The organism is Nonomuraea rhodomycinica (assembly GCF_013363995.1).
Taxonomy (GTDB): domain Bacteria; phylum Actinomycetota; class Actinomycetes; order Streptosporangiales; family Streptosporangiaceae; genus Nonomuraea; species Nonomuraea rhodomycinica.
The window spans coordinates 165747-393592 of record NZ_JABWGO010000009.1 but is presented as its reverse complement, the minus strand read 5'-3'; the positions used below and the strand labels follow the sequence as shown (position 1 = coordinate 393592).

General features: G+C 72.4%; 206 protein-coding genes, 4 tRNA genes, 1 other RNA gene and 1 pseudogene (2 of these 212 cut by a window edge). 117 read left to right on the top strand and 95 right to left on the bottom strand.

All coding sequences use genetic code 11. The features are described from left to right. Positions 1–610: the 5' portion of a glycoside hydrolase family protein gene (locus tag HT134_RS31870; RefSeq protein WP_175604153.1), read on the bottom strand. 311 nt of this gene lie to the left of the window's left edge; 610 of the gene's 921 nt are visible here — the first part of the coding sequence; its start codon is at positions 608–610; the stop codon falls past the left edge of the window. A 219-nt stretch (positions 611–829) separates the two neighbouring features. Then, positions 830–1423, bottom strand: a complete 594-nt coding sequence (locus HT134_RS31865) for a DUF305 domain-containing protein (RefSeq protein ID WP_175604152.1) — start codon at positions 1421–1423, stop codon at positions 830–832. 104 nt (positions 1424–1527) lie between these two features. Between HT134_RS31865 and aroQ the strand changes: the two genes are divergently transcribed. Continuing rightward, entirely contained in the window at positions 1528–1980 is a 453-nt protein-coding gene (gene aroQ, locus HT134_RS31860) for a type II 3-dehydroquinate dehydratase (protein WP_175604151.1), read from the top strand. 113 nt (positions 1981–2093) lie between these two features. On the opposite strand, the gene lanL is transcribed toward aroQ, so the two are convergent. After that, on the bottom strand, positions 2094–4712 hold the full coding sequence (gene lanL, locus HT134_RS31855; protein WP_217708589.1) for a class IV lanthionine synthetase LanL: 2619 nt from the start codon (positions 4710–4712) through the stop codon (positions 2094–2096). Positions 4713–4842: 130 nt separating this feature from the next. Next, a complete protein-coding gene (locus HT134_RS31850) occupies positions 4843–5013 on the bottom strand; it encodes a hypothetical protein (RefSeq protein ID WP_175604149.1) in 171 nt (56 codons plus the stop codon). A 291-nt stretch (positions 5014–5304) separates the two neighbouring features. Here HT134_RS31850 and HT134_RS31845 point away from each other — a divergent pair, with 291 nt between their 5' ends. Together HT134_RS31845 and HT134_RS31840 are read left to right on the top strand one after the other, a co-directional pair. After that, positions 5305–7257: an ABC transporter ATP-binding protein gene (locus tag HT134_RS31845; protein WP_312888592.1), complete on the top strand. Its 1953-nt coding sequence runs from the start codon at positions 5305–5307 to the stop codon at positions 7255–7257. Beyond that, positions 7254–8156 (top strand): MauE/DoxX family redox-associated membrane protein, encoded by a 903-nt coding sequence (locus HT134_RS31840; protein WP_175604148.1) that lies wholly within the window; start codon positions 7254–7256, stop codon positions 8154–8156. Before HT134_RS31845 ends, HT134_RS31840 begins: the two co-directional genes overlap by 4 nt. Positions 8157–8222: 66 nt before the next feature. Here the strand turns inward: HT134_RS31840 and HT134_RS31835 are convergent, their stop codons facing one another. From HT134_RS31835 to HT134_RS31825, 3 genes are read right to left on the bottom strand one after another with little or no spacing between them, the layout of a single operon-like run. Further along, positions 8223–9779 carry a phospholipase D family protein gene (locus HT134_RS31835; RefSeq protein WP_175604147.1) on the bottom strand — a complete coding sequence of 519 codons (1557 nt, stop codon included), beginning with the start codon at positions 9777–9779 and terminating at the stop codon, positions 8223–8225. 10 nt (positions 9780–9789) lie between these two features. After that, positions 9790–12135 (bottom strand): xanthine dehydrogenase family protein molybdopterin-binding subunit, encoded by a 2346-nt coding sequence (locus HT134_RS31830; RefSeq protein ID WP_175604146.1) that lies wholly within the window; start codon positions 12133–12135, stop codon positions 9790–9792. Positions 12136–12190: 55 nt separating this feature from the next. Continuing rightward, positions 12191–12589 (bottom strand): DnaJ family domain-containing protein, encoded by a 399-nt coding sequence (locus tag HT134_RS31825; RefSeq protein WP_175604145.1) that lies wholly within the window; start codon positions 12587–12589, stop codon positions 12191–12193. 113 nt (positions 12590–12702) lie between these two features. Here HT134_RS31825 and HT134_RS31820 point away from each other — a divergent pair, with 113 nt between their 5' ends. The 7 genes from HT134_RS31820 to HT134_RS31790 all read left to right on the top strand — a co-directional run bounded on the left by HT134_RS31820 (position 12703) and on the right by HT134_RS31790 (position 21657). Continuing rightward, entirely contained in the window at positions 12703–13302 is a 600-nt protein-coding gene (locus HT134_RS31820) for a sulfite oxidase-like oxidoreductase (RefSeq protein WP_175604144.1), read from the top strand. 14 nt (positions 13303–13316) lie between these two features. Next, positions 13317–14102, top strand: coding sequence for a ferredoxin reductase (locus HT134_RS31815; protein WP_312888590.1), 786 nt, complete (start codon positions 13317–13319; stop codon positions 14100–14102). 21 nt (positions 14103–14123) lie between these two features. Further along, positions 14124–14390, top strand: coding sequence for a DUF6510 family protein (locus HT134_RS31810; RefSeq protein WP_175590122.1), 267 nt, complete (start codon positions 14124–14126; stop codon positions 14388–14390). Positions 14391–14543: 153 nt separating this feature from the next. Then, the gene (locus tag HT134_RS31805) at positions 14544–15962 is read left to right on the top strand and encodes an LCP family protein (protein ID WP_175604142.1); all 1419 of its coding nucleotides are present in this window, start codon (positions 14544–14546) and stop codon (positions 15960–15962) included. Positions 15963–16033: 71 nt separating this feature from the next. After that, positions 16034–17371, top strand: a complete 1338-nt coding sequence (locus HT134_RS31800) for an FAD-dependent monooxygenase (protein ID WP_175604141.1) — start codon at positions 16034–16036, stop codon at positions 17369–17371. Positions 17372–17403: 32 nt separating this feature from the next. After that, positions 17404–20616, top strand: a complete 3213-nt coding sequence (locus tag HT134_RS47235) for a helix-turn-helix transcriptional regulator (protein ID WP_175604140.1) — start codon at positions 17404–17406, stop codon at positions 20614–20616. 135 nt (positions 20617–20751) lie between these two features. Further along, complete coding sequence (locus HT134_RS31790) at positions 20752–21657, top strand: alpha/beta fold hydrolase (protein WP_246365907.1); 906 nt, start codon at positions 20752–20754, stop codon at positions 21655–21657. An 18-nt stretch (positions 21658–21675) separates the two neighbouring features. On the opposite strand, the gene HT134_RS31785 is transcribed toward HT134_RS31790, so the two are convergent. Together HT134_RS31785 and HT134_RS31780 are read right to left on the bottom strand one after the other, a co-directional pair. After that, complete coding sequence (locus tag HT134_RS31785) at positions 21676–25884, bottom strand: hypothetical protein (RefSeq protein WP_175604139.1); 4209 nt, start codon at positions 25882–25884, stop codon at positions 21676–21678. A gap of 102 nt (positions 25885–25986) precedes the next feature. Beyond that, the gene (locus tag HT134_RS31780; RefSeq protein WP_175604138.1) at positions 25987–26583 is read right to left on the bottom strand and encodes a TetR/AcrR family transcriptional regulator; all 597 of its coding nucleotides are present in this window, start codon (positions 26581–26583) and stop codon (positions 25987–25989) included. Positions 26584–26650: 67 nt separating this feature from the next. On the opposite strand from HT134_RS31780, the gene HT134_RS31775 reads away from it, so the two are divergent. Continuing rightward, positions 26651–27934, top strand: a complete 1284-nt coding sequence (locus HT134_RS31775) for a cytochrome P450 (RefSeq protein WP_175604137.1) — start codon at positions 26651–26653, stop codon at positions 27932–27934. A 109-nt stretch (positions 27935–28043) separates the two neighbouring features. Here the strand turns inward: HT134_RS31775 and HT134_RS31770 are convergent, their stop codons facing one another. Then, the gene (locus tag HT134_RS31770) at positions 28044–28214 is read right to left on the bottom strand and encodes a DUF3073 domain-containing protein (RefSeq protein WP_175604136.1); all 171 of its coding nucleotides are present in this window, start codon (positions 28212–28214) and stop codon (positions 28044–28046) included. An 86-nt stretch (positions 28215–28300) separates the two neighbouring features. Here HT134_RS31770 and HT134_RS31765 point away from each other — a divergent pair, with 86 nt between their 5' ends. Genes HT134_RS31765 through HT134_RS31755 form a run of 3 tightly spaced genes read left to right on the top strand, consistent with a single transcriptional unit; the run spans position 28301 to position 30490 of the window. Then, complete coding sequence (locus HT134_RS31765; protein WP_175590129.1) at positions 28301–28633, top strand: ArsR/SmtB family transcription factor; 333 nt, start codon at positions 28301–28303, stop codon at positions 28631–28633. Between the two features lie 38 nt (positions 28634–28671). Further along, positions 28672–29550, top strand: coding sequence for a 1,4-dihydroxy-2-naphthoyl-CoA synthase (locus HT134_RS31760; RefSeq protein ID WP_175604135.1), 879 nt, complete (start codon positions 28672–28674; stop codon positions 29548–29550). A gap of 25 nt (positions 29551–29575) precedes the next feature. Continuing rightward, entirely contained in the window at positions 29576–30490 is a 915-nt protein-coding gene (locus HT134_RS31755) for an aminoglycoside phosphotransferase family protein (protein ID WP_175604134.1), read from the top strand. Positions 30491–30532: 42 nt separating this feature from the next. On the opposite strand, the gene HT134_RS31750 is transcribed toward HT134_RS31755, so the two are convergent. After that, entirely contained in the window at positions 30533–31252 is a 720-nt protein-coding gene (locus HT134_RS31750; protein WP_175604133.1) for an HPP family protein, read from the bottom strand. 159 nt (positions 31253–31411) lie between these two features. Here HT134_RS31750 and HT134_RS31745 point away from each other — a divergent pair, with 159 nt between their 5' ends. Continuing rightward, positions 31412–31969 carry a CGNR zinc finger domain-containing protein gene (locus HT134_RS31745; RefSeq protein ID WP_312888589.1) on the top strand — a complete coding sequence of 186 codons (558 nt, stop codon included), beginning with the start codon at positions 31412–31414 and terminating at the stop codon, positions 31967–31969. Between the two features lie 55 nt (positions 31970–32024). Here the strand turns inward: HT134_RS31745 and HT134_RS31740 are convergent, their stop codons facing one another. Further along, a complete protein-coding gene (locus tag HT134_RS31740; RefSeq protein ID WP_175604132.1) occupies positions 32025–32936 on the bottom strand; it encodes an NADP-dependent oxidoreductase in 912 nt (303 codons plus the stop codon). Between the two features lie 105 nt (positions 32937–33041). Then, a complete protein-coding gene (locus tag HT134_RS31735) occupies positions 33042–33932 on the bottom strand; it encodes a 4-hydroxy-tetrahydrodipicolinate synthase family protein (protein WP_175604131.1) in 891 nt (296 codons plus the stop codon). A gap of 71 nt (positions 33933–34003) precedes the next feature. On the opposite strand from HT134_RS31735, the gene HT134_RS31730 reads away from it, so the two are divergent. Beyond that, positions 34004–34873, top strand: a complete 870-nt coding sequence (locus tag HT134_RS31730; RefSeq protein ID WP_175604130.1) for a LysR family transcriptional regulator — start codon at positions 34004–34006, stop codon at positions 34871–34873. 16 nt (positions 34874–34889) lie between these two features. Here HT134_RS31730 and HT134_RS31725 read toward each other — a convergent pair whose 3' ends face one another. Further along, a complete protein-coding gene (locus HT134_RS31725) occupies positions 34890–35825 on the bottom strand; it encodes a serine hydrolase domain-containing protein (protein WP_175604129.1) in 936 nt (311 codons plus the stop codon). Between the two features lie 170 nt (positions 35826–35995). Between HT134_RS31725 and HT134_RS31720 the strand changes: the two genes are divergently transcribed. After that, positions 35996–36667, top strand: a complete 672-nt coding sequence (locus HT134_RS31720; RefSeq protein ID WP_175604128.1) for a hypothetical protein — start codon at positions 35996–35998, stop codon at positions 36665–36667. A 51-nt stretch (positions 36668–36718) separates the two neighbouring features. Beyond that, the gene (locus HT134_RS31715) at positions 36719–37285 is read left to right on the top strand and encodes a thymidylate synthase family protein (RefSeq protein WP_175604127.1); all 567 of its coding nucleotides are present in this window, start codon (positions 36719–36721) and stop codon (positions 37283–37285) included. On the opposite strand, the gene HT134_RS31710 is transcribed toward HT134_RS31715, so the two are convergent. After that, positions 37254–38693: an MFS transporter gene (locus HT134_RS31710; protein ID WP_175604126.1), complete on the bottom strand. Its 1440-nt coding sequence runs from the start codon at positions 38691–38693 to the stop codon at positions 37254–37256. The two genes, HT134_RS31715 and HT134_RS31710, sit on opposite strands and share 32 nt — an antisense overlap. 42 nt (positions 38694–38735) lie before the next feature. Then, complete coding sequence (locus HT134_RS31705) at positions 38736–39458, bottom strand: class I SAM-dependent methyltransferase (protein WP_175604125.1); 723 nt, start codon at positions 39456–39458, stop codon at positions 38736–38738. 146 nt (positions 39459–39604) lie between these two features. On the opposite strand from HT134_RS31705, the gene HT134_RS31700 reads away from it, so the two are divergent. The 3 genes from HT134_RS31700 (at position 39605) to HT134_RS31690 (ending at position 42532) form a co-directional block, all read left to right on the top strand. Further along, complete coding sequence (locus HT134_RS31700) at positions 39605–40978, top strand: LCP family protein (protein WP_246365905.1); 1374 nt, start codon at positions 39605–39607, stop codon at positions 40976–40978. A 148-nt stretch (positions 40979–41126) separates the two neighbouring features. Then, positions 41127–42113, top strand: a complete 987-nt coding sequence (locus tag HT134_RS31695) for an ATP-binding protein (protein ID WP_175604124.1) — start codon at positions 41127–41129, stop codon at positions 42111–42113. Between the two features lie 32 nt (positions 42114–42145). Continuing rightward, positions 42146–42532, top strand: coding sequence for an SCO5389 family protein (locus HT134_RS31690; protein WP_175604123.1), 387 nt, complete (start codon positions 42146–42148; stop codon positions 42530–42532). Positions 42533–42577: 45 nt separating this feature from the next. Here the strand turns inward: HT134_RS31690 and HT134_RS31685 are convergent, their stop codons facing one another. Genes HT134_RS31685 through HT134_RS31675 form a run of 3 tightly spaced genes read right to left on the bottom strand, consistent with a single transcriptional unit; the run spans position 42578 to position 45254 of the window. Then, a complete protein-coding gene (locus tag HT134_RS31685) occupies positions 42578–43615 on the bottom strand; it encodes an LLM class flavin-dependent oxidoreductase (protein WP_175604122.1) in 1038 nt (345 codons plus the stop codon). A 9-nt stretch (positions 43616–43624) separates the two neighbouring features. Then, complete coding sequence (gene rnhB, locus HT134_RS31680) at positions 43625–44296, bottom strand: ribonuclease HII (protein ID WP_175604121.1); 672 nt, start codon at positions 44294–44296, stop codon at positions 43625–43627. 22 nt (positions 44297–44318) lie between these two features. Further along, a complete protein-coding gene (locus HT134_RS31675) occupies positions 44319–45254 on the bottom strand; it encodes a LysR family transcriptional regulator (RefSeq protein WP_175604120.1) in 936 nt (311 codons plus the stop codon). Positions 45255–45333: 79 nt separating this feature from the next. Here HT134_RS31675 and HT134_RS31670 point away from each other — a divergent pair, with 79 nt between their 5' ends. The 3 genes from HT134_RS31670 to HT134_RS31660 all read left to right on the top strand — a co-directional run bounded on the left by HT134_RS31670 (position 45334) and on the right by HT134_RS31660 (position 50895). Continuing rightward, a complete protein-coding gene (locus HT134_RS31670) occupies positions 45334–46620 on the top strand; it encodes a pyridoxal phosphate-dependent aminotransferase (RefSeq protein ID WP_175604119.1) in 1287 nt (428 codons plus the stop codon). 152 nt (positions 46621–46772) lie between these two features. Beyond that, entirely contained in the window at positions 46773–47417 is a 645-nt protein-coding gene (locus tag HT134_RS31665; RefSeq protein ID WP_175604118.1) for a GNAT family N-acetyltransferase, read from the top strand. A 358-nt stretch (positions 47418–47775) separates the two neighbouring features. Beyond that, on the top strand, positions 47776–50895 hold the full coding sequence (locus HT134_RS31660) for an AfsR/SARP family transcriptional regulator (protein WP_175604117.1): 3120 nt from the start codon (positions 47776–47778) through the stop codon (positions 50893–50895). A gap of 318 nt (positions 50896–51213) precedes the next feature. Here the strand turns inward: HT134_RS31660 and HT134_RS31655 are convergent, their stop codons facing one another. Next, the gene (locus HT134_RS31655) at positions 51214–52635 is read right to left on the bottom strand and encodes a DUF7059 domain-containing protein (protein WP_175604116.1); all 1422 of its coding nucleotides are present in this window, start codon (positions 52633–52635) and stop codon (positions 51214–51216) included. Positions 52636–52781: 146 nt separating this feature from the next. Here HT134_RS31655 and HT134_RS31650 point away from each other — a divergent pair, with 146 nt between their 5' ends. Further along, positions 52782–53084 (top strand): hypothetical protein, encoded by a 303-nt coding sequence (locus tag HT134_RS31650; RefSeq protein WP_175604115.1) that lies wholly within the window; start codon positions 52782–52784, stop codon positions 53082–53084. Between the two features lie 57 nt (positions 53085–53141). On the opposite strand, the gene HT134_RS31645 is transcribed toward HT134_RS31650, so the two are convergent. Together HT134_RS31645 and HT134_RS31640 are read right to left on the bottom strand one after the other, a co-directional pair. Next, on the bottom strand, positions 53142–53741 hold the full coding sequence (locus HT134_RS31645; protein ID WP_175604114.1) for a TetR/AcrR family transcriptional regulator: 600 nt from the start codon (positions 53739–53741) through the stop codon (positions 53142–53144). Next, complete coding sequence (locus tag HT134_RS31640) at positions 53738–54250, bottom strand: GNAT family N-acetyltransferase (protein ID WP_175604113.1); 513 nt, start codon at positions 54248–54250, stop codon at positions 53738–53740. Before HT134_RS31640 ends, HT134_RS31645 begins: the two co-directional genes overlap by 4 nt. A gap of 60 nt (positions 54251–54310) precedes the next feature. On the opposite strand from HT134_RS31640, the gene HT134_RS31635 reads away from it, so the two are divergent. Further along, positions 54311–54778: a winged helix-turn-helix transcriptional regulator gene (locus HT134_RS31635; RefSeq protein WP_175604112.1), complete on the top strand. Its 468-nt coding sequence runs from the start codon at positions 54311–54313 to the stop codon at positions 54776–54778. 9 nt (positions 54779–54787) lie between these two features. On the opposite strand, the gene HT134_RS31630 is transcribed toward HT134_RS31635, so the two are convergent. Then, positions 54788–55435: a VC0807 family protein gene (locus tag HT134_RS31630; RefSeq protein WP_175604111.1), complete on the bottom strand. Its 648-nt coding sequence runs from the start codon at positions 55433–55435 to the stop codon at positions 54788–54790. A gap of 237 nt (positions 55436–55672) precedes the next feature. Between HT134_RS31630 and HT134_RS31625 the strand changes: the two genes are divergently transcribed. Both HT134_RS31625 and HT134_RS31620 read left to right on the top strand, forming a co-directional pair. Next, positions 55673–56524: an SURF1 family cytochrome oxidase biogenesis protein gene (locus HT134_RS31625; protein ID WP_175604110.1), complete on the top strand. Its 852-nt coding sequence runs from the start codon at positions 55673–55675 to the stop codon at positions 56522–56524. 231 nt (positions 56525–56755) lie between these two features. Continuing rightward, the gene (locus HT134_RS31620; RefSeq protein WP_175604109.1) at positions 56756–57952 is read left to right on the top strand and encodes an amidohydrolase family protein; all 1197 of its coding nucleotides are present in this window, start codon (positions 56756–56758) and stop codon (positions 57950–57952) included. A 7-nt stretch (positions 57953–57959) separates the two neighbouring features. On the opposite strand, the gene HT134_RS31615 is transcribed toward HT134_RS31620, so the two are convergent. The 3 genes from HT134_RS31615 to HT134_RS31605 all read right to left on the bottom strand — a co-directional run bounded on the left by HT134_RS31615 (position 57960) and on the right by HT134_RS31605 (position 60213). After that, positions 57960–58316: a YkvA family protein gene (locus HT134_RS31615; protein WP_246365903.1), complete on the bottom strand. Its 357-nt coding sequence runs from the start codon at positions 58314–58316 to the stop codon at positions 57960–57962. 143 nt (positions 58317–58459) lie between these two features. Continuing rightward, on the bottom strand, positions 58460–59446 hold the full coding sequence (locus HT134_RS31610; protein ID WP_217708634.1) for an LLM class F420-dependent oxidoreductase: 987 nt from the start codon (positions 59444–59446) through the stop codon (positions 58460–58462). Positions 59447–59544: 98 nt separating this feature from the next. Beyond that, on the bottom strand, positions 59545–60213 hold the full coding sequence (locus HT134_RS31605; RefSeq protein WP_175604108.1) for a TetR/AcrR family transcriptional regulator: 669 nt from the start codon (positions 60211–60213) through the stop codon (positions 59545–59547). Positions 60214–60567: 354 nt separating this feature from the next. Here HT134_RS31605 and HT134_RS31600 point away from each other — a divergent pair, with 354 nt between their 5' ends. Then, positions 60568–61002, top strand: a complete 435-nt coding sequence (locus HT134_RS31600) for a hypothetical protein (protein ID WP_175604107.1) — start codon at positions 60568–60570, stop codon at positions 61000–61002. 158 nt (positions 61003–61160) lie between these two features. Here the strand turns inward: HT134_RS31600 and HT134_RS31595 are convergent, their stop codons facing one another. The 5 genes from HT134_RS31595 to HT134_RS31575 form a co-directional block, all read right to left on the bottom strand. Beyond that, positions 61161–62219: an aspartate-semialdehyde dehydrogenase gene (locus HT134_RS31595; protein ID WP_175604106.1), complete on the bottom strand. Its 1059-nt coding sequence runs from the start codon at positions 62217–62219 to the stop codon at positions 61161–61163. Beyond that, complete coding sequence (locus HT134_RS31590; protein WP_175604105.1) at positions 62216–63490, bottom strand: aspartate kinase; 1275 nt, start codon at positions 63488–63490, stop codon at positions 62216–62218. The genes HT134_RS31595 and HT134_RS31590 overlap by 4 nt, the downstream gene beginning before the upstream one ends. A 111-nt stretch (positions 63491–63601) precedes the next feature. Next, the gene (locus HT134_RS31585) at positions 63602–64132 is read right to left on the bottom strand and encodes a DUF5063 domain-containing protein (RefSeq protein WP_175604104.1); all 531 of its coding nucleotides are present in this window, start codon (positions 64130–64132) and stop codon (positions 63602–63604) included. Beyond that, a complete protein-coding gene (gene recR, locus HT134_RS31580) occupies positions 64125–64724 on the bottom strand; it encodes a recombination mediator RecR (protein WP_175590161.1) in 600 nt (199 codons plus the stop codon). Before recR ends, HT134_RS31585 begins: the two co-directional genes overlap by 8 nt. A 3-nt stretch (positions 64725–64727) precedes the next feature. After that, positions 64728–65078 (bottom strand): YbaB/EbfC family nucleoid-associated protein, encoded by a 351-nt coding sequence (locus HT134_RS31575; RefSeq protein ID WP_175604103.1) that lies wholly within the window; start codon positions 65076–65078, stop codon positions 64728–64730. A gap of 325 nt (positions 65079–65403) precedes the next feature. Between HT134_RS31575 and HT134_RS31570 the strand changes: the two genes are divergently transcribed. Next, a complete protein-coding gene (locus HT134_RS31570; RefSeq protein ID WP_175604102.1) occupies positions 65404–66960 on the top strand; it encodes a helix-turn-helix domain-containing protein in 1557 nt (518 codons plus the stop codon). A 626-nt stretch (positions 66961–67586) separates the two neighbouring features. On the opposite strand, the gene HT134_RS31565 is transcribed toward HT134_RS31570, so the two are convergent. Together HT134_RS31565 and ffs are read right to left on the bottom strand one after the other, a co-directional pair. Further along, a complete protein-coding gene (locus HT134_RS31565) occupies positions 67587–70391 on the bottom strand; it encodes a DNA polymerase III subunit gamma and tau (RefSeq protein ID WP_175604101.1) in 2805 nt (934 codons plus the stop codon). Between the two features lie 30 nt (positions 70392–70421). Further along, positions 70422–70517: signal recognition particle sRNA small type (gene ffs, locus HT134_RS31560), an RNA gene on the bottom strand. A 96-nt stretch (positions 70518–70613) separates the two neighbouring features. Between ffs and HT134_RS31555 the strand changes: the two genes are divergently transcribed. After that, a tRNA-Ser gene (locus tag HT134_RS31555) sits at positions 70614–70701 on the top strand. Positions 70702–70988: 287 nt separating this feature from the next. Here the strand turns inward: HT134_RS31555 and HT134_RS31550 are convergent. Beyond that, positions 70989–72044: an alpha/beta hydrolase family protein gene (locus HT134_RS31550; protein WP_175604100.1), complete on the bottom strand. Its 1056-nt coding sequence runs from the start codon at positions 72042–72044 to the stop codon at positions 70989–70991. Next, complete coding sequence (locus HT134_RS31545; RefSeq protein WP_175604099.1) at positions 72041–72262, bottom strand: hypothetical protein; 222 nt, start codon at positions 72260–72262, stop codon at positions 72041–72043. Before HT134_RS31545 ends, HT134_RS31550 begins: the two co-directional genes overlap by 4 nt. Positions 72263–72377: 115 nt before the next feature. Between HT134_RS31545 and HT134_RS31540 the strand changes: the two genes are divergently transcribed. Together HT134_RS31540 and HT134_RS31535 are read left to right on the top strand one after the other, a co-directional pair. Continuing rightward, positions 72378–72977, top strand: coding sequence for a TetR/AcrR family transcriptional regulator (locus tag HT134_RS31540; protein ID WP_175604098.1), 600 nt, complete (start codon positions 72378–72380; stop codon positions 72975–72977). Positions 72978–73053: 76 nt separating this feature from the next. After that, the gene (locus HT134_RS31535; protein WP_175604097.1) at positions 73054–74250 is read left to right on the top strand and encodes an MFS transporter; all 1197 of its coding nucleotides are present in this window, start codon (positions 73054–73056) and stop codon (positions 74248–74250) included. A gap of 26 nt (positions 74251–74276) precedes the next feature. Here the strand turns inward: HT134_RS31535 and HT134_RS31530 are convergent, their stop codons facing one another. Further along, on the bottom strand, positions 74277–74918 hold the full coding sequence (locus HT134_RS31530; protein WP_175604096.1) for a LysE family translocator: 642 nt from the start codon (positions 74916–74918) through the stop codon (positions 74277–74279). 130 nt (positions 74919–75048) lie between these two features. Here HT134_RS31530 and ypfJ point away from each other — a divergent pair, with 130 nt between their 5' ends. Beyond that, positions 75049–75879: a KPN_02809 family neutral zinc metallopeptidase gene (ypfJ, locus tag HT134_RS31525; protein ID WP_175604095.1), complete on the top strand. Its 831-nt coding sequence runs from the start codon at positions 75049–75051 to the stop codon at positions 75877–75879. 82 nt (positions 75880–75961) lie between these two features. After that, complete coding sequence (locus HT134_RS31520) at positions 75962–76258, top strand: type II toxin-antitoxin system VapB family antitoxin (RefSeq protein ID WP_175604094.1); 297 nt, start codon at positions 75962–75964, stop codon at positions 76256–76258. A gap of 22 nt (positions 76259–76280) precedes the next feature. Here HT134_RS31520 and HT134_RS31515 read toward each other — a convergent pair whose 3' ends face one another. From HT134_RS31515 to HT134_RS31490, 6 genes are all read right to left on the bottom strand, one after another. After that, on the bottom strand, positions 76281–76763 hold the full coding sequence (locus HT134_RS31515) for a hypothetical protein (protein WP_175604093.1): 483 nt from the start codon (positions 76761–76763) through the stop codon (positions 76281–76283). A 77-nt stretch (positions 76764–76840) separates the two neighbouring features. Further along, complete coding sequence (locus tag HT134_RS31510; RefSeq protein ID WP_175604092.1) at positions 76841–78193, bottom strand: chymotrypsin family serine protease; 1353 nt, start codon at positions 78191–78193, stop codon at positions 76841–76843. Between the two features lie 246 nt (positions 78194–78439). Further along, positions 78440–78529: transfer RNA gene (locus HT134_RS31505), tRNA-Ser, on the bottom strand. 10 nt (positions 78530–78539) lie between these two features. Next, positions 78540–78998 carry a nucleoside deaminase gene (locus HT134_RS31500; RefSeq protein ID WP_175604207.1) on the bottom strand — a complete coding sequence of 153 codons (459 nt, stop codon included), beginning with the start codon at positions 78996–78998 and terminating at the stop codon, positions 78540–78542. 35 nt (positions 78999–79033) lie between these two features. After that, positions 79034–79507 carry a tRNA adenosine deaminase-associated protein gene (locus tag HT134_RS31495; RefSeq protein WP_175604091.1) on the bottom strand — a complete coding sequence of 158 codons (474 nt, stop codon included), beginning with the start codon at positions 79505–79507 and terminating at the stop codon, positions 79034–79036. 46 nt (positions 79508–79553) lie between these two features. Next, positions 79554–80063 carry a tRNA adenosine deaminase-associated protein gene (locus tag HT134_RS31490; RefSeq protein ID WP_175604090.1) on the bottom strand — a complete coding sequence of 170 codons (510 nt, stop codon included), beginning with the start codon at positions 80061–80063 and terminating at the stop codon, positions 79554–79556. Between the two features lie 142 nt (positions 80064–80205). Between HT134_RS31490 and upp the strand changes: the two genes are divergently transcribed. The 6 genes from upp to HT134_RS31460 all read left to right on the top strand — a co-directional run bounded on the left by upp (position 80206) and on the right by HT134_RS31460 (position 84274). Continuing rightward, positions 80206–80844 carry a uracil phosphoribosyltransferase gene (gene upp, locus HT134_RS31485; protein WP_175604089.1) on the top strand — a complete coding sequence of 213 codons (639 nt, stop codon included), beginning with the start codon at positions 80206–80208 and terminating at the stop codon, positions 80842–80844. A 180-nt stretch (positions 80845–81024) separates the two neighbouring features. Then, positions 81025–81270: a hypothetical protein gene (locus tag HT134_RS31480; RefSeq protein WP_175590175.1), complete on the top strand. Its 246-nt coding sequence runs from the start codon at positions 81025–81027 to the stop codon at positions 81268–81270. Between the two features lie 93 nt (positions 81271–81363). After that, positions 81364–81522 (top strand): hypothetical protein, encoded by a 159-nt coding sequence (locus tag HT134_RS31475; protein ID WP_175604088.1) that lies wholly within the window; start codon positions 81364–81366, stop codon positions 81520–81522. After that, complete coding sequence (locus tag HT134_RS31470; RefSeq protein ID WP_175604087.1) at positions 81519–82049, top strand: PH domain-containing protein; 531 nt, start codon at positions 81519–81521, stop codon at positions 82047–82049. Before HT134_RS31475 ends, HT134_RS31470 begins: the two co-directional genes overlap by 4 nt. Positions 82050–82145: 96 nt before the next feature. Further along, a complete protein-coding gene (locus tag HT134_RS31465) occupies positions 82146–83489 on the top strand; it encodes a helix-turn-helix domain-containing protein (RefSeq protein WP_175604086.1) in 1344 nt (447 codons plus the stop codon). A gap of 110 nt (positions 83490–83599) precedes the next feature. Then, positions 83600–84274, top strand: a complete 675-nt coding sequence (locus HT134_RS31460) for a FadR/GntR family transcriptional regulator (protein WP_175604085.1) — start codon at positions 83600–83602, stop codon at positions 84272–84274. A 151-nt stretch (positions 84275–84425) separates the two neighbouring features. On the opposite strand, the gene HT134_RS31455 is transcribed toward HT134_RS31460, so the two are convergent. Both HT134_RS31455 and HT134_RS31450 read right to left on the bottom strand, forming a co-directional pair. Then, entirely contained in the window at positions 84426–85268 is an 843-nt protein-coding gene (locus tag HT134_RS31455) for an SDR family oxidoreductase (protein ID WP_246365902.1), read from the bottom strand. A 2-nt stretch (positions 85269–85270) separates the two neighbouring features. Continuing rightward, on the bottom strand, positions 85271–85570 hold the full coding sequence (locus HT134_RS31450; RefSeq protein ID WP_175604084.1) for a hypothetical protein: 300 nt from the start codon (positions 85568–85570) through the stop codon (positions 85271–85273). 62 nt (positions 85571–85632) lie between these two features. Here HT134_RS31450 and HT134_RS31445 point away from each other — a divergent pair, with 62 nt between their 5' ends. After that, positions 85633–86091 carry a MarR family winged helix-turn-helix transcriptional regulator gene (locus tag HT134_RS31445; protein WP_175604083.1) on the top strand — a complete coding sequence of 153 codons (459 nt, stop codon included), beginning with the start codon at positions 85633–85635 and terminating at the stop codon, positions 86089–86091. A gap of 12 nt (positions 86092–86103) precedes the next feature. Here HT134_RS31445 and dnaN (HT134_RS31440) read toward each other — a convergent pair whose 3' ends face one another. From dnaN (HT134_RS31440) to HT134_RS31430, 3 genes are all read right to left on the bottom strand, one after another. Next, positions 86104–87204, bottom strand: coding sequence for a DNA polymerase III subunit beta (gene dnaN, locus HT134_RS31440; RefSeq protein ID WP_175604082.1), 1101 nt, complete (start codon positions 87202–87204; stop codon positions 86104–86106). Between the two features lie 132 nt (positions 87205–87336). Next, the gene (locus HT134_RS31435) at positions 87337–87990 is read right to left on the bottom strand and encodes a response regulator (RefSeq protein WP_175604081.1); all 654 of its coding nucleotides are present in this window, start codon (positions 87988–87990) and stop codon (positions 87337–87339) included. After that, on the bottom strand, positions 87990–89426 hold the full coding sequence (locus tag HT134_RS31430; RefSeq protein WP_217708585.1) for a sensor histidine kinase: 1437 nt from the start codon (positions 89424–89426) through the stop codon (positions 87990–87992). Before HT134_RS31430 ends, HT134_RS31435 begins: the two co-directional genes overlap by 1 nt. A 110-nt stretch (positions 89427–89536) precedes the next feature. Between HT134_RS31430 and HT134_RS31425 the strand changes: the two genes are divergently transcribed. Further along, positions 89537–90442: an ABC transporter ATP-binding protein gene (locus HT134_RS31425; RefSeq protein WP_175604080.1), complete on the top strand. Its 906-nt coding sequence runs from the start codon at positions 89537–89539 to the stop codon at positions 90440–90442. Beyond that, positions 90439–91173 carry an ABC transporter permease gene (locus HT134_RS31420; RefSeq protein ID WP_175604079.1) on the top strand — a complete coding sequence of 245 codons (735 nt, stop codon included), beginning with the start codon at positions 90439–90441 and terminating at the stop codon, positions 91171–91173. The genes HT134_RS31425 and HT134_RS31420 overlap by 4 nt, the downstream gene beginning before the upstream one ends. 59 nt (positions 91174–91232) lie before the next feature. On the opposite strand, the gene HT134_RS31415 is transcribed toward HT134_RS31420, so the two are convergent. Further along, positions 91233–92141 (bottom strand): SMP-30/gluconolactonase/LRE family protein, encoded by a 909-nt coding sequence (locus HT134_RS31415; RefSeq protein ID WP_175604078.1) that lies wholly within the window; start codon positions 92139–92141, stop codon positions 91233–91235. A 65-nt stretch (positions 92142–92206) separates the two neighbouring features. On the opposite strand from HT134_RS31415, the gene HT134_RS31410 reads away from it, so the two are divergent. Then, positions 92207–92647, top strand: a complete 441-nt coding sequence (locus HT134_RS31410; RefSeq protein ID WP_175604077.1) for an Lrp/AsnC family transcriptional regulator — start codon at positions 92207–92209, stop codon at positions 92645–92647. A 7-nt stretch (positions 92648–92654) separates the two neighbouring features. After that, positions 92655–93158, top strand: coding sequence for a redox-sensitive transcriptional activator SoxR (soxR, locus tag HT134_RS31405; protein ID WP_175604076.1), 504 nt, complete (start codon positions 92655–92657; stop codon positions 93156–93158). Positions 93159–93178: 20 nt separating this feature from the next. Here soxR and HT134_RS31400 read toward each other — a convergent pair whose 3' ends face one another. After that, positions 93179–93631: a universal stress protein gene (locus tag HT134_RS31400; RefSeq protein ID WP_175604075.1), complete on the bottom strand. Its 453-nt coding sequence runs from the start codon at positions 93629–93631 to the stop codon at positions 93179–93181. Between the two features lie 105 nt (positions 93632–93736). Next, complete coding sequence (locus HT134_RS31395; RefSeq protein WP_175604204.1) at positions 93737–96415, bottom strand: helix-turn-helix transcriptional regulator; 2679 nt, start codon at positions 96413–96415, stop codon at positions 93737–93739. 76 nt (positions 96416–96491) lie between these two features. On the opposite strand from HT134_RS31395, the gene HT134_RS31390 reads away from it, so the two are divergent. The 3 genes from HT134_RS31390 to HT134_RS31380 all read left to right on the top strand — a co-directional run bounded on the left by HT134_RS31390 (position 96492) and on the right by HT134_RS31380 (position 100277). Beyond that, on the top strand, positions 96492–97214 hold the full coding sequence (locus HT134_RS31390; protein ID WP_175604203.1) for an ABC transporter ATP-binding protein: 723 nt from the start codon (positions 96492–96494) through the stop codon (positions 97212–97214). Beyond that, a complete protein-coding gene (locus HT134_RS31385; RefSeq protein WP_175604074.1) occupies positions 97208–99667 on the top strand; it encodes an ABC transporter permease in 2460 nt (819 codons plus the stop codon). The genes HT134_RS31390 and HT134_RS31385 overlap by 7 nt, the downstream gene beginning before the upstream one ends. A 97-nt stretch (positions 99668–99764) precedes the next feature. After that, a complete protein-coding gene (locus HT134_RS31380) occupies positions 99765–100277 on the top strand; it encodes a GtrA family protein (protein WP_312888587.1) in 513 nt (170 codons plus the stop codon). 30 nt (positions 100278–100307) lie between these two features. On the opposite strand, the gene dnaB is transcribed toward HT134_RS31380, so the two are convergent. Continuing rightward, positions 100308–101663, bottom strand: a complete 1356-nt coding sequence (dnaB, locus tag HT134_RS31375) for a replicative DNA helicase (RefSeq protein ID WP_175604072.1) — start codon at positions 101661–101663, stop codon at positions 100308–100310. A gap of 293 nt (positions 101664–101956) precedes the next feature. Between dnaB and HT134_RS31370 the strand changes: the two genes are divergently transcribed. Next, positions 101957–103258 carry an MATE family efflux transporter gene (locus HT134_RS31370; RefSeq protein ID WP_175604071.1) on the top strand — a complete coding sequence of 434 codons (1302 nt, stop codon included), beginning with the start codon at positions 101957–101959 and terminating at the stop codon, positions 103256–103258. Positions 103259–103326: 68 nt separating this feature from the next. Further along, on the top strand, positions 103327–104802 hold the full coding sequence (locus HT134_RS31365) for an APC family permease (RefSeq protein ID WP_217708584.1): 1476 nt from the start codon (positions 103327–103329) through the stop codon (positions 104800–104802). A gap of 28 nt (positions 104803–104830) precedes the next feature. Here HT134_RS31365 and HT134_RS31360 read toward each other — a convergent pair whose 3' ends face one another. From HT134_RS31360 to rpsF, 7 genes are all read right to left on the bottom strand, one after another. Next, the gene (locus HT134_RS31360) at positions 104831–105574 is read right to left on the bottom strand and encodes an amino acid ABC transporter ATP-binding protein (RefSeq protein WP_175604070.1); all 744 of its coding nucleotides are present in this window, start codon (positions 105572–105574) and stop codon (positions 104831–104833) included. After that, positions 105571–106428, bottom strand: coding sequence for an amino acid ABC transporter permease (locus HT134_RS31355; protein WP_246365901.1), 858 nt, complete (start codon positions 106426–106428; stop codon positions 105571–105573). The genes HT134_RS31360 and HT134_RS31355 overlap by 4 nt, the downstream gene beginning before the upstream one ends. Before the next feature lie 18 nt (positions 106429–106446). After that, complete coding sequence (locus HT134_RS31350; RefSeq protein ID WP_175604069.1) at positions 106447–107313, bottom strand: ABC transporter substrate-binding protein; 867 nt, start codon at positions 107311–107313, stop codon at positions 106447–106449. Positions 107314–107964: 651 nt separating this feature from the next. Then, on the bottom strand, positions 107965–108411 hold the full coding sequence (gene rplI / locus HT134_RS31345; protein WP_175604068.1) for a 50S ribosomal protein L9: 447 nt from the start codon (positions 108409–108411) through the stop codon (positions 107965–107967). A gap of 14 nt (positions 108412–108425) precedes the next feature. Next, positions 108426–108662: a 30S ribosomal protein S18 gene (rpsR, locus tag HT134_RS31340; protein WP_020543048.1), complete on the bottom strand. Its 237-nt coding sequence runs from the start codon at positions 108660–108662 to the stop codon at positions 108426–108428. Between the two features lie 63 nt (positions 108663–108725). Beyond that, positions 108726–109277, bottom strand: coding sequence for a single-stranded DNA-binding protein (locus HT134_RS31335; RefSeq protein ID WP_175604067.1), 552 nt, complete (start codon positions 109275–109277; stop codon positions 108726–108728). An 89-nt stretch (positions 109278–109366) separates the two neighbouring features. Beyond that, entirely contained in the window at positions 109367–109657 is a 291-nt protein-coding gene (gene rpsF / locus HT134_RS31330) for a 30S ribosomal protein S6 (RefSeq protein ID WP_026214314.1), read from the bottom strand. 264 nt (positions 109658–109921) lie between these two features. On the opposite strand from rpsF, the gene HT134_RS31325 reads away from it, so the two are divergent. Further along, a complete protein-coding gene (locus HT134_RS31325; RefSeq protein WP_312888585.1) occupies positions 109922–110158 on the top strand; it encodes a hypothetical protein in 237 nt (78 codons plus the stop codon). A 72-nt stretch (positions 110159–110230) separates the two neighbouring features. On the opposite strand, the gene HT134_RS31320 is transcribed toward HT134_RS31325, so the two are convergent. Beyond that, positions 110231–110410 (bottom strand): hypothetical protein, encoded by a 180-nt coding sequence (locus HT134_RS31320; protein ID WP_175604066.1) that lies wholly within the window; start codon positions 110408–110410, stop codon positions 110231–110233. Between the two features lie 78 nt (positions 110411–110488). Here HT134_RS31320 and HT134_RS31315 point away from each other — a divergent pair, with 78 nt between their 5' ends. Further along, positions 110489–111232, top strand: a complete 744-nt coding sequence (locus HT134_RS31315) for a deoxyribonuclease IV (RefSeq protein WP_175604065.1) — start codon at positions 110489–110491, stop codon at positions 111230–111232. 111 nt (positions 111233–111343) lie between these two features. On the opposite strand, the gene HT134_RS31310 is transcribed toward HT134_RS31315, so the two are convergent. The 4 genes from HT134_RS31310 to HT134_RS31295 form a co-directional block, all read right to left on the bottom strand. Then, a complete protein-coding gene (locus HT134_RS31310) occupies positions 111344–112426 on the bottom strand; it encodes a mannosyltransferase family protein (protein ID WP_175604064.1) in 1083 nt (360 codons plus the stop codon). Continuing rightward, positions 112423–113775 carry a glycosyltransferase family 87 protein gene (locus HT134_RS31305; RefSeq protein ID WP_312888582.1) on the bottom strand — a complete coding sequence of 451 codons (1353 nt, stop codon included), beginning with the start codon at positions 113773–113775 and terminating at the stop codon, positions 112423–112425. Before HT134_RS31305 ends, HT134_RS31310 begins: the two co-directional genes overlap by 4 nt. A 26-nt stretch (positions 113776–113801) precedes the next feature. Continuing rightward, positions 113802–116339, bottom strand: a complete 2538-nt coding sequence (locus tag HT134_RS31300) for a transglycosylase domain-containing protein (RefSeq protein ID WP_175604063.1) — start codon at positions 116337–116339, stop codon at positions 113802–113804. 232 nt (positions 116340–116571) lie between these two features. Next, positions 116572–116946: a DUF5318 family protein gene (locus tag HT134_RS31295; RefSeq protein WP_175604062.1), complete on the bottom strand. Its 375-nt coding sequence runs from the start codon at positions 116944–116946 to the stop codon at positions 116572–116574. Positions 116947–117079: 133 nt separating this feature from the next. Here HT134_RS31295 and HT134_RS31290 point away from each other — a divergent pair, with 133 nt between their 5' ends. After that, positions 117080–117664 carry a PadR family transcriptional regulator gene (locus HT134_RS31290; RefSeq protein WP_175604061.1) on the top strand — a complete coding sequence of 195 codons (585 nt, stop codon included), beginning with the start codon at positions 117080–117082 and terminating at the stop codon, positions 117662–117664. Positions 117665–117677: 13 nt separating this feature from the next. Then, on the top strand, positions 117678–118757 hold the full coding sequence (locus tag HT134_RS31285) for an inositol-3-phosphate synthase (protein WP_175604060.1): 1080 nt from the start codon (positions 117678–117680) through the stop codon (positions 118755–118757). A gap of 67 nt (positions 118758–118824) precedes the next feature. On the opposite strand, the gene idi is transcribed toward HT134_RS31285, so the two are convergent. Beyond that, positions 118825–119418, bottom strand: a complete 594-nt coding sequence (idi, locus tag HT134_RS31280; RefSeq protein WP_175604059.1) for an isopentenyl-diphosphate Delta-isomerase — start codon at positions 119416–119418, stop codon at positions 118825–118827. Between the two features lie 104 nt (positions 119419–119522). Between idi and HT134_RS31275 the strand changes: the two genes are divergently transcribed. Then, positions 119523–120812 carry an MFS transporter gene (locus tag HT134_RS31275; protein ID WP_175604058.1) on the top strand — a complete coding sequence of 430 codons (1290 nt, stop codon included), beginning with the start codon at positions 119523–119525 and terminating at the stop codon, positions 120810–120812. Between the two features lie 4 nt (positions 120813–120816). On the opposite strand, the gene HT134_RS31270 is transcribed toward HT134_RS31275, so the two are convergent. Continuing rightward, positions 120817–122220 (bottom strand): CCA tRNA nucleotidyltransferase, encoded by a 1404-nt coding sequence (locus tag HT134_RS31270; RefSeq protein ID WP_175604198.1) that lies wholly within the window; start codon positions 122218–122220, stop codon positions 120817–120819. Between the two features lie 145 nt (positions 122221–122365). On the opposite strand from HT134_RS31270, the gene HT134_RS31265 reads away from it, so the two are divergent. The 8 genes from HT134_RS31265 (at position 122366) to trxA (ending at position 131448) form a co-directional block, all read left to right on the top strand. Further along, positions 122366–122887 (top strand): aminoacyl-tRNA deacylase, encoded by a 522-nt coding sequence (locus tag HT134_RS31265; protein WP_175604057.1) that lies wholly within the window; start codon positions 122366–122368, stop codon positions 122885–122887. 47 nt (positions 122888–122934) lie between these two features. Beyond that, positions 122935–125172 (top strand): DUF6049 family protein, encoded by a 2238-nt coding sequence (locus tag HT134_RS31260; protein ID WP_175604056.1) that lies wholly within the window; start codon positions 122935–122937, stop codon positions 125170–125172. Then, positions 125169–126776: a murein biosynthesis integral membrane protein MurJ gene (murJ, locus tag HT134_RS31255; protein WP_246365899.1), complete on the top strand. Its 1608-nt coding sequence runs from the start codon at positions 125169–125171 to the stop codon at positions 126774–126776. Before HT134_RS31260 ends, murJ begins: the two co-directional genes overlap by 4 nt. Positions 126777–126941: 165 nt before the next feature. Continuing rightward, entirely contained in the window at positions 126942–128462 is a 1521-nt protein-coding gene (locus tag HT134_RS31250; protein WP_175604055.1) for a protein kinase family protein, read from the top strand. Positions 128463–128477: 15 nt separating this feature from the next. Beyond that, positions 128478–129113, top strand: a complete 636-nt coding sequence (gene sigM, locus HT134_RS31245) for an RNA polymerase sigma factor SigM (protein WP_175604054.1) — start codon at positions 128478–128480, stop codon at positions 129111–129113. Further along, entirely contained in the window at positions 129103–130047 is a 945-nt protein-coding gene (locus HT134_RS31240) for an RsmA family anti-sigma factor (protein WP_175604053.1), read from the top strand. The genes sigM and HT134_RS31240 overlap by 11 nt, the downstream gene beginning before the upstream one ends. A 143-nt stretch (positions 130048–130190) precedes the next feature. Continuing rightward, positions 130191–131123 (top strand): thioredoxin-disulfide reductase, encoded by a 933-nt coding sequence (trxB, locus tag HT134_RS31235; protein ID WP_175604052.1) that lies wholly within the window; start codon positions 130191–130193, stop codon positions 131121–131123. Positions 131124–131133: 10 nt separating this feature from the next. Continuing rightward, entirely contained in the window at positions 131134–131448 is a 315-nt protein-coding gene (trxA, locus tag HT134_RS31230; RefSeq protein WP_175590213.1) for a thioredoxin, read from the top strand. A gap of 144 nt (positions 131449–131592) precedes the next feature. Here the strand turns inward: trxA and HT134_RS31225 are convergent, their stop codons facing one another. After that, entirely contained in the window at positions 131593–132141 is a 549-nt protein-coding gene (locus HT134_RS31225) for a GNAT family N-acetyltransferase (protein WP_425566400.1), read from the bottom strand. A 336-nt stretch (positions 132142–132477) separates the two neighbouring features. On the opposite strand from HT134_RS31225, the gene HT134_RS31220 reads away from it, so the two are divergent. The 3 genes from HT134_RS31220 (at position 132478) to HT134_RS31210 (ending at position 136541) form a co-directional block, all read left to right on the top strand. After that, positions 132478–133710: an aminotransferase-like domain-containing protein gene (locus HT134_RS31220; RefSeq protein ID WP_217708615.1), complete on the top strand. Its 1233-nt coding sequence runs from the start codon at positions 132478–132480 to the stop codon at positions 133708–133710. A 460-nt stretch (positions 133711–134170) separates the two neighbouring features. Next, positions 134171–135127: a D-alanine--D-alanine ligase family protein gene (locus tag HT134_RS31215; RefSeq protein WP_175604050.1), complete on the top strand. Its 957-nt coding sequence runs from the start codon at positions 134171–134173 to the stop codon at positions 135125–135127. A gap of 367 nt (positions 135128–135494) precedes the next feature. Beyond that, positions 135495–136541, top strand: coding sequence for a threonine aldolase family protein (locus tag HT134_RS31210; protein WP_175604049.1), 1047 nt, complete (start codon positions 135495–135497; stop codon positions 136539–136541). On the opposite strand, the pseudogene HT134_RS48190 reads toward HT134_RS31210, so the two are convergent. The 9 genes and pseudogenes from HT134_RS48190 to rpmH form a co-directional block, all read right to left on the bottom strand. Next, positions 136433–136861 (bottom strand): annotated as a pseudogene (locus HT134_RS48190) (HAD family hydrolase); the annotation flags it as partial. The gene HT134_RS31210 and the pseudogene HT134_RS48190 sit on opposite strands and share 109 nt — an antisense overlap. Positions 136862–136990: 129 nt before the next feature. Continuing rightward, positions 136991–137962 carry a ParB/RepB/Spo0J family partition protein gene (locus tag HT134_RS31200; RefSeq protein ID WP_175604047.1) on the bottom strand — a complete coding sequence of 324 codons (972 nt, stop codon included), beginning with the start codon at positions 137960–137962 and terminating at the stop codon, positions 136991–136993. Between the two features lie 485 nt (positions 137963–138447). Further along, positions 138448–139380 (bottom strand): ParA family protein, encoded by a 933-nt coding sequence (locus HT134_RS31195; RefSeq protein WP_217708583.1) that lies wholly within the window; start codon positions 139378–139380, stop codon positions 138448–138450. Between the two features lie 137 nt (positions 139381–139517). Next, on the bottom strand, positions 139518–140159 hold the full coding sequence (rsmG, locus tag HT134_RS31190; RefSeq protein ID WP_217708612.1) for a 16S rRNA (guanine(527)-N(7))-methyltransferase RsmG: 642 nt from the start codon (positions 140157–140159) through the stop codon (positions 139518–139520). A gap of 420 nt (positions 140160–140579) precedes the next feature. Continuing rightward, positions 140580–141086 carry a Jag family protein gene (locus HT134_RS31185; protein ID WP_376768127.1) on the bottom strand — a complete coding sequence of 169 codons (507 nt, stop codon included), beginning with the start codon at positions 141084–141086 and terminating at the stop codon, positions 140580–140582. Between the two features lie 2 nt (positions 141087–141088). After that, positions 141089–142039 carry a membrane protein insertase YidC gene (gene yidC, locus HT134_RS31180; protein ID WP_175604044.1) on the bottom strand — a complete coding sequence of 317 codons (951 nt, stop codon included), beginning with the start codon at positions 142037–142039 and terminating at the stop codon, positions 141089–141091. A 4-nt stretch (positions 142040–142043) separates the two neighbouring features. After that, a complete protein-coding gene (gene yidD, locus HT134_RS31175; RefSeq protein ID WP_175604195.1) occupies positions 142044–142301 on the bottom strand; it encodes a membrane protein insertion efficiency factor YidD in 258 nt (85 codons plus the stop codon). A gap of 17 nt (positions 142302–142318) precedes the next feature. Continuing rightward, the gene (rnpA, locus tag HT134_RS31170; RefSeq protein ID WP_217708581.1) at positions 142319–142660 is read right to left on the bottom strand and encodes a ribonuclease P protein component; all 342 of its coding nucleotides are present in this window, start codon (positions 142658–142660) and stop codon (positions 142319–142321) included. 93 nt (positions 142661–142753) lie between these two features. Next, on the bottom strand, positions 142754–142891 hold the full coding sequence (gene rpmH / locus HT134_RS31165; protein WP_043614899.1) for a 50S ribosomal protein L34: 138 nt from the start codon (positions 142889–142891) through the stop codon (positions 142754–142756). 490 nt (positions 142892–143381) lie between these two features. On the opposite strand from rpmH, the gene dnaA reads away from it, so the two are divergent. From dnaA to HT134_RS31105, 12 genes are all read left to right on the top strand, one after another. Then, positions 143382–144962 (top strand): chromosomal replication initiator protein DnaA, encoded by a 1581-nt coding sequence (gene dnaA / locus HT134_RS31160; RefSeq protein WP_175604042.1) that lies wholly within the window; start codon positions 143382–143384, stop codon positions 144960–144962. A 523-nt stretch (positions 144963–145485) separates the two neighbouring features. Continuing rightward, a complete protein-coding gene (dnaN, locus tag HT134_RS31155; RefSeq protein WP_175590223.1) occupies positions 145486–146625 on the top strand; it encodes a DNA polymerase III subunit beta in 1140 nt (379 codons plus the stop codon). A 45-nt stretch (positions 146626–146670) separates the two neighbouring features. Continuing rightward, complete coding sequence (gene gnd / locus HT134_RS31150) at positions 146671–147612, top strand: phosphogluconate dehydrogenase (NAD(+)-dependent, decarboxylating) (RefSeq protein WP_175604041.1); 942 nt, start codon at positions 146671–146673, stop codon at positions 147610–147612. Positions 147613–147923: 311 nt separating this feature from the next. Continuing rightward, positions 147924–149153, top strand: coding sequence for a DNA replication/repair protein RecF (gene recF / locus HT134_RS31145; RefSeq protein ID WP_175604040.1), 1230 nt, complete (start codon positions 147924–147926; stop codon positions 149151–149153). A gap of 427 nt (positions 149154–149580) precedes the next feature. Further along, complete coding sequence (locus HT134_RS31140) at positions 149581–150039, top strand: DciA family protein (protein ID WP_175604039.1); 459 nt, start codon at positions 149581–149583, stop codon at positions 150037–150039. A gap of 1027 nt (positions 150040–151066) precedes the next feature. Continuing rightward, positions 151067–153010, top strand: coding sequence for a DNA topoisomerase (ATP-hydrolyzing) subunit B (gene gyrB / locus HT134_RS31135; protein ID WP_175604038.1), 1944 nt, complete (start codon positions 151067–151069; stop codon positions 153008–153010). A gap of 20 nt (positions 153011–153030) precedes the next feature. Further along, entirely contained in the window at positions 153031–155547 is a 2517-nt protein-coding gene (gyrA, locus tag HT134_RS31130; protein WP_175604037.1) for a DNA gyrase subunit A, read from the top strand. Positions 155548–155550: 3 nt separating this feature from the next. Continuing rightward, positions 155551–156249, top strand: a complete 699-nt coding sequence (locus HT134_RS31125; protein ID WP_175604036.1) for a DUF3566 domain-containing protein — start codon at positions 155551–155553, stop codon at positions 156247–156249. 124 nt (positions 156250–156373) lie between these two features. After that, a tRNA-Ile gene (locus HT134_RS31120) sits at positions 156374–156450 on the top strand. A 310-nt stretch (positions 156451–156760) separates the two neighbouring features. Beyond that, positions 156761–157114, top strand: coding sequence for a DUF2809 domain-containing protein (locus HT134_RS31115; protein ID WP_175604035.1), 354 nt, complete (start codon positions 156761–156763; stop codon positions 157112–157114). A 174-nt stretch (positions 157115–157288) separates the two neighbouring features. Further along, complete coding sequence (locus tag HT134_RS31110) at positions 157289–157648, top strand: hypothetical protein (protein ID WP_175604034.1); 360 nt, start codon at positions 157289–157291, stop codon at positions 157646–157648. Between the two features lie 473 nt (positions 157649–158121). Continuing rightward, a complete protein-coding gene (locus HT134_RS31105; RefSeq protein ID WP_217708579.1) occupies positions 158122–159891 on the top strand; it encodes an Ig-like domain-containing protein in 1770 nt (589 codons plus the stop codon). A 480-nt stretch (positions 159892–160371) separates the two neighbouring features. On the opposite strand, the gene HT134_RS31100 is transcribed toward HT134_RS31105, so the two are convergent. Further along, positions 160372–160941, bottom strand: coding sequence for an ArsR/SmtB family transcription factor (locus HT134_RS31100; protein ID WP_175604032.1), 570 nt, complete (start codon positions 160939–160941; stop codon positions 160372–160374). A gap of 180 nt (positions 160942–161121) precedes the next feature. Between HT134_RS31100 and HT134_RS31095 the strand changes: the two genes are divergently transcribed. The 4 genes from HT134_RS31095 (at position 161122) to HT134_RS31080 (ending at position 165870) form a co-directional block, all read left to right on the top strand. Beyond that, positions 161122–162333 (top strand): cation:proton antiporter, encoded by a 1212-nt coding sequence (locus HT134_RS31095; protein WP_175604031.1) that lies wholly within the window; start codon positions 161122–161124, stop codon positions 162331–162333. Continuing rightward, positions 162330–163679 carry a TrkH family potassium uptake protein gene (locus HT134_RS31090; RefSeq protein WP_312888578.1) on the top strand — a complete coding sequence of 450 codons (1350 nt, stop codon included), beginning with the start codon at positions 162330–162332 and terminating at the stop codon, positions 163677–163679. Before HT134_RS31095 ends, HT134_RS31090 begins: the two co-directional genes overlap by 4 nt. Beyond that, positions 163672–164334 (top strand): potassium channel family protein, encoded by a 663-nt coding sequence (locus HT134_RS31085; RefSeq protein WP_246365896.1) that lies wholly within the window; start codon positions 163672–163674, stop codon positions 164332–164334. Before HT134_RS31090 ends, HT134_RS31085 begins: the two co-directional genes overlap by 8 nt. A gap of 252 nt (positions 164335–164586) precedes the next feature. Further along, positions 164587–165870 carry an ArsB/NhaD family transporter gene (locus tag HT134_RS31080; protein WP_175604030.1) on the top strand — a complete coding sequence of 428 codons (1284 nt, stop codon included), beginning with the start codon at positions 164587–164589 and terminating at the stop codon, positions 165868–165870. A 34-nt stretch (positions 165871–165904) separates the two neighbouring features. Here HT134_RS31080 and HT134_RS31075 read toward each other — a convergent pair whose 3' ends face one another. Further along, a complete protein-coding gene (locus HT134_RS31075) occupies positions 165905–167164 on the bottom strand; it encodes a glycosyltransferase (protein ID WP_175604029.1) in 1260 nt (419 codons plus the stop codon). A 152-nt stretch (positions 167165–167316) separates the two neighbouring features. Between HT134_RS31075 and HT134_RS31070 the strand changes: the two genes are divergently transcribed. After that, a complete protein-coding gene (locus HT134_RS31070; protein ID WP_175604028.1) occupies positions 167317–167784 on the top strand; it encodes a GbsR/MarR family transcriptional regulator in 468 nt (155 codons plus the stop codon). A gap of 13 nt (positions 167785–167797) precedes the next feature. On the opposite strand, the gene HT134_RS31065 is transcribed toward HT134_RS31070, so the two are convergent. Continuing rightward, positions 167798–168574, bottom strand: a complete 777-nt coding sequence (locus HT134_RS31065; RefSeq protein WP_175604027.1) for an alpha/beta fold hydrolase — start codon at positions 168572–168574, stop codon at positions 167798–167800. Between the two features lie 103 nt (positions 168575–168677). On the opposite strand from HT134_RS31065, the gene HT134_RS31060 reads away from it, so the two are divergent. The 5 genes from HT134_RS31060 to HT134_RS47840 all read left to right on the top strand — a co-directional run bounded on the left by HT134_RS31060 (position 168678) and on the right by HT134_RS47840 (position 176087). Further along, entirely contained in the window at positions 168678–169526 is an 849-nt protein-coding gene (locus HT134_RS31060; RefSeq protein ID WP_175604026.1) for a helix-turn-helix transcriptional regulator, read from the top strand. A gap of 574 nt (positions 169527–170100) precedes the next feature. After that, complete coding sequence (locus HT134_RS31055; protein WP_217708578.1) at positions 170101–171384, top strand: CE1 family esterase; 1284 nt, start codon at positions 170101–170103, stop codon at positions 171382–171384. Between the two features lie 61 nt (positions 171385–171445). Continuing rightward, complete coding sequence (locus HT134_RS31050) at positions 171446–172885, top strand: arabinofuranosidase catalytic domain-containing protein (RefSeq protein WP_175604025.1); 1440 nt, start codon at positions 171446–171448, stop codon at positions 172883–172885. Positions 172886–173026: 141 nt separating this feature from the next. Further along, complete coding sequence (locus HT134_RS31045; RefSeq protein ID WP_175604024.1) at positions 173027–174052, top strand: hypothetical protein; 1026 nt, start codon at positions 173027–173029, stop codon at positions 174050–174052. 22 nt (positions 174053–174074) lie between these two features. Then, the gene (locus HT134_RS47840; RefSeq protein WP_175604023.1) at positions 174075–176087 is read left to right on the top strand and encodes a sensor histidine kinase; all 2013 of its coding nucleotides are present in this window, start codon (positions 174075–174077) and stop codon (positions 176085–176087) included. On the opposite strand, the gene HT134_RS31035 is transcribed toward HT134_RS47840, so the two are convergent. Continuing rightward, a complete protein-coding gene (locus HT134_RS31035; RefSeq protein WP_312888577.1) occupies positions 176084–176692 on the bottom strand; it encodes a response regulator transcription factor in 609 nt (202 codons plus the stop codon). The two genes, HT134_RS47840 and HT134_RS31035, sit on opposite strands and share 4 nt — an antisense overlap. A 91-nt stretch (positions 176693–176783) precedes the next feature. On the opposite strand from HT134_RS31035, the gene HT134_RS31030 reads away from it, so the two are divergent. Continuing rightward, on the top strand, positions 176784–177515 hold the full coding sequence (locus HT134_RS31030) for an ABC transporter ATP-binding protein (RefSeq protein WP_175604022.1): 732 nt from the start codon (positions 176784–176786) through the stop codon (positions 177513–177515). After that, the gene (locus tag HT134_RS31025) at positions 177515–179848 is read left to right on the top strand and encodes an FtsX-like permease family protein (protein ID WP_175604190.1); all 2334 of its coding nucleotides are present in this window, start codon (positions 177515–177517) and stop codon (positions 179846–179848) included. The genes HT134_RS31030 and HT134_RS31025 overlap by 1 nt, the downstream gene beginning before the upstream one ends. Positions 179849–179911: 63 nt before the next feature. On the opposite strand, the gene HT134_RS31020 is transcribed toward HT134_RS31025, so the two are convergent. After that, positions 179912–181150, bottom strand: a complete 1239-nt coding sequence (locus HT134_RS31020; protein ID WP_246365953.1) for a phytase — start codon at positions 181148–181150, stop codon at positions 179912–179914. Positions 181151–181215: 65 nt separating this feature from the next. After that, positions 181216–182385 (bottom strand): ABC transporter substrate-binding protein, encoded by a 1170-nt coding sequence (locus HT134_RS31015; RefSeq protein WP_175604020.1) that lies wholly within the window; start codon positions 182383–182385, stop codon positions 181216–181218. A 215-nt stretch (positions 182386–182600) separates the two neighbouring features. On the opposite strand from HT134_RS31015, the gene HT134_RS31010 reads away from it, so the two are divergent. From HT134_RS31010 to HT134_RS30980, 7 genes are read left to right on the top strand one after another with little or no spacing between them, the layout of a single operon-like run. After that, positions 182601–183590: an inorganic phosphate transporter gene (locus HT134_RS31010; protein WP_175604019.1), complete on the top strand. Its 990-nt coding sequence runs from the start codon at positions 182601–182603 to the stop codon at positions 183588–183590. Next, a complete protein-coding gene (locus HT134_RS31005; protein WP_175604018.1) occupies positions 183587–184237 on the top strand; it encodes a DUF47 domain-containing protein in 651 nt (216 codons plus the stop codon). Before HT134_RS31010 ends, HT134_RS31005 begins: the two co-directional genes overlap by 4 nt. A gap of 34 nt (positions 184238–184271) precedes the next feature. After that, on the top strand, positions 184272–186098 hold the full coding sequence (locus HT134_RS31000) for an ABC transporter permease (RefSeq protein ID WP_175604017.1): 1827 nt from the start codon (positions 184272–184274) through the stop codon (positions 186096–186098). Continuing rightward, positions 186099–187196: an ABC transporter ATP-binding protein gene (locus tag HT134_RS30995; protein ID WP_175604016.1), complete on the top strand. Its 1098-nt coding sequence runs from the start codon at positions 186099–186101 to the stop codon at positions 187194–187196. It abuts the gene before it with no gap. Beyond that, a complete protein-coding gene (locus HT134_RS30990; RefSeq protein WP_175604015.1) occupies positions 187193–187957 on the top strand; it encodes an HAD family hydrolase in 765 nt (254 codons plus the stop codon). Before HT134_RS30995 ends, HT134_RS30990 begins: the two co-directional genes overlap by 4 nt. Continuing rightward, complete coding sequence (locus HT134_RS30985) at positions 187948–188751, top strand: inositol monophosphatase family protein (protein ID WP_175604014.1); 804 nt, start codon at positions 187948–187950, stop codon at positions 188749–188751. Before HT134_RS30990 ends, HT134_RS30985 begins: the two co-directional genes overlap by 10 nt. Continuing rightward, positions 188748–189536 carry an HAD-IIB family hydrolase gene (locus HT134_RS30980; protein ID WP_217708577.1) on the top strand — a complete coding sequence of 263 codons (789 nt, stop codon included), beginning with the start codon at positions 188748–188750 and terminating at the stop codon, positions 189534–189536. Before HT134_RS30985 ends, HT134_RS30980 begins: the two co-directional genes overlap by 4 nt. 92 nt (positions 189537–189628) lie before the next feature. Here HT134_RS30980 and HT134_RS30975 read toward each other — a convergent pair whose 3' ends face one another. Next, positions 189629–190372 (bottom strand): methyltransferase domain-containing protein, encoded by a 744-nt coding sequence (locus HT134_RS30975; protein ID WP_175604013.1) that lies wholly within the window; start codon positions 190370–190372, stop codon positions 189629–189631. Between the two features lie 92 nt (positions 190373–190464). Here HT134_RS30975 and HT134_RS30970 point away from each other — a divergent pair, with 92 nt between their 5' ends. The 4 genes from HT134_RS30970 to HT134_RS30955 all read left to right on the top strand — a co-directional run bounded on the left by HT134_RS30970 (position 190465) and on the right by HT134_RS30955 (position 196690). Further along, the gene (locus tag HT134_RS30970) at positions 190465–191220 is read left to right on the top strand and encodes a ZIP family metal transporter (protein ID WP_175604012.1); all 756 of its coding nucleotides are present in this window, start codon (positions 190465–190467) and stop codon (positions 191218–191220) included. Positions 191221–191333: 113 nt separating this feature from the next. Beyond that, positions 191334–192476: a carboxylate-amine ligase gene (locus HT134_RS30965; RefSeq protein WP_312888575.1), complete on the top strand. Its 1143-nt coding sequence runs from the start codon at positions 191334–191336 to the stop codon at positions 192474–192476. Between the two features lie 111 nt (positions 192477–192587). Further along, positions 192588–194387 (top strand): N-acetylglutaminylglutamine amidotransferase, encoded by a 1800-nt coding sequence (locus HT134_RS30960; RefSeq protein ID WP_312888574.1) that lies wholly within the window; start codon positions 192588–192590, stop codon positions 194385–194387. Beyond that, a complete protein-coding gene (locus tag HT134_RS30955) occupies positions 194387–196690 on the top strand; it encodes a S9 family peptidase (protein WP_246365894.1) in 2304 nt (767 codons plus the stop codon). Before HT134_RS30960 ends, HT134_RS30955 begins: the two co-directional genes overlap by 1 nt. Here HT134_RS30955 and HT134_RS30950 read toward each other — a convergent pair. From HT134_RS30950 to HT134_RS30940, 3 genes are read right to left on the bottom strand one after another with little or no spacing between them, the layout of a single operon-like run. Continuing rightward, entirely contained in the window at positions 196687–198390 is a 1704-nt protein-coding gene (locus tag HT134_RS30950) for a RecQ family ATP-dependent DNA helicase (RefSeq protein ID WP_175604011.1), read from the bottom strand. The two genes, HT134_RS30955 and HT134_RS30950, sit on opposite strands and share 4 nt — an antisense overlap. 40 nt (positions 198391–198430) lie before the next feature. After that, positions 198431–199540: a bifunctional WXG100 family type VII secretion target/C40 family peptidase gene (locus tag HT134_RS30945; RefSeq protein ID WP_175604010.1), complete on the bottom strand. Its 1110-nt coding sequence runs from the start codon at positions 199538–199540 to the stop codon at positions 198431–198433. Next, positions 199540–199836 carry a hypothetical protein gene (locus HT134_RS30940; protein WP_175604009.1) on the bottom strand — a complete coding sequence of 99 codons (297 nt, stop codon included), beginning with the start codon at positions 199834–199836 and terminating at the stop codon, positions 199540–199542. Before HT134_RS30940 ends, HT134_RS30945 begins: the two co-directional genes overlap by 1 nt. A gap of 293 nt (positions 199837–200129) precedes the next feature. Between HT134_RS30940 and HT134_RS30935 the strand changes: the two genes are divergently transcribed. The 7 genes from HT134_RS30935 (at position 200130) to HT134_RS30905 (ending at position 210424) form a co-directional block, all read left to right on the top strand. Then, complete coding sequence (locus HT134_RS30935) at positions 200130–202385, top strand: S9 family peptidase (protein ID WP_175604008.1); 2256 nt, start codon at positions 200130–200132, stop codon at positions 202383–202385. Positions 202386–202530: 145 nt separating this feature from the next. Continuing rightward, on the top strand, positions 202531–203022 hold the full coding sequence (locus HT134_RS30930) for a hypothetical protein (protein WP_312888573.1): 492 nt from the start codon (positions 202531–202533) through the stop codon (positions 203020–203022). Further along, the gene (locus HT134_RS30925; protein ID WP_175604007.1) at positions 203022–204515 is read left to right on the top strand and encodes a hypothetical protein; all 1494 of its coding nucleotides are present in this window, start codon (positions 203022–203024) and stop codon (positions 204513–204515) included. Before HT134_RS30930 ends, HT134_RS30925 begins: the two co-directional genes overlap by 1 nt. Beyond that, positions 204512–205948, top strand: coding sequence for a VWA domain-containing protein (locus tag HT134_RS30920; protein WP_175604006.1), 1437 nt, complete (start codon positions 204512–204514; stop codon positions 205946–205948). Before HT134_RS30925 ends, HT134_RS30920 begins: the two co-directional genes overlap by 4 nt. A gap of 12 nt (positions 205949–205960) precedes the next feature. Further along, a complete protein-coding gene (locus HT134_RS30915; RefSeq protein ID WP_175604005.1) occupies positions 205961–207076 on the top strand; it encodes an ATP-binding protein in 1116 nt (371 codons plus the stop codon). Continuing rightward, a complete protein-coding gene (locus HT134_RS30910) occupies positions 207073–209886 on the top strand; it encodes a DUF5682 family protein (RefSeq protein ID WP_175604004.1) in 2814 nt (937 codons plus the stop codon). The genes HT134_RS30915 and HT134_RS30910 overlap by 4 nt, the downstream gene beginning before the upstream one ends. 43 nt (positions 209887–209929) lie before the next feature. Next, positions 209930–210424 carry an MSMEG_6728 family protein gene (locus tag HT134_RS30905; protein WP_175604003.1) on the top strand — a complete coding sequence of 165 codons (495 nt, stop codon included), beginning with the start codon at positions 209930–209932 and terminating at the stop codon, positions 210422–210424. Here the strand turns inward: HT134_RS30905 and HT134_RS30900 are convergent. Next, a complete protein-coding gene (locus HT134_RS30900) occupies positions 210364–211062 on the bottom strand; it encodes a TetR/AcrR family transcriptional regulator (protein WP_175604002.1) in 699 nt (232 codons plus the stop codon). The genes HT134_RS30905 and HT134_RS30900 overlap by 61 nt on opposite strands. Before the next feature lie 50 nt (positions 211063–211112). Here HT134_RS30900 and HT134_RS30895 point away from each other — a divergent pair, with 50 nt between their 5' ends. Next, positions 211113–211586 (top strand): VOC family protein, encoded by a 474-nt coding sequence (locus tag HT134_RS30895; RefSeq protein WP_175604001.1) that lies wholly within the window; start codon positions 211113–211115, stop codon positions 211584–211586. 15 nt (positions 211587–211601) lie between these two features. Here the strand turns inward: HT134_RS30895 and HT134_RS30890 are convergent, their stop codons facing one another. The 4 genes from HT134_RS30890 to HT134_RS30875 all read right to left on the bottom strand — a co-directional run bounded on the left by HT134_RS30890 (position 211602) and on the right by HT134_RS30875 (position 214870). Beyond that, the gene (locus HT134_RS30890; RefSeq protein WP_175604000.1) at positions 211602–212345 is read right to left on the bottom strand and encodes a phosphodiesterase; all 744 of its coding nucleotides are present in this window, start codon (positions 212343–212345) and stop codon (positions 211602–211604) included. A 202-nt stretch (positions 212346–212547) separates the two neighbouring features. Beyond that, complete coding sequence (locus HT134_RS30885; protein ID WP_175603999.1) at positions 212548–213699, bottom strand: Dyp-type peroxidase; 1152 nt, start codon at positions 213697–213699, stop codon at positions 212548–212550. After that, positions 213699–214244 (bottom strand): copper chaperone PCu(A)C, encoded by a 546-nt coding sequence (locus tag HT134_RS30880; RefSeq protein ID WP_312888572.1) that lies wholly within the window; start codon positions 214242–214244, stop codon positions 213699–213701. The genes HT134_RS30885 and HT134_RS30880 overlap by 1 nt, the downstream gene beginning before the upstream one ends. A gap of 77 nt (positions 214245–214321) precedes the next feature. Beyond that, positions 214322–214870 (bottom strand): MFS transporter, encoded by a 549-nt coding sequence (locus tag HT134_RS30875; RefSeq protein ID WP_175603998.1) that lies wholly within the window; start codon positions 214868–214870, stop codon positions 214322–214324. Between the two features lie 161 nt (positions 214871–215031). Between HT134_RS30875 and HT134_RS30870 the strand changes: the two genes are divergently transcribed. Further along, complete coding sequence (locus tag HT134_RS30870; protein WP_175603997.1) at positions 215032–215733, top strand: hypothetical protein; 702 nt, start codon at positions 215032–215034, stop codon at positions 215731–215733. Positions 215734–215751: 18 nt separating this feature from the next. Here HT134_RS30870 and HT134_RS30865 read toward each other — a convergent pair whose 3' ends face one another. The 3 genes from HT134_RS30865 to HT134_RS47835 all read right to left on the bottom strand — a co-directional run bounded on the left by HT134_RS30865 (position 215752) and on the right by HT134_RS47835 (position 222018). Next, positions 215752–218415, bottom strand: coding sequence for a LuxR C-terminal-related transcriptional regulator (locus HT134_RS30865; protein ID WP_175603996.1), 2664 nt, complete (start codon positions 218413–218415; stop codon positions 215752–215754). Positions 218416–218464: 49 nt separating this feature from the next. Continuing rightward, entirely contained in the window at positions 218465–218626 is a 162-nt protein-coding gene (locus HT134_RS30860; protein WP_175594434.1) for a hypothetical protein, read from the bottom strand. Between the two features lie 83 nt (positions 218627–218709). Then, positions 218710–222018: a BTAD domain-containing putative transcriptional regulator gene (locus HT134_RS47835; RefSeq protein ID WP_175603995.1), complete on the bottom strand. Its 3309-nt coding sequence runs from the start codon at positions 222016–222018 to the stop codon at positions 218710–218712. Between the two features lie 83 nt (positions 222019–222101). Between HT134_RS47835 and HT134_RS30850 the strand changes: the two genes are divergently transcribed. Then, positions 222102–222650, top strand: a complete 549-nt coding sequence (locus HT134_RS30850) for a universal stress protein (RefSeq protein WP_175603994.1) — start codon at positions 222102–222104, stop codon at positions 222648–222650. Here HT134_RS30850 and pdxR read toward each other — a convergent pair. Continuing rightward, complete coding sequence (gene pdxR, locus HT134_RS30845) at positions 222647–224029, bottom strand: MocR-like pyridoxine biosynthesis transcription factor PdxR (RefSeq protein WP_175603993.1); 1383 nt, start codon at positions 224027–224029, stop codon at positions 222647–222649. The genes HT134_RS30850 and pdxR overlap by 4 nt on opposite strands. Positions 224030–224121: 92 nt before the next feature. Here pdxR and HT134_RS30840 point away from each other — a divergent pair, with 92 nt between their 5' ends. The 5 genes from HT134_RS30840 (at position 224122) to HT134_RS30825 (ending at position 227097) form a co-directional block, all read left to right on the top strand. Next, entirely contained in the window at positions 224122–224571 is a 450-nt protein-coding gene (locus HT134_RS30840; protein ID WP_175603992.1) for a carboxymuconolactone decarboxylase family protein, read from the top strand. 123 nt (positions 224572–224694) lie between these two features. Further along, a complete protein-coding gene (locus tag HT134_RS30835) occupies positions 224695–225891 on the top strand; it encodes an MFS transporter (RefSeq protein WP_312888597.1) in 1197 nt (398 codons plus the stop codon). 253 nt (positions 225892–226144) lie between these two features. Continuing rightward, complete coding sequence (locus HT134_RS46145; protein WP_013130296.1) at positions 226145–226264, top strand: DLW-39 family protein; 120 nt, start codon at positions 226145–226147, stop codon at positions 226262–226264. A gap of 16 nt (positions 226265–226280) precedes the next feature. Beyond that, positions 226281–227009 (top strand): HAD family hydrolase, encoded by a 729-nt coding sequence (locus HT134_RS30830; RefSeq protein ID WP_175603990.1) that lies wholly within the window; start codon positions 226281–226283, stop codon positions 227007–227009. 15 nt (positions 227010–227024) lie between these two features. Continuing rightward, positions 227025–227097: transfer RNA gene (locus HT134_RS30825), tRNA-Ala, on the top strand. Positions 227098–227153: 56 nt separating this feature from the next. Here the strand turns inward: HT134_RS30825 and HT134_RS30820 are convergent. After that, positions 227154–227846 carry the 3' portion of a tyrosine-type recombinase/integrase gene (locus HT134_RS30820; RefSeq protein WP_175603989.1) on the bottom strand. 498 nt of this gene lie beyond the right edge of the window, so only the last 693 of its 1191 coding nucleotides appear in the window; its start codon lies beyond the right edge, outside the window — the gene reads right to left on this strand; its stop codon occupies positions 227154–227156.

Sequence of the window (227846 nt, the reverse complement as noted above, 5' to 3'; positions counted from 1 at the left end):
GCCGGCCGCTCAGGGCCGTGCCCTGCCAGGTCCAGGTGAGGCCGTCGTCGCTGGTCGCGTAGTCGGTGACCATCTGGTCGGCCTCGTCCGGGTCGGCGAGGGGATGGCAGGACGCCCACAGGTGCCAGGTGCCGCCGCGCCGGACGATGACCGGGTCCTTGACCCCCGTCTTCGGGTCGCCGGGCAGGACGGTGACCCGTCCGGCCGGGTCGAAGGAGGCGGGGTCGTCGGCTTCGAGGACCTCGACCCGCCAGTGCTTGGTGCCGTGCGTGGCGCAGCTCAGGTAGAGCCGCCAGCGCCCGTCGGGCAGGCGCACGAGCGTCGGACGTTCCAGCGACTCGGCGTCCATCTCCTCGCGCGTGATCGTCAGCAGCGGCTCGAAGCGCTCGCCGTCGGTGGAGCGGGCCACGACGACGGCGTGGCCGCGCCCCTCGCCGATGGGCCGGCGCAGCCGGTAGGCGAGATGGACCACCCCGTCGTGCGCCACCGCGCTGGGGGCGCCGGCCCAGTGCCCGGCGCCGGGGCCCTCGGGCGCGATCGCGGTGACCGAACGCTCAGGGGACGGAAGGAGCGCCGCCACGGCGGGGGCGTTCCCGTCTTCGATCAGCATGGGCACGAGGGTAGGCGGCGGGACCGGCGGCTTCATGCAGATTCGCCCTTTGTTGGCATCGAGATCAAGGTCCTTGGTCAATCCATATATTCCCTATTGCTTTCATGGGAAATATAGCGCATCATCGAGGTCGCTGACGGGATCGGCGATGGGCGGGCGGAGGGACTGGGGGTGCCTCCACCCGCCTCCCGTCCCGGGCGCCCGGTCGTCGGCGCGGGCTCAGGCGAGGCGCTCCTTGATGGCGGCGACCTGCTCGCGCTGCTCCTCGACGAGCCGGCGGGCCAGCTTGACGGTGGGCGCGTGCCTGCCCATGGCCTGCGCGACCTCGGACATCTTCACGCCCGCGTCGAGATGGTCGGCCAGGGCCTTCAGCCACGCCCGGTCGAACGCGGAACCGGACAGGCCCTTCAACGCCTCCACATCGTCGGCCGACACCATGCCCGGCATGTCGTGACCCATGTGGCTCTCGTCCGGCACCTCGGCCTTCCACGAGCGCAGCCACGACGTCATCTGCGTGATGTCCTTCTTCTCGCCGTCGATGAGCTCGCGGGCGAGGTCGCGCACGTACGCGCTGCCGCCCCGCTCGACAGCCGGCTCGGCCAGCATGATCGTCTTCCGGTGGTGGACGATCATCTCCTGCGAGAACGTGACGTCGGACTCCGCGTGGCCGCCCTCCGCCGCCGCCCCGGCCGCCGCCGCGGGCGGAGCGGGCTGGGCGGGCTGGGCGGGCTGGGCCTGGGAGACCGCGGCACATCCGGCGACGAGCTGGAATCCCAGCACGGCCAGAACCGCCACGGTGCGCTGCTGAGGCATGATCGCTCCTCGGAGGGGTCGGGGGCGTGGGGTCGGGCGGACCCGTCGCCCCGAGGTACGCGCCGCCCGCGGCGCCGGTTCACGGCTCGCGTTAGTCTCCCGCTGTGACCTCGGTTCTGATTCTCAACGGCCCCAACCTCAACCTGCTCGGCACCCGCCGGCCGGAGATCTACGGCTCGGCCACGCTGGCCGACGTGGAGGAGCTGTGCCGCCAGGAGGCCGGCAAGCTGGGCCTGGACACGGTGTTCCGGCAGTCCAACCACGAGGGGCAGCTCGTCGACTGGATCCAGGAGGCGGGCACGGAGGTCAAGGCGGGCCGGTGCATCGGCGCGGTCCTCAACGCCGGCGCCTACACGCACACCTCGATCGCGCTGCACGACGCCATCGAGGGCGCCGAACTGCCCGTGGTCGAGGTGCACATCTCCAACGTCCACCGGCGCGAGGAGTTCCGGCACCACTCGTACCTGTCGCCGGTCGCGCGCGGCATCGTGGTCGGCTTCGGCGTGTACGGCTACGCCCTGGCCATCAACGGCCTGTACCAGGCGACCCGGACGTAAGGACGGCGAGACCCGCCACACACCTGTACGGGCAGACGCCGGGCCCCACCGAGCGGCCCCGCCGGGGCCAGACGCCACGCCCTATGGCCGGCCCGCCGGGGCCGGCGCAGCGCCTACCCGGGCAGGCGCCAGCCGGCCGTCCACAGGCGCGTGCCCGACCGGCGGTCCAGCCGGCGCAGGAACGACAGCACTCCCGCCGTGCCCGTGGCCCAGGTGTACCCGGCCTTGTCCAGGTCGTTGCCCGGGAAGACCGGCCGTTCCGGCTCGCCTCCGGCGCGCGTCAGCATCAGCTCGGCGATCTCCTCGGCGCCGCGCCAGAAGCGGTCGTCGCCCGTGACCACGGCCAGGTCGATCAGCGCCTCACCCATCCCCGCGAGCCCGCAGCACTGCGAGACCACCCACGCGTGCGGGGCCACCTTCAGGCCGGCCAGCGCGCCGCGCTCGGCCAGCCTCAGGTAGCCGTCGTCGCCGTACGCCGTCGCCGCGTGCGCGAACGCGCTCGCGATACCCGACACGCCCTGGCACCAGGACGCGCCCATCGGCCGCGCGTCCGGCCCCGCCAGCTCGCCGAGCATGGCCTCGGCCCGTACGGCCAGCTCCTCGAACCGCTCCCTGGCCGCCTCGCCGGCCGCCGGGTCGCCGGTGGCCTCGTGGTAGGAGAGCAGGAAGTCCGCGCAGCCCGCCGCGCCATGGGCGAACGCGGCGTCCACAGCCACGCCCGAGCCGGGCGGCGGCGGCACGTCCTCCTCCGGTGCGGTGACCTCTCCCGTAAGCAGGCGCCGGGCGCACTCCGCCGCGACCTCCAGGTGCCGGGGGTCGTCCTCGATCGCCGCGAGGGCCAGGTGCCCCGCGCCGATGCCGGCGACGCCGTGCGCCTGGTCGGCGCGCTGCGGCCCGTCGAGGGTGACCGGCGCGGGCGTGGCCAGCTCGGGCACGGCGGTCAGCCGGGCCGCGGTCAGGAACAGCGCGGTCCCGGTGCGGCCGAAGTACAGGGACGGCGGCAGCGCGGCGGGCGGCATGACGCGGGCCGTCCAGCGGGCCAGATCGGCGGCGACGGCCTTGGCCTCGGGATGGTGCAGCAGCTCCATGCCGACGCCGGCGCAGCCTCCGTAGACGTTGGTCACCGGGGGGCTCGCGCGGCGGGCCTCCTCGGGGGCGTCCATGAGGCGCTCGGCGAAGGCGACGCACTCGCGCGTGGAGTGGTCGAGGATCTTCGCGAGCAGGTCGCCGGTGAGCTTGGGCGCCGCGACCGGGGCGCGGCGCCGGCCGGCTGAGCGGTGCTGCCCGGTCAGGCCGTCCCGCAGGCTCGCGGCGGCCTCGACACGTTCCACCGGATCCAGGCTGAGCAGCGACGGCAACAGCGCCCGCACCCCTCCGGCGACGTCAGGCGACATCCGCGCCAGGCACATCAGCGTGCGCTCCAGGTTGCGCACCGGGTCGGGGTCGATCATGACCGGGTTCATGCCGGTGGCGGCGAAGAAGAGCGTGGCGCCGAGCGAGAAGTAGTCGTCGGCGGGTTCGGACTCCCGGTCGGTGTGCTGGTCGGGCACGCTGTAGCCGCGGCTCCAGCCCGGTAACTGGAGGCCGTCGTACCTGCTGTTGCCGAAGTCGATGAGCGTGCAACGGCCGTCCTCGCCCAGCACGACGTTCTTGGGCGACAGGTCCCGGACGATCACGCCGCGCGCGTGCACGGCGTCCAGCACCTCCAGCAGGCGGGAGGCCAGCCCGGCGAGGTCGCGCTCCCCCGACCGGCCGGTGAACGTGCCGTTCTCGGCCACGAAGCGGTTGAGGTCCCGGCTGCCCGCGTCGGTCATGACGAGGAACTCGTCGTCGCCGTGGCGGAAGTGGTCGATCGGCTCGGGCACGCCCGGCACGCCGTCGAGCGCCCGGAGCACGCGCAGCTCGTTGCGCAGGTACATCCGCAGGTCCCAGCCCTGGGTGTTCTCGCCGACGTACGCACGGGCCTCCTTGACGACGACCGGCCGGCCGTCCTTGTCCACGGCCCGGTAGACGTTGCCGCGGGGGCCGCGCATGACGCCGGAGGTGACGAGGTAGCGCCCGCCGATCGTCTTCCTGCCGGGCGAGTCCGGGGAGCCGGACGGGAGCGGGCCGGACGACGGGAGCGGCCCGGACGAGGTGGACCGGGCGGCGTCCGGGGAGGCCGGAGCGGGGGCGGGGTCGTCCGGCCGGAAGGGGTCGGTGGCCCAGGGCGGGCAGGAGTACTCGGGGCCCGCCGCCCCGGGCAGGCGCTCGCCGTCGGGTCCGACCACGACGAGCTCGAAGTCTCCGTTGTCGTCCACCCGGTACTGCGGCGCGAAGGGCGCGTACCGGTAGTAGACGGGCGCGTCGGCGCGGACCCGCCGGTCGCTGACGATGCGCGGCGCGGCCATGCCGGCGAGCGCGCTCGCGAGGGCGTGCCCGATCTCGACCACCGCTTCCTGCGCGGGGTAGACCGTGATGGCCTTGCCCACGGCCCCGGCGTCGAGGTCGCCCGTGTTGAGCTCCATCAGCGTGTGCGTGGAGCGGGCCACCTTGAAGGCGCAGTCGGCGGCGGCGAGGATGGGCAGGACCCGGTCGAGGGTGTCGCCCAGCGTGCCCGGGCGCGCCGAGACGTGCAGCTTCCAGCCCTGGACCGGAGTCTCCGCCTCAGGGTCGTGGACGCTGATCCACGTGTCGTCCTCGTAGATTTCCCTGCCGTAAGAATCGGCGAATCGGGCAAGGCGGTCCCGCACATTGACATCCATGGTGACCTTTCGATCGCAGAGCGCATCGGGCATCGCCGGAAAAGGCCGCCGGAACTGCGCCGACGGCCTTTCCCGGCGCATTGCGCCGGTCACGCGTCACGGCGTGACCGTGGGGATGTCAGACGATCGACGGGCAGCAGGGGAAGCTGCTGCAGACGGTGCGCTTGCAGGTGTTGACGCACGCCTGCGGGCCGTGAAGCAGCTTGCCAAGCTCGCCTTCGAAGTCGACCATGAGGTCCTCGAACTCGAGGACACCTGCGTCGCGGGGCTCCAGGGCCAGCACGGACATGGGGGCTCCTTCCTTGGCCGTCGGTCGACGACCGCTGTTGGGATCAGCCTCGGGACGGCACTGGTGAGCGCCTGTTCCCGCACCCTGCGTGCGACCCGGAATCGCGTTTGCGACCAAGGCCACACGCAAACGGACGCATTATGGGCATATATCCGGACACATGTCTAGGGCGTTCTCGAAACGCCCCAAATGGATTTACTCCGCCCTTTACAGTGCTTCAACGGTCACCTAGATTGACTGCGTGATTCGGGGAACTCCGCCGTGCCGGCTGTCACGAAAGAGCCACCACGCGTGAGGCTGTGGCGGCGGCGGGGCGCGGATCGGCGCACACGACCCGCCGCGTCACCTGCCGCGCGATCCGCCGCTCAGGGCGCCGCCGTCCCGGACGACGACAGGTCCGGGCTGGACGTCGCCTACTGGGAGAGCCACGACGAGCATCTCCTGACCACGACGCTCGCCACGATCGCCCGCCGCCTGCCCTCGCTCGTCGCCGGCGCGCTGCGGCTGGCCTGGCAGGCCAGCCCCCGTGACACGGCGGCGGCCGTGGCGGGCGCTCTCGCGGCCGGCGTGTTCACGGTCTTCGGCCTGGTGGCGACCTCGGACGTGCTCGCCTCCCTGTTCGCCTCCGGTCCCACCCCGGAGCGGGTGCGGGCCGCGCTCCCCTCGCTCCTGCTCGTCGCCGGCGCGGCCGGGTTACGCGGCGCGCTGCTGACGGGTGCGGGCTGGGCCCAGGCCCGGCTGAAGCCGCTGGTCGAACGGCTCGCGGAGACCAGGCTGTTCGAGCTGACCACCCGCGTCGACCTCACCGCGTTCGACGACCACGACTTCCACAACGCGATGCGGCGCGCCCGCGACAGCGGCGTCCCCGACAGCGCGACCGTGGTCGAGACGGCCGTCTCCGTGCTCACCGCCGCCGTCGGCGTGCTGGCCTCCGCCGTCGCGCTCGGCCTCCTCCATCCGGTGCTGACGCCGCTGCTGCTGGTCACCGCCCTGCCCGCGGGCTGGGCCGCCGTCCGGGCCGCCCGCCTCGGCTACCAGGGCTTCTACCGGCTGTCCGCGGCGCGCCGGCGCAAGTTCATGCTGTCCGACCTGATGGCCGAGCGGCTACCCGCCGCCGAGGTGCGCGCGTACGGGCTGCGGACCTTCCTGCTGGGCCAGTACGCCAAGGTGGCCGACCTGGAGCAGGAGGTGCAGCTCGACGTGGCCCGCCGGCGCACCGCCGCCAAGGCGGCCGGCGACCTGCTGACCGGGGTGGCCACGGCCGGCGTCTACGTCGCGCTCGGCGCGCTGCTCGCGGCCGGTGTGGTCCCGCTGGCGGTGGCCGGGGCGGCGGTGCTCGCCGTCCGCGCCGGCCAGGGCTCGCTGACCGGCCTGATCCAGGCCATGAACCGGCTCTACGAGGCCGGCCTGTACTTCGGCGACTACCTGGCCTTCCGCGAGCTGGCCGAGGAGCGCGCGGCCCCCTCCGGCGGCGCTCTGGCGCCCGCGCCCTTCCGCCGGCTGACCGCCGACGACGTCACGTTCACCTACCCGGGAGCCGGCCGTCCCGCACTGGCGGGCGTCAGCGTCACCGTGAACCGCGGCGAGGTCATCGCCCTGGTCGGCGAGAACGGCTCGGGCAAGACCACGCTCGCCAAGCTCCTGGCCGGGCTGTACCGGCCGGACACGGGCGCGGTCCGCTGGGACGGCGCCGATCTCGCGACGCTCGACGCCGACGCGCTGCGCCGCCACGTGTCGGTCATCGCGCAGGACCACACGCGCTGGCCGCTGACCGTCCGCGAGAACATCGTCATGGGCGAGGCCGTGGACGAGCCCCGGCTGGCGGCCGCCGCGCGGGCGTCGGGCGCGCACGAGGTGGTGGCCGCGCTGCCGGACGGCTACGACGCCCTGCTCGACCGGCGCTTCCGCGGCGGGCACGACCTGTCGGGCGGCCAGTGGCAGCGCATCGCCGTCGCGCGCGGCTTCTACCGCGACGCCGCCCTGGTCATCTTCGACGAGCCGACCTCGGCGCTGGACGCCCGGGCCGAGCACGCCCTGTTCGAGCGCATCCGGTCGCACGCCGACGGACGTACGATCGTGCTCATCACCCACCGGCTGGCCAGCGTCCGCTACGCCGACCGGATCTATGTCCTCGACCACGGGCGCGTGGCCGAGCAGGGCACGCACGAGGAGCTGATGGCACGCGACGGGCTCTACGCCGACCTCTACGCGCTGCAGGCGTCGGCCTACCAGGAGGTGTCGTGATCGTCCTCGCGTCGGCGCCGCTCGCGGTGGCGGCCGTGCTGCTGGGGGCGGCGCTGGGCAAGATCCGCGACGTCCGGGCGTTCGCGGCGACGATCGGCGGCTACCGGGTGCTGCCGGCCGGGCTGGCCCTGCCCGCGGCCGTGGCCGTGCTCGTCGTCGAGGTGGCGGCGGCGGCGCTGCTGCTGGCGCCGGTGACGCGCCTGTGGGGGGCCGTGGCGGCGGCGCTGCTGTTCGCGGTGTTCCTCGGCGCGATGGGGTCGGTGCTGTGGCGCGGGCTGAGCGTGGGCTGCGGCTGCTTCGGCGGCCGTGACCTGGTGGGTCCCGGCACGATGGCGCGCACGGGCGTGCTCCTGGTGCTCGCGCTCATGGCGCTGGCGGCGGGGCCGGCGCCGTTCGCGCCGCTCCAGGTGCCGGTGGCCGCCGCGCTGCTGGGAGTCGCGTTCGCGCTGCCCGTCCTGGTGCCCGGGCGCGGACGGCACGGCCCGCGCGGCGGACGCTCCTCCGGTGCCGCGGGCGCCAGAGGCCCGCTCGAACACGGTCCCCGGCCGGGGACGCCCTTCGCGGTGGAGGGGGCGCCCGAACGGAGCGCCGACCGGGTCCTGTACGCGCTCGTCTCGCCGGGGTGCGGGCTGTGCACCGCGATGCTGCCGCACTTCACCGCCATGGCCGCCCGGATGGAGGTCGTGCTGGTCAGCGCGGCGCCCAAGGACGGGTCCTTCGGCTCCGACGGGCCGCCGCTCGTGGTGGACCCGGACGTCTACGACCGCAACGACATCCTGTGGCCGCCGTACGCGGTGGTGACGGACCGCGGGGGCACCGTCCTGGCCGCCGGGGGCGCCGCCGACCCGGCCCAGCTCCAGGCCGTCCTCGACAGCGCCGCCGCCCCGTCCCCGTCCTAGCGCGTCAGAACCGTCGCAGGCGGCCGGAGCGTCAGAAGCGGCCGGAAGTCACAGGCGGCGAGAGCGTCAGAAGCGGCGCGAGCGGCGCAGGGCCGCCGGACGGCCGTCGGGGTCCACGGCCGCCCGGTAGAGCGGCATGGCCAGCAGCTTGCGGAAGCGCCCCAGCTCGGGAGCCGGATGCGGGCGGAGCCGGCCGGGCGGCCGGGCGCCCCGGCGTTCCCCCCGGTGCCAGGACTCCAGGCGCCGCGCCGACTCCGCGAACGCCTCGAAGGCGGCCTTCGGGTCGCACAGGTCGTCCACGTCGGCCGGGTCGCGGTCCAGGTGCTCGGCAGCCAGTGTGAGCCGCAGGTCCCGGGCGAAGCGGCGGCCGCCCGCGGGCGGGCGCGGGTCGGGCTCCTCGTCCAGCACCGCGCAGCTCAGCTCCGAGTCGTACGTCCACGACCGCAGGTTGACGTTGTCGGACCCGACGGTCGCCCACACGTCGTCCACCACGCAGACCTTGGCGTGCACGTAGACCGGCGTGCCCGCGTGGTTCTCCAGGTCGTACACCGCGACCCGGTCACCGCCCGCCTGGGTGAGCCGGGTCAGGGCCTCGGCCCGGCCGATGAGGCTCGCGGGACCGGCCAGCCAGCCGTCCTGGTCGGGATGCCGGGGCACGACGACGATCATGCGCAGCTCGTCCTCGCGCTCCAGCGCCTCCGCGAAGGGCTCGATCACCTCCGTGGACCACAGGTACTGGTCCTCCAGGTAGACGAGCGAGCGGGCCCGGCGCAGCACCTTCTGGTAGGCGCGGGCGACGCTCCGCTCGCCGCGCGGGGCGAACGGGTAAGGGCGCCGCCGGTACGGATAGGTCCGCAGGAGCTGCACGGCGTGCGTGCCGGCCCGGCCGGGAGCGGGACCCGGCGGGGGCAGCGGGGGCACGTCGTCCATCCGTTCCAGGTGGTCGCGCAGGCGTCTCAACGGCTGCCGCGTCTCCGGGGCCGGGTCCTCCCAGCGCTCGCGGAACACGGTCTCCACCTCGGCCACCGCCGGCCCGTGAATGGCCGCCTGGACGTCGTGCCAGGGCGGGCTGTCGCCGTAGACGTCGGGCATGGGCGCGGCCTGGGGGTCGCCGTGGTGGGCGGCGTCGTCGCGGCGGCTGTGGCACAGGTCCACGCCGCCGACGAAGGCCACGTCCCGGGCCGGGTCGCCGGGGCGCCGGACGACCACGAACTTCTGGTGGTGGGCGCCGCCGGGCCGTACCCGGGTGTCGAGCAGCGCCTGGCCGCCGGCCGCCTCGATCTTCTCGCCGAGGTGCCGGTTCTCCTCGGCGCTGAAGCGCAGCGCGTCCAGGTGGGAGCGCCAGATCAGCCCTCTGACCAGCGCTCCCCTGGACGCCGCCCCGGCCAGCGCGTCGGAGATCTGCGGCCCGTCGTCGGCGAGCCGCTCGTCGGGGTCGCCGCGCCAGTCGGCGAACAGCACCAGGTCGTCCTCGCCCACGCTCTCCAGGCACGCCTTGAGCTCGGCGAAGTAGGTCGCCCCGTGGATCAGCGGACGCACCAGGTTGCCCGTGGTCCAGGCGCCCAGCCGGGTGGACGGGTTGCCGCGCTCGTCCTCCGTGAGGAACCAGTCAGCGAGGTCCATTCGCTGACGGCTACCCGGTGGCGGTCCGGGCATGCGTCAGCAGCCTCCACAGCCGCTCAGGCGTCAGCGGCGTGACCGTGATCAGGTCCGCGACCTCGGGCAGGGCGGCGGCGACCGCGTTGGCGATGGCGGCGGGCGGGCCGATGGTGCCGGCCTCGCCGACGCCCTTCATGCCGCCGGGCGTGACGGGCGAGGGCGTCACCAGGCTCGCCAGCCCGAGGGCGGGCACCTCCCTGGTCGTCGGCAGCAGGTACTCGGTGATCGGCTGGCCGTCGTCGGTGTAGACGACCTCCTCGGTCAGCGCCATGCCGATGCCCTGCGCGATGCCGCCCGCGAGCTGGCCGTCCACGATGGCCGGGTTGACCTGCACGCCGCAGTCGTTGACCGCCCAGTAACCCTCCACCTCGACCGCCCCGGTCTCCGGGTCCACGGCCACGGCCGCCGCGTGGGCGCCGTAGGCGTAGGTGTAGGCGGGCGGGTCGTAGACGGCCCGCTCCTCCAGTCCCGGCGAGGCGCCCTCGGGCAGGTCCCAGCCGCGCCACGCCGACGTGGCGACCTCGCGCAGCGTCAGCGCGGCGCGCGGGTCGCCCTTGACGCGCACGGCGCCGTCGGCGATCTCCAGGTCCTCGGGCGCGGCCTCCAGCCGGTGGGCGGCGATGGCCAGGATCTTGTCCCGCAGGCGGGTCGCGGCCTGGGTGAGCGCCGCCCCGCCGACGGCCAGCGAGCGGCTGGCGATCGAGCCGATCGGCGAGTACGGCGTGGCCGCCGTGTCGCCCAGCACCACCCGCACCCGTCCGGGGTCGACGCCCATCCGGTCGGCGGCGAGCTGGGCCAGCGTCGTCTCGATGCCCTGGCCGATCGCCGCCACACCGGCGGCGACGACGACCGAGGCGTCGGGCTCCATGCGCACCACCGCGATCTCGTACCCGCCCGCGAGCTGGCCCGTCATCTTCATGTCCTTCGACGGCCCGAGCCCGGTCGCCTCGACGTGGCAGGAGTACCCGACGCCCCGCCTGCGCCCGTCGCTCCACGCGAACGCCGGGCTGCGCTGGACGCCCTCGGACACCAGCTCGCGCAGCGTGAGCAGGGCGCGCGGGTAGTCGCCCGAGTCGTACGGCTGGTAGAGCCGGCTCACGCACGGCAGCTCGTCCGGCCCGAGCAGATTGCGCAGGCGCAGCTCCACCGGGTCGAACCCGAGCCGCCGGGCCGCCTCGTCGATCAGCCGCTCCCGCGTGTACGTCGCCTCCGGCTGGCCGAACCCCCGGTACGAGCCGGTCGGCGTGGTCGTCGTGACGACGCCGCGCACCCGTACCGCCGCCCGGTCGAAACGGTACGGACCGGGCAGCAGGATGGCGGTCACCGAGAACGGCGAGATGCCGACGTTCGACGGGTGCGCCCCGATGTCGCCGACGACGTCGGCGTGCAACGCCACGAACCTGCCGTCGGCGTCCAGCGCCAGCCGCGCCCGGTGGAGGGCGGCCCGGGAGGGCAGCGTGGCGACCAGCCGGTCGCCGGGCGACTCGGTCCAGCGCACGGGCCGGCCGCCGAGGCGCATCGCGGCCAGGCAGACCAGCGCCTCGTCGGGGTAGAGGTGCTCCTTGCCGCCGAACCCGCCGCCGGTGTCGCCGCTGATGACGCGCACCCGGTCGTGGGTCAGCCCGAGCGCGTCGGCCGCGTGGTCGCGCACGTGGTGCGGCGCCTGCGTGGAGGTGCGGATCGTCAGCTCCCCGTCGGCGTACGTGGCGACGAGCGCGCGCGGCTCCATCGGGTACGGCGCGGCCCGGCCGTACCGGAAGGCCAGCTCGACCACGTGCGCGGCGCCGGCGATGGCCTCCTCGCAGTCGGCGTCGCCGAGGACGGAGTCGGTGAGCACGTTGGAGCCCCAGTGGGGGTGGAGGATCGGCGCGTCCGCCTCCAGCGCCCGCTCCACGTCGACGACCGGGGGCAGCTCGTCCAGGTCGAGGTCCAGCAGCGCGGCGGCGTCGGCGGCGGCCTCGGGCGTCTCGGCGACGACCACGGCGAGCGGCTGCCCCACGTACCGGACGGTCTCCTCCAGGGCCGGGTAGGAGGTGTCGCGCTGCCCGACGGCGAGCGTCACGCACGGCAGCCGCACGTCCGCCGCGTCGGCGGGCGTGATGACGTCGAGCACCCCGTCGGCCGCCAGCGCCGCCTCGGCGTCGCACTTGGCGAGCCGCCCGTGCGCGATCGGGCTGCGCACGACGACGGCGTGGGCCGTCGCGGGGAGCCGCACGTTGCCCGCGTACCTGGCCCGGCCCGTCAGCAGCCGGGCGTCCTCCCGGCGGGGCGCGCGCGCCCCCACCTGTCCGCCGTCACCCTTGTCCTCGTCCTCGCCCATGGCCCCGATTGTGAGCGCCGTTCCCCGGCCGGTCCAGGACCCTGCGGCGGACGTCTCAGCGGGACGCGCGCCACTCCGCCACGATCCGGTCCACGTCGTACGGGAGCAGGTTGAGCGGCGGGCCGGACAGTCCGGTGCGGATGGCCTCGCGGATGCGGGCGTTGATCGCCTCGACCACCTGCCGCACCTCCCGCTCGGAGCGGGCGGCACGCGCCTCGGCCAGCGCCTCCTCGGCGTCCTTGCGGAGCTGGAGCGTCGGCGGCAGCGGCATGGACAGCCCCTCGCTGCGCAGCTTCTGCTTGACCCACCACATCTCGTCGTACGGCTTGTCGAGATCGGGCAGGGGCTTGCCCTTGCCCGGCAGGTCGTCGAACTCGCCGCGCTCCTCCGCCTCGCGGATCTGCCGGTCGATCCACGACTCGAAGTTCACCCCGTACGGCTTGCGGTCGCCCACGACGCTGCTCCTCCCGATGGCGGCGGCCCTCGCGGTCCAGGCTATGCGCCCCCTGCGGATCTTGAGATGGGGCCGTGATGGAATGGCGGGAGCAGTGTCCGAAGGAGGCATCCGTGGCCATCGTCTCGCGCGGCTTTCGCGGCCGGCCCAGAGCGGGTGGCGACCGGCTGCCGCCCGGCCAGTACCTCGTCGAGGACTTCCCCGTGCTGTCGGCGGGGCCGACGCCCCGCGTGCCGGCCGACCGGTGGGAGTTCACCATCGACACCGAGGAGGGCGAGACCCACCGGTGGTCGTGGCAGGAGTTCATGGCGCTGCCGCAGGAGCGGCCGGCCGTGGACATCCACTGCGTCACCAAGTGGTCCAAGCTGGACACCCACTGGGAGGGCGTCTCGCTCGACGTGCTCTTCGAGGACGTCGAGAGCGCCGCCGAGTACGCGCTGGTCCACTCCTACGGCGGCTACACCACCAACCTGCCGGTCGAGGACCTGCTCGACGGCAAGGCATGGATCGTCCACGCCTTCGACGGCGAGGAGCTGGAGCCCGTCCACGGCGGCCCGGCCCGGCTGCTCGTCCCCCACCTGTACTTCTGGAAGTCGGCCAAGTGGGTGCGCGGCATCCGGCTGCTGAACGAGGAATGGCCCGGCTTCTGGGAGACCGCCGGCTATCACAACTACGGCGACCCGTGGCGCGAGCAGCGCTACGAGGGCGACTAGTGGAGCGGCCCCCGGTGGAGCGGCCCCCGGTGGAGCGGGCACTGGTGGAGCGGGCACTGGTGGAGCGGGCCCCCGCCCGCCGGGCGCGCTGGACGGCCGCCCGCCTGACCGGGATCCGCGACGAGACGCCGACCGCGCGCACGCTGCGGTTCTCGGTGCCCGGCTGGCCCGGCCACCTCGCGGGCCAGCACGTGGACGTGCGCCTGACCGCCGAGGACGGCTACAGCACGCAGCGCAGCTACTCCCTGGCCGCCCCGGCCGACGGCGACACCGTCGAGCTGACCGTCGAGCGCGTGCCGGACGGCGAGGTCTCGCCGTACCTCACCGAGGTCATGGAGGTCGGCGACGAGGTCGAGCTCCGCGGGCCGGTCGGCGGGTGGTTCGTGTGGCGGCCGGAGAGCACCGCGCCGGTGCTGCTGGTCGCCGGCGGGTCCGGGGTCGTGCCGCTGATGGCGATGCTGCGCGAGCGCCGCCGCGCGGGCAGCCGCGTGCCGTTCCGGCTGCTGTACTCGCTGCGCGGGCCCGACAGCCGCTACTACGCGGACGAGCTGCGCCGGCCGGACCCCGGCGTGGACGTGACCTTCCTCTACACGCGCGGCACGCCGGACCCCTGGCCCCGGCCGGCCGGGCGCGTCAGGCTGGACGACCTCGCCGAGGGCGGCTGGCCGTCGTCGTTCGAGCCCGACTGCTACGTGTGCGGGCCGACGGGATTCGTGGAGACGGTCGCCGACCTGCTGCTCACGCTCGGCCACGCGCCCGAGCGCATCCGGACCGAACGCTTCGGCCCCACCGGGGGCTGACCCGACCACCAGGGGGCAGGCATGACCGCTGACCACCTCGACGGCAACGCGCTGGCCGGCCCGCTGGCCGAGCTGTTCGCCGTGGACGTCACCGCGGCGACCGGCCGGTGCGCGAGCTGCGGCCTGGCGGGTCCGATCGCCGCGCTGCACGTGTACGGCCCGGAGCCCGGGCTGGTGGGACGCTGCCCGGGCTGCGAGGAGGTCGTGCTGCGGCTCGTGCGCGGGCCGGGGAGCGCGTGGCTCGACCTGCGCGGCGCCCTGTCGCTCCGGGTGACACTGCCGGAGTGACGGCAAGACCGGATTATCCGGACATTTCGCCGTCCTTACATCGCCCATACGCCGGATAAGTACACTCGGCCTGGTTCTCAACCGGCCGACATCTGCACCACCAGGCTCCTGGCCACGGGCGGCGCCCTCGGCCCCGTTCCCCTTGGGAGTCATGTGAGCAGCGGGCTTGTCGACGCGCCTCCGTCGCCGCCGTCCGGATCGCGCGAACCGGCGCGGCGTGGCCGCGGGCGCTGGACGCGGTGGGTCATCGTGGTCGCCGTCACGGTCGTCGTGCTGGTGGCGGGCGGCGCCGTCGCCGTCTACGCCCGGCTGACCGGCAACGTCAAGCACGAGGACGTCACCGCCGAGGACCTCGGCGCCACCCGCCCGCCCAAGGTCGCCGGCACCGCGCTCAACGTGCTGATCGTCGGCTCCGACCAGCGCAACGGCAAGAACGCGAAGTACGGCCGCGTCGCGGGCGAGCGCACCGACACCATCATGCTGGCCCACCTGTCGTCCAAGCGGGACAACGCGATGGTCGTCAGCTTCCCCCGCGACTCCCTGGTCCAGCTCCCGGCCTGCCGCGCCAAGAAGAACCTGCCCGGCCAGCAGGCCCACCTCGGCATGATCAACGAGTCGTTCAACTCCGGCGGCATCGCCTGCACGTGGCGCACCGTCGAGTCGCTCACCGGCATCCACATCGACCACTACGTCAAGGTGGACTTCACCGGGTTCAAGAGCATGGTGGACGCCATCGGGGGCGTCCAGGTGTGCCTGCCGCAGGCCGTCAACGACAAGAAGGCGCTGCTCCACCTGCCCGCCGGGCGCCAGAACCTGAACGGCGAGCAGGCGCTCGGCTACGTGCGCGCCCGCTACAGCCTCGGCGACGGCTCCGACATCGGCCGGATCCAGCGGCAGCAGATGTTCATCGCCTCCATGGTCAAGAAGGTGATGAGCGGCGAGACGCTGACCGACCCGGCCAAGCTGCTCGGCTTCCTGGACGCGGGCACCAAGGCCGTCACCACCGACCCCGGCCTCACGCCGGGCGTCATGAAGGACCTGGCGACCGGTCTCCAGGGGATGAACGCCGGGAAGATCCGGTTCATCACCACGCCCTGGCACTACTCGCTCACCCAGCCCGGCCGGGTCGAGTGGGTGCAGCCGCAGGCCGGCAAGCTGTTCCAGATCGTGGCCCAGGACCGCGACCCCGCCGGCGTCAAGGGCGGCCAGACCAAGGTGGCCCGCTCCAAGGTGCAGATCGAGCTGCGCAACGGCACGTACCGGGGCGGGCTCGGCACCCAGGTGGCCGCCGCCCTCGAACAGCGGGGCTACCACATCACCAAGGTCGGCGACACGGCCCGCAAGCCGTACCCGAAGACCACGGTCTTCTACTCGCCGAACGGCGAGACCAGCGTCCCCACGCTGACCAAGGACCTGCTGGCCGCGACGCCGCGCGCCGTCTCCGGGGCCCGGACGAGCCGGCTGATCCTCGTCATCGGGAACGACTGGAAGGGCGTGAAGCCGCTGCGTGCCGACGACACCGAGGCGATCGCCGGCTTCGACGCCACCCACGACACTTGCGCCGCCACGTGACGCGGGCGTGAGGCGCCGGGACCTGCAACCGGATCGCCCATGCCCGCCGAAGACGGGGGCAGGAGGTGTCCATGCCCACGGACCATGACGACCACCACCCTCCGCCTTCGGCGGCCACGCCCGACACGGACGGCCGCCGCGGCGGCGCGGATGGCGCGGAACGCCGCCCCGGCAGCGCTGGCGACACGGACTGCGTGATCGTCGGGGGCGGGCCGGCGGGTGTCGTGCTCGCCTACCTGCTGGCGCGCGGAGGGGCGCGCGTCACGCTGCTGGAGTCGCACGGCGACTTCAACCGCCGCTTCCGCGGCGACTCGATCGCCCCCGCGGTCCTCGACTACCTGCACACCCTCGGCCTGGCCGAGGAGATGCTGGCGACGCTCCCCCACACCGTGGCCGGCAGTTTCGTCTGGCGGGCCCGGGGACGCGCCTACACCCTGGCCGACTACCGCCGCGCCAGCCCCCGCTACCCCTACTACGCGCTCATCCCCCAGGCCCGGTTCCTGGCCTTCATGGCCGGGAAGGCGGCCGCCTACCCGGGCTTCGAGCTGCGGATGCGCGCCCGCGCCGGCCGGCTCCTGTACGACGGTGACGGGCGGGTGAACGGCGTCGCGTACACCGAGGACGGCGCCGCCCGCGAGGTGCGCGCCCGCCTGGTGGTGGCCGCCGACGGCCGCAACTCCAAGCTGCGCGTCCTCGGCGGCTTCAAGGCGACCGAGCTGGGCGCGAGCCTGGACGTGCTGTGGCACGCGGTGCCCCGCAGGCCGGACGACCCCGCCCTGTCGGGCCTGCAGCTGGTGACCGCGCCCGGCGCCCTGCTGGCCGTGCTGAACCAGGACACGACCTGGCAGCTCGGCTACATGATCGCCGCCGGCAGCCACGGACAGGTGCGCGAGCGGGGCGTCGGGCCGATCGTGGAGGCGTTCACGCGGGAGCTGCCGTGGCTGCGCGACCGCCTCTCCTCGCTGACCGACGTCAACCAGCTCACGCTCCTCCCGGTGCGGATCACCTCGGTGGACCCGTGGTACCGCCCGGGGCTGCTGCTCATCGGCGACGCCGCCCACGTGATCTCCCCCGTCGGCGGCAACGGCATCAACCTCGCCATCGCCGACGCCGCGGCCACCGCCAACGCGATCCTGCCCTGCCTGCTGGACCCCGCCTCGCCGCCCGCCGCGCTGGACGCGGCCTGCCGGGAGGTGGAGGCGGTCCGCCGCCCGCCCACGGACAGGGAGCAGCGCAGCCAGCGGCGCGCGGAGCGCGCGGCCGGCGCCCGGCTGGCCAGGGGGACGACCGCGCCGCCGCTCATCTTCCGCCTGTTCGACCGGGTGCCGGCGATCGCCGCCCTGAACGGCCGGCAGAACGCCTCGCTCATCCGCGTACCGGCGCCCCGCGCGGAGATCCTGCGGGCCTGAACCGGACTCAACCCCCTATACAGTCCTTTTTCATGCTGTACGGCAGAGCCGCGGAGACCGCCGCGATCACCGACCTGCTGGCCTCGGCCGCCGCCGGGGAGGGCGGCGCCCTGGTGCTGCGCGGCGACGCCGGGGTGGGCAAGTCGGCCCTGCTGTCCCTGGCGGCCTCGCTGGCCGCCTCCCCGGCCGCCTCCCCGGTCACCCCGGTCGCCCCGTCGCTCTCGGCGGAGGGTGCGTCGGCGGGTGTGGTGGACGGTGTCCGGGAGGGCGCACCGGGGCGCGCCATGCGGGTGCTGCGGGCCGGCGGCTTCGAGCCGGAGGCCGATCTGGCGTTCGCGGCGCTGCACCAGCTCCTGCGGCCCGTGACGGGCCTGCTGGAGGCGTTGCCCGGACCGCAGCGCGACGCCGTCGCCGGGGCGCTCGGCCTGGCCGCGCCCAGCTCGGACCGGTTCCTCGTCTCGGCCGGCGTGCTGTCGCTGCTGACGGAGGCGGCCGTACCGGACGGGCTGTTGTGCCTGGTGGACGACGTTCAATGGCTGGACCGGGCGTCGGCCGACGCGCTGCTGTTCGCGGCCCGGCGGCTGCGTACCGAAGGCGTGGCGATGCTGCTGGCGGTACGCGGCGACATGCCGGTCAAGGGGCTGCCGGAGCTGCGGGTGGGCGGGCTCGACGCGGCCGGCGCGGGCGACCTGCTCGGGTCCCGGGCGGCCGTCGCGCCGGCCGTACGGGACCGGCTGGTGGCGCTGTCGGGCGGCAACCCGCTCGTGCTGCGCGAGACGGTCACGCGGCTGACGGCCGGGCAGCTCTCCGGACAGGCGCCGCTGCCGGATCCCTTGCCCGGAGGTGAGCAGCTCTTCGGGGACCAGGTGGCGGGATTGAGTGAGGCGGCCCGGCTGGTGCTGCTGGCGGCGTCGCTGGAGAGCGACCTCGACGTGACCTTGCGCGCCTCGGCCCGGCTCCTGGAGGCCGCGCCGACCAGCCACGCGACCGGCCCTGCCGGGACACCGCCCCGGACGGCCCCCGGCAGGGCGGTGACCTGGCCGGAGGCGGGCATCAGGGCCGTGGCGGCCGGGTCGCAGGAGGCGGATGTCAGTGCGGCGACGCCCGGATCGCAGGCCGCGGACATCGGTGCGGTGACTCCCGGGTCGCGGGCGGCGGACGTCGGTGCGGCGGTGGCCGGGTTGCAGGAGGCGGAGGCGGCCGGGCTGGTGGGCGTGGAGGGCTCGACGGTCCGGTTCCGGCATCCTCTGGTGCGCTCGGCCGTCCACGCGTGGGCCGGATCGGTGCGGCTGCGGCAGGCGCACGGGGTGCTCGCGGCGCTCGTCGAGGGCGACCGGCGGGCGTGGCACCTGGCCGCCGCCTCCCTGGGGCCGGACGAGGACGTGGCCGCCGCACTCGCCCTGTCGGCCGCGCGGGCGCGGGCGCGCGGCGGGTACGGCGACGCCGCCACGGCCCTCGCCCGGGCCGCCGAGCTCACCCCCGCACCCGTCCGTCGCGCGGAGCGCCTGGTGGAAGCGGCCACGGCTGCCTGGCTGGCGGGCCGTCCCGGCCAGGCGCAGACCCTCCTCACGGAGGCCCGCGACCTGGCCGAGGCCATGTCGGCCGTCGAGACCGCGTCGGCCGGGACGACCGCCTCGGCCGGCGAGACCGCATCGACCAGCGAGGCCGCCTCGACCACGAGGACCGTGTCGACCGGCGAGACCCCCTCGACCACGAATACCGCCTCGGCCGGCGAGACCGCATCGACCAGCGAGGCCGCCTCAACCGCGAGGACCGTGTCGACCGGCGAGACCCCCTCGACCACGAAGACCGCCTCGGCCGGCCACACCCCCTCGACCACGAAGACCACATCCACCGACCAGGCGGCATCGACCGGCAGGGTGGGAAAGGCGGGTCTGGTCGGGGAGATCGCGCGGTTGCGGGGACGGTTCGAGCTGAACTCGGGTGACGCCGCCGAGGCCGTGCGGATCCTGAGCGGCGGCGACTCCCTGGAGGCGCTGGCCGACGCGTCCGAGGCGGCGAGCTACGTGGGCGACGTGGCCGCCATCGTGGAGCTGGGCCGCCGGGCGCGGGCGCACCCCCCGGGGTTCCTGCGCGACGTCGTCGCCGGCATCGGCGCCATGATGGACCCCGGGGCCGCCGACGGTGAGGAGCTGCTGCGCGCGGCGCTGGCCCGTACCGGCGAGCTGCGGGAGGCGGCCGAGTTCCTGTGGGCGTGCGCGGCGGCCAGCTACCTGGGCGAGGCCGACCTGTCGGCGGAGCTGGCCGGCCGGGCGGGCGCCGTGGCGAGGATGTCGGGCATCGTGGGGCAGCTCCCGGTCGTGCTGGAGTTCGTCGCGACGGCCGAGCGCATCAAGGGCCGGCTGGCCGAGAGCGCCGCGATCGCCGAGGAGGGGCTGACGCTGGCCCGCGAGGCCGGCTACACGAACTCGGTCGGCGCCCACCTCGCGAACCTCGCCGTCGTGGCCGCCCTGCGCGGCGAGGAGGAGGACTGCCGCAGGAACGCCGCCGAGGCGCTGGCCATCGCCGTCCCGCACCGGGTCGGGCTGCGGGCGGGCGTCGCCGCGTACGCGCTGGCCATGCTGGACCTCGGGCTGGGCAGGTTCGAGGCGGCGCACGCCCGGTTCGTGGCGATCACCCGGGCGGGTCCCGGGGCCGGGCATCCGACGGTGGTATGGCGCTCCACCCCGGACCGGGTCGAGGCGGCCATGGCGGCGGGCGATCCGGAGGCGGCGCGCGCGGCGGTCGAGGGGCTGGAGCGGTGGGCGGCGAGCGCCACGACGGCCGAGGCGCGGGCGCTGCTCGCCCGGTGCCGCGCCCTGGCGGGCGGCGGCGACGAGCTGTTCGAGGAGGCGCTGCGGCTGCACGGCGAGCCGTTCGAGGAGGCGCGCACAGCCCTGCTGTACGGCGAGCGGCTGCGCCGCGCGGGGCGGCCGGGACAGGCACGGGCGCACCTGCGGGCGGCGATGGAGGCGTTCCAGCGGCTGGGCGCCGAGCCGTGGGCGCGGCGGGCGCACGGCGAGCTGCGGGCGGCGGGCGAGACGGCGGCCCGGCCGGAGAGCGACGCGCTGGCGGCGCTCACGCCGCAGGAGCTGCGGATCGCGCGGCTGGTCGCGGCGGGCGCGTCCAGCAAGGAGGTGGCCGCGCAGCTCTTCCTCAGCCCGCGCACCGTCGAGTACCACCTGTACAAGGTGTATCCGAAGCTCGGCGTCACCTCGCGCACGGAGCTGGCCCGGCTGCTGTGACGCCTCGTGAGCCGCGTCGCCTCCATGAGCCCCGTCGCCTCCGTAGCGGGGCGCCATGACCCCGGTAGGCCGCCCGTACCGAAGCCCAGTAGTCCTACGGAAGGCGGGCGGGCCCGGACACGACAGAGTTGCGGCATGCAAACGAACCTGATCGACATCGACGGCGTCCAGCTCCACACCGAGGAGTTCGGCGACCCGAACGGCACTCCGATCCTGCTGGTGATGGGCTCCATGTCGCAGGGCGTGCTGTGGCCCGACGCGTTCGTGGGGCGGCTCGTGGCCGGCGGCCGGCGGGTGATCCGCTACGACCACCGCGACACGGGCCGGTCGTCCGTCTTCGACTTCGCCGCCCGGCCGTACACGTGGGACGACATCAAGGACGACGTGCTGCGCGTCATGGACGCGTACGGGCTGGAGAGCGCGCACCTCGTCTGCCACTCGGCGGGCGGGCTGCTCGGCCAGTACATCGCGGTCGAGCACCCCGAGCGGGTGCGCACGCTGACCGTGATCGGCTCCTCCCCGCTCGGCGGGCACGAGGGAGCGGTGATCATGCGGGCGCTCATGGGCGAGCCGCAGCCGGAGGGCAGCCTGCCGCCGCCCACGCCCGAGTTCGTCGACCACTTCCGCAAGGTGATCGCGAGCCCGCCGCCCGCGAGCCGGCGCGAGCAGATCGACCGGATGATCGAGGAGGCGCGGGTGCTGCACGGCACCGCCCTGCCGTTCGACGAGGACGCCGAGCGGCGGCTCCAGGAGCGCATCTTCGAGCGGGCGCGCGACCTGGCCGCCGTCGTCAACCACCGGCTGGCCGCCGCCGCCAAGCCCGACTTCGAGCCGGAGGGCGTGCTGCACCAGGTGAAGGCGCCGACGCTGGTCATCGAGGGCACCCACGAGCCGGCCAAGTCCGGGCACGGCGCGATCATCGCGGAGCGGATCCCGGGAGCGCGGCTGCTCATGGTGGACGGCATGGGCCACACCCTGCCGCCGGAGACGCACGAGGAGCTGGCCGGCGCCATCCTCGCCCACACCGCCGGTCCGGCGTGATCGCGCGCCGACGTGTCGTCAGATGCCGGCCGGGTTCCATCTGGTCATCACGAACAGGGCGGTGAGCTGGGCCTTGTCCACGGCCCGGTGGTAGAGGGCGTCCACCAGGTCCAGATAGGAGGAGACATCCCCCGGGGCATGCCGGTCGAGGTGGAGGCCCAGGGGGTCGGGCCCACCGCCGTCGAGCGGTGGGCCTTCGCCGAGGCGCAGGGCCAGGTCGGTGATCGCCAGCGCCAGCTTGAGCTGCGTCTGGATGACCGGCGGGTCGAGCGAGCCGTCCGGCCACCGGTGCTCCACGTGGTCGCCCTCGCCGCCGGCGACGGCGCTCAGGTTCACCGCGATCGAGTGACTCGCGTTGGCCTCCCGCAGGTCGGCGATGGACGCGTATCCCTCCGAAGGCAGGGAGTTCGGCCCGCAGTACCGGGTGCCGCGGTGACTCCCCCTGGCGGGGTCCGTGCCGAGCCTCATCAGCGTGTCCTGGTAGACCCTGTTGGTGATCTCCAGCAGCCTGGTGTAGTAGGCGGGCACGTGGTCGAACGCAGAGGTGTCGATGTGGATGTGACCGCCGGTGCGCGGGCCGGCGACGCCTCCATGGGATTTGATGATCTCGCAGACGAGTTCGATGTTCGCCCACGTGAGCGGGGTGTCCCAGAGCGGCGGCGGGATCAGTTCCCCCGCTACGGTGGGATCCTCTTCCAGGCGCCAGCCGTTGTCGCCCCTGGCGTACCCCTGTCTTTGCGCCGAGTGGTAGTCGTGCACCCACGGATCCTGGCTGAGCCCCGCCTGATAGAGGTCCCTGGCGATGGCCCGGTTGACGGCGTCCTTGTGGCGCAGCAGCCTGTCCGGCAGGTCGTACTCGAACTCCCTGGCGAACCGCATGCCGACGCCGGGCGACCCGAGTCCGCCGGTGACGTCCTGCACCAGGTACGGCACCACGGGCTCCCCGCGGTCCGCCCGGGCCAGCGCTTCGGAGACGTGCCGATGGAACTCCTCGGGGTTGCGTCGGTAGGACACCTCAGGCTCGTCCGGCCGGCGCTCCCAGGCCCTCGCGCGGGCCTCCAGCGACAGGACCCGCTGGGCCTCCAGAGGCGTCGGGTCGGCCGGGGCGGCGGCACGCGCCTCCCGAGCCTGGCGGACGGCCTCGTCCCGGGCCTGACGCGTGACCGCCGGGTCGGCTCCGGCCGAGGCGCGCAGGGGGCGGGCGGGGAAGTGGTGGCCGCCCGGCCGGCCCGGTTCGACGCGATGGCCGGCCAGCTGGTCGAGCAGGGCTCGGCGGTCGCCGGCGTCCTGCCAGCCGGGGTTCTGCATCAGCAGGCGGGCCAGGCGTTCCACGGAGTGATCCAGCCCCAGGTCGGCGGCCAAGCTCCGCAGGGGGTCCAGCACCCATGCCGCGGCGGGCTCCCTGACGCCCATGACCGAGTCGAGCCGGGCCAGCACGGCGGTCTCGGGGGTGCCGGGCCGCATCGCGTAACGCTCCGCCACCCGGAGCCTGTGCCAGGTGGCGGGTGTGGTGTCCATGTAGCGGCGCAGCACGCCGATCAGGGCCTGGCGGTCGGTGGCGCCGGACGGGGCGAAGCCGAGTCTCTCCGCCCTGGCGAACACGTACTCCAGCCGCCTTGCCGAGTATCCCAGCCCGAGGTCGTGAGCGAGCCGGAGCAGGGGGTCGGCCGGTTCGTGCGGCGCATGCGACCCGGCGATGATCCGGTCGATCCGCGCCAGGTTCGCGACGGCGGCGGCGTCCAACCGTTCGCCGGGCAGGCGCTCCTCCATCCTGAGGACGTCCCAGCGACCGGGGTCGAGCTCGCGGAACCGGTTCAGGGCCTCCACCAGTTCCCGCCGGTCCGCTGGGCTTCGGGAGCCGTAGGGGCTCGCGGCGCTTTCGGGACTCCCCGGGAGGAAGTGACGCCTCTCAGCCTCGGCGGCCAGGTCGCCCAGCGTCCTGCTCGCACGCCCGAGCTTCACCTCGGCCGCCAGCTCCGGCAGGCCCGCTCCCGCACCGGATCGAGGCCCGCCTCCGGTCTCCGTCGGGCCGAGGAGGCGCTCGATCCTCGCCAGCGCGCGCGCAGCCGGGTCGCGAATGCCGGTGAGGGAGAGCGTGTCGGCGATCCGCAGTCCGTCCCACAGGTCGGGATCCAGCGCCCGCGCGCGTTTCAGCACCCTGACCAGGTTCTCGCGGTCGGGGACGCCATGGGGGTCCAAGCCGCGCCTCTCGGCTTCCCGGAACAGGCGCACCGAGTTCTCGATCGCGTAGTAGCCCACGCCGACCTCGTCGCTCAGCGACCGCAACTGGGCGCGTCTGACCATCTTGCCGGTGCTCGGGGTCGAGCCGTTGAGTTCGTCCATCCGGGCCAGTGCTCGCGCGGAGTCGAGATCGGGACTCGGGATGTTCTCGTGGGCGATCCACAGACCGACGGTCAGGAGCGGATCTGACCTCTGGAAGCTCTTGAGGCGCTCGACCAGGATCTCCCGGCTCGTGGCGGCCTCGACGTCGAAGCCCTGCCGCTGGGCCTCGTCGAACACGCGGGCCAGCCCCTCGTAGGCGTTCCTCATGCGGATGGAAGCCGACAAGTCGTGCATGGCGCTCAGGTTGTCGCGGGCCGCCGCGTCGGACAGGTCGCCGATGCCGACGATCCGGCTCATCGTGGCCAGCGCGCGGGCGACGGGCTCGGCAGGGGTGTCCATGGGCAGCTGCGCCGCCAGTCGCCGCCCGTCCTCCACGAGCCGCCTGTGTTCCGTGAGCGGCTGCGTGTCTCTGTTGATCAGCTGGTCGATGGTGTGACGGGAAGCAGCGCCCTCGGGCGCCTGCTTCACGTGCGCCGTCCCCTCGGGCGCCTGTTTCGCGTGCGGCGTCCCCTCGGGCGCCTGCTTCACGTGCGGCGTCCCCTCGGAGCCGTCGTCCGCCGGGGCGGCGGGCGGCTGGTGGCCGGGGCCGGTCGCCTGCGCGGCGATCGTTCCGGAGATGCCGTGCACCGGCAGATCGGCGACGGGCGGGCGACGTGCCGGTGGCTGCGGCACGACGTCGTGGCCTGCGGCCGGGACGCCGGCCACGGGGACGCCGGCCTGCTGGGAGCTCGCGGCCGGGAGCAGGTGTGTTCCCTCCGCCCGGTCTACTTGGTCTGTCCGGCGGACGACTTCCCCCCGGATCACCTGGCCGTCTCCCTGAGCCAGGAACGTGGACAGATCGGCATCTCCGACGGGCCGGGCGGCTGCTAATTCCATGGCGCCTACCGGTTCGGCGCCATGTGCCGGCTGGAGGGCGCGCGCCGGTCCGGCGACAGGTGCCGGTTCGGGCCCGTGTCCCGCCTCACCGCTGTGCCGGGGGGCATGCCCGCTCGGCGGCGCGCCGGTGAGCCGGGCCACCGGGGCGGGCGAGTAGCTGACCCGGGCCGCCTCCGGAATGCCCAAGCCCCCAGCGGCGCCCGCCAGGAACATCCATGACAGGTGAGCCGGGTCCAGCTGGCCGCTCACGGCCAGCCCCGGCACCGCTCCGGCCGCCCCCGAGACCCCGCCGAGGAACGCCCGCCCGTAGATGCTCTGTCCGATCGCGACCACCCGATCCCGCACCCCGAGCTCGGCCCGCGACGCCACGAACACGAGCTCGTTGGTCGCCAGCCGCGACAGTCCGAAGTCCAGCCCGCTGAAGATCGCTCCCGTCAACGCCCCGCTCGCCAGCGACACCAGAAGCGACTCCAGGTCCGCTTCCTCGCGGTGTCCCCACAGCATCTGAGCCAGCTGCACGGCCAGGTCCAGCCCACCGCTCATGGTCGAGAAGAGCAGCATGTTGGTCAGCACACGCAGCTTGAGCTGCTGAATGGAGATCCGGGTCAGCAAGGTACGGGTGTGGATCATCGCCAGTACGGACGGCCCGCGCAGCACCATCCAGATCTGCAACCGGATGATCGCCAGGCCCAGCAGGGCCAGCGCCGCGTACTGCAGCCATTGGGTGTGCTCCATCGTGACCCCGTGGTGGCGCAGTCGCGCGGCCTCGTCACGCATGGCCTTTTCCAGCAGCTCCAGGAGCGCGTCGCCCCTCAGCCCGTCGCCGGGCGTCCGTCCGGCGTCGCCTGCGCCGTCACCGGACAGCGTGGCGAAGACGGACCGGAACGCTTCCTTGGCCGCTCCCTCCCACTGCGTCCCGGCCAGGAGACGTGCCACCGGGTCGACGTCCTCGGCCCGGATCGCCGCCACCATGTCGGCCAGCCCCTCGATCGCCTCAGCCTCACGCACGAGCGCACCGGGTTCGGCCTCCGGAAACGCGCCTCCGGTCAAGGGCAACGCCAGATGCCTGATCACCTCAGGCACCAGATCCAGGTTCAGGCCCATCCCGGCTCAGCCGGCGAACGCCGACAACGCGGCGAGCGCGTCCACGACCTGGCGGGCGTCGGGCGTGCTCGCCGGGTCGAGCAACCACTGGAGCATGAGACCGTCGGAGACGGCGATGAGCACGGACACCAGCGCCTCGGCCGTGACCGGCGAGTCGGGGCCCAGGTCGGCGCCCGCCCGCCGCAGCATCTGCACGCCCGCCTCGCGGGCCCGGGCGTAGGCGGCGGCCAGCTTCTCCCGCAGCGCGTCCTCGCGCAGCGCCGCCGGGAAGCCCTCCACGCAGACGACGAGCTGGGGCCGCATCTCCTCGAACACGTCGACGAGCGCCACCATGGCCCGCTCCAGCAGCTCGCGCGGCCGGTCTGGCGCGGAGCCGAAGATCTCCTCCTCGACCCGTTCGGTCCACTTCTCGTAGCACCCGATGATCGCCTCGTTGAGCAGCGCGTCCTTGCCGCCGAAGTGGTAGCCGATGGACGCGAGGTTGGTGCCGGAGGCGGCGACCAGGTCGCGCGCCGTCGTACGGGCGTAGCCCTTGTCGCGCAGGCAGCTCACCGCGGCGGCCAGCAGTCGTTCCCGGTATCCGCCGGCCTCTTTTCGTGACACGCGATCCATGCTATCGATGTATACGAGCGTCTATGACGTACGTATATATACACCGTGGAGGTGTGACATGATCCCACCAGGCCCCAGACTGCCCGCCGTCGCTCAGACCGCGTGGTTCACGGCCGACCCCGTGGGGTTCTTCGAGAGCTGCCACCGCCGCTACGGCCCCGTGTTCACCGCGCGCTACGTCGGATTCCCGCCCGAGGTGTACGTCGCCACGGGCGAACTGGCCGAGCAGGTCTACCGGACCGACCTCGGCGGCGGACGGGCCGGCGAGGCCCGGCGCGACTTCCTCGAACCCCTGGTCGGCGCCCACTCGGTGCTCACGCTCGACGGCGACCCGTGGTGGGCCCACCGCAAGCTGCTCACCCCGCCGCTGCGCGCCAGGCAGGTGGCGGGCTACCACGACGAGATCACCGAGATCGCCGCCGAACGCATCGCCGCCTGGCCGCTCGGCCGGCCGTTCACGCTGCGCGAGCGCATGCAGGACATCACGCTGGAGGTGATCCTGCGGCTGATCTTCGGCATCCGGGACGCCGCGCGCCTGACCCGGCTGCGGCGGCTGCTGCCTGGCCTGCTGCACCTCAGCAGCGCGATGACGGTCGCCATGGCGCCGCCCGGGGCGCGGCCGGTGCTGGGGCGCGTGCCGTTCGCGCCGTACCGGCGGTTCCTGCGGCTGAGAGCCGAGGTCGACGCGATCCTGTACGACGAGATCGCCCGGCGCCGCGACGCCCCGGGCGGCACCGACGTGCTGGGCCGGCTGCTGGAGACCGAGCTGGACGACGAGGAGATCCGCGACGAGCTGATCACCATGCTGCTCGCCGGGCACGAGACGACCGCGACCGGCCTCGCCTGGGCCTTCGAGCGGCTGCTGCGCCTGCCCGCGGTGCTGGAGCGCCTGCCCGACGACGAGGAGTACCTCGACGCGGTGGTCAGGGAGGTGCTGCGCGTGCGGCCCGTCGTCTACGAGGCGCCGCGGCTGCTCGACGCCCCGCTACGGCTCGGCGACCACGAGGTGCCCGCCGGCTGGTACGCCGGTCCGAGCATCCCGCTCGTCCACCACGACCCGGCGGTCTGGGACGAGCCGCAGGAGTTCAGGCCGGAGCGCTTCCTCGACGCCCGGCAGAACACCCGGTCGTGGATGCCGTTCGGCGGCGGCCGGAGGTTCTGCGTCGGCGCGCAGCTCGCCCTGCTGGAGATGCGCGTCATCATCCGCGAGGTCCTGCGCCGCCTGGACCTGTCGGTGACCGATCCGGCCCCGGAGGCCAGGCGGCTCAAGAACGTCACGCTCGCGCCGGCCCGGCGCACCCGCGTCGTCGCGCGGGCCCGGGTCCGGGCGCGCGCGGCATGAGTCGCACCGCCGCGCGTGTCGCGCGCGGCATGACGCACACCGCGGGACGTGCCGCGCACCGCGAGGTGTGAACCGCCTCGACCGGTGGAGGTGAAGACCCGTGCCCGCCTCAACGAGCGGGCTCGGACTCCTGCTCGGACGACGTGACGGGATGCATGTCGTCACGACGCGAGTCGACGGTGAGCTCCTCGCGAAGCCGGTCGTAGTCGATGGTGTGGCTGGTGTACTTCAGCTGGCGAGCGACCTTTGTCTGCTTCGCCTTGGCTCTTCCTCGGCCCATGGCATCTCCCTAGTCCCCGCTGTCATCCTAGCCAACAACGTTACGACTTGAAGAATTATGCAAGTGAACTGGATTAGTCTGTCACTATGCACGTGGAGGTCTACCAGGCCAAGGCCGACTTCTTCCGCACCCTCGGCCACCCCGCTCGCATCCGGGTCCTGGAGCTGCTTCAGGAAGGACCGCTCCCCGTAAGGGATCTCCTGGCCCAGATCGACATCGAGGCGTCGAGCCTGTCCCAGCAGCTCGCGGTGCTGCGCAGGGCCGGGATCGTCAGCGCCATCCGTGAGGGCAGCACGGTCGTCTACACGCTGGCCACCCCGGAGCTGTCCCAGCTCCTCGACACCGCCCGGCGCATCCTCACCGACATGCTCGCCGACCAGGGCGAGCTGCTGGCGGAGCTGCGCGCCGAGGTCACCTGACCGGTCCGGCGCGGAGGGGTTCGGTTAGGCTCTGGCGCATGGTCTCCGAGCTGTTCGATCCCAAGGCGTGGCAGGCGGTCGAGGGATTCGCGTTCACCGACATCACCTATCACCGGGCGGTCGACCAGGGCACGGTCCGCATCGCGTTCAACCGCCCGGAGGTGCGCAACGCCTTCCGGCCGCAGACGGTGGACGAGCTCCACCGGGCGCTCGACCACGCGCGCCAGACGACCGACGTCGGCTGCGTGCTGCTCACCGGCAACGGCCCGTCCCCCAAGGACGGCGGCTGGGCGTTCTGCTCGGGCGGCGACCAGCGCATCCGCGGCAAGGACGGCTACCAGTACGCCGACGGCACCCCCTCCACCGGGCGCCTGCACATCCTGGAGGTGCAGCGGCTCATCCGGTTCATGCCGAAGGTGGTGATCTGCGTGGTGCCCGGCTGGGCGGCCGGCGGCGGGCACAGCCTGCACGTGGTCAGCGACCTGACGCTGGCCAGCGAGGAGCACGCCCGCTTCAAGCAGACCGACGCCGACGTGGCCAGCTTCGACGGCGGCTTCGGCTCCGCGTATCTGGCCCGGCAGGTCGGCCAGAAGTTCGCCCGCGAGATCTTCTTCCTCGGCGACACCTACAGCGCGGCCGACGCCCACCGCATGGGCATGGTCAACGCGGTGGTGCCGCACGCCGACCTGGAGGCCACGGCCCTCGAATGGGCCCGCAAGATCAACGGCAAGTCGCCCACGGCGCAGCGCATGCTGAAGTTCGCCTTCAACATGATCGACGACGGGCTGGTGGGCCAGCAGGTCTTCGCCGGCGAGGCGACGCGGCTGGCGTACATGACCGACGAGGCCGCCGAGGGCCGCGACTCGTTCCTGGAGAAGCGCGACCCCGACTGGTCGCCGTTCCCCTGGCACTACTGATCCGGACGCGGGGAGTTCACGCGCCATGGACATCGTGGTGCCGGAGGCGCTGACCGCGTCCCACGTCAAGTGGGACGGCGAGGCGGGGCGCGCCTGGTCGGCCGGGCTGCCCACGCTGGCCGCGCGGTACCTGGAGGAGTGGGATCTGCGCCGCGACGGCGAGCCGTGGCACGGCGCGGTGTCGCTGGTGCTGCCCGTGGTGCGCGCCGACGGCACGCGGGCCGCGCTCAAGCTCCAGCCCGTCAACGACGAGAACGCCGGCGAGGGGCCCGGCCTGCGCGCGTGGGCCGGGCGCGGCGCCGTACGGCTGCTCGACGAGGACCCGCTCACCGGCACGCTCCTGCTCGAACGGCTCGACGCCGGCCGGTCCCTGTCCGCCGTGCCCGACGACATGGAGGCGCTGCGGATCCTCACGGGGCTGCTCGCACGCCTGGTGCCCCTGCCCGCCCCGCCGGGGATGCGGCTGCTGGGCGACATCGCCCGCGGCCTGCTGGACGACGCGCCGCGCACGGCCGCGGGGCTGGCCCGCGAAGAGGACCGGCAGTGGGTGGCCGCCTGCGCGGCGGCCGTCGCCGACGTGGCCGGCGAGCCCGGCGACCGGCTGCTCCACTGGGACCTGCACTACGACAACGTGCTGGCCGGCGACCGAGAGCCGTGGCTGGCCATCGACCCCAAGCCGCTGGCGGGCGATCCCGGCTTCGACCTCATGCCCGCGCTGCGCAACCGGTGGCACGACGTGGTGGCCTCGGGCGACGTGCGGCGTGCGGTGCTCGGGCGCTTCGACCTGATGACGGACCTGCTGGGGCTGGACCGGGCGCGGGCGGCCCGGTGGACGCTCGGGCGGGCCCTGCAGAACACCGTCTGGGACGTCAAGGACGGCGCCGACCGGATGGACGAGGTCCAGGCCGCGATCGTCCGGGCCGTGAGCGCCCGCCTCTAGCTCCGGTCGCTCCGAGCGCCGGCTCCGGGCCCGGCCGCCGCCTCACAGCCAGTACGCGGGGTAGCGGTGACCGGGGAGCATCCGGCCGAGCAGGACCCCGCTGGCGATCACGATGGCGCTGGCCGCAACCACCGGCGTCAGCAGGTACCACGGGGCGGGGGCGGTGAGGCCGATGAGGGCCGCGGTGGCGGCGGCCGGCGGGTGCGGGGCGCGCAGCAGCAGCATCGGGGCCGTGGTCAGGGCGGCGGCCACCGCGGCGGCCCAGATCGACGGCCCGGCCACCGCCGTGACGGCCAGCGCCACGACGGTCGCGGCCACGTGCCCGAGGACGATGCTCCGGGGCTGAGCGAACGGCGCCGCCGGAACGAGCGCGACGATGGCGGCGCTGGCCACGAACGGCAGCGCGAACAGCGCCAGCCCGCTCACGCTCGTCACACCCGCCAGCACGAGCAGCGCCGCCAGCGCCGCCCCGGTCGCCTTCACCACGTTCGGCAGCGGCGCCCTGGCCGGGGCCTGCGAGGTCCAGCCCCGGAGGCCGCCCGCGAGGGCTCCACGGACGCCCTCTGCCCGCGGGACCCCGGCGGCCCGGCCCGCGTCGCGGCCTTCTCCTGAGACGGCTCGTAACGGCTCCACGTGCGGGGACGGCTCCACGTGCGGGGCGGACGGCTGAGCGTCCCGCACCGGACGATCGTGGAAGCGGTCGTGACGCGGCGGCAGCGCGGGGTGGTCGGCGTGGCGGCGCTTGCTGAGACGGTCGGGCATCGCGGGCTCCAGTTCTGGCGAGGCAGGGGGGAGGCCGAGACCCCGACCCTAACCGGCTAAACGGTTTTTACAGGTTAGGTGATAGCATGGGGAGATATAACCGGTCAAATTGGTTTGAGGGGTTAGGCAGTGAGAGTCCGGCCGCTTCGTGGAGAGCCCGTGGCGTTGGACCTGGTCAACACGGTGTGGCGCGAGCACGGCGCCCTGATGGACCAGTTCGACGATCTCGACGGGCTGCGCGCCTGGCTGTCCGACCACGACATGGACGGCGCCGACGCGGGCGCTGACGGCCTCGACACTGACGGCCTCGGCGGCGACGGCCTCGGCGGCGACGCGGGCGCGGGACTGGAGGCCGTGCGGGACCGGCTGGTGCGGGCCCGGGAGGCGGTGCGCGACACCCTCGAAGGGCGCGGTTCCGCGGGGCTGAACGACGTGCTCGCCCACGGCTCGGTCCGGCCGATGATGCGCGACGGCGAGCCGTACGAGCTGGTGGTCGTCGACGAGCCCGCCTGGCGTCCGGCGTGGACGGCGGCGGCGGCGTTCGTGCGGATGATGGCCGAGCGGCCGTCGCGGGTGCGCCCGTGCGCGCACCCCGAGTGCGTGCTGTGGTTCCTGGACGTGAGCAAGAACGGCAGCCGCCGCTGGTGCTCGATGGAGAGCTGCGGCAACCGGGCGAAGGCGGGCCGGTTCAGCCGGCGGCACAAGACCACCGGCTGACCGGCCCGTCCCGGTCAGCCGACCAGCATCAGCCGGTCAGGCGAGCTACGGTCGCTCAGTCGATGACGAAGGCCATCTTGCCGCGGCCGTGGCCGGTCTCGATCTCCCGGTGCGCGTCCGCCGCCTCCTCCAGCCGGTACGTCCGCCGGATCGGGAAGAGCAGCTTCCCCGACGCGTACAGCGCCGCGTACCGGCCGAGGCGCTCGGCCGTCCGCTCGCCCTGCGTCGTCCTGATGCCGAGCTCCGCCGCCTTGCCGTGCTCGACGAGCGTGAGGATGCGCCGGCGGTCCTTGACCAGCTCCAGCGAGACGTCCAGCGCCGCCCCGCCGGCGCCGTCGAGCGCCGTGTCCACGCCGCCGGGCGCGAGCGCGCGCACCCGGTCGGCCAGCCCGTCGCCGTACACCACCGGGACGGCTCCGAGGGCGCGCAGGTGCTCGTGGTTCTCCTCCCGGGCCGTGCCGATCACCGTGGCGCCGCGCCACCTGGCGATCTGCACCGCCGCCGTGCCCACCGCCCCGGCCGCGCCGTGGACGAGCAGCGTGTCGCCCTCGCCCACGGCCAGCCCGTCCAGGGCCAGCTCGGCCGTCTGCACGGCCGCGGTCAGCGCGCCCGCCACCTCCCAGGGGACGCCCTCGGGCTTGGGGGTCACGTTGGCCGCCGGCACCACGATGTACTGCGCGTAGCCGTTGAGCAGCGAGAAGCCGAGCACCTCGGCCCCCGGCCCGACGCCGTCCACACCCTCGCCGACCTCGTCCACCACGCCCGCGAACTCGTTGCCGGGCACGCGTGGCAGATCGCCGGGGACCCCCGGCGGGACCCAGCCCCGGCGGACCGCCGTGTCGAACGGCTGCATGCCCGCCGCCTTCACCCGGACCCGGACCTCACCCGGCCCGGGCTCGGGCAGCGGCACCTCCATGACCTGCAAGACCTCGGGGCCGCCGGGGGTGGCGAAAGCCGCGGCTCTCATCGTTCGTCTGCTCATGAGCCGAGCGTGCTCCCTCAACCAGGCTTGAGGTCAAGCCATGTTCTACGTGGAACCATGGCCGGACCGCCCCGGGCGGGAGCCGGCGCCTCATCCGTCGAGCAGGGCCCCGGCCGCCGCGACGGACGCCTCGCTCGCGGGCAGCAGCGGCAGCCGCACGTCGGCCGACGGGATGATCCCCCGGGCGTGCAGGACGCCCTTGATGACGGTCGGGTTGGGCTCGGCGAACAGGGCGGCCGACAGCCGGGCCAGGCGGTGGCCGAGCGCCCGCGCCCGCGTGACGTCGCCCGCCTCCCAGGCGGCGGCCAGGTCGGCGAACTCGCGCGGGGCGAGGTTCGCCGAGGCCAGGATGCCGCCGGAGGCGCCGGCCGCCAGCAGCGGCGAGATGACCGCGTCGTCGCCGCCCAGCACGTCGAACCCGTCGGGCCGGTCACCGAGCAGGTCCAGGGCTTCCTGGTCGACGCCGCCGGTCGCGTACTTCACCCCGGCGATCATGGGGTGGGCGCCCAGGTGACGCAGCGTGGCGGCGCTCACGGCCTGACCGGTCCGGTAGGGGATGTGGTAGATCACCAACGGCACCGGCGAGCCGTCGGCCAGCGCCTCGAAGTGCGCGACGACCCCGCGCTCGGAGGGGCGCAGGAAGTACGGCACGGTCACCAGGGCGGCCGTGACGTCCGGCGGCAGCGCCTCCAGGGCCCTGAGCACCGATCGGGTGTCGTTGCCGGTCACGCCCACGGTCAGGGGCGCCTCGCGCTCGCGGCACACCTCCGCGCATACCTCGACGACCTGCGCCCGCTCGTCCGGGGACAGCGCCGCGGCCTCGCCGGTGGTGCCGAGCGCGACCAGCCCGGACGCGCCGTCGTCGAGGACGCGGCGGGCGAGCTTGCCGAGCACGTCGGCGGCCACCTCCCCGGTGACTCCCGGGGCGGAGCGGGTGGTGGCGAACGGCGTCACGAGCGGTACGTGGATTCCCTGCAGCATGCTCCGAGCCTGACGCGGTCCGATACGTCAGGTCCAGTTCGGATATGTGCGGTTGAGCGTAAGCTGTACTGATGCTGGACCCTCGCAAGCTGCGCCTCCTGCGGGAGCTGGCCCGGCGCGGCACGATCGCCGCCGTGGCCGAGGCCGTGACGTTCACGCCGTCGGCGGTGTCGCAGCAGCTCAGCGCGCTGGAGCGGGAGGCGGGCGTGCCGCTGCTGGAGCGCACCGGCCGTACCGTCACGCTGACGCCCGCCGGCCGGCTGCTGGTGGAGCACGCGCAGACCGTCCTGGAGGAGCTGGAACGCGCCTCGGCCGCGCTGGCGGCCGTGCGGGGCGGGCCGTCGGGGCCGGTGCGCGTCGGCGCGTTCCCGACGGCGGCCCGGGCGCTGATGCCCGCGGCGCTCGCCGAACTGGCGCGCGCCTGCCCGGAGCTGGAGCCCATGGTGTCGGAGATCGACCCCGCCGACGTCTCCGGGGCGCTGCGGGCGGGCGAGCTGGACGTCGCGCTGGTCCACGAGTACGACTTCGTGCCGGCGGAGGCGGACCCGGCGCTGGCCACCGAGCCGCTGTTCGCCGAGCCGATGTACCTGACCGGCCGGGCGGACCTCGCCGAGGCCCGGGACGACCCGTGGATCACCGGCAAGCCGGGCACCCTCTGCCACGCCATGACGATCCGGGCCTGTCAGGCGGCGGGCTTCGAGCCGCGGGTGCGTCACCAGGTGGACGACTTCGACACGGTCCTCGCCTTCGCCGCCGCCGGTCAGGGGGTCGCGCTCGTGCCACGCCTGGCCGCGCTGGCGCCGCCGCCGGGCGTGACGCTGTCGGAGCTGCCGCTGAGCCGCCGCACCCTGGCGGCCTTCCGCAGAGGGTACGGCGGGCACCCGGCGATCGGCGCGGCCGTCGCCGCCTTCCGCACCGCGATCACCCACCTCCCCCTCTGAGCCAGGCGACACCCCCTCATCCCGCAGCCAGCGCCTCCCGCAGCACCGCCTCGGCGCTGGACTGGTCGGCGTCGTAGTCGCCGGCCGTGACGGCCACCACCAGCCGGCTCTCCGGCGCCACGACGATCCGCTGGCCGCCGTTTCCGATGGCCGCCGCCCACCGCCCCGGGCTCACGTACCACTGGTAGCCGTACTCGAACCCGTCCGCGATCCGGACCCGGGGCCGCAGCATCTCGGCGATCCACTGCCGCGGCACCAGCCCGCGCCCGCCGTCGAGCACCAGCGAGCCCAGCTCGGCCAGGTCACGCGGGCGCAGCCGCAGCCCGGAGGCGGCCATCGCCACCCCGCGGTGAGCGGTCCACTCGAACGGCATGCCGAGCGGCCCGAAGAGCCGCTCCCGCGCGAACTCCTCCAGCGGCACCCCCGCGCCGTCGGCGATCAGCCGGCCGAGCAGGGCCGCCGCGCCTCCGCAGTAGCGCCACCGCTTCCCCGGCTCCTCCACCACAGGACGCTCCAGGACGTACCGGTAGCGGTCCGGGGCCTCCTCCATGGCCACCTCGCTGTTGGCGGTGCTGGTGTAGGGGACGTCCTCGTTCCAGTCCAGGCCGAGGGTCATGGTGAGCGCGTGCTCGACCGTCAGGTGCTCCTTGCCCTCCGCCAGGTCGGCGTACGCGGGGAAGGCGGGCAGCAGCGGCTCGCCCGGCGCGGGCACGAGACCGTCGCCGAGGGCGGCGCCGTACAGCAGGGCGACGACGCTCTTGGTCACCGAGCGGACGTCATGGGCGACGTCCGGCCCGAACGTCACGTGCCCCAGCGGGACGTTCAGCCGGAAGTCCTCCCCCGCGCCGTACCGCTCCAGCTCCACCCGTCCGTCCCGGACCACGACGAGCCCGTGCAGGTGCGGCGCGCCGCCCGCCGCCAGCAGCGCGTCGATCCGCTCCGCGATGTCCATCCCGATTCCTCCTCGATCGAATGGGACAGGCATACCGCCTCACACGGTGTCAGCCGCAACCCGGTTTTACGCCGCCGAGTCGGCAATTGTTGGAATGATTGGCAGGAATCCCCGGCGGATCCGCGAAAGTGTGCTCATACTGGAGGCAGCTTGGCCCTACAGGAGCATTCATGCGGAAGACACCCCCTCGCATGACGCCGGAGGAAGAGCTGCCGGCAGGTCAGTTCCTCCAGCTCGCCGCAGTGGACTTCACCGGCATCTACAACGTCCACCTCGCCGCCAAGGACGAGCGGCTGAAGATGACCAGACTGGGGATGAGCCTGCTCTCGGGCCCGTTCCTGGCCACCATCGCCCTCACCAGCGCCAAGGTCGTGGACCCGCGCAGCCTGACCTCCTGGACCACCGTGCCGTGGTACCTGTTCGCGCTGGTGACGGCGTTCGGGCTGCTCAGCGTGCTGCCGTTCCTGCGGCTGATCGAGGCGGTGAACGCGCACGCCCGCACGGCCCGGGCGATCAACAACTTCCGGCTCCTCTACGCGACCCGGCTCAAGGACGAGCTGGACTGGTCGCCCAACCTGCCGGTGGACCCCCGCTTCCCCGAGACCTTCGCACCGCTCGCCTGGCCCGGGATCAACGTCATGATGCTGGCCGTCGCCAACAGTCTCTACCTCGTGGCCGGCGTCACCGGCCTCAGCGGCCAGGCGCCCGACCCGATCCTGCTGACCACGAGCGTCGCGCTGGTGGCGCTGGTCCACTACTCGATCTACTACGTGCGCTGCAACGTCACGCGGCGGCGCCGGCTGCCCCGCAACCCGTACCAGTTCCCGAACGTGGAGACCTGAATGCCCGGCCCTGCGATGTGGGCGTCATGTGGGGAGGCGTGGATCTGGCTGATGCGCCATGTGTGGACGGAGGGCGCGCTCGGCGACGACGACCGCGGCCCCGTCATGGAGGGGCCGCCCGTGCTCTTCGAGATCGCCCAGGTGCGGCGGGACGACCCGGTGCTGGAGAGGTACGGCGACACGGACCGGCTCGCGCTCTACTGCCGCAAGTTCACCCAGGACACGATCGTGCCCCCGTTCAAGTACAGCTACGGGGCCCGGATCAGGGGCCAGCTCGCGTGGGCGGTGGACCTGCTGCGCACCAAGCCGTACAGCAAGAGCGCCTGGATCTCGCTGACCGCGCCGGGCGAGCCGTACGACTCGGTGCCGTGCCTGAGCGGGCTGGCCTTCCGCATCCGGGACGGCGGGCTGGTGATGACGGCGGCGTTCCGGTCGCAGAACGCGTTCACCAGCTACCTGAACTACGTGCCGCTGTCGGACGTCCAGGCCGGGGTGGCGCGCAGCCTCGGCCTGGACTGCGGTCCGATGCGGGTGTTCGTGGACGTGCCGCACCTCTACCTGTCCGACAGCACGCACGTGCTGCGCGTCATGCGGCCGTGTCTACCGAAGTTGCTGTGAGCGGCGCGGCGATCTCCTCCAGGCCCTTCTGCTCGGCCTTGACCCCGAGGAACAGCTCGACGATCCCGGCGGCGATCATGATGACGGCGCCGATCGTGAACGCCAGCGCCGTGTCACCCGGCACGCCGGTCTCGACCAGTCCGGCGAAGACCAGCGGACCGGCGATGCCGCCCGCCGCGGTGCCGATCGCGAAGAAGAACGCGATCGCCATCGCCCTGGTCTCCATGGGGAAGATCTCGCTGACCGTCAGGTAGGCCGAACTGGCACCGGCCGAGGCGACGAACAGCACCGCGCACCAGCAGGCGGTCAGCGTGACGGCGTTGAGCACGCCCTGGTCGAACAGCCAGGCCGTGCCGAGCAGCAGCACCCCGGAGCCGATGTAGGTCGCCGAGATCATCGGCACCCGGCCGACCGTGTCGAACAGCCTCCCCAGCAGCAGCGGGCCGAGGAAGTTGCCGATCGCGATCACGGCGAAGTAGTAGCCGGTGTGCGTGTCGATCTTGTAGAACGTGGACAGGATCTGGGCGTACCCGAACGTGATGGCGTTGTAGAGGAACGCCTGCCCGATGAACAGCGACAGCCCGAGGATCGTGCGCTTGGGGTAGCGCGCCACCATCGTGTGCGCGATCTGCACGAAGCCGATCGACCTGCGCTGGTGGATGGTGACGGAGCCCCTGGGGTCCGGCAGGTCGCCGCCGACGTGCTCCTCGATCTCGCCGACGAGCTGCTCGGCCTCCTGGCCGCGGCCGTGGATGAACAGCCAGCGCGGGCTCTCGGGCACGTGCCGCCGCACGAGCAGGATGGCCACGCCGAGCACCACGCCGAGGCCGAAGGCGACGCGCCAGCCTATGTTGACCGGCAGGTCGTTGAGCAGCGGCACGGTCAGCAGGGCGCCGCCCGCCGCGCCGAGCCAGTAGCTGCCGTTGATGATGATGTCGATGCGGCCGCGGTGGCGGCTCGGGATCAGCTCGTCGATGGCCGAGTTGATGGCCGCGTACTCACCGCCGATGCCGAACCCGGTCATGAACCTGAACAGGAAGAACCACCACGCGTCGAAGGAGAAGGCCGTCATCAGCGTGGCCACCAGGTAGACGACCAGGGTGACGAGGAACAGCTTCTTGCGGCCGAACCTGTCGGTCAGCCAGCCGAAGAACAACGCGCCCAGGCACGCCCCGGCCACGTACAGGGCCGCCGCGGTCCCGGCCACCTGCGCCTGGCTGATGTCCAGGCCGCTGCCCGGCTTGGCGAGCTGGGCCGACAGGTTTCCCACGATGGTGACTTCGAGGCCGTCGAGGATCCAGACGGTGCCGAGTCCGATGACGATCATCCAGTGCCAGCGTGACCACGGCAGCCGGTCCAGCCGTGCGGGCACCTTGGTGGTGATTGTGCCGGTATCCACGTCCTTCATGAAGAGAACCTGGTACCCACCAGGCCGATCACAAACGTCGGCTCACCCGACGGCTACGGGCTTGCGGGCCTCCAGCATCCACGTCCTGAACCACGGCCCGCCGTACCAGAACCGCCAGCCGAGGTCGCGCCTGCGGACGTCCACGACGCCGAGCTCCCGCAGCGTCCGCTCGTACGCGGGGGTGTGCTTGAAGTCGGCGAGCAGCAGCAGCCCGCCCGGCCGCAGCACCCGGTGGGCCTCCCTGACGGCCCGCGCGCGGCCCTCGGCGTCCGGGATGTTGTGGACGGCCAGGCTCGACACGACCACGTCGAACGAGGCGTCCTCGAACGACAGCTCCCGCATGTCGCCGGTGACCAGGTCCACGCTCACCCCCTCCGCCTCGGCGTTGGCCCGGGTGACGCTCTCGTCGTTGCCCGACTGGTCGCGCGAGCGCCAGAGGTCGAGGCCGGTGGCCCGCCCCTCCGGCAGCCGTCCGGCGGCCAGCAGCAGCACCGCGCCGCGCCCGCAGCCGAGGTCGAGCAGCCGCTCGTCGCCCTTGAGCCGCTGCAGTTCCTCGGCCCACACGGCGAACTTGCCGCGCCGGGTCGTGTAGAGGTAGCTGGCCGCGCTGGCGGAGGTGTAGAGGCCGCCGAGCAGGAAGGCGACCCCGGCGACCGGGACATCCTGCATGAAGGACGTCACCGCGAGCACCAGCACCACGACGGCTCCGAACACGAGGCCCAGCAGGGCCGCCGGAGCGTCGAACCCGTAGCGTCCACGTCTCATATTCACGTTATATCTCGATCTCGCGTTATATCGCAATCTTGGTTTGACCGGGAATTGGTACGACACTTCCCCTGACCCGCCCTCATTCGACGACAAACCGTCTCTAACGTGGAAGACAGATGCGCAAAATGGGGGGTTGACCAGGGATGACGACCGGAGACCGCAGTTTCGGCCCCGGCGCGGCGATCGCGCTGACTCTCGGATCGGCCTTCCTGTGGGGGGTGGCCCATGTCGCCACCGACCGCCGCAAGACCGGCTTCGCGCTCATGGTGACGCACGTGCTGCTGCTCGCCGTGGTCATCACCGCCGTGACGGCCTTCGGCACCCAGGTCCTGGCGCTGGCCGTGCAGCCGTTCTGGCTGACCGCCCTGTCCGTCGCGCTGGCCGTGGTCGCGCTCGCCTGGTCCGCGGTCATCGTCCGATCGTTCCTGCTGGTACGGCCCGAGCCGGCCAACTCCGCGGGCCGCGTCCTCACCACGGCCTTCACCGCCGCCCTGTGCGCGCTCGTCCTGGCGCCGACCGCCTACGCGGCCCGGCTGGCCTACCTGTCGCGCGACGTGGTCGACTCGATCTTCACGGCCGAGATGACCCCGATCGTGGCCGACGACCCGTGGAACGGCGCGACCCGGATCAACTTCCTGCTCATCGGCGCCGACTCCGCGCCCGGCCGGCCCGGGGTGCGCACCGACAGCGTGACCGTGGCCAGCGTCGACACCGCGACCGGCGACACCACGCTGTTCGGCCTGCCGCGCAACCTGGAGCAGGTGCAGATGCCGCGCGGCCCGGCCCGCCAGCGCTTCCCGAACGGCTTCTCCGGCGACGGCCCCGACACGCCCGGCCTGCTCAACGAGATCTTCCAGTACGCCGAGGACTACCCGGAGATGGTGCCCGGCGTGCGCCACGGCCAGCGCGGTCCCACCCTGCTCAAGCAGACCGTCAGCGGCATCCTCGGCATCCCGGTGACGTACTACGCGATGGTCGACATGAAGGGCTTCGCGCAGATCATCGACGCCATGGGCGGGGTGAAGGTCACCATCAAGCAGCCCATCGTGTACGGCAAGTACCGCGAGGGGCACCTGGCCGCCGGCACCCGCAAGCTGTCCGGCCAGGAGGCGCTGTGGTTCGGCCGCTCCCGCACCGACAGCGACGACTACGTGCGCATGGGCCGCCAGAAGTGCCTGCTGTACGCCGTCGCCAAGCAGGCCGATCCGGTGACCGTGCTCAACAGCTTCGAGAAGCTGGCCGCGGCCACCAAGCGCGCGATCTCCACCGACGTCCCGAAGAACCTGCTGCCGCCGCTCATCGAGCTGTCGGACCGGGTGAAGGACGCGCGGATCCGGAGCCTCAGCTTCGTGCCGCCGCTGATCAACACGGCCTCGCCCGACTGGAGCCTCATCCGGGCCAAGGTCGCCAAGGCGCTGGCCGACCGGCCGGCCGTGCGCGGCCCGGCCCGCCCCAAGGCCCCCGCGGCCGCCCAGGGCTACGACCGGCCGATCGCGCTGGACGCCGCCTGCCACTGAGCGGAACCCGCGCTCCGCGTCCCACAGCGCCCCTCGGGCTTCGGCCCGGGGGGCGTCCGCGCGTTTCCGCCCTCACGGCGGCGGCCGTTGTGGCATCATGGGCGTCACCTGGGAACGACAACGGTTTTCATAATCATCAGGAGCTATCGTGAGGGTGGCCTTCGTCGGCAAGGGCGGCAGCGGCAAGACGACGATGTCGGCCCTGTTCGCCAGGCACGTGGCGAGCCAGGGCGGCCCGGTGGTCGCCATCGACGCCGACATCAACCAGCACCTGGCGCTGGTCCTGGGCGCGGGCGAGAGCCCCGAGCCGCTCGGCGCCCGTCTCGACGAGATCAAGGACTTCCTGCGCGGCGACAACCCGCGCATCCCCTCGGCCGAGGCCATGGTCAAGACGACCCCGCCGGGGCGCGGGTCGCGGCTGCTGAGCTTCGAGGACCTCGCCGCCTCGCCGTACGCGGTGACCACGCCCGACGGCGTCAGGCTGCTGGCCACCGGCCCGTTCGGCGAGGACGACCTCGGCGTCGCCTGCTACCACTCCAAGGTGGGCGCGGTCGAGCTGCTGCTCAACCACCTCGTCGACGGGCCCGGCGAGTACGTCGTGGTCGACATGACCGCCGGGGCCGACTCGTTCGCCTCGGGGCTGTTCACCCGGTTCGACCTGACGGTGCTGGTCGCCGAGCCGACCCGGCAGGGCGTCGGCGTCTACCGGCAGTACGCCGAGCACGCCGCCGGGTTCGGTGTGCGGGTCGCGGTCGTGGGCAACAAGGTCCACGGCCCCTCCGACGTCGACTTCCTGCGCGCCGAGGTGGGCGCCGACCTGGTGGCCTGGATGGAGCACTCGGCGGCCGTCCGGGCCATGGAGCAGGGCCGGCCGCTCGACCTCGCCGACCTGGAGCCGGCCAACTCCGACACGCTGGCCGTGCTGCTCAAGCAGCTGGACGCGCAGGAGAAGGACTGGGCCACCTTCGGCCGCCAGGCCGAGGAGTTCCATCTGCGCAACGCCCGGGCCTGGGCGAACGCCCGCACCGGCCGGGATCTGTCCCTGCAGATCGACCCCGGATTCACCTACGGCCCGCCGGCGACCACACGAGTGTCCCCTTCCAGCCATCTGGAGCACCACGCCGAGCGCTCATAGCGTCGGTTCGATCCCCTTCGAGAGGAGACAGCATGTCGCTGACCGTTCCGAACGACCTGCTCGACCAGGCCAGGACCGGAGAGGTCGAGGACGCGGCGTTCGTCGCCTGCGTCCGCGACTCCCTGCCCTACGCGTGGTCGGTGATCAGCGAGCTGGTCCAGCAGCGGGCGCGCGACGGAGCCGAGTTCGCCGACAACCAGGTGCCGCCGCCGTCGGAGGAGGCGCGCGGGCAGCTCCTGCGCTGCCTGGCCAGCGACGCCATGCGTGGCGCGCTGGAGCGTCACTTCGGCGTTCGGCTGGCGTTCCAGAACTGCCACCGCGTCGCGGTCTTCGACCCGGCGGCCACCGAGGCGCTGAGCGCGTTCGTCACGCCCCGCGCGCAGATCCTCAACCAGAAGCCCGAGCTGGTCGACTGCTGACCGCTCGAGCTCAGGGGTGGCGGGCCGCCCGGCCCGCCACCCCGCTCAGGGCGGGGGCGCGGCGGTCCGCACGCGGGGCAGCACCTCGGCGCCGAGCCGGCGCACGTTCTCCACGGCGCGGCGGTGGTCGCCGATCCCCTCCACCATGAGGATGACCCGCCGCACGCCCGTGGCCTCGGCCGTGGCGAGGATCGCCTCCACGCACCGGTCCGCCGAGCCGACGGGATGCACGCGGGTCAGGAAGTCCACGTACGCGGGCACGTCCCGCGCGGGGCGCCCGCGCCCGTCCACCGGCACGTAGCCGGCCAGGCCGGGCTCCAGCCAGCGCGGCATCGCCTCCTTGAGCTCCCGGACGGCCTGCCGCGTCGAGTCGGCCACATGACCCACGGCCGCCGCCACGTGCCCGCCCGACCCGGGGCGCGGCGCGTCGCACGCCGCCACGCGCCCGCCCGATCCGCGGCACAGCGCGTCGTACGCCGCCACGGCCGCCGCCTTCTCGCGGTCGTCCACGTGCATCCCGAGGAGCATCGGCAGCCCCCTGCGCGCCGCCAGCTCCAGCGTCGCCTGCGACGTGCAGGCCACCACCGGCCGCAGCCTGGCCGCGGGCACCAGGTCCACCTCCCGGAACCGGAAGAACTCCCCCTCGGCCGACACCCGGCCGTCCGACAGCGCCCGCACGAGCACGTCCAGCGACTCGCCGAAGGCCCGCTCGAACCGCTCCAGCCCGGTCCCGAACACCTCCAGGTCCACCCACGGCCCGCCCCGCCCGACCCCGAGCGTGAACCGGCCGCCCGACAGGTGGTGCAGCATGGCCGCCTGCTCGGCCAGCGCCACGGGATGCCAGGTGGACAGCACGCTGACCGCGGTGCCGAGGCCGATCCGCGAGGTGCGCCCGATCGCCACGGCGGCCAGCGTGGTCGCCGACGGGCACACCCCGTAGGTCATGAAGTGGTGCTCGGCGACCCAGGCGTCGTCGAACCCGGCCTCCTCGGCCGCCACCACCAGCTCGACGGTGTCGGCCAGCACCCGTCCGGGGTCACGGCCGGGGAAGCCCGCCGCCACGAGGAAGACGCCGACGCGCACCGGACCTCCCTAGCCGAACAGGCTGACCTGGCCCTCGCTCACCGCGGGATCGCGGTGCCGCTTGAGGTGACGCCACCGCGGCAGGTCGTCGAGGTAGGACCACGACATGCGGTGGTGCTCGGTGGGCCCGAGCCGGGCCAGCGCCTCCTGGTGGACGGGCGAGGGATAGCCGGCGTTGTCGGCGAAGCCGTAGGCGTCGCAGCCGAGCGTCGCCATGTGCGCGTCGCGCCGCACCTTGGCCAGCACGGACGCGGCGGCCACCGAGACGCTGGCCGCGTCGCCCCTGACCTCCAGGCGCACCGGCCAGGGGGCGCCGATGTAGTCGTGGGAGCCGTCGAGGATGACCGCGCCGGGCCGTACGGGGAGGGCGTCGAGGGCGCGCCGGGCGGCCCGGCGCAGCGCCTCGGTCATGCCGACCGCGTCGATCTCCTCGTGCGTGGCCTCGCCGAAGGCGATGCCGGTGGCCCACGCGCGCACCTCGGCGGCGAGCGCCTCGCGCCGGGCCGGGGTGAGCTGCTTGGAGTCGGTCAGCCCGGCGGGCGGCTCGGACAGGTCCGTGACGACCGCGCAGACGGTCACGGGCCCCGCCCAGGCGCCGCGGCCGACCTCGTCCACGCCGGCGACCGTGCTGACGCTGGGCTGGGAGAGCAGGAGGTGCTCGATGTCGTACGTCGGCGCCATAGCCGCACACGTTATCGCGCGGTCAGCGCCCGGGAGGGCCGATCGGGTCGAGGTCGGCGGCGAGGTAGCGGGCCGCCACGTGGACGGCCCGCAGCGTCACCGACACCGACGGCCGGTGGACGCTGGATCCCCGCGCCACCGCGTGGACCTCGCGCCCCACCGGGTTGCCCGGGAACTGCCGCACCGCCACCCCGCGCACCCCCGCCGCGAGCGCGAGCGCCGGCACGGCGGCGATGCCCAGCCCCTTGGCCACCAGCGACAGGATCGTCCCCAGCCCCTCGAACTCCCAGGGTGTCGGCCGCGTGCCGCCCACGTCGGACAGCAGCCGGTCCACGGCCAGGCGTGACGGCTCGCCGTCCGGGGTGGCCATCCACGGCTCGTCGCGCAGCTCGCGCAGGTCGATCGGCACGTCGGGGTCGGCCAGCCGGTGCTTGCGCGGCACCACCAGCACGAGGGGGTCGCTCAGCAGCGGGAAGACGCGCAGGTGCTCGCTGTCGTGGACGCGGCCGTACCAGTCGTCGACCAGCGCGATGTCCACCTCGCCTGACTGCACCTCGCGCATGCCCCGTCCCGACCTGCTCTGCCGCAGCCGCAGCGTCAGCTCGGTGTGGCGGCGCAGCGAGCGGGCGAGCGCCGGCGCGAAGGCCACGGCCGCCGTCGGGAACGCCGTCACCACGACGCGTCCCGAGGGCGTGCCCGCGTGCGCGGACAGGTCCGACTCGGCCTCCTCGACCATGGCGAGGATGCGCTCGGCGTGGGCGACGAGGCGGCGGCCGGCGTCGGTGAGCTCGGCGCTGCGCGCGGTGCGGTCGAGCAGGGCCGTGCCGGTCTCCCGTTCCAGGGCGACGAGCTGCTGCGACACCGCCGAGGGGCTGTAGCCGAGCGACGCGGCGGTGGCGGCGATGCTGCCGCGCCGCCCGAACTCGCAGATCAACATCAATCGCCGCAAATCGAGCATCGGTCTTCCTTACGCCTACCCACAAAAAGCCTCGCTTGTTCTGATGCAATACTGCAAGCAGGCTGGGAACGTGACAAACATGAGCATTACCCTCTCCGCCACTCTCGCCGCCAACGAGGACATCGAACGAAGACGACGCGCCGGGGAACGCGTGCTGCACCTGGCCTTCGGCGAGGCAGGTCTGCCCGTCCACCCGGCGCTGCGCGACAGGCTGGTGGCCGCGTCCGGCCGCAACGGTTACGGCCCCGTCGCCGGCGCCCCCGAGCTGCGCGCCGCCGCCGCCGGCTACTGGAACCGGCGCGGGCTCCCCACCGACCCCGGCCTGGTCCTCTGCGGGCCGGGCAGCAAGCCCCTCCTGTACGGCCTGCTCCTCGCGATCGGCGGCGACATCGTGCTGCCGAAGCCGAGCTGGGTCAGCTACGCCGCGCAGGCCGACCTGGTCGGCTCCCATCCCCTCCTCGTGCCCCCGCCCGCCGGCGAGGGCGGCGTGCCCGATCCCGGCAAGGTCGCCGAGGCGGTGCGCCGGGCCCGCGCCCAGGGCCGCGCCGTCGGTTCGCTGCTCGTGACGCTGCCGGACAACCCGACCGGCCGCCTCGCCACCCCCGAGACCATCGGCCGCCTGGTGGACGTGGCCCGCGAGCTGGACCTCCTGATCATCTCCGACGAGATCTACCGCGACCTGCTGCACGAGCCCGCCCCCGCCTACGTCTCGCCCGCCGACCTGGCGCCCGAACGCACGGTCATCACCACCGGGCTGAGCAAGAGCCTCGCCCTGGGCGGCTGGCGGATCGGCGTGGCCCGGCTGCCCGAGGGCGCGCACGACCTGCGCGCGCGGATGCTCGCCGTGGCCAGCGAGATCTGGTCGGCGCCGGCCGCGCCGGTGCAGCAGGCCGCCGCGTACGCCTTCTCCGAGCCGCCGGAGCTGGCCGAGCGCGTGGCGCTCAGCCGCCGCCTGCACGGCGCGGTCGCGCGCGCGGTCCACGCCCGCTTCGCCGCGATCGGCGCCCGCACGCCCGAGCCGCAGGGCGGCTTCTACCTCTACCCGGACCTCGGGCACCTCGGTCTCGGCGGCTCCGCCGCGGTCACCCGGCGGCTGCTGGAGGACCACGGCGTCGGCGTCCTGCCCGGTCACGCGTTCGGCGACGACCCCGACGCCGCCCGCGTGCGGGTCGCGGTCAGTCTGCTGTACGGCGAGACGGCCGAGCAACGGCTGGCCGCCCTGGACGCCTCCAACCCGGTCACGCTGCCGTGGATCTCGGCCGCGCTCGACCAGTTGTCGGACGCTCTGTCGGGGCTCGCCGAGGCCATGCCGGGGGCGGCGCGTGAACGGCGTCCGGCCCTCGTGCCGACCGCATGTCACGGTTAGGCGAAATCTTCGGCTAGAGGGGCTGCCCGAAACCCCGAATCAAGCCTCTGACCTGGGCAAACACCACATGATCCGAAACTCGCGGAACAACCGCGAAAGAAGGTGGCCGTTGCCTGGTCACAACCGGCCCGGTCAGCCCTCATCATGTGCTCATGCCCGCTCTTGTCACCCTGTCCGGGCGCCTCGTGCGCCTGGAACCTCTCAGCCCCGCGGCGATCGACGACCTCGTCGCCGCGGCGAGTGAAGACCGCTCCACGTATGCCTTCACTCGCGTCCCGAACGGCCGGGACGAGATGGCCTCCTACGTGGAGGCCGCGCTGGCTGAGCAGGCGGGGGGCCGCACGATGCCCTTCGCCATCCGGTGGCTGCACACCGATCGCCTGATCGGTGCCACCCGTCTCATGAACCTGGAGTACTGGCAGGGCCCCATGCCCTGGCCTCCGGGGACACTGGGCGCGGTGGGCGACATCCCGTCCGTGGCGGACATCGGCTACACGTGGCTGGGCGCCTCAGCCCAGGGCACGGGTGCCAACCGGGAGAGCAAGTTCCTGCTGCTCTCCCACGCCTTCGAGACCTGGAACGTCCACCGCATCACGCTCAAGGCTGATGTACGCAACGCCAAATCCCGGGCCGCCATCGAGGCCCTCGGCGCACACTTCGACGGGGTGCGGCGAGCGGAAAGCCGAGGCGCCGACGACACGGTCCGAGATACGGCGTTCTATTCCATCCTGAACTCCGAGTGGCCGGCCGTCCGTGAGCGGCTGGCGCGAAGACTCGGGCTGGTGGAGGCCGCCTAGCAACCATGTCCGCCGCAGGCCCCGCCCGTCTGATCAGGGCGGGGCCGGTATTCCAGACCCGGGAGGCATGACCGCCCCCGCGTCGTCCTGTTTCGGGGCCATGCCTCACTGACCTTCAGCATCCGCTCTGTGGCTCAACGCCCGATCAACACCGAATCAATGCCCACACCCGAAACGCCCGGCGTATTCCCCGCGAGGTAACGTACTCCCCGCATCCGAGAAACGCCCTCGCCATCTCTTCCGCGGAAGATCTCCGCGGACGGAAAGATTTACGGCGGAGGGGGCATGCCTATGTGTTAGGCAAGGTTCGCTCTATGATTTGGTAACAAATCGTTCCATTGCCCTGGAGACATACGGCATGGCAGGTCAGAGCGTCGAAGGCGGCCTTCGGTTCGCCGTGCTCGGTCCCGTGCGCGCGTGGCGTGATGGCGACGAACTCGACCTGGGCACCCCGTTGCAGCGTTCCATTCTCGGGATGCTGCTGCTGCGCGAGGGCCGCGCCGTGACGCCGACCGAGATGATCGACGCCGTCTGGGGGGACGACTCGCCCCCGAGGGCCCTCGGCGCCCTGCGCACGTACGTCTCCCGCCTGCGCACGGTCCTCGAACCCGACCGGCCCGCCCGTTCCCGTCCCGAGATCCTCACCTCCGTGGGCCGCGGCTACGCGCTGCGCCTGCCCGACGGAGCGCTCGACCTGGTCCGCTTCGAACGCGGCGTCCACGAGGCCGAGGCGGCCCGCAAGGCCGGCCGGACCTCCGCCGCGGCCGAGGCGCTGCGCTCGGCCCTCGCCCTGTTCGAGGGCGAGCCGCTGGCCGGAGCCGTCGGCCCCTACGCCGAGCACCAGCGCGACCGCCTCGTCGAGCGCCGGCTCAGCGTCGTCGAGACGCTCATGGACGTGGACCTGGAGCTGGGCTGCCACGCCGACGTGGTCTCCGAGCTGATCGCGCTCACCGCCGAGCACCCGCTGCGCGAGCGGCTGCGCGCCCAGCTCATGCTGGCCCTGTACCGGTGCGGGCGGCAGGGCGACGCGCTGGCCGTCTTCACCGAGACGCGCCAGGCGTTGATCGACGAGCTGGGCATCGAGCCCGGTCCCGACCTGACGTCCCTGCACCAGCGGATCCTGGCCGCCGACCCGGGCCTCGCCGTCGCGCCCGTCGCCGCCACGCCCGCGGCCGTCGCCGAGACCGCCGAGGAGCCGGAGCCGGTCGAGGAGGAGCACGCCCCCGAGCTGCCCCGCCCCGCCCAGCTCCCGGCCGCGGTGAGCGACTTCACCGGCCGCAAGGAGATCGCCGGGCGGCTGCGCACGCTGCTGTCGTCGCCGTCGGCGGCCGAGGGCGTGCCGGTGGCGGTGATCTGCGGCATCGGCGGCGTCGGCAAGACCACGCTGGCCGTCCACGTGGCCCACGCCGCCGGCGACCTCTTCCCCGACGGCCAGCTCTACGCCGACCTGCGCGGCTACACCGGCGAGGCGACCGCGCCCGAGTCGGCCCTCGGCGCGTTCCTGCGCGCCCTCGGCATCCCGCCCGACGTGATCCCCGAGGTGCCGGCCGAGCGCTCGGCGCTGTTCCGCTCCCTGCTGGCCGACCGGCGCATCCTCGTCCTGCTCGACAACGCCCGCGACGCCGCCCAGGTGATCCCGCTGCTGCCCGGCTCGCCCGGCTGCGCCGCCATCGTCACGAGCCGGGTCAAGCTGGCCGACCTGCCCTCGGCCCGGCTGTTCGACCTCGACGTGATGGAGCCCGACGAGGCGCTGTCGCTGTTCTCGTCCGTGGCCGGGCCGGAGCGCGTCGCCGCCGAGCACGGTGCCGCCATGGACGTGGTGGCCGCCTGCGGGTTCCTGCCGCTGGCCGTGCGCATCGTCGCCGCCCGGCTGGCCGCGCGGCCGTCGTGGACGGTGGCCTCGCTCGTGCCGCGGCTGGCCGACGAGCAGCGCCGCCTCGACGAGCTGCGCGTCGGCAACCTCGCCGTGGAGGCCACCTTCGCCCTCGGCTACGGCCAGCTCGACCCCGCCCAGCAGCGCGCGTTCCGGCTGCTGTCGCTGCCCAACGGCCCCGACATCTCGGCCGGGGCCGCCGCCGCGGTGCTGGAGCTGAGCGCGTTCGAGGCCGAGGACCTGCTGGAGTCGCTGGTCGACGCGAGCCTGCTGGAGGCGCCCGCGCCCGGCCGCTACCGCTTCCACGACCTGCTCAAGCTCTTCGCCCGGCGCATCCTGCACAAGAGCGAGACGCAGCAGGCCAAGACGCTCGCGCTGCGCCGGCTGCTCGGCTTCTACCTGGCCTCGGCGCAGTCGGCGCACCGGCTGGCCTACGAGGGCAGCCTGATCGCCGACAACCTCGCGGTGGTCGGCACGGGCCGGGTGTTCGGCGCCGCCGACGAGGCCGTGGCGTGGCTGATCGCGGAGGGCGACTCGCTGTTCGCCGCGATCAACCAGGCCGCCACCGACTCGCTCACGGCCGAGGAGCTGCTGCCGGCGGCCGACCTGCTGGTGGCCATGGAGCCGCTGATGGAGTCGGGCACCCACACCCGCGAGTTCGACCACGGCACCCGGGCCGTGCTGGCCGCGGCGCTGCGCCTCGGCGCCGCGGGGAGCGAGCTGCGCGCCCGTTACGTGCTGGGCCGGGTGCTGTTCGCCGGCAACCGGCTGACGGAGGCCGAGGAGCAGTTCAGGATCGTCCACGAGCTGTCCGTGGCGCGCGGCGAGAAGATCGTCACCGGCGAGGTCAAGAACGCGCTCGCCGTGGTGGTCGGCCGGCAGCGGCGCCACACCGAGGCGCTGTCGTGGTTCGACTCGGCCATGGACTGGTACCGGGAGAACGGCGTGCCCGCCGGCGAGGCGCTGGTGCTCAGCTACTCCGCGCGCGACCACCTCGGCCTCAACCGGCCGGAGGACGCGATCGCCGCCGCCGAGAAGGGCCTGGCCATCTTCACCGAGATCGGCAGCGGCGCCGGCACCGCCCGCGCCCGCTACCACCTCGGCATCGTGCTGTCCCGCGTGGGCCGCCTCACCGAGGCCGTCCACCACCACGCCGAGTGCCTGGCGTTCTTCCGGGCCAGCAAGCAGCGCGTGTGGGAGCAGCGGGTGTGCTCGCGGCTGGCGGAGACGTTCATCGCGGCCAGGCGCTACCCGGAGGCGGTCCGCCACGCCGAGCAGGCGCTGGTCATGTCGCGGGAGATCGGCCACCCGTACGGCGAGGCGCTGTCGCTCACCGTGCTCGGCAAGGCGCTCAGGGGCCTCGGCAGCACGACGCGCAGCGTCGACTGCCTACGCCAGGCCTTCGACATCTTCGCCAGGCTCGGCGCCCCCGAGGCCGGGGACCTCAAGGCCCTCCTCGACTCCGCCCCGGTCACGGAGCCCGCCGCCCGGCCCGTCCCCGAGCCGGTCTCCGACCCCGCCATCGACCCCGCCGTCGACCCTGCCATCGGCCCCGCCGTCGGCCCCGCCGTCGAACCCGCCGTCGAACCCGTCGTCGAGCCCTGAGTACAGCGCGTCGTCCAGTCGCGTCATCCACACATGGTTGATCAAGGCTGTCCTTAGGGAGTCACCAGACCAGTGGTGCAGCCCGGCCGGTCATCTCGGTCGCCGCGCCTCGCCAGGGGGCCCGGATGTCGGGTCGCTCGGCACGGCGGCCGGCCGCCTCACATCGACGACCGGCCGGACCCGACGCCGGCCTCGAACCCCCCGGGACCGGCGTCGTGCCCCTGACCCTCCACCCGCGGGCTCAACATCGGATCAACACCGGATTGCCCCACCGGTCAACGCCGTTGTCACCCCGTTCGCACGGGTTCGCACCGACGGTCAGAGCCGGAAGTAGCCCTCGGCGATGAGGGGGCGCAGGGCGTCGGCCTCGAGCACCTGCCCGTCGCCGACCAGCTCGGCGATCACGTTGAGCAGCGGCCCCAGCGCCAGGTCGCCGTCGCACACCCCGGCCAGCGCGGCCTCGACCGTGCCGACCTCCCGGCTGCGGCGCAGGCCGTCGGTCTGCCGCAGCACGATCCGCATCGGGTCCTCGGCGCCGGGCAGCCCGATGCGCTCGTCCAGCAGCCCCTCGGCCGTGCGCAGCCGCGCCGCCCGGAGGTCCTCGACGCGGTGGGCCGTCGCGATGGCGTCGAGCACGCCGTCCACGTAGTCGCCCACCGGCAGCGCGACCTGGTGCGTGAGCCGCTCCAGGCGCACCACCGGGTCGAGCGTGCCGGAGTTGCGCATGGAGATCCAGCCGAAGCCGACCGCCTCCACCTTCTGCTCGTCGAACCACGTCAGCCAGCGGTCGTAGTGCTCCGCGTAGCCGGGGGTGCCCTGCTCGGCCGCGTCGCGCAGCCACAGCTCGACGTACTCGGCGGGGTCCTGGACGTCGCGCTCCACCACCCAGGCGTCGCATCCGGTGCCCGCCAGCCAGCCGCCGACCCGGTCGCGCCAGTCCTCGCCCTCGACGTGCAGCCAGTTGGCCAAAAAGTGGGCCTGGCCGCCGGGGGCGAGATGGCGGGGCGCGCGCCGTACGAGGTCGCGGCAGAACGCGTCGCCGTCGCCGCCCGTCTCCCGGTACGTCAGGCGGCCACCGGGCGAAATCACGAACGGCGGGTTGGACACCACCAGGTCGAACAGCTCGTCCTCGACCGGCTCGAACATCGAGCCCGTGCGGGCGTCCACGTCCGTGACGCCGGACAGCTCCCAGCTCAGCCGGGCCAGCTCGACGGCGCGCGGGTTGACGTCCGTGGCGGTGATCTCCTCGGCCCGCCCCGCCAGGTGGAGCACCTGCACGCCGCAGCCCGTGCCCAGGTCCAGGGCGCGCTGGACGGGGCGGCGGGTGACGAGCTGGGCCAGGTTCGCCGAGGCGCCGCCGGCGCCCACCACGTGGCCGGGACGCAGGGCCGGGTCACCCGGGCGCACCTTGCGGTCGGAGACCACGTAACCGCCGGTCTCCCACGGCTGCAGATGCACCTCGGCGCGCACCATGCCGCCGTCCCCGCTGTCGGCGCGGACCAGCCCGGACTCGCGCACGGCGGCCGGCACCCGCTCGGCCGGGACCGGCACGCCGAGCCACCACAGCCGGATGAGCGTGCCCAGCGGGTCGCCGTCGGCGGTCGCGCGCAGCGCCGGCACCAGCTCCTCACGGGAGAGCGCCGAGGCCGCCACGTCGCCCAGGCGGTCGCGGACGCCGTCGATCGTGTAGCCGGTTTCCAGCAGGTGGTCGCGCAGTCGTGCCAGTTCCACAGAGTCCATCCTTTCATCGCATAGGCCCGCGCATGATTCGATACCTACAGTGACCGTACTGTTACCGAGATACCCAAGCGTTCTGCAAGCGTGGGACAAGCCGGGCGCGATATCTCTTAGGGACCTGCTCGACCGTTCGAAAGAGGAGCGGACCCATGCTCATCCCGTGCCTGGCCTGCGAGTCCCGGTTCGTGCCGGACGAGTACTTCCGCGCCTGCTCCGACTACAACCGCGGCATGGACCTGGTGTCGTGGACCTGCCCGCGCTGCGGCAACCGCGACGACCTGCGGGTGCTGCCCGGCGAGCTGGGCTTCGGCTGTCCGCACCGGGGACGGTTCGACGTGCACGCCCGGGTGCGGGTGCCGGGCCTGCGCAGGCACCGCGGCGACCTGCGGCTGGACATCTCGCTGGACAAGGCGTCGTGGCGGGTGCCCATCCGGATGCGCCAGGCCGCCTGACCGCGTCGACCGGCCGGCGGCGCTTGGAACGCGCCAGAGCGCTCCGGACCCGTCCGATCAGCTCTCGGCGCGCTGGCGCAGGCTCTGCCAGGCGGCCTCGCCGAGTCCCCTGATCTCCTCGTCGGTGGGCGTGTGGGCGCCGGCGAACCAGAGCCGGCACATCTCCTGCGCCGGGCCGAGCCACAGGACGTAGCACATGGTGGGGTGGACCGGCCGGAGCAGTTCGTCGTCCATGTGGGGGCGCCACCAGTCGGAGACGCGGCGGAAGAACGCGCGGCGCAGCTCGTGGACCTCCGCGCCGCCCGGCTCGTTCTTGCGCGGCGGCCGCTCGCTGACCAGCAGCCTGGCCCGCTCGGGGTGCTCACCGGCCCAGCGCATGTGGAAGGCGACGACCGCCTCGATGCCCTCGCGGGCCGTCTCGTGGCTCTCCAGCTCGGCGATGAACGCCTCCTGGTAGGCCGCGAGGATCTCGGCGTACAGCACGCCGAAGACGTGTTCCTTGCTGGCGAAGTGGTGGTAGAAGCTGCCGACGCTGACGCCGCTCTCCTCGCGGAGGCTGGCCAGCGTGGTGGCCGAGACCCCGTCCTGGCTGAATCGGCGCAGGGCTCCCTCGATGATCCGGGTGCGCCCGTCGCGTCCGTTCTTGGCACTCTTCACATTGTCAATGGTGAGGCACCAGAACGATATTCCGCAAATACGGCCGCCTGGTTGATCATAGCGGTCACCTCGACCGACCCCGAAACCACCTTCATCGCCGCGTCCGGCCACTGCCTGCGGATCATCCGCAGCACCCGCCGGTTCTCCCCCAGCACGTCCATGCCGACCGTGGTCGCGCCGCGCACGGCGGCCCTGAACAGCAGCGCGTCGATCAGCCGCGGTCCGAGGCCGAGCCCCTGCCACTGGTCCGTCACCACCACGGCGACCTCGACGTCGGCGGCGCCGCCCCGGTAGCTCATGGCGTGCCCGATGATCTCGCCGTCGAGCGTGGCCACCAGGGCGTCCCGCCGCTCGTCCAGCGCGATGAGCGCGCGCACCAGGCTCGCGGCGGGGCGGCTGACGCCGGTGAAGAAGCGCAGCGTCTGGGTCTGCAGCGAGAGCCCGGACAGGAAGCGCGTGACCCGCTCCTCGTCGTCGGGGCGGGTGGGGCGGATCTGAGTTCCCAGCATGGACTCAGCTTCTCTCGCCACGCCTGAGTCTGTCAATTGAACTCAGGTATGATATGAGGCATGATCCTGCCTTTCCGGGCTGACAACTGCTCCATCGAGCGCACCCTGGAAGTCGTCGGCGAGAAGTGGACCTTCCTGGTGTTGCGCGAGGCGTTCCGCGGGGTACGCCGCTTCGCCGACATGCAGGCCGCCACCGGCGCCCCCCGGCAGGTCCTCAGCGCCCGGCTGGCCCGCCTGGTCGAGGAGGGCCTGCTGCGCAAGGAGCCGTACCGCGAGCCCGGTCAGCGCCAGCGCGACGAGTACCGGCTGACCGACAAGGGCCGCGACCTGTATCCGCTGCTGGTCGCGCTCATGCACTGGGGCGACAAGTACCTCGCCGACGACGACGGGCCTCCGGTGCTGCTGACGCACCGTGACTGCGGGGCGCCGATCGAGCTCCACCTGCTCTGCGCCGAAGGGCACGAGGTGCCAGGACCGCGCCAGGTCACGGCGCTCCCCGGCTCCGGCGCCCGCCTCCAGAGCGCCTGACGAAGCCGCTCAGCGGGCCGAGGGGAGGGCGCGCAGGCAGGAGCGGAAGTCCAGCACCGTCAGCAGCGCCGCCCCCGACAGCAGCACCGCGACCGCCGACGTCCGCACCAGCAGGTACGTCTCGATCGGCTGGCTCAGCAGCAGCCACAGGCTCAGCGTCGCGTTGCCGAGCTGCGCGCACCCCCACACGAACGACTGCCGCCCGAAGAAGCGCCGCATGACCGGCTCCTCCATCACGTGCGGCGGCAACGGCACGAGGTCCTCCGCCACCCGCCGGGCGAGCGGCCTGCGCACCCGCGCGGTGCCCAGGAAGGCCGCGCTCGCGCAGAACACGCCCAGCGTCGGCTGGAGGAAGAACAGCACCGGGCTGCCCGACAGCAGCGCCAGCACCGCCCGCACGGTCACCATGCCGGCGGCCAGCAGCACCCCGCCCGGCACGGTCGTGCGCCGGAGCAGCCGGTAGAGCACGCCCCCGTACACCCACGCGACCGACACCACCACGCCGCCGACGAACCCGGAGGCGACCAGGCCCGCGTAGAAGACGGCGACGGGCAGGATCATGCCCTCGAACACCCGCGGCGCGGCGTGACGGAGCAGGACGGCGAGCTTGGGCAGCTCGAACGCGTGTCCCTCGGGGGGCGCGGCAAGCACGGTCATGGGGCTCTTGGAGGGCCTCTCGGGGGACTCGGCGGAAGGGGCGTCGCGGGTCCGGAGGGGACGCCGCGGCACGAATCACGACCGTACGCGATGAACTGCCTTTCGGTAAGGGTTTCGACCAGATTGCGATAAGGTCACGCCCGCACCACGGCCGATGGTGTACCTTCCACCGCCCGCTCCGGAACCCCGAGGTGAGGCGTGTGAGGAGGCACGGGGGCCGGTGCCTACCCTTGAAGGGTGTACCGGTTCCTGCTGACGCCCCGCTGGGTCGCGCTCCACGTCGTCGTGCTGCTCGTGATCCCCGCCTTCGTGTTCCTGGGACGCTGGCAGTTCGGCCGGTTCGAGGAGCGGTCGGCCAACAGCCATGACGTCACCGCCAACCTCGAGGCCGCCCCGGTGCCCCTGGAGAGCCTGGCCGGGCAGGGGGTCAAGGAGGCCGACCGCTTCCGCACCGTCACGGCGACCGGCACCTACGACCCCGCCCACGCGCTGGTGGTGCGCAGGCGCCCCCAGGACGGGCGGCCGGGTTTCTACGTGCTCACCCCGCTGAAGCTGGCCGACGGCCGCGCCGTGATCGTCAACCGGGGCTGGGTCAAGGTCGGGCCGACCGCGGACACGCCGCCGGACGTGCCCGCGCCGCCGGGTGGTCAGGTAACTGTCACCGGCCGGCTACGTCTCGGCGAGACCGAGGAGTCGAGCGGCATCAAGGAGCGTCCCGGCCTGCCTCCCGGCCAGGTCCTGCTCATCGACCCCGCCGCGATCGGCAAGCGCCTGCCGTACCGGCTGCTGGACGGGTACGTCGAGCTGACGCGGCAGCAGCCCGCCACCGACCCGGCGCCCGCCCCGGTGCCCGAGCCCGACGTGGGCTCCGGCGGCGGCCTCAACTTCGCGTACGGCGTGCAGTGGTGGCTGTTCATCGGCGTGGCCGTCGGCGGCTGGATCCTGCTGATCAGGCGCGAGGTCGCGGACCGGAGGAACAGCGGGGCCGGCGGCGCCGAAGCCGGTGAAGGCTCCGGCGGGGACGAGGGCGGGAGCTCCCGTTCCACGGCAGATCCGGCGAATCGGAGTGAGTCGATCTCTGGTGGGTAGGGGCCGCGCCGGGGTTCGCACGAGCAGCATCCTCATGTGGCGGACCCCTCACGGCCCGGGATCGCCCGTCATCCCCCTCCCGGCGATCCCGGGTCTCGAACACCGGCCGCGCCCGCCGCGCCTCCTCGCCCAGCGCCACGCCACCCCCGGCGCCGTGCGGGGCCGCAGTGGATACCCAACGGAGACTTCGCAGCTTGTTCGACGTTATCCCGCCGTCGTACGGTTACCTGCGTGACTACGCCGCTGCTCCCCGACCCTGATCCGAGGCGGCGCGACTATGTGATCATCTCCGCCGACGATCACCTGATCGAGCCCCCCGACCTCTTCGAGGGCCGGCTCGCGGAGAAATATGCCGAAGTCGCGCCCAAGGTCGTGGAGACGGAGGCTGGTCACCAGGTCTGGCGCTACGGCGGCGCCACCTACCCGTGCGCGGGCATGGACGTCGGCGCCGGACTCCCCCGCGAGCAGTGGACGCTCGACCCCATCCGCTTCGAGAACATGCGCCCGGGCTGCCACGACATCGAGGCCCGCATCGAGGACATGGACCTCGCGGGCGTCTGGGCGGCCCTGTGCTTCCCCGGCATGCTGGCCGGTCAGGCGGGCATGCCGTTCGCCAAGACCCGCGACCAGGAGCTCGGCCTCGCCCTCGTGCGCGCGTGGAACGACTGGCACATCGACGTCTGGGCCGGCACCTACCCCGAGCGGATCATCGGTCTGCAACTGCCCTGGCTGCCCGATCCCGACGTCGCCGCCAAGGAGATCCGCGCCAACGCCTCGCGCGGCTTCAAGGCCGTGGTGTTCCCCGAGTTCCCGACGCGGCTGCGGCTGCCGTCGATCCACAGCGGCCACTGGGACCCGTTCTTCGCCGCCTGCGAGGAGACCGGCACGGTCGTCGCCCTGCACACCGGGGCGTCGAGCTGGTCGCCGGTTCCCTCGCCCGACACGCCCATCGAGGCGATCACCACGCTGATCCCGACGAGCGCGATGTTCGCCTGCGCCGACTGGCTGTGGTCGGGGGTGCCGCTGCGCTTCCCCAACCTGCGCATCCTCATCGTCGAGGGCGGCGTGGGCTGGCTGCCGCTGCTCGCCCAGCGGGCCGACTACGCCCTCGACCACCCCGTGGCGGGCGAGGCGCAGTGGGACGGCGGCCTCAAGCCGAGCGAGGTGCTGCGCCGCAACTTCTTCTTCGGCACGCTGAACGACCACTCCCTGTCGGGGGTGCGGCTGGCGGTCGGGCTCGACCACGTGCTCCAGGAGAGCGGCTACCCGCACTCCGACTCGACCTGGCCCGACACGCAGAAGTCCGTCGCGCGCAACCTGGGAGCGCTGCCACCGGCCGACCTCGCCAGGGTCGCGTACGGCAACGCGGCCCGGCTGTTCGGCCATCCGCTGCCCTCACGCGCCTGGCTGCGCATGGAGGAGATCTAGCCCTCGCCTACTCCACGGCCGGGGCGTCGACGCTCCCCCGCACGATCGTGCGCTCGTGGTCGACGTACCGGCCGCTCTCGCCGAGCAGCGAGCCCAGCAGCCAGAGGAAGACGCCGAAGTCGTCGGCCACGCCGATCACGGGCAGGAAGTCGGGCAGGACGTCGATCGGGGAGATCAGGTAGGCCACGCCGAGGCCCATGAGGGCCAGCTTGCCCTTGGTCATGCCCTCGTACCGGCCGTTGATCACCGCGCCGATCAGCCGGGGGATCGCCCGCACCCGCGCCATCAGGCCGGGAGTGCCGGGCTTGGAGACGTCCCGGTACACCTTCCACGCGGCCGCGGCTCGTGCTGCTTTCGCCATCATGTGCCCTCCTCTACCCTGGCCTCTCACGACATAACGCGTTCGCCGGGCCGCGGGTTCCCGCGGGCACGCCAGGCTCCCGAGGGGCTGTCAGGGTCCCAGGGGCGCTCCAGGCTCCGGAGGGCCTGCCGGGCTCGCGGGGCCGGTCAGGCGCCGGGGGCGAGATCCCGTACGGCCTGCTCCAGCGGCACCTCGCCGCCGGGCAGGGGCGCGAGGACGGGGGTGTCCAGCCCGTTGGCGACGTACTCGCGGATCCGGGCCCGGCACGTGGCCGCGTCGCCGTGCACCACGAGCGCGTCGACCACCTCGTCCGGGATCGCCTTGAGCGCCGCCTGCCGGTCGCCCGCCGCCCACGCCTCGCGCATGGGCCGCAGCGTCTCGCCGCGCCCCAGCCACTCGTGGAAGGCCGCGTACACCGGCACGGTCAGGTACGCGGCCAGCAGCCGCCGGGCCAGGGCCCGCACCCGGTCCGCGTCCTCGCTCACGCACACGAACAGCCGGGCGATCAGCTCGGTGTCCGGGCCGATCTCCGCGCGCACCCGCCGGACGTCCTCGGGCGAGAGCCAGTTGGTGATGGCGCCGTCCGCCTCCTCGGCCGCCAGCCGCAGCATGCGCGGCCGCAGCGCAGCCAGCACGATCCTGGGCGGCTCCACAGGCGCCTTCTCCAGCCGGAACCCGCTGATCTCGAAGGTCTCGTACCTCTCGGTCACCTTCTCACCCGCCAGCGCCCTCCTGAGGAAGCGCAGCGTGTCGCGGGTCCGCGCGTACGGCTTGGCGAACGTGCCCGCGTTCCAGCGCTCGACGATCGCGGGCGAGGAGGAGCCGATGCCGAGCACGAACCGGCCGGGCGCCAGGTCGGCCAGCGTGGCGGCGGACATGGCGAGCAGCCCCGGGCCGCGCGTCGAGACGGGCACGATCGCGGTGCCCAGCCGCACCTGGGGCGCCCACTGCGCGGTCAGGGCCAGCGGCACGAAGCCGTCCACGCCGCTCACCTCGGCCGACCAGACGTCGGTGTAGCCGAGCGCGGGCAGCTCCTCCACCAGCGCGCGGGACTCGGCCAGCGAGCGGTCCTGAAAGGGAAGGGTCATGCCCCAGTTGCCGGCGGTCCGCTCCGGCGCGGCCTGCCTGGCCATCGCGTACTGGGTCATCGCATCCTGCGTCATCGCGGCCTCCCGCTCGGCGTCGGTACCCCGGTGACCATACCAACCGGGCGGTATGTCGTCGCGGGGGATCACGCCCGCAGTTCGTGGACCGCCGCGATGAAGTCCTTGGTGATGCCGCGCAGCCCCGGCAGGTGCGACAGCCCCACGAGCCGGTCCACCAGTGGCACGGTCACGTCGATCAGCCGGTACGTGCGCTCGCAGCCCGGCGAGGTGTCGTGCACCCAGAACAGCACCATGCCCATCGACAGCAGCCACAGCAGCTCGGGCAGCTCCTCGCGCAGGTCCTCGTTCATGCGGTCGCGCGAACCCTCGACGACCTGCCGGTAGATGGCGATCGACGCCTCGCGGGCGGGCGAGGTCTGCGCGCTGAACGGGCTCAGCGGGTTGGTCGGCTCGGCCGCGTGCTTGAAGAACTTCACCGCGAACTCGTGGTACGGCTCCGACACGCGCACCCACTCCCGCAGCACGCCGCTGAGCCGCGCGGCGAACGAGGTCTCCGTGTCGAGCAGGCGGCGGCAGGCCGCCTCGTGCTCGGTCTGGGCGCGGTCGTAGTACGCCTGGATCAACGCCTCCTTGCTCTCGAAGTAGTAGTAGGCGTTACCCACGGACACCCCGGCCTCGGCCGCGATGGCGCGCATGGTCGTCGCGTCGAAGCCGCGCTCCCGGAACAGTCGCAATGCCGTCTCGACGATGACCTCTCGGGTGCTCTCCGATCCTCGGTTTCGGGCTTCGGACACGTTCGTCACTTTACGGCTTCGTACCGGGTTAGGTCATGGAGCCGCACGGTGATCGACACCACAGGGCAAAATCCGGGAGTGACGCGGGTTATCCGGTGTGAAGCATGGGATTGATGTTTTCAGGCGGAAGGGCTATTTCCGCGAAAAGGCATCGACATGTGGATACGTGGAAGAGTGCGGCCTCTGCTGGCCGCGTTCCTCGGCATTGAGATCTCCATAATCGCGCTGGCGTCCACCGCTGCGGCCGCTTCCGTGAACACGGACGGCGAACGGCGCGCGACGCCACCAGTGATCATCAGGTCGTACTCCGTCGCCCTCCCGCGACGGGGTTCGGCCAAGCACCGTGAGGCGCGCGTGGCGGACCTTGACCAGGTCCGCGCCCGCAACGCGCCGATGGTGCGGATGTCGCACGACCTCGCCGCCGGCTTCCTGGAGGAGGCGGGGATGCGCTACAAGTCGTCCGGGCACTGCACGGACCGGCGGATCTTCACCTGCACGTCGCTGGAGCGGGTGCGCACCGGCACGATCAACCGGATCGTGGACCTCAAGCGCGAGAGCGGCTGCCCGATCACCGTGACGGGCGGCACCGAGGCCGGCCACGCGCCGGGCCGCTACAGCCACGGCGCCGGCTACAAGCTGGACATCTCACACAACCGCTGTATCGACCGGTACATCACCGACCACTACCGGCAGACCAGGACGCGCGGCGACGGCTCGCCCCTGTACCGCTCGGACGCCGGCACGATCTTCGCCGACGAGTCGGACCACTGGGACATCCTGTTCCGCTGACGGTCCGCCCGCGGCACCTTCCCGACCGCTTCTCCGGCCACCACACTCCGCACGTACGGCGGCGACGACGCACGCCCGCACCCGGAACCGGAGATACCGAAAAGGGCGCGCGCGGACCGTCACAGGTCCACGCACGCCCTTGACCGCCGGTTACGGCGTCAGAGCTCGCTCGCGACCAGCTCGGCGATCTCCGCCGCGTTGAGGGCCGCGCCCTTGCGCAGGTTGTCGCCGCACACGAACAGGTCGAGCGTGTTGGGGAAGTCGAACGCCTGCCGGATCCGGCCCACGTAGGTGGGGTCGGTGCCGACCACGTCGAGCGGCGTCGGGTAGACCCCGTTGGCCGGGTCGTCCATGAGCACCACGGTCGGCGCCGCCTCCAGCACCCGGTGCGCGTCGGCGACCGTGATGTCGCGCTCGAAGCGGGCGTGGACGGCCAGCGAGTGCGTGGTCACCACGGGCACCCTGACGCAGGTCGCGGAGACCTTCAGGTCGGGGATGCCGAGGATCTTGCGCGACTCGTTGCGGAGCTTGATCTCCTCGGAGGCCCAGCCGCCGTCCTTGTACGAGCCCGCCCACGGCACCACGTTGAACGCGATGGGCGCCGGGAACGGCGAGTCGTCGGACAGCTTGTTGGCCAGCGCCTTGCGCACGTCGCCGGCCGTCTGGCCGACCGAGCGGTCGCCGGCCAGTGCCTCGACCTCGTCGTACAGCCGGGCCGAGCCCGCCACACCGGCGCCCGACACCGCCTGGTAGGAGGCGACGACGAGCTCCTGCAGGCCGTACTCGGCGTGCAGCGCGCCCATGGCGGCCATCATCGACAGCGTGGTGCAGTTGGGCGTGGAGATGATGTTCCGGGGCCGCTGACGCGCGTCCTGCGGGTTGACCTCGGGCACGACCAGCGGGACGTCCGGCTCCATGCGGAACGTGCCGGACTTGTCGATCGCGATCGCGCCGCGCCCGGCGGCGACCGGCACCCACTCGGCGGCGACCTCGTCGGGCACGTCGAAGATGGCGATGTCGATGCCGTCGAACACCTCGGGAGCGAGGGCCTGGACGACGACGTCCTCGCCGCGCACCTTCAGCGTCTTGCCCGCCGAGCGCGCGGAGGCGACGAGACGGATCTCGCCCCAGATGTCGTCACGGCTGGACACGATGTCGCGCATGACGGTGCCCACGGCGCCGGTGGCGCCGATCAGGGCGAGGTTGGGCCTGCTCATCGTCCGGTACCTCCATACACCACGGCTTCGACCTGGTCGGCGTCGAGATCGAAGGCGCGGTGGGCGGCCGCCACGGCCGCGTCCACGCCGTCCTGCCCGACGATGACAGAGATGCGGATCTCCGAGGTGGAGATCATCTCGATGTTGACCCCCGCGTCGGCGAGGGCGGCGAAGAACGTCGCGGTGACGCCGGGGTGCGAGCGCATGCCCGCGCCGATCAGCGACACCTTGCCGATCTGGTCGTCGAACAGCAGCGACTCGTAGGCGATGTCACCCTGGATCTTCTTCAGCGCCGTCAACGCGGTCGAGCTGTCGGCCGTGGGCAGCGTGAAGGAGATGTCGGTGCGGCCCGTCGCCGCGGCCGAGACGTTCTGCACGATCATGTCGATGTTGATCTCGGCGTCCGCCAGAGTTTTGAAGATCGCGGCAGCCTCTCCGACCTTGTCGGGCACCCCGACAACGGTGATCTTGGCCTCGCTCCGGTCGTGCGCGACGCCGGAGATGATCGGCTGCTCCATCTCGGTTCCTTCGGTGTAAGGGTCGGAGACGACCCACGTGCCTTCCTTGGTGCTGAACGAGCTGCGTACGTGGATCGGCAGGTCGAAACGGCGAGCGTACTCGACGCACCGCAGGTGGAGGATCTTGGCCCCGCAGGCCGCCATCTCCATCATCTCGTCGTACGAGATCTTGGGGATCTTGCGGGCCGCGGGCACGATGCGCGGGTCGGCGGTGAAGATGCCGTCGACGTCGGTGTAGATCTCGCACACGTCGGCCTGCAGAGCCGCCGCGAGCGCCACCGCCGTGGTGTCGGAGCCGCCCCGGCCCAGCGTGGTGATGTCCTTGGTGTCCTGCGAGACGCCCTGGAACCCGGCCACGATCGCGATGTGGCCGCGGTCGAGCGCCTCACGGATGCGGCTCGGCGTCACGTCGATGATGCGCGCCTTGCCGTGCGTGGAGTCGGTGATCACGCCCGCCTGCGAGCCCGTGAACGAGCGCGCCTCGTGACCCAGGTTGGCGATCGCCATCGCCAGCAGGGCCATCGAGATGCGCTCGCCGGAGGTCAGCAGCATGTCGAGCTCGCGGCCCGGAGGCAGCGGCGACACCTGCTCGGCCAGGTCGAGCAGCTCGTCCGTCGTGTCGCCCATGGCTGAGACGATGACGACGACGTCGTTGCCGGCTTTTTTCGTCGCGACGATCCGCTGCGCGACCCGCTTGATGCAGGACGCGTCGGCGACGGACGAACCACCGTACTTTTGCACAACGAGCGCCACGAGAGTCTCCCGGATTGGACTGTGAGCTGCCAGTCTACTGGGGGCATCTCATGCCGCCGCTGGCCCGTACCACTATGTGGGACAGACCGGGCCGACAGGTGGACAGCCTGATCAGACCGCCGTGGTCTCCTCCGCGACGTCGAGGCGCGAGTGGGCGGCCAGCGCCTGCAGCGCCCGCATCGCCGCGCCCGCGTGGTTGCCCCACGTGTTGAAGTACGAGTACTGCCACCACCACAGCGCCTCGTGCGGCCGGCCCGCCTGGTAGTGCCGCAGCCCGTGGATGAGGTCGGCGGCCACCGCGGTCAGGTCGTCGGACAGCCGGTACGGCGTGACGTTCGTGTCCTTGTACGGGTCGAACACCTCGGCGTAGTCGTCGACCGCGCCGAGCCGCTCGGCCAGCGCGGTGCGCACGCCGTCGATGTCGGGGTCCTCACTCAGCGGAGGCTCGTTGTTGCCCGAGAGGATCACGTCCTCGTTCGCCCCGAGCTTGGCACCCGCGAGACTCATCTGCGCGACCTCGACCAGCAGCAGGGACCAGATGGCGTCGCCGCCCTCGCCGCCCGCCACCCTGGTCAGGCCGTCCAGGTAGTTCTGCGCGTGCGCCGCGACCTCCTCGGCCAGCGCGCTCCACTGGTCAGACATCCAACAGCCTCCGTCCTTCGAACGCCCGGCCCAGCGTCACCTCGTCGGCGTACTCCAGGTCACCGCCCACGGGCAGGCCGCTGGCCAATCGTGTCACCTTCATGCCCATCGGCTTGACCAACCTGGCCAGGTAGGTCGCCGTCGCCTCACCCTCGAGGTTGGGGTCGGTGGCGAGGATCAGCTCCGTGACCCGGCCGTCGGCCAGGCGCGTCATGAGCTCGCGGATGCGCAGGTCGTCGGGCCCGATGCCGTCGATCGGGCTGATCGCGCCGCCGAGCACGTGGTAGGTGCCGCGGAACTCGCGCGTCTTCTCGATCGCGACGACGTCCTTGGACTCCTCCACCACGCAGATCACATGGGTGTCGCGACGCGGGTCGCGGCAGATCCGGCACTCCTCCTCGGAGGCCACGTTGCCGCACACCCGGCAGAACCGGGCCTTCTCCTTGACCTCCAGCAGGGCGTGCGCCAGCCGTTTGACGTCGGCCGGGTCGGCCGCCAGCAGGTGGAACGCGATGCGCTGCGCGCTCTTCGGCCCGACCCCCGGCAGCAGCCCGAGCTCGTCGATCAGGTTCTGGACGACACCTTCGTACATGGTCTAGAACCCTGGCAGCTGACCGAGACCGCCGCCGCCGAGGCCCTGCGCGAGCGGCCCGAGCTTCTCCTGCTGCAGGTCGGCCGCCGCCCGGACCGCGTCGCGGACGGCCGCGATCACCAGGTCGGCGATGGTGTCGGCGGTGTCCTGCGGGTCGCCGGCGTCGACGACACTCGGGTTGATCTTCAGTTCGAGCAGCTCTCCCGAGCCGTTGACGACCGCCGTGACCAGGCCCCCGCCGGCCGAGCCCTCGATCTGCGCGTCGTTGAGCTCCTGCTGGGCGCTCACGAGCTGCTGCTGCATGAGCTGGGCCTGCTCCAGCAGCTGCTGCAGGTTGACATCCCCTGGGTTCACCGTCTGCGCTCCTCGTGGCTCCGCGTTCTTGACTGCCACGAGCCTACGGCGTTTGGAGCCCGTCATGTACTGGAGGCTTACCAGTGTTTCACCTCAGGTCGTTCTGTTCGGCCGGGTCCCGGCCCCCCTCCAGTGTCCGAGACCCGGCCGGCACGCCGGCCGGAGCGGCCGCGCCGGGCCGGCGTTCGGTGACCGACCGTAGACTCCTTCACGTTGCACACACGTTGCGATCGGGCCATCACCGTGCGCGATATGTCGAAGTACTTGCGCCGACCACCCCAGAGCGCGGATGCTCGCCATACGGGTCGACTACTTGGAGTGGCCGATGAGTTACGCCGATCTCGATGCGTACTCCCGCCGCCTGCGCGCCGCCCACGACGAGGCGCTGAGCGAAGCAGGCGGAGCGGGCGGACCCGGCGGCCCGGACCCGGCGGCGCGCGGCAGGAAGCCGGACCCCGGCGAGCCCCACCCGGCGGCGCGCGGCAGGGGGACCGGTCTCGGAGAGGGCGCGCGGTGGCTCATCTCCACCTCCTGGCGCCGCTCCGTCGAGGCCGGCGTCGATCCGGAGGACGGCCCCGCCCCGCTCAGCCTCGACCTGTCCCACCTCGGCGACGTGCGCGACGCCCACCCGCTGCGCCCCCTGCTGCCGATGCTCACCGAGACGCTCGCGCGGATGGCCGACGAGTCGCGGCACATCGTGGTCGTCACCGACAGGGACGGCCGGGTGCTGTGGCGCGACGGCAACCTCGGCGTCATGCGCAGCGCCGACCGCATCGGCCTGAGCGAGGGCCACGGCTGGTCCGAGGAGCGCATGGGCACCAACGGCATCGGCACCGCCCTGGCGGTCCTGCGCCCGGTGAACGTCTACTCCGCCGAGCACCTGCTGCGCCTGCTGCACGTCTGGTCGTGCAGCGCGGCCCCCATCGTCGATCCCGACTCGGGCGAGGTGCTGGGCTGCGTCGACGTCAGCGGCACCGCGCCCAGCCTGCACCCGGCCACCGCCGCCCTGGTCGGCACCGTCGCCCGGCTCGCCGAGTCGCAGCTCGCCCTGCGCATGTACGAACGCGACGAACGCCTCCTGCGCCGTTACGAGGAGCTGCGCGGCAGGCCCGGGATCCTGCTGTCGGCCACCGGCCGCGTCATCGCCGGCGACCCGGGCGGCGCCCTCGGCCCCCGCGTGCGGCTTCCGGCCGACGGCGAGCGCCTGCTGCTGCGCGACGGGAGGACGGTGGCGCTGGAGCCGTTCTGCGACGGCTACCTGGTGCGCGCCACGACGACGGCCGCGACCACCCTGCCGGCCGCCGCGACCACCGTGCCGCCCACGCTGCGCCTCGGCTTCCTCGGGGAGGGCGTCCCCACGGCCGCCGTCGGCGAGCGCCGCCTGCCGCTCTCCCTGCGCCACGCCGAGATCCTCGCCCTGCTCGCGCTCCACCCCCGCGGCCTCAGCGCCGAACAGCTCTCCTTCCACCTGTACGGCGACGCGGGCAACCCGGTCACCATCAGGGCCGAGATCCACCGGCTGCGCGCCCAGCTCCGGGGCACCATCGGCGCCAAGCCGTACCGGCTGACCTCCCCGGTGGAGGCCGACTTCCTGGAGCTGAGACACCTGCTGGCGGCCAACGCGCCCGCGGCGCTGGCCCGCACGTACAAGGGTCCGCTGCTGCCGCGCTCGGAGTCACCGGAGATCCGCCGCGAACGCGACGAGCTGGAGGTCCAGGTACGCGCCTGCCTGCTGTTGCACGGCTCCCCCGACGACCTGTGGACCTACGCGCAGACCGCCAACGGCCGCGACGACCTGCAGATCCTCGAACGACTCGCGGAGTCCTTACCCTTCACCGACCACCGCGCCGCCGCCGCCCGCGCCCGCCTCTACACCTGCTGACCCACCCGGCCCCGCCGACCCGCAGCCCACCGGTACACCAGCCATGTCTCCGCACCGCACGCCGCGCCACCCCGCGCATTCACGGCTTTCCCCCGCGGCACGCCGCGCCGCTGCACCCCCGAGTCGACTCCCCCGCGTTCGTGCCATCCCGAGCGTCGCCTCCCCGTCGTCCGCGACACCCACTCAAGACGCACCCGCGCGTATCGTGACGTCACCAGGTGAGCACGCACCCGCGCCCGCTCCCGGCCCCGAGAGGCGACCGGCCCTCCCCCTCGCCTTCAGCGGCTCCCGACGTCAGGGTGTGACCACGCCCCGAGGCCACCCGCTGCCCACGCACCGTCTGCCCACGCACCATCGCGAGCCCACACAAAGCCGGGCACTTGTGTTGTCATCGCGAGCGCACCAAACCCCCCACCCACGCGCCACAAAGCCGCGCACTTGTCATCGCGAGCGCACCACGAAACCCCACACGCACCACGAAGCCGGCACGCGTCATCGGCGAGCGCGCCCTTGCAATGACAGCCGACCGTCACCGCTCACCGCACCATAAGCGCCGCCAGTTCAACGCCGCCCGTCACGGCCAGACCATCATCCACCGCGCTCGGCCGACCGAGCCGGGACGACGGTCAGGCGTGGTCGATCTCGCCGATGACCGTGGCGCCGAGCTCCCGCTGCAGCAGCGCCATGCCCGACAGTTCGTCCACGTCGGCGTTGGCGTCGTTCAGCGGATCGACGTCGTCGGACTCGGACACCTTGCTGCGGCTCGGCACGGTCTCCGGCCACGCGGACGCCGGACGTGCCCCCGGAGCCCGTGGGCCCGCCTGCGCCGCCGCCCGGGCCGCGGACCGCGCGGCGGCCAGACCTGGGCCGACAGCGCCGGAACCGGCGGCGCCCGAGCCCGCCGTGCCGTTGGCGGGCGCCCCGGGGCCGGCCGTGCCGCCGCTCGCCAGGCCGGCCGCCGCCAGTGCGCCCCCCTGCGGACCCGGTTCGGCGCCCCAGGAGCCGCCGTTCCTGGCGGGACTGGTGTCGGTGGGGTCGGGAGTGGGCGGCGAACCCATGCCGGGGTCGTCCGGAGCCTCGGGCCACGACTCGTCGGTCGTCTGCCGGCCGTGCCCACCCGACGCCTGACCGGGCGCGCCCTGCTGAGCGGGGCCGCCCTGGAGGGCGGGAGGAGCTCCCGGTGCGCCGGAGTCGCCGGATTCCTGGGCGCCGGCGCCGTCGTGGGACGAGCCGTGCGAGCCCGTACGGCCGGACTGGGCGTGCGAGCCCGGACCGCCGGGCGCGTGGGACACCGGAGCGGCCGGCTGCTGCGGAACCGGCTGCGACTGGGGCCGCGCCGGGCCGGACGGCGGACCGCCGGCCGGGCCACGCGACCCGCCCGCGGCCGGGGAACCGCCGACGACCGCCTCCACCCGCCACGTGTTGCCGAGGACGTCACCCAGCGCGGCGGCCACGACGGCGTCCTTGCCGCCGCCGGTGAAGTTCTTCATGGCGCCGACCTGGCTGAAGCCGAGGGTGACGAGGTTGCCTTCGATGCCGACGACCTGGGCGTTGGTGCTGACGTTGGCCCAGACGACGATGCTGCGCTGCTTGAGCGCCGCGAGCACGGCGGGCCACTGCTGCTGGAGCAGAGCGAGCCCGGAGCCGCCACCGGCGCCCGGCTGCGCCGCCGGGGCGTGGCCGCCCGTCTGACCGGTCGGATGGGCTCCCGCCGGCGCGCCCTGGGCAGCGTGGCCGGGGGCGCCGGGTTGTCCGTGTCCGGGGGCCTGCTGCGCGGGAGCGCCCGGGCGTACGGTCTCGGGCCAGCCGTCGTCCTCCTGCGCGGCACCGCCCGCGCCGGCGACCGCACCACCGCCCACCGCACCACCGGCCATCGCACCGGGCTGACCGCCGCCGGAACCCGCGTGACCACCTGCGACAGCGCCACCCTGACCACTTCCGGCAGCCGCGTGGCCGCCGCCCGCAGCCGCGTGGCCGCCGCCCGCGGACTGACCCGCGACGCCCGCCGCGTCCGAGGCGGGTCCTCCCGCATCCGGCGCGTCACCGGCGGAGCCGGGGTGGGCGGCGGGCATCACGGAAGCGGCGGCGCCAGGGACAGCCGGAGCCCCAGGGCCGAACGAACCGCCCTGCGCGGCCATGCCCGGGACTGCGCCGTGCCCGGCCGCACCAGGGACTCCACCGTGCCCGGCCGTACCCGGGACTCCACCCTGGCCGGCCGTACCCATGGCCGAGCCAAGGACCGGCGCGCCCGAGCGGGCGGCCATCGCGGCGAGCGTGCCGCCGCGCTCCAGACGTTCGAGGCGCGCGAGCAGCGCCTCCTCGCCCTGCGCGGCGCCGGGGAGCAGGACTCGCGCGCACATCAGCTCCAGCAGCAGCCGGGGCGAGGTCGCGCCGCGCATCTCCGTCAGCCCGGCGTTGAACACCTCGGCGGCCCGCGTCAGCTCGGCGGGCCCCATCGAGCCGGCCTGCTGAACCAGGCGCTCCAGCTCGTCGGCCGGGCGGTCGAGCAGGCCGCTGGACGCCGCCTCGGGGACGTTGGCCAGGATGACCAGGTCACGGAAACGTTCCAGCAGGTCGGCGGCGAAGCGACGCGGGTCGTGGCCGCCCTCGATGACGCGGTTGACCGTGTGGAAGACCCGGGCGCCGTCACGGGCGGCGAAGGCGTTGATGATCTCGTCGAGCAGGTCGCCGTCGGTGTAGCCGAGCAGCGAGACGGCCTTGGCGTACGTGATGCCGTCGTCGTCGGCGCCCGCGAGGAGCTGGTCGAGGATCGACAGCGAGTCGCGCGCGGACCCGGCGCCGGCCCGTACGACCAGGGGCAGGGCGTTCGGCTCGAACGGGACGTTCTCGGAGGTGAGGATCTCCTCCAGCAGCGCGCGCAGCGTCGCCGGCGGCATCAGGCGGAACGGGTAGTGGTGGGTGCGCGACTTGATGGTCCCGATGACCTTCTCGGGCTCCGTCGTCGCGAAGATGAACTTCAGGTGCGGCGGGGGCTCCTCGACGAGTTTGAGCAGCGCGTTGAAACCCTCGCGGGTCACCATGTGCGCCTCGTCGATGATGTAGATCTTGTAGCGGGCGGAGACCGGGGCGAAGAAGGCCCGCTCGCGCAGGTCGCGCGCGTCGTCGACGCCGCCGTGCGACGCCGCGTCGATCTCGATGACGTCGAGGTGGCCGGGGCCGGTGGGGGCCAGGGCGACGCAGGACTCGCAGACGCCGCAGGGGTCGGGGGTGGGGCCCTTCTCGCAGTTGAGGGAACGGGCCAGGATGCGCGCGCTGGACGTCTTGCCGCATCCGCGGGGGCCGCTGAACAGGTAGGCGTGGTTGATGCGTCCCGTGCGCAGCGCCTGGCGCAGCGGATCGGTGACGTGCTCCTGTCCCTTGACCTCGGCGAAGGTCCCGGGGCGGTACCTGCGATAAAGCGCAAGGCTCATGCGACCATCCCGCCTGCGAGGGGCTCAAACGAAGAGAACCCCTCGCACACCCGCCAGAGCCCGCTTATCCTTGCTGCCTTCCGGCCCTGGGGAGGTTCACAGGATGACGCCGCGCGAGGGGTCCTTGGACAGTCTAGCGGGATACGGCAGTGCTCGCTGCAGCGAAATCCGCCTCGGAAATCGTGGTCTCCGCACCGCCGGAAGTCCGGTAAGCTCGTCGGCGGAGGATTCGCCTAGTGGCCGAGGGCGCACGCTTGGAAAGCGTGTATAGGGCAACCTATCGGGGGTTCAAATCCCCCATCCTCCGCCAGCTCAGAAGGGCCATGCCGTGACCGACGGCATGGCCCTTCTTGCTTCGGGTCGTGCTCGGGCTCTCCATCGGCCTCTCCATAGGCCTCTCGATCGGCCTCTTCGACAGGCGCTTCGCCCTCCTCGCCCGCCTCCCGTCGAGGGAGTTCAGCGACGACGTGCCGAAGGCCCCGCACTGCACCGCGGTCCTCCAGGACCGGAGTGATCCAGGTGGGCGCGATGGAGGACAGCGGCCGGGATTTCCTGATCGAGCCGGTGATGGTCCCCTGCCGGGCGTGGCGTCGGTGATCAGCGCGGCGGAGCCGGTGGGGCGGGCTTTGTGAGCGCTGCGGACATCCAGTCGGCGGCGGCCGGGAGCCAGTCCGGGCGGGCGTTGCCGAGCAGGTGGTCGCCGTGGGGGACGCGCACGTACTGTCCGTGTCGGGCCAGGCGGGCCAGCGACTCGCCGTCCGTCACTCCGGGGATGACGTCCTGGCCGCCGTCCACCACGAGCAGCGGGCAGGTGATCCGCGGGGCGAGGGCGGACAGGTCCACCTGGCCGGCGAAGCGGCGGGCCGCCGCCTCTCCACCGGCGCGCCGGCTGAGGAGGTCGCGTACGGGGTGCGGCAGATCGTCCCAGCGCAGGCGGAAGGGGCCGCTGACGGTGACGGCGGCGGCGACGCGGGGTTCCCGGGCGGCGCTCTCCGCGACGTAGTAGCCGCCGAGGCTGAGCCCGACGAGTCCCACCTCCGCCACGCCCAGCGCGTCGGCGACCTGGCCGATGACCTGGTGGTAGTCGGCGCGGACGGTGGTCGTGGCCGCGCGCACGCCCTGTCCCGGCCCGTCCATGGCGAACACGGCCATGCCCCGGCGCAGCAGGGCGTCGATCAGGTCGTGGAACTCCTCCTTGCCGGAGTCCAGGCCCGGGACCACCACCACGGTGGCAGGGGCGGCGGCCGGGCCGCGCAGCCAGCCGGTGAAGTTCGGTCCCTCGATCCGGCGCGCCCCGGGCTCCAGCAGGTCGAGCGCGCGGCCCATGGCGGCGTCCGCCTCGGCGGCGGCGAGCGCGCCGTCGGGGCCGGGCCCCAGGGTGGCGACGTGGAACCAGCGTGCCGCCGTCCGGAAGTGCTCGCCCGCCGAGATCGCGCCGGCCGCCCGCTCGGCGCGCGCGAGATGGGCGCGCGCGGCGCGCATGAACGCCTCGCCCCAGTGGTCCAGGTCGGCCAGCTCGCCGGTGACGCGCAGGTACTCGTGGGGGTCCAGCCCGGCTCCGGTCGCGCGCGACAGGTTCGCGGCGGCGAAGCCCGCGACGCTCGCCGAAGCGCCTGCCGGGGTGCTCGCCGGGTGGTTGGCAGGGGTGTTCATCGTGTGGCTCCGATCGTCAGTACGGCTGTCGCGCTGCCGCCGGTCGACTCCCGCACCACGTCGTGCGCGATCGCGGCGATCTCCGTCACGTGGTGCTCCTTCACCGGCTTCGGGCCGGGTTGCGTCGCTGGCAGCAGGAACGTCTCCCCGCGGTACGCCTCGACCAGATCGATCTGCGCATGCGACCAGCGAACCGGCATCCGGGTCGCGCGATCCAACAACGAAGGCGACAGGGTGACAACTCTCGGTTGTCGTCTGAGGTGGAAGGAGGCGACGGCCGCGGAGGGACGCGGGTTTTGCACTGAGTGGTGCATAACGGGTAGCGTGCCTCCCATGGCACGACCGCGGGCGTTCGACGAGGACCGGGTGCTCGAACAGGCGATGCGGGCCTTCTGGCTGCACGGCTACGAGGGCACCTCCACGCGCGACCTGTGCGAGGCCACCGGCCTCGACCGCAGCAGCGTCTACAACGCGTTCACCAGCAAGCACGAGCTGTTCCGGCGGGCGCTGATCCGCTACACCCAGACCATGACGGCCGCCCAGGCGGCGATCCTGGAGGACGGCGACCGGCCCGCCGTCGAGCGGATCCGGGCGCTGTTCGCCCGGATCATCGACGACGAGTTCACGTTCCGGGGCGACGCGCCCAGCATCGGGTGCCTGGGCGTGAACACGACGGTGGAGTTCGGCGGGCGCGACGCGGAGATAGCCCGGCTTCTCGAACAGGACGCGGCGCGCCGCCTGGAGTCGCTGCGCGCGGCCATCGAGGAGGGTCGCCGCGACGGCGACGTCCGGTCGTCGCGCGACGCGGCCTCGCTGGCCCGCTATCTCAACGCCGTGACGGCCGGCATCCGCGTCTCCGCCCAGGGCGGGGCCGACCGCGCCACGCTGGAGTCCATCGCCGAGACGGCGCTGGACGCCCTCACCGCCTCCTGAACCCCGGCCCCGCCGTCGGGGCCACGACCATGCCCGCATTCTGCATCGATCAGTGCAAAACTTGGAGGAGCGTCTCTTGCCCAGATCCGTGTACGTCCTGGCCTTCGGCATCTTCGCCATGGTCACCAGCGAGTTCGCCGTCGCGGGGCTGATGCCGCAGATGGCCCGGGGGCTCGGCGCCACCGTTCCGCAGATCGGGTACCTCATTACCGCCTTCGCGGCGGCGATGGCCCTCGGCGGGCCGTTCATGACCGTGGCCCTGTCGCGGCTGCGCCCCAGGGAGGCCCTGATGACGCTGTTCGCCGTCTTCCTGGCCGGCAACGTGCTGGCGGCCGTGGCCCCGTCCTACCCGGTCATGATGGCGGCGCGGATCATCACCGGCGTCGCCGCCCAGGCGTTCTTCGGTGTGACGCTCTCGCTGACCGTGCGGCTCGCCCGGCCCGAGGTGCGCGGCCGGGCCATCGCCGTGGTGATGAACGGGCTGATGGTCGGCACCCTGCTCGGCCTGCCGCTGTCCACGATGATCGGCGATCGGTTCGGATGGCGGGCGGCGTTCTGGGCCGTCAGCGCGCTCACGCTGGTCGCCGCACCGGCCGCCTTCTGGGGCGTCCCGCCGGTCGGACGCGCCGACGGCGGGGGCGCCGAGGGCGGAGGCCTGCGCGGACAGCTCGCGGTGTTCCGGGACGTACGCCTGCTGTCGGCGTTCCTCACCAGCACGCTCATCATCGGCGCGACGTTCTCCGCGTTCAGCTACCTCAACCCGATCCTCACCGGCCTGGCCGGGTTCGCCACCGGGACGGTCCCGTACCTGCTCATCGCCTACGGCGCCGCGACGGTCGCCGGCAACCACGTCGTGGGCCGCCTCGCCGACCGGCACACGATCGCGGTGCTGGTGTGCGGCCTGGCCCTGAACGCGGCGTTCCTGGCGGGGTTCGCGCTGCTGGCCCACGTGAACGTGGCGGCGGTGGCGTTCATGCTGGGCGTCGGCCTGGTCGGCGTCACCATGAACCCGGCCATGGTCACCCGCGTCCAGCGCGCCGGCAACACGGGCCCGCTGGTGAACACGGTCCACTCGTCGTTCATCACGTTCGGCGTGATGGTGGGCTCGTCGGCCGGCGGGCTGGCCATCGACGCGTACGGCCTGCGGGCGCCGCTCTGGCTCGGCGCGACGCTGGCCGTACTGGGGCTGCTCACGCTGCTTCCGGAACGCGGCCGGGGCCGGGCCGCCGCGACCGAACCCGGCACGGCGAAGGCGCCCGTCCCCTCGGCGTGACGCCGGGTCCGGCGCCGGCCCGGGCGTCAGGCCGTCAGCAGGGCCTTGGAACGGTCGGTGGCCAGGCGGATGGCGATGCCGCCCAGGACGGCGCCCATGAAGTACCGCTGCACACGCAGCCACAGCGGGCGGCGGGCCAGGAAGGCGGCCAGGCTGCCGGCGCTGACCGCGATGATGCCGTTGACGAGCGTGCCGATGGCGATCTGGACCGAGCCGAGCGCCAGGCTCTGCAGCAGCACGTGCCCCATCTGCTGGTCGATGAACTGCGGCAGCAGCGACAGGTACAGAATGGCGATCTTGGGGTTGAGCAGGCAGGTGAACAGGCCCATGGCGAACAGCTTGCGCGGCGGCTCCACGGACAGCTCGCGCGGCTCGAAGGCGGAGGTTCCCCCGGGCTTGACGGCGTTCCAGGCCAGCCACAGCAGGTACGCGGCCCCGGCCAGCTTGAGCACGGTGTACGCGGCCGGCACGTACGCGAAGATCGCGGTCAGGCCGAGGCAGGTGGCGGTCAGGTAGATGCTGAAGCCCAGCGCGACGCCGGTGAGCGAGATCAGCCCCGCCCGCCGGCCCTGGGTGATGGAGCGCGACACGAGGTAGATCATGTTCGGGCCCGGCGTGAGAACCATGCCGAGGGACACGAGCGCGATCCCGATCAAGCCAGCGGTCATTCCCGAAGATTATCGGACATATCCGAAAAATCATCGGGGGACCCCCGACCGGCCCGTCGTCACCGCCATGGAATCTCCGGCGCTCTTTCGGGAAGCTGTGGATGCGGGCACACGAGAAGGGACGTTGGCGATGGACTTCCGAGACGACGTCAACCTCGACTCCTCCCAGGTGGAGGACGTCGGCGGCAGCGGCGGAGGCGGCGGAGGGGGCGGCTTCCCCGGCGGCATGGTCCTGGGAGGCGGCATCGTCACCCTGATCGTCATGGTCGTGGTGTTCCTGCTGAACAACGTCGGCGGGGGCGGCGACAAGCAGCCCGCCCAGCGCCAGCCGGCCACCAACCTGTCGCAGGAGTGCAAGACCGGCAAGGACGCCGACCAGTCGGAGAAGTGCCGGGTGATCGGCGTGGTCAACAGCATCCAGGACTACTGGAAGGACGAGGTCTCGGGATACCGGCCCGCCAAGACCATCCTGTACTCGGGCGGCGTCCGCACGGCCTGCGGCGCGGCCGACTCCTCGGTCGGCCCGTTCTACTGCCCCGGCGACCAGCGCGTCTACCTCGACCTGAGCTTCTTCGACGACCTGCACAGCCGGTTCGGCGCCAAGGGCGGCCCGTTCGCCCAGGCGTACGTGATCGCCCACGAGTACGGGCACCACGTGCAGAACCTGACCGGCGCGCTGGAGGGCGGCGGCTCGGTGGCCACGGAGCTCCAGGCCGACTGCTACGCGGGCGTGTGGGCCAAGAACGCCATCGACACCGGCTTCTACGACAAGCCCTTCACCGACACCGACATCGCCGAGGCACTGGACGCGGCGGCGGCGGTGGGCGACGATCGGATCCAGCAGCGCACCCAGGGGCGGGTCGATCCCGACTCGTTCACGCACGGCTCGTCCGAGCAGCGGGTGAACGCCTTCAAGCAGGGGTACGGATCCGGCCGGCCGGCGTCGTGCGCGACCAGGTGACGCGGGTGGACCCGGCCGTCACCCGCGCCGAGAATTCTCGCGAACAGCACATCGAGGCCGAATCTCTCCTAAACTCTATGGGGTGATCTTCAAGCTGGTCGGCGACGGACGGCCCTATCCCGAACACGGTCTGACCAACCGAGAGTGGGCCCAGATCCCGCCGCGTCAGGTCCGGCTCGACTCGCTGATCACCACGAAGGCGATGCTGGACCTGCACTCGCTGCTCGCCGCCGACTCCACCTTCTACGGCGACCTCTTCCCGCACGTGGTGCAGTGGCAGGGCGAGCTCTACCTGGAGGACGGCCTGCACCGGGCGCTGCGGGCCGCGCTGCACCAGCGCTCCATCCTGCACGCCCGGGTGCTGGAGCTGCCCGCCTGACGACGACCCCGGAACCGCCGCGTCAGCGGTGGAACGAGCCGGGGTTGAGCACCATCGCCCTGTCACTCGGCGGGCAGGACCTCGCGTCGCGAAGCCGCTCGTCCTCCATCGGCCACTCGTCGCCTCCGGCGTCGACCCTGTCGCCCTCCATGATCCGGCCGAAGCCGGGGACGTCCACGCCTCGTCGCGCGCCGTCGTTCACGGGGCGCGTGCCGGCCGGCCAGACCGGTGTGAAGACGGTCTCCCGCCCGTCCCTCGGGGAGGAGACGGTCAGGCATCGGCCCTCGGCCTGGTACCTCAGGGTGCCGCCGACGATCATGTCGGCACCGTAGGTCAAGGCGTGGACGACGATCGAGGGGTCGTCGCCTGTGACGGCGAACCGGTCCGCGCCGGGCGTGGGCTCACCCGGCGCGGTCGCCCTCGGGCCGCCACTGCTCCCGCCCCCGGCGGAGCAGGCGGCGGCCGTCAGGAGTGTCACTGCCAGGGCTGCGGCGGCACGGCTCATGCCGGCTTCTCCTCGGGCGTTGTCATGTCCGTCTCCATCCGACGCGTCCGGCCACCGAGCGGTTCACGCCGCCTCCGTCAGCGATGCCAGACGTCGTAGCCGCGGTTCTGGTACAGGTATGCGGGCGTGAATGACGACTTCCCGCCGATCAGGCCGAAGTGGATGCCGTACGCCATCCCGCCGTAGTACCACGGCCCGCCGGAGTCACCCGGCTCGCTGATGTCCTTGTCCATGACCACCATGTGCCTCATGCTGCCGCTGGAGACGTCGCGGCGGGCCACCTTGGCACAGCTCCCACCGCTGGTGATGCCGAAGTGGCAGATGCGCGTGCCCACCGAGGGCATGGGCGAGCGGTCGTCGGCGTACCTGGTCTTGTTCCAGTCGTGGTAGAAGGTGCGGGTCGGGGACTTGGAGCCCACGGTGTAGTAGGACAGGTCGCCCCAGGCGCCGATGTGCCACCAGACGCGGTTCACCTTCGTCCAGCCGCCCTTGGTGCTGTGGTTGGAGTAGGTGCGGGTGGCTGCGCTCTGCCCGCAGTGGCCGGCGGTCGCATGACGCTTGGTGCTGCTGTAGATGTACTTCAGGTTGAAGCCGGAGGTGCAGGAACCGAGCGAACCCCCGCCCCGGATGTACTTGTCCTCCGGCTGGGACACCTTGTCCACCTGGGTGACCTGGATGTGCATCCCGGCCTCCAGGGCCGCCCGGGGCAGCAGGTCCTGGGCGGAGAGGGGCGCGCTCGATCGGGTCTCCACGATGACGGTCCCGGTGCGCACGTCGTAGGAGGTGGCGGCGTCCTCCACGGCGGGGTCGGCCAGGACGGCGGTGTGGGCGGCCTCTGCGGCGGCCGACAGTTCCCGCTCGGAGAAGCCACGGTCGCCGACCAGGTCGACGCGCACGGGGAGGGTCCTGGCGAGTTCGACCGCCTTGGCCGGCACATCCGCCTTGAAGGCGAACCAAGCGCTGTCGTCGTTCTTGACCGCTCCGGCGAAGTCGGCGGGGAACTCCGCCTCGAGCTGCGCGGCCACCTTCTCGAACTGCCCCTGCCAGGCGATCCCGTCGATCGCGGCGGTCAGCCCGATCCCCTCCGCGGCGGCGATCCGCGTGAGGTCCTCGATCTCGCCCGCGTGAAGGTCGTCCACCATGACGTCGGGGGTGTCCACGGGACCGTCGGGCTGGGCGGAGGCCGCGACGGTCCGGGTGGCGGCGGTGGTGCTGATGTAGTCCTTGACGGCCTGCTCCAGGGGGATCCCGTCGCGGGCGGCCCGTTGCTTGATGGCCTCCAGCGTGGGGCGAGCCGGCTTGGGCTGCTCGTGGGCGGCCAAGGTGACGCTGGAAGGGCCGGGGTCGGCGGACGCGACCCCGGCCGGTAAGCCGATGAGGGCGAGGACGAGACCGGCCCCGATGCGACCGGCGTGGGAGAAGGAGGACATGCGCACGCTCCTGCACTGTCGACGGAGGGAAGGGAGGCGTGATCAAGATACACCCATTTTAGAGCACGTGCTCTGTTTTAAGGGCCGGACGTGCCCGGCCGGCGCCACGTGCGACGTGAGCGCTGGAGATGGTCACTGGTGCCGTCGGCGCCTTCTTCCGGTTCTTCCGGGCGGTGACGAACCCCGAACACGACGAAACCCCCGAACCCGGAGGTTCGAGGGTTTCCGATGTCCTGCGACATCACATGGCGGTGGTGGTGGGATTTGAACCCACGGATGAGTTGCCCCATCACACGCTTTCGAGGCGTGCGCCCTCGGCCACTAGGCGACACCACCGCCGACGAGCTTACCGGATCCGGCGAGTGGTGAAGAACGTCGTGAGGACGGCGGCGCATTCTTCGGCCAGCACGCCCATGACGACCTCCGGCCGATGGTTGAGCCGGCGGTCCCTGACGACGTCCCACAGCGAGCCCACGGCGCCGCCCTTCTCGTCGACCGCGCCGTACACGATCCTGTCCACCCGGGACAGCACCGCCGCGCCCGCGCACATCGTGCAGGGCTCCAGCGTCACCACGAGCGTGCAGCCGTCCAGCCGCCACGACCCCCTGGCACGCGCGGCCGCGCGCAGCGCGAGCACCTCCGCGTGCCCGGTCGGGTCGGCCGCGGACTCGCGGTCGTTGCCCGCCGCCGCCAGCACCTCGACGGCGGAGGCCCCCGAGGGCGCGGAGGGCCCAAGCACGACGGCGCCGACGGGCACCTCGCCCCGCTCCCCCGCGGCCACGGCCTCGGCCAGCGCCAGCCGCATCACCTCGCCGTAGCTCTCGCGGGAGGGGTCGCGCGTCACCGCAACCGGTCGAGCTCGTCGGCGAACGACAGCCGCTCGGCGATCACGGACAGGACGTCGGCCGGCAGCACGCCCTCCTCCATGCTCAGCTCCAGCAGTTCCTCCGAGCTGATGCCGAGGTCGCTCAGCAGGTCGAGGTCGCCCGCCGGGCGGACGCCGAGCGCGTTGCCCTCCTTGTCGGCGCTCACGCCCGCGAACTCGGCGAACAGCTCACCGAGGCTGCCCGGCGCGATCGCGTGGGCGTCGGAGAGGAACACGCGGGGCTCCAAGTCGTCGACGTAACGCACGATGGCGAACCACTCGTCCTCGACCTCGACGCAGAGCAGCGCGAGTTCGTCGCCGGACAGGCCGAGCGCCTCGGTCACCGCGTCGCCGAGGTCGTCGACGATCTCGGCCTCGCTCAGGTCGACCTCGGCACCGCTCCAGCCGTCCGGGGTCCTGACGAAAGCCGCGGCGAACGTGTTGGGCATGTCTCCAAGCTCCAGGTGTCCAGGCTCCGGGCGTGCAGGTCCGGGCTCAGCCGAAGACCGACTCGATGGCGCGCTCGAACGGCTCGGAGAAGCCGAGCCGCGCGGCGATGCTGGACAGCACGTCCTCGGGCAGAAGGTCCATGTCACCCGACAGGATGCCCAGCTCCATCTCGTCCAGACCCAGATCGGCGAAGATCGACAGGTCTCCCGCGGGGAGGGCGACGTCCTCGTCCTGGAGGATCTCCTCCATCTCGTCCTCGTCGGGGATCGGCACGTCGAGGTACTCGAGCACCTGCTGGGCCAGCGGGAAGTCCCAGGACGCGGCGATGTCGGAGAGGAACACGTCGACGCGCTCCCCGAGGACCCGCAGCGCCACGAAGAACTCGTCACCCACCGCGACCAGGCCGATGGTGCCGCTCTCGCTCGGCTGCTGGCGCAGAGCCTTGATCAGGCCCTGCAGGTCCGACGTGAGCGCCACCGGCAGCATCTCGGCGTCCCAGCATTCGTCCTCGCGATAGACCACGATGGCGAAGTCGAACGCGTCCTCGTCTGTCATCGTCCACCCCACCCGATGTGGCCCGTACGGGCTCCCAATGGTTCCAGAGAGCACCGGTCCCCGTGTGCCGGTCCGACCAAATTGTGATCAAAACCGGGGCACGACGTGCCGGTACGTCCCACACAAGATAGCGTTATCCCTTATGGAAACCCTCGTCGTCGACCATCCGCTCGTGGCGCACAAGCTCACCACGCTGCGCGATGTCCGTACCGATTCGCCCACGTTCCGTAGGCTCGCGGATGAATTGGTGACGCTGCTGGCGTACGAGGCGACCCGCGACGTCCGCGTCGCCGACGTGACCGTGCGGACCCCGGTGGCCGAGGCCCACGGCGTGCGGATGGCGCGGCCGTACCCGCTGGTGGTGCCGATCCTGCGGGCCGGGCTCGGCATGCTCGACGGCATGACCCGGCTGCTGCCCACGGCCGAGGTGGGGTTCCTCGGCATGATCCGCAACGAGTCCACCCTCCAGGCCGAGACGTACGCCACCCGGCTGCCCGACGACCTGTCCGGCCGGCAGTGCTACGTGGTGGACCCGATGCTGGCCACCGGCGGCACGCTGGCGGCGGCCGTGCAGTTCCTCTTCGACCGCGGCGCCGAGGACGTCACGGCGATCTGCCTCCTCGCGGCGCCGGAGGGCCTGGCGCACATGGACGAGTTCTTCGCCGGCTCGGGCAAGCCGATCCGGGTGGTCACGGCGGCGCTGGACGAGCGGCTCAACGAGAACGGCTACATCGTCCCCGGCCTGGGCGACGCGGGCGACCGGCTGTACGGCGTCGTCTGACCCGGCACCGAACCCCGCTCCGGCCGGAATCGGCCGCCTGAGAAATCACCTTTCCGTCACGCCGAGTGGTTCACTCGTTACATACTGTGGTTGCATGGGTACGTAGCGAGGGGAAGGCAACTTCCGCATGGGCGCGAGGGGGCGCGAGATGAACGAGCTGGCGGCAGCCGGGGTGCTCTCGTGAGCGAGCACACCGAGGCGGATCCGAGTCCGTACGCGGACGTCCCGACTCCGTACGCGGACGTCGAGACCACGCTGCGTGACGAGTTCGCCGGCGTTCACTCGGCGACCACCGTAACGCGCTGCGTCGAGGCGGCGCACTACGGCGCGCTGGAAGTCACCGGCTACGCGCATCCGAGCCTGGTGGAGCGGATCGCGCGCAAGCATCTTCACGTCCTCGCGCTCGTGGCGAGCGAGCGAGGCTAGGCAAGATCTCAACTAAGCCGTGAACAGACCTTTACCCGGGCTGCCGGGTGGGTAATGTAGACGGCGGGTGCAGGTAAGGGTACGGAGGCCACGGTGCAGGTCAAAAAAGTCCTCTCATGGGGCGGGATCGGTTTTGCGGCGTACTACCTGTTGGCTCGGCCGAACGACGCGGCGACGGCAGTCAAAGGGACGTTCGACTCGGTGTTCAACGCGGCCGACTCTCTGGCTCAATTCGTGAACAACCTGACATGAGACTTGTGACCCACGGGGACTCCGCCCCGTCGTCGGTCAACCGTTACCTGCTCCCCGACGAACAACAGGTCATCATGGTGCGGCGCCACCCGGCCGTGCTGCTCCGTCCGGTCGCCGAGGTCTTCGGCGGCCTGATCATCGCCGGACTGCTCAGCAAGTTCTTCGGCGACTCCGGAGGCGGCACGGCCCTGGTGGTCGTCTGGTGGCTCTGGCTGTTGCTGCTGATCCGTTTCGTGTGGAAAGTCGCGGAGTGGTCGGTCGATTACTTTGTGGTGACTTCTAAGCGGATGTTGTCCACCACGGGACTGATCACGCGCAAGGTCGCGATGATGCCGCTGTCCAAGGTCACCGACATGAGTTTCAAGCGATCTCTCCTTGGGCGCATGCTCGGTTACGGTGAGTTCATCCTGGAATCCGCCGGTCAGGACCAGGCACTCTCGACCGTGCCGTACATTCCCTACCCCGAGACCCTCTACCTCGAGGTCTGTCAGATGCTTTTCCCCAGCAAGGACAGCGGCGACGATTAATCCTGCGTAGGGGAATTCTTCACCTGGGGATACCAGATTCGGCCACTTCATGCAATCATTGCGTGTTGTTGACCCTTCCCCGCCCTGAGAGATGAGATGCCGAGTCAGGGAACCATCGGTGACCGCGTCCGCGGACTGCGGCTGAACAGGCGGATGTCCCAGGCCCAGCTGGCCGGGCCCGACCTGTCTGACAGTTATGTCTCGCTCATCGAGTCGGGTAAGCGAACTCCGACTCCGGTGGTCGCCCGGCTCCTGGCGGAGCGGCTGGGGTGCACCACCGAGTTCCTCCTGCACGGCATCGAGCCGCGCCAGCGGATCGACACCGAGCTCGGGCTGCGGCACGCCGAGCTGGAGCTGCGCCACGGCGACCCGGTCCTCGCGGCGGAGCGCTTCACGGAGATCGTGAAGGCCGCCGACGAGGAGAACGCCATGCTCACGGCGCACGCCCGCTTCGGCCGGGCGCGCGCGCTGGAGGCGCAGGGTCGGCTGGGTCAGGCCGTCGAGGCGTTCGAGCGGCTGCGCAGGGAGGCGTCGGCCCACCCGGAGCGGCTGGCCGACCTGCCGCTCGCGGTCGCGCTGAGCCGCTGCTACCAGCACGCCGGCGACCGGCTGCGGGCCCGCGACCTCGCCGCCCACGCGCTGGAGCAGGCCGAGCGGCTGTCGCTCACGCAGGGTGAGATCGCCGTCGACCTGGCCGCGGCGATCGTCGAGGCGCGCGAGGAGATGGACAGCGACTCCGCCGAGCTCGCCTACGTGCGACGGGTGCTCGAGGTCAACGGCGTTCCTGGCGTTGTGGACCGTTCCGGAGAGATTCACGCCCTGTGGCAGGCGAGCGTCGCCGCCGCGGCGGGCGACGACTCGGCGCTGGCCGTCCGGCTGGCCGACGACGCCATCACGGCGGGCCGCCCGGCGCGGATCGCGCTGCAGCTCGCGCGGGTCGCCGTGCACTGGGCGCGGCTCACGACGACGCCTGTCGCCGAGGCCGAGCGGCTGGTGGAGGCGGCGGCCAGGACGTTCACCGCGGCCTCCGGCGCCGGCGGGGAGCGCGGCGAGGCGCTGATCGCGCACGCGCGGGTCCGGCTGCGCGCCGGTGACCCGGCGCGGGCGGGCGAGCTGGCGAGCGCGGTCCTGGAGGCGGCGGCCGACGCGTCGCGCACCACCGCGGCCGAGGCCCGGCTGGTGCTCGCGACCGTGGCGCTCGACCTGGGCGGTGACGCGTCGGCGCATCTGGCCGGGGCGTCAGAGCTGCTGCGGGCGCTGGGCCGGCCGATGTACGGCACCGACCGTCAGGCGGCCCGCTGCTGGCGCGAGCTCGGCGACCTGTACGGCCGGGCCGGAGGCAGGGCGCACCAGACCGCCGCGTATCGTAAGGCGCTGGAAGCCGCTGGGGTGCACTCCGCGCTGGCCGGCCTGCCGGTGGACGCCGCGGTCTCCGGTTGATCGGAAAACTCCTCCTGGGAGTTCCAGATTTGTGTTCTTCGGTCTGGAATAATTAGGGTCTACCAGTCATTGACTCATAGGATGATTGGTTTCCCCGGAGGAGGCGGACTGTGAGTCTGCGTACGGCGCAGCGGGCTTCGCTCGTGGACCAGGTGATCGATCAGCTCAAGGAGCAGATCACATCAGGGTCGTGGCAGATGAACGGCAAGATCCCGACCGAGACGGTGCTGGCCGAGCAGCTCGGGGTGGGGCGCAACACCGTTCGTGAGGCCGTACGCGCACTGACTCACGCGGGGCTGCTGGAGTGCCGTCAGGGCGACGGCACCTACGTCCGCGCGACGAGCGAGCTCTCCGGCGCCATGCTCCGCCGCCTGCGGCAGGCGGAGCAGTTGGAGATCCTGGAGGTACGGCGCGCCCTTGAGGTGGAGTCGGCCCGGCTGGCCGCCACCAGGCGCACCGACGAGGACATCCTGCGCATCGAGGCGGCGCTCGCCGAGCGCGAGCGCGCCTGGGACCTCGACGACCCCGACTTCTTCGTGGAGGCCGACCTGGCCTTCCACATGGCGGTCGCGCATGCGACCCACAATCTCGTGCTGATCGACCTGTTCGAGGACTTCTCGGCCGCGCTGCGGGCGAGCATCACCGCCGCGGGCACGTCGCTCAACAAGAGCTACATCCCGCACGACGCGATCGCCCGCGCGATCGCCGCCGGCGACGCGACCGCCGCCGAGCGCGCCAGCCATGCCTGCATGGAGCACATTCTCATCGCCCTCACCGATGCGTAGATCTTTCTGTTACGGCACAGCCTGGTTGACGCCAGTCGCCGTACAGGGCTGAGGGCCTCCAGGGATACGGCCGCTGAGCCCGCACGGGGCCGGGCGCCGTTACGTGCGTCTTGTCGGCCATGGCTTCCGACACGCCCGACCGTGGCCTGCCTCATGCCTGGCCGATGAGGCGGTCCGCGTGGGCCCGGGCGAAGTCCGCGAACGGCGTGGGCTGCCTGCCCGTCACCGACTCGTAGTCCTTCGTCGTGTAGTCGCCCCAGCCCCTCGCGTAGGCGCGCAGGTACTCCGCGGTGACCGCGGCGATCCATTCGGGCACGCCGGCCTCCCTCATGCCGGCGTAGGCCTGCTCCGGCTCCAGGGAGTGGTAGGCGATCGGCCGGCCGTACACCTCGGTGAGCTGTCCGGCCGCCTCGCCGAGCGAGATGCTGGCCGGGCCGGTCAGGGTGTAGACCTTGCCTGTGTGCGGTCGGGGGTCGGTGAGGACGGTGGCGGCGAACTCGCCGATGTCCCGCACGTCGATGAGGCCGAGCCGGCCCTGCCCGGTCGCGCCGTACAAGGTGTCGCCGGTGACCGAGCCGAACAGGTTCTGCATGAAGAAGGCCGGGCGGATGACGGTCCAGCCCAGGCCGGACGCCTGGAGCTCGGCGTCCGACAGGGCGTGCAGGCGGCCGTTGCGGGTGGGCGCGTCGTGCGCGGCGCCGATGGCCGACATGCGCACCACGTGCCGCACGCCCGCCTGGCGGGCCGCCCAGAGCGCGTTCATGCTGGCGTGGGGCGCCTGCGGACCCATCGCGGTGAGCAGCCACAGCGTCTCGACGCCGTCGAAGGCGTCGGTGAGCGTCGCCGGGTCGTCCAGGTCGCCGACGGCCACCTCGTATCCGGCGGGGGCCTTGGCGGGGTCGCGCACCAGCACCCGCACGCCGTCCTTGCCGGGCAGCGCGTCGAGCACGGCGCTGGAGACGGTGCCGGTGGCTCCGGTGATGAGCATGGTCATGGTCAGCCCTCGTTCTCTTCCGTGGTGCCGTCTTCCGCGGACACCAGCTCGTCGATCAGCTCGAAGAAGGCCCGGATGCCGGGCAGGTTGCCGCCCTTGGCGGCCGAGGCGGCGCGGTCCTCGGGCGTGCGCCACTCGACGATGTCGAGCCACTCGTCGCCGGGCAGGCGCACCAGGCGCGCTCCGACGAAGCCCGCGCGGTCCGCGCGGAAGTCCGCGAGCATTCCGGGACGGGCGGCGAGCAGCCGCTCGGCGTTCTCCGGAGACACGCGGAACCGGGTGAGTTCCACCGTTCTGGTCATGAGACGACTATATAGTAAGAATCAGTGACTATCAATATTCGTGACTAAAGGGAGGCACGGACGTGCGCAGGAGCCAGCGCAAGCGGGAGAATCCGGATCTCGGCATCCTGGCCGGGCGGACGCTGTTCGCGGTGCAGCGGGAGCTGTTCGGAGCCGTCGCCGGGCAGGGGCATCCCGATCTGCGGCCGCGGCACGGCGCGGTGCTCGCCTACCTCGACGAGGAGGGCAGCCGGGCCACCGACCTGGCCGCCCAGTCGGGCCAGCACAAGCAGGTCATCGGCACGCTGGTGGACGAGCTGGTCGCGCTCGGCTACGTCGAGCGGCAGCCCGACCCGGCCGACCGCCGGGCCAAGCTGATCGTCCCCACGGCCAAGGGCCTGGACGAGATGGCCGCGTCGGACGCCGCCATGGCCGCCATCGAGGCCGAGCTGGCCGCGACGGTGGGCGAGGAGGCGTACGGGGAGTTCAAGCGCGTCTTCAAGCTGGTCGCCGACGGGCTCTCGGCCCGCCGCCCCGAGTGACGCCCGGGGGGCTCAGGCGCCGAGGCGCAGGGACATCACGAGGTAACGGACGGCCGGGTCGGCGTCGCCCGGGACGTCCTGGATCAGCGCGGGGCGCGTCGGCGACTCCATGTTGAGGCGGGCCAGCTCCGTCTCGATGCCGGTCAGGCCGTCGAGCAGGAACTGCGACTGGAAGGCGATCTCGATGTCGTCGCCCCGCAGGTCGCACTCCAGCACCTCGGTGCCGCGGCCGATGTCGCCGCCGCCCGCCCGGAGCGTCACCTGCCCCTGGGTGAACGCCAGCTGGATCGCGGTGTTGCGCTCGGCCACCAGCGCGACCCGCTTGACGGCCTCGACGAACGGCCCCACCCGCACGTCGGCCCGGATCGACCAGTCGGAGGTCAGCCGGGTGCGGTAGTCGATGAACTGCTCGTCGAGCAGCCGCACCGTGGTGCTGCGCCCGACGCTCTCGAAGCCGGCCACCCCGTCGCCCATCGCGACCTGCACCTCGCCGCCGCGCAGCGACTTGGCCACCTCGACCAGCACGCGCGCGGGCACCATGGCCGAGACCGCGATGTCCGGTCGCGCCGGCCGCCAGGTGAACGTGCGGGCCGCGATCCGGTAGCGGTCGGTCGCGGCCATCGTGACCGTCTCGCCGTCGATGTCGACCCGGATGCCGGTGAGCATGGGCAGCGTGTCGTCGCGGCTGGAGGCGGGCGCGACCTGGCCGACGGCCGAGGCGAACACGCCGCCGCCGACGGCGCCGACGGCCGGCGGCATCGTGGGCATGGTCGGGAAGTCCTCGACGGGCATCGTGATCAGGCCGAACTCGGCGCTGCCGCAGGTCAGGACCGCCTCCTGGCCTTCGGTGACGATCTGCACCTCGTCGCCGGGCAGGCTGCGGCTGATCTCGGCCAGCAGCCGGCCCGGGATCAGGACGCCGCCGGTCTCGGCCACGTCGGCGTCGATCCGCGCCTGGGCGGAGACGTCGTAGTCGAACGCGGACACGCTCAGCTCCTCGCCGGCCACGAGCAACAGGCCGGAGAGCACGGGCATCACGGGACGGCTGGGGAGGACCCGGGCAGCCCATGCCACGGCATCTGCCAGAACATCGCGGTTGACCCGGATTTTCACGTGAACGACCCTTTCGCTCTGCCTGCCTCCTATGAAAGGTAGCTTGTCGGACCGACAATCCGGCCCGGCGCCCGCCCAGGTCGACGGCTCCCGCGGCCGGCGGCCGGTGGGGCCCGGCGCTCCCCTTCGCGGTCAGCGGCTGTTGAGGTAGGCGAGCACCGCCAGCACCCTGCGGTTGTCGTCCTCCGACGGCGCCAGGTCGAGCTTGGCGAAGATGCTCGCGGTGTGCTTGGCCACCGCGCTCTCGCTCAGGTAGAGCCGTTGGGCGATGGCGGCGTTGGAGCGGCCCTCGGCCATGGCCTCCAGCACCTGCCGCTCGCGCGGCGTCAGCGCGGCCAGCGGCTCGTGCCGGGCGTTGCTGGCCAGCAGCTTGGCGATGACCTCGGGGTCCATGGCCGTGCCGCCCGCCGCCACCCGGCGCACCGCGTCCACGAACTGCCCGGCGTTGAGCACGCGGTCCTTCAGCAGGTAGCCGATCGCGCCGGACCCGTCGGCCAGCAGTTCGCGGGCGTAGAGCTGCTCGACGTGCTGCGACAGCACCAGGATCGGCAGGCCGGGCACCCGCCGGCGGGCCTCCAGCGCCGCCTGGAGCCCCTCGTCGGTGAAGGTGGGCGGCAGCCGCACGTCCACGATCGACACGTCGGGCCGCAGCTCGACCAGTCCCGTCAGCAGGTCCGGCCCGCTCTCCACGGCGGCCACGACCGAGAACCCGTGGGCCTGGAGCAGGTGGACCAGGCCGTCCCTGAGCAGGTAGAGGTCCTCGGCGATCAGCACGCGCTCGCCCATCAGCCCAGCCCCAGCCGGCGGGGCGCCTCGGCCAGCCAGCGGTCGCGGTTGTGCTTGGCGGGGATCGCGATGGCGGTCGCGTACATGCCGAGGCCCAGGGCCAGCATGAGGAGGATGGCCGGCCACTGGAAGGGCTCGGGGGCGTACAGGGCGAGGAACCACGACTTCTCGGGGATCTCGAAGGTCTTGAACACGGCGGCGACGACCCCCTGCGGGAACGTCGGGCACCAGGCCAGCGACCAGCAGAGGGCCACCACGACGGCCTTCCAGCGCGGCAGCCTGGGCAGCGTGCCCGCCCAGTGCTCCGGGAGCACCTTGGGCAGCACCATCATGACGGTCGTCGGGCCGCCCGGCGGGCTGTCGATCGCCATCACGCCGTCGAAGGCGGCCAGCCGCCGCTCGATGCCGCGCAGGCCGCTGCCCTTGGCCGGGTCCGCGCCGCCCAGGCCGTCGTCCGTGACCGTGATGCGCAGGCTCGGGCCGTCGGAGCTGATGTCCACGCCGGCCGAGCGGGCGTCCCCGTGCCGGGCGGCGTTCGCCAGCAGCTCGCTGACCGCGAAGTAGACCGCCGCCTCCACCGGGGGCTCGGGCCGGTGCGGCAGGTCGACCTCGACCTCCACCCGCAGCGCGGTGTCCATCGCGAGGGCGCGCACGGCGTCGGCGAGCCCCCGCTCCGCCAGCACCGGCGGGTGGATGCCGCGGATGAGCCGCCGCAGCTCGGTGAGCGTCTCGGCGGAGGTGTCGCGGGCCTTGCTCATCAGCGTCTTCGCCGCGGCCGGGTCCGAGTCCATCAGCTCCTCGGCCGCGCCCAGGGTCATGCCGATCGCGATGAGCCTGGCCTGGGTGCCGTCGTGCAGGTCGCGCTCGATGCGCCGCATCTCGGCCGCCTGGCTGTCGGCGGCGATGCTGCGTGAGCGGTGGAGGTGGGTGAGCTGGCCGCGCAGCACGCTCGTCCGGGTGGCCGACAGCAGCAGGGCGCACCACTGGCCGTACACCCGCAGCCCCTTGGCGGGCGCGACGAGGAGCACCGGCAGCAGGGCGAGCTTGACCGGCGGGTCGAGGAGCAGCCACAGCAGGTCCCGCCACGTCGCCGGGTCGGTGGTCAGCCACTTCCACCGCGCGTTCCACGCGGGGACGCGGGGCGACTTGTACAGCGTCCGCTCGTAGCGGTACAGCCCGTCCGTCATCGGCTGCGGCGGCGCCGGTTCGGGCAGGTACGGCGAGGCGATCCGGATCCCGGACCAGGCGCCGACCCGGCCGCGGGCCTCCTCGGCGGTCCCCCGCACCAGGCGCACGGCCGGCGGGTAGAGGAAGACCAGCCCGAGGGTGAAGGTCAGGATCACCGCCGGCACCGCGAACAGCAGGATGCCGACCTGGACGAGGGCCGTCCCGAGCAGCGCGGCCACCCGGGCCGTCCCGGTCAGTCGTCGGAGCATGCCACCAGTGTGCGCGAACAGGCGACGTCACCGGCACTGTACCTAGGTACACCTTTTCCCGGCATCCAACCCGATTACCGGCAACGGCCGCGGTTCCTACCGTCGTCTCCATGAAGGTGATCGAGGTGAGGAACCTCCGCAAGAGCTACCCCCATCACGTGGCGGTGGAGGACGTGTCGTTCGAGGTGGCCGAGGGAGAGATCTTCGGCATCCTCGGACCCAACGGCGCCGGCAAGACGACCACCGTCGAGTGCGTCGCCGGCCTGCGCGTGCCCGACTCCGGCACCGTACGGGTGGCCGGGCTCGACCCGCACGACGACCGCGACGAGCTGCGCCGCGTGCTCGGGGTGCAGCTCCAGAGCGCCGCGCTGCCGGAGAAGATCAAGGTCTGGGAGGCCCTGGACCTGTACGCCTCCTTCTACCCGCACCCCGCCGACTGGGAGGAGCTGATGGGCCGGGTCGGGCTGCGCGAGAAGCGCGACACCGCGTTCGCCAAGCTCTCCGGCGGCCAGCGTCAGCGGCTGTCGGTCGCCCTGGCCCTGGTGGGCCGGCCGCGCGTGGCGGTGCTGGACGAGCTGACCACCGGTCTCGACCCGCAGGCCCGCCGCGACACGTGGGAACTGGTGGGACAGGTACGCGACTCGGGCGTGACGATCGTGCTGGTCACCCACTTCATGGAGGAGGCCGAACGGCTCTGCGACCGGCTCACCCTCATCGACCGGGGCCGCGTCGTCGCCACCGGCACCCCGGCCGCGCTCGTCGCGCAGGCGGGCGGGGAGCAGCGGCTCAGGTTCCGGCCGTCGGCGCCCGTGGACCACGCGCTGCTGCTGGCGCTGCCCGAGGTGCGCTCGGTCACCGGCGGCGGCGAGCACCTGGAGGTCACCGGCGTCGGCGACCTGGCGCCCGCCGTCACGCTCGCGCTCGCCGAGCACCGGATCGTGCCCACCGACCTGCGCGTCGAGCAGGCCACGCTCGACGACGCGTTCCTCGCCCTCACCGGAAGGACCCTGTCATGAGGAAGATCCTCGCTGTCGAGACCAAGCTCTATCTGCGCGAGTGGCCGGTCATGCTCTACACGATCGTGCTGCCGGTCGGGCTGCTGCTGATCCTGGGCAGCATCCCGGACATGGGCAGGCCCGACCCGGCGCTCGGCGGTCAGCGCGTCACCGACACCCAGTTGCCGGCCATGATGACGCTGCTGGCGATGCTCACGCTGGCGTTCACGGTGCTGCCGACCGTGCTGACCACGTACCGCGAACGGGGGGTGCTGCGGCGGATGTCGACCACGCCCGTCCATCCGGCGCGGATGCTGGCGGGCCAGCTCCTCATCAACGTGGCCGTGGGTGTCGTGTCCACCGTGCTGGTCGTCGTGCTGGGCCGGCTGGTGCTGGGGACGGCCATGCCGCGGCAGCCGGTCGGTTTCGTGCTGGTGTTCCTGCTGGGCACGGCCGCGCTGATGGCCATGGGGCTGGTGATCGCCTCGCTGGCGACGTCCGGGAAGGCGGCCTCCGGGATCGGGTCGGTGGTGATGTTCCCGCTGATGTTCGTGGCCGGCATGTGGCTCCCTCGCGAGGTCATGCCGCAGGCGCTGCGCGTCTTCAGCGACTACTCGGTGGCCGGCCCGTTCGCCCAGGCCATGCGCGCCACCTGGGCGGGCGGGTGGCCGCAGCCGCTGCACCTGGTGGTCATGGGGGCCGCGCTGCTGGTCTTCGGCTGGCTGGCCGTGCGCCTCTTCCGCTGGGAGTGAGCGCCTGGGAGTGAGCGCCTGGGAGTGAGCGCCTGGGAGTGAGCACCGCGCGGCGGGCGTCAGGCCCAGACGGGGCGGGCGCCCGTGACGTTCAGCATGATCGAGTACAGCGAGGTGGAGGCGGCGACGAAGAGCCGGTTGCGCTTGAGCCCGCCGAAGACCAGGTTGGCGATGTTGTCGGGCAGGCAGAGCCGGCCGATCAGCGTGCCGTCGGGGTCGTAGCAGTGCACCGACCTGCCCGCCGCCGCCCAGAGGCGGCCGGTGTCGTCGAGCCGCATCCCGTCGTACGCCTCGCCGGCCGCCCCCTCCGCGAAGATCCGGCCCTTGCCCAGGGTCCCGTCGCCGGTCACCTCGAAGACGCGGATGTGGCGGCGCCGGGTGTCGGCCACGTACAGCAGCCGCTCGTCCAGCGAGAACGCCAGCCCGTTCGGCCGCTCGAAGTCGTCGGCCACCACGCGCGCCTCGCCGGTCACCGGGTCGATCCGGTAGACGTGGCAGCCGTCGATCTCCTGCTCGGCCCGCACGCCTTCGTAGTCGCTGCTGATCCCGTACGACGGGTCGGTGAACCAGACGGAGCCGTCGGAGCGCACGACCGCGTCGTTGGGGCTGTTGAGCCTCCTGCCCTGCCAGCGGTCGGCGAGGACGGTGATCGACCCGTCGTGCTCGGTGCGGGTGACGCGGCGGTTGCCCTGCTCGCAGGAGATCAGCCGGCCCTCGCGGTCGAGGGTGTTGCCGTTGGTGTAGCCGGAGGGCGTGCGGAACGGGCCGACGGCGCCGGTGAACTCGTCCCAGCGCAGCATGCGGTCGTTGGGGATGTCGCTCCAGACGAGGAAGCGGCCGGCCGGGAAGTAGACGGGGCCCTCGGCCCAGCGGGTGCCGGTGTACAGCCGCTCGACGACGTCGTCGCCGGCGACGCGGGCGAAGCGCTCGTCCAGGACCTCGAACTGCGTGGGGATCACATCCATCATGCTCGAAGCCAACCGCACCGGATGCTGTTTGGTCAAACGCCGATATTTCCGGATAGCATCTGGCCGTGGATGAGATCGACAGGAAGCTCGTCAGGCTGCTCCAGGACGACGCCGGCCGCTCGTACGCCTCGCTGGGCCAGGCCGTGGGGCTGTCCGGCGCGGCGGCGCACGAGCGGGTGCGCAAGCTGCGCGAGCGCGGCGTCATCAGGCGCACGACCGTCGACGTCGACCCGGCCGAGCTCGGCCGGCCGGTGACGGCGTACGTGCTCGTGGACGGCAGCACGTGGATGGGCGACACCGCCGAGCGGCTGCGGGACATCCCCGCGATCGAGGAGGCGCACGTCATCGCCGGCCCCGCCTCGCTCCTGCTCAAGGTGCGCACGGCGACGACCCGCGACCTGCAGCGGGTGCTGCGGCAGGTGTTCGAGGTGGAGGGCGTGACCAGCACGCAGACCGTCGTGGTGCTGGAGACCTTCTTCGAGCGGCCGAGCGATCCTGAACTATAGTTCAGGTATGACCAGGGCCCCGTGGAACACCAAGGAACTGACCGTCGGGCAGCTCGCCGAGCGCAGCGGCGTCGCCGTGTCGGCGCTGCACTTCTACGAGGCCAAGGGGCTCATCCACAGCCGCCGCACGGCGGGCAACCAGCGCCGCTACACCCGTGACACGCTGCGCCGGGTCGCCTTCATCCGGCTGGCCCAGCGCATCGGCATCCCGCTGAAGACCATCAAGGAGGCGCTGGAGACGCTCCCCGAGGAGCGCACCCCCACGCGCGCCGACTGGGCCCGGCTCTCGGCCGCCTGGCGCGGAGAGCTCGACGACCGCATCGAGCAGCTCCAGCGCCTGCGCGACGACCTGACCGACTGCATCGGCTGCGGCTGCCTGTCGCTCGACCGGTGCGCGCTGGCCAACCAGTACGACCGGCTGGGCGACGAGGGCCCGGGGGCCAGGCGCCTCGACACCCACCTCGTCCGGGCCTGCGTCCCCACCTCCGCCCAAGGCTGCCGCACCGCCTGACCCCGGACGGCCGGGGCCGGCTACGGGGTCTTCGGCCGCGGGGGGACGATCAGCGTGGGGCGGCGCGCGTGGTGCAGCACATGGTTCGAGACGCTGCCCAGCAGCACCGACCGGGTCTCCGACAGGCCGCGCGAGCCGGTGACGATCAGCGAGGCGTCCAGCTCGTCGGCCACGTCCACGATCGTCTTCCAGATCGACTCGCGGTCGGCCACGGCGCGGTACGTCACCTCGGCGATGCCGGAGGCCCGCGCCAGCTCGGCCCCCTCCTTGGCGTGCGCCTCGGCCAGCTCGCGCCACTCGTCCGCGCCGTCCTTGATCGCCGCGACGTCGGCCAGCGGATATCTCCTGAGCTGCACCAGCAGCGGCTCCCAGACGGTCACGACGACCACGGGCTCCGCCGCCAGGTGCTTGGCCGCGAACTCGATCGCGGCGCGCGAGTCGGCTGAACCGTCATAGGCGATGAGGATGGACATGGCCTGCTCCCTTCACTGCTTCCGTCTGGTGCAGCACCGTGATGATCGGCCGCGATTCCGGAGCGGCCTGTCTGGTGCGTCACACCGGACCATCCGCGCGGACGGTCAGGACAGGTCGAGGCCGGCGAGCTGGGCCCGGCTCACCACGTTGAGCTTGGGGAAGGCCCGGTAGAGGTGGTAGCTGACCGTCTTCGGGCTGAGGAAGAGCTGCGCCCCGATCTCCCGGTTCGTCAGCCCGGCCGCCGCCAGCCGGACGATCTGCAGCTCCTGGGGCGACAGCGCCGAGACCGTCTCCTCACGTCCGGCCGGAGCGCTGGTGTCGCCCGCCGCCCGCAGCTCCGTGCGCGCGCGCTCGGCCCACGGCCGGGCGCCCAGGCGCTCGAACGTCTCCAGCGCCGCGCGCAGGTGCGGCCGGGCGCTGCCCTTGTGCCGCTCCCGGCGCAGCCGCTCGCCGAAGGCGAGCCGGGTCCGCGCGGCCTCCCACGGCCGTCCGCTGTCGGCGTGCAGCCGTACGGCGGCGCGGAAGTGCTCGTGGGCGGTGTCCCAGTCGGGTTCGAGCAGGGCCCGGCACCGGTGGAGAACGGCCCCGGCCCAGTCGAGGCCGGAGGCCAGTGCCCACTCCTCGAAGCGCCGCAGCGGCTCGCCGGCCGGAGCCCCCAGCCGTACGGCCGCCTCGACCTGGTCGGGCGCGAAGTACACCGCCTGGATCTGGTGGCGCACCGGCCCCTCCACGGCGGCGTCGAGGCGGTCCAGCGCCTCGGCGAAGCGCCCGTGGCCGAGGTCCAGCAGGGCCAGCGCCCAGTCGGCCCAGGCAAGGCCGTTGACGATCCGGTTGGCGTCGAACCGGTCGCGGCAGCGGGCGGCCAGCCGGGCGCACTCGGCCGCGTCGCCGCGCACGGCGGCGATCCAGGCGAGCATGCCTTCGAGGTAGCCGGCCCGGTTCGGCTGGCCGGTGTCGGCAGCCAGCCGCAGCCCCTCGGCGGCGCCGGCCACGGCGTCGTTGAACCGGCCCAGGTAGAGGTCCGAGGCCGTGAGCGTCAGCAGGGCCAGCGGGATCCTGCCGATCTCGCCGCGCGCCCGGCACTCCGCCACGACGGCCGCCGAGAGGTCGCGCCCGGCCTGGAAGTCGCCGACCAGCCCGGCGACGAAGGCGGCGTTGATCCGCAGCGCGTGCGCGCCCTCGCGGATCCGGCCGCCGTCGGCGACCAGGCCGCGCATGGTGGCCAGCGCCCCGGCGGGCCCCTTGGCCAGGAACTCGGCCGCGCCCGTCACCGCGTCGATGGCGGGGCCGAGCCCGTCGCCGGGCCGCAGCCCGAGCGCGTGGAGCCGGTCGGACGCCTCAGCGACCCGGCCCGGGTCGCTGAGCTGCCAGGCGTTGCGGGCGGCGTCGATGAGCATCGCACCGGCCATGACGCGGTCCGCCTCGGCCACCGCCTCCGCGCCGGACACGAGCAGGTCGTGGGCGAGATGGGGCGCGCCCTCGTCGAAGGCCAGGCGGGCCCGCAGCTCCGAGAGCCGCGCGAGCGAACGGGGGTCCGTCTCCAGCCGGCCGGCGCGTTCGGCCAGGTCCTTGGCCCGTACCGGCTGGCCGGCGTCGGCCGCGGCCACCGCGGCGGAGGTCAGGCGGCGCGCCCGCACGGCCGTCTCCTCCGTCAGCTCCGCGGCGCGCTCCAGGGCGGCGGACGCCCCCGCGTCGCCGCCGCGCTCCCTGGCCCGCTCCGCGGCCTGCTCCAGCGCTGTCGCGGCGGTCTCGTCCGGGCCCGTCGCCGCCGCGGCCAGGTGCCACGCCCGCCGGTCCGGCCGCCCGTCGAGCAGCCGGGCGAGCACCCGGTGCATCGCCAGCCGCTCGGCGAACGTGCCGTGCCGGAACGCCGCGGCCCGCATCAGCGGGTGCGCGAACGTCACCCGCGTCCCCTCGACCCGGATCAGGCCGGACCGCTCCGCCGTGCCCAGGGCCATGGGGGCGACGCCGAGCTCCTCGGCCGCCCGCATGATCACGGGAAGTTCGCCGCCGTCCTCGACCGCGGCCAGCACCAGCACGGTCCGCGCCGCCTCCGGCAGGGCGGCGATGCGCGCGGCGTACGCCTCCTGGATGCGGCGCGGCAGCGGCAGCGGGCCCTGGACGGGCGCGCTCTCGGGCAGTTCGAGCAGCGCGAGCGGGTTGCCGCCGCTCTCCTCGATGACCCGCTCGCGCAACGCCCCGTCGAGGCCGGGCGCGCGTTCGGCCAGCAGCCGCGCGGCGCTCTCCCGGTCGAGCCCGGCCGGCGCGCGCTCCGGCAGGCCCGCGGCGTCGAAGCCGTCCCGGGCGCCGAACAGCAGCACGACCCCCTCGGCGTGGAGACGGTGGGCCGCGAACCGCAACGCCCCCGCCGACGCCGTGTCCAGCCAGTGCGCGTCGTCCACCAGGCACAGCAGGGGCCGCTCCTCGGCCAGCTCCGACAGCAGCGACAGCACCGCCAGGCCCACGAGCAGCTCGTCGTCCCGGCCCGCCGGCCCGATGCCGAGCGCGCCCCTGAGCGCCGCCGCCTGCCGCTCGGGCAGCGCGTCCACGCGGGCGAGCGCCGGGCGCAGCAGCAGGTGCAGCGAGGAGAACGGGATCTCCGCCTCGGTCGCGATGCCGGTGCCGCGCAGCACGGTCATGTCCTCGGCCCGCTCCGCCGCGTACGCCAGCAGCGAGGTCTTGCCGATCCCCGGCTCGCCGCGGATCACCAGCGCGGCGCTGCGCCCCTCACGGGCCTCGTCCAGCAGGGCGTCCAGTGCCGCCTGGTCGTCGGCGCGTCCCATGAGCACCGGGGAATCCTAGTCACTCGTCCGGTACCCGGCCGAACCCGGCGTCCCTAGCGTGCTGCGCGTGGATCTCATGCAAGGGGTCGAGCTGACCTCCGTGACCAAGCAGTACGCGCACGGCGTCACCGCGCTCGACGACGTGACGATCGCCTTCAGGACCGGAACGTTCACGGCCGTCATGGGACCGTCCGGCTCGGGCAAGTCGACGCTGCTGCAGTGCGCCGCCGGGCTGGACCGGCCCACCTCCGGGCAGGTGACGGTCGACGGGCGCGACCTCTCCGGGCTCTCCGACAAGCAGCTCACGCTGCTGCGCCGCGACCGGATCGGGTTCGTCTTCCAGGCGTTCAACCTGCTGCCGTCGCTCACCGCCACCCAGAACGTCGGCCTGCCGCTGCGCCTGGCCGGCCGCCGCCCCGATCCGGAGCTGGTACGGCAGAGCCTGGCCGCCGTGGGGCTGGCCGGCCGGGCCGGGCACCGGCCCGCCGAGATGTCCGGCGGGCAGCAGCAGCGCGTGGCGATCGCGCGGGCCCTGGTCACGCGGCCCGCGGTGCTGTTCGCCGACGAGCCGACCGGCGCCCTCGACGCCAACACCAGCCGGGAGGTGCTCCAGCTCCTGCGGGCGCTGGTGGACAGGCACGCCCAGACCATCGTCATGGTCACGCACGACCCGGTCGCAGCGTCGTACGCCGACCGGGTGGTCTTCCTGGCCGACGGGCGCGTGTACGGCGAGCTGGCCGACCCCACCGCCGAACTCGTCGCCACCCGCATGCTCCAGCTGGAGGCGGCCTCGTGCTGAGGATCGCGCTCGCCACCCTGCGGACCCGGTGGATGTCGTTCGTCGGGACCTTCGCCGCGCTCGCGCTCGGCGCGGCACTGATCGCCGCGCTCGGCCAGGTGCTCGCCACCACCGTCGGCTCCCCCGACCGCGGCCCGCAGCGCTATGCCGCCGCGCCCGTCGTCGTCGTGCCGGACGACCGGCTCACCGTCCCCACCTGGCAGGGCGGCAGCAGCGCGCCGCTCGCCGAGCCCCGAGGCGTCCCCGCCGACCTGGCCGGCCGGCTCCCGGGAGCGGTCGTGGACCGGGCCTTCCCCGCCCAGCTCGCCGGAGGGCCGCCCGCCGTGGGCCGTCCCTGGTCGGCCGCCAGGACGGCGCCGCACCGGCTGGTTTCCGGCCGCGCCCCCGGGGCGGCACACGAGATCGCCGTGACCGGCGGCGGGGTCGCGTCCGTCCCCGGTCCGCGGATCGGCGAGCAGGTCTCGGTCGTCACCGCCGACGGCGCCCGGCCGTACACCGTCGTGGGCATCACCTCGCCCGGCCCGGAGGCCACGGTCTTCTTCTCCGACGCGCAGGCCGTACGCCTGTCCCCGCGGGTCACCGCGCTCGCCGTGTGGAAGGGCGCCGCGGAGGTCGAGGCGGCGGTCGGCGGCAAGGCGCGGGTCCTGACCGGCGAGGACAGGGCGCTCGCGGAGCCCTCACGCGCGGCCGACGAGAACGCGCGCGGCAACGCCAACACCATCGTCGGCATCGCCGCCGGGTTCGCCGGTTTCATCGCGGTCTTCGTGGTCTCGTCCACGTTCGCGTTCGCGGTGGGACAGCGGCGGCGGGAGTTCGCCCTGCTGCGCACCATCGGCGCGACCGCTTCGCAGGTCAGGCGCATGGTGTACGGCGAGGCCCTGCTGGTCGCCGTCACCGCCTCCGCGGCCGGCGCGCTGCTCGGCCCTCTCGGCGCCCGCCCGATCCAGGACTGGCTGGTCAGCCTGGGGATGGCGCCCGGCTGGCTGGTGCCCAGCACCTCCTCGGTGCCGTCGTGGGTCGCCTTCGGCACCGGGGTGGTCGTGGCGGTGCTCGGCGTGGTGCTGTCGGCCCGGCGGGCCGGCCGGGTGCCGCCCGCCGAGGCGCTGCGCGAGTCCGGTGTCGAGCAGGGCGCCATGACGCCCGGCCGCTGGGTCGCCGGCCTCGCCGTCCTGGCCACCGCCCTGGTCAGCATGACGATGACGGCCGTGGGGAACCCGTCGTCCGCCACCGGCAACAAGTCGTACATGCCGGTCCTGATGCTGCTCATCGCCGCGGTCGGCCTGCTCGCGCCCGTCGTGGTACGGCCGGTCACCAGGCTGCTCACCTGGCCCGTCGAGCGGCTGCGCGGCGCCGGCGGCACCGTCGTCGCGGCCGGCGCGGTGGCCTCCGCCCGGCAGACCGCCGCGACCGCCGCGCCCGTCCTCGTCACGGTCGGCCTCGCCGCCTCGCTGCTGGGCGCCGCCGCCATGAGCGACGCCGCCAGGACCGCGATGGAGGCCGGGCCGATCCGCGCCGACTACGTGGTGCTGCCCACCGGCCCCGCCGGGCTCGACCGGCAGCTCGTACGGCGGCTGCGGGCCGTCCCCGGCGCGGACGTCACCACCGTCACACCGACCAGCGTCTACACCCTCGAAGGCAGGACCGCGCTGATCCGGCGGCCGGCCGAGGCCGTCGACCCGGGCGCCCTGCGCCGGAGCGTGGACGTGCCGGTCCTCGCGGGATCGCTGGCCGGGCTCCGCGACGACACGATCGCGGTGTCCGAGACGTGGGACCTGGGAGTCGGCCAGAGCCTCACCATGTGGCGCGCCGACGGCAGCGAGGCGACCTTCACGGTCACCGCCGTGCTCGGCTCCCGCTCCGCCGCCGACTCCTACCTCACCCCGGCCCACGCCTTCTCCGCCCTGCCGTACCGGGCGTACGTGAAGCTGCGGCCGGGCGCGGCGGCGGACCAGGTCGGGGCGGCGCTCCAGCGGGCCACCCGGGGCCACAACGCCCGCGCCCTCACCAAGGCCGCGTGGGAGCGGCAGCTCGGCACGGGCCGCGCCTCGGCCAGCCGGCTGGGCCTGCTGGTGGTGCTCGGCATCATGCTGGCGTACACGGCGATCGCCCTGGTCAACACCCTGTTGATGGCCGCCTCGGACCGCTCGGCGGAGCGCGGGGCGCTGCGCCTGCTGGGGGCGACCCGGGGTCAGGTCCTGAGGTACGTGATGGGCGAGGCGCTGCTGGTGGTGGCGGTCGGCACGGTCCTCGCCGCGCTGGCCACGACGCTCAGCCTGTTCGGCCTGTGGACGGCGCTGGTCCAGCTCACGGGGCCGATCCCGGGGACGCTGCCGTGGGTGGCGATGCCGTGGGCGGCGATCGGCGCGGTGACGGCCGGGTGCGCGGTGCTGGCCGTGCTGGCGGCGGTGGTGCCGGCACTGGCCTCGAAGGACGTCCGCCCCACGGCGGCCTGACGCGCCGGCCGTCCCGCCGCACAGATCTTGCCACCGGGGTGTTCGGCTGGTGAGAAGATCGAGGGTGCTCCGAATAGCAAAGGCAGTAGTCGCGAGAGTGCCGGAACCGCTGCGCGCGCTCGCGCTGAAGCACCGTGAACTGCTGAAGTTCCTGGTGGTGGGGGGAACGGCGTTCCTGGTGGACAACGCGCTGTTCTACGGGCTGAAGCTGACCGTTCTGGAACCGAAGCCGGTGACCGCGAAGATCATCGCGGTGCTCGTGGCGACGATCGTGTCGTACGTGTTGAACCGCGAATGGTCGTTCCGGACCAGGGGCGGCCGCGAGCGCCGCCACGAGGCGGCGCTGTTCTTCCTGGTCAGCGGCGTGGGTCTGGTGCTCAGCTCGGCGCCGCTCTGGATCTCCCGGTACGTGTTCCGGCTGGAGACCCCGGAGGTGAGCCTGGTGACCCAGGAGATCGCCGACTTCCTGAGCGCTCAGATCATCGGCACGCTGGTCGCCATGGTCTTCCGCTTCTGGGCGCTGCGGAAGTGGGTCTTCCCCGACGAGCAGGCCCGGCCCGGCCGCGTGCGGCTGGTGCCCGCCGCCGATTCCACGGACGAGGCGGCGTGAGCCGTCTCGGCGGTCGCCACAGGTGACGGGTCAGTGCTGGGCCATGTCGACGAACCTGCTGTAGTGGCCCTGGAAGGCCACGGTGACGGTCGCCGTGGGGCCGTTTCGGTGCTTGGCCACGATCAGGTCGGCCTCGCCCGCGCGCGGCGACTCCCGTTCGTAGGCGTCCTCCCGGTGCAGCAGGATGACCATGTCGGCGTCCTGCTCGATGCTGCCCGACTCACGAAGGTCGCTCACCTGTGGGCGTTTGTCGGTGCGCTGCTCGGGGCCTCGGTTGAGCTGGGAGATCGCGATGACCGGCACCTCCAGCTCCTTGGCCAGCAGCTTGATGGCACGGGAGATCTCCGAGACCTCGTTCTGGCGGCTCTCGGTCTTCTTGGGCGAGCTCATCAGCTGGAGGTAGTCGATGACCACGAACCGCAGGTCGTTGCGCTGTTTGAGGCGACGGCACTTGGCCCGGATCTCCATCATGGACATGTTGGGCGAGTCGTCGATGAACAGCGGCGCCTCGGCCACCTCGCTCATGCGGCGGGCCAGGCGGGTCCAGTCGTCGTCGCTCATCATGCCCGAACGCATGGCGTGCAGCGCCACCCGCGCCTCCGCCGAGAGCAGACGCATGGTGATCTCGTTGCGCGACATCTCCAGGGAGAAGATGACGGTCGTCATGCCGTGCTTGATCGCGGCGGACCTGGCGAAGTCCAGACCGAGGGTGCTCTTGCCGATGGCCGGGCGGGCGGCGACGACGATCATCTGGCCCGGGTGGAGGCCGTTGGTGAGCTGGTCGAGGTCCTGGAAGCCCGTGGGGACGCCGACCATCTGGCCGCCGCGGCTGCCGATGGCCTCCAGCTCGTCCAGGGCGCCCGGCATGATGTCGGCCAGCGGGGCGTAGTCCTCGGAGGTGCGGCGCTCCGTGACCTTGTAGATCTCGGCCTGGGCGCGGTCGACGAGGTCGTCGACCTCCTCGTTGTTGCCGCCGTAGCCGAAGGAGACGATGCGGGTGCCGGCCTCGATGAGGCGGCGCAGGATGGCCTGCTCACGGACGATCTTGGCGTAGAAGCCGGCGTTGGCGGCCGTGGGGACGACCGCCGTCAGCGTGTGGAGGTAGGCCGCGCCGCCGACCCTGGCCATCTCGCCGCGCTTCTGCAGCTCGTCGAAGACGGTGACCGCGTCGGCGGGCTCGCCTCGGCCGTACAGGTCGGTGATGACGTCGTAAATCATCTGGTGGGCGGGCCGGTAGAAGTCGTCGGAGCGGATGATCTCGACGACGTCGGCGATCGCGTCCTTGGACAGGAGCATGCCGCCGAGGACGGACTGCTCGGCCTCGATGTTGTTGGGCGGGGTGCGCTCGAAGCCTGGGCCTGCGCCGGTTTCCTCGTCGATGCTCACGGCGCCCCCTCAACAGCCTCGCCTAGGTCGCACCACCCCCACTTGTAGCCGACCGGTCTGACAGTTTGGCCGCTTCCCGGGCAGGGAGCAACGCGGGCTGTGGACAGCCTGTGGATAACCCTGGGGGAAACCTGTGTATGACTGCGCCGAACATGTGAAAGCTCTGTGGACGAGCCTGGGGATAACTTGTTCACATCTCCCCAGCCATGTCGCCGACCAGCGGAAACGTTGTCCACCGGCTGTGGAGAAAAGAAAGTTGGCCCGACATGCCGGGTAAGGCCCATAATAGGTAAATGCCCATTACACGCCAGGACAAGGAGATCCTCCGCCTTGCCGTACCGGCGTTCGGCGCGCTGGTGGCCGAGCCCCTGTTCCTTCTGGCCGACTACGCGATCGTCGGCCACGGCCTCGGAACCGTCGCCGTGGGCGCGCTCGGCGTCGCCGGCACCGTCCTGACCACGATGGTGAACCTGTGCGTCTTCCTCGCGTACGGCACCACGGCCTCGGTGGCGCGGCGCACCGGGGCGGGCGACCACGCGCGGGCCATGCGCGACGGCGTGGACGGCATCTGGCTGGCGCTGGCCATCGGCCTCGCCCTCATCGCGCTCGGCTGGCCGCTCGCGCCGGGCGTCGTGGACCTGTTCGGCGCGAGCCCGGAGCAGGCCGGCGAGGCCGTCACGTACCTGCGGGTCAGCCTGATCGGGGCGCCCGGCATGCTCGTCGTGCTGGCCGGCACCGGCGTGCTGCGGGGGCTCCAGGACACGGTGACCCCGCTCGTCGTCGCCGTGGGCTCGTTCGCGCTCAACGCGGCGCTGAACGCCTGGTTCGTGCTCGGGCTGGGATGGGGCATCGCCGGCTCCGCCTGGGGCACGGTGCTGGCGCAGACGCTCGGCGCCGTCGTGTACGTGGCCGTGGTCGTCAGGGGCGCCCGGCGGCTCGGCACGCCGCTGGCCCCCGACGTGGCGGGCGTGCGGCGGGCGGGCACGGCCGGGTTCGCGCTGCTGGTCCGTACGGTCTGCCTGCGGATCGTGCTCCTCGTGGCCATGGTGATCGCCACGAGGATGGGCGAGGCGCAGCTCGCCGCGTACGCCATCGCCACCCAGGTGTGGACGCTGCTGGCCTTCGCGCTGGACGCGATCGCCATCGCCGGCCAGGCGATCACCGGCCGCACCCTCGGGGCCGGCGACGCGGTCGCGACCAGGGAGGCGACCGGCCGCATGGTGCGCTGGGGCGTGTGGTCCGGTGTGCTGCTCGCGCTGCTGGTGATCGCGGGCCGGCCGCTGCTGCCCGGCCTGTTCGACGCCGATCCGCAGGTCACCGAGCAGCTCCTGGCCGTGCTGTGGCCCGTGGCGCTCTTCCAGCCCATCTGCGGCGTGGTGTTCGTGCTCGACGGTGTGCTGATCGGGGCGGGCGACCAGCGCTACCTCGCCTGGGCGGGGGTGTGGACGACGCTCGCGTACCTCCCGGCGGCCCTCGTGGCGGCGGATTTCGGCATCGTTGCTCTTTGGTGCGCGCTCGGGGTGTGGATGGTGGCACGTCTGATCACGCTCGGCCGCCGGGCCGCGGGCACTGCCTGGCTGGTGACCGGGGCGTAATCGTCCTGTGCTTGCTGTGGCGCGGGTGATCGGGGCACTGTGGGCGAGACCCACGAGCGGGGTGTGCTTTGTCCACGATTCTCCGACGCCTGCCGCCGTCCGAGGCGACCGGTCTGCGCACGGGCGCCCGGCACAGCCTTGCCGAGCTCTACCGTCCGGCCGATCTCGTCGTGCTGGGGCTCGGAGTGATGATCGGCGCGGGCATCTTCAGCATCGCCGGGCGGCAGGCCGCGACCATGGCCGGGCCGGGCGTGATCCTGTCCTTCATGATCGCGGGCATCGCCTGCCTGCTCGCCTGCCTGTGCTACGCCGAGCTGTCGTCCATGATCCCGGCCTCGGGCAGCGCGTACACCTTCACCTACGTGATCTTCGGCGAGGTGTGGGCGTGGATCATCGGCTGGGCGCTGATCCTGGAGCTGCAGCTGGCCGCCGCCGTGGTGGCCAAGGCGTGGGCGGAGCTGACCATGCGCGCCTTCGCCGACTTCGGGATCGCCCTGCCCCGGCACGACGTCGTCGGCGTCGCGCTCACGGCGTTCATCCTGGCCGTCCTGACGAGCGTCGTCGCGGTCAACGCGCGCATCGGCCTGCGCGCGCTGTGGATCATGGTGGCGGCCAAGCTGCTGGCGATCGGCGCCGTCATCGTGGTGGGCGCCCTGCACGTCAGGGCGAGCAACTTCGGCGACCTGCACGCCCCGCCCAAGCCGCTGGACGTGCCACCTTCGACCGTGCTGGACGTCGTCGTCGGCCAGAGCCACGCCTTCGGCTGGGCCGGCGTCTTCGCGGCGGCGCCCGCCATCGCGTTCGCCTACATCGGCTTCGACATCGTCGCGACCGCCGCCGAGGAGACCGCCAACGCGCCCCGCGCCGTGCCGAAGGGCATGATCCGCAGCCTGGTCGTGGCCACCGTCATCTACATCGCCGTGGCCGTGGTCATGGTCGGCATGGTGCCCTACCAGCGCATCTCGGTCGACGCGCCGCTGTCCGGCGCGTTCCGCGGCGTCGGCGTGGACTGGATGGTGCACGTCATCGACATCGGCGCGGTCCTCGGCCTGACCACCGTGATCCTGGTGCTGATCGTGGGGCAGACGCGGGTGCTGTTCTCGATGGCCCGCGACGGCCTCATCCCGCGCGGCCTGTCGGCGATCAGCCGGAGGTACCACACGCCGTCGCGGATGACGCTGGTCATCGGCGTCGTGGCCGTCCTGCTGGCCACCTTCGCGCCCGTGTTCACGTTGCAGCAGCTCGTCGTGATGGGGGCGCTGTTCGCGTTCCTGTTCGTGTCGGCGGGCGTGATCGTGATGCGCCGCCGGATGCCGCACCTCGACCGGGGGTTCCGGGTGCCGCTGTCGCCGCTGGTGCCCGTCCTGTCGCTGGTGGCGACGCTCTGGCTGATGGTCAACCTGCAGGTGCCGACGTGGGCCTGGTTCGTGCTGTGGATGGCGTTCGGGATGCTGGTCTACCTGGTGTACGGCCGGCGGCACAGCCTGCTGGCGCCGCCCCGGGAGGAGCCGCCGGCCGCCGCCCGGGGCCGCCACCGCCGCTGACCCCCACCTCGTCGTTCCACAGGCGGTGCTACAGGCGCCGCGCCTCCAGGACGCTGCGCAGGAAGTCGCGGGTGCGCGCCTCGTCCGGGTCGCTGAAGATCTTCTCCGGCGGCCCCTTCTCCAGCAGCACGCCCCCGTCGAGGAAGCACACCGTGTCGGAGATGTCGCGGCAGAACCCCATCTCGTGCGTGGTGAGGATCATCGTCATCCCCGACTGCTTGAGCTCGCGGATGATCTCCAGCACCTCCACGACCAGCACCGGGTCGAGGGCGGAGGTCACCTCGTCGAGCAGCATCAGCCGCGGCTGGGTCGCCAGCGCCCGGATGATGGCCACCCGCTGCTGCTGGCCGCCGGAGAGCTGGTCGGGGTACGACGTGGCCTTGTGCGCCAGCCCGAACCGGGTGAGCAGCGCGTGCGCCTCCTCCTCGGCCCGTTCCCTCGGAACCTTGTGCACCTGGCGCGGCGCCAGCGTGATGTTGTCGAGCACGGTCATGTGCGGGAACAGGTTGAACGCCTGGAAGACGATGCCGAGCCGCTTGCGCACCTCGTCCACGTCCACCCGCGGGTCGGTGACGTCCCGGCCCTCCAGCCGGATCGTGCCGTCGTCCACGGTCTCCAGCAGGTTGACGCAGCGCAGCAGCGTGGACTTGCCCGAGCCGGACGCGCCGATCAGGCTGACCACCTCGTGCGGGCGCACCTCCAGGTCGATGCCGCGCAGCACGCTGTGGCCGTGGAAGTTCTTCCACACGCCCTCGATGCTCAGCAGGCTCATGCCCCCCGCCTCCTCCGCGTGCGCTCGGCCAGGTAGTCGGTGAAGCGGGCCATCGGGATCGTCAGCAGGATGAACAGCAGGGCCGCCACCAGGTAGGCCGTGTAGTTGAACTTGCCGGAGGCGTAGATCTGCGCCTGCCGCAGCGCCTCCAGCACGCCCAGCGTGGACACCAGCGCGGTGTCCTTCTGCAGCGAGATGAAGTCGTTCAGCAGCGGCGGCACGACCCGGCGGGTGGCCTGCGGCAGCACCACGAACCTCATGGTCTTGCCGTGGCTGAGCCCGAGCGAGCGGGCGGCGGCCACCTGGCTCGGGTGGACCGAGTCGATGCCCGAGCGGAACACCTCGGCGACGTATGCGCCGTACGAGAGCGTCAGCGCGATGACGCCCAGCGTGGTCAGGTCGGTCGGGATGCCCTGCAGGCGCAGCGCCGGCAGGCCGAAGCCGACCAGGTAGATGACCAGCAGGGTCGGCACGCCGCGAAAGGTGTCGACGTACAGCGTGGCCAGGGCCCGCACCGGGAACAGCGCGGCCGTCCGCGTCGACCTGACCAGGGCGACCGCCAGGCCCACGAGCAGGATGAGCGGCTCGGCGAACAGGAAGATCTTGACGTTCAGCCAGAAGCCGCTGAGGACGTCGGGCAGCGCGCGGGCGAAGTGCTCCGGGTTGAAGAAGGTGTCCTGGACGCGTGGCCAGCCCGGCGAGCTCGTGACCACCCACACGACGAGGACGACGAAGACGACCGTGGAGGCCGTGGCGATGGACGCGGAGCGGCGGGCCCGCGCTCTGCGGACCCGCTCCCGCTCCACCTGCCGCTCGCTCTTGACCCAGACGGGGCCCGCCGGCATGTCAGTCATGGACGTACGCGGCGGTCGTCAGCTGAGCTCGGGCGCGCCCGCGGCCGAGCCCAGCCACTGCTGCTCGATCTTGGCCAGCTCACCCTTGGACTTCAGCGCGTCCACGGCCTTGTCCACGCAGGTCTTGAGCTGCGTGCCCTTCTCCATGACCAGGCCGAACTCCTCGGGCGTGCCGCCCGTCGCGCCGAACTGGCCGACGATCTTGGAGCCCTCGACCTGCGCGGCCGTGACGTAGAACGCCGTCGGCAGGTCCACGACGATGGCGTCGACCTGCTTGTTCTTCAGCGCGTTGATGGCGTCGACCTGGTCGTTGTAGACGTTGGGGTCGTCGGCGGGCTTCACGACGTTCTTGACCGCGTCGAGCGAGGTGGTGCCGACCTGCACGCCGATCTTGGCGTCCTTGAGCTCGGCCAGCGTCTTGGCCCCCGCGAACTTGCCGTCGCCCAGCGCCACCACGGCCTGCTTGACCGTGTAGTAGCCGTGGCTGAAGTCGACCGCCTTGGCCCGGTCAGGGGTGATCGAGACCTGGTTGACGTCGAAGTCGAACTGCTTGGCGCCCGGCGCGAAGGCCGAGTCGAACTTCACCGTGCTCCACTGCACCTCGTCGCGGTCGAAGCCGAGCTCACCGGCGACCGCGAACGCCACCGCGCTCTCGAACCCCTGGCCGTTGCTCGGGTCGTCGTCCTTGAACCACGGCTCGTAGGCGGGCTTGTCGGTGCCGATGGTCAGCTTGCCCGCGTTGACCAGCTTGAGCTGGTCCTTGGTGCACGCCGTGGCCGCAGGGGCGGCGCTCGGGCCGCTGCTGGTCGCCGTGTTGTCGACGGGTGCGCACGCGACGGCCGCGGCGAGGGCGCCCAGCGCGAGCAGCGTCGAGGGACGGACCATGGGTGGTGCCTCCAGGGGAACGCGGGGAAGAACGAGCCGATTGTACGCTGCCCCGCTAGGAAATACGCCGCCACCTGGGCTCATACCACCCCATACCGGGCCCCCTCCTCGCCCCCGTTGAAGGGTCCCTGGGACGGGCGAGGAGCCTGGGAGCCACCGTCAGCCTCCCGGACACGGGCGACCCCCCTTGAGCGGCGAGCCGGCCCCCAGGGGGCGGGCCGCCCACGAAGAGGCTGGCCGACCACCGGGGAGGGCGAGCCGACCCTGAGGAGGACGGGCCAACCACGAGAGGACGGGCCGACCATCAGGGAGGCGGGCGACCACCGGGCGGCGAGCCGACCGCTCGGGCCGGGCCGACCGCGAGGAGGACGGACCGACCACCACGGCGGCGGATCGACCGCCAGGGAGGCGGGCCAACCGCCAGGGAGGCGGGCCAACCGCCAGGGAGGCGGGCCGACCGCCAGGGAGGGCGAGCCGACCACCAGGGGGCGGGCCGCCCACGAGGAGGCAGGCCGACCACCAGGGCGGGCGGGCCACACCCAGGGGCGGGACGAGCCTGAGGTGGGCGGGGTGGTCGGGAAGGGGGCCGGGGACGCGGACGGCCCCCGCTCCACCTAGGGAGAGGGGGCCGTGCGACAGGCGTGCCTGGCGTCAGCCGGCGACGACCTCGACGTCGAGCGAGGCCGACACCTCGGGGTGCAGCTTGACGCTGACCTTGTGGCTGCCGACGCTCTTGATCGGGTTGATGATCTCGATGCGGCGGCGGTCGAGGAGGGGGCCGCCGGCGGCCTTGACGGCCTCGGCGACGTCGCCCGTGGTGATCGAGCCGAACAGGCGGCCGGAGTCGCCCGCGCGGGTGGTCAGCCGCACGCGCAGGGCGCCGAGCTGGCCGGCGACCTCCTTGGCGGTGCCCAGGTCGCGGATCTCACGAGCGTCACGAGCCTTCTTGATGGACTCGATCTGCTTCTCCGCGCCACGCGTCCAGCGCATGGCGTAGCCCCGCGGGATGAGGTAGTTACGGCCGTAGCCGTCCTTGACCTCGACGACGTCGCCGGGGGCGCCGAGGCCGGAGACCTCGTTGGTGAGGATGAGCTTCATGTCGTCAGACCTCCTTAGCGCGCGGTGCTCGTGTAAGGCAGCAGGGCCACCTCACGGGCGTTCTTGATCGCGGTCGCCACGTCGCGCTGGTGCTGGGTGCAGTTGCCCGTCACCCGGCGCGCACGGATCTTGCCGCGGTCGGAGATGAACTTCCGCAGCAGCGCCGTGTCCTTGTAGTCGACGTAGGAGATCTTGTCGTGGCAGAACAGGCAAACCTTCTTCTTGGGCTTGCGCAGTGCCGGCTTGGCCATCGTGGTGCTCCTTTCAGAGCCCCGCCGGTGAAGCGGGAATGGTCTCGGGCTTGTGGACTGGGATTAGAAAGGCGGTTCGTCGCTGAAGTCGCCGCCGCCGCCGAAGCCGCCGCTCTGCTGGCCGCCGCCCTGGTAGCCGCCGCCACCGCCGCCGAAGCCACCGCCCTGGGGCGGGGCGGGCGACGCGGAGGCCCACGGGTCGTCGGCCGGGCCGCCACCGAAGCCGCCGCCACCGCCGCCGCCCTGACGGGAGGTGCGGTTGACCTTGGCGGTGGCGTTGCGCAGAGACGGGCCGACCTCGTCGACCTCGACCTCGTAGACGGTGCGCTTCTCGCCTTCCTTGGTCTCGTAGGACCGCTGCTTGAGCCGCCCCTGCACGATGACCCGCATGCCGCGCTGGAGGCTCTCGGCGGCGTTCTCCGCCGCCTGCCGCCACACGTTGCAGGTCAGGAAGAGGCTTTCGCCGTCCTTCCACTCGTTGGTCTGACGATCCATGAACCGCGGAGTGGACGCGATGCGGAACCGGGCCACCGCTTGCCCCGTCGGGGTGAAGCGCAGCTCGGGGTCGTCGACAAGATTGCCGACGATGGTGATTACGGTGTCGCCTGCTGCCATGGCCAGCGCTCGCCTTCCTGCACGCCTTCGCTTTGGGTTACGGCTCAGAGTACGGCCGACGCCCGACAAAAAGCCGGGCGACGAGCTGCTTAGTGCACGTCGGGGCGGAGAACCTTGGTGCGCAGGATGCCCTCGTTGAGGTTCATCTGGCGGTCGAGCTCCTTGACCGTCGCGGGCTCCGCGGACAGGTCGATGACGGCGTAGATGCCTTCCGACTTCTTGTCGATGTCGTAGGCGAGACGGCGACGGCCCCAGACGTCGACCTTCTCCACGGTGCCGCCGTCGTTGCGGACCACGGTGAGGAACTGGTCGAGGGACGGCGCGACGGTGCGCTCATCGAGCGAAGGGTCCAGAATGACCATTACTTCGTAACGACGCATGCGGGACTCCAACCTCCTCTGGACTCTTGCGGTCACGACACTCTGCCGTGACAGGAGGACGCTGACGTCGGGACCCCGGTGCCCCTTTCGGCACCCGGGGGTGACGGGTCACCCATCACAACGCAGCCTGACCAGGTTACCAGCCGAGTCCCTGTGGGAAGGCCTGTAGGAAACCAGGGGGTGATAGTTGTGCCACACATCCTCCAACCTTCCGAAAACCAGCGGTTCCGGCTCTCGCTCAACAGCGACGGACGAGCTCATCCGGTGGAGAACGCCCTGGCGGTCGTCACGATCGTGTGCGGTCTGACGGCCTTCGTCGCGGCGTTCGTCCCCGGCGGTCACGTCGTCGCCTCGTGGGCGGGCACCCTCGGCTTCGGGACGGGCCTCTACTCCCAGTACGTCTCCGCGACGACTCCCCAGCGAGCCCTCAACATCGTCGGGATCGTCGCGTCGTTCGTGGGCGTGGCCCTCGGCATCGCCCGCGGCGGCTTCCTTCCCTGAGCCCCCGACCGGATCCGAACACGTGAGGACGGCCCCGGGAACCACCACCGGGACCGTCCTTTCGCCATGGGGTCATCCTCCGATGTGCAGATCCACACCGAGCAGGACCAGGAACCAGAGGAAGACCGCGAGCAACGCCTCGGCGATGTCCTTGAGGATCGCCGGGGTGATGTAGTCGTACACCCAGGCCACATAGATGCCTATAACGACGTAGATCAGGACGACTAAGGAGCGCCATCGCCATCGGGCCATATGCGTCTCTTCTCCTCGGGTAGGGGGTGCCTGGCGACTTCCCTGGCCGGGGTACGGCAAACGGATAGGCTCGGTGACATGGTGCGCATCGGAGCTCACGTCGGCCAGGACGATCCCGCCGCTCACGCCGCCGCGGTCGGGGCCGAGGTGGTGCAGTTCTTCCTCGGCGATCCCCAGGGCTACGCCAAGCCCGTGCTGCCCGACAAGCCGGTGGAGGGCGTCGACGTCTTCATCCACGCCCCGTACCTCGTCAACGTGGCGACGACCAACAACCGGATCCGCATCCCCAGCCGCAAGCTGCTCGCCCAGCACCTGGAGGCGGCGGCCGGCCTGGGCGCCAAGGGCCTCATCGTCCACGGCGGCCACGTCAACAAGAGCGACGATCCACAGGCGGGCTTCGACAACTGGCGCAAGGTGTTCGAGCGGCTGGAGTGCCCGATCCCGGTGCTCATCGAGAACACCGCGGGCGGCGGCAACGCGATGGCGCGCAAGCTGGAGCGCATCGCGCGGCTGTGGGACGCGCTCGACGGGTTCGACGTGGGCTTCTGCCTCGACACCTGCCACGCGCACGCGGGCGGAGAGGAGCTGGTCGACCTGGTGGACCGGGTCAAGGCCATCACCGGCCGGATCGACCTGGTCCACTGCAACGACTCGCGCGACGCGTTCGACTCGGGCGCCGACCGGCACGCCAACCTGGGCAAGGGGCAGATCGACCCGGAGCTGATCCTCGCGGTGTGCCGGGCGGCCGGCGCGCCGATCGTGGTGGAGACGCCGGCCGAGGGACAGGCGGCCGACATCGCGTTCCTGCGCGAGAACCTCTAGAACCTCCAGGCGGCGGCCATGCGGAGTCCCGGACACGGGAAACACACAGCCTGTGGATAACTTCCCTGGATTACCGAGCCGCGAAACTGGGTACAGGAACTTGCCGGCCGCTCAGCCGGCCCACGCGCCGCTGAGGAAGCGCCCCGCGTTCAGCACCATGAGCGGCCCCGCGACCAGCCCGTACACCACGAGCGTCCACGGCCGCCGCGCTCCCAGCGCCGCGACGGCCGTCCACAGGGGGAACCACAGCAGCAGCGAGCGCGGGATCGACAGGTAGTACGCCGACGTCATGAGGGCCGCCGCCTGGAGCCCGGTGTAGACGACCTCGCTCCACCGGCGCCGCGCGGCCAGCCAGACCAGCGCGGCCACCGCCAGCACCGCTCCGGCGAGCTCCATGCGGAACGCCACCGCGAAGTCGTCGCGGCCGAGCGCCGCGTGCCACGTCGTGGTCCACGACTCCCACGGCCAGACCGTCTGCCTGCCCCAGCCGGCCTCCTGCGCGTGCTTCCAGGCCAGCCAGTCGCCGGAGCGGCTGTAGTGGAAGTACGAGTAGCACGCCAGCGGCAGGAACGGCACGGCGAGCAGCGGCCACGGGGCCGGCCGTGACGGCAGCTCACGGGTGCGCCGCTGGAGGACGTACTCCACGACCAGGGCGACGGCCAGGAACAGCCCGGTGATGCGCACGCACGACGCGCCGGCGGCGAGCACGACGGCCACCGTCCACCGCCCGCGCCGGGCGGCCAGCCACGCCGGGATCGCGAACGCCAGGAACAGCGTCTCGCTGTAGCCCGCGGCCAGGAACACGGCCGTGGGGAACAGCAGCAGCGCGAGCACCGCCATCCAGCCCGGCGCGCCCTCCAACTCGGCCAGCCGCGCCAGCGCGACCATGGCCACTGCCCCGGCGACCAGCGACACGATCAGCCCGCACGCCGTCCAGTCGGGCACCACCAGGTGGACCAGGCGTAACACCGCGGGCAGGCCGGGGAAGAACGCGGGCAGGCCCGCGTCGGGCGGCGCGGCGGGGTCGCCGTCGTAGCCGTGGCGGGCGATGACGACGAACAACCCCGCGTCCCACTGCTTCCAGCGGGCCACGTAGGCGTTCAGGGCCGAGCCGAGCAGCGTCGCGACCAGCAGCCCGGCCCGGGAGCCGAACCAGATCAGCAGCGCGTCGCGCGCCGCCGAGCGGGTGATCACCGGTACGAGGGGACGAGCGTGAACCTGTCGGGGGCGCCGTCGAACACGCCGCCGGTCTGGTCGTCCACGCCCGCCTGCCGCACGACGTCCTTGTGCGGGCGCAGGATGTCACGCACCACGAAGGCCATCATCACCACGATGGTGATGACCCGCCCCCAGACGGCGGTGAAGTACGTGTCGTCGCCGATGCCCAGGTCGTCGCGGCTGAGCGGCGGCTGGGAGAGCAGGTAGAGCCAGATGGCGAAGAAGTACCACATCTCGGCGAGCTGCCAGAGGACGAGCGGCTTCCAGTTGGGCCGGGCCAGCACCGCGAACGGCACCAGCCAGAGCACGAACTGCGGCGACCACACCTTGTTCGTCATCATGAACGCGGCCAGGGCGAGGAAACAGATCTGCGCCAGCCGGGGCCGCCGCGGCGCGGCCAGGGTCAGCACCGCGATGCCCAGGCACAGCAGGGCCAGCGACGCCATGCCGAGCGTGCTGACGTCGGCCTCGCCGAGGACCGGCCAGCCCTTGTTCTGGAAGAACAGCCACGGCGAGCCCCAGTCCACCCCGCGTTCCTGCGAGAAGACGTAGAAGCGCCGCCAGCCGTCCCAGGCGAACACCATGAACGGCACGTTGACGACCAGCCACGCGCCCGCCGCGGAGCCCATCGTGACGAGGAACGGCCGCCAGCGCCCGGTGCGCAGCGTGAGCAGGAACAGCGCCCCGGCGAACATCAGCGGGTAGAACTTCGTCGCGATCGCGAGGCCGAGCAGCACCCCGGCCGCCACCTGCCGGTGCTTGGCCCAGGCCAGCAGCATGCCCATCGACAGCGCGCCGGCCACGAGGTCCCAGTTGATGTAGGCGGCCAGGATCACCGACGGCGCGAGCGCGTACCACAGGGCGTCCCAGCGGCGCGTGGGCCCGGCCACGGCGGCCATCAGCAGCACCCCGGCGACCAGGCAGAGGCCGAGGAAGACGACCGTGCCGTCGTAGAAGCGGACCGCCTGCTGGACGGGGTCGGGCTCCAGCCAGCGGGCGATCCGGCTGAAGACCTGCATGACCTCGCCGAGCACGACGGGGTACTCGACCTGCTTGTCGAACGGCACGTCGGCGAAGTACGGGCTCTGCGTGGCGAGCTGCCGGTCGAAGTACAGGGGGTAGATGTCGGTGTAGCAGAAGTTGGTGTAGGTGGAGACCTGGTCGTTCCACCCGCCGGTACGGCACGGCAGCCTGAAGACGTACGCCATGCTCGCCCCCAGCGCCGCGAACAGCGCCAGGGGCAGGTACGGCACGGCGCGCGCGAAGAGCGGCGGCCGGTGGACCGGCTCGTCCACCGCGCCGTCACCCAGTGGTCCGTCACCCACCGGACCGTCACCCACCGGTTCGGTCTTCACCACTGCTCGCGCCCTGTGGGCATCGGCTCGGGCTGCTCGTACGGCGGCATACCGGGATCCTGCCCACCGCCGAGCAGGCCGTTGTCCTCGTCGAAGCCGTTGTTCTGGTTCGGGTCGATGGTGATGATGCGGCCGGTGTCGTCGTCGTTGCACGGGTCCATGACGCAGGTCACGTCGTCCGGCTGCTCCTCGTCCGGCTCCTTGGTGGCCGTGGGCGTGGGCACGGGCTTGGGCGCGAGGTTCTCGGGGACGCCGGTGTTGACGCGGGCCGGGAACTGCTCGACCTTCTGGCCCTTCATGGCCTCGGTCATGAAGGACTTCCAGATGGCCGCGGGGTACGTGGCGCCCTGGAAGGCGCTGCCCAGCGGCACCTCGTACGCGGTGGTGTACGGCTTCTGCGGCGTGTACTTCTTCTCCTTGGCCGGGTTCTTGCCCCGCCACCACGGGCAGTTGTCGTTGACCGGCTGGATGACCTTGCCGCCCTTGGTGCGGCACTCCTGGCGGAACATGCCGACCGCGGTGGACAGCTGCGGGGTGAAGCCGACGAACCAGGCTTCCTTGTTCTCGTTGTTGGTACCGGTCTTGCCGGCGACGGGCCGGTCGTAGAGGGCGGCGTTGCGGCCGGTGCCCTGCTTGACGACGGCCTGGAGGGCGACGGTGGCGTCGGCGGCGGAGTCGGGGGCGATGACCTGGGCGTAGGTCCTCTTCTCCCGGTACTTCACGCGCTTGTCGCGGTCCCGCACCTCGATGATGACGTGGTTGTCGTAGTGCCGGCCGGCGTTGGCGAAGATCGAGTAGCCGCCGGCCTGCTCGACCGCGGTCACCTGCCCGGAGCCGATCGTGATCAGGTAGTGGTGGCGGTTCCTGGCGTCCTCCAGCCGGTCCTTGCTGAGCCCGGCGCGGCTGGCGATCTCGATGACCTTGTCGAGGCTGACCTTCTCCCCCATCTTGGCGAAGGCCGTGTTGACCGAGTGGGCCGTGGCGTTGACGACGTCGATCGACGAGGCGCCCGAGGCGTGGTCGTTGTTGATGGGCGTGGTGCCCTCGAGCTTGAGCGGCCCCTTGGCCGGCAGGTAGCTGTTGAGGCTGTAGCCGGAGTCGAGCCACGCCGCGAGCACGTACGGCTTGAACGCCGAGGCGGCCTGCTTCTGCGACAGGAAGGCGTCGTCCCAGGAGTCCTTCTCGTAGTCGTCGCCGCCGTAGAAGGCCACGATCCGGCCGTTGGTCGGGTCGACGGCCGCCATGGTCGCGTTGATCTCGCCGGGCAGGCCGGCGGTGTGCTTGTTGACGGCGTCCCTGGCGGCGTACATCAGGCGCTTGTCGAACGTCGAAGTGATCCGGTAACCGCCGGTCTTCACGTCCTCCTCAGTGATCTTGTACTTGTTCCTCAGCTCGTTCATGACGGCCTCGACCATGTAGCCGGTCAGGCCCTTGTAGTAGTCCTTGTTGCTGGCCTTCTTGCGCTTGGGCGAGGTCGGCGACTTGGACGGCAGGCTCCCGTACGCCTTGGGGTCGAGCTTGGCCATCTGCCCGATCACGTAGACGTAGCGCTCCTCGGTGGGCTTCATGTTGCCCGCGATCTCGGCCCGGTCGAACGCGTCGGGGTTCTGGATGCGGCCGGCCAGGTAGGCGCCCTGCTCGGGCGTCAGCTTCGTGACCGACGTGCGGAAGAACTGCTGGGCCGCCGCGCCGATGCCGTACGCGCCGCGCCCGAAGTAGATGGTGTTGAGGTACTGCTCGAGGATCGTGTCCTTGTCGAGCTCCTTGTTGAGCTTGACCGCGACGAAGATCTCCTTGATCTTGCGCTCGACGGTGCGCTCCTGGGAGAGGCCGTCGTAGTAGTTGCGGGCCATCTGCTGGGTGATGGTGGAGGCGCCCTGCACCTGCGAGCCGGAGACCGTGCTGATCACCGAGCGGACCATGCCGGAGAAGGAGATGCCGGAGTCCTCGCGGAAGGAGCTGTTCTCGGCCGCGATGACCGCGTCCTGGACGTGCCGCGGGATCTGGTCGATCTTCACGGGCACGCGCTTGGTGCCCAGCTTCGCCAGGACGTCCTTGCCGTTGGCGTAGTAGATGACGCTGCCCATGTCGTCCACCGTGTCCTGGACCTGGTCCTGGGTCGGGACGGGCATGTTGGCGTACGCCACCGCGATCATGCCGAAGACGCCCGCGGTGACGACCGCGAAGCCGGCCAGCACGATCTTCCAGCTCGGCAGGAACCTGCGCCACGCCGGCTTGTCGCCGCGGCCCTTGCGCGGAGGCTCGCCGTCACCGCCGGGACCTCCCGGCCCGCCGGGACCGCCGGGACCACCCGGGCCGCCGGGGCCGCCTGCGCCACGGCCGCGGGCGCGGCGCGGCGCCTCGCTGACCATCGTCTCCTGGTCGCTGCGCCGCCGCCCCTCACGGCGCCCGGGCGCGCGCGGGCCGGGCTCGGCGGGCATCGCGGCGGTCGCAGGCGGTGGTGCCGCGGGGCCGCGCCGCTCGGGGGCGCGCCTGACGGGTTCGTACGGCTGCTCGTACGAGTGCGCCGCCATGGCGCCGGTGTCCTCGTAGGCGGCCTCCGGACGACGCGGAGGCGGGGCGCTCTCCCAGCCGGAGTCGCCGGTTTGCGGCGTCTGGGGCTGGGGAACGGAACGGGATGAGCCGGAGCGACGGCGCCTTCCCGGGCGGGCCGTCCCCTCGTCATGGCTGTAACTCAACACGTCCTCGCATCGTCGTCGGATAGCACGGCGGGGTGGGCGTGGGCGCCTTGACCGCCTTCGGTCTCTACTCTCGGCCGACGAGATCCGGCGGTCCGTTGCCGAGGACTAACGAGACCGTCATGTGGTTCCAGGAGCAACCTTGACAGACCTCGACGACGTACACGCGGATCTCGTCGTCATCATGGTCCATTTCGACGAGATCTGACGTCGCCTTTGCCTGACCCGCATGCCGACCCCGGGCATCCCCGTAGACATAGGTCACGTTGGTGACGTTCCGCCTTCCGCACACCGGGCATAGGCGTTCGGTCGGTTCACCGAAGTGCCGGGCCGCGTGAAGGAGGTACGGCTGTGCGTCACACATCTCGCCCGGCGGGCGCGGGTCGTGGACCAGTCCTCTCGTCGCGAGGCCGTCGTCCACCACCCTTCTCTGTGACCACATGAGCGCCAGACTACGGCTTTTTGGTGATTGCTCCCAACGACTTGGCAAAGTCGCTCGTTGCCGCGATATAGCGAACCGACGTATCCTCATGATGTATCGACTAGATACATCGACGCGAGAGGAGGCGGTTCCGGTGGCCGGCGGACAAGGCAGAGTGCTGGAGCTGGCCGTGCTCGGGTCGCTGCACGAGACCCCGCTCCACGGCTACGAGCTGCGCAAACGGCTCAACGCTCTGCTGGGGATGTTCCGTGCGTTCTCCTACGGGTCGCTCTACCCCTGCCTGCGATCGCTGCTCGCCCAGGGCCTCATCGCCGAGGAGCAGCCGGCTCCGGCCACGATCGTGGGCGGCCGATCGAAGATCGTCTACAAGCTGACGGCCGAGGGGAAGGAGCGGCTGCACGAGCTGCTCACCCAGGCCGGTCCGTCGGCCTGGGAGGACGAGAGCTTCGGCGTCCACTTCGCCTTCTTCAGGCACACGGAGGCCGAGGTGCGCCTGCGCATCCTCGAAGGCCGCCGCAGCCGTCTGGAGGAACGACTGGACAGCGTGCGCACCGCCCTGGCACGCACCAGGGAGCGCCTCGACAGCTACACGCTGGAGCTGCAGCGTCATGGTCTCGAATCGGTCGAACGCGAGGTGCGTTGGCTGAACGAGCTGATCGCGACGGAGAGACGGGCATCGCAAGAGCCCGAGAGAGATACCACGTCAACTGATGAGTAAGGGAGCGAGTGCGATGGGTTCGGTTCGCGTGGCCATTGTCGGTGTCGGCAACTGCGCTGCGTCACTGGTCCAGGGCGTCCACTACTACAAGGACGCCGACCCGGCCGTCCGGGTGCCTGGCCTGATGCACGTGAAGTTCGGCGACTACCACGTGGGCGACGTCGAGTTCGTCGCCGCCTTCGACGTGGACGCCAAGAAGGTCGGCCGCGACCTGTCCGAGGCGATCGTCGCCAGCGAGAACAACACGATCAAGATCACGGACGTGCCCCCGACGGGGGTGGTCGTCCAGCGCGGCCACACCTTCGATGGCCTGGGCGAGTACTACCGGGAGATCATCGAGGAGTCGGACGAGGAGCCCGTGGACGTCGTCCAGGTGCTCCGCGACAACCAGGTCGACGTCCTGGTGTCCTACCTGCCCGTGGGCTCCGAGGAGGCCGACCGGTTCTACGCGCAGTGCGCGCTCGACGCCAAGGTCGCCTTCGTCAACGCGCTGCCGGTCTTCATCGCCTCCGACCCCGAGTGGGCCGAGAAGTTCACGCAGGCCGGTGTGCCGATCGTCGGCGACGACATCAAGTCGCAGGTCGGCGCCACCATCACGCACCGCGTCCTGGCCAAGCTGTTCGAGGACCGCGGGGTCGAGCTGCTGCGCACGTACCAGCTCAACTTCGGCGGCAACATGGACTTCATGAACATGCTGGAGCGCAAGCGGCTCCAGTCGAAGAAGATCTCCAAGACCCAGTCGGTCACCTCGCAGATCCCGCACGAGATGCGCAAGGCCGACGTGCACATCGGCCCGTCGGACCACGTGCCGTGGCTCGACGACCGCAAGTGGGCCTACATCCGCCTGGAGGGCCGCTCGTTCGGCGACACCCCGCTCAACCTGGAGTACAAGCTCGAGGTGTGGGACTCGCCCAACTCGGCCGGCATCATCATCGACGCGGTGCGCGCGGCCAAGATCGCCCTCGACCGGGGCATCGCCGGCCCGATCCTCAGCGCGTCGTCGTACTTCATGAAGTCGCCGCCCGAGCAGTACTCCGACGACGAGGCGCGCGAGTACGTCGAGAAGTTCATCCGCGGCGAGGTCGACAGATAAGCCTCTGACCACGGCGGTCGGCTTGTACGGGCCGGCCGCCGTCACGACCGCCCACGGGCCGGGGGCGTCAGCCCGCCGCGACCTGAGCCGCGGGCGGCAGGTCGGTCTCGGCGGCCGTGGGCCAGGCCATCGGATCGGGGCCGAGCTCGACCAGGAGCGGCACCTGCTCGGCGCACCACGGCGAGATGGCCAGCTCCCCCTTCAGCACGCGCGCGGCGAACTCCTCCCACGGCATCCACCGCGTGTCGCCCACCTCCTCCGGGTTGAGCACCGCCGGCGTCTCGGCCGTGACCCGGTAGACGGGGCACAGCTCGTGCTCGACGATGCCGTTGCCCATGACGGCCCGGTAGGCGAACGTGGGCAGCACCAGGTCGGCGCGCTCGACGGCCAGGCCCAGCTCGTAGGACAGCCGGCGGGCGACGGCGTGGTCGAGCGGCTCGCCCGGCAGCGGGTGGCCGCAGCAGCTGTTGGTCCACACGCCGGGCCAGGTCAGCTTGTGGTCGGCGCGCCTGGTCAGCAGCACGCGGCCGTCGCCGTCGAAGACGTAGCTGGAGAAAGCCAGGTGGAGCGGGGTCTGCCGGCCGTGCACCGACAGCTTGGGCGCGGTGCCGACGGCGCGGCCCTCGTCGTCGACCAGCACCACCAGTTCATCAGTCGTCACGCTACGAAGCGTACGTGATCATGTGCGTGTTCCGGACGGGTTCCCCCACCTGCGGCGCCAACTCACGCGCCCGGGAAAGTCCGGATCGGGACTAGGCTGGCTGCGTGTCGTTCGTCGCCGATCTGCGGATAGTCCTGAAGGGCCGGGACTTCCGCCGGCTGTTCGGCACCCGGCTGGTCTCCCAGTTCTCCGACGGGATCTTCCAGTTCGCGGTCACGGGATTCGCCTTCTTCAGCCCCGAGAAGCAGACCACCGCGCTGGCCGTGGCCGCCGGCATGGCCGTGCTGTTCCTGCCGTACAGCGTGCTGGGGCCCTTCGTGGGCGTCTTCATCGACCGCTGGTCGCGGCGGCAGATCCTGGTGATCGCGCCGATGGTGCGCGGCACGCTGCTCCTCGCCGCCGCGGCGCTCCTGGTGGCCGGCGTGCCCGAGTCGATGTTCTACGCCGCGGCGCTCGGCGTGCTCGGGGTCAACCGGTTCTTCATGGCCGCGCTCGGCGCGTCACTGCCGCACGTGGTGCCGCCCGAGCGGCTGATGGCGGCCAACGCCGTCACCCCGACCTCCGGCACCGCCCTGACGTTCGTGGGCGCCGGCGTGGGCTTCCTGCTGCGCGAGGTGTTCGGCGGCGGCGCGTACGGCACGGCGCTGCTGCTCGTCATCTCGGGCGTGGTGTTCGGGCTGAGCGCGCTGATCGCGCGCACGATGGAGCGCTCGCTGCTCGGCCCCTCCTACGACCCCGACCGGCCGCAGACGCGCGAGGCGGTCCGCAACGTGGTCGCGGGCCTCGTGGACGGCGCGCGGCACCTGGTGCGCCACCGCAGGGCCGCCGCCACGATGGGCGCGATGGCCGCCCACCGGTTCCTGTACGGCATGGCGACCGCGCTCGGCATCATCCTGTACCGCTACTACTTCACCGACGGCGACGCCGAGGCTGCCCTGCGCGGCATCGGCGTGGTGGTCGCCACCTCCGGCGTCGGCTACACCCTGGCCATCGTCCTGACGCCGTGGGCCACCGAGCGGTTCACGCTGGAGCGGTGGGTGCCGATGGCCCTGGCCGCGGCGGGCCTGGTCTCGGGGGCGCTGATCCTGCCGTTCCAGGAGTGGGGGCTCCCGGTGGCCGGCTTCGTGCTGGGCATCGCGGGGCAGAGCGTCAAGATCTGCGCCGACACGGCCGTGCAGCGCGACGTCGAGGACGCCTACCTGGGGCGGTCCTTCTCGATCTACGACATGCTCTTCAACGGCATGTACGTGCTCGCCGCGGCGCTGTCGGCGGCCATCCTGCCGCCCGACGGCAGGTCCTACCTCGCCGTGGCGATCATCGCGCTGGGCTACCCGGTGGCCGCGCTGGTCTACCGCCTGATCGTGCGGCCCCCGGTGCCCGCGCCGTCGCCCTGATCCGTCAGGAGGAGGTCAGGCCGTTGTCGCGGGCCCACTCCAGCAGCGCCTCGGTGGCCGCCTCGGCGCCGATGACCCCCTTGTCCAGACGCAGCTCCAGCAGGAACTTGTAGGCCCTGCCCACGATCGGGCCGGGCCCGACGCCGAGGACGCGCTGGATGTCGTTGCCGTCGAGCTCCGGCCGGATCTTGGCCAGCTCCTCCTCGTCGGCCAGCCGGGCGATGCGCTCCTCCAGCTGGTCGTAGGTGCGCGAGAGGGTCGCCGCCTTGCGCTTGTTGCGGGTCGTGCAGTCGGCCCGGGTGAGCTTGTGCAGGCGGGTGAGCAGGTGACCGGCGTCGCGCACGTAGCGGCGCACGGCGCTGTCGGTCCACTCGCCCGTGCCGTAGCCGTGGAAGCGCAGGTGCAGCTCCACCAGCCGCGACACGTCGGCCACGACGTCCTTGGGGAACCTCAGCTCGGCCATGCGCTTCTTGGTCATCTGGGCGCCGACCACCTCGTGGTGGTGGAAGGAGACCCGGCCGCCCGGCTCGTGGCGGCGCGTCTTGGGCTTGCCGACGTCGTGCATGAGCGCCGCCCAGCGCAGGATGCCGTCGGGCCGGCCGTCCTCCTCCTGGGCGATCGCCTGGTCGAGCACGGTCAGCGTGTGCTCGTAGACGTCCTTGTGCCGGTGGTGCTCGTCGATCTCCAGGCGCAGCTTGGGCAGCTCGGGCAGCACGTGCTGGGCCAGGCCGGTGTCGACGAGCAGCCGCAGGCCCTCGCGGGGGTAGGCGCCGCAGACCAGCTTGTCCAGCTCGTCGCGGATGCGCTCGGCCGAGACGATCTCGATGCGCTCGGCCATGGACGTCATCGCCTCGACGGCGGCGTCGTCCACGGTGAAGCCGAGCTGGGAGGCGAAGCGCGCGGCACGCAGCATGCGCAGCGGGTCGTCGCCGAAGGACCGCTCGGCCGGGCCCGGCGTGCGCAGCCGCCGCGCCGCCAGGTCGGCCAGGCCGCCGTACGGGTCCACGAACTCGTGACCCGGCAGGCGCACGGCCATCGCGTTGACCGCGAAGTCGCGCCGCTCCAGGTCGGCCTCCAGCGTCTCGCCGTACATGACCTCGGGCTTGCGGGACTTGGGGTCGTAGGACTCGCTCCGGTACGTCGTGATCTCGATCAGCCAGCTGCCCTTGCGCACGCCGACCGTGCCGAAGTCGATGCCGATGGTCCACACCGAGTCGGCCCAGTCGCGCACGAGGGACAGCACGCGCTCGGGGTGGGCGTCGGTGGTGAGGTCGAGGTCGTTGCCGGTGCGGCCGAGCAGCATGTCGCGCACGGGGCCGCCCACCAGGGCCAGTTCGTGGCCCTGGTCGGCGAACAGGCGGCCCAGGTCGTCGGCCACCGGGGAGATCTTACGGAACAGGTCGCTCATGGCCCGCTGCTGGTTGTCGGTCAGATTTGAGTCGGACAAGCTGGGTAGGTCCTTCGATTCCGGAACATATCCCCCGGGCCACATGAGGTCCGGGTTACCGTCGGTCAAGAGGACCGTCGGGGGCCAAGGCCGAAGGAGCGTGTTCATGAAGGACGCCCTCGCGATCCACCGCTGGCTCCTCGCGCACCAGGTCCATCATGAGATCGTACGCCTTCCGCGTCCCATCACTGGCGTGGAGGAGCTGCCCGCGACGATCTCCGCCGCGCCCGAGAGGTGCGTCATGGTCACGGTGTTCGAGGTCACCGGGAGGCTCGGCCGCGAGGTCGTCGGCGTGGTCTCCTCGGTCGCCGCGCCGCCGCGCCCGGGCGCCGTCGGCGCCCTGCTGGGCGCCCGCGACGTGCGGCCCGCCCCCGCGTTCCTGGTCAACTCCGCCACCGACTACGCCGCCGGGCTCGTGTGCCCGCTGCTGCTGCCGCGCCGGCTCCCGCTGCTGGTGGACGACCGGCTGGCGGGCGACGCCGAGCCGATCTTCATGGCCAGCGGCGAGCGACACACCGCCGTCGGCATGCGCGCCCTCGACCTGCTGTCCCTCCTGTCCGGCAAGACCGTGGACCTCAGGATTCCCCGGCCCAGGGGATCACGTGAGGCGATCGCGCTGCGGCACTGAGCCCGTACCATTGCGGGCGTGCGCCGTACTCCAGCCCGGGCGGACGCGTGATCCGTAAGGCCACGCTGCTCGCCGTCGTCTCCGCAGCGTTGCTCGTCCCCGTGGGCGTGGCGACGCCGGGCACGGCTGCCGCGAAGACGTCCACCGCCCAGGCCAGCCGGCAGGGGCTGGTCCTCACCGTGTCCTCCATCACACCCGACTGGGCCAAGGGCGCGGCCGATGTGATCAAGGTCTCCGGAACGCTGCGCAACGACACCGGCAGCGACCTGAGCGGCCTGGTCGTCCGGCTGCGCTACTCGTCGCAGCCGCTGCCCGACCGGGCCGCTCTGGAGACGTTCCAGGCCGACCAGACCGACCAGACGCTTCCCGGCCAGGCGTCGCCCACCTCTCAGGTGGCCATAGCGGCTGTGGCGGCGGGCGCCTCGGCGCCGTGGGAGTTCACGCTGACCCCGGCGCAGCTCGCCCACCCGGCCCTGCCCCGCTTCGGCGTCTATCCGATCGCGATCGAGGTGCAGCAGGCCGGCTGGCGGCGCCTGGCCGTGCAGCGCACGTTCGTCACGTACGCGCCCCCGCAACCCAAGACCGTGCGCAACAAGCTGGCCGTCGCCCTGCCGATGATCGACCAGCCGCACCGCGTCATCGACCAGCCGCGCCGCCCCGACGACGCCACGTTCGCCGACGACAAGCTGAGCGCCGCGCTGACCGGCAAGGGCCGCCTCGCCGACCTGCTGCGCATCGCCAAGGCCGCGCCGCCGAGCGTCACCTGGTTCGTCGACCCGGCGCTGCTCGACGACCTCACCGCCATGTCGAAGCCGTACACCGTGGCCGGCAAGGACGGCACGGTCAAGAAGCCGGCCGACGCCGCGGCGGCCCAGTGGCTGGCCGACCTGCGCACCGCCCTGGCCGACTCCCCCGTCGTCGCCACCCCGTACGCCGACCCCGACGTGGCCGCCCTGGCCCACCACGGGTTCGACACGCAGGTGGGCCGGGCGATCGAGCTGGGCGGGCAGAAGGCCGCCCAGCTCCTGCGCCCCGAGGTCTCCACCTCGATCAACTGGCCGGCGTCCGGTCTGCTCGACGCCGACGCGCTCGACCTGCTGGCCGTCGGCAAGCCGGGTGTCGCCCAGGTCCGCAAGGTCCTGCTCACCTCGGCCAACCTGCCGCAGCAGGACCAGCAGGTCACCCAGACCACCCAGACCGGTCAGACCACCCAGCAGACGGCCTTCACACCCGGCACCACCACGCCCGACGCCACCGCCACGCTCTACAGCGTCGCCGGCCCGGTCACGGCGCTCGTCGCCGATCCCGTGCTCAGCCGGCTCTTCGAGCCCGGCGGCGGCGCCGGCTCCACGCTGCTGAGCCGCCAGCGCTTCATCGCCGAGACCGCGATGATCGCGGCCGAGCCGGGGCAGACCACCCCGAGGTCGATCGTCGTCGCCCCCTCCCGCCGGTGGGACCCCAACCCCACGCTCGTCAACGCCCTGCTCAAGACCGCGAACGGCCTGCCGTGGCTGTCGCTCACCCCGCTCGACTCCGTCAAGCCCCCGAAGAGCGCGGCCGTCCGCGCGGCGCGGACCCAGCGCGCCGGCCTCACCTACACCGACCAGGACCGCAAGGAGGAGCTCGGCCGCAAGTACCTGACCCCGGTCAAGGAGATCGCGCGGAAGGCCGAGCTCACCTCGCTCATCACCACCGACAAGCCGCCGTCCGCCTTCGACGCGGCCGTGCTGCGGCTGACGTCCTCCGCCTGGCGCAACCAGACCCGGGCCGGGCGGGCCGCGGCCGAGCTGGTCAAGGACGCCGTGGATGCCCGGATGGACATGATCACGATCACCGGGGCCGACCCCGACCGGCCGCGCACGCTGGCCGGCTCCGACGGCGTCGTGCCCGTCAGCGTCAAGAACTCGCTGCCGGTCGAGGTCACGGTCGACGTCGAGGTCACCTCCAACAACCCCAAGCTGCTGCGGATCGGCCCCCAGCCGTCCCGCAGGCTGGTGATCGGCGGCAACGGCCAGAGCGGCACCCTGCAGGTCCCGATGACGGCGGGGTCCGGCGTCAGCGGCGACTCGGCCGTGACCGTCCAGCTCCGCACCTCCGACGGGCAGCCGTACGGCAAGCCGGTGAAGCTGATCATCCGGACCACCGGCTACACCGGCATCGCCCTGGTGATCGTCGGCGCGGCGCTGACGGTCATGCTCGCCGCGGTCGTGACGCGGGTCCTCAGGCGCAGATCGCAGCGACGGCTCGAACGGGCCGCCAAGAGTCGGGAGAGTGAGGCCACATGAGCCGCATGCTGCGGGCCAGCGCCATCATGGCCGCGGGCACCATGGTGTCGAGGGTCACGGGCTTCGTGCGTACCATGGCGCTGGCCACGGCGATCGGCACCGCCGCCATGGGCGACGCCTACAACGCGGCCTACGCCATCCCGTACAGCATCCTCGACCTGCTGCTGCTCGGCGTGCTGAGCAGCGTGGTCGTGCCCATGATCGTGCGGGCGCAGAAGGAGGACCCCGACGGCGGGCGGGCCTACGAGCAGCGCCTGCTGACCATCGCCACGGTCGCGCTGGCCGTCGTCGCCTTACTGGCCGTGCTGGCCGCGCCGCTGCTCATCGACCTCTACACGACGGGCTGGACCGGCCGCAAGTTCGACGTCGCCGTCACGCTGGCGCGGTTCATCCTGCCGCAGCTGGCCTTCTTCGGCATCGGCGCGGTGGCGGGCGCCATCCTCAACACCCGCGACCGGTTCGCCGCGCCCATGTGGGCCCCGGTGCTCAACAACGTCGTCGTCATCGGCGTGCTGGTCGGCTACCTCACGGTGTTCGGCGACGCGGGCAAGGACCTCGCCCAGGTCACCGACGGGCAGCTCGCCCTGCTCGGCCTCGGCACCACCGCGGGCATCGTGGCCCAGGCGGTCGTGCTGATCCTGGCGCTGCGCCGGGCCGGGTTCACCTTCACGCCGCGCTTCGACGTGCGCAACGCCCGGCTCGGCGAGATGGGCCGGGCGGGGATCTGGACCATCGGCTACGTGGTGGTCACCCAGCTCGGCTTCATGCTGACCACCAACCTGGCCAGCCAGGCCGGTGACGCCGTGGACGGACACGGCATCACCCCCTACACCTTCGCCTTCCAGCTCTTCCAGCTCCCGTACGGCGTCATCGGCGTCTCGGTGATCACCGCGGCCCTGCCGCGCATGAGCCGCGCGGTGAGCGAGGGCCGCTTCGGCGACGTGCGCGCCGAGTTCGGCTCCAGCGTGCGGCTCATCGGGTCGATCATGGTTCCGGTGTCGCTGCTGCTGATGGTGCTCGGCCCGGCGATCACCGTGCCGATCTACGCCCACGGCGCCACGCCGGTGGAGTACGCCGTCTACATCGGCAACGTCCTCCAGGTGTACGGCCTGGGACTGGTGCCGTTCGCGGTCTTCCAGCTCCTGCTGCGCGTCTTCTACAGCTTCGGTGACACCCGCACCCCGGTCTACGTCGGCGCGGCCACGACCGTGCTCAACGCGCTGTTCATGTGGATCCTCTACCAGGTGCTGCCCTATGCCTACACGGTGATGGGACTGGCCTTCGCCTACGCCGTCGCGTACGCTCTCGGGGCGGTCGTCGCCTGGTGGCTGGCCTCCCGGCGGGTCCAGGGGCTCGGCGGCTGGCAGATCGGCATGTCGATGACCCGCATGTACCTCGCGGCCCTGCCCACGGCGGTGCTGGCGCTGGCCGTGGTGTGGCTCGTGCAGATCGCCTTCGGCGGGTTGACCTTCCTGACCTCGGTGATCATCCTGGTGGTCGGCGGCGGTGTGGGCATGCTGCTGTACCTCGCCGTGGCCCACCGGATGCGCATCCCGGAGGTCAACTCGATCGTCGGTATGGTTGCCGGACGGCTGGGACGGTAAGGAACACGGGCGGAACCGGCGCGGCACTACCATGGTGCCCACACGCGCGAATGGAAGCAGGAGGGGCGTGGGCGGATCCACCCGGCATAGCGTGCCTACGTGGGACACCACCACGCGGGCCAGTCGAGTCATGAACGCGCACGATCAGCCGAGCGGAGTGAGTCAGTGAGCACGTCGGCGGTCGAACCCGGCACCCGTCTCGCCGAACGCTTCCGGCTGGAGGACCGGGTGAGCGAAGCCGACGGCGCCACCCTGTGGAAGGCGATCGACGAGATCCTCGCCCGCCCCGTCGCCGTCCACACCTTCTCCCCCGACTTCCCGCGCGTCCACGAGGTCGTCACCGCCGCCCGGGCCGCCAGCCGGCTCACCGACCCCCGGCTGACGCAGGTGTTCGACGCCGCCGAGGAGGAGGACTACTCCTACGTCGTCAGCGAGTGGGTGACCGGCGAGACCCTGGCCGACCTGGTGGCGGGCGGCCCGCTCGACCCCGAGCGGGCGGCCGGGCTGGTGGCCGAGGCGGCCGAGGCCCTCACGCACGCCCACGAGGCCGGCCTGTACCACCTGTGCCTGCGCCCGTCCCACCTGGTGTGGACCACCGGCAACACCGTCAAGGTGCTCGGTGTCGCGGTCGACGCGGCCCTGTCCGGGCTGACCACCGACCAGCCCGCGCTGGACGACGCCGAGGGTCTCGGCCGGCTGCTCTACGCCGGGCTGACCGGCCACTGGCCGGGTGACGAGGAGGAGGGCGGCCTGCCGCCCGCCCCCATGACCGACGGCCACTTCTGCACGCCCCGCCAGGTGACCGCGGGCGTGCCGAGCTACCTCGACACGGTCACGGTCAAGGCGTGCCTGCCCGAGTCGCGCAAGGGCCACGGCGCGCTGACCAGCCCGGCCGACGTGGCCGAGGCGCTGGCCGGCGTCGCCCGGCCGATGCCGATCCCGATCGACTACCCGTCCTCCCCGCCCTCGGTGACGGCCACCTCGCCGTCCGAGGGTCTCGGCACCGACGTACGTCCCCCGCGGCCCCAGCCGCCGATCCAGCACCTGACCGTGCCGCAGCACGGTGCCCGGCAGGGCGGCGGCGTGGTCAACCGGGCGCTGATGACCGTCGTGGTGCTGCTCGTCATCGTCGCGGTCGGCGTCGGAGCGTGGACGATCGGCCGCAGCCTCGGCAGTGGCAAGGGCGACCCGGGGGCGCAGGGCACCCCGACGGCGGCCTCGCCGTCCGCCACGGCGGCGCCCCAGGCGGTCAAGCCGAAGAAGGCGATCGCGTTCGACCCCTTGGGCGACAAGGAGGAGAACACCGGCGCGGAGCTGACGCTCGACGGCAAGCCCAGCACGTTCTGGAAGACCGACAACTACAACACCGCCGACCTGGGCAATCTCAAGGAGGGCGTCGGCCTGCTGCTCGACATGGGCAAGCCGGTGCAGATCAGTGACGTGGTGGCCACGCTGTCCGGCGCGGGCGGCGCGAGCGTGGAGCTCAAGGTGGGTGACGCGCCGGAGCTCTCGGCCCTCAAGACGGTCACCAAGCAGAAGGGCGCGTCCGGGAAGATCACCCTCAAGCCCGATCAGGCCGCCACCGGTCAGTACGTTTTGATCTGGTTTACTCGTCTTCCTGCAGACGCGGGCGGCTTTCATGGCACCATCTATGAGGTAGTGGTCCATTCCCCCGGATCGGCATAACCAGGAATCCCTCTTGTGAACTCCCCACCCGAGACACCTTCATCAGCGGAGCGGCCGGCGATCAGCGACGCCGAGCTGCTGTCCGCGCACATCGACGGGGATCCACACGCGTTCAGCGAGATCGTCAAGAGGCACCGTGACCGCATGTGGGCCGTCGCCCTGCGCACGCTGGGCGACCCCGACGAGGCGGCCGACGCCGTGCAGGACGCGTTCGTGTCCGCCTATCGCAAGGCGGGCTCGTTCCGCGGCGAGGCGGCCGTCACCACCTGGCTCCACCGCATCGTCGTCAACGCCTGCCTCGACCGGATGCGCCGCAAGTCCATCCGCCCGGTGGCCGACGACGAGCTCATCGAGGCCGCCGAGCGTGAGACGCCCATGCCCGACCAGACGGTCGAGCGGGAGGTGTCCATGGAGGTTTCGGCCGCGCTGAAACTGCTGCCGCCCGACCAACGGGCGGCCCTCGTGCTCGTCGACATGATGGGTTATTCGGTCGAAGACGCAGCTCAGGTGCTGGATGTGCCCAGCGGCACGGTCAAGAGCCGGTGCGCGCGCGGCCGGGCGAAACTTGCCCCAATTCTTTCGCATCTGCGGAACCGATCGAACCTCAGTCGCGTCTCATCCGCGAAGGGAGCAGAACTTCGTGACGGGTGATACGCACTACGATCTGGAGGTCCTCGCCGAGCTGGCAGAGGGTCTCCTGGACGCCGGCACGGCCTGCCAGGTCCGCGACCATCTCGCGGTATGCGACCCCTGTGGGGAGCTCCTGGCCGACCTGGCGGCGGTTCGCGAGGTGCTCGCGGCGACACCGACACCGGCCATGCCGATGGGTGTCGCACTGCGCATCGACAAGGCGCTCGCCGCCGAGGCCGAGCAGCGACGCGGAGGGGTGGACCTCGCCGAGGCCCCCGACTGGGACGAGCTCATGCGGGACGCCCCGTGGCAGCGACCGGCCGAGGTGAGCGAGCCGGCCCGCCTCATGCCCGCCGCCCGGATCGCTCCGGAGACCGTCCCGGCCGAGCCTGTCCAGGCCGAGGAGCCCGTGCGGCTCGGTGTGGTCGCCGACGACGGGACCATCGTCCCGGCCCGGCGCCGCGTCGCCCGCCGGCGCCGGTGGGCCCTGCCCGCGGTCGCCGCGGCGGCCGCCGCCGTCGTGGGCGGTGTCGTGGTCTCCGGCAACCTCCTCGTCGCGGGCGGCGACGGCGGAACGGGCGTCAGCGGGCAGGTGGCGGCCCAGCCACAGCCCTCCTCGCCGAGCCGGCAGCCGCAGTTGAAGCCGAGGCCGTACGCGCTGACGCAGAGCGACCACAACTACAGCGACGAGGAGCTGCGGCAGCCCCTGGAGCGCTTCCTCGGACCGGCGCCGATCGTGGCCGGCCCCGAGACCAACACGGTCGCCAGCTGCGTCGACCGGGTCGCCGACCGGACCAGGCTGAAGGTCTTCGCCGTCGACCAGGGGCAGTACAACGGCCAGGAGGCGGTGATCGTGGCGTCCTGGAAGGACGAGGCCGCCAAGCGGGTCCGCCTCGACGTCGTGGACCCGTACCACTGCAAGAACCTGCGCAAGCCGAGACTCGGCCGCTGGTGACCTTTCGATCGTGAGAACGCGTCAGAGCCCGCTTCGGCGGGCTCTTTCGTTTGGACCCGGCGTCGCGGGTAGGGGCGGGAATCTCCGCGGCCTAGGATCTGTTGACGCCACTGGCAAAAACAGACGAGGAAGGCGTGGGAGCGTTGAGCGACGTTCGTAACGTGATCATCATCGGGTCCGGGCCCGCTGGCTACACCGCGGCCGTCTACTCCGCGCGCGCCGAGCTCAAGCCGCTGGTCTTCGAGGGCTCCGTCACCGCCGGCGGCGCCCTGATGAACACCACCGACGTGGAGAACTTCCCGGGGTTCCCGGACGGCATCATGGGTCCCGACCTGATGGACAACCTGCGCAAGCAGGCCGAGCGGTTCGGCGCCGAGCTGGTGGCCGACGACGTGGTCGAGGTCGACCTGGAGGCCAACCCCAAGGTGGTCAAGACCTACACCGATACCTACTACGCGAAGTCGGTCATCCTGGCGATGGGCTCCGGCTACCGCGAGCTGGGTCTGGAGAACGAGAAGCGGCTGTCCGGCCGCGGCGTCTCCTGGTGCGCCACCTGTGACGGCTTCTTCTTCCGCAACAAGGACATCGTGGTCGTCGGCGGTGGTGACACCGCGATGGAGGAGGCCACGTTCCTGACCCGGTTCGGTCGCATGGTCACGGTCGTCCACCGCCGCGACGAGCTCCGCGCCAGCAAGATCATGCAGGAGCGGGCGTTCGCCAACGACAAGATCCGCTTCGTCTGGGACAGCGAGGTCGTCGACGTCCTCGGCGAGTCCCGGGTCGAGGCCGTGAAGCTGCGCAACGTCAAGACCGGCGAGGAGTGCGAGCTCGCGACCGACGCGCTGTTCGTCGCGATCGGCCACGACCCGCGCACCGACCTGGTCAAGGGCCAGATCGACCTCGACGACGAGGGCTACATCAAGGTCGCCTCCCCCAGCACCGCGACGAACGTCGACGGCGTGTTCGCCGCCGGTGACGTCGTCGACCACACCTACCGTCAGGCCATCACCGCGGCCGGCACCGGCTGCTCGGCGTCCCTGGACTCCGAGCGCTGGCTGGCCGCACACGAAAGTTAGGAGCGCCATCGTGAAGGCAGTAACCGACGCCACGTTCGCGGCCGAGGTCCTCAAGAGCGACAAGCCCGTTCTGGTCGACTTCTGGGCCGAGTGGTGCGGCCCGTGCCGTCAGGTCGCGCCCATCCTCGAGGAGATCGCCAAGGAGCACGGCGACAAGCTGGAGATCGTCAAGCTCAACATCGACGAGAACCCCAACGTGCCGCGCGAGTACGGCGTGCTGCAGATCCCGACCATGAACGTCTTCAAGGGCGGCGAGGTGGTCAAGCAGATCATCGGCGCCAAGCCGAAGGCGATGCTGCTGCGCGAGCTCGACGGCATCATCTGAGCCCCGGCTCCGTCCGGGTCTCGTCACGAGGCTCCGCGTTTCTCACGCGCAAGGCCCTCCGCATCACGCGGGGGGCCTTTCGCCGTTTCACGGAGGGATACCGGCCAACAGCACCAGATGGACTCAGGCGGGGCCAGAAGAGGCTCACACGGGGCGAAGAGCCCGTTCCGGGCTCATGGAGCCGAGGAGACGCTCCAGGGCCACCTCGACGTCCTCGCGCCACGACACGGCGGTCTTCAGCTCCAGCCGCAGCCGCGGGAACCGCAGATGCGGGCGTACCGTCTTGAACCCCACCGAAAGCAGGTAGTCAGCCGGCACCACACAGCTCGGCTCCTCCCACTTCAGGTCGCCGAACGCCTCGATGGCCTTGACGCCCCGCCGGGTGAGGTCCTTCGCCATGCCCTGGATGAGCATCCGCCCCAGGCCGCCGCCCGAGAACTCGGGGATGATGTGCGCCGTCATGAGCAGCACCGCGTCGGCGCTGACCGGCGAGGTCGGGAACGCCACGGAGCGCGGGGTGTAGAGCGGCGGGCTGTACAGGACGAATCCGGCGGGCACCCCGTCGACATAGACGATCTTTCCGCAGCTGCCCCATTCGAGCAGGGTGGCGGAGATCCACGCTTCCTTCTCCAGCCCCGGATCACCCGAGTCGACCGCGCGCTCTCCGCTCAGGGGGTCGAGCTCCCAGAACACGCACCGCCTGCAACGGCGCGGCAGATCGTCCAGATTGTCCAGGGTGATATTGACCAGCCGGCGCGACAACTACGGCCCCAATCGTTGACCCGGAAAAGCCCGCGAAAACCGCGTCCCCAGCTGGCATCGTAGCCCAGTGGGACGCTGTCGGCGGGTACCACTGCGTCCAGGCCAGTCACGGGCGACATGCCCGGTTGGCGTAACCTGTTGTTCCAGGTCTATCTGACACCGAGGAGGTGGACCGTGACAGAAGAGCTCAATCACGGTCAGACACCCGCGATCCATGGGTCGCGCATCGACGCCTACGTCGACCGGTACGCCGCGCGAGCTACCGGGATGGTCGCCTCCGAGATCCGAGCTCTTTTCGCCGTCGCGTCGAGGCCCGAGGTGGTCTCGCTCGCCGGCGGCATGCCGTACGTCACGGCCCTTCCCCTCGACATGGTCGGCGAGCTCGTCTCCGACCTGGTCACCAGGCGTGGCCCGGTGGCCCTGCAGTACGGCTCCGGCCAGGGCGACCCGCACCTGCGCGAGCAGATCTGCGAGGTCATGCGGCTGGAGGGGATCAACGCCGGGGCGGACGACGTCGTCGTCACCGTGGGGTCGCAGCAGGCGCTCGACCTGATCACCCGCATCTTCATCGACCCGGGCGACGTGGTGCTCGCCGAGGGCCCGTCCTACGTGGGCGCCCTGGGCACGTTCGCCGCGTACGAGGCCAAGGTCGTGCACATCGCCATGGACGACCAGGGCATCGTGCCCGAGTCGCTGGCGCAGACCATCTACGCCCTGGAGACCGCCGGGGCGCCGATCAAGTTCCTGTACACGATCCCGACGTTCCACAACCCCGGCGGCGTCACGCTCAACGTGGCGCGCCGCCAGCAGGTGCTCGACATCTGCCAGCGGGCCGGCGTGCTCATCGTCGAGGACAACCCGTACGGGTTGCTCGGCTTCGACGGCGAGCCGATGCGCGCACTGCGCGCCGACAACCCCGACGGGGTGGTCTATCTCGGGTCGTTCTCCAAGACGCTCGCTCCCGGGTTCCGCGTGGGCTGGGCGCTCGCGCCGCACGCCATCCGCGACAAGCTCGTCCTGGCCATGGAGTCGGCTGTTCTGTCGCACTCGTCGTTCACGCAGCTCGCCGTGGGCCAGTACCTCGCCACGCAGCCGTGGCGCGAGCAGATCAAGTCGTTCCGCGAGCTCTACCGCGAGCGCCGCGACGCGCTGCTCGACGCGCTGGAAGGCCTCATGCCGCCGGAGGTCACCTGGACCCGGCCCGCCGGCGGCTTCTTCGTGTGGGCGTCGCTGCCCGAGGGGCTCGACTCCAAGGCGATCCTGCCGCGCGCGGTGGCGGAACGCGTGGCGTTCGTGCCCGGCACCGGGTTCTTCACGGACGGGAGCGGGGCGCGCAACATGCGGCTGTCGTACTGCTACCCGGAGCCCGACCGCATCCGGGAGGGCGTGCGCCGGCTGGCCGGGGTGATCGAGCAGGAGATCCAGCTGCGCGACACGTTCGGCACGGGCTCGACGCGCGGCCACGCGGGCGTCGAGACGCCCGGGCCTGATCTGGCCTGAGGCTCTCGCGTCCTTCGCGAAGCCTCGTACGGCCGGCGTCTTCTGGCTGTGGACGCCGGCCGTACTGGTCCACGGGGGATGCCGGCCGTGTGCGTACGGGCGCCTCACCGGACGCGGACCGACGGCGCGCATCTCGTCGCCGGACGCCCGCCGACCGCGACCCGATCACACCGGCACGGCGCTCCTCACGCACGAATGCGCGTGCTGGCACCTCCCCTGCCTCGCCACCCGCACACCGCGGCGAGACAGCACCGGATGTCCCGGACACCCCGTACCGCAGGACGAGTGCCCCCAAGAGGTCATCCCTGGACCACGGATCAGAGCCCCACACCCGGCAGCGCCCCCGGGAGCACGCGCCCAGAAGTCGTCCGACACCAGGCGCTCGCTCGGTGCCCGCCGTACACCAGGGGCGCCAAGCGCCGGTACGGTGGGACAGCGTGCCGTCAGCGGAGGAGATGTGATGAGCGATCTGGGCCACGTGCTCGTGCTGGCCGGGGGCCTCTCGTACGAGCGTGAGGTGTCCCTGCGCTCGGGCCGCCGTGTGAGCGAGGTGCTGCGCGCGGCCGGCATCGACGTGGAGACCCGCGACACCGACGCGTCGCTCGTGCCGTCCATCCTCGCCGACCCGCCGGACGCCGTGTTCGTCACCCTGCACGGCGGCGCCGGCGAGGACGGAGCGATCCGCTCCGTGCTGGAACTGCTCGGCGTGCCGTACGTCGGCGCCGACCCCGACGCCTGCCGGGTGGCCTTCGACAAGCCCACCGCCAAGGCGGTCGTCCGGTCGGTCGGGCTGCACACGCCGCAGTCGGTCACGCTGCCGAAGGAGACGTTCCACGACCTGGGCGCCACGGTCGTGCTCGGACGCATCGTGGAGCGGCTCGGCCTGCCCCTGTTCGTCAAGCCGGCGCAGGGCGGCTCCGCTCTCGGCGCGTCGATCGTGCGCACCGCCGAGGAGCTGCCCGCCGCGATGGTGGGCTGCTTCGCGTACGGCGACACGGCGCTGATCGAACGGTACGTGGAGGGCGTCGAGGTGGCGGTCTCGGTCGTCGACCTCGGGCACGGTCCGGTGGCGCTGCCGCCGGTCGAGATCGTCCCGGACGAGGGGGTCTACGACTACGCCGCCCGCTACACGGCCGGACACACCGAGTTCTTCGCCCCGGCCCGGCTCTCGCCCGAGATCGCGGCGGCGTGCGCCGAGACCGCCGTGACCGCCCACACCGCCCTCGGGCTGCGCGACGTCTCCCGTACGGACCTCATCGTGGACGCCTCCGGACAGCCGCACTTCCTGGAGGTCAACGTCGCGCCCGGCATGACGGAGACGAGTCTGCTGCCGATGGCGGCCGAGGCGGCGGGGCAGGACCTGGGCGACCTCTGCCGCATCCTCCTCACCAGAGCGGCCGCGCGCGCCCGGAGCTGACCCGTCCCGATGCTCTCACGCTCCGGCGCTCCCGGTATCGGCGCCGATCACCGAAGTCCTGCTCCGGGACGCCGGGATCGGCGCCGGTCGCTCAGGTAACGCCCCGGGACTCCGGGCCGGCCTACGCCTTCGCGCGACTTGATGAGTCCCTCGTGCCCTTCCTCCGCCTCCGCCCCAATCCCTTGAAACCCATCCACAGGCGCCACCGTCCACGCTGCCCACGTGAATCCCGTCCCGGCGCTCCGCCCTGGAATCGACATCCCCGAGCCCCACCTGGGCCGTAGGCCCGACGACGTCCTCGGCCGGCACAAAGTGTCTCCACAGGCAGCCCGAGGACGCCACTGCCCACGTCAGTAGCCTGGGTCGTGTGCTGATCGATTCCATCTATCCCAAGAGCTTCGCCAGCGACAACCACGCGGGCGTGCATCCGGACGTCCTCGACGCCATGACGGCCGCCAACCACGGCGACGCCCCCGCGTACGGCGGCGACCGATGGACCGCCGGTTTCGAGCGCCAGATCAAGGAGGTGTTCGGCGGCGAGGCCGAGGGTTTCGCCGTGCTGAACGGCACCGGCGCCAACATCGTCGGGCTCTCACTCATGCTGGGCCGCTACGACGCGGTCATCTGCCCGGAGAGCGCGCACATCGCCACCCACGAGACAGGAGCCGCCGAACGGCTCCTCGGCGTCAAGCTCATCACGGTCCCCACCGAGGACGGGAAGCTGCGCCCGCACCACATCACGAGCCGCCTCGGCGCGCTGGGAACCACCTACGAGCCGCAGCCCCGCGTCGTCTCCGTCTCCCAGGTGGCCGAGCTCGGCACGTGCTACTCCCCCGACGAGCTGGCCGCCCTGGCGCAGACCGCGCACGACTCGGGGATGCGTCTGCACCTCGACGGCGCCCGGCTCGCGAACGCCGCCGCGTACCTGGACTGCGACCTGCGCACGCTCACGACGGACGTCGGTGTGGACGTCTTCAGCTTCGGCGGCACCAAGAACGGCGCGCTGGCGGCCGAGGCGGTGGTCGTCCTGGACCCGTCTCTCGCGCACGCCGTGCCGTTCCTTCGGCAGCAGTCGCTCCAACTCGCTTCCAAGATGCGGTTCGTCTCGGCGCAGCTCTCAGCGCTCCTGACGGACGGGTTGTGGCGGCGCAACGCCGCTCACGCCAACGCGATGACCGCCCGGCTCGTCGCCGGGCTCGAAGGGCTGCCCGGGGTGTCGCTGGCCCATCCGGCTCAAGGGAACGCCGCCTTCGTCGTGTTGCCGAAGAACGCCACCGCCGCGCTGCAGAGCCGCTACCTCTTCCACTACTGGGACGAGGACGCCGGCATGGTCCGCTGGATGACCGCCTTCGACACCACACCGGAGCAGGTGGACGACTTCCTGGACGACATCCGCAAGGCGGTCGGCGCCTGACGGCGGAGCTTCAGCGTTCCACGTGAAACATGGCCGCCGCTGCCTTGTTTCACGTGGAACATAGGAGACGAACGAGCAAGGCCGTCCGGGCGTCGGCCGGCCGGTGCGGGGAACGCATGACGTCCTCGGTGAACGAGGTCGGCCGTGCGGGCGCCGTTGCAGAGGATCGCCGGCCCGCCGGCGTCTAGCTCGTCGTAGTAGCGGCGGGCCGAGCATTCCGTCCGGCCGGTGGTGATGACCACCTCGCCGCCAGCGGCCCGGAAATGGCACAGGGCGTCGCGGCCGGCCGCGACCATGGCGAGGTCGCGCCCCACGAGCGTCCCGTCGAGGTCCTTAGATCAGACGTGTTTCACGTGAAACATGGCGCCCGCCCCGCGTTGGTTCCACGTGGAACATCGGCTCCGGCAGCACGCCGTTCCCGCGAACGCATGTTTCACGTGGAACAGTGGTCAGGAACCCGCTTCGCGCATCGCCCGGAAAGCCTCCGGAGCCATCGTGCCGATGATGCGCTCCAGGTCGTCGATCGTCGCGAACTCCACCACGATCCGCCCCTTGCGCCGTCCGAGGTCCACCTTCACCTTCGTCTCGAAGTGGTCGGAGAGGCGGTCGGCGAGGTGGGTGAGGCCGGGAGCGGTGGGCTTGTTGACGGGACGGCGTTCGCGGGTCGCCTTGGCAGCAGGGGCCGCCGTGGCGCCGCCGAACGACACGATCTCCTCGACCGCCCGTACCGACAGCAACTCGGCCACGATCCGGTCGGCCAGCCGGATCTGCTCCTCAGCGCTTTCGAGGCTCAGCAGGGCCTTCGCGTGTCCGGCGCTCACCGTGCCCGCCGCCACCCGGAGCTGCACCTCCGGCGGGAGGTTGAGCAGGCGCAGGGTGTTGGTGATGTGAGAGCGGGAGCGGCCGACCTTCTGCGCGAGCTGTTCGTGGGTAGCCTGGAAGTCGTCCAGGAGCTGCCGGTAGGCGGCCGCCTCCTCGAGGGGGTTGAGCTGCTCGCGCTGGAGGTTCTCGATGAGGGCGTCACGGAGGAGTTCGTCGTCCTGGGTGTTGCGCACGATCGCCGGGACCGGGTCCAGTCCGACGAGCTTGCTGGCGCGCCAGCGCCGCTCCCCCATGATCAGTTCGTACTTGCCCCCGCCGACGGATCGGACGACGATCGGCTGGAGCAGGCCCACCTCTTTGATGGAGGCTGCCAGCTCGTCCAGTCGCTCCTCGTCGAAGACGTCACGCGGCTGACGCGGGTTCGGCACGATGGCCTCAAGGGGGATCTCCTTGAAGTACGCCCCGGCGATCGGCAGGGGACCGCTCTCGGGGGGCTCACCGTTGGCGGGGCCGGGCGCCGTCCCCGTGCCGTCAACAATGGGACCGGTCGGGATGAGCGCCCCGAGCCCCTTGCCCAATCCCCGCCGCTGCTGACTCACTGCGTCTCCTCCACCCGGCCGAATCCGGTCACTCCAGGAGAGGTTACCGGTGCCGACGCGACCCGGTGTGTCCTCGCCACACGCCGTTGCGCCTGATTTACACCCGCCAGCCCCGCTCAGGGCACGACGCCCCCAGAGATGACGGCCTGGATGGTGACCGGTTGGACACTCGCTTCGACCATCGAGCCCGTCCTTGGCGCAGCGCCTCGCAGGCATAGCGCCTCTCAGGTGCACTCGCGCCTCAGGCACCCATGCACCGAGCCGTCCATGGGCTAGCAGGCAGGCAGGCACACGTGACCACGAGCCCGCAACGAGGGCTCCGACGCTCGCTTCAGAGCGACCCGGCCCGATCATCGACCACAGCGGAGCCTCAACCGCCACGCCCATGAGCGAGCCATGGCGCAAGCCGGCACACCAAGCGCCCCAGCTACGACGCGACAACGGCTACAGCGCGAGGCTTGGTCACGGCATGGGAGCGCGGCGAGCTACACGGTGGCGGCGCGGTGGGCGATCTCCCTGGCGGCGTCCATGTACGCCATCGCCCCGCTCGACCCGGGGTCGTACGTCATGACCGACTGGCCGTAGCTCGGCGCCTCGGAGAGGCGAACGCTGCGCGGGATCACGGTGTTGAGCACCGTGTCACCGAAGTGCGCCCGCACCTCCTCCGCCACCTGCGACGCCAGCCGCGTACGCCCGTCGTACATCGTGAGGACGATCGTGGACAGCCGCAGCGTGGGGTTGAGATGCGCCTTGATCAGGTCGACGTTGCGCAGGAGCTGGCCGAGCCCCTCCAGGGCGTAGTACTCGCACTGGATCGGGATCATGACCTCTTCCGCGGCCACCAGGGCGTTGACCGTGAGCAGGCCGAGCGACGGCGGGCAGTCGATGATGATGTAGTCCAGCTCGGTCTCGTACGCGGTGAGCGCGCGGCGCAGCCGCGCCTCGCGGGCCACCAGGGAGACCAGCTCGATCTCCGCGCCGGCCAGGTCGATGGTGGCGGGGGCGCAGTAGAGGCCCGGCATGTCGGGCACCTGCTTCACGATGTCGGCCATCGGCAGGTCGTCCACCAGCACCTGGTAGACGTCGGGGACGTCGCCGCGATGCTCGGTGGCCAGCGCCGTGGAGGCGTTGCCCTGGGGGTCAAGGTCGACGACCAGGACGCGCTGGCCGTTCATGGAGAGCGCCGCCGCGATGTTGACGGACGTGGTCGTCTTGCCCACGCCGCCCTTCTGGTTGGCGACGGCGATCACTCTGCACTTGGGCGGCCGGGGCCAGGTGCTCTCAGCGCCGCCGGGAGCGTCACCGGCCTGGGTGGCCGCCTGGGTCGCAGATGTTTCACGTGAAACCACAGAGCTGAGCGCCTCTCGTACCAATGGGGAATCGCCGGGGTTCAGTGGGGTCTGGGTCACGTTGGCCATCCTTTCAACCCGTGGTAGGCCGGTGTCGGGAATTCGCTGCGGCGACACGCCCAATTCGGGCCATCCCACGCCTGTGGGACTTCCGGCCAGAGGACCGTCGGGCCAGCCAAGACCGCTTGGCGCGACTGGCACCACCGTCACCTCCTCCGTCGCCGCCTGGTGCTTTCCGGCGCGCGACCCGCTACCACCCGGACCAGTGTCGCAGGCGGCTCGACCTTACCGCGCCCGACCGTGACAAGCTCAGCCGTCCTGGCTCCGACGGCTCGGAGTTGCGGCTCGGCCTCGGCGAGTTCCTCGGCGGCGCGCTCCCCCTTCATGGCGATGAGCTCACCGCCCTCGCGCAGGAGCGGCATGGCCCACTTGAGCAACCGGTCCAGCGGCGCGACGGCGCGGGCGCTGGCCACGTCGAACACCCGCTTGCCGGCCAACTCCTCCGCCCTGCCGCGCAGGACCTCGACGTTGCGCAGCTTCAGCGTCTCGACGCACTCCTCCAGGAAGACCGTGCGGCGCAGCAACGGCTCCAGCAGCGTGACCCGGATGTCCTGGCGGACGATCGCGAGCACCAGGCCGGGCAGTCCGGCGCCGGAGCCGATGTCCACCAGGCTGACGTCCTCCGGCACGGCCTCGGCCACGACGGCGCAGTTGAGCAGGTGGCGGTCCCAGATGCGCGGCACCTCGCGCGGTCCGAGCAGGCCGCGGACGACCCCCGGCCCGGCCAGGAGCTCGGCGAACATGTTCGCCCGATCCCATGCCTCGCCGGTGAAGACGTCCCGTGCCATGCCGGGCGGAGCGGGCAGCTCATCGCTCACTGGAGGGTGGACCTTTCTCGGGATGGGTGACCGACTGGATGGCGTCGCAGCACGCGTCGCGATCCGTGTCGAGTCAAGGCTAGCCACCTTCACGGGTGCCGACCGCGCCAAGGGCGGACAACCGTACGACAGGGAACCGCGGCACATGCGGACAACCGATCAGCGGCAGATATCGCAAGGGCCGGACACTCGAACGGCCAAGGGCCGGACAGGCGCGGACATGCGAACGGCCGAAGGCTGTGGAACGGGGGTGAGCCTACGAACGGCCGAACGCCGTGGACGGCGGTGGACCTACGAACGGCCGAAGACCGTGCACAGGGGTGGACATGCGAACGGCCGCCAGCCCGCGTGTGTCGGGGCTGGCGGCCGGACAGGTGCACGCGGGCCGCGTCAGGCGGGGAAGACCACCACGTACCGCTGAGGCTCCTCGCCCTCGGACTCGCTGCGGAGCCCGGCGGCGGCCACAGCGTCGTGGACGATCTTGCGCTCGAACGGGGTCATGGGGCGCAGGGACTTGGGCTCGCCCTTCTCCTTGACCTGGTTGGCGACCTCGCTGCCCAGCTTGGTCAGCTCGGCGCGGCGGCGCTCGCGGTAGCCGGCGATGTCCAGCATGAGCCGCGACCGCTCCCCGGTCTGCCGGTGGACGGCCAGGCGGGTGAGCTCCTGGAGTGCCTCGAGCACCTCGCCGTCGGGCCCGACGAGCTCGTTGCCCTTGACCCCGACGACGGAGACGAGGGCGCGGTCGCCCTCGACGTCCATGTCGATGTCGCCGTCGATGTCGGCGATGTCGAGAAGGCCCTCGACGTAGTCGGCCGCGATCTCGCCCTCCTGCTCGAGCGCGTTGAGATCAGGAGCCTTCTCCTGCTCGGCCTCGGTCATGGCCGCCCTCTCCTTCATGTTCACGACTTCTTGCTGCCGGTGCGCTTGCTCCGGGGCTGGCGGGTGGGCTGCTGCCTGACGATCTTAGGCTCAGGCGGGGCGGGAGGCGCCTGCTCCTCGGGAGTGGTGCCACGGATCTTCGCGATCAGCCCCGGCTTGGGCTCGACGGGGACGACGTTGCCCTTGGCGTCGTACTGCGGCATGGGGTGCCGGCTGTAGAACCAGTGCTGCTGGCCGAGCGTCCACAGGTTGGTGGTGACCCAGTACAGGATCAGGCCGAGCGGGAAGTTCAGGCTGAAGAAGGCGAACAGCGGCGAGATGTACATCAGGATCTTCTGCTGCTGCGCCATGGGGTTGTCCGGCATCTGGGCCATGGAGCGGCCGACGCTCTGCCGGACGGTGAGGAACGTGGTCAGCGAGCTGATCGCCACGAACACCGCCAGGACGATCTTCGTCTGGACGACCGACGCGTCGAAGCCCTCGATCTGCGCGCTGGACATGAAGAAGCTGGCCGGCAGCGGCGCGCCGAAGATGTGCGCGGACCGGGCGCTGTTGACCAGCTCCTGCGTCATGCCGTAGACCGGACGGCCGTCGGCCATCGCCCGCAGCACCGTGAACATGGAGATGAAGATCGGGAACTGCGCGACGACGGGCAGGCAGCCACCGAGAGGGTTGGCGCCCGCACCCTGGTACAGCGCCATGACCTCCTGGTTCATGCGCTGCTTGTCGTTCTTGTAGCGCTTACGGATCTCCGCGACCTTGGGGGCCAGTTCCTGCATCTTCCGCGACGAGCGCATCTGCTTCAGGAACAGGGGGAAAATCAGGATCCTCATGCACACGGTGAGCGTGATGATGGTCAGCGCCCATGTCAGCCCGCCGTCCGGGTTGAGGAACGTGCTGTATCCCGTATGGATCCAGGTGATGACGTGGGCTACGGCTTCATAGAGCCAGCTCAGCCAGGACAGCTCCACCGAGCTATCTCCCTTGCAATTCGTGGGACCGGACCGGGCGTGGGGGCACCGGGTCTATACCTCCGGGGTGAAACGGGTGGCACCGTCCGATGCGCCGGACGGTCAGCCATGTACCCCGCAATGCTCCGTGTACGGTGATCGCTTCAAGCCCGTATGCGCTGCACGACGGGTGGAAGCGGCAACGCGGACCGAGCATCGGGCCGATGAACGCCCGATAGAACCGGATGGGGAGGATCAGTGCCCGAGCGGCGAGGCTCGGCATCCCCTGCGGCTGCTCCGTCATCTCTGTCCATCCATCGAGGACTCGCGCCGCCTCAGGAGTCGATCCAACGCGAGGTCGAGCTCGGCGGCTAGCTGCTCGGATCGCGCTGACGCGGCCGGTGGATTGGCGCGTACCACAAGCAGGCTACCTCTCGGCAGCCGTTCGAGACGTTCCCGCATCAGGTGTCGAAGCCGACGCTTGACCTTGTTGCGGACGACGGCGCCACCGACCGCCTTGCTCACCACGAAACCCACCCGCGGTGTCTCATCCCCCGAAATGACGAGATGCACCACCAGAGTGGGGCGACCGGCGCGTTTACCGCGCTTGATCGCCGCTTGGAATTCCTCCCCGCGCCGCATGCGGGATTCTCGGGACAGCACGTGAAAGGACCGTATACGCCTATCGCCCGCCGGCGAGGATCACCGGCGGGCTGACTATCGGGCGCGGGGCGATCAGGCCGACAGCTTCTCGCGACCCTTGCGGCGACGGGCGGCGAGGATGGCGCGACCGGCCCGGGTGCGCATCCGCAGCCGGAAGCCGTGGGTCTTCGCGCGACGACGGTTGTTCGGCTGGAAAGTACGCTTGCTCACGGGTGGGCTCCAGGCTTGATGGTGCGCCCAGGGGCGCTTTACACACATGGATGGCCTGCCGAGGAAGCGAGGGCACGCGAAATAGCCGTCGCGTGGCAAGCCGACCGTCGTACGTTACGGGCCAAGTGCGCCCGAGGTCAAACTGACAGGCGCCCGGAAGACCGGCGCCGGCGGGTCCGGACGCGTCGCCGCGAGGTTATCCACGTATCCACATGCGGGTTTTCCACCGCCCCGGCCGCGTCCACAGTATGTGCACCCAGGTGCCACTAGGCTGTGGACAACGTCTTGAACACAGCTGTGCACAAAGATACTGTCGGCCACTCCAAGGCCCTGTGAGGCTGTGGACAGCCTGTGGATCACCTGTGGAGATCCTGGGTGCGACGCCCGGATCAAGGGCTGTGGACGGACGGGGTCGATCGTCGCACGGACGGCACCCAGGTGTGGAAAACAATCGCGGGGGGCCGCGGGAAGGAAGGAGGGGAGCCGCGTCATGAACGCTGCCGAGCTCGCCGCAGTCTGGTCCAGGGCTCTGGGCAACTTCCTCAACGAGAACGTGCCCATCCAGCAGCGCACGTGGCTGTCCATGGTCCGTCCGATCGCCCTGGCCGGCGACACGATCGTGCTCGGCGTCCCCAACGACTTCCTCAAGGACCTCATCGAGGGCAAGCTGCGCCAGCCGGTGACGACGGCGCTGTCGCAGGAGCTGGGCAAGGCCATGCGGCTGGCCGTGATGATCGACACGACGGCCCCGGAGCCGCCCGCCGCCGAGTCTCATCAACAGCCTGTGGGTGGTGGTTATCCCCAGGGTGTGGATCCTCAGCTGCGTTTCGCACAACCCGCGTCTTCCCAGCTCTACCCGGCTTCCGAGCCTCCGCAGTTCTATTCTCCACAGGCCGAGCCGACCCAGCCGTCCACCGAATATCCACAGCAGGGCTTCACTTTTGAACAGGCCCAGCCGTACACATCCCCTGTGGAAAAGGCGCCGGAGCCGGCGCCGAACCGGTGGGAAGCGAAGAGTACGAAACCGAGCGAACCAGCCCGACTCAACCAAAAGTACACATTCGAGACATTCGTCATCGGCGCCAGCAACCGGTTCGCGCACGCCGCGGCCGTGGCCGTGGCCGAATCCCCCGCGAAGGCGTACAACCCACTCTTCATTTACGGCGACTCCGGCCTCGGCAAGACGCATCTCCTGCACGCGATCGGCCATTACGCGCAGAGCCTGTACGACGGCGCCCGGGTGAGGTACGTGAGCTCGGAGGAGTTCACCAACGACTTCATCAACAGCATCCGCGACCACAAGGCCGACGGCTTCCGCGGCCGCTACCGCGCGATCGACATCCTGCTCGTGGACGACATCCAGTTCCTGGAGGGCAAGGAGCAGACGCAGGAGGAGTTCTTCCACACCTTCAACACCCTCCACAACGCCAACAAGCAGATCGTCATCTCCAGCGACCGGGCGCCGAAGCAGCTCATCACGCTGGAGGACCGGCTGCGCAACCGGTTCGAGTGGGGTCTGATCACCGACGTCCAGCCGCCCGAGCTGGAGACGCGCATCGCGATCCTGCGCAAGAAGGCGATCCAGGAGGGCCTGGCCGCGCCGCCCGAGGTGCTGGAGTACATCGCGAGCCGCATCTCCACCAACATCCGCGAGCTGGAGGGCGCCCTCATCCGGGTGACCGCGTTCGCCAGCCTCAACCGGCAGGGCGTCGACCTGCAGCTCGCCGAGGTGGTCCTGAAGGACCTCATCACCTCCGAGTCCGGCCCGGAGATCACGATCGCGACGATCATGGCCAAGACCGCGGAGTACTTCGGCATCAGCATCGACGACCTGTGCGGCAGCTCGCGCAGCCGGGCACTGGTGAACGCCCGGCAGATCGCGATGTACCTCGCCCGCGAGCTGACGGAGCTGTCGCTGCCGAAGATCGGCCAGCAGTTCGGCGGCCGCGACCACACGACCGTGATGCACGCGGAGCGCAAGATCCGCTCGCTCATCGCGGAGCGCAGGTCGATGTACAACCAGGTCAATGAGCTGACAATGCGCATCAAACAGACCACCAGCGGATCCTGAGCGGTTATGCACACCCTGTGGATAACACTGTGGACCAGGGAAAACGCGCGCGGACGGCCGTCAGCCGCCCCACAATGCCCGGAAATTTCGCCCACAAGGGCTGGGGATAAAGGTGGGGACATCCTGCGGAAAACCTGGGGACAAGCTGGGGATGACTTGTGGACGCCCTGTGCACAGTCAATCTGGGGTCCCCAAAACAGGTCGCTTACCCCGTGGATAACCGGTGGAAACCTTGTGGATGACCGGTGGATGAAGACCCCCTCGCCTGGGGACAGCGTGTGGGCAACGATCCGTCATCCCCAGGCGGCGAAGTTACCCCCAGGCGTCACCCACATGGGCAGTGGATGAATACAGCCGGTCTGAGCAGCGGAAACGCCGGTTGTCCACAGTATCCACACCCCCTAGTGTGATGACCACTTATCTCTCCTACAAAGAACTCAAGACCCATAGAAGGGTTCTCCCGGACCGGAGGTGCGGGAGGCGGGACACTTGAATCAACGACGGACCCAGGAGGCTGATCACGGTGATGTTCCGAATCGAGCGAGACGTTCTCGCTGAGGCGGTGGCGTGGACGGCGCGCAGCCTCCCCGCCCGCCCGTCGGTGCCCGTGCTCGCCGGCATGCGCATGGAGGTGACCGAGGAGCAGCGCCTCAAACTCTCCGGCTTCGACTACGAGGTGTCCGCCCAGGTGACCCTCGAGCTCCAGACCGGTGAGCCGGGCGTCGTCCTCGTCTCCGGCAAGCTCCTCGCCGAGATCACCCGCGCGCTTCCCGCACAGCCTGTGGACTTCGTCGTGGACGGGGCCAAGGCGGTCGTCACGTGCGGCAGCGCGCGATTCACCCTCCTGACCATGCCTGTGGAGGACTACCCGTCGCTCCCGGCCATGCCGCCGGCCGCCGGCCGCGCCGGGAGCGACGTGTTCGCCTCCGCCGTCGCGCAGGTCGCCGTCGCCGCCGGCCGCGACGACACGCTGCCCATGCTCACCGGCGTGCGCATGGAGATCGAGGGCGACATGGTCACCCTCGCCGCCACCGACCGCTACCGCCTCGCCGTGCGGGAGCTCAAGTGGCAGCCCGGCCAGCCCGACTTCTCGGCCGTCGCGATGATCCCCGGCAAGACGCTCGCCGACACGGCCAAGGCGCTCGGCTCGTCCGGCGCCGAGGTCGAGATCGCGCTCAGCTCCGCCGGCGGCACCGGTGAGGGCATGATCGGCTTCTCCAGCGGCGGCCGGCGCACCACCACGCGCCTGCTCGACCCCGAGTTCCCCAAGTACCGCTCGCTGCTGCCCACCGAGTTCTCCGCGCGCGCCGACCTGTCCACAGGCCCGTTCGTCGAGGCGGTCAAGCGCGTGGCCCTGGTCGCCGAGCGCAACACGCCCGTACGCCTGGCGTTCAGGAGCGGTGAGGTCGTGCTGGAGGCCGGCAGCGGCGACGAGGCGCAGGCCGTCGAGGTGCTCCCCGTGGACTACGAGGGCGAGGAGATGAACATCGCCTTCAACCACCAGTTCCTGCTGGAAGGGCTGGGCGCGATCGACTCCGACGTGGCCCGGCTGCAGATGACCACGTCCACCAAGCCCGCCATCCTCACCGGGGGCAAGCCTGTGGACGGCGACGGCGCGCCCGACTACCGTTACCTGATCATGCCGATCCGCCTGTCAGGCTGAAGCTGACATCAGGGATGATGGAAGCCTGACAAGGGGGTAGAGAAGATGCAGATCGGCATGATCGGGCTCGGCAAGATGGGCGGCAACATGGCCGAGCGCCTCCGGCGCGGCGGCCATGACGTCGTGGGTTACGACCACCACCGCGAGGTCAGCGATGTGGGCAGCCTGAAGGAACTGGTCGAACGGCTGGAGGCGCCGCGCGCGGTCTGGGTGATGGTCCCGGCGGGCAGACCCACCCAGCAGACCATCGACGAGCTCGGGCGCCTGCTCAGCGAGGGCGACATCGTCGTCGACGGCGGCAACTCCCACTACATCGACGACCAGAAGCACGCGGCGGAGCTGGCCGAGAAGGGCATCTCGTTCGTCGACTGCGGCGTCAGCGGCGGTGTCTGGGGCCTGCAGAACGGCTACGCGCTCATGTGCGGCGGCGACAAGGCCACCGTCGAGCCCCTGATGCCCGTGTTCGAGACGCTGAAGCCGGAGGGCGAGAACGGCTTCGTCCACGCGGGCGACGTCGGCGCGGGCCACTTCGCGAAGATGGTCCACAACGGCATCGAGTACGGCATGATGCAGGCCTTCGCCGAGGGCTGGGAGCTGCTGGAGGCGTCCGACGTCGTCAAGGACGTGCGGGGCTCGTTCGCCAGCTGGCGCGACGGCACGGTCATCCGCTCGTGGCTGCTGGACCTGCTCGTACGCGCTCTGGACGACGACGAGAACCTGGAGAACCTGCGCGGCTACGCCCAGGACTCCGGCGAGGGCCGGTGGACCGTCCAGGCGGCCGTGGACCACGCCGTGCCGCTGCCGGTGATCACCGCGGCGCTGTTCGCGCGGTTCGCCTCCCGGCAGGACGACTCCCCCGCGATGAAGGTCGTCGCGGCGCTGCGCAACCAGTTCGGCGGCCACGCGGTCACCTCGGCCGAGGGCTCCACCGGCAAGGGCGCGGACGCGCCGGGCGCCGACGTCACCCCGCCACGCGAGGCCCAGTGACGTCCTGAGCCCCGGGGCTCGCCGCTCGTTCGAGGCTCGGTACGGTGCCCGCCTGAGGCTCGGTACGGCGCCCGCCGCCGCGCGGCGGAAGCTCCGAGACGTCGGGAAGTCACGCCCTGAGGGGCGGGGACTCACGACGCCCTGAGAGGCGGCGTCCGGCCTCTGACCGCGCACCTAGGGGTGGCGGCCGACGTCCTGGGGCGTGGTGACGCCCTGAGGCCGGCGACGTCCGTGGCGGACCCCGCGGAGTTTTCCACAGCCGGGCAAGCCGGTTGCCCATGCGACCGGCGTGGCCCACTACCCTTCGTGGGGTGCATGTCGCCCACCTGTCGCTGACCGACTTCCGGTCCTACGCGTCCGTGGAGCTCGGCCTGGAGCCGGGCGTCACGGCGTTCGTGGGGCCCAACGGCCAGGGCAAGACCAACCTGGTCGAGGCCCTCGGCTACGTCGCGACGCACTCCAGCCACCGGGTGGCCACCGACGCGCCCCTCGTGCGGCAGGGGGCGAGCCGGGCGATCGTGCGCTGCGCCGTCCACAGGGACGACCGGCGGGCGCTGGTCGAGCTGGAGATCAACCCCGGCAAGGCCAACCGCGCCCGGCTCAACCGCTCCCCCGTCCGCCCGCGCGACGTCATCGGGCTGCTGCGCACGGTGCTGTTCGCCCCCGAGGACCTCGCGCTGGTCAAGGGTGACCCCTCGGAGCGCCGCCGCTTCCTCGACGACCTGCTGGTGGCCCGGGCCCCCCGGTTCGCCGGGGTGCGCGCCGACTACGAGCGGGTGCTGAAGCAGCGGGGCGCACTCCTGCGCACGGCCGCGCAGGCCCGTAGAGGGTCCAGGAGCGCCCGGAGGATCGAGAGTGACTCCGGGTTCGCGTCGGCGGGCGCCGGCGACGTGACGGCCACTCTGGAGGTCTGGGACGCCCATCTCGCGCGGCACGGGGCGGAGCTCCTCCGGGCCCGGCTCGAACTCGTGGAGGCGCTGCGCCCGCTCGTCGCCGGGGCGTACGCCGCGCTGGCCCCCACGAGCGCCCCCGCGACCCTCGCCTACCGCAGCACGTTGTCCACAGGTGGGGACGACGCGGAGGACGAAGTCGCCGGTGAGCGGGGATCTTCCGATGCGCAGACGTTATCCACAGACTTGGGGAAAACCCTTGAAGAGCGCATGCGCGAGCGGCTATTGGAGGTGCGCGCCGCCGAGCTCGAACGCGGCGTGACGCTTGTCGGCCCCCACCGTGACGACCTCGTCCTGGGCCTCGGCGACCTGCCCGCCCGGGGCTACGCCAGCCACGGTGAGTCGTGGTCGTTCGCGCTGGCACTGCGGCTGGCCGCGTACGATCTGCTGCGCGCCGACGGTGGCGACCCGGTGCTGATCCTCGACGACGTGTTCGCCGAGCTCGACAACCAGCGCCGGCGCCGCCTGGCGGAGATCGTCGCGCCCGCCGAGCAGGTCCTGATCACCGCCGCCGTGCCCGACGACGTGCCGTCCGAGCTGGCCGGCGCCCGTTTCGACGTCGTAGAGGGGAGTGTGACCCGTGTCCGCTGACGGCAAGCCGGTCCGCGGCATCGCCGCCGACGGCAAGCCGACCCGCGGCTTCCGCGCTGACGGCAAGCCGATCGGCGGGTTCCCTGCTGAGGGCGAGCGGGGCCGCGGCGCCTCCCTTGATGGCAGGCCGGGCCGCGGTGCACCCGTCGACGGCAGGCCGACCCGCAGCGCATCCGCTGAGGGCAGGCCGACCCCCAGCACATCCGCTGAGGGCAGGCCGACCCCCAGCACATCCGCTGAGGGCAGGCCGACCCGTGGCGCCACGCCCGGCTTCGGACGCGCGGCCACCGGCGGCGCCACGGCAGGCCCTGTCTCCGCCGTGACCGGCCCTGTTCCCGGCGCGACAGGCCCTGTTTCCGGTGCGGTCGGGCCAGTTTCCGGCGCGGGGGCCGGGAGAGGCGACAACCCCACCGCCCGCGGCGCCGCCATGGCGCGGGAGAAGCTGGCCCAGGCCAAGGCCGACGCCGCCAAGCGCGGCCAGCTCCCCCGCCGCGAGCCGCGCCGCCGGGCGTCTGGTCCCCGCCGTGAGAGCGGCGACCCCCAGCTCTTCGGCCGTGCCATCCGCGACCTGCTGGCAGATCGGGGCTGGGAGCGTCCCGCGGCCGTCGGAGGCGTGTTCGGCCGCTGGGCCGACATCGTCGGTCCCGACCTGGCCGCCCACACCAAGCCGGAGGGGTTCGAGGACGGCGAGGTGCTGATCGCCGCCGACTCCACGGCCTGGGCGACCCAGGTGCGGCTGCTCGCGCGCACGCTGGTGCGCCGGCTCAACGAGGAGCTGGGCGAAGGCACGGTGACGCGGGTCAAGGTCAGAGGGCCGCAGCACGGCCCGCGTCCCGGGGGCCTGCGGGTCACGGGGAGCCGGGGACCGGGCGACACGTACGGCTGAGCGGTCAGCGGAGGTCGTACGAGTTTCCACAGGCTGGGGACTCACCGGGCGAAGTCGCGCGGAGCGCGGTCACGCAAGGCGTCGTCCACAGGCGTGAATCACAGGACAGGGGCGTACTGAGCACGGGCCCGCAGGCATCATCCACAGACGGGAGCCGCAGGGACTAGGGGACACACGAAGCGGGTCCCCTAGGCACGGTCCACAGGTCGGGAATCACCGGACGGGGCAGCCCGGGGCGCTGTTCTGCAGGCGGCGTCGTCCACAGGTCGCGGTCACACGATCCGAGGTCTCATGGGCGCTCCCGAAGTCGCCGTCCACAGGAACCCACAAGGCGCTGCCCCGGAGCGAGGTCACACGAGCCGCCGAGATCTCATAGTGCGCTGTCCACGGGCCGGCGGCTCACAGGCGCCGCCCTCAGGACCAGTCCTCGCCGGGCAGGCCCTCGGCCTCTCCCAGGGCGCGGGCGTCGCAGAGGCGTGCGCGCATGGCACGGGTGTCGCAGGGGTGCCTCAGGCGGCGCGGGCCGTCACAGGGGCGATCTCACCAGACTGGTCCCACGCAACAACCCACTCTCACCAGGCGGGACACCGAAACGAGCGACACGCACGCCCAGGCATTGCGCATGCCCGGAGCCCCCTCAGGACCCGGGAAACGGCCGAAGCTTCGCCACAGCAGAAGCAGCGGGCCGTACGCGATCATGAAACGAGAGCTGACAGCGGCCGAAAACCGATCAGAAGCCCGCAGGCGCGATGACCCCACGCCCGTGGGGGGGAAGGCTTGACTGGGGGGTCATCAAGCGACAGAGCATTACAGGGGCGTTCAATGCCACCTTGGGCGCTCGGACCCGGTAGAATGAATACGGATTCCGGACACGTCCGCTTGCGTGTCACCCCCGGCGCGCGACGGCGACGTCGACTCCCCTGGGTGACCAGCGCAACGGGGCACTCACGACGGTGACGGGCACGGCAGGGGCAGCTGGGCAAGAGAGCGCCTCCCTGCCGCGTGTCCGCGGCAGGAGGATTTGCACTTGTCCTACGACGCTAGCTCAATCACCGTACTCGAAGGGCTTGAGGCGGTTCGCAAGCGCCCGGGTATGTATATCGGTTCGACCGGAGAGCGCGGTCTGCACCATCTCGTCTACGAGATCGTGGACAACGCGGTGGACGAGGCGCTGGCCGGTTACGCGGACCGCATCGACGTCACGCTGCTGGCCGACAACGGCGTGCGCGTGATCGACAACGGTCGTGGCATCCCCACGGGCATCCACCCGGTGGAGAAGCGCTCCGCCGTCGAGGTCGTGCTCACCACGCTGCACGCGGGCGGCAAGTTCGACAGCCAGTCCTACGCGGTATCGGGCGGTCTGCACGGCGTCGGCTCGGCCGTCGTCAACGCGCTGTCCACCGCCATGGACGTCGAGGTGAAGCAGAACGGGCGCGTTCACCGGCTGAGTCTCGTCAATGCCAAGCCCGTCGCTCCTCTGTCCACGGACGAGGAGACCGATGAGACCGGCACCACGATCACGTTCTGGCCGGACCCTGAGGTGTTCGAGACCACCACCTGGAACTACGAGACGCTCTCGCGCCGCTTCCAGGAGATGGCCTTCCTCAACAAGGGCCTGATGATCACCTTCACCGACGAGCGTCCCGACCACGTCAACGGCGAGCCGCACACGGTCACCTACCACTACGAGGGCGGCCTGGCCGACTTCGTCCAGCACCTCAACTCCAAGAAGGAGCCGGCGCACGCGTCGATCATCTCCTTCGAGGAGGAGGGCGACGGCATCGCGGTCGAGATCGCCATGCAGTGGAACAACTCCTACAGCGAGTCGGTCTACACCTTCGCCAACACGATCAACACGGCCGAGGGCGGCACCCACGAGGAGGGCTTCCGCGCGGCGCTGACGACGATCGTCAACCGCTACGCGCGCGAGCAGAAGTTCCTCAAGGAGGGCAAGGACGACAACCTCTCCGGTGAGGACGTCCGCGAGGGCCTGACCGCGATCATCTCGGTCAAGCTGTCCGACCCGCAGTTCGAGGGCCAGACGAAGACCAAGCTGGGCAACACCGAGGCCAAGTCGTTCGTGCAGAAGGCCTGCAACGACCACCTGCGCGACTGGTTCGAGCGCAACCCCGGCGAGGCCAAGGACATCATCAACAAGTCGCTGCAGGCCTCGCGCGCCCGCATCGCCGCCCGCCAGGCGCGCGACCTGACCAGGCGCAAGTCGCTGCTCGAGGCGGGCAGCGGCCTGCCGGGCAAGCTGGCCGACTGCCAGTGGAACGACCCGGAGAAGTGCGAGCTGTTCATCGTCGAGGGTGACTCGGCCGGCGGCTCGGCCAAGGGCGGCCGCGACTCGCGCTTCCAGGCGATCCTGCCCATCCGCGGCAAGATCCTCAACGTCGAGAAGGCGCGGATCGACAAGGTCCTGAAGAACAACGAGGTCCAGGCGCTGATCACGGCCCTGGGCACCGGTGTGCACGACGAGTTCGACATCGCCAAGCTGCGCTACCACAAGGTCATCCTGATGGCCGACGCCGACGTCGACGGCCAGCACATCAACACGCTGCTGCTGACGCTGCTGTTCCGGTTCATGCGGCCGCTGATCGAGGCCGGCCACGTCTACCTGTCGTGCCCGCCGCTCTACAAGATCAAGTGGGACCGCAAGGGCGAGGACGCCTCCTACGCGTACTCCGACGCCGAGCGCGACGCGGTCATCGCCGAGGGGATCGCCAACGGCAAGGCCGACCCGCGGCCGCGCGACAACGTGCAGCGCTTCAAGGGGCTCGGCGAGATGAACGCGGGCCAGCTCTGGGAGACCACGATGAACCCGGAGACCCGGCTGCTCCGCCTGGTCACGCTCGATGACGCGGCGCAGGCCGACGACCTGTTCAGCGTGCTCATGGGCGAGGACGTGGAAGCTCGGCGCGACTTCATCATCCGCAACGCGCGCGACGTCCGTTTCCTCGACGTTTAGCCAGAAAAAGGATCACACCTGTGACGGACGTGAACACCACTCCCCCGGCTGACCGCATCGAGCCGGTGGACATCCAGTCCGAGATGCAGCGCAGCTACATGGACTACGCGATGTCGGTCATCGTGTCCAGGGCGCTGCCGGACGTCCGCGACGGTCTCAAGCCGGTGCACCGGCGAGTGCTCTACGCGATGTACGACGGTGGTTACCGTCCCGACCGCGGCTACTTCAAGTGCGCCCGCGTCGTCGGTGACGTGATGGGCACCTACCACCCGCACGGCGACACCTCCATCTACGACGCGCTGGTGCGACTGGCGCAGCCGTGGTCGCTGCGGTACCCGCTGGTCGACGGGCAGGGCAACTTCGGCTCGCCGGGCAACGACCCGGCGGCGGCGATGCGCTACACCGAGTGCAAGCTCGCGCCCATCGCCATGGAGATGCTGCGCGACATCGACAAGGACACCGTCGACTTCCGCCCCAACTACGACGGCAAGTCGCAGGAGCCCGACGTCCTGCCGGCGCGCTTCCCGCAGCTGCTGGTCAACGGCTCGGGCGGCATCGCGGTCGGCATGGCCACCAACATCCCTCCGCACAACCTGCGCGAGGTCGCCTCGGCGGTCAAGTGGGCCCTGGAGCACCCGGAGGCCAGCGACGAGGAACTGCTCGAAGCGTCGATGAAGCTGGTCAAGGGGCCCGACTTCCCCACCAAGGCGCTGATCGTCGGGCGGCGGGGCATCGAGGACGCCTACCGCACCGGGCGCGGCTCGATCACCATGCGGGCCGTGGTCGAGGTCGAGGAGGAGAAGGGCCGGCAGGCGCTCGTCGTCACGGAGCTGCCGTACCAGGTCAACCCCGACAACCTCGCCCTCAAGATCGCTGAGCTGGTGCGCGAGGGCAAGCTGACCGGCATCGCCGACGTGCGCGACGAGAGCTCCTCGCGGGTCGGGCAGCGCCTGGTGATCGTGCTCAAGCGCGACGCGGTCGCCAAGGTCGTGCTGAACAACCTGTACAAGCACACCCAGCTCCAGGACACCTTCGGCGCGAACATGCTGGCGCTGGTCGACGGGGTGCCGCGCACGCTGCGGCTCGACCAGTTCATCCGGCACTACGTCACGCACCAGATCGAGGTCATCGTCCGCCGGACGCGCTACCTCCTGCGCAAGGCCGAGGAGCGCGCCCACATCCTGCGCGGCCTGCTGAAGGCCCTTGAGCGGCTGGACGAGGTCATCGCCCTCATCCGGGCCTCCGAGTCCGCCTCGCACGCCCAGCAGGGCCTCATGGGGCTGCTGGAGATCGACGAGGTGCAGGCGCAGGCCATCCTCGACATGCAGCTGCGCAAGCTGGCCGCCCTGGAGCGACAGGCCATCCAGGACGAGTACGACGCCCTGATGGCGCAGATCGCCGAGTACAACGCGATCCTGGCCAGCGAGGCCCGCCAGCGGGAGATCATCAACGAGGAGCTCGCCGAGATCGTCGGCCGCTACGGCGACGACCGGAAGACCGAGATCACCGCTTACGACGGCGACATGTCGATCGAGGACCTCATCGCCGAAGAGGACATCGTCGTCACCATCACCCGCGGCGGCTACGCCAAGCGCACCCGCACCGACCTGTACCGCGCCCAGAAGCGCGGCGGCAAGGGCGTGCGCGGCGCGCAGCTGCGGCAGGACGACATCGTCGACCACTTCTTCGTCACCACGACCCACCACTGGCTGCTGTTCTTCACCAACAAGGGCCGCGTCTACCGGGTCAAGGCGTACGAACTGCCCGACTCCGGGCGCGACGCGCGGGGCATGCACCTGGCCAACCTGCTGGCCATGCAGCCCGACGAGACCGTCATGGAGGTCCTCGACCTGCGTGACTACGACGTCGCCCCGTACCTCGTGCTGGCCACCCGCAGCGGCCTGGTCAAGAAGACCCGTCTGTCCGAGTACGACTCCCCCAGGTCCGGCGGTCTCATCGCCATCAACCTGCGCGAGGACGACGAGGTCATCGGCGCCCGGCTGGTGTCGGAGGAGGACGACCTGCTGCTCGTGTCCAAGGGCGCGCAGTCGATTCGGTTCACCGCCTCGGACGAGGCGCTGCGCCCGATGGGCCGTGCGACCAGCGGCGTCATCGGCATGCGCTTCCTCGACGGCGACGAGCTGCTCGCCATGAATCGCATCGCCGACGGACAGCACGTGCTTATCGCCACCAAGGCTGGGTACGCCAAGCGGACGCCAGTTGAGCAGTATCCGGTTCAAGGTCGTGGCGGTAAGGGTGTGCTGACTGCGAAAATCGTGAGCTCCCGTGGCAAGCTGGTCGGAGCCGTCATGGTCAACCCAGAGGACGAGGTCTTCGCGATCACGTCCGCCGGTGGGGTGATCCGGACGAGTGCCGGCGAGATCAAGAAGTCCGGCCGCCAGACCATGGGAGTGCGTTTGATGAACCTCGCCGAAGGCGACAGTGTGGTGGCCCTCGCCCGCAACGCCGAGTCCATCGAGGCTGCCGCCTCCGTGGATGCCGTGGTGGACAACGAGGAAGACGGGGGAGGAGAGTAAGTCATGAGCGCCCAGGGTGGTAGCCCCAGCGCGAGGACGAAGGCGGCTCGGGATAACGGGCAGAAGCCTAAGAAGTCCGTCGAAACCGAGACCTTCGACAAGCCCGACGAGGACAACGCCACGGCCGTGCACCCGATGCCGACCGCGCCGCCGTCCTCCTCGGCCCCGCAAGGCGGGCCCAAGCCGGCTCCCGCGGGCGCCAAGCCTGGGCAGGCGGAGCAGGACAGCAAGGGATCCGGCATCCGGCCGTCGCTGACGTCGGAGGCGCCGCCGCAGCTCGAGCTGGGGTCGTCGAAGAAGAAGTCCTCGTCGGGGGCCCGCCTCCCCCGCAAGGCCCACCTGGTGCTGCGCCGCATCGAGCCGTGGTCGGCCATGAAGTTCAGCTTCGTGGTCTCGCTCGTCTGCTTCGTGGTGCTGTTCGTCGCGGTGGCCGTCCTGTACGGCGTGCTGTCCGCGCTGGGCGTCTTCGACTCGATCGTCGACCTGGTCAACCAGCTCGGCCAGGGCGAGCAGGGCCAGACGGCGCTGCCCATCGACATCGCCTCGTGGTTCGAGCCGGTCCGCATCCTGGGCTACACCGCCCTGATCGGCGCGGTGAACGTCGTCCTCATCACCGCCCTCGCCACGCTGGGGGCCGTCATCTACAACGTCGCCTCCGACCTGGTGGGCGGCGTCGAGGTGACCTTCAGCGAGGCCGAGTAGTCGTGCGATCTCGCGCCGCCCGTCTGGGGGCGGCGCGAGCACCGGCGCGGACACGGTAAGCTTTTCCTCGTCCGCGCAACCGGTTCGCGTCGATGAAGTTGATGCGATACGGTGCGGTGTGCGCGGGGCTATAGCTCAGTCGGTTAGAGCGCTTCCCTGATAAGGAAGAGGTCCCAGGTTCAAGTCCTGGTAGCCCCACCAGCAGAAAGCCCCGAAGCGATCAAGCTCCGGGGCCTTTTTACTGCAACCGGTACTGCAACGGGCTCACTCGAACAGCTCGTTGATCCTCTTGATCGCGTTCTCCCGGCTTCCTTGCTGACGAACGCGGAGCCGTCGTTCTCCGTCAGGACGCCAATGTCCTCCTCGTGGAACGCGTATCGCGCGTCATCCCGGGTGAGCGCGCGGACGCTGACCTGAGGCAATCAGCATGCCGCCATGAGGGACGAGCCCTATGATCAGTTCGCCCTGATCGTTGAGATTCGGAGAAGATGTCAATCTCATGCGCCGCGCCATGGTCCTTCTGGGTGGCGTCGCCCTCGCCATCGGCGCGTTCGTCCTCTTCTACCGGGGCCCGGGACAACCGTTCATCCGCGGCTACGTGAGCGACGTCAGCGCCACCATGCTGGTCTACGCGTTCTTGGGACTGTTGTGGCGCACCACCGCCGCACGCCGTGCCCTGGCCACGGCGGCGATCGCCGCCGCCGTCGAGTTCTACCAAATAGTCGGCCTGACCCCGCCGGGCATCGGCGGTGTCCTGGTCGGCGCGTTCCCCGACCCATGGGACCTGGTCGCCTATGCCATCGGTGTGGTCGCGGCCCTGGCCTGGGAACGCCGATCGGTCCGATCCGGTGATCAGACCGGCTGACGGTACGGATGCCCCCACAGCGGCGAGGTCATCGGGTTCCTCCTGCGCGGCGGCCGGCGCATGCGCAGCCGGCCAGTCGTCGATTCGGCGCCACGATGACGACACCGTGCCCTCGCTCATGGGGCCGAACTGGTGGACAGCGACCATGTGCGGACCGCCTTCTAGACTGCGGAAATGATCGAGTTGGGTTCGCGAGAGCGTAGGCAGCCGCCGCCCCCTCGCATCGTGTGGGAGAGCCTGACCGACCCTTGGCGACCTGGCGGACGGCAGTGGCTGGATCTGAAACGCGACGAAGTCAAGCCACGCATCCTCCGGGCGGTGGAGCCGGAACTCGTGGTCTGGTCGTCGCTGTGGCCGGACAGGCCCGATGACGAGATCCGGTTCGACATCCGGCCGACCGAGGATGGCGGGTGCTCACTGCGCTGGACACTGCTGACACCTGCGGAAGCTCCGGAACAGGCTGTGATCGGCCGTCTGCGTCACCGGCTCAACTTCCTGATCAATGCTCAGCTCCGGTTCTCTTTCGGACAGTGAGGGGCTCTCGGCGGACGCTTCCTGCAAGGAGTGCTGCAACAGAGGCACGCAACCACTCATGCCCACGCCCGTCCAGCACTGTTCAGGGCCGGGTTGCGAACCTCTGAACTGCGGTGGCGCGGGAGGCGCATCGTCGCGGACGCGCGATCTCGCTGAGGAATGGCGGCTGATTGACGGTTCTGGTCGGGCGCTTGGCACGCATCCGGGAGACAGCGGCAGCCCGCGCAACGGCGGGCAAAACGGGACGATCGGATGCTGACCGGCTCATAGCTCCGCGATAGATCCGGTCCGAACTCACCCGAAGAGATGCTTAGCGCGACACGAGGTCACATCGCACCGTCACCTCAATGCACATAGTGATCACTTACAGTAACGTCCCGGTGAAGTCGATCTACGAGGGCGACCTCACGACGGACGGGGGTTCACTGTTGTTGTCACGACGCAGATTCGCGATTGCCGTGCCGGTAGGGGCCATGTTGGCGCTGCTGGCTACGGTGGGAGCTCAGACGGCGGCCGTCGCCGGCGCGAACGCCGCCACCGGTGAGCGGCAGGCCGTGACGCGCGCCGCCGTGGCACCCTGTGTTCGGCAGGGGCAGGCCAACTATCCGGTCGAGTACTACTGGAAGAACGCGCTCGGCATGAGGCTGGGCAGCGGGTCGGTGTCGGTCGTCACCTCCCCGTCCCTGTGGGGCGGGCAGATCGCGCCGGGCAGCACCTTCACCCTCACGCTGACCCACCGCACGGCCCAGTGGCCGCTGCTGGTCAGCAGGTACACCACCACGTGGGACCTGTCGTCACTCCTGGCCAACGCCACTGTCGTCGGCGAGTCGGGGACCGGAAGCATCAGCGGCACCACTCTGTCGATCACCTCGACCGGTACCAAGACCGACCCGTCACCGAAGGTCATCACCTTCCAGGTCAAGCCGGGCACCGCCGGGCGCAGCATGACCATCCGGCCGACCGGGATCAGCAGCGTCATCGCCGCACCGGGCCAGCTGGGGGGCAACACGCCCGCCCCGCCGATCCAGATCGTCAACGGGCAGTCCATCTCGCCCACCAAGGCCGTCGACGACACCGCCACCACCGGGCAGGGCACACCCGTCAGCGTGCCTGTCCTGGCCAACGACACGGCGACCGCGCCGACGATCAGCGGCGTCGGCAAGCCCGCCCACGGCACCGCGACGATCTCCGGCGGGAAGGTGGTCTACACGCCCGACCCGAGCTTCGCCGGCACCGACAGCTTCACCTACACCGTCACCACGCCCTGCGGAACCAGCACCGCCAAGGTCACCGTCACCGCGAGCTGCGACCACACACCGGTCAACCTGGTCAACGGCAGCTTCGAGGCGCCGCCCGTGGCCACGGTCGACTGGAACATCCCCGACGCCTCCACCAACCCGGGCGTCGGCTGGCACACCACCGCCGCGGACCGCAAACTGGAGTTCTGGCGGAGCGGGGCGGGTGGAGGCCCGTCAGCCGACGGGCAGCAGTTCGCCGAACTCAACGCCAACTACGTCTCCACGCTCTACCAGGACCTGCCCACTGTCCCGGGCACACGGATGACCTGGTCGCTGTACCACCGCGGCCGTCTCGGCACCGACGTGATGCAGGTGCTCATCGGCGCCCCCGGCGCCCCCGTTCCGCAGACCCCGACCGGGGCCTCCTCGCCGGACCTGTCCGATGACAACACCACCTGGGGTCACTACACCGGCGTGTACGTCGTCCCGCCGGGACAGACCACCACCCGGTTCGCCTTCCACTCGGTGTCGGCCGCCGGTGGCAGCCCGACCGCCGGCAACTTCCTGGACGGTGTGACGTTCACGACGCCGACCTGCCTCAACACGGCCAAGAGCGTCGAGAAGGCGAGCGGATCCCCGGGCACGCAGGTCAAGCCCGGCGACATCCTGGAGTACACCTTCACCACCACCAACACCGGGCCGACGGCCACGGTGAACGCCACTCTCCACGACCCGGTGCCCAACGGGACGCAATACGTCCCAGCAAGCACCACCCTCAACGGGACGGCAGTGCCCGACGCCGGTGGAGGGTTCCCCTACGCCGGCAGCGCCCCGGTCAACAGCCCCGCCGCCGCACCCGGCGTGCTGGCTCCGGGAGGGACCGCAGTGGTGAGATACCAGGTCCAGGTCGGCGCCAACGTCCCATCGGGCGGCATCGAGAACTGCGGCACCGCCGCTGCGGAGAACGTCATCCAGCCGTTGCGATCCTGCACGCTGACCAGCTGACCCTGCGCCAGAGGACGGGACCACGGGCAGGGCCGTGGTCCCGTCCCTGTCGACCGGCTAGGAAGCCGCGTCGGTCCCAGCTCCTTGAGCGGCGATACGGCGATGTGCCGGAGGTCCTGGACACGGTGCCGAATTGCGGACCGGGTCGTGCCGCCCGTAGGAAGGCCTGCCACGTTGCGAGAGTCGAGGAGTCTGCGTCGGTCCAGCCGTACGCCCGCTCCCTGCTGCCCATCGCCGAGCAGGCCGCCGCCGTCGTCGCCGACCTCATCACGTTCATCGGGCTCGTCCTAAGAGTCAGGGAAGGCGGGTTCGAGGCGGTTGGCGAGGCGGTGGAGAGTGATCGCGAACCGGCCGCGGAGGCGCAGAAGAACAGGCCGGCGCGAGCGCGGCGGGATCATGCGTAACCGTGCGGCCTCGGCTCGCTGCTCAGCGAGGTAGGCCCGGCCCCACTCCTCATGCATGACATACATGGAAAGCTCCTCAGGGTTCTTCGGGGAATGCGTGGTAGAACATGAAGATCGGGCGAGTGTCCGGCGGAGCCTCGCCCGATTCGACGCGCGATTTGGTCAGCACGCGCCACGGCTGCAACACGGCATAGAGCTGGTCGGCGAGCTGCGCGAGCTCATCCTTGGTCAGCCTCAGGTGATGGCTGCCTCCGAAGGCCACGTTGCGCCAGTCCTCGGGAAGCGTCATGTGGGTGCGTTCGAAGTCGCGCAGCCGCTCGAACTGGTCGATCACCCACTGTGAAGTCCACGCCTGTGCCGCGGCTCTGTCTTCCGGGGCTTCGAAGTCTCTCACCAACGCCCACCCGCCCATGGCTGCCCGGACCCAGCGTTCCCGGCTGTCCCGGGCGAGCTCCGGCACGTCCTCGATCAAGCCGTGCTTCTGCATCTGCCGCAGGTGATAGCTGACCTGGCCGGGGTCGGCATCCATCCGTCTGGCGAGCTCGCTCACCGTGATCGGGCCGATGCGGCAGAGGCGGCTGAAGAGCTTCATCCGAAATCGGCTGGTCAAGACCTTGAGCACGTCCGGGTCGTCGATATGTCGCATGGCCACGACGGTAAGACCGGCACGTGAAGATGCTCAAGGCGTCTACTGGATCTTGGAAACGCGCGATGGTGGGATCGCGTAAAGACGCGTCAATGAGTTGCTGTTACGGTGGGGCGCGGTGCGCCGGGAAGTCTGGTCGGCAAGGTTCCACGCTGGACGGACATCGACCGGAGGTTCATCTTGGCCACGCTGCTGACGGCGTTCGCATGCGTGCTGCTGCTCGCCGTGCTCCTGTCCAGCCTCGCCCACCGGACGATCCTGTCCACGGCCGCGCTGTTCCTGGTCGCCGGGTTCGTCCTGGGTGACGGCGTGCTGGGCGTCGTGTCGGTGAAGGCGACCGACCCGCTGGTGGGCACGCTGGCCGAGCTGGCGTTGTTCGCGGTGCTGTTCAGCGACGGCATGCGGGTGGGCTGGCAGGACCTGCGCGCCGCGTGGCGGCTGCCCGGCCGGGCGCTGGGGTGGGGGTTGCCGCTCACGCTGGTCATCACCGCCGTCGGGGCGCACTACCTGGCCGGGCTGGGCTGGATCGAGTCGCTGCTCGTGGGCGCCATCCTGGCGCCGACCGACCCGGTGTTCGCCGCCGCGCTGGTCGGCAACGAGAAGGTTCCGCCCCGGCTGCGGCAGTTGCTCAACGTCGAGTCCGGCGTCAACGACGGGCTGGCGCTGCCGTTCGTCATCCTGTTCCTGGCCATCGCCCAGGGCTCTGCCGACCTGCACCTGGGCGAGCTGGGGCTGGAGCTCGGCGTCGGCGTCGTGATCGGCGTCGCGGTGCCGTGGCTGGCGATCAAGCTGGAGCAGACGCGCTGGTTCGCCGCGTCCACCCAGTACGAGCCGCTCAACGCCCTGGCCATCGGCCTGCTCGTGCTCGCCCTCGGCAAGGCCACGCACGGCAACCTGTTCCTGGCCGCCTTCTCGGCGGGCATCACCGTGGCCACGTTCGGCCCGCGGCAGCGCGAGTCGTTCGAGCACTTCGGCGAACTGATCGCGGAGCTGTTCAAGCTGGCGGCGCTGTTGCTGTTCGGCGCGCTCGTCACCCCGGCGCTGCTCGGCTCGGTGGGCTGGACGGGCTGGCTGTTCGCGCTCGGCGCGCTGGTGCTGGCCCGGCCGGTCGCGATCTGGCTGTCGTTCCTGGGCTCGGGCCTGTCGGTGCGGGAGCAGGCCGCGGTGGCCTGGTTCGGCCCCAAGGGCTTCGCGTCGGTGGTGTACGGCCTGCTGGTGCTGGGCTCCGGCATCGCCGCGAGCCTGCAGGTCTTCCAGCTCGTCGCGGTCACCATCGTGCTGTCCATCCTGCTGCACTCCTCCACCGACATCGTCGTGGCGCGCGGCTTCGACGACGAGCGTGAGGTCCCGGCCTGGTTCGGGCGGCTGCGCAGACGGGGCGGCGAGTCGTGAGGCGTGCTCCTGGCATCCTCAACCGCTTCCAGCACCCGGCCCAGGTGATCGTCGTCGGGTTCGCGACGGTGGTCCTGCTCGGCACCGGGTTACTGGCGTCGCCGATCGCCACCGAGTCGGGCCAGGCGGCAGGGCTCCTGACCGCGCTGTTCACCTCCACCTCGGCGGTGTGCGTGACGGGGCTGGTGGTCGTGGACACGGGGACGCACTGGTCGGCGTTCGGGGAATGGGTGATCGCCGGTCTCATCCAGGTAGGCGGGCTGGGCATCATGACGCTCGCCACGCTGTTCACCATCCTGGTGGCCGGCCGTCTCGGCCTGCGGGCCAGGATCTTCGCGCAGGCCGAGACGAAGACGCTGAGCATGGCGGACGTCCGGCACGTGGTCCGTAAGGTGGTCGTCTTCAGCCTGGTGTGCGAGGCGGCCGCGGCGGTCGTCCTCACCGGCCGGTTCCTGCTCGGCCACGGCGAGCCGTTCGGCCGTGCCGTCTACCTGGGCGTCTTCCACGCGGTCTCGGCCTTCAACAACGCCGGGTTCGCGCTGTGGCCGGACAACCTGATGCGGTTCGTCGCCGACCCGTGGATCTGCCTGACCATCGCCGCCGCGGTGATCGTGGGCGGGCTGGGCTTCCCGGTGGTGTTCGAACTGCTGCGGGCATGGCGGCGGCCGGGCCGCTGGTCGGTCCTGACCAGGGTCACCGTCGGCGTCACCCTGATCCTGCTGGTCGGTGGCACGCTGGTCTTCCTGGCCACCGAATGGGACAACCCGAGGACGCTGGGCGCGCTCGACGACCAGGCCAAGGTCCTGGCCGCGTTCTTCACCGCCGTCATGCCGCGCACGGCCGGGTTCAACAGCCTGGACCTCGCCGGCATGTACCCCACGAGCTGGCTGGCCACCGACCTGCTGATGTTCATCGGCGGCGGCAGCGCCGGCACCGCGGGCGGCATCAAGGTCACCACGTTCGGGCTGCTGGCCTTCGTCATCTGGGCCGAGCTGCGCGGCGAGCGCGAGGTCATCGTCGGGCACCGCAGCCTCCCGCAGAGCACCCAGCGCCAGGCCATCTCGATCAGCCTCATCAGCGTGGCGCTGGTCGCCGTGTCCACGTACGCGCTCCTCGCGCTCACCCCGCACAGCCTGGATCAGGTGCTGTTCGAAGCGGTCTCGGCGTTCGGCACCGTGGGCCTGTCCACCGGTGTCACCGCGGACATCGCCCCGGCCGGGCAGGTGCTGCTCGTGCTGCTCATGTTCATCGGCCGGACCGGTCCGCTCACCCTGGGCTCCGCCCTCGCGCTGAAGGATCGTACCCGCCGCTTCCAACTCCCCGAGGAGAGGGTCATCGTTGGCTGACAGGACAAGCGATCCGGTCGTGGTGATGGGGCTGGGGCGGTTCGGCAGCTCGCTCGCCGTCGAGCTGACCCGGCGCGGCACCGAGGTACTGGCCATCGACAACCGCGCCAAGGTGGTGCAGAGCCTGTCCGGCGAGATCACCCACATCGCGACCGCGGACTGCACCGACATGCAGGCGCTGCGGCAGCTCGGCGTGCCCGACTTCTACCGTGCCGTCGTCGGGATAGGCGGCGACCTGGAGGCGAGCATCCTCACCGCGTCGCTGCTCGTGGAGCTGGAGATCGAACACATCTGGGCCAAGGCGGTCAGCAGGCAGCACGGACGCATCCTCGACCGCATCGGCGTCCACCACGTCGTCTTCCCCGAGCACGACATGGGCGAGCGCGTGGCCCATCTGATCAGTGGCCGGATGCTCGACTTCATGCAGGTGGACGACGACTTCGCGCTGGCCAAGACACCTCCGCCCAAGCAGTACGTGGGCGTCCCGCTCGGGCGGTCCGACCTGCGGCGGAAGTACGGCGTCACCATCGTCGCGGTCAAGAGCCAGGGGCAGGAGTTCACCTATGCCACCGCGGAGACCGTGCTGGGCTACGGCGACGTCGTCATCGTGTCCGGCCGTACCGACCAGGTCGAGCGCTTCGCCAACCTGCCGTGAGGGTGGTTCCCCCCTGGTCAGCATGACGTGGAGTCGGCTGCGCTGCTCGCGCTTCTCCCCGTGCTGGTATGACGGGTGCGGACGAGCACGATCTCTACGGTTCTTGATACTTTGGCCACAGGTGCGCCGGGAAGTCTGGTCGGCAGGTCCTTGTCCTTCCACTTTCGAGGATGTGCCGGTGCGCGCCCAAGAACCGCTGTCTGACCTGCCCGCGACCGTCCCCGCCTCCGCGGCCGTCACGGTGCTCGCGGCGTGAGCGCGCTGTCCTGGGTGAGCGTGGCGGTGTTCCTGGCCGCCTACACGCTCATCGCCACCGAGAAGATCCATCGGGTCGCGGCCGCGCTCGGCGGCGCCGGGATCATGCTGGTGATCCACGCCACCGGCGCCGACGCGGCGTTCTTCTCCAAGCACACCGGCGTCGACTGGAACGTCATCCTCCTGCTGCTCGGCATGATGATCATCGTCGGGGTGCTCAAGGAGACCGGCGTCTTCGAGTATCTGGCCATCTGGGCCGCCAAACGCGCCCGCGGGCGGCCGTTCCGGCTGATGGTGCTGCTCGTGCTCATCACCGCCGCCGCGTCGGCGCTGCTCGACAACGTCACCACGGTGTTGCTGATCGCGCCGGTGACGTTCCTGGTGTGCGAACGGCTGGCCGTCAACGCGGCGCCCTTCCTCATCGCCGAGGCGATGGCGTCCAACATCGGGGGCGCCGCCACCCTGGTGGGCGACCCGCCCAACATCATCATCGCCAGCCGTGCGGGCTTGAGCTTCAACGACTTCCTCGTCCACATGGCCCCGATGATCGTCGTCCTGATGGTGGTGTTCGTCGGGCTGTGCTACCTGATGTTCGGCCGGTCGTTCCGCTACGACCCCGAACGCGCCGAGCAGATCATGGCGCTGAACGAGCGGGAGGCCATCGCCGACCACAGGCTGCTGTGGCAGGCGCTGACCGTGCTCGCCCTGGTGATGGCCGCGTTCGTGCTGCATCCGGTGCTGCACTACGAGCCGTCGGTGGTCGCCGTGCTGGGCGCCGGCGTGCTGGTGGCGGCGACCAGGGTGAGCACCGAGCAGGCCCTCGCCGAGGTGGAGTGGCCGACGCTGGTGTTCTTCGCCGGCCTGTTCGTCATGGTCGGCGCCCTGGTCGAGACCGGTGTCATCGGCGCCCTGTCGGAGGCCGCCGTCGCCGCGACCGCCGGACGGCCCGAGCTGACCACGATGGGGCTGCTCGGCGTCTCGGCCGGCCTGTCGGCCGTCGTGGACAACATCCCCTACGTCGCCACCATGAGCCCCATCGTGGAGCAGCTCGCCCACGCCGGCGGGGGCGACCGGGCGCTGTGGTGGGCGCTGGCGTTCGGCGCCGACCTGGGCGGCAACGCCACCGCGGTCGGCGCCGCGGCCAACGTGGTCGTGCTCGGCATCGCCGCCCGCAACGGCACCCCGATCAGCTTCTGGCAGTTCACCAGGTACGGGTTGATCGTCACCGCCGTCACCGTCGTCCTGGTCGCCCCGTACCTGTGGCTGCGTTACCTCATGTGACCTCGCACGCCCACGCCGGGGTCGCCGGCGCCGATCACAGGGATTCGAGGATCCCCACAGCCCGCCGGGCGCCGTCCTCGGCCCTGACCCGCTCGCCGAGGGACCGGGCGCGGTGGCCCATGCCGGCGTCGCCGGTCGCCAGGGTGATGGCGGCGGCCAGCCCCTCGGGGGTCAGGCGACGCTGCGGCTGCGGTCGCGGCGCGACGCCGGCGGCGTGCATGCGGGCCGCCCAGAACGGCTGGTCGGCGACGAAGGGGCACACCACCTGAGGACGCCCGGCGGCCAGCGCGGCGGCGGTGGTGCCCGCGCCGCCGTGGTGGACGACGGCCGCCGTCCTCGGGAACAGCCAGTCGTGCGGCGCCTGGTCGAGCAGCAGGACGTCGTCCGGCAGGTCGTCGAGCTGGAGGCCGCCCCATCCGGACGCCAGCACCGCCCGCACCCCGGCCAGCCGGATCGCCTCGCGCACGATCCGGCCGACGCGCCGCGGGTCGGTGCCGGCCATGCTGCCGAATCCCAGGTAGACCGGCGGCGGCCCGTCGGCCAGGAACACCTGCAGCTCCGCCGACGGCGTCCACGCCTCGGGGGCGGGCAGGTACCAGAACCCGGTGGTGTGCACCCACGCGGGATAGTCGAGCCCCGCGGGCAGCACGTGCACGCTGAAGCCCTGCAGCACGGTGGCGGGACGGCCGTCGGGCCGGCGCAGGATGTCGTGCCGCCCGCGCCGCCGGGGCAGGCCGAGCCGTCGTTTCCGCAGGTCGTCGGCGATGCCGCCGAAGGAGCGCAGCATCAGCTTGATCGGCAGGTAGGAGGCCCGGTTCAGCGCTCTGGGCAGGGGCAGCGGCAGCATCGGGTTGCGGAAGGCCCCGGTGGGCACCCACACCGGCTGGAGCGCGGCCGGCACCGCGGGGACGCCGAGCCGTTCGGCGACGTGCTGGCCGGGCATTCCGGGCGCGTGCACGACCAGGTCGGCCCCGTGCTCGGCGGCGGCCGCCATGTCGTCCAGAACCTTGGCCATGAGCGGCTTGCTGCGGCGCATCACCCGCAGGGCGATCCCCTTGCCGCGCAGGCCGCGGTAGTTGGTCTCGATGGCCTGGCGGATCTCCGGGTCGTCGATCAGCGTGTTGGGCCCGTCGTGCAGCGGGGCGTAGGGGATGCCGTACGGCTCGGCGAGTGAGGCCATCGCGGCCGGGGCGCCGAGGACCGGCTCGTGCCCGGCCCGTTCGAGCGCCAGGGCGAGGGCGGCGTAGGGCTGCACGTCACCGCGGGTGCCGTGGGTGAGGATGAGGACCTTCATCGGGGGCTCCTGATCAGGGGTTTCTCGCTCGCCGACCAGGCTTCCCGGCACACCGTCGCCTCCCGAAGGAGTCGAGTGACAGCAATATAGCGACATTTCAGAAATTTCTGAAGACTTCGGGGTGTCGCTATCCTGCTGTGCGGAGGTGGCGGATGGGTGAGCAGCAGGAGCGATGGCAGGCGGCGGAGCGGCTGGCGCTGGCACTGACCGAGGGCGGGCTCCAGCGGATGTCGGCGCGAGCCCTGGCGGTGTTCCTGTTCACCGACGCCGAGACGGTCACCATGGGCGACATCGCCGACCGGCTCGGCGTCAGCGCGGGCTCGGTGTCCGGCGCGGTCAAGGCGCTGCTGTCGGTCGGGCTGATCGAACGCCTGCCCGCCCCCGGCAGCCGCCGCGAGCACTACCGCCTGCGCGACGACGCCTGGCCCACCCTCTTCTCCACCCAGAACACCGTGGTCCACATCATGCTGCAGGCCGCCGACGCCGGCATCGCGACCACGGCGGCCGACGACCCGGCGCGCGAACGCCTCGCCCGGATGCGCGACTTCTACGACTTCCTGCTGCGGGAACTGCCCGGCCTGCTCCGGCGCTGGGAGCAGGAGCAGGCCTCGCGCCGCTGACACCCCTCGCCTCCTAGGCGGCGAAGTCCCGGACGAGCTTGATCAGGTCGTCGGGGCGTTCGACGCGGGAGACGTGGCCGGAGTCCAGCTCGGCGTAGGAGCTGCCGGGGATGGCGGCGTGGATCTCGCGGGAGTTCTCCGCCGGGACCAGCGCGTCCTGGGTGGTGCCGATGACCAGCGTGGGCGCCTTGATCTGGGGCAGCAGCCGGCGGATGTCCACCCGGAGGACGAGGTCGATCTGCCGGATGCGGTCGGGGTGGGCGCGGAAGGCCCTGGCGAGCTCCTCGACGGCGTCCCGGCCGATCTCGTTGAGGTGGCGGCGGCTGAACGCCGCGAGCATCGCGAACCGCGCGAAGAGCTCCGGGTCGTCGGCCAGGTCCAGCCAGAGCCGCAACGTGTTGCGCACGTACTCGTCCTCCGTGTGCGCCAGCCCCGACACCGGCACGAGCGTGCGCACCAGCTCCGGCCGGGTGGCCGCCAGCGACAGGACGACCACGGCGCCCAGGGAGTGGCCGACCAGGTTCACCGGCGCCTGCCCGCAGTCCTCGATCACCGCGGCGAGCTGCCGCGTCAGCGCCTCCAGGGTCAGCGGTCCGCCGTCGTCCTGCGCCACGTCGCTGCCGCCGAGGTCGGGCAGGATCACGGTGTTGCGGTCGGCGAGGCGCTCGGCGATGCCGTCCCAGGTCACGGAGCCGGGCCCGGTGCCGTGGACGAGCACCAGCGCGGGTCCGGTGCCGAGGGTGCGGTAGGCGATGCGGGCTCCGTCAACGGTCAGGTTCTTCGTCGTCATGGCGTCCACCGTGCCAAGCGGGGCGGCCGTTGTGGAGCGGACCGGGCTCCCTAGGACAAGCACTCCTAGGCTGCGATATTTCGGGATATTGCAGGATGGGGGGATGAATCGTGAGGAGCTCGCCGACTTCCTGCGCCGCTCACGGGAGCGGCTGCTGCCCGGGGAGGTGGGGCTGCCTTCCGGGCCGCGCCGCCGTACTCCTGGACTGCGGCGGGAGGAGGTGAGCCAGCTCGCGGGCATGTCAGCCGACTACCTGATGCGGCTGGAGCAGGCGCGCAGCCCGCAGCCGTCGACGCAGCTGCTGGCCGCGCTGGCGCGGGCGCTGCGGCTGACCCGCGACGAACGCGACCACCTCTACCTGCTGGCCGGACACCGGCCGCCGGCCGGGCCGCGCGCGGGCGAGTACGTCAAGCCCAGCCTGCTGTTCCTGCTGGACCGGCTGGTGGAGACGCCCGCGCAACTGGTGAGCGACCTGGGCGACGTGCTGTCGCAGAACGCGATGGCCGAGGCGTTGTTCGGCTGCCACTGCACGATCGAGGAGCCCGACCGCAACATCCCCTGGCGCTGGTTCACCGACCCGTTCGTGCGCGAGTCGTACCCGGAGGAGGAGCATCCGGCCTACTCCCGGATGCATGTGGCGGACCTGCGCGCGGCCGTGGTCAGGCGCGGCAACGACGTCGCCGCGACCGAGCTGGTCGAGCGGCTGCGCGCGGCCAGCGACGAGTTCGTACGGCTGTGGGAGCTGCACGAGGTGGCGGTACGGCGCAGCAGCCGCAAGCGCGTGCGGCACCCGGCCATCGGCGACATGGAGTTCGACTGCGAGGCGCTGCTCGCCCCCGCCGAGGACCAGCGCCTGCTCGTCTACACGCCGCCGCCGGGGTCGAAGACGTTCGAGGCGCTGGAGCTGCTGCGGGTGGTCGGCCCGGAGACCGCGCACCGCAGCCACCGTTAGCGGCCTCGCCGAAAGCCGATGCGGTGGTGGTGAGGCAGGTTGTGAGCGTTAACAACGTGGTGTCCGGCCGATCCCCTTCCGTCGGTGCTTGGTGGTGTGCCGCGGAGCAAATACGACGCGAGGCAGTCCCGTCAAGGGCGGGCTCCCGGCCATGCCGGTCCTCGGTCCGCCGGTCGGCCGTTCCCACCAGGCCCGGTCCAGGTCGCGGACGAGGCCCTGGTGATGAAAGTTTCAGGTCGCGGTCGCGGTAACGATCCGCCGCGTACTGGGTGAAAAGGCCCTGTGGAGCGGGAGATCGGAAACTTTCGAAAGGCGACGCGTCCATCGCCGCAGGACAGCGAAGGTCCGGCCCGTTCGCTTCGTGGAAACGTGCCCGGAGGCGCCTTGACAGGTTTCGCCGGGGTTTCCACACTGAGCCCGGAGCGGCCTCCTGCCGGAGTCGGTGGTGAGCGGCGGGGGTTGCCGGCCGTGACGCGTCCCGAGACGGATCGGGCCGCGCATCCGCCAGGTCTGATCACCGCTCCCTCCCATGACGCTCACTCTCATGTCCCCCATCGGCAGAGAGGGTCGCACGATGTCCAGACGTAGTCTCCTCACCGTCTTAGCGGCGATCACCGCCACAGCGGCGGCGATGCTCGCCGTCCTGGCCACGGGTGGTCCGGCGTTGAGCACCAGCGCAGGCGGGCCCCTCACCCGTACGGCCGGCGCCCTCGCCCCGACCGCCGGATGCGGCAGGGCCCCGGGGCTGGCCAGCGGCACCCACACGATCCAGAGCAGCGGCAAGAACCGCAGCTACATCCTGCGGGTCCCCGACACCTACGACAGGAACCACCCCTACCGGCTGGTCTTCGGCTTCCACTGGCTGGGCGGCACCGCCACCGACGTGGCCACGGGGCAGACCGTGCAACGCGACGTCTGGGCCTACTACGGGCTCCTGCGCCTGGCGAACAACAGCACGATCTTCGTCGCCCCCCAGGGTCTCAACAACGGCTGGGGCAACTCGGGCGGCGAGGACCTGACCTTCGTCGACGACATGGTCAGGCAGATCGAGGGAGCTCTGTGCGTCGACTCGACGCAGCTGTTCGCCACGGGTTTCAGCTACGGCGGCGCCATGTCGTACGCGCTGGCGTGCGCCCGGGCGAACGTCTTCCGCGCGGTCGCGGTCCAGTCCGGCGGGCAGCTCAGCGGGTGCGCCGGCGGCGCCCAGCCCATCGCGTACATGGGGATCCACGGCGTCCGGGACGGGGTGCTCGGGATCTCCGGCGGACGGTCGCTGCGCGACAGGTTCGTCAGGAACAACAACTGCGCCGCCCAGAACCCGCCCGAGCCGGCGCAGGGCACGCTGACGCACCGGATCACCGCCTACTCGGGGTGTTCGGCGGGACATCCGGTCGTCTGGGCGGCGTTCGACGAGGGGCACATCGCCGCACCGCAGGACGGCGCTCCCGGTGACAGCGGCTCCACCTGGGTCCCGGGTGAGGTGTGGAAGTTCTTCACCCAGTTCGAGAGCACGCCGCCACCGTCACCCACCCCGACCCCGACTCCCACCCCGACTCCGGTTCCGGGCGCGTGTTCGGCGACGATCGAGACGGTCAACAGCTGGCAGGGCGGGTTCCAGTCGACGGTGACGGTCCGGGCGGGCAGCGCGCCGGTGGACGGCTGGACCGTGAAGTGGACCTGGCCCGGCGGCCAGAGCATCAGCAGCCTGTGGAACGGCACGCAGAGCGGCTCCGGCTCCGCGGTGACGGTTCGCAACGCCCCCTACAACGGCTCCGTCGCGGCGGGCGCGTCCACCACGTTCGGCTTCACCGCGAACGGCACCGCGGCCACTCCCGTCGCCACCTGCACCTCCCCGTGACCGCCCGTCACCCGTACGAGCCCCTGGAAGCCCTTGGGAGCCCCAGGAAAGGAAGGCACCTGTGCGACATGTCAGCTCTTTCCCCCGGCGGTTGCGGCTCTCCGCCGCCGCGGCGGCCGCGCTGTCGACGGCCGGTCTCGGTGTCGCGGCGACGCACGGCGCGTCGGCGGCCACGGTCGGATGCCAGGTCACGTACACGGTGACCAACCAGTGGCCCGGCGGCTTCGGCGCCGATGTGAGCGTTCACAACCTCGGCGATCCCGTCAACGGCTGGAAGCTCACCTGGTCGTTCCCCGCCGGGCAGGCCGTCACCACGATCTGGAACGGCTCCTACACCCAGTCCGGCGCCCAGGTCACCGTCACCAACGTGGACTACAACGCCGGCATCCCCAGCGGCGGCAGCACCGGCTTCGGCTTCAACGGGAGCTGGAGCGGCTCCAACCCGGCGCCGTCCGGCTTCGCCCTGAACGGCGTGCCCTGCACCGGCGGCACCTCGTCGCCGACCCCCACGGTGTCGCCCACCACGACCCCCACGCCACCGCCGTCCAGGCAGCCGTGCGACATCTACGCCGCGGGCGGCACGCCGTGCGTGGCGGCGCACAGCACGACCCGTGCCCTGTACGCCTCCTACAACGGCCCGCTGTACCAGGTGCGGCGCGCCTCGGACAACGCCACCCGGGACATCGGGGTGCTGAGCGCGGGCGGCGGCGCGGACGCCGCGGCGCAGGACTCGTTCTGCGCCGGCGCCACCTGCCTGATCACCGTCATCTACGACCAGTCCGGACGTGGCAACCACCTCACCCAGGCGCCGCCCGGCGGGTTCCCCGGCCCCGCCCCCGGCGGGTACGACAACCTCGCGACCGCGACCAAGGCGCCGACCACGGTCTACGGCCGCAAGGCGTACGGCGTGTACGTGGACCCCGGCGTCGGATACCGCGACAACACCACCAACGGTGTCGCGAAGGGGGACCAGCCGGAGGGCATGTACGCCGTCCTCGACGGCACGCACTACAACGGCGGCTGCTGCTTCGACTACGGCAACGCCGAGACCAACAGCCGGGACAACGGCAACGGCACCATGGAGGCCATCTACTTCGGCAACATCAAGGTCTGGGGCTACGGCGCCGGCAACGGCCCCTGGATCATGGCCGACCTGGAGAACGGCCTGTTCTCCGGCGTGAACCAGAAGTACAACGCCAACGACCCGACCATCACCCACCGGTACCTGACCGCCGTCATCAAGGGCGAGCCCAACCACTGGGCCATCCGGGGCGGCAACGCGCAGTCGGGCAGCCTGTCCACCTTCTACAACGGGGTGCGGCCCAACGTGCCGGGCTACAACCCGATGAAGAAGGAAGGAGCCATCATCCTCGGCATCGGCGGCGACAACAGCCACGGCGCCGCCGGCACCTTCTACGAGGGCGTCATGACGTCCGGCTATCCGTCGGACGCCACCGAGAACGCCGTCCAGGCCAACATCGTCGCGGCCGGCTACCGGTGACCCGCCCGTCGTCGACGCGCGGCGGGCCGGTGGGCCCATGTCTGGTTCGTGACGACGTCATGCCCGGTCGATGATCGCGTCTCTGGTCGGTGCGGGCCGCTGACCAGCAGGGTTGTACCCAGTCGATGGGAAGGAGTCGTCATGGGTGCCCTGCTTCGGCGGCGGGAGATTCGCAAGGTCACGTCCTCGTGGCACGGACCGCTCACCTACTGCGCCGCGGCGATGGCGGTGGTGGCCCTGGTCTGCGGGCTGGGCCTGGTGGTGGACGGGCGCACGCTCATGGGACAGAGCGTGTGGCTGAAGCCGGCCAAGTTCGCGGTGTCGTTCGGCATGTACGCCATCACGCTGGCCTGGATGATCGCTCAGGCGGGGCGGTGGCGGCGCACGTTGTGGTGGCTGGGAACCGTGGCCGTGGCCGGCTTCGTCACCCCGGAGATCGCGGCGATCGCCTTCCAGGCGGCGCGCGGCGTGCCCAGCCACTTCAACTTCTCCACCGGCCTCGACGCCACCGTGTTCATGATCATGGGTGGGGCGGCGTACCTGGGCTGGCTGATGACCTTCGCGATGGGGGTCTTCCTGGTGGCGCAGCGGCGCGTGGACCGGGCGATGGCATGGGCGGTCCCGCTCGGGCTGGTCATCTCGCTGGCCGGCATGTCCGTCGGCTACCTGATGACCGCCCCCACGCCGGACCAGGCGGCGGGGCTGGCCAGGGGGCTGAGCCTGACCACGATCGGCGCGCACAGCGTCGGCGCCCCCGACGGCGGGGCCGGCATGGCGGTCACCGGGTGGGAGACCGGCTCGGGCGACCTGCGGGTGGCGCACTTCGTCGGTCTGCACGCGCTGCAGGTGATCCCGCTGGTCGCGATCGGGCTGCGGCTGGCGGCCCGCCGCTTCCCCGTCCTGTCGGGCGCCGCCACCCGTACGGTCCTGGTGATCGTCGCGGCGTTCGGGTACGCCGGGCTCACCGGGCTGGTGCTGTGGCAGGCGCGGCGTGGGCAGGCGCTCCTCGACCCCGACGCCCTGACGCTTCAGGCCGCGCTCGGGCTGGGCGGGCTGGTGGCCGCGTGCGCGGTGCTGACCCTGGCCGTGTCCGCGCGGCGGGTCTCGGCCCGGCGGGTGGCCGCCCCGGTGTCCGGATCCAGGGCGGCCCATGGCTCTGCGGCGTAAGGGCCTCTTCTAGGCTGCACGGGTGCACAAGCAGGCGAAACTGATCGTCGCCGTCGTTTTCGCCGGCTTCGCGAGCGTCTACGTGGTGGCCGGGGCGCCCTCGGCGGTGGCCGTGTTCGCGGTGCAGGTGCTCTTCACCCTGCGGCGTTCGTGGTGGCTGGTGCCGGTTCAGGCTGTCCTGGCCTACGGGTCGGTGCTGCTGTTCGGCTCCTCGGTGGGGATCCTGGGGTTCGTGGGCGGCTCGCTGCTGCTGACCAGTCTCTGGCCGGCGGCCCTGGCCGTGGCGGTGAGCGCCGCGCTGCTCGGGCCGCCCGACCCGGTGATCAGCATGGTGCTGATCTCGCTGGTCGTGTACGGCCTGACCAGGATGATCGACCGGATCGACGAGGTGAACGCGGCGCGGCTGTCGCTGGCGGTGACGGCGGCGGCCGAGGAGCGGCTGCGCATCGCCGCCGAGCTGAGCGCGGGCCTGGGGCGGGCGCTGTCCGCGATCGCCGAAGGGGCGCGTACCGGGACGCCTGACGTGGAGACGGCGCGCCGCTCGCTGGCCGAGGCCCGGGCGGCGGCGGCGAGCTACCGGGCCATGTCCCTGACCCCCGAGATCACCACCGCCAAGGCCATGCTGACCGCCGCGGGCGTCACCGTGGACGTGCGCGTGAGCCACGCCGAGCCGCTCGGCCCGGCGGGTGCGCTGCTGGCGGCCGTGCTCAGGGAGGCCGTGACGGACATCGTCCGGAGGTCCGCGGCCACCGTCTGCCGCATCGAGACGTTCACGGAGGGCGCCGCGGTCCGGCTGCGCGTCTCCGACGACGGCGCCCGCACGGCCGGCGACGCGGACCTCGGCGACCTGCCGCGGCAGGTCGAGGAGGCGGGCGGCACGCTCACCGTCGGGCTCACGGATGACGCCCGGGTGACCGTGGAGGCTCGGCTGCCGGTCACCCGCCCGCCCGGCCGGCCGGAACGCGACAGCGCGCTGGCGATCGCGCTGCTGACGGCCGTGCTGGTGGGGTTCTCGGTGAAGGCGCTGCTCGCGGCCGATTCCCCGTGGCCGGCGGCGCTGCTGGCCGTCATCGTCGTCATGCAGGTGCGCTCGGTGGAAGGCCGTCACCACGTGGCACTGTCGATCATGGGGGTGCTGACGTTCGCCCCGCTCCCGCTGTTCGGGCAGGCGTGGCTGGGGGTGGCGGGGTTCCTGGCGGGGCCGATCCTGCTGGCCTTCCCGTGGGCGGTGGCGCTCCCGCTGGTGGCGGCGATCGTGGCGGTCGTCGCGGTCTCGGGCGTGCTGCTCGCCCTGCCGGTCGCGCTCACCGTGAACTACGCGATCAGCACGGTGGTGACCGGCCTGGTCGTGTACGGGCTGCTCAGGCTGGCCCGGATGGCCGGTGAGCTGCGGGAGTCGAGGGACGGCCTGGCCCGCGCGGCCGTCGTCGAGGAGCGGCTGCGGGCCGCCCGCGACCTGCACGACCTGCTCGGGCACACCCTGGCCGCGATCCTGCTCAAGTGCGAGCTCGCCCGCAGGCTCGACGCCGACCGCGCGCGCAAGGAGCTGCGGGACGTCGCGACGATGACCGAACGGGCGATGGAGGACCTGCGGACGGTGTCGGGCAGGGGCGGCGAGCTGTCGCTGGGCGCGGAGGCGGACTCGGCCCGCGCGCTGCTGTCCACCGCGGGCGTCGAGGTGCAGCTCGACCTGGGCCACGACACCCTCGGCCGGGACGTGGAGACCACGCTCGGCATCGTGCTCAGGGAGGCGGTCACCAACGTGCTGCGGCACAGCTCGGCCCGCCGCTGCGTGATCACGACCTCGGTGCGGGACGGCACCGTACGGCTGAGCGTGCGCAACGACGGTGCGCGCCCGGCGAAGGGCCGCCGCGGCTCGGCCGGGATCGGCAACCTCACCACCCGGCTGGCCGCGCTGGACGGGCGGCTGGACGTCACCCACGAGGACGGCTGGTTCGAGCTCACCGCCGAGGCCCCGACCCTCACCTGGGCGCCGGCCGGCCAGATCCAGGCCGGCCAGATCCAGGCCGGCTAGATCCAGCCCGCCTCGGAGGCGATGCGCACGGCGTCGGTGCGGTTGCGGGCGTTGAGCTTGGTCACGATCGCGGTGATGTAGTTGCGCACGGTCCCGGCGCTGAGGAAGAGCCGCCCGGCGATCTCGGGCGGTTCGGCCCCCTCCGCGACCAGCCGCAGGACGTCGGCCTCGCGCGGGGTGAGCGGATTGTCGGCCAGGTTCCACGCGGTGACGGCGAGCGAGGGGTCGAGGACCCGTTCGCCCCGCGCCACCTTCCTGATCGCGGACGCCAGCTCCTCCGGCGAGGCGGTCTTCAGCATGAAGCCGTCCACCTGCGAGCTGAGCGCCCGCCGGAGGTGGCCGGGCTTGCCGTGGCCGGTGAGCATGAGCGCGCGGCAGCCCGGCAGCCTGGTGCGCACCTGCGCGGCGGCGTCGAGGCCGTCGATCGCGCCGGGCATGTCGATGTCGAGGACGACGACGTCCGGCCGGTGCGCCAGCGCGGCGGCCACGGCCGCGTCTCCTGACTCGACCGCCTGCACGACCTCGATGTCGGGTTCGAGGCTGAGCAGCGTCACGAGCGCTTCCCTGATGACGTGCTGGTCCTCGGCCAGGAGCATACGAATCACCTGACCATTATGTCCGGATCATGATGACGTCACGGCGGGGTCGTGAGCGGCTCTCTGGTGGCCGAAACCGCAGATCAGCAGGCTTGGAGGCATGACAGAAGCAGTGCGGTTGGACACGGTGAGCAAGGTGTACGGCAAGGGCAGGGGCGCGGTCGCGGCCCTGCGCGAGGTGTCGGTCGGCATCCCGCGGGGCACCTTCACCGCCGTCATGGGCCCCTCCGGCTCCGGCAAGAGCACGTTCCTGCACTGCGCGGCCGGCCTGGACGTCCCCAGCTCCGGATCGGTGCGGCTGGGCGGCACCGACCTGACCGGCATGGACGAGAACGCGCTGACCGAGCTGCGGCGGCGCCGGGTCGGCTTCGTGTTCCAGGCGTTCAACCTGGTCTCGGCGTTGACCGTGACCGAGAACATCACGTTGCCGCTGATGCTGGCCGGCGCCCGGGTGGACCGGGCGTGGCTGGACGAGGTCGTCGACAGGGTGGGGCTGGGAGGGCGCACCGGGCACCGTCCCGGCGAGCTGTCCGGCGGCCAGCAGCAGCGGGTCGCGATCGCCAGGGCGCTGGTGACCAGGCCGGAGGTGGTGTTCGGCGACGAGCCGACCGGCGCGCTGGACACCATGACCGCCCGGGACGTCCTGACCCTGCTGCGGGAGGTGGTCTCGACGCTCGGCCAGACCGTGGTGATGGTGACGCACGACCCCGTGGCCGCCGCGTACGCCGACACCGTGCTCTTCCTGGCCGACGGCCGGATCGTGGACGCGATGACCGCTCCGGCCGCCGAGAAGGTCGCCGAGCGCATGACCCGGCTGGGGGCGTGGAAGTGATGTTCTCCTTCGCGTGGAAGACGATCTCGCGGCGCAAGGCCGGGTTCGCCGGCGCGTTCGTGGCGCTGCTCTGCGCGGCCGCGCTGGTCACCGCCTGCGGGATGCTGCTGGAGACGGGGCTGCGCGGCTCGGTGGCGCCCGAGCGGTACGCCGGGGCCCCGCTCGTCGTGGCGGGCGACCAGTACGTCCGGCAGGCCAAGGAGAGCGGCAAGGAGAAGGCCAAGCTCCTGTCCGAGCGCCGGTGGATCCCGGCGTCCCTGGCCGAGGAGGTCCGGCGGATCCCGGGCGTCACGAAGGTGGTCACCGAGGTGACCTTCCCGTACGCCGGCCGCACCGCCCACGGCTGGGAGTCGGCCGCGCTGACCCCGTTCACGCTGGCCGAGGGCCGTGCCCCCAGGGCCGCGGGCGAGGTCGTCGTGGACGCGCGCCACTCCGGCGCGAAGATCCCCGGCCATCGCGTGGTGGGGGTGACCGCGCAGGCCCTGCCCGGCCAGGACACGATCTTCTTCGCCACCGCCGAGGCCCGCCGCCTGGCCGGGCGCGACGGGCTGGTGACGGCGATCGGCGTCTGGCCCGCGGTCGACGTCCGTTCCCTCGACGATCTCGCGGGCAAGGGCGCCGTGGCCTGCACCGGCGACGAGCGGGGCGCGGTCGAGTTCCCCGAGGCGGAAGGCTCCAGGGTCAAGCTGGTCAGCCTGGGCGGCGCCCTCGGCGGCACCGCGCTGCTGGTGGCGATCCTCGTCGTGGTGGGCACGTTCGCGCTGTCCATGCAGGAGCGCCGGCGCGAGCTCGCCCTGCTGCGGGCCGTCGGCGCGCTGCCGGGGCAGGTCAGGAGGCTCGTCGGCGGTGAGGCGCTGCTGGTCGGCGTGGCCGCCGGGCTGCTCGGCTCGGGCGCGGGGATCCTGCTCGGGTTTTGGCTGCGCTCGGAGTTCGTGGAGCTGGGCGCCATGCCCGCGAACCTGCGGCTGGTGGTCAGCCCGTTCCCCGCGGTCGTCGCGGTGGTGACCACTGTGGCGGCCGCGTGGGTGGCGGCGCGGGTCTCCGCCCGCCGTACCGCGCGGATCAGGCCGGTGGAGGCGCTGGGCGAGACGGCGACGCCCGCCGCGCGGCTCCCGGTGGCGCGGCTGGTCGCGGGGCTGCTCGCCGTCGCCGGCGGGGTGGTGCTGACGATCGTGCTGTCCGGGCTGAACACCGAGGCGGCGTCCAGCCCGGTCACCATGCTGACCGCGCTGGTGTGGACGGTCGCGCTCGCCCTGCTCGGCCCGCTCGTCGCGCGGGCGGTGACGGCGCCGCCGCTGCGCGCGCCCGGCGTGGCCGGGTACCTGGCGCGCAAGAGCCTGCTGGCCGCGCCCGTGCGGCTGGCCTCGGTGATCGTGCCGCTCACCCTCATGACGGCGATGACGTGCACGATCCTGTTCGTGCCGGCCACGATCGGGCACGCCGCCCAGGGCGAGGTGGCCGCGGGCGTCAAGGCCGACCACGTGCTCGCCCCCGGCGCCTCCCCGGCCGCCGTCCGCCGCGTGCCGGGCGTGCGGGCGGTCACCGAGGTGCTGCGCACCTCGGTCAGGATCGACCTGGAGAAGTACGCCGTCCAGGCGGTCACGCCCGACGGCCTGGACCGGACGCTGGACCTCGGCGTGGTGGCGGGGTCGCTGGACGGCTTCGGCGACACGTCGGCGGCGGTCAGCAGCACCGCCGCGTCGAGGCTGGAGGTCGGCGTCGGCGACCGGCTCTCCCTGGTGCTCGGCGACGGCACGCCCGCCGCGGTGCAGGTGGCCGCCGTCTACTCCCGCGGCCTCGGCTTCGGCGACCTGACCCTGTCGTACGGGCTCGTCGCGGGCCACGTGGACGACCCCCGAGGCACCCTCCTGGTGACCGGCGGCGCCCGCGGGGCGCTTCCCGCGGGGACCGCTCCGGGCGACGACCCGGCGGGCTCCCCCGACGCGGCGGTGGCGTACGTCGCGATGGGGCTGGTCATCGCGTTCTGCGCGATCGCCGTGGTCAACACCCTGGCGATGTCCACGCTGGCCCGCTCGCGCGAGCTCGCCCTGCTGCGCGTGGTCGGCACGACGCGCCGGCAGGCGGCCCGGATGCTGCGCACGGAGACGGTGACGGCCCTGCTCGTGGCCGTGGTCCTCGGCACGGCCGTCTCGCTGGTCACGCTGGCGGCGTTCAGCAGGGGGATGACCGGGTCGGCGTCGCCGTACGTGCCGCCGCTGACGTACGCCGGGGTGGTCGCCGCCGTGGCCGCCCTGGCGCTGGCCGCCACGGCGGTCCCGGCCAGGTTCGCCCTGCGCGCCCGCCCCGCCGACGCCCTCGGCGCCCGCGAATGATCCCAGCGGCGGAGGCCGTGCGGCACCCGGTGCCGCACGGCCCCCGTCAGGCGGGCGCGGGGGTCAGCCGCGGGGGTCCCAGCCGTCCGTGTCCACGTCGAGGTCGAGCTCGCCGGCGATGTCGCCCCAGCCGGTGAGCTTGAAGTTCGTGTTCTCCCGGTCGCCGTCGGCGGGGGCGTTCGCTCCGTCGTGGGCGACGAACAGGCCCTCGTCGAAGTCGCCGAGCGGCACGTTGAGCACGGTGGAGCCGTCGCTGTGCTCGACCCCGTCGATCCCGTCGTCCTCGCCGACCCTGAACTGGCCGAGGTGGGCGTTGGAGCCCTCCCTGCGGTAGACGGCGAAGGTGCTGTCGCCCTGGCTGGAGGCCAGCAGGTAGCCCTTGCCGTCCTCGCGGTAGTAGAGGGTGAGCCCTTCGGCGTCGGCGGCGAGGTGCCGGCCGCCGTAGCCGGGGTCGGCGCCGGGGGTGCACTCGTCGGTGGCCGGGTCGTAGCTGCCCGGCACCCCGTACTCGCGGACCCGGTCGATCAGGACGGGCGTCCCGGTCAGGTCGGCGCGCACGCGCCAGATGCCGACGTCCTCCTGCGCGGCGTACAGGACGTCCTTGTCCTGGTCCACGACCATGCCCTCGACCTGCGGCTGCTCGCCGGGCTCCAGGCACGGGGTCCAGCTCGTGCCGTCGGGCAGGGTGAAGGAGGCGGGCAGGTCGAGCGTCCTGACGCGCTGGTAGCCGATCGTGCCGCCGGGCCGGGCCAGCAGCCTGACCAGGGCGACGGAGGTCCGGTGGCGGCGGCTGACCAGGGCGTAGGTGCCGGTGGCGTCCTTCCAGGCGGCCAGCCCGTACGCGGTCTCGGCGTCGTCGACCTGCTCCTGGGTGGTGTTGAAGACGAACGGCGCGGCCGGGTCGGTCACGTCGGTGAGCCGGCCGCCGGAGACGGCGTAGACGCGCAGCGTGTCGCGCCCCCGGTCGGAGACGATCGCCAGGTCACGGCCGCCGAAGCCGTAGGTGACGTCGACGTTGTTGAACCGGCCCGGCTCGTCGTCGGGACCCGGGGCGGCGGGCGCCGCGAGGTGCTGCACCTGCCGCCCGTCCAGGTCGTAGACGTACAGGCCGCCCTGTTTGGCGGTGGCGATGACGACGCTGCGGCGGGAGTCGGACGGGTGGACCCAGACCGCCGGGTCGTCGCCGTTGGCGTTGCCGCCCGCGTCGTCGTCGAACAGGGACGGCGTCTCCGCCTCCGGGCCGACGGACGCCACACTCGAACCGGACGCCGGTCCCGATAATCCTCCTATCGCCGAGGCCATCATGACCGCCAGGACCAACCTGGGCAGGGCGCGCATCGCGCCTCCTTTCTCGGGGGGTGAACCGGTCAGCCGCGGCTGACGCGCCAGAAGTCGGACACGGCCTGGCGGTTGCGCAGGTCGGCGAGCAGGCCGTCCGGGTCGGTGTGGAAGAGCCGGCCCTGCCAGTCGGCCAGCCCGGGCGGGGTGACCAGCGGATCGACAGTGCTGTTGCCCGACACGCCGCCCTCGCCGATCTCGTGCCGGACGCCCTCGCCGGTCATGATGAAGTGCACGAACAGCTTGGCCGCGTTCGGGTGCCTGCTCTTCGCGGCGATCGCCACGTACTTGGGATAGCTGAAGCCGGCGAAGGGCGTCATCGCCTCGCACGTGGACTGGGTGTAGCCCTTGTCCTCGTTGTTGCGGAACTTCGAGACGGACATGAAACCGAGCTTCTTGTCGGTGACGCCGGGCGCGCCCACCGCGGCGGAGATGTCCTCGTCGGAGCCGGTGAGCACGGGCTTGTTGCGGGAGATCCGTTTGATCCATTCGTAGGCCGCGCTCTGCTCCTCCGTGCGCAGCGGCTCGCCGTACTTGGCCTGGTACGCCTGCTCCAGGGCCTGGTTGCCGTGCGAGTCGAGCTGGGTGAAGAACGACAGCACGGTCGGCTTGCCCAGGGGGTCCTGCATCACCAGCTTGCCCGCCCACTGCGGCTCGGTGAGGTCCCACACGTTGCGCACCGGGCAGCCGCCGGGCGACAGGCGGGTGTTGTACGCGAAGACCGTCGCCTTCGACAGCGCGAGCAGCGGGTTCCGGTTCTCGGCGGGGATCTGGTCCGTCAGGTCGGCCGGCACCCACGTCCGGACCACGTCCTGGGGCACGAGCTGGCCCACCAGGACCCCGCCGTCCTCGTATATGGCGGCGTCGATGGTCACGTTGTCGGCCGCGTGCTCGCGGGTCATCTTCTCGGCGGTCTGCGGGGTGTCGGACTTCACCCCCTCCATGGCGATGCCGTACTTCGCCGTGAAGGCCCTGGCCACCTCCTCGATGTCACCGCTGGAGTCGTAGACCAGCACGCTGCCCTCCTTCTTCGCCGCGGCGACCAGCGTGTCCAGGTCGAAGGCGGCGTCGAGCGACGGCTCGGGCAGTGCGCGCGCGGTCGCCGGCGGCGAGGACCCGCCGGGGCCGGTGGAGGGCGCGCACGACAGGACGGCCGCCGCCAGCACCGCCACAGAGATGATCTTCCCGGTACGCCTCATGCTGGCGTCACTCCTCATGCCCATGGGAATCCCTGAAGGCCGGGCTCCAGCCCCGATCCGGGCGCCGGCGTATGGCTCACGATGAACATCAGGAGAATAGATTGTCAAGACATTCTTACGGACTGAGGAGTTGGTTCATAAGCATGTCATGACAAAGTATTGACCGTTCATCTCTCGTTCATCTACAAAGAAGGCCCCTGGGCGAGGAGCGAATCATGGGCTGGACGCTGGCGTTCGCCGCGGTGGCCGTCGTGTTCGTCCTGATCAGCGGCGCCAACGACGGAGCCACGCTGATCGGCCTCGGGCTGCGGTTCCCGCACACCCCGGGCTGGGGCGCCGCCGCCCTGCTCGTCGTCGTGCTGTCCACCGGTCCGTACCTGCTGGGCGTGGCCGTCGCGCGCACCTTCACCGAGGGGCTGGCGGGACTCGGCACCTCCGAGGGCGCCACCGTGTTCCTGGCCGGCGTGGTGACCGCGCTCGCCGTGGTCGGCGCTCTGACCGCCAAGGGGCTGCCGACCAGCCTGACGCTCGCCGTGATCGGCGGCATCACCGGCGCCGGGCTGGGCGCGGGGCTGCCGGTGTCGTGGCGCGCCCTGGCCGCCGTCCTGGCGGTGGGCGCCGGCGCGCCCCTGGCCGGGCTCGGCCTGGGCTACCTGCTCGGGAGCCTCTCCCGGCGCGTGCCGTCCTCCCGCCGGATGCCCAGGCTCGTGCTCGGCGCGCACGTGCTGGCGTACGCGGCCCAGTGCGTCGCGTACGCCGTCAACGACGGCCAGAAGATGATCGCGGTCGTGAGCGTCGCGGTGGACGTGGGGCGCAACGGACTGGGCCGGGTCGGGCCCGTCCACGTCTCCGCCTTCTGGACGGCCGTCATGGCGCTGGTGTTCCTGGCCGGGGCCATGACCAGCCTCGTCGGAGTCGGCGAGCGGCTGGGCCGGGGCCTGGTTATCACCCGGCCGCTGCACGTGGTCTCGGCCGAGACGGCGGCCACCGGCGCCGTCCTCGGCAGCTCGGCCCTGGGAAGCCCGGTGAGCATGACGCAGTCCGTGGCCGCCGGGGTCGTCGGCGTGGTGGCGAGTGAGGGAGGCAGGAGGTTGCGATGGCGTGCGGTGCTGAACGTGGGCACGGCGTGGCTGGTCACGTTGCCGTCGTCCATGGCGCTGGGTTGCCTGGCCGGGCTGGGGCTGCGGCTGCTGCGGTCGGCATGACCGGGCTGGCCCGGCGGGTCGCCCGCGCCTGGGACGAGCTGCGCGGCCGGTCGGGTCGGCGGGTGATCGGCCTGATCCGCGGGCAGGTCGCCGTCGCCCGGTCGGGCGCCGTCCTGGCCCGCTCGGCCGCCTCCGGCGCGGTCGGGCGCTCGGCGGCGCGGACCCGGATGGCGCAGATCGAGCACGAGGGTGACGCCGCGCGGGCGGAGCTGGTCCGGGCCCTGTGGCGCATCCTGGCCACCCCCATCGACCGGGAGGACCTGTTCCGGCTGTCCCGCTCGATCGACGACGTGCTCGACCACCTGAGGGACTTCGTCCGCGAGGCCGACCTGTTCGGGCCGGCCGACCTGGCGTTCGCGGCCGAGCCGCTGCGCGCCGTGATCGACGGCCTGGACCAGCTGGAGGAGGCGCTGCGCAAGACGCTCGGCGACCCCGGCTCGGTCACCGTCGCCGTGCTGGCCACCCGCAAGTCCCGCAGCCGGGTCCGCCAGCTCTGTCAGGCCCGGCTCACCGAGCTGTTCGGCGAGCCGCTGGAGATGGAGACGCTGCGCGAGCGCGAGCTGCTGTCGCGGCTCGACGCCGTGGGCCGGCGGCTCGGCGAGGCCGCCGACACGCTCGCCGACGCGATGCTCAAACGCAGCCACTGAAGCCACCGCCGACACCCCCCGTTGAAGGAGCGCCATGGCCGTGATGACCGAGACGGAGCCGCCGCCCCCACCACCCATCCGAGGCAGGACGCTGTACCGGCTGCGCGTCCTGCGTCACGACCCCACCGCGCTCCTCGGCCTGGTGCTCGTGGTCGTGCTCGCCTACCTCGTCGTCGCTCCGCTGGTCGCGGTGCTGTCCGACGCCTTCCGCCTCCAGTACGGCGACGAGGCGCACGCCGGACAGGCGCCCGGCGAGTGGACCGGCTACTACCTGTGGCGGGTCTTCCGCTCCCCCGTCAGCCGCCTGCTGTTCTGGGAGCCGCTGCTCAACACGCTCGTCGTCGCGGCCGGCACCACCCTGTTCGCGCTGGTGCTCGGCGGCGGCATGGCGTGGCTGGTCACCCGGACCGACGTCCCGGGGCGCCGGTGGCTGGCCGGCGCGCTGGTCGTGCCGTACATGCTGCCGTCGTGGACGTTCTCGCTGGCGTGGCTGTCGCTGTTCAAGAACGAGCGGGCCGGCGGGCAGGTCGGCTTCCTGGAGGCGCAGGGCGTCCGGACGCCCGACTGGCTGGCCTACGGGGCGCTGCCGATCATCGTCACCCTCGGGCTGCACTACTACCCGTTCGTCCTGCTCCTGGTCGGCAACGCGCTGCGCCGCATCGACGCGCAGCTCGAGGACTCGGCCCGGATCCTCGGCGCGCCCCGGCGGACCGTCGTGCGGCGGATCGTGGTCCCGCTCATGCTCCCGGCCCTGTCGTCGGCCGTGCTGCTGGTGATCGGCCGGGTGCTCGGCACGTTCGGCACGCCGTACGTGCTGGGCCTGCCGGCCGACTACCGTGTGCTGTCCACCGGGCTCTTCCAGTCGATCCGGGACCGGAGCACCGGCGTGGCCTCCGTGCTCGCCACCGTCATCGTGATCATCGGCGTGCTGGTCGTCTTCATGGACATGCGGCTGATGCGCGAGCACCGCCGCTTCGTCACCGTGGGCGGCAAGGGCGCGATGGACCGGCTGGGCCGCCTGCGCCGCCTGCGCCGGCCCGCGTTCGCGCTGGCTCTGCTGGTGTTCGTGGTCAGCGTGCTGGTCCCCGTGCTGACGCTGCTGCTGTCCACGATCACGCGCACGCCGCTGGACCTGTCGACGTTCACCCTCGACTACTGGCTCGCCGAGCGGCTGCCCGGCGCGGTCGGCTTCCCGCACGGCGTCCTGCGCGGCCACGAGCTGTGGGAGGCGGCCTGGAACTCGCTGCGCGTCGTCGGCCTCGCCTCGGTGGTGTGCGCGGTCGCCGGGCTGCTCGTCGGGTACGTCGTCGTGCGCGGGACGGCGCCGCGCGTCGCCGGCTTCCTGCGCCAGGTGTCCTTCCTGCCCTACCTGGTGCCCGGCATCGCCTTCGCGGCGGCCTCGCTGTCGCTGTTCGCCGTCGCCCGGGGACCCGTCCCGGCGCTGTACGGGACGACGTTCCTGCTGATCCTCGTGATGGCCGTGACGCACCTGCCCTACAGCTCCCGCTCGGGCATCGCGGCGATGACGCAGCTCGGCCGGGAGCCGGAGGAGGCCGCCCAGGTCGCCGGCGCCTCCTGGTGGCAGCGGATGCGCCGGATCATCTTCCCGATCCAGAAGGGCGCGCTGGTCACCGGGATCGTGCTGCCGTTCGTCTCCGGGCTCAAGGAGCTCAGCATCGTGGTCATGCTCGCCACCACGGGCACGCAGCTGCTCACGACGCTGTCGATCGGTCTCGTGGACTACGGATACACCCAGCTCGCCAACGCCGTCGTCCTCATGATCGCCCTGCTCTCGTTCACCATGACGACCCTGACCCAGCGCCTGACCCGGACGAGCCTGGCGTCCGGCATAGGAGGATAGATGCCGACCATCACCCTGAGCGGAGTCTCCAAGAGCTACGGCGGCGGCGAGCACGCGGTCAGGAACCTCGACCTCGTCGTCCCCGACGGCGCGTTCATGTGCCTGCTCGGCCCGTCCGGCTGCGGCAAGACCACGACGCTGCGCATGATCGCCGGTCTCGAACAGCCCACGGCCGGCAGCATCGCCGTCGGCGACCGCGTGCTCGACTCCGTCGAGCGGGGCCTCTACGTGCCGCCGGAGAAGCGCGGCATGGGGCTCGTCTTCCAGAACTACGCGCTCTGGCCGCACCTGTCGGTGCGCGAGAACGTCGAGTTCGGCCTGCGCATGCGCAAGGTCCCCGCCCCGGAGCGTCGCTCCCGCGCCGAGGCGGCGCTGAGGATGGTCCACGTCGACGCCGCCATGGACCGTTACCCGTCCCAGCTCTCGGGCGGCCAGCAGCAGCGGGTCGCGCTGGCCAGGATGCTCGCCGTCAACCCCGCCGTGCTGCTGCTGGACGAGCCCCTGTCCAACCTCGACGCCCGGCTGCGCCTGGAGATGCGCGCCGAGCTGAAGCGCATCCACGAGGAGTCCGGCGCGACCATCGTCTTCGTCACCCACGACCAGCTCGAAGCCCTCACCATGGCCACCGACGTCGCCGTGCTGAACGACGGCGAGCTGCAGCAGCTCGCCGCCCCCATGGACGTCTACGACCGCCCGGCCAACCGCTTCGTCGCCGAGTTCGTCGGCAGCCCGCCGATGGCGATCGTCGAGACGGGGCCCGCGCCCACCGGCCTGGCCGCCTCGCTGCTGCGCCATGTGGAGCCCCGCGCCGCCGGGAAGGCGCCGGCGGCCGTCGGCATCCGGCCGGAGGCGTTACGCCTCGGCCCGCCACCGGACGCCGCCTGGCATGAGGAGGCGCTGGTCGAGGCCGTGCTCCCGGCCGGCTCCTCCTGGACGGTACGGCTGCGCGTCCTGGACGCCGAGCTGTACGCGGTGTCGTACACGCCGGTCCTGGCCGCCTCCGGCGATGTCCTGACCTGCTGGACCGAGCAGCTCCACCTCTTCGACGCCGACGGCGTCCGGATCTCCTCCTGGGACCGGGCGGAGGCGACGGCGTGAGGGCGCCCAAGGCCCTGCTCCTCGACTTCGGCGGTGTCGTCGTGGAGACCACCCGGCGCCCGTCATGGGCGGCCGAGCTGGCCGCCGAGGTGCACGGCCTGCTCACCGGCGCCGGCTTCGACGGGCTCACCGCCGAGGACGTCGAGTGCGACATCAGGGCCGGCGCGCGGGCCGACGGCTACTGGAAGGACTCCACCTCCCGGCAGCTCGCGCCCGAGGAGACGACCCACCGCCGGTTCTGGGCCGACTTCGTCGCCACCGACTGGCCGGAGCAGGCCCGCACCCTGGTCACCGTCGAGGCGACCCCGCTGTGCAGGCGCATGGGCGAGCTGCGCAGCGACCGGAAGACGCGTGCCGGGACGGTGGAGCTGCTGACCGCCTGCCGGGCGCGCGGAGTCGTGCCCGCGGTGGTGAGCAACGCCCTGTGCGGCGCCGTGCACCGCGACTTCCTGGCCCGCGACGGCCTCGACCGGCTGATCGCCACGCAGGTCTACAGCGACGAGGTCGGCGTGCGCAAGCCGAACCCGGAGATGATCCGGCTGGCCTGCCGAGCCCTCGGCGTGGACCCGGCGCAGACCTGGTACGTCGGCGACAACTACGACCGTGACGTGGTCTGCGGCGCCCGCGCCGAGGTGGGAGCCACGGTCCTCATGGTCTCCCGCAGCACCGAGAAGATCCCGTACCGCGTGCGGCAGAGCCCGCAGGCCACCGTGGAGGACCCGCGCGGCCTGCTGAACCTCCTGGAGGCGACATGGACGTGAACACCTCGTACGAGCTGGCCGCCATCGCGACCGAGGCGGCACGGGCGGTCGGCGACCGGCTGCGGGCCGCCTTCCGTTCCCGGCCGCACGTCCGTACCAAGCGCGACTTCCACGACCCCGTCACCGAGCACGACCGGGCGGCCGAGGACCACATCCGCCAGGTCCTGGACGAGCGCTGCCCCGGCAGCGCCGTGGTCGGGGAGGAGGGCGGCGCCCGCGGCGAGGGCGCCGTCCGCTGGTACGTCGATCCCATCGACGGCACCGCCAACTTCGCCGCCGGCCTGCCGTTCTTCTGCACCTCGATCGCGGCGGCCGTGGACGGCGAGGTGGTGGCCGGCGTCGTCTACGACCCCGTGCGCGACGACGAGTTCACCGCCTGGCTCGGCGGGGCGACCTGCAACGGGGCGCCGATCCGCAGCGTGGGCGCCACGACCGACCGGGAGGCGCTGCTGCTGTCGAGCTATCCCGCCCCCCGCGACCTGGCCGCCGACGGCGAGGAGGCGCTGCGCCGCTTCGCCCGGATGGTCAGCGCCTTCGCCTCCACCCGCCGCCCCGGCAGCGCGGCGCTGAAACTGGCGCACGTGGCCGCCGGCTGGTCCGACGTGGCCTACGGCACCCACGTCAACGCCTGGGACGTGGCGGCCGGATCGCTCCTGGTCCGGCAGGCCGGGGGCGTCTACATCCCGCTGTCGGGAGACGTCCTCGTCCCCGGCGGCTACCTGGCCTGCGTCGGGGGGTTCGACCTCGCCGGCTCCGTGCTGGCCGAGCTGACCGGCGCCGGGAGCGGCTCGTGATCCGCTGGATCGTCACGGACCTCGACGGGACGCTCGTGGGGCGCGACCTCGCGATGGTCCCGGCCGGCCGCGACGCGCTGCGCCGCTTCCGGGCCGCGGGCGGCGAGGTGGTCATCGCCACCGGCCGGATGGAACGCTCGGCCCGCCGCTACTACGACGAGCTGGGCCTCGACGGGCCGGCGATCCTCTACAACGGCGCCCGCACCGCCGACCTGGCCACCGGGGACGTCCTGCGCTCCCGGCACCTGCCCGCCGACGCCTGGACGACGCTGCTCGGCGTGTTCGAGGGGCTTCCGGAGGGGGTGCGTCCGGTGGCGTTCGCCGACGGTGAGGCGTGGGCCGTGGACGACGCGCCGGTCCTGCGCGACTACGCGCGCCGGGACGGGATCACGCTGCGCCATCCCGGCGGCTGGCACGCGCTGCGCCCCGAGCGGATCACCAAGTGCATGCTGATCGGCGATCCGCTGCCCGCCCTGCAGGTCGCGGGCACGGTCACGACGCTGTCCGAGGCGACGTACCTGGAGGTGCTTCCCGAGGGGGCCACCAAGGGCACCGCGCTGCGCGCCCTGGCCGCGGCCCGTGGCGTGCCGCTGGAGGAGGTCGCGGCCATCGGCGACAACCCCAACGACCTCGACATGATCGACGCGGCCGGCCTGGGGGCCGCGGTCGGCGACGGCCATCCGGACGTGCGCGCGGCGGCCGACGTGGTGACGGCGGCCTGCGCGGACGGTGCGGTCGCCGACCTGGTGGAGCTGGCCTTCCGGCGCAACGCGTGGCCGCGCTAGCCGGCTCCTGGGGTGACGACCTCGCCGGTGCGCCTTCCCTGACGGTGGTCGGGTCCGTGCCGGTCGAGTCGGGCGCGCGCTCGGGCCGGGCCTCAGGGGCGGGTCGCGGCGGCCAGGAACATCGGGATGGCCAGGAGCAGCCGTCCGCGCCGGGCCCGGTCGTGCTGGTCGGCGAGCCAGGCGTCGTGCTCGTCCTGGGTGATCGCACCGGCGGCGAGGGCGCCGCGCGCCTGGTTGGTGACCATGGGCAGCAGGGTCGCGTCGGTGAGGACCGCCGTGTGGACCTCGACGTGGACGTCCGTGAAGCCGGCCGTCAGCAGCAGGTCCCGGTAGCGGCGGGCGGCGCGCGGGTCGGGGATCTGGTCGGCGCGGGCGTGCACGATCGCGCGGGTGACCAGCGGGTGACCCGAGTCGACGACGATCGCGTCCCAGTCCTGCCCGGCAAGCGCGACGCGGCCGCCCGGCGACAGCACGCGGGCGGCCTCGCGCAGGGCCCGCCCGGCGTCGTCCAGCTCGTGGAGCACCTTGTCCGCCCGGTACGCGGCGACCTCGCCGTCGCCGAGCGGCAGGTGGTAGGCGTCGCCCACCCGGAAGTCCGCTCCGGGCCACCGGTCACGGGCGATACCGATCATGTCTGCGCTGAGGTCCACGCCGGTCGGCCTGGCCCCGCGCTCGCGCATTTCCGCGACGGCGCGGCCCGTGCCGCAGCCGACGTCCACCGCCGGGGTCCCCGGCTCCAGGCGAAGCAGTTCGTACGAGCGCTCGCGCAGGGCGATGGCGCCGGGAAGGGTGTCGGCGGCGTCGAGAAGGGTGACGAGTTCGCTGGTGTTCGGCATGCGGATCAGCATGGATCTTCATGTCGACATGAAGTCAAGGCGTGGCCCGGTGCCGGGTTTGCGGAGGTCGCCGGGCGGGAAACCGCTTGGTCATGCCGGAGTGGTTGCAGGCGGGCGGCTGGGGGCTGCTGGCGGGGTTAGCGCTGGTGATCGGCGCGCTGGCCGGGTACACGGTGCGGTTGCCGCAGCGGGTGGTCGCGTCGGTGATGGCGTTCGGGGCCGGGGTGCTGATGTCCGCGGTGTCGTTCGAGCTGATCGACGAGGCGCACGAGCGGGCGGGGCTGGTGCCCACGGTCGCCGGCGCCGTGACCGGCGCTGTCCTCTACACCGTGTGCAACATCCTGCTGGCCCGCCGCGGCGCGCGGCATCGCAAGCGCTCCGGCGGGCAGCAGCCGTCCGAGCAGGAGCAGAGCGGTTCGGGCACGGCGATTGCGCTCGGCGCGGTGCTCGACGGGGTGCCCGAGTCGGTGGTGATCGGCGCGAGCCTGCTCGGCGGGGGCGCGGTGAGCGCGGTGACCGTGGCGGCGGTGTTCATCAGCAACGTGCCCGAGGGGCTGTCCAGCGCGGCCGGGATGCGCGGGGCCGGGCGGTCGAAGGCGTACGTGTTCGGGCTGTGGAGCGGGATCGCCGTGATCAGCGGCCTGTCGTCGCTGGCGGGGTACGCGCTGCTCGGCGGGGCTCCGGCGGCCGTGCTGGCGGGCATCATCGCGCTGGCGGGCGGCGCGATCCTGACGATGGTCGCCGACACCATGATCCCCGAGGCTTTCGAGAACGCCCATCTGATGACCGGGCTCATCACGCTGGCCGGATTCCTGCTCGCTTTCGCCGTGTCGAAGGCCGGCGGCTGAGAACGCCCGGCAAACCGTATTAAAGATCACATATGCCCCATGAGGTGCTAAAGCGCTTTTTGAGGGCAGGTGACCGCTATGCGGACAACTGATGAAGGTCGGAGGTGGTCGTGGTGAGCGGCTCCACGATCTCGCTGGGCGTCGAGGAGGAGTTCCACGTCGTCGACACGCGGACCCGCCATCTGGTCCCACGGGCGGGGATCCTCCTGGACATGCTGCCGGAGGACTGCTTCACCAAGGAGCTCCAGTGCTCCACGCTGGAGGCCAACAGCAAGCCGTTCCGTGACCTGGAGGACCTGGCCCGCGACCTCGGCGGCATGCGCGCGATGGTGGTGCGCAGGGCGGAGAGCCTGGGGCTCGGCATCGTGGCGGCAGGCAGCGTGCCGCTGGCCGACATCGACCGCATGAAGGTGTCGCCCGACCCGCGCTACGAGCAGATGCTCGACGACTACCAGCTCCTCACCCGCGAGCAGCTCATCTGCGGCACCCAGGTCCACGCGGAGGTGACCGACCGCGAGCTGGCGCTCGCCCTCGCGCACCGGCTGTCGCCGTGGGCGCCGCCGCTGCTGGCGCTCAGCGCCGGCTCGCCGTACTGGCTCGGGTCCGACACGGGGTACGGCAGCTACCGGACCATGGTGTGGCAGCGCTGGCCCACGGCCGGGCCGATGGCCCGCTACGACTCCGTGGCCGACTACGAACGCATGATCGGCGGCCTCATCCAGTCAGGTGTGATCACCGATCCCGGGATGATCTACTTCGACATCCGGCCGTCGGACCACGTGCCGACCGTGGAGCTGCGCATCTGCGACTCCTGCCCGCGCGTGGAGGACATCGTGCTGATAGCCGGGCTGTTCCGGGCGCTGGTGGCCCGCGGTCTGGAGGACGTGCGGCGCTCCCCCGGCCTGGAGGTGCCGCTGGAGAGCGTACGGGCCGCGACGTGGCAGGCGGCGCGCTCCGGGCTCGAAGGCGAGCTGGTCGACCCGGTGGAGGGCGTGCCCAGGCCCGCCGCCGAGGTCGTCACCGGGATGGTGGCGGGCCTGCGGCCGTACCTGGAGGAGGCCGGCGACTGGGAGCTGATCTCGGGCCTGACCCGCGAGGCGCTGGCCAGGGGCAGCTCGGCGGCGCGGCAGCGCGCGGCGTTCGCCCGGCGCGGGCTGCTGGGCGACGTGGTCGACATGCTCCTCGCCGAGACGCGGTCCGGCGGATGGGAGCCGCTGGGCGGCGACAGCACCTCGTCGTACCGGCCGGCCGCCTGAGGCGACACGGACGGCCATGTTCCACGTGGAGCAACCGGCGGCGTGACACGCCGGCGTGCGCGCCCGCCACTCGGCGGATCCGGTGCGAGGACTGATGCGAGATGACGGAAGGTGGACGGACGGATGTGCGGGCTGACCGGTGAGATGCGCTTCGACGGGAAACCGGCGGACATGGGCGCCGTGGACCGGATGACCGAGGCGATGCACGAGCGCGGACCCGACGGCTCCGGCCTGTGGGCGATGGGGCCGATCGCCCTGGGACACCGTCGCCTGAAGATCATCGACCTGTCCGAGAAGGCGGCGCAGCCCATGGTGGACGGCGAGCTCGGGCTCGCCGCGGTGTTCAACGGCTGCCTGTACAACTATCGCGAGCTGCGCGAGGAGCTGCGCTCCGCCGGTTACCGCTTCTTCTCCACCTCCGACACCGAGGTGCTGGTGAAGGCGTTCCACCGGTGGGGCGGCGAGTGCGTCGACCGGTTCAAGGGCATGTTCGCCTTCGCGGTGGCCGAGCGCGACACCGGCCGGCTGACGCTGGGCCGCGACCGGCTCGGCATCAAGCCGATGTACCTGTCCCGGAGCGGCGACCGGCTGCGCTTCGCCTCCACCCTGCCCGCGCTGCTGGCCGCCGGCGACGTGGACACCACGATCGACCGGGTCGCCCTGCACCACTACATGACCTTCCACTCCCTGGTGCCCGGCGAGCGCACCATCCTCGACGGCGTCAGCAGGCTGCCCGCCGCCACCGTACGGACCTTCGAACCCGACGGCACCAGCACCGACCGCCGCTACTGGGACCCCGCCTACACCCGCTCGGCCCTGCCCGAGCACGCCGGCCTCGGCGACGACGAGTGGCGGCCTGCCGTGCTGGAGGCGCTGCGCGCGGCCGTGCGCCGCCGGATGGTGGCCGACGTGCCGGTCGGCGTGCTGCTGTCGGGCGGCCTGGACTCCAGCCTGATCCTCGCGCTGCTGGCCGAGGAGGGGCAGGAGGGGCTGGCCACGTTCAGCATCGGCTTCGAGGCGGCGGGCGGCGAGCGCGGCGACGAGTTCCACTACTCCGACCTGATGGCGCGGCGCTACGGCACGGACCACCACCGCATCCGCATTCCGGACAGCCGTCTGGTGACCGGGCTGGAGGAGGCCGTGCGGTCCATGAGCGAGCCGATGGCCAGCCACGACTGCGTCGCCTTCCACCTGCTGTCGCGGGAGGTCGCGCGGCACGTCAAGGTGGTGCAGTCCGGGCAGGGCGCCGACGAGGTGTTCGGCGGCTACAGCTGGTTCCAGCCGCTGGCCGGGGTGCCGCGCGAGCAGGCCGGCGACGCGTACCTGGCCGCGTTCGCCGACCGGCCGCACCAGGAGCTGGCGGGTATCGTGAGCCCCGAGTACCTGCTCGACGACGACGTCAGCTCCGCGTACGTGCGCGCCCACACGGCCCGGCCGGGCGCCGACACCGCACTGGACGCCGTGCTGCGGCTGGAGACCACCGCCATGCTGATCGACGACCCCGTCAAGCGCGTGGACAACATGACCATGGCCCACGGCCTGGAGGCGCGCACCCCGTTCCTCGACCACGAGCTGGTCGAACTCGCCGCGGCCTGCCCCGACGGGCTCAAGCTCGCCGACGGCGGCAAGGGCGTGCTCAAGGACGCCGCCCGCCGGCTGCTGCCCGCCGAGGTCATCGACCGGCCCAAGGGCTACTTCCCCGTCCCCGCCGTGCGCCACCTCGACGGGCCCGTGCTCGACCTGGTCCGCGACGCGCTCACCGCCCAGGCGGCCCGCTCGCGCGGCCTGTTCCGGCCCGAGTACGTCAGGACGCTGCTCGACGACCCCGGCCGCGACCGCGCCACCACCGGCGTCAACACCCTGTGGCAGCTCGGGCTGCTCGAACTGTGGCTGCAGGCCCAAGGAGTCTGATGGCCCTGCCCCCCGCGCTGCCCTCCCCCGAGAGCCTGGACGCCTGGGGGTGCTGGAACCCGTCACCGGCGCCCGACCATGGCTCCGTGGCGTACGTCAGCGACCGGGACGGACGCCCCCGCGTGTGGATCCAGCCCCTGCCGGGCCACGCGGCGGCGGGTCGCGCGGGACTCCCGGCGCGCCATCCCGGACGTGCCGGGGCCGGCGCCGACCCCGGCGCGTCCGGGTCCGGCCCGGGCTCCGGGGTGACGGGCGCGGGATTCGAACCGATGGGGGCGGACGCGGAGCCCCGCCTGGCCCGCGGCGTGTCCGCGTGGCCGGTCGAGACCGGTCCCGAGCCGGTCTGCGACGTCTCCTGGGCGCCGACCGGCGCGCGGCTGGCCGTCCTCGTCGCACCCGGCGGTGGCGAGCACACCCAGGTGTGGACGGTACGGCCGGACGGGGACGATCTGCGCCCGCTCGCCATGCCGCCCGGCGGCTCCGCGTCGTTCGTCCGGTGGACGGGGCGCGGCGAGGTGCTGCTCGTCGCCGAGACGTCGGCCTCGGGCGTGACCGAGGCCGTGCTGGTGGACGCCGCGACCGGAGGCCGCGAGGTCGTCGCGGCGGGGCCGCTGCTGCGGCCGGCCGCCGTGAGCCGCGACCACGCCACGCTGCTGCTGCGCCGGGGGCCGCGCGGCGCTCGGCGCATGTCGCTGGCCGGCCGCGGTCCGGGCTCGGACGGCGAACGGCCGCTGCTCGCCGACCTGCCCGGCTCGACCGACTACGGCATCCTGTCGCCGGACGGGGAGACGGCCTACCTGCTCTCCGACGCGGGCCGCGACCGCCCGGCCCTGCTGGCCGTACGGCGGGTGACGGGTTCCGCCGGGACGGCCGCGCGGCGGGTGGAGGGTTCCGCCGGCACGGCCGTACGGGGGGTGGAGGGCTTCTCCGGCGCGGCGGCGCGACGGGTGGAGGGTTTCTCCGGGACGGCGGCGCGGCGGCCGGGGGTGACGCCGCCGGACGGTCGCCATCGTCCGGCCTGGCCGGGCCTTCCGGGCGGCGGGCCGCAGTCATACGGTGCGGCGGCTGGGCGGGAGCATGCCGTGGCGGCCGAGCGGGGCGAAGCCGTGCCGACGGGCCTGGAGCATGGCGTGCCGACCGGCTCGGAGCATGGCGTGCCCGGTGGACGACGGCATGGCGTGGCGGCCGGGCCGGAGCCGGACGGGCGGGAGCACGTCGTGCTGGCCGGGCGGGACGACGCCGAGCTCGACCAGTTCGCCCTGACCCCCGACGGCCGGTGGGCGGTCCTCGTCTGGAACGAGCACGGCCGCTCCGCCCTGGCGGTCCTGGACACCGGCACCGGAGCCGTGACCCCGCTCCCTCCCCTGCCGGCCGACGTCGTGACCTCGATCCGCATGAGCCTCGACGGCGCCACGGCGGTCATGGCCGCCGAAAGCCCGGACCAGCCCTCCCACGTGCTGCTCTGCGACCTCGCCACGGGGCGCTACGAGGAGGTGGCGGGCCTGGGGCGGCTGGCCCACGCGCCCCGGGCCGAGCTGATCGAGTTCACGGCGCACGACGGCCTCGACCTGGCCGCCTGGCTCTACCGGCCCCCGGCCGTCCAGGGGCCCGCGCCGTACCTGGTGTACCTGCACGGCGGCCCCGAGGACCAGGAGCGGCCGACCTTCAACCCGCTCTACCACAACCTGCTCGCCGCGGGCATCGGCGTGCTCGCGCCCAACGTGCGCGGCTCGTCCGGTCACGGGCGGGCCTTCCGCGAGGCCGACGACCGCGAGCTGCGCTTCCACGCCATCGAGGACGTCGCCGACTGCGCCGCCGAGCTGGTACGGCTGGGCCTCGCCGACCCGGGCCGGCTCGCGTGCATGGGCTGGTCGTACGGCGGCTACCTGACCCTGGCCGCCCTGGTCGCCCATCCCCGGCTCTTCCGCACGGGCATCGACGTGTGCGGCATGTCCGACTTCGAGAGCTTCTATGCCCGTACCGAGCCGTGGATCGCCGCCGCGGCGGTCGGCGAGTACGGACACCCGGAGCAGGACCGCGACCTGCTACGGGCGCTGTCGCCGCTGCGGCGCTTCGACCGGCTGGAGGCCCCGCTGCTCGTCGTCCACGGAGTCCACGACACGAACGTGCCCGTGCACGAGGCCGAGCAGGCGGTCCGGGCGGCGCGGGCGCGCGGGGTGGTGTGCGAGGAACTGCTCTTCCCCGACGAGGGGCACGAGATCCGGCGCCCCGCCAACCGGGCGGTCTTCGTCGGAAGGGTCGTCGACTGGCTCACCCACCACCTCGTCGCGCCGCATCACTAGCCGCCGCTCTCGCGGAGGATGTGCTGGTCCACGACGGTCTCCAGCAGCAGCTCCCGGTAGCCCGCCTCCTCGAACAGCACCGTCAGCCGGTCCTCGTCGCGCCGGATGACCTCGCCCGGCCCCCACGTCTCGTGCTCCACCTGGGCGTGGACCGGGAACGGCCCCTCCTCCCGGACGGGCTCGCTCGCCGTCCCCGCCCGGCAGGTGTCGCAGTGGCCGCACGGCTCCCCCAGGTCCTCGCCGAAGTACGCGAGCAGGAACCGCCGCCGGCAGTCGCGGGTCTCGGCGTAGCGGCGCATCATCTCGTGCCGGGTGCGTTCGATCTCGCGGTGCCGCTCGGCCAGTTCGCGCGCCCGCGCGGCTGCCTCGGCCGGGCCGGGGCCGCCGGCGACCGGCGTGACGCGGCGCGTCTCCAGGCACACGGCTCCGCTGCGTTGCAGCAGGTCGAGCAGCGTGGTCAGGCGCCGGGCCGACAACCCGGTGCGCTCACGCAGCACCTTCCGCTCGACGCCCGCCTTGCCGTCGATCTCCGCCTTGCCCTCAACGCCCGCCTTCCCCGCGGGGTCCGCCTCGCCCGCGGCGTCCGCGACCGCGCGGGCGACCTGCTCCAGGGCCTCGGTGTCGGGCACGGCGCCGGTGAAGAACCGCTGGAGCGCCAGGTCCTCGGGCCGGTAGAACAGCAGCGCCTCGGCCGGGTCGCCGTCCCTGCCCGCGCGGCCGATCTCCTGGTAGTAGGCGTCCAGCGAGCCCGGGATCTCGCTGTGGAAGACGTACCGGACGTCGGGCTTGTCGATCCCCATCCCGAACGCGCTCGTCGCGACCACGACGTCCAGCTCGCCCGCCATGAACCGGCCGTGCGCCGCGTCCCGCTCGCCCCGCCGCAGCCCCGCGTGGTACGCCTCGGCACGCAGCCCCGCCTCCGCCAGCCGCCCGGCCAGCTCGGCGGTCCGCCGCCGCGTCGCCGTGTAGACGATGCCCGGCGACGGCTGCTCCAGCACCGCCGCGACGAGCGCGTCGGCGGGGTCGGACAGCTCCCGGCGCACCGACAGCGTGATGTTGGGACGGTCGAACCCGCGCACCACCTGCAGCGGGTCGCGCATGCCGAGCCGCTGGACGATCTCCTCGCGTACCGGAGGGGCGGCCGTGGCCGTGAGCGCCGCGATCACCGGCCGGCCGATCGCCTCGGCGGCCGAGCCGAGCCGCAGGTAGTCGGGGCGGAAGTCGTGCCCCCAGGCCGACACGCAGTGGGCCTCGTCGACGACCATGAGCGAGACGCGCGCCTCGGCCAGCTCGCGCACCACGTCGGGGCGGGCGAGCTGCTCGGGCGCGCAGAACAGGAACTCCGTCTCGCCCGCGCGCAGCGCCTCGAACGTGGCCGCCCGCCTGCCCGCCGGCGTGCTCGCGTCCACGCTGGTCGCCTTCTCGTCGTGCCGTTGCCGGCGCAGCGCCTCCACCTGGTCGCGCTGGAGGGCGATCAGCGGCGACACGATCAGGGTCGGGCCGGGCAGCAGCAGCGCGGGCACCTGGTAGACGGCCGACTTGCCGCTGCCGGTGGGCATCACGACCAGCGTGTCGCGGCCCTCGGCCAGCGAGGTCATGGCGTCGAGCTGGCCGGGCCTCAGCTCGTCCAGGCCGAGCAGCCGGCGGGCCGCGTGCTCGCACCTGTCCCGCACGCCGCCGTCGGAGGTACGCGTTGGCATGGCCGGGCCCCTACCCAGGTGGGCAGGGGTATGCCGGGCGTCAGGTGAAGCGGCGGTACGAGACGACGCCGATGCTCGCGTTGCTGGCGACCGACGACTGCTTGACCACGTCGCCGGGCTTCGGGGCGTGGATCATCTGACCGTCGCCGATGTAGATGCCGACGTGCGTGGCCGGCTGACCGAAGAACACGAGGTCGCCGGGCTGCGGCGGGCCCGTGACGGCCTGGCCGCTGACCCGGTAGGACTCGGCGGTCGCGTCGCCGACCTTGATGCCGGCCTGGTTCATCGCGTAGTAGACCAGGCCGCTGCAGTCGAACGCCGACGGACCGTTGGCACCCCAGATGTACGGCTTGCCGAGGTGCTGCCGCGCGGCGTTGACGATGTCGGCCCCGGTGCCGTTGCCCACCACGATCGGCACGGGCGTCCCGCCGCCGCCCGAGAAGGACGTGGCGACGGCGCCGGTCCCGCCGGAGTAGCCGCCGGGCGCCGCGCCGCCGTTCCCGCCGCCGCCGTCGTAGCCGGCCAGCGAGGTGGTCCCGAACTTGGGCACGGGGGTCGGCTGCCAGCCGGTCGTGCCGAACGGGTCGTCGCTCACCTGCTTGATGCCCTTGAACGACACGTGCTTGGCCTTGATCTTCGCCCTGATGGCCTTCTCAGCGTCGTTGACGGCCCCCTCGGCGGCCGCGAGGTGCTTCTCGGCCTCGCCGCGCGCGAGGCTGACCACTGGAGCGATGGCCGCGTCGAAGTCCTTCTGGGACGCGTCGGGGTTCGCTTTCCTGAACGAGCGGACCTGGGCGAGCACGCCCTCGCAGAGGCTGTTGACCTTCGAGTGCGCCTTCTCTATCTCGTCGGCCACGGTGTCGAGGCTTCCCGCGCAACCGCTGAGGATGTCGTGGAGGGCGTCGCCCGCGACCTGGTAGTCACGCATGTACGTGACGAAGTCTTCGGCGGAGCCGCCCTGCCAGCCGGCGTTGATGTTCTTGACGGCGGTGCCGAGCTTGCCGGTGCCGGTGCTGACCTTGCCCGCCGTGCCGCGCCAGCGCTTGGCGACCTCACGGATGCCGCTGGGGTCGCCGGTGAGCTTCTCCAGAATGCCGGCCAGTTTGGATCCGTCGCCGGGCAGCCCGTCCACGGTCTCGCTGGCGCCCATCAGACGGCCGCCACGTCGCCGGCCTTGGTGGCCTTGCGGGTGTTGGTCTCCACTTCTTCGAGGCCCGACTCGACGCCGGAGAGCCGGCGGTGGGCGTACTCAAGGTCCTCGCTGGCGATCTTCTCGACGCTGTCGAGCAGGCCCGCGAGGGCCGAGGCGCCGTCGAGCTTGCCGAACATCAGGGAGCTGGCCGTGGCCGGATAGTCGCCCGCCGCCGCTCTGTAGTCCTTGACCAGCTCACCCGCGACGGTCTGACCGTCGTCGAGCGCTTTGTACTGGAGGTCGAGACCCGCCATCTACACCGCCCACCGGATCGTCATGACGTCCCTCATGAACACATCCGCCACGGATGCGATCAATAAGCGCTTCCGTCACTTTAACCGAAGGACCTGGACGCGCACGAGAAGATCGCCGAGTCCGGAGGCCGGCCCGCGCGGGCGTGGGCGGCCCGGGTCGCGGCCCCTCTGCTAGAGTCACCCGGACTGATACGGCCGCTCCTGTTCCATCGGGGCGGCCACGCTGCTTTTCGGATGTCCGTCGCGTGCGCCGGGGCCCCGCCCCGCCGTCACGCGCTACCCGAAGGAGCAGCATGTCCGGCCCCTCCCTGCCCCGCCAGCTCGCCCGCACCCGGCGGTTCACGCTCGGCGCGCCCGGCAAGGTCACCGTCTCGCCCGACGGCGCGACCGTGGTCTTCCTGCGCAGCCGGGCCGGCGACGATCCGGTGAGCTGCCTGTGGGCGCTCGACGTCGCCACCGGCCGCGAACGCCTCCTCGCCGACCCCCGCGCGCTGCTCGTGGGCGCGGACGAGCGGCTCTCGCCCGAGGAGCTCACCCGCCGGCAGCGCGCCGGCGAGCTGTCGTCCGGGATCGTCGCGTACGCCGCCGACGCGGCCGTCGAGCTGGTGGCCTTCGCGCTGTCCGGCCGGTTGTGGACGGTCCGGGTGAGCAACGGTGAGGTACGGCCGGTCGCCGCGGCCGAGCCGGTCCTCGACCCGCGCCCGGACCCGGCGGGGCGCCGCGTCGCGTACGTGAGCGGTGGCGCCCTCCGCGTGGTCACCCTGGAGCGCGGGGAGGCTCCGGAGTCCGGGGACGCTCTTGATGGCGGGGGCGCCGTGGCGGGCGGCGGGGACCGGGCGGTGGCCGTCCCGGACGGGCCGGAGGTCACCTTCGGGCTCCCCGAGCACGTCGCGAGCGAGTCCATGGGCCGTCACCGCGGCTACTGGTGGTCGCCCGACGGCACCCGGCTGCTGGTCGCCCGGGTGGACACCGCGCCGGTGCGGCGCTGGCACCTGGCCGACCCCGCCGAGCCCTCCCGGCCCGCCGTCAGCTTCCCCTACCCGTCGGCCGGCACGGCCAACGCCGAGGTCAGCCTGTGGATCGCGGACGCCGAGGGGGAGGCCGCCCTCACCCCGGTCGCCTGGGACGCCAAGGGGTTCGAGTACCTGACCGAGGCGGGCTGGGACGCCGCCGGGCCGTACGCGTCCGTGCAGGCCCGCGACCAGCGGCACGTCCAGGTGCTCGGCCTCGACCCGGACACCGGGGCCACGCGGGTGCTGGCCGAGCAGCGCGACGACGCCTGGGTGGAGCTCCTGCCCGGCCTGCCCGTCCGGGACTCGGCCGGGGCATTGTTCACCTGCGGCGACATCGGGGGCACGCGCCGGTTGCTGGCCGACGGCGTGCCCGTGACCCCGCCCGGCCTCCAGCTCCTCGGCGTGCTGTCGGTGGACGGCCGTACCGTGCTGTTCGCGGCGACGGACGAGCCGACGCGGACCGACGTCTGGTCGTACCACCCGGACACCGGCGCCCGCCCCCTCACCGGCCCGGACACCGGCGCCCGCCCGCTGACCGGCCCGGACACCGGCGAGCATCCCCTGGCCGCCGGCCCGGACAGCGGCGCCGGCCTGCTGTCCGCCGAGCCGGGTGTCCACAGCGCGGTGCGCGGCGGCGGCACCACCGTGCTCTTCTCCCGCGCCCTCGGCCGCCCCGGCACCCGGGTCACCGTCCACGCCGCGTCCGCACCGCCGTCGTCCGGAAGCGCGCCGGTGGAGATCGTCTCGTACGCGCAACGCCCCGTGCTGGAGCCCCGGGCGGAGCTGCTCACGCTCGGCCCCCGCGAGCTGCGCGCGGCCCTGTTCCTGCCGTCCTGGCACCGGCCCGGCGACGCCCCGCTGCCCGTCCTCATGGACCCGTACGGCGGCCCCGCCCTGCGCAAGGTGACCGCCGAGCAGGCGTGGTGGACGTACGTGTCGCAGTGGTTCGCCGAGCAGGGCTTCGCGGTGCTCGCGATCGACGGCCGGGGCACCCCGGGACGCGGACCGGCCTGGGAGCGGGAGATCCACCTCGACCTCGCCGGCCCGGTGCTCGACGACCAGGTGGAGGGGCTGCGCGAGGCGGCGGCCCGGCGGCCCGCGCTGGACCTGTCGCGGGTGGCGATCCGGGGCTGGTCGTTCGGCGGGTTCCTGGCCGCTCTCGCGGTGCTGCGCCGGCCCGACGTCTTCCACGCCGGCATCGCGGGCGCGCCCGTCACCGACCAGCGGCTGTACGACACCCACTGGCGCGAGCGCCACCTCGGCCACCCGGACGAGCACCCCGAGGCGTACGACCGCTGCTCCCCCGTCCTGGAGGCCGCGTCGCTCGCCCGGCCGCTGCTGCTCATCCACGGCCTGGCCGACGACAACGTGGCGCCCGCCCACACGCTGCGGATGTCGGCGGCCCTGCTCGCGGCCGGGAAACCGCACGAGGTGCTGCCGCTGCCGGGAACGACGCACCTGCCCGCCGAGGAGTCCGTGGCCGAGAACCTGCTGCTGCACCAGCTCGGGTTCCTGCGCCGGGCCCTGCCTTCCTGAGGACGCCCGAATCGGCTGATCTTGTTCGGTCCCGGACTGTCGGTGGGTTCCGGTACATTCTCGGATCATCAAATCGGCCGTTCGCGTAGTGCCGCAGCACGATCAGGCGTCCGCGAGCCGTACGGGCTGGGAGGTCGGAGGGTTCGTGAGCGCGGACATGACCGCGTGGGAGCGGCGCAGCGTGGTGCCGGTGGTGCCGCCTGTCCGGCCGCGCAAGCTGGCCAAGGTGCCGTTCGTCGAGCTGGCCGACGGGCGCCTGCAGGGCGTCGTGTCGAGCGGCTCCGACATCGAGCGGGTGTACGTCTCGTCCATCGCCGCCGGCACCCACGCCTTCAGTTGCAGCACCAACAACAACCGCGTCTGCGGCGGCCTGTACGGCGTGCCGTGCAAGCACCTGCGGGCGCTCGTCGCGGAGGCCGTCATCCAGTACGGCCTCGACCGGGTGGCCGGCTACCTGCGCGTCGAGGTCGGCGAGGACGGTGACCTGTTCGACGCGCTGGACGGCGAGGAGGAGCGGACGCAGGCGTCCATGGTGTTCAGCCGGTTCCTGCGTCACCTGGCCTACCTGGAGCTGCCGGGCACGGGTCAGGCCGTGGCCGAGCTGCACTGGTTCCCGGCGACGGGAGCGGGTGCCTGATGCTGGGAGTGCAGATCGCCGCGCTGCTCGACGGCGACGTCACGGGGGCCGGGCAGGCCCTGGAGCTGGTGGCGGGGTTCGACGAGGCGCTGGCCAACGGGTTCGCCCGGCTGGGTGAGGAGCGGGCCGGGGCGCTGACGGCGCTGGCCGGTGCCATGGCCGGCACCCCGCTGGGCGACCGGGCGGCCGAGGCCGCGGCCAAGATCGCCGCGGGGTCGGTCGGAGAGGAGCACCTGGCGGCGCTCGCCGGGGCCCGCGCCGCGCTGCTCGGCGCCGTCCACGACGGCCTGCTCGACCGGCTCGACGCCGCGCTCGGCCGCGACCGCGCGCCCTGGCCCGCCGCCCCTCCCGCCGGGACGGACGACGAGCCCGGCGTGCCGGGTACGGCCGAGAGCGAGCCGGGCGGGCCGGGTACGGCCGAGAGCGAGCCGGGCGCATCCGGCGGCGAGCCGGCGCACGTGCCCGCAAACCTGCTCGCCGCCTCCCGGTCCTGGCTGAACGAGGTGGCCATCACCGGCTGGCGCGGCGTCGACCACGACCTCGTCTCCGCGTCCAGCCAGACGATCGAGGCGCTGCTCGCCGAGCCGGGCGCGCGCCGGCTCGCGGTGCTGCTCGACGGGCTGGCCGCCGAGCTGGCCGCCTCCAGCCCGATCGGCCTGATGGCGAGCCTGCCCGCCCGCCGCTGGGGCGACCTGTGGACGCGGGCCGTGCTGCTGGCCCAGCCGGGCGGCCTGGCCGGGGGGCACGGGGCGGTTCCCGTGTCCGGGCGGCTGCTGGTCCTCGGCGTGGACGTCCACGAGCACGGCACCGCCGTACAGGTCCAGGTCCACGGTGTGCTGGAGCCCGCGGGCGGTGAGCCGAAACGGCTGGTGCGCGCGAGCGTCGGCGCAATGAAGGTGGACACCATCACCGGCCCCTCCGTGTGGCGGCTGCTGGCGGGCCACCCGGTGCTGCTGTCCGCGCTGGCCGAGCACCGCGCCCTCGACCTGACCGGCATGCCGCTGCTGCCTGGCGGCGACCTGGTCTGGCACGACGACCGGGCCCGCGCGGGCGAGCCGGCCGACCCGTTCGCCGTGGCCCGCGTCCAGCTCGCCGGCGCGCTCGCCGCGCCGACGCCGCCCCTCGACCGGCATCCCGTACGGATCGCCGAGCCGGTCCTGGTGGAGGGCTACACGGTCGGCGGCGACGGCACGCTCACCCTCGACGGCCGCACGCTCGCCCTCGACATGGACCGGCTGCCCTCGTGCGGCCCGCTGACGCCCCAGCTCGTGGCGGCCTCCAGCGCCTGCGTGGGCCTGGTCCGGTGGGACGGCGGCCGGTGGGCCCTCCAGCCGCTGGCGGTGCAGGCGACCGTCAAGCGCAAGCCGGTCGAGGCCGGCAACGGCGACTGGGCGCTCGGCCCCACCGACCCCAAGGCGGTCAAGGCCGAGGCGAAGGCCGGCGACGTCGTGGCGGTGCTCCAGGAGCGGGCGGGACGGCTGCTGCGGCGATGAGCGAAGCCCCCACCGAGCCCCCCGTGGACTCCTCCACCGAGCCCCCCGTGGACTCCCCTGCCCAGCCCGCCGCGGAGTCCCCCGCGGAGTCCCCCGCGGCGCCTGCCGCCCGGCCCGCCGCCGAGCCTCCCGCCGGCTCCGCCGACGCCAACCGGCGGCAGCTCCTCTACTGGCGGCTGCTGTCGCGCCTCTTCGAGGCCGACGAGCAGCCCACCCTGGAGAACGGCAGCATGGCCGTCGTCGGCGACCTCGGCCTGCCCGCCGCCCTGCTCGACCCGTCCGTCTCCATCGACAACGTCGTCCAGCGCTTCCCCGACCTGGCCGCCGAGTTCGACGGCCTGATGGCGCCCGAGAGCCTGCCCGAGTCGGAGGAGATCGGCGCCGACGAGGTGCGCCGGGCCGCGCTCGTGTCGAAGCTGCTGCTCAACGTGTTCGCCACCGGCTCGGGCCCCGTCTCCGCGAGCGACCTCGCCTGCTGGCAGCAGGACGCCGGCTGGTTCGAGCGCGCCCTCGGCCACGAGCCCGGCGGCGTGCGGGGCCGCGGCGAACACGAGCTGGGCGGCGTCCTGGCCGGCCTCGAAGGCGACCTGGTCAACCGGATGCGCCTGCGCGAGGTGCTGGCCGACTCCTCGCTCGCCCGGCAGCTCACCCCGAGCATGTCGCTCATCGAGCAGCTCCTGCGCGACAAGGCCAACCTGTCGGGCATCGCGCTGGCCAACGCCAAGGCGCTGATCCGCCGGTTCGTCGACGAGGTCGCCCAGGTGCTGCGCACCCAGGTCGAGAAGACCAGCGTCGGCAAGATCGACCGGTCGGTGCCGCCCAAGCGGGTCTTCCGCAACCTCGACCTCGACCGGACGATCTGGAAGAACCTCACCAACTGGAGCCCCGAGGACGAGCGGCTGTACGTCGACCGCCTCTTCTACCGGCACACCGCCCGCAAGACCACGCCGCAGCGGCTCATCGTGGTGGTCGACCAGTCGGGTTCGATGGTGGACGCCATGGTCAACTGCACCATCCTGGCGTCGATCTTCGCGGGGCCGCCCAAGGTGGACGTCCACCTGATCGCGTACGACACCCGCGCTCTCGACCTGACGCCGTGGGTGAGCGACCCGTTCGAGGTGCTGCTGCGCACGACCCTCGGGGGCGGCACGCACGGCCCGGTCGCGATGGCCATGGCCCGGCCGAAGATCGCCGAACCACGCAACACCGTGCTGGTGTGGATCTCCGACTTCTACGACGACCGGTCACTCATGGTCGACTTCGAGGCGCTGCACAAGTCCGGGGTGAAGTTCATCCCGGTCGGTTCGGTCAACAGCTCCGGCCAGCAGAGCGTGGACCAGTGGTTCCGCCAGAAGCTCAAGGATCTGGGCACCCCCGTGCTGTCGGGCCACATCGGCAAACTCGTGTCCGAGCTCAAGAACTTCCTCACCTAGGAGAACCCCCGAATGTCCGACGAGATGCTGCGTGCACCCGCCGAGGCGAAGTACGCCGACGAGCTGGACTGGCTGGAGTCCGTGGACGACGGGCCCAGGCCGTTCTCGTGGCGGCTGAGCCCCCGCATGGTGCGGCTGTTCGTGCTCGGGTCCGAGCGTTCCGACGGGCTCGACCGCGAGATCAAGCAGAAGTGGTTCGGCGACCGGAGCCTCGTCGAGCGGGCCATCGTGACGCTCGCCTCCGACCGGGGCCTGCTGCTGATCGGCGACCCGGGCACCGGCAAGAGCTGGCTGGCCGAGCTGCTGGCCGCCGCGATCTCCCGTAACTCGACGCTGGTCGTCCAGGGCACGGCCGGCACCACCGAGGACCACATCAAGTACTCGTGGAACATCTCCATGGTGATCGCCAAGGGGCAGTCCCGCGAGTCGATGATCCCCTCGCCGATCATGACCGCGATGGAGCAGGGGGTGATCGGCCGTTTCGAGGAGCTGACCCGCTCCACCAGCGACGTCCAGGACGCGCTCATCTCGATCCTGTCCGAGAAGTACGTGTCGATCCCCGAGCTCGACGACGACAACGTGGTCTTCGCCAAGCCCGGCTTCTCCATCATCGCCACCGCCAACAGCCGCGACCGGGGCGTCAACGACCTGTCCTCCGCCCTGAAGCGGCGCTTCAACTTCGTGCGCATCCCCGTCGTGACGAACAAGCGCAGCGAGGCGGAGATCGTCCGCTTCCGCACCACCGAGCTGCTGCGCCGCCACCGCATCGAGCTGGACGTGCCGCCCACGCTGCTCGACATCCTGCTGCAGAGCTTCGCCGACCTGCGGGCCGCCTCCGAGTCGGCCTCCAGCGACGACGAGCGGCTGGAGTCGTCGCTGTCCACGGCCGAGCAGATCGGCGTGCTGGAGGACGCGATCCTGCACAGCCACTTCTTCGGCGACCGGACGCTGCGCGCGCAGACCCTCGCCGGCTCGCTGGTCGGCTCGCTGGCCCGGCGCAGCCCGGAGGACCTGGCCATCCTCAACAAGTACTGGCACGGCGTCGTCGAGCCCCGCAGCAAGAAGGAAGGCGGGCAGTGGCCGGACTTCCTCGAAGGCGGCCGCCAGGCGATCGCCACCCTGTCATGAGCGCGCCCGGGGCCGTCGAGGGCCCGTTCGCAGCCCTGCGCGAGCAGTTGCTGGAGGCCGCCGCGGCCTTCGCCGGCGCCCCGGCCTCCCTGTCGGAGATCCTCGCGGGCCTGGTGGACGACGTCGACCGGGCGCTGCGCGAGCAGCTTGAGATCTTCCCGGTGTGTCACCACTCGCCGGCCTCGGCCCTGGCCATGGCGCGCCGGCTGCGGGAGAAGCGGCCCGAGGTCGTCTACCTGGAGCTGTGCGAGGACCTGCGCCCGCTGCTGGACGAGCTGCGCAACTGCCGCCTGCCGGTGGCGTTGCAGGCGTTCGCGACGGAGCTCGACGGCTTCCCCGCCGGCTCCGGGCCGCTCAGCGTGGTCGCGCCCATCACCGAGGCGTCGGCCGAGTACCAGGTGATCGCGTACGCGCTGGAGACGCCCGGCGTCGAGCTGGTCCTGGTGGACCGCTCGGCCGACCACGTCTTCCAGTGGCTGGACAAGGACAAGGACAAGGACAGGGACGACGCCCCGGCGCCGGACCCCGAGCACGGTGAGGACGCCGCGCTGCACGGCGACGCCGTGGGCATCGAGATCGGCGACCTGCGCCCCCGCTTCGCCGAGCTGGAGGCCCACCTGCTGCACCACGGCAAGGTGCGCCACTGGTCCGAGTGGTGGGACCAGTACGTCGAACGGCCCCTCCTCGACGCCGACCACGACACCTACCGGCAGGTCATGGTGCTGATCGGCAGCCTGTTCCGGCGGCTGGCCCCGGAGCGGGGCGACCGGCTCGCGCGCGACGAGGAGCGGGAGCGCCACATGTGGACGCGCATCCGCGAGCACCTGTCCACCTCCGGCGCCGACCCGGCGCGCGCCATGTACGTGTGCGGCGCCTTCCACGCGGCCAGCCGCGTCGAGGAGTTCGGGCTGGCGGGCTCCGACACCTACACCGTCACCCCGCGCACGGGCACGCGCTGGCTGTACGGGCTCATCCCGTCGAGTCACTCGGCCATCGAGGCCCAGTTCGGCCTGGCCTCCGGCTCGGTGTCGATCGCGGCGGCGACCTGGACCAAGGCCGTCTCGCGCGGCGGCGTCAAGCCGTACCGGCTGGAGGGGCAGCAGACCAAGGCGAAGCCGAAGAAGGCGGCGCAGCCGCAGGTCACCGTGCCCGGCCCGGTGCCCGACCGGCTCAGCGGGTTCCTGTCCAAGCCGCCCGAGCTGGGCGGGCTCGACGAGACCGAGCTGCTCGGCTGGTGCGTCGACCTGGTCCGGCTGGCCCGCCGCAACGGCTACCTGTCGAGCACCGCCGACGCCATCGCCGTGTACGAGACGTCGATCCTGCTGGCGGGCATGCGCGACCGCGCCCGGCCGACGCCGTACGACTTCCAGGACGCGGCGGTCACCTGCATCGAGAAGGACGTGGTGCCCGGCCGGCGCGACGTCCGGCACCTGTGCGAGATCCTGCTCGGCGGTGACCGGATCGGGCAGGTCGGCTACGCGTCGATGCCGCCGCTGGCCCGCGAGGTCTACGACCGGCTGGAGCCGCTCGGGCTCGACCTGCACAAGCGCACGGTCCAGCGGGCGCTGATGAACCTGGGCGCCGAGCCCGAGCTCGCGCCCTGCTCCCACCTGCTGTGGATGCTGCGCTACCTGCTGCCCGACGGCGTGGTGCGCCCGATCATGGGCACGCGGCGGCTCGGCGAGCGGTCTCTCCAGGAGAGCTGGGACCTGTCCCTCGGGCAGCACCAGCGCTCGCTCATCGAGCTCGGCTACGAGGGCGTCACCGTCGAGCAGGTGCTGGAGCGGCGGCTGCGCCGCGCGGTCTGGGACCCACAGGCCACGGCCGCGACCGCGCTGGAGGCGGTCGAGGACTCGATCGTGTTCCTCGGCAGCCGGCGCTTCACCGACGAGCTGGGCGCGCGGGCCGTCGAGCTGCTGTCGGCCGAGCGCACCGTGGACGACGCGCCCGAGGTGCTGCGCCGGATGCGCCGCCTGCTCGCCCACTTCCGGGCGGCCGAGCCGGAGCTGCCGGCCTGGTGCGAGGCGTTCGTCACCACCGGCTACGCGCACTACTGCACGCTGCTGCCCACCGCGTTCGTGGCCGAGGACACCGGGGTCCGGCAGGTGGGCGCCATGCTGGGCTTCCTGTTCTCGATGGAGGGGCTGGCGCTGTCGCTGGGCTGCGACCGGGCCCAGCTCGAACTGGCGGTCCAGCAGTCGCATCCGCAGGCGCCGGCCAAGGTGGCGCTGCTGTGGGGGGCGCAGTCGCAGCTCGGGCTGCTGCCGCTCGCCGCGCTGCGGGAGCGGTGCGACGGGCTGCTGGCCAACCCGCTCGTGGTGCCGTCGTTCCCGCTCTACATCAGCGGGTTCGTGCAGGCGCTGGAGTCGGTGCCGGCGCTCACGCCGTTCGTGGTGGAGGTGATCTCCAAGGCGTTCGGCCGGTTGCCGGACGCGGTGCTGCTGCCGTGGCTGCCCAAGCTGATCACGACGCTGCGGGACCAGGCGCGCGAGCTCGTCCCGGTGCTGGTCCGGGAGGCGGGCCGCACGTTCCCGGCCGGGCTGGTGGAGCTGGACGCCTGGGTGCCGCCCTGGGAGCGGCCCGCCGCACCGCCCGCGACGGCGGGTGGCCAGGGGGTCGCGGCGAGCGGGCCGGTGGCGGAGCTGCTGCGTGCCCACCCGGACACCTGCGACGCCGTGGCCGCGCTGCTCGGCTGCGAGGGCGGCTGGCAGGCGGACGAGCCGCCCGCGTACGCGGAGGCCGTCGCGCTGCTGGCCCGTCACCCGGAGACGGCGCTCGCGGTCGCCGGTCTGGTGGCTCCCACGGGGTAGGGGTGCCGGGAGAGCAGGGGCCGCTGAGAAGGGGGCAGGGCCAGTGCAGACATTCCTCCCGTACCCCGACTTCGTGCGTTGCGCCGAGGTGCTGGATCTCCGGCGCCTCGGCAAGCAGCGGGTGGAGGCGCTGCAGATCCTGCGCGCCCTCACCGTCCCCGGCTACGGCTGGCGGCACCACCCGGCGGTGCGCATGTGGGCCGGCTACGAGGAGGCCCTGGCCCGGTACGGCCTGGAGGTGTGCCGCCGGTGGTGCGCGGCCGGGCGCCAGGACACCTGCGCCGGCACGATCAGCCGGGAGGTGGCCGAGCACTGCGGCCACCGCACCGTACGCGCCCAGCCGGAGCTGGCGACGGACGGCGAGCTGCCGCCGTGGCTGGGCGACGCCGCGCTGCACCTCAGCCACCGCTCGGCCCTGCTGCGCAAGGACCACGCCTTCTACGATCCCCTCTTCGGCCCCGAGCCGGACGACCTGCCCTACGTGTGGCCGCCCTCCGACCGGCCGCCGTCGTGCCTGCCGGGCAACGCGTTCTCCTGATCCGGCCGCGTGCCGGCGAGCAGGCGGGTGAGCGTGGCGACGAGCCAGCGCTCGTAGCCGTCCGCGTCCCAGCCGATCATCTTCCTGGCCAGCAGGTAGGTCTCGGCGTGGACGAGGATCGTCGTGGTGTCGGTCAGCCAGGCGAGATCGCTGCCGGGCGGCACGAGGCCGTCGTCGTCCATCCGGGACCAGAACGCGCCGATGTTCTCGCGCGTCGCCTCGCGGGCGGCCTGCGCGGCGGCGGCCAGGTCGGGCTCGACGGCGCCGGCCTCCAGGGCGACGGCCAGGATGTCGCCGGCCCGCTCCATCATCAGCCGCCCGCCCACGGCCAGCGCCTCGATCCGCTCGGCGGCGGTGGGCGCGGTGAGCGCGAGCGTGAACCACGGCCTGCCGCGCACGTCGACCGGCTCGGTGTCGCCGGCGAAGGCCACGTCCACGGCGCGCTTGAGCAGCGCGGCCTTGGTGCCGAAGCGGACGTACAGCGTGCGGTGCCCGACCCCGGCCCGCTCGGCGACCGCGGTGAGGGTCGTGCCGGCGTAGCCGTTCTCCAGGAACAGCTCGACGGCGGCGCTCAGGATCCGGGTCTCGGTCTCGGCGACGCGGGCGGCGCGCAGGTCGCGCTTGACGGGGTCCGACATGCGTTGCAGTATAACTGCAACGATGCAGTTCGACTGCAAGGAGGCTGGCCATGACGGACGCTCCACGGCTCGACGGTATCCACCACGTCAAGCTTCCCGTCAGCGACTTGGAACGTTCCCTGACGTGGTACAACACCAGGCTCGGCTACGAGGTGGAGATCGAGTTCCGGGAGAAGGGCATCCTCATGGGCTGCGCCCTCCGGCACCCCAACGGCGGCCCCATGCTGGCCCTGCGCCTCGACCCGGCGCGGGCCGAGGCCGCCGCGGGGTTCGACTACTTCGCCATCGGCGTGCCCGGCAAGGAGGAGATCGACGACCTCGCCCAGAGGCTCGTCGCGCTGGGCGAGACCCACGCCGGCGTCCACTTCGCCACGATCGGCTGGATCCTGCCCGAGCTCCACGACCCGGACGGGCACGAGGTGCGCTTCTACACCACGAGCCACCACACGGAGCCGGGCCCGGACGTGCTCACGGTGGACGACGCCCGCGAGAGCGCCGAGCGCCGCGAGCGCGAACTCACCTGACCGGGCCTCCCCGCCTCATCCCGCGGCCCGGGTGGTGCGGCCCGGTTCGACCGCCTCGTCCGTCTGACCGCGGCCCCACCGCGATCCCCGGTAGGCGCCCCGGCGCAGGCGCGCCAGCCACCCCGTCAGGCGCAGGGCGGGGTGGCCGTTGAGCACCGGGTCGAAGGAGACGTCGGCGCCGGGCAGCGGGGTGTGCACCCGGAGCGTCGCGACCCGTACCGGCCGCCGGCCGGCGGGCGCGGCGAGCAGGCGGAACACCAGCGGGCCCCGCTCCAGCGCCCGCCGCAGCGCACCGATCCGCGCGGGCACGCCGCCCGTCCCCCCGTCCTGCTCCGGGTGCTTCTCCGGGTACGCGAAGAGCCGGACCGGCATCGATCCGTGCCGGTACGCGGCCAGGCTGGAGTACGGCCCGGCGGTGAAGTCCAGACGCGGACCCGGCAGCCACGGCACGCCCGGGACGCACGTGGACAGCAACAGGTCCACGTCGCCGTGCGAAGGCCCCGCGCCCGGCAGCCGCAGCGCCAGCCCCAGCACGTCGGGCAGCGGGCCGGGCAGCGACCCGCCCCTGGACAGGCGGGCCACCACCTCGTACGACCCCGGTTCTACGAGCGCCGGCAGCCCCGGAGCCGGGCCCCGCTCCTGCACGAGCGTGGCGGCGACGGTCAGGCCGTCGCGGTGCAGGGCCCGGCCCCGGCGCAGCGTGGCGACCAGCCGGGCGACGACGGAGGCGGCGCGTTCCGACAGAGATCCGGACGACATGCCGCCCCCCTGCCCGGCCGCCCGTCCTCCACACCGGCGGGACCACGGCGGCCCCGCTCGACCGACCGGACCGCCCGCGAGCCGGACCGCGCGAGCCGGACCGCGCGAGCCGGACCGCGCGAGCCGGACCGCCGACGACCGGGCCGCCGACGAGCCGGGCCGTCCCTGAGCCGGACCGCGCGTCGGCCCGGGCCGTCCCGCGTCAGGCCGTCAGGAGGCGGTCGCCGATCCAGCCCTCCGGCGTGCACCCGGGCGGGATCGCGAAGACCGCCGAGCCGATCGGCGTGATCCACTCGTTCAGCAGGTCGCCCTCCGCCAGCCGCCGCTGCACGGGCACGAACTGCCGCTCGATGTCGGCCTGGTAGGACGCGAAGATCAGCCCCGAGTCCGCGGTCCCGTCGGCCCCCACCGGCTCGTCGTAGTTGTACGGCCGCCGCAGGATGCGCTGCCCCGCGTCGGCGGCCCGGGCCCGCCTGATGTGCGCGAACTCCGGGATGACGGGGAAGCCGAGCTGGTTGAGGCGGTCGAAGTCGGGCTCGTCCCGCTCGTCGCGGCCCGTGAGCGGGGCGCCCGTGTCCAGACGCCGGCCGATCGTGAACTCCCGCGCCGACCGGTCCGCCGCGTCCCACTGCTCCAGCTTCATCCGGATCCGGCGCAGCACCATGGTCGTGCCGCCCCGCATCCCCTCGGGCCCGTCGCCCAGCCACACGGAACGGTCGAGGTTCGAGGGGTTGACCGTGCCGTCGAGCTGGCCCATGAGGTTGCGCTGCGTCGTGCCGGGCGCCTGCGTGCCGGCGGCGCGCCGGAAGCCGCGCTGGCTCCAGCGCACCGCGGCGAACGCCCGCGCGTCCTTGACGATCATGCGCAGCGCGTGCGCCACGGTCATCGGGTCGTCGGCGCAGAGCTGGACGAGCAGGTCGCCGCCGCTCCACCGGTCCTGCAACCTGTCGGTCTCGAACGCGGGCAGCGCCCGTACCGGCGAGGTCACGCCCGCCGCCGCGAACAGCCCCGGCCCGAACCCGAAGGTGACCGTCAGCCGGGCGGGCGAGACGGCCAGCTCGGGCTCGGTGTCGGCGAGCGCGGGACGTCCCTGGGTGAGGCGCCGGGCGTCGTCGGTGAGCAGCCGCATCAGCCGGACGACGGCCTCCTTGCCGGTGCCCGGCAGCAGGTCCAGCCCGAGGAACACGGCGTGGGCCTGCGGCGCCGTCGCGATCCCGGCCTGGTGCGGGCCGTGGAACGGCTCGACCGCGTCACCGGTCCCGGCCGCCGCTGCGACGGCCTGCCCCGGGATCGCGGCCACGGGCAGTGCCGCGCCCCCCGCCAGCAGGCTGCGGCGGCTGATCGCGGCGCCCATCAGTGCTTCATCCCCGGCTGGTAGTCCTCCCGGCCGCCCGCGAAGTCCTTGCCGACCGCGGTGAACTCCAGCGGCGAGCCACCCTTCACCGTCAGCGTGAACGGCACCTCGACCCCCGGCTTCACCTCCTTGGTGACGTCCATGAGCATGATGTGGTCACCGCCGGGCCGCAGCTCGTGGGTGCCGCGCGCGGGCACCACGATGCCGCCCTCCTTCGGCCGCATGATCATCTTGCCGCCGGAGTCCACGACCTCGTGCAGCTCCACCCGCGACGACAGCGGCGTGCTGCCGGCGACGATCGTGATGTCGGAGTCGGTCGGGTTGACCAGGGTGCCGAACGCGGCGGTCATCCCCTTCTTCGTGGTCTTGACCCACGGGTCGGTGATGGACAGCGCGGCCGCCTGACCGGAGGCGGCGCCGGCCCGGGCGGGCGAGGCGGACGCGGAGGTGGCGGCCTGCGGGGGCTGCTCGGCCTGCCGGCCGCCGCCGCACGCGCTGACCGCGACGAGAGCGGCCACCAGCATCAGGACATGACGAGAGAACACGGGTAACGCCTTTCTCCACCCGGGCACGCCGGACACGCGGCACCACCCAGGTGTGGTTGTCGACAAGAGGGGAGATGTCAGAAGAGGTCGACAACCAGCGGTGGCCCGCGCCGGGTCACCGCGTACCGCAGCACGGCCGGCCGCAGCACCGGCGGCTGGGCCGTACAGGTGGGAAGGAACGACGTCCAGAATGCGGGCAGCCGCACCAGCAGCAGCCGCACGGCCAGCCGGCGCAGCAGCGACCAGAGCAGCGCCTCGCCCCTGGCCAGCCACAGCCCGGTCAGCAGCGTCGCCCACCCGTGGGCGACCAGCATGCCGAGCCCCGGCACGAGCCCCGTGTGGGCGTGCGCCGCCGCGGCGACCGGCGAAGCCTCGTGGGCCAGCGAGAACACCAGGTGCAGCACGGCCTGCGCCCCGCCGAGCAGCGGCAGGATCACGTGCGGGGTCCGCTCGCGCCCGGCCAGCGCGTACGCCGCCGCGAACGCCCCGCCCAGCGCCGCGGCAGACGCGCCCGGCGCCACGCCGCCCCCGCCGAACGCGTGCGCGCCCCAGCCCAGGCCGACGCACACCACGGCGAACACCGCGGCACGCGCGAACCGGAAGGGAACCGACGCGGGCAGGGACACAGCCTGGATCCTCCCACGAGCACCCCACGCCCACTGATCCGAACCGTCAAGACCTGACATCGCGCGGTGAAGAACCTCCTACGCGCCGGACCCCGCAGGCATAATGGCGGCCGATGCCGATAAATCCTGAGTCGACGCCCCAAATGCACGTATCTCATGACTTGGCGTCCTACGCCGCGACGATCGCGCCCGTCATCAACGCGGTCCACGTCAACGTCCACGCCTCGGCCCGCCAGGAACGCGACGACCACGCCGAGGCGTGCGGCCTGACGCCCGGCTTCCTCGGCGACCTGCGGTACGCGCTGCCCGCCCGCCCGGTCACCCGCGACGACCTGTCCGTCGTCTACCGCTACGGCAGCGCCGCCGACCTGGACGCCGAGATCGGCGACCACCTCCGCCAGGGCACGCTCGCCGAGGACGGCGACGGCGTCCTGCGGCTCACCGCCGCCGGGCTGTCCTACGTCCACGGCCTGTACGAGGTCCACGCGAAGGCCGTCGCCCGGCTGTGGGCCGCCTACGACGTGCCGGCCCTGGCCGCACTGCTCGGCGAGGTCCTGGAGGGCGCCGTGGCCGAGCCGGGCGGCGCGTTCGCGGTGATGGCGCCCCCGTACGAGCCGGAGGGGACGCCGCCGGGCGTGCTGCTGTTCAACCGGGTCGCCGCGCTGCGCTACCACCGGGCCGACGCGCACGCCGCCGCCTGGCGCGAGGCCGGGCTGACCGCGGACACCGTGGTCGAGCTGGGGTGCGGCCCGCTGCGCGACCGGATCGAGGAGGACACCAACCGGCGCGCCGCCCAGCCGTACGCGACGCTCACCGGCGGCGAGCGCGAGACCCTGTTCGAAGGGCTGCTCGCGCTCATCTGACCCGGCGACCGGGGCCGCTCATGGCTCGCCGAGCAGGCGGCCCACCTCCGTCCGGTCGTTGACGCCCAGCTTGTCGTACACCGCCTGCAGGTGGTTCGCGGCCGTCCGCGTGGACACGGCCAGCCGGGCGGCGATCTGCCGGTTCGTCAGCCCGGCCGCCGCGAGCCGGACGATCTCCCGCTGGCGCGGTGTGAGCTCGGGCGTGGCCAGCTCGACCAGCGCCGGAGTGCTCACCCCGGGGCAGCGCCTGGCCAGCGCCCACGCCTGGGTCCGCGCTCCCCTGGCCTGCGTGCCGCGGCCCGACCGCAGGTACGCCGCGGCCTCGTGGGCGGTGGCCTCCGCCGCGTACAGCACCATGCCGAGCCGTTCGAACTCCACCGCCACCGCCCGCAGCTCCCCCGGGTCGCCGGCGGCTCGCGCGTGGCGGGCGAACAGCCGCACCAGCGGCCCGTCCACCCGCTCCGCCAGCCCGGCCAGCCGCCCGGCCGCCTCCCCGGGCCGGCCCAGCCGCACCAGGTCGTGCAGCGCGAACATCAGATAGCCGGACTGCTCCCCCTCCTCCGCGTGCCGGACGGCCGTCAGGCACGCGGCCACCGCGCCGTCGAGGTCGCCGTCGGCCGCCGCCACCCACACGGCCGCCTGGAGCGCCGGCTGCCGGGTGAACGCCCAGCGCGCGGCGAGCCGCTCCGCCTCCGCCAGCGCCTGCCTGGCTCGTTCTGTCCGGCCGAGCAGCGCGGACGCGTGCGCCAGCTCGGCCAGGCAGCGCCCCAGGTACGGCGTGCCGGCGGGCAGCCGCGCCGCGTCCTCGCCGGCCCAGCGGGCCGCGCCCGCCACGTCGCCCCGAAGCCTGGCCACCACGGCCCGGTGGGCGCCGAACCCCGTCACCGCGGGCTCGCCCTCGCCGAGCGCCATGCCGCGTTCGGCGGTCCGCGCGGCCTCCTCCAGCCGGCCGGAGAACACCCGCGCCGCGCACGCCGCGTCCAGCAGGGCCGGCAGCGCGTGCGGCGCCCCGACCGGCCACCCGTCGTCCGCCTCATCGGGCCGTACGGCCGCGTGGTCCGGCTGATCGGTCCGGCCGCCCGCGTCGCCCGGCTCCCCCAGGACGCGGTGGACGACGGCGAGGCTCTGCTCGGTCCGTCCCGCGTACGCGCCGATCCACGCCTCCAGCCCCGCCGCCTGCAGTTCCCACCCGGTGAGCGGGCCACCCGCGCCCGACGACGGGCGAGGCGGCGCCGGCGAGCGGGCCGCCGACGTCAGGCGTCCCGCGAGGAAGTCGGCCATCCCCCGGTACAGGCGCACCTCCCGGCGCAGAGCCGGATCCGTCACCGACTCCTCCGCCGCGTCCAGCACCGCGCACGCCTCGGCGTCCGCCCCCGCCCACGCCAGGTTGATTCCCAGGCTGGCCGCGTGCCGCGCCCGCTCGCCCTCCGTGACCGCCGCGCCCGCCGTCCGCCGCAGCGCCGCCACCGCCGTCTCCGACTCCCCCAGCACCACGAGCGCCTGCCCGAGCAGCGCCACGGCCGACACGCCCGCCCCCGCCTCGTGCGCCGCCCGCGCCAGCCGGGCCGCGAGCCGCGGGTCCTGCCGCGCCAGCGCCACGCCGGCCGCGTCCAGCAGCGTGCCCGGCTCGACCGCCGAGCCGCCGTCCAGGCGCCACACCGTGGCGCGCAGCACGTCCTCGCGCCGCCGGGGCCGGCCCGCCTCCAGCGCCCCGGCCAGCGTCCGCAGCCGGCGGCGGGCCCGCAGGGTGCCGCAGCCGTCCCGGACCACCTGGCCGTAGAGGGGGTGGCCGAGCCGCAGGTGCTCGCGCCGCCCGTCGGCCACGGTCGCCACCAGTCCCCTGTCCTCCAGCCGCTCGACCGCCTCGGCGGACGTCAGCCCCGCCACCAGCGCGGCGCCCAGCGGCTCCCCGAACGCCACCAGCTCCAGCGTCTCCCGCTCGTCCGGCTCCAGCGGCCCGATCCGGGCATCGACCAGCTCCCGCAGCCGGGCGGTCAAGGACAGCTCACCGCACCACCGCCACGCGCCGTCCCGCACCGCCAGCCGGCCGGACGCGCGCCCGGCGTGGACGAGCTCACGCAGGTAGAGCAGGTTGCCGCCGGTGACCTCGGCCAGGCGGCGCACGGTCGGCGCGGCCACCTCCCCGCCCAGCGCCTCCGCCAGCACGGCCTCGACCCCGTCCCGGTCGAGCGGGCACAGCTCGATGCGGTCCAGCAGCTCGTCCTTCCACAGCGCCGTGATGGACGCCGGTTGCCGCGCGCCGCTGCGCACCGTGACGACGACCGCCGCCGTGCCGCTCGACGCCAGGTGGTGCACCAGCGCGGCCGAGGCCGGGTCCAGCCGGTGCGCGTCGTCCACGCTCACCAGCAGCCGTCCGCCCCCGGCCCGGGCCCGCAGGTGGCGGGCGGCCCAGCGCAGCAGGTTCTCCCCCGCGCCCGGCGGGCCGGTCAGCGCGTGCGCGAACGCGCCGAACGGGATCGTCGCCGCCGTCGCCGTGCCCAGCGCCCGGACCACCCCGTACCCGCCGAGCCCCGACAGCGCCTGCGCCGCCAGCCTGCTCTTGCCGACCCCCGACTCGCCCACGATCATGACGCCGGCCCGCGCCCGCAGCGCCTCCCGCACGCGCGCCAGCTGTCCCCCTCGCCCGACGAACGGCCAGCAGCTCCCCAGTTGCTCGCTCATCGTGCCTCCTCTCCCGACTCAAGGGTCGTGAGGGAGGTTCGCGGGAGGTTCAGGGCGGATCGCGGCGCAGCCCGGCCGCCGCGTACAGCAGGTCGAGCGCGGCCTCGGTCCCGTGGAACGGCACCGGCTCGCCCCCGACCTCTTCGAGCAGCCCGCGGAGCTGGCCGCCGGACTGCTCCGGCTCGACCAGCCGTACGATGACCGTCCTCATGGGCGCACCATCTCGCCGCCCGGTTCAGGTCAGGTTCAGGTGGGGTTCGGGCGGGCTCGGCTCAGGCCCGGCAGGGCATCGGCTCAGGCCGGGTAGGGCATCGGCTCGACGTCCAGTTCGCGCATCCGCTCCGCGTACAGGTGGTAGCGCCGCCGGGCGTCGCCGCGCCGGCCGGCCCGGTCGAGCACGCGGACCAGCCCGAGGTGGGCCCGCTCGTCGTAGGGGTCGCGTTCGAGCAGCCGCAGCCAGTAGCGGGCCGCCTCGTCGTGACGGCCTCGGCGGGTGCGCTCGTCGGCGAGCCGGGCCGCGGCCTGCACGTAGGCGAGCCGGGCCTGCTCGCGCAGCCCCACGGCCCAGTCGGCGTACGGGTCCTCCTCGCAGAAGTCGCCCCCGTACGCGGCCTCGGCGGCGGCCCAGCGCTCCAACGCCTCCGCCTCCCGGCCCGCCTGGTCGAGCCGCGCGGCGGCGGCCACCAGGCCGAGGAACCGTTCGACGTCCACCTCGACATGGGCCAGCTCCAGCCGCAGCGCCCCCTCGTCGGAGACGACGACGTCGTCCGGCGGGCGCTCGTGCGCCGGGTCGAGGACCGCCCGCAGCGTGGAGACCATGACGTTCAGCCGCTTCAGCCCGACCGCGTCGTCCTCCTGGCCGGGCCAGAGGATCTCGACCAGCCGTTCCCGGCCGACCGGACCGCCGCGCCGGCTGACCAGGATCTTCAGCAGGTCGCGGGCCTTGCGTGACTGCCAGGCCGAGCGCGGCACGGGCACGGAGTCGCGCAGCACCCGGAACGTTCCCATCGTCTCCACCACCAGCCGCCCCGCCGGGGCGGGGACGCGCCGGGCGAGCAGCGCGTCGACGCGGTCGTCGAGGGCGCGGCAGCCGATGGCGTGCATGCGCTCCCTGACCTCGGCCGCCACCCGGGCGGCCTCCGCCGCCGTGCTCCCCGCCACCCGGGCGGCCTCCGCCCCCGTGCTTCCCGCCACCCGGGCGGCCTCTACCCCCGTGCTCCGGGCCCCGCCGGGCCCCGAGCCGGCCGGCTCCTCCCATGTCAGTTCGGCCCGCACCAGCTCGGCCCTGGCCAGCCCGACCGGGTCGCGCAGCTCCGACCAGCGGCGCACCGCCTCGGCCGCGAGCGCGGGGTCGCCGTCCAGCTCGGCGCGCAGCTCCGCCGCCTCGGCCAGGGCCGCGTGGTCGCGGCGGCTCCCGGCCACCCGTTCCGCCTCGTCCAGCAGTCCCCGCGCCTCCTCCGGCCGCCCGGCCGCGAGCGCCACCCGGGCCGCGGCCAGCCGGGCCTCCACCCCGGCCATGCCCTCGGCGAGCCGCAGCGCCTCCTTGGCCACCCGCCCCGCCTCCTCCGGGTCGTCCGCCGCGAGGAGCACGGCCAGCGCGTTCAGCGCGTGCGACAGCTCCTGCACCTCGCCCGAGCCCGCGGCGTCCGCCACCACCCGGCGGTAGAGCGCGATCGCCGACGCCCGGTCGCCGCGCAGCGCGTGCACGTCGGCCAGCCGGACCAGCCCGTACGCGACGAAGCGCGAGCCCATCGCCTCCCACCGGGCCACCGCGTCGGCCGCGTCCACGGCCGCCTCCTCCAGCCGTCCGAGGGCGATGAGGGCCTTCGCCCGGTTCGCCACGTTCAAGGCGGCATATGGGGCGAACGCCACCAGCTCCGACAGCCGCCCGGCGATCTCCGTCTCCTCCAGCGCCTCGGCGTAGGCGCCCTCGTCGAGGTGGCGGGAGGCGCGGTTGGCCCGGATCCGGATGAGCTGGGCGATGTCGCCCGCCCGTTCGGCGTACTCCAGCGCCCGCAGGTAGTAGGCGTCGTTGGCCCGCCGGTCGCCGTCGAGCGCGGCGAGCATGGCCAGCACGGTGTTGGCGGCGGCCAGCGCCCCCGGGTCGCCCAGCGCGCCGGCCTGCTCCAGCGCCCGGTCCGCCAGCTCCGCGCAGCCCGCCCGGTCGCCCTTCAGCCACAGCACCGACGCCGACGCCGCCGCGCAGGCCGCCGCATCCTCCGGAGGCGTGCCCCACGCCGCCCCCCTGTCGTACATCGCCAGGGCCGCGTCCAGGTCGCCGCGCAGGTGGTCGACGAGCCCGAGCCGCCGGGCCACGAACGCGTCGAACGCCGGGCCCTCCGCCACCTGCGACAGCAGCTCGCGGGCCCGGGTCCAGTCGCCGCGGTTCTGCTCGGCGACGCCGGCCAGCCGCAGCATCCCGGGGGAGTGCCGGGTCGCCTCGGGCAGCAGCGCGAGCGCCGCGATCACGTCGTCGCCGCGCTCGGCCAGCCGCCGGCCGTACGTGCCGAGCAGCGAGAGGACCAGCGTGGCGTGGCCGGTGTCCACGGCGGCGCGCAGGGCCGCCTCGGGCCGGTCGTGCTCGGCGTACCAGCGGGCCGCCACGGCGGCGACGTCGTGGGCCTCGTGCCGGTCCAGCGGCGCGTGCCGCACCAGCACGTGCCGGCTCGTCACGGTCAGCCGGTGGCCGTCCGGCCCGGCGTCGAGGAACAGCCCGCGGCCGGCCAGCGCGGCGAGCGTGTCCGGCGGCGCGCCCAGCGCGGTGGCCAGGCCGTCGGCCAGCACGGGCAGGACCGTCGCGGCCCGCAGCAGCTCACGCATCGCCGACGGCAGGTCCCGGAACGCCGCGAGCGTCAGCCGCTCCAGCGTGGCCGAGGTGGCCGCCAGACCCGCGGCCGTGCGCCGCCACTCGGCCGGGTCCGTGCGGGCCAGCGCGTCGAGGGCGGCCTGCACCGCGGCCGGCCAGCCGCCGCACGCCTCGTGCAGCGTCCCGGCGAGCGCGGCCCCCGGCTCGCCCAGCCGGGCACGGGCCCACGCGGCGGTCTCGTCCGGTGTGAGCGCCAGGTCGGAGGCGTCGAAGGCCAGCACCTCGTGGTCCTGGCGCAGCCGCGCCGTCGGGAACGGCAGCGGAGAGCGCGAGGCCGTCACCACGTGCAGATGGCGGGGAGCGGCCCGCACCAGCGTCTCCACGTACCTGATCGAGCCGGGGGAGCCCGCGATCACGTCCAGGCCGTCGAGCACCAGGGCCAGGCCGCGCCGCAGCCGCGCCGACAGCGCCTCGGCCAGCGCGCCCGCCAGCGCCGCGGCCCGCGACAACTCGTCGGCGTCGGGCCCGAGCGGCGCCCCCGCGGCGGCGGCCAGCTCGGTGGGCAGCCCCGGGACCGCGGCCGACAGGGCCCCGGCCAGCGCTCCGGCGAGAACCGGCAGGTCACGGTCGGCCGGGCCGAGCCGGTGGAGGACGCCGCCGACGGCCTTGCTCCAACCGGATAACGCGAGGGACTTGCCGTAGCCGGTGGCGGCCACCAAAGTGGTGAGCCTGTGCGTCAGCGCCCCGTCGAGCCGCCGGTCGAGGGCGGGACGGGGCTGCACCCAGCCTCGTTCCACCCCCGCATGCTACGCCCCGGGGTAGCGGGCAACTCCAGAGTTCGCAAAGTGCCACCTTCAGGTAACCAGCGGCAAGGAGCAATATGGTCGAGTACCCCTTCGAGGAGGGTGCCGTGGATCATGACCTGCCCGGCGGGCCGAGGCTGATCGTGGGGATCGACGAGACCCCGGCCTCGCGCTGGGCCCTGGCGTGGGCCATCGGGGCCGCCCGGCTGCACCGCATGGCGCTCGTCGCGGTGCACGTCAGCCGCGCGCCGGTCCACCCGTTCCCCGAGGCGCTGCCGGTGCAGCAGGCGCTGCGCGCGGGGGAGGAGGCGCGCTGCGCGGAGATCGTCGCGGGGGTGTTCGAGGACGTGGCGGGCGGCATGCCGGAGGACCTCGCCACCGTCGTGGTCGGCCGCGTCGGCGACCCCGGCTACCACCTGGTCGACCTCGCCCGCGAAGGCGACCTGCTGGTCCTCGGGCGCAGCCGGCGCGGGTTGCTCAGCCGCATGCTCCTGCCGTCCACCAGCATGTACTGCGCGCGCCACGCCAGGACGACGGTCGTCATCGTGCAGCAGCCGTCACCGCCGGACGAGCCGGCGCTGTCGGGGGAGCGGGCCAGGCGCTTCTGGACCCGCCGGCACTTCTAGCCGTCCAGGATCGACTTCTGGAGCAGGCGCAGGCCGGTCGGGATGTCCGGCTGCCGGATCGCGCCGTAGCCCAGGACCAGCCCGGACAGCGCGGGCGGCTCCTCGCAGTACGCGTCCAGCCGTTCCACCGCCAGTCCGGGCGCCGGCCGTACGGACACGCCGGGGGAGAGCCGGGCGCAGAGATGCAGGCCCGCGACCGACGGCACCGGGCGCAGCCGCTCGTCGCGCTCCAGCGCGGCGCTGATCAGCGCGTGGCGGGCGGCGTACTCACGGGTCGCCTTCCTGATGTGGCGGGCCAGCAGCCCCTCGTCGATGAAGCGGGCCAGCGCGGCCTGCGTGGGCAGCGACCCGTGCCAGTCGGTGAGCTGCTTGGCGGCGCGCAGCGCCGCCCCCAGCGAGGCCGGCGCGACCAGGAACCCCAGCCGCAGCGCCGGCAGCAGGGTCTTGGAGAACGAGCCCACGTACACCACCCGGCCGGCGCGGTCGAGGCTCTGCAGCGGTTCCAGCGGGCGCTCCCCGAAGCGGAACTCGCTGTCGTAGTCGTCCTCGATCACCACCGCGCGGCGCCGCTCGGCCCACGCCAGCAGCGCCGTGCGCCGCGCCAGCGACATGGGCGTGCCGAGCGGGAACTGGTGGGACGGCGTCACGTACACGAGCCGGACCCCGTTCGGGATGGCGGAGACGTCGATGCCCTCGCCGTCCACCGGCACGCCGACGACCCGGGCGCCGAGCGAGCGGAACAGCAGCCGGGCCGGCGGGTAGCCCGGCTCCTCGACCGCCACGCACGCGCCCGGCTCGATCAGCACCCGTCCGACGAGGTCGAGCGCCTGCTGCGCGCCGTTGGTGATCAGCACGTCCTCGGCGCCCGCCCGTACGGAACGGCTGACGCCGACGTGCCGCGCGATCGCCTCACGCAGCCCCTCGTGGCCCGCCGGGTCGCCGTAGCCCGGGGTGATCGCGCTCACGCGCAGCTCCCTGGCCACCAGCCTGCGCCAGGTCTCCATCGGGAACAGCCGGGGATCGGGCACCCCGGCCCGGAAGTCGTACCGGGCGGGGGACATGGGCGTCGCGGCGGGCGGCATGGAGCGCCACAGGGCGCGCGGCAGCACCACGCCCCGGGGCGCGGCCCGCCCGCGCACGGGCTCCGCCGACACGAACGTGCCCGCGCCGGCCCGCCCCACCAGGAAGCCGTCGGCGACGAGCCGGTCGTAGGCCACGGCGACGGTGTTGCGGGAGATCTCCAGGCGCCGCGCCAGCTCCCGCGTGGGCGGCAGCCGCTCGCCGGAGCGCAGGCGGCCGTCGAGCACGGCCTCCAGGAGCTGCCGGTAGACCTGTGCGGCCAGGTCACCCCGGCCGCTGAGCGTGATGTGGACGTCCATGCCGGCCTCCCGCCGTTGACCCCGCTTGGCCCAATCCGTTTGCCGGAAATTGGAGCTTATCTCGGGACAAGATGCTCCTTAGGGTCGGTGTCATGACCGAACGCATGAACCTCGGCGCCCTCGCCGGAGAGGCGTACCGCGCGATGGCCGGCCTCGACCGCTACGTCACGCAGAGCACCCTGCCCGCGCCGCTGCTGGAGCTCGTCCGGCTGCGCGCCAGCCAGATCAACGGATGCGTGTACTGCGTGGACATGCACAGCTCCGACGCCCTGCAGGCCGGCGAGAGCCACACCCGCCTGCACGCCGTCGCCGTGTGGCGCGAGGCGCCGTTCTTCGACGACCGGGAACGCGCCGCGCTGGCCTTCACCGAGGCCGCTACCCGCCTGTCCACGCACGACGTCAGCGACGAGATCTGGGCCGAGGCCGCCCGGCACTTCGACGAGCAGGAGCTCGCGGCGCTGGTGGTCGCCGTGGCCACGATCAACGCCTGGAACCGGATGGGCGTGGCCACCCGCATGACCCCCGAGTCGTACAAGGGCTGACCCGTGCGCCCGGCCCCCAGGACCTCCGCCGGCCCGTATCTCGGGACCTCCGCCCGCCGGAACGCCAGGACCTCCGCCCGCCAGAACGCCAGGACCTCCCCCCGCCCTGGAGGCGCGACCTTGGTGCGACCACGACCCGATCTCAGGGTGCTCACCGCCGCCCAGCTCATCGCCTCCACCGGCGACGGCGCGTACATCGTCACCTCGGCCCTGTACTTCACCGGCGTCGTCGGCATGTCGCCCGCGCAGGTCGGCGTGGGGCTCACGCTCGGCTGGGCGGTCGGCGCGGTCACCGGGGTCCCGCTCGGCCACCTGGCCGACCGGCGCGGCCCGCGCGGCGTCGCCGTGCTCCTGGCCCTCGCCACCGCCGCGGCGGTCGCCTCGTACGTCCTGGTCCGGTCGTTCGTGCCGTTCGTGATGGTCGCCTGCGCGTACGGTGCGGCGCAGACCGGCCTGTCGGCCGCCCGCCAGGCCCTGCTGGCCGGCCTCGTCGACGCGGCGGGCCGGACCCGCGCGCGGGCGGCGCTCCAGTCCGCGCACAACGCGGGGCTCGCCGTCGGCGCCGCGCTGGGCGGGATCGCCCTGCATCTGAACGTCCGGGAGGCGTACCTGACGGTGCTGCTGGTGGACGCCGCCTGCTTCGTGGCCGCCGCCCTGGTGCTGCTCCGGCTGCCGTCCGTGCCACCGGCGCCGGTGTCGAACGGCCCTCGGCTGGCGGTGCTGCGCGACCGGCCGTACGCGCTGGTCACGCTGATCAACACGGTGATGCTGCTGTACATGCCGATGCTCAGCCTGATCGTCCCCCTGTGGATCGCGCAGCGCACCGCCGCCCCCACCTGGACGGTGTCCGCGCTGCTGCTGCTCAACACTGCTGGGGTGGTGCTGTTCCAGGTACGGGTCGCCCGGCGCATCCGCGGCCTGGCCGACGCCTCCTCCTCGGTACGGCTGGCCGGACTCGTCATGCTGGGAGCCTGCGCGGTGTTCGCGCTGTCGTCCTTCGGCTCGTCCCCCTGGGCGGCCGTGGCCGTGTTGCTGGCCGGGGTGGCGCTCCAGGTGACGGCCGAGCTGCTGCTCGCCTCCGGCTCCTGGGAGATCAGCTTCACGCTGGCCCCCGAGGACAAGCAGGGGCAGTACCAGGGGTTCTTCGGCAGCGGCACGGCGGTGGCCCGCATGCTCGGTCCGGCGCTGCTGACGACGCTGGTGATGGGGTGGGGGACCTTCGGGTGGGTGGCCTTGGGGCTGGTGTTCGTGGGGGCGGGGGCGGCGATGCCGCCGGCCGTACGGTGGGCTCGGCGACGGGCGACGGTCCCGGCGGAGTGATCACGCTCAGCGGGAAGAGTGTGAGCGAGAACATGGAGAAAACCCGCGCGCCATGCCCCCGCCAGATCCGATCATTGTCCAAGATGGGAGGGGTGAGGCGGGTCTCACCTGCACCGGTCTGGCCCCGCCTCGCACAATCCGTACATCTGGTTCGTGCGCAACACAGGGACCACGGCGATCCCTTGCTAGGCTGCATGTCAACCGTTGGGTCTCACCCCGGCAGGTGAGGCCGTCGAAGAAGTGGGGTCACACCGTGAAGAAGCTGCTTGTTCTGGCGCTGGTCGCCCTTGGGGGGTTGCTGATCTGGCGCAAGGTGCAGGCTGACCGCGCCGAGCTCGATCTCTGGACCGAGGCCACCGGCAGCGAGAACTAACCGACCTGGCGAGGCGATGAGTGACGTCGTCCCCATCAGACTGGCGTGCCTCGACCTGGCGGGCACAACAGTAGGTGACATCGCCATGGTGGAGCGCGCCTTCGCTGAGGCGATCGCCACACAGGGCATAGTCCCCGGGACCGGAGCGTACGCGCGCGCCATGGTGCACGTACACCGGTCCCGGGGCTGTCCCAAGATCGATGTCTTCCGAGGGATCTTCCCCGACAACGAAGCCCAGGCACAGGCCGCCAACCTGACCTTCGAGCGCTCCTACGAGGGCGCCCTGGAGCGGGCCGGCCTCGTTCCCATGCCCGGAGTCGTCGAGGTCCTCGACAAGCTCCGCGGCTCCGGCCTCCGCCTGGCCCTCGTCACGGGCTTCAGCCGGACCACCCTGAGCCGCATCCTCAGCGTGCTCGGCTGGGACGACAAGATCGACCTCGCCATCTCCCCCGAGGACGCCGGCGGCCGCGGCCGCCCCTGGCCCGACATGATCCTGCACTCCGTGCTCCGGCTCGGCATCGAGGACGTCCGCCAGGTCGCCGTCATCGGCGACTCCGAGAGCGACATGCTCTCCGGCCGCCGCGCAGGCGCCTCGATCGTGGCGGGCGTCATGACGGGCGTCCACAGCCGCGAACGCCTCCTCAAGGGCGGCGCCACCCACATCCTCGACACGATCGCCGACTTCCCCAGCCTCGTACTCAGCGCGGACGTGACCACGCACCACATAGGGACGCCGGGCCGGTAAGCTATCTTCGTCGAAGGGGCCTTAGCTCAGCTGGCAGAGCGCCTGCTTTGCAAGCAGGATGTCAGGAGTTCGAATCTCCTAGGCTCCACGCATACGAAAGCCCAGGTCAATGGCCTGGGCTTTCGATCTTTGTAGGGGCTGTTTTCAGGGTCGTGCCCGTTGCGTGCCCAATGGGTCCTTGTCAAGCGCTCCGCGTGCCAGGGCGTCGAGCTTGCGTGCGACCTCGCGTTGTCTCTCGTCGGTGGAGTGTTGGTAGATGAGGGCGGCCCGGGTGCTGGAGTGGCTCATGCGCGCCATCAGCTCGCGGATCGAGGCTCCGGCGCTGGCGGCGAGGGTGTTGCCGGTGTGGCGGAGGTCGTGGAAGTGGATCTTCGGTAGGTCGGCGTCCTGGAGCGCCTTGGCCCAGACGCGACGGTTGAAGTTGGTGTTGCGGAGAGGGCCGTCGTCGGGGCCGACGAAGATCAGGCCGTCGTCGCCGTTCTGAGCGAAGTCCTTCACGTGCGCTTTGAGCTCGTCGAGGATCAGGGCGGGGATGGCTACGGTGCGCTTGCCGGCTGCGGACTTGGGATCGGTGAAGACCAGACCCTTGCCGGTGATCTGGATCAACTGGCGTTCGACCTTGACCGTGCCTGCGTCGAGGTCGAGGTCCTTGCGTCGGAGTCCGGTGAGTTCGCCCCATCGCAGGCTGGCGAACGTGCCGAGGAGCACCAGGGCGCGGTAGCGGTGTTCGATGACGTCGACGAGCCGATAGACCTGGGCCACGGTGACGACGGGTCGTTCGGGTGACTTCTCCTGGCCTGCGCCTTTGATCCGGCACGGGTTCCGCTTGATGAGCTG

Excerpts from the sequence above, each read along its gene's own strand:
- HT134_RS31865 (WP_175604152.1), bottom strand. The coding sequence starts at position 1,423 with ATGCCTCAGCAGCGCACCGTGGCGGTTCTGGCCGTGCTGGGATTCCAG.
- HT134_RS31850 (WP_175604149.1), bottom strand. The coding sequence starts at position 5,013 with ATGTCCGTGCTGGCCCTGGAGCCCCGCGACGCAGGTGTCCTCGAGTTC.
- HT134_RS31835 (WP_175604147.1), bottom strand. The coding sequence starts at position 9,779 with ATGGACCTCGCTGACTGGTTCCTCACGGAGGACGAGCGCGGCAACCCG.
- HT134_RS31830 (WP_175604146.1), bottom strand. The coding sequence starts at position 12,135 with ATGGGCGAGGACGAGGACAAGGGTGACGGCGGACAGGTGGGGGCGCGC.
- HT134_RS31810 (WP_175590122.1), top strand. The coding sequence starts at position 14,124 with ATGACCGCTGACCACCTCGACGGCAACGCGCTGGCCGGCCCGCTGGCC.
- HT134_RS31800 (WP_175604141.1), top strand. The coding sequence starts at position 16,034 with ATGCCCACGGACCATGACGACCACCACCCTCCGCCTTCGGCGGCCACG.
- HT134_RS47235 (WP_175604140.1), top strand. The coding sequence starts at position 17,404 with ATGCTGTACGGCAGAGCCGCGGAGACCGCCGCGATCACCGACCTGCTG.
- HT134_RS31790 (WP_246365907.1), top strand. The coding sequence starts at position 20,752 with ATGCAAACGAACCTGATCGACATCGACGGCGTCCAGCTCCACACCGAG.
- HT134_RS31775 (WP_175604137.1), top strand. The coding sequence starts at position 26,651 with ATGATCCCACCAGGCCCCAGACTGCCCGCCGTCGCTCAGACCGCGTGG.
- HT134_RS31770 (WP_175604136.1), bottom strand. The coding sequence starts at position 28,214 with ATGGGCCGAGGAAGAGCCAAGGCGAAGCAGACAAAGGTCGCTCGCCAG.
- HT134_RS31765 (WP_175590129.1), top strand. The coding sequence starts at position 28,301 with ATGCACGTGGAGGTCTACCAGGCCAAGGCCGACTTCTTCCGCACCCTC.
- HT134_RS31760 (WP_175604135.1), top strand. The coding sequence starts at position 28,672 with ATGGTCTCCGAGCTGTTCGATCCCAAGGCGTGGCAGGCGGTCGAGGGA.
- HT134_RS31755 (WP_175604134.1), top strand. The coding sequence starts at position 29,576 with ATGGACATCGTGGTGCCGGAGGCGCTGACCGCGTCCCACGTCAAGTGG.
- HT134_RS31750 (WP_175604133.1), bottom strand. The coding sequence starts at position 31,252 with ATGCCCGACCGTCTCAGCAAGCGCCGCCACGCCGACCACCCCGCGCTG.
- HT134_RS31740 (WP_175604132.1), bottom strand. The coding sequence starts at position 32,936 with ATGAGAGCCGCGGCTTTCGCCACCCCCGGCGGCCCCGAGGTCTTGCAG.
- HT134_RS31735 (WP_175604131.1), bottom strand. The coding sequence starts at position 33,932 with ATGCTGCAGGGAATCCACGTACCGCTCGTGACGCCGTTCGCCACCACC.
- HT134_RS31730 (WP_175604130.1), top strand. The coding sequence starts at position 34,004 with ATGCTGGACCCTCGCAAGCTGCGCCTCCTGCGGGAGCTGGCCCGGCGC.
- HT134_RS31725 (WP_175604129.1), bottom strand. The coding sequence starts at position 35,825 with ATGGACATCGCGGAGCGGATCGACGCGCTGCTGGCGGCGGGCGGCGCG.
- HT134_RS31720 (WP_175604128.1), top strand. The coding sequence starts at position 35,996 with ATGCGGAAGACACCCCCTCGCATGACGCCGGAGGAAGAGCTGCCGGCA.
- HT134_RS31715 (WP_175604127.1), top strand. The coding sequence starts at position 36,719 with ATGCGCCATGTGTGGACGGAGGGCGCGCTCGGCGACGACGACCGCGGC.
- HT134_RS31710 (WP_175604126.1), bottom strand. The coding sequence starts at position 38,693 with ATGAAGGACGTGGATACCGGCACAATCACCACCAAGGTGCCCGCACGG.
- HT134_RS31705 (WP_175604125.1), bottom strand. The coding sequence starts at position 39,458 with ATGAGACGTGGACGCTACGGGTTCGACGCTCCGGCGGCCCTGCTGGGC.
- HT134_RS31700 (WP_246365905.1), top strand. The coding sequence starts at position 39,605 with ATGACGACCGGAGACCGCAGTTTCGGCCCCGGCGCGGCGATCGCGCTG.
- HT134_RS31690 (WP_175604123.1), top strand. The coding sequence starts at position 42,146 with ATGTCGCTGACCGTTCCGAACGACCTGCTCGACCAGGCCAGGACCGGA.
- rnhB (WP_175604121.1), bottom strand. The coding sequence starts at position 44,296 with ATGGCGCCGACGTACGACATCGAGCACCTCCTGCTCTCCCAGCCCAGC.
- HT134_RS31675 (WP_175604120.1), bottom strand. The coding sequence starts at position 45,254 with ATGCTCGATTTGCGGCGATTGATGTTGATCTGCGAGTTCGGGCGGCGC.
- HT134_RS31670 (WP_175604119.1), top strand. The coding sequence starts at position 45,334 with ATGAGCATTACCCTCTCCGCCACTCTCGCCGCCAACGAGGACATCGAA.
- HT134_RS31665 (WP_175604118.1), top strand. The coding sequence starts at position 46,773 with ATGCCCGCTCTTGTCACCCTGTCCGGGCGCCTCGTGCGCCTGGAACCT.
- HT134_RS31660 (WP_175604117.1), top strand. The coding sequence starts at position 47,776 with ATGGCAGGTCAGAGCGTCGAAGGCGGCCTTCGGTTCGCCGTGCTCGGT.
- HT134_RS31655 (WP_175604116.1), bottom strand. The coding sequence starts at position 52,635 with ATGGACTCTGTGGAACTGGCACGACTGCGCGACCACCTGCTGGAAACC.
- HT134_RS31650 (WP_175604115.1), top strand. The coding sequence starts at position 52,782 with ATGCTCATCCCGTGCCTGGCCTGCGAGTCCCGGTTCGTGCCGGACGAG.
- HT134_RS31640 (WP_175604113.1), bottom strand. The coding sequence starts at position 54,250 with ATGCTGGGAACTCAGATCCGCCCCACCCGCCCCGACGACGAGGAGCGG.
- HT134_RS31635 (WP_175604112.1), top strand. The coding sequence starts at position 54,311 with ATGATCCTGCCTTTCCGGGCTGACAACTGCTCCATCGAGCGCACCCTG.
- HT134_RS31630 (WP_175604111.1), bottom strand. The coding sequence starts at position 55,435 with ATGACCGTGCTTGCCGCGCCCCCCGAGGGACACGCGTTCGAGCTGCCC.
- HT134_RS31615 (WP_246365903.1), bottom strand. The coding sequence starts at position 58,316 with ATGATGGCGAAAGCAGCACGAGCCGCGGCCGCGTGGAAGGTGTACCGG.
- HT134_RS31610 (WP_217708634.1), bottom strand. The coding sequence starts at position 59,446 with ATGGCCAGGCAGGCCGCGCCGGAGCGGACCGCCGGCAACTGGGGCATG.
- HT134_RS31595 (WP_175604106.1), bottom strand. The coding sequence starts at position 62,219 with ATGAGCAGGCCCAACCTCGCCCTGATCGGCGCCACCGGCGCCGTGGGC.
- HT134_RS31585 (WP_175604104.1), bottom strand. The coding sequence starts at position 64,132 with ATGTCTGACCAGTGGAGCGCGCTGGCCGAGGAGGTCGCGGCGCACGCG.
- recR (WP_175590161.1), bottom strand. The coding sequence starts at position 64,724 with ATGTACGAAGGTGTCGTCCAGAACCTGATCGACGAGCTCGGGCTGCTG.
- HT134_RS31570 (WP_175604102.1), top strand. The coding sequence starts at position 65,404 with ATGAGTTACGCCGATCTCGATGCGTACTCCCGCCGCCTGCGCGCCGCC.
- HT134_RS31565 (WP_175604101.1), bottom strand. The coding sequence starts at position 70,391 with ATGAGCCTTGCGCTTTATCGCAGGTACCGCCCCGGGACCTTCGCCGAG.
- HT134_RS31550 (WP_175604100.1), bottom strand. The coding sequence starts at position 72,044 with ATGAACACCCCTGCCAACCACCCGGCGAGCACCCCGGCAGGCGCTTCG.
- HT134_RS31540 (WP_175604098.1), top strand. The coding sequence starts at position 72,378 with ATGGCACGACCGCGGGCGTTCGACGAGGACCGGGTGCTCGAACAGGCG.
- HT134_RS31530 (WP_175604096.1), bottom strand. The coding sequence starts at position 74,918 with ATGACCGCTGGCTTGATCGGGATCGCGCTCGTGTCCCTCGGCATGGTT.
- ypfJ (WP_175604095.1), top strand. The coding sequence starts at position 75,049 with ATGGACTTCCGAGACGACGTCAACCTCGACTCCTCCCAGGTGGAGGAC.
- HT134_RS31515 (WP_175604093.1), bottom strand. The coding sequence starts at position 76,763 with ATGAGCCGTGCCGCCGCAGCCCTGGCAGTGACACTCCTGACGGCCGCC.
- HT134_RS31510 (WP_175604092.1), bottom strand. The coding sequence starts at position 78,193 with ATGTCCTCCTTCTCCCACGCCGGTCGCATCGGGGCCGGTCTCGTCCTC.
- HT134_RS31500 (WP_175604207.1), bottom strand. The coding sequence starts at position 78,998 with ATGCGGCTGGCGCTGGCCGAGGCCGTGGCCGCGGGGGAGCGGGGCGAG.
- HT134_RS31495 (WP_175604091.1), bottom strand. The coding sequence starts at position 79,507 with ATGCCCAACACGTTCGCCGCGGCTTTCGTCAGGACCCCGGACGGCTGG.
- HT134_RS31490 (WP_175604090.1), bottom strand. The coding sequence starts at position 80,063 with ATGACAGACGAGGACGCGTTCGACTTCGCCATCGTGGTCTATCGCGAG.
- upp (WP_175604089.1), top strand. The coding sequence starts at position 80,206 with ATGGAAACCCTCGTCGTCGACCATCCGCTCGTGGCGCACAAGCTCACC.
- HT134_RS31470 (WP_175604087.1), top strand. The coding sequence starts at position 81,519 with ATGAGACTTGTGACCCACGGGGACTCCGCCCCGTCGTCGGTCAACCGT.
- HT134_RS31465 (WP_175604086.1), top strand. The coding sequence starts at position 82,146 with ATGCCGAGTCAGGGAACCATCGGTGACCGCGTCCGCGGACTGCGGCTG.
- HT134_RS31455 (WP_246365902.1), bottom strand. The coding sequence starts at position 85,268 with ATGACCATGCTCATCACCGGAGCCACCGGCACCGTCTCCAGCGCCGTG.
- HT134_RS31450 (WP_175604084.1), bottom strand. The coding sequence starts at position 85,570 with ATGACCAGAACGGTGGAACTCACCCGGTTCCGCGTGTCTCCGGAGAAC.
- HT134_RS31435 (WP_175604081.1), bottom strand. The coding sequence starts at position 87,990 with ATGGGCGAGCGCGTGCTGATCGCCGAGGACCTCTACCTGCTCAGGGAC.
- HT134_RS31430 (WP_217708585.1), bottom strand. The coding sequence starts at position 89,426 with ATGCTCCGACGACTGACCGGGACGGCCCGGGTGGCCGCGCTGCTCGGG.
- HT134_RS31425 (WP_175604080.1), top strand. The coding sequence starts at position 89,537 with ATGAAGGTGATCGAGGTGAGGAACCTCCGCAAGAGCTACCCCCATCAC.
- HT134_RS31420 (WP_175604079.1), top strand. The coding sequence starts at position 90,439 with ATGAGGAAGATCCTCGCTGTCGAGACCAAGCTCTATCTGCGCGAGTGG.
- HT134_RS31415 (WP_175604078.1), bottom strand. The coding sequence starts at position 92,141 with ATGATGGATGTGATCCCCACGCAGTTCGAGGTCCTGGACGAGCGCTTC.
- soxR (WP_175604076.1), top strand. The coding sequence starts at position 92,655 with ATGACCAGGGCCCCGTGGAACACCAAGGAACTGACCGTCGGGCAGCTC.
- HT134_RS31400 (WP_175604075.1), bottom strand. The coding sequence starts at position 93,631 with ATGTCCATCCTCATCGCCTATGACGGTTCAGCCGACTCGCGCGCCGCG.
- HT134_RS31395 (WP_175604204.1), bottom strand. The coding sequence starts at position 96,415 with ATGGGACGCGCCGACGACCAGGCGGCACTGGACGCCCTGCTGGACGAG.
- HT134_RS31390 (WP_175604203.1), top strand. The coding sequence starts at position 96,492 with ATGCAAGGGGTCGAGCTGACCTCCGTGACCAAGCAGTACGCGCACGGC.
- HT134_RS31370 (WP_175604071.1), top strand. The coding sequence starts at position 101,957 with ATGCCCATTACACGCCAGGACAAGGAGATCCTCCGCCTTGCCGTACCG.
- HT134_RS31360 (WP_175604070.1), bottom strand. The coding sequence starts at position 105,574 with ATGAGCCTGCTGAGCATCGAGGGCGTGTGGAAGAACTTCCACGGCCAC.
- HT134_RS31355 (WP_246365901.1), bottom strand. The coding sequence starts at position 106,428 with ATGACTGACATGCCGGCGGGCCCCGTCTGGGTCAAGAGCGAGCGGCAG.
- HT134_RS31350 (WP_175604069.1), bottom strand. The coding sequence starts at position 107,313 with ATGGTCCGTCCCTCGACGCTGCTCGCGCTGGGCGCCCTCGCCGCGGCC.
- rplI (WP_175604068.1), bottom strand. The coding sequence starts at position 108,411 with ATGAAGCTCATCCTCACCAACGAGGTCTCCGGCCTCGGCGCCCCCGGC.
- rpsR (WP_020543048.1), bottom strand. The coding sequence starts at position 108,662 with ATGGCCAAGCCGGCACTGCGCAAGCCCAAGAAGAAGGTTTGCCTGTTC.
- HT134_RS31335 (WP_175604067.1), bottom strand. The coding sequence starts at position 109,277 with ATGGCAGCAGGCGACACCGTAATCACCATCGTCGGCAATCTTGTCGAC.
- rpsF (WP_026214314.1), bottom strand. The coding sequence starts at position 109,657 with ATGCGTCGTTACGAAGTAATGGTCATTCTGGACCCTTCGCTCGATGAG.
- HT134_RS31320 (WP_175604066.1), bottom strand. The coding sequence starts at position 110,410 with ATGGCCCGATGGCGATGGCGCTCCTTAGTCGTCCTGATCTACGTCGTT.
- HT134_RS31315 (WP_175604065.1), top strand. The coding sequence starts at position 110,489 with ATGGTGCGCATCGGAGCTCACGTCGGCCAGGACGATCCCGCCGCTCAC.
- HT134_RS31300 (WP_175604063.1), bottom strand. The coding sequence starts at position 116,339 with ATGGCGGCGCACTCGTACGAGCAGCCGTACGAACCCGTCAGGCGCGCC.
- HT134_RS31295 (WP_175604062.1), bottom strand. The coding sequence starts at position 116,946 with ATGTGGTCACAGAGAAGGGTGGTGGACGACGGCCTCGCGACGAGAGGA.
- HT134_RS31285 (WP_175604060.1), top strand. The coding sequence starts at position 117,678 with ATGGGTTCGGTTCGCGTGGCCATTGTCGGTGTCGGCAACTGCGCTGCG.
- HT134_RS31270 (WP_175604198.1), bottom strand. The coding sequence starts at position 122,220 with ATGAGCGACCTGTTCCGTAAGATCTCCCCGGTGGCCGACGACCTGGGC.
- HT134_RS31265 (WP_175604057.1), top strand. The coding sequence starts at position 122,366 with ATGAAGGACGCCCTCGCGATCCACCGCTGGCTCCTCGCGCACCAGGTC.
- murJ (WP_246365899.1), top strand. The coding sequence starts at position 125,169 with ATGAGCCGCATGCTGCGGGCCAGCGCCATCATGGCCGCGGGCACCATG.
- HT134_RS31220 (WP_217708615.1), top strand. The coding sequence starts at position 132,478 with ATGGTCGCCTCCGAGATCCGAGCTCTTTTCGCCGTCGCGTCGAGGCCC.
- HT134_RS31215 (WP_175604050.1), top strand. The coding sequence starts at position 134,171 with ATGAGCGATCTGGGCCACGTGCTCGTGCTGGCCGGGGGCCTCTCGTAC.
- HT134_RS31195 (WP_217708583.1), bottom strand. The coding sequence starts at position 139,380 with ATGGCCAACGTGACCCAGACCCCACTGAACCCCGGCGATTCCCCATTG.
- rsmG (WP_217708612.1), bottom strand. The coding sequence starts at position 140,159 with ATGGCACGGGACGTCTTCACCGGCGAGGCATGGGATCGGGCGAACATG.
- HT134_RS31185 (WP_376768127.1), bottom strand. The coding sequence starts at position 141,086 with ATGAAGGAGAGGGCGGCCATGACCGAGGCCGAGCAGGAGAAGGCTCCT.
- yidD (WP_175604195.1), bottom strand. The coding sequence starts at position 142,301 with ATGCCGAGCCTCGCCGCTCGGGCACTGATCCTCCCCATCCGGTTCTAT.
- rnpA (WP_217708581.1), bottom strand. The coding sequence starts at position 142,660 with ATGCGGCGCGGGGAGGAATTCCAAGCGGCGATCAAGCGCGGTAAACGC.
- dnaA (WP_175604042.1), top strand. The coding sequence starts at position 143,382 with ATGAACGCTGCCGAGCTCGCCGCAGTCTGGTCCAGGGCTCTGGGCAAC.
- gnd (WP_175604041.1), top strand. The coding sequence starts at position 146,671 with ATGCAGATCGGCATGATCGGGCTCGGCAAGATGGGCGGCAACATGGCC.
- HT134_RS31140 (WP_175604039.1), top strand. The coding sequence starts at position 149,581 with ATGGCGCGGGAGAAGCTGGCCCAGGCCAAGGCCGACGCCGCCAAGCGC.
- HT134_RS31125 (WP_175604036.1), top strand. The coding sequence starts at position 155,551 with ATGAGCGCCCAGGGTGGTAGCCCCAGCGCGAGGACGAAGGCGGCTCGG.
- HT134_RS31115 (WP_175604035.1), top strand. The coding sequence starts at position 156,761 with ATGGTCCTTCTGGGTGGCGTCGCCCTCGCCATCGGCGCGTTCGTCCTC.
- HT134_RS31110 (WP_175604034.1), top strand. The coding sequence starts at position 157,289 with ATGATCGAGTTGGGTTCGCGAGAGCGTAGGCAGCCGCCGCCCCCTCGC.
- HT134_RS31105 (WP_217708579.1), top strand. The coding sequence starts at position 158,122 with ATGTTGGCGCTGCTGGCTACGGTGGGAGCTCAGACGGCGGCCGTCGCC.
- HT134_RS31100 (WP_175604032.1), bottom strand. The coding sequence starts at position 160,941 with ATGCGACATATCGACGACCCGGACGTGCTCAAGGTCTTGACCAGCCGA.
- HT134_RS31075 (WP_175604029.1), bottom strand. The coding sequence starts at position 167,164 with ATGAAGGTCCTCATCCTCACCCACGGCACCCGCGGTGACGTGCAGCCC.
- HT134_RS31070 (WP_175604028.1), top strand. The coding sequence starts at position 167,317 with ATGGGTGAGCAGCAGGAGCGATGGCAGGCGGCGGAGCGGCTGGCGCTG.
- HT134_RS31065 (WP_175604027.1), bottom strand. The coding sequence starts at position 168,574 with ATGACGACGAAGAACCTGACCGTTGACGGAGCCCGCATCGCCTACCGC.
- HT134_RS31060 (WP_175604026.1), top strand. The coding sequence starts at position 168,678 with ATGAATCGTGAGGAGCTCGCCGACTTCCTGCGCCGCTCACGGGAGCGG.
- HT134_RS31055 (WP_217708578.1), top strand. The coding sequence starts at position 170,101 with ATGTCCAGACGTAGTCTCCTCACCGTCTTAGCGGCGATCACCGCCACA.
- HT134_RS31045 (WP_175604024.1), top strand. The coding sequence starts at position 173,027 with ATGGGTGCCCTGCTTCGGCGGCGGGAGATTCGCAAGGTCACGTCCTCG.
- HT134_RS31030 (WP_175604022.1), top strand. The coding sequence starts at position 176,784 with ATGACAGAAGCAGTGCGGTTGGACACGGTGAGCAAGGTGTACGGCAAG.
- HT134_RS31025 (WP_175604190.1), top strand. The coding sequence starts at position 177,515 with ATGTTCTCCTTCGCGTGGAAGACGATCTCGCGGCGCAAGGCCGGGTTC.
- HT134_RS31020 (WP_246365953.1), bottom strand. The coding sequence starts at position 181,150 with ATGGCCTCGGCGATAGGAGGATTATCGGGACCGGCGTCCGGTTCGAGT.
- HT134_RS31015 (WP_175604020.1), bottom strand. The coding sequence starts at position 182,385 with ATGAGGCGTACCGGGAAGATCATCTCTGTGGCGGTGCTGGCGGCGGCC.
- HT134_RS31010 (WP_175604019.1), top strand. The coding sequence starts at position 182,601 with ATGGGCTGGACGCTGGCGTTCGCCGCGGTGGCCGTCGTGTTCGTCCTG.
- HT134_RS31005 (WP_175604018.1), top strand. The coding sequence starts at position 183,587 with ATGACCGGGCTGGCCCGGCGGGTCGCCCGCGCCTGGGACGAGCTGCGC.
- HT134_RS31000 (WP_175604017.1), top strand. The coding sequence starts at position 184,272 with ATGGCCGTGATGACCGAGACGGAGCCGCCGCCCCCACCACCCATCCGA.
- HT134_RS30995 (WP_175604016.1), top strand. The coding sequence starts at position 186,099 with ATGCCGACCATCACCCTGAGCGGAGTCTCCAAGAGCTACGGCGGCGGC.
- HT134_RS30985 (WP_175604014.1), top strand. The coding sequence starts at position 187,948 with ATGGACGTGAACACCTCGTACGAGCTGGCCGCCATCGCGACCGAGGCG.
- HT134_RS30975 (WP_175604013.1), bottom strand. The coding sequence starts at position 190,372 with ATGCCGAACACCAGCGAACTCGTCACCCTTCTCGACGCCGCCGACACC.
- HT134_RS30970 (WP_175604012.1), top strand. The coding sequence starts at position 190,465 with ATGCCGGAGTGGTTGCAGGCGGGCGGCTGGGGGCTGCTGGCGGGGTTA.
- HT134_RS30955 (WP_246365894.1), top strand. The coding sequence starts at position 194,387 with ATGGCCCTGCCCCCCGCGCTGCCCTCCCCCGAGAGCCTGGACGCCTGG.
- HT134_RS30950 (WP_175604011.1), bottom strand. The coding sequence starts at position 198,390 with ATGCCAACGCGTACCTCCGACGGCGGCGTGCGGGACAGGTGCGAGCAC.
- HT134_RS30945 (WP_175604010.1), bottom strand. The coding sequence starts at position 199,540 with ATGGGCGCCAGCGAGACCGTGGACGGGCTGCCCGGCGACGGATCCAAA.
- HT134_RS30940 (WP_175604009.1), bottom strand. The coding sequence starts at position 199,836 with ATGGCGGGTCTCGACCTCCAGTACAAAGCGCTCGACGACGGTCAGACC.
- HT134_RS30935 (WP_175604008.1), top strand. The coding sequence starts at position 200,130 with ATGTCCGGCCCCTCCCTGCCCCGCCAGCTCGCCCGCACCCGGCGGTTC.
- HT134_RS30925 (WP_175604007.1), top strand. The coding sequence starts at position 203,022 with ATGCTGGGAGTGCAGATCGCCGCGCTGCTCGACGGCGACGTCACGGGG.
- HT134_RS30920 (WP_175604006.1), top strand. The coding sequence starts at position 204,512 with ATGAGCGAAGCCCCCACCGAGCCCCCCGTGGACTCCTCCACCGAGCCC.
- HT134_RS30915 (WP_175604005.1), top strand. The coding sequence starts at position 205,961 with ATGTCCGACGAGATGCTGCGTGCACCCGCCGAGGCGAAGTACGCCGAC.
- HT134_RS30910 (WP_175604004.1), top strand. The coding sequence starts at position 207,073 with ATGAGCGCGCCCGGGGCCGTCGAGGGCCCGTTCGCAGCCCTGCGCGAG.
- HT134_RS30900 (WP_175604002.1), bottom strand. The coding sequence starts at position 211,062 with ATGTCGGACCCCGTCAAGCGCGACCTGCGCGCCGCCCGCGTCGCCGAG.
- HT134_RS30895 (WP_175604001.1), top strand. The coding sequence starts at position 211,113 with ATGACGGACGCTCCACGGCTCGACGGTATCCACCACGTCAAGCTTCCC.
- HT134_RS30890 (WP_175604000.1), bottom strand. The coding sequence starts at position 212,345 with ATGTCGTCCGGATCTCTGTCGGAACGCGCCGCCTCCGTCGTCGCCCGG.
- HT134_RS30885 (WP_175603999.1), bottom strand. The coding sequence starts at position 213,699 with ATGGGCGCCGCGATCAGCCGCCGCAGCCTGCTGGCGGGGGGCGCGGCA.
- HT134_RS30865 (WP_175603996.1), bottom strand. The coding sequence starts at position 218,415 with ATGAGCGAGCAACTGGGGAGCTGCTGGCCGTTCGTCGGGCGAGGGGGA.
- HT134_RS30860 (WP_175594434.1), bottom strand. The coding sequence starts at position 218,626 with ATGAGGACGGTCATCGTACGGCTGGTCGAGCCGGAGCAGTCCGGCGGC.
- HT134_RS30850 (WP_175603994.1), top strand. The coding sequence starts at position 222,102 with ATGGTCGAGTACCCCTTCGAGGAGGGTGCCGTGGATCATGACCTGCCC.
- pdxR (WP_175603993.1), bottom strand. The coding sequence starts at position 224,029 with ATGGACGTCCACATCACGCTCAGCGGCCGGGGTGACCTGGCCGCACAG.
- HT134_RS30840 (WP_175603992.1), top strand. The coding sequence starts at position 224,122 with ATGACCGAACGCATGAACCTCGGCGCCCTCGCCGGAGAGGCGTACCGC.
- HT134_RS30830 (WP_175603990.1), top strand. The coding sequence starts at position 226,281 with ATGAGTGACGTCGTCCCCATCAGACTGGCGTGCCTCGACCTGGCGGGC.